This is a genomic window from Pseudomonas sp. R3-52-08, from assembly GCF_003851745.1.
Lineage (GTDB): Bacteria > Pseudomonadota > Gammaproteobacteria > Pseudomonadales > Pseudomonadaceae > Aquipseudomonas.
In genome coordinates, this window is the sequence record NZ_CP027730.1 from 3,985,513 (window position 1) to 4,216,198 (window position 230,686).

The following is a 230,686-nucleotide window of genomic DNA, read 5'->3' on the forward strand; positions in this document are numbered from 1 at the left end:
GCCGATCCCCGAGCCTTCGAACGAGCGGCCGACGGGGTTTTCGATCTGGTGGAAGCGCTCGAACAAACGCGGCAGCTCATGGGCCGCGATGCCGGTGCCAGTGTCACTCACGCGCACCTGGGCAGCGCTGCCATCGGCGGTGGGCGCAACGCTGACGCGGATGTGCCCGGCCAGGGTGAATTTGAAGGCGTTGGAGATCAGGTTAAGCACCACCTTTTCCCACATGTCGCGGTCGACGTAGGCCGCCTCGGGCAAAGGTGTGGTGTCGATGAGCAACGCCAGGCCGGCGCGCTCGCAGGCCGATCGGAAGTTGGAGGCCAGGTCAGCGGTGAGTGCCGGCAAGTCCACCGGCGCATAGGTCGCCTGGGCGCGGCCGGCCTCGATACGGGAAAACTCCAGAAGCGAGTTGACCAGTTTGAGCAGGCGCTGGCCGTTGCGATAAGCCAGCGTGACACGCTCACGCTCATCCTCGGGCAGCGTATCGCCCAAGGCCAGCGACTCTTCCAGCGGCCCGAGCATCAAGGTCAGGGGCGTGCGAAATTCATGGCTTATGTTGGTGAAAAAGGTGGTCTTGGCCTGGTCGATAGCCGCCAGGGCATCGGCACGCTGGCGCTCATACTCGCGCGCGCGCACGGTGGCCAGTGCCGCCGAGAGCGCTGCCCCCAGCAGTTCGTAGAGCCCTCGGTAAATGTCGTTCATCGGCAAGCGGGGTGACGCACCGGCCACCAGAATCAACGGGGCCTGCGTGTCGTCCGGCACCACCAGCGGCAACACAAAGGCGGTCTGGGACGGCTCCGGGTAGGGCCCGCAAGCCACGCCGGCAAACAGCGCCTCGATGTTGTCCACCTGCAGCGTGCGCTTTTGCTCGCACGCGGCGCCCAACGGCCAGGGCGTGGTGTCGGCCGCGTCGATCCAGGCCGGTGATGCGGCAGTGTCGGCGGCGATACCGCTGTGTTGTGCCAGGCGGTAACCCTTGCCTTGGGCGTCCCACTCATAAAACAGCAGGAACGGAATATCAAAGTTGAACCCCGCCAGCGTCTGCACCGTCAACGCGATCAGTTTGGGCAAGTCATCGGCAACTGCCAACTGCCCGGTCAGATCGCGCAACGCACGGGTGCGCCGCTCGGCGAGGATGGTCACCGTGGTTTCCGTCACCGGGTGAAACAGTCCGCCGATGCCACCGGTTTCATCACGAATAGGCGAAATGGAAAAGGTGAAAAAGGTCTCTTCCAGGTAACCATTGCGCGTGAGGAACATGCGCTGGTTTTCCAGAAAACTGGTTTGTCCCTCCAGCGCCTCGGTGAAGGGCCCGCCAATGGCCGGCCACGCACTGGCCCAGGTCACGTGGTAGCCCTCGCCCAAGGCGCGTGGATGCGACTCGCCGCACAGCACCTTGTAGCCGTCGTTATAGATCTGGGTGTTCTCGGGGCCCCAGATGATATTGATCGGGAAATTAGACGCCAGGCACAGGCTGACGGTGGTGCGCAGGCTCTGTGGCCAGGATTCGATCGGCCCTAACGGGGTTGCCGACCAATCTTTGGACTGGATCAGGGAGGCCAGTTCGCCACCGCCCGACAAGAAGGAATGCATAATCACGGGTTTGGACCACCAACAGATTTAGGCGATTGCAAAGGCATGTATCTGTCACTGTGACCACCGCCGAATGAAAACCTCCCATTGAACTCATTCAGCGCCAGGGTCGACGGCGTCGCAGGGCGCCGAGAGTTGCGGGGTGTGCAGACGCGCCGTTATCCAGCCCCGGCTGTATACCAAAACGCTGTCCGCCATCGCCACGGGAAAATGAATGAACCCATGGGCCGACTCCGGCAACAGATGCGCCTCCACCTGACTCCAGCGTTCGGCGATCAGCAGCGTGTCGTCCTTGAGCGGGTCCAGTTCGCCCACGAACATCAACGCTGGCGGCATGCCGGCGAAGTCGCCATACAAGGGTGACAACGGCGGCTGTCGACGCTCGTCGTCGCTGATCCCCGGCGTGAGCAAGCGCAGCGCCGTGACCATTCCCGGCCCATCGAGCAACAGCGTTTGCGGCCCGGCGTTGCGCACGCTCGGCGTGCCGGTCAAGTCATACACCCCGTAGTACAACACCGCGCCATGGACACGTTGGAGCAACAGCGGCCATTGCTTCAACGCCAGCAATGTGGCCGCCGCCAGATGCCCGCCGGCTGATTCGCCGACAAAAAACACCGGCAGGCCGGCAAACTCCGCGCAGTCCGCCAACAGCCAGCGCGCAGCGGCCAGGCAGTCTTCCAGCAACCCTTCCACCGGCGTGTTAACCGCCAGCCGATAGTCCACCGACACCACCGCCACGTCGCACGCGCGCACCATGCCGAGGTTGAGGTCGTCATTCATCTGCGCATTGCCAATCACCCAGCCGCCGCCGTGGATATCCAGCACCACGCCTTTGGGCGCACCGGCGGGCCGCAGGATACGCACGGGCACGGCGCCGATGAGCCGGATTTCCACCACAGGCGGTTTCTGGAACCTTTGCCGGGTGCGCAACAGCGCCTGGATCACACGCGGCGTGACGCGGTTGCGGATCTTGAAGCGCGGCAACCACGCAAGCGTGCGATTGAAGCGGCGCATCTGGGCCAGTTCGGGCTCGCTGGCGGGCCAGTGTTGGTAAGCCATCAACGGTTATTCCGCAGGATCGAGAAGTTCAACGCCGCCGCTACGCACAGCCAGGCCAGGTAGGGAAACAGGATCAGGCCGGTAATCAGGTCCAGACGCACTGCCAGCACCACCATCGCCGCCACGGTCAGCCACAACAGCACAATGATCACCATCCCGGCGAGCAAGCGATGCGCGCCGAAGAACACCGGCGTCCACAGCGTATTCAATGCAATCTGCGCGGCCCACAGCGCCAACACCATCTCGCTGCCCGGGATCAGGCTCAAGCGGTAACCGGCCCAGGCCAGCAACAGGTAGATAATTGTCCACGCCACTGGGAACAACCAGTTGGGCGGGGTGAAGCTGGGCTTGACCAGGGATTCGTACCAGGCGCCGGGTTTGAAAATCACACCGGTACTGGCGGCGGCAGCGCAAGCGAGCAGGAAGATGAAGAAGGTCATGGTCGGTCCTTGAGGTTAAAGGGTTGGAAGGCAAGGCTATGCTTTAAGTGACTCAGCTTTAAATGACTCAAATCGGCGCCGATAAATTCAATGTGCACGGCAAAAATGACAGGCAGGCCGTCTCTTCTGCGCGTCATGAAAAATCGGTAAAGTGCCCCACCAGCCCACATCGATTTGCCGGGTTCTTCACACGCCACCCGAGAGCCTCACCTTGCCCGCACCCCTTGCCGATCACCGCAGCAGCCTTGGGTCAGTGTTCCTGATCTTCCTGCGCCTGGGCCTGACCTCCTTCGGCGGGCCGATTGCGCACCTGGGCTATTTCCGCGAGGAATTCGTCACCCGCAGGCGCTGGCTCAGCGAACACAGCTATGCCGAACTGGTCGCCCTGTGCCAGTTCCTGCCCGGCCCGGCCAGCAGCCAGGTCGGCATCGCGTTGGGCCTGTCACGCGCAGGTTACGCGGGTGCCGCGGCGGCCTGGGCCGGGTTCACCTTGCCGTCGGCCATCGCGCTGATCCTGTTTGCCCTGGGCCTGTCTCACTATGGCAGCGCCCTGCCCGCCGGCGCGCTGCATGGCCTCAAGGTCGTCGCCGTGGCGGTGGTGGCCCAAGCTGTGTGGGGCATGGCGCGCACCCTGTGTCGGGGCTGGGCGCGGATAATATTGATGCTGGGCGCCGCCGGTTGGGTACTGCTGCAATCGTCTGCCTGGAGCCCGGTGGCAGTGATCGTCGTGGCTGGGGTGGTCGGCCTGCTGCTGTTCAAGCCCGCGCCCCGTGCCGAGCCAGACGCATTGCCCATAGCCATCAGCCGCCGTGCCGCAACGCTGTGGCTGGCGCTGTTCCTGCTGTTGCTGGTGGGCTTGCCGCTCCTCGCCGACTGGGTGAGCGATCCCACGCTGGCGCTGGTGGACGCGTTCTACCGCACCGGCTCACTGGTGTTTGGCGGCGGCCATGTGGTGTTGCCGTTGCTGCAAGCCCAGGTGGTGCCCAGCCAATGGGTGAGCAACGACGTTTTCCTCGCCGGCTACGGCGCCGCCCAAGCCGTGCCCGGCCCGCTGTTCACCTTCGCGGCCTTTCTCGGCGCCTCGATGACCCACGCCCCTACCGGCTGGCTGGGCGGCCTGATCGGCTTGCTGGCGATCTTCGCGCCGTCATTTTTGCTGATCTTCGGCGCGCTGCCCTTCTGGGCCAGCCTGCGCCACAGCCCGCGCACCCAGGCCGCGCTGGCCGGCGTGAACGCGGCCGTGGTGGGCCTGTTACTGGCAGCGTTGTACCAGCCCGTATGGACCAGCGCGATCTTCAGCGTGTACGACCTGGCCCTGGCATTGCTCGCCTTGGCGGCACTGATGCTGATGAAGTTGCCGCCGTGGCTGGTAGTGATCGGGTGCAGCGTGCTCGGCGGGTTATTCGGCTGACCCCGGTGGCACAATCCTGAGCCAAGGCCACCGTTCCTGATAACTCCTGGCCTTGTGCAAAAACAGTTCGGGCTCGGCATGCAGCGGGTTAATGCGCAGCACGCCCTGCTCCACATCCGCCAAGCCATACGGCGCATACACCTCGCCCGTGGCAATGTCCAAGGCAATGCACGTACCCGCCACCAGGTAACGGTCCACCCCTTGCCTGGCCGAATGCAACTGAGGGTACGGCCGGCCAAACCGCTGCCCATACCACAGATGAACCCGCGCCTGATTCTTCACCTCCACGTTAACGCCCAGGTCCAGGAACAACGACTCGGCCCTGCGGATCACCACATCCTCAGCCTCGTAGGACACATCCTGGTCGAAGTAGAAAACGTCATAGTCCTTCACCCCCGCATCAACCGGCCGACTCGCCTGATGATTCCACACCGCCTGGAACAGACAGCCCGCCGTGAGCATGCACTGCTCCACCCCGAGCGACGGCAAGCGCGCGGTGATTTCAGCGTTGACGGGGTTGGCCATGGCCAGTTTGAGCAAGGTGTCGACGGTCAATGTCATGGGGTCCCTGGGTGGTCAATTCGGTGTGCAGTGACTCTACAACAGCGTGGTGAAGGATTTGATGAGGCGCTGAATATTCTTGTGGGTTCAAAGGGGTACAGCGTTCGCTACCGTGCGGCACCTTGCTCCATTGCCTACGCTTGCGTCAGAATCCGCCGGCTTGTGCGCTGGGATGGCCGTATTTAAGGTGGCTCGGTCGCTGAATTTCTCGGCGATCGGGTTTAGTAGCCCACGGTTTAACCTAACAAGTGCACACGCTCCCTCCATCAGACTTCCCGTCTGTGCTTGATGGTGGCTGTGCGTAGGGCGCCCTAGGGCGCGCCGGTTTTGTTAGGTTTCACCGGTCTACTAACCTGCGTACAGCTACCGCCTTATTGTTTAGTAGCGATGAGGTCGTGGCTCAAGCAAGGAACTTAACAATGGCTACCGATTCAACCGCGCTCTTTAGCGTCACCCCCCACGCCAGCAACGAAACCCTCATCACCAACAGCTACGAAACCTTCACCAGCGTCAGCACCCTGCTGCTCGACCTGTCCGAAGACCTCCACGGCAAACACCGCGACGTCGCGCTGGCGATTCATCAATTGAGTGAACTGGGCGTACTGCTCATTGGCAAATTGCTTGACCGTGAGGCGCCGTGTAGGGGTTGATTTACAGCGCTTAACTCACAATCCCGATCCATCGCCGAGTCGTTGCAAGCCATATGCAACCGCTTGGCGGTTTGCTTTTGATGGATCGCCTCAGATAAAGATACTGCCGCGTAAGTACAGCGCACCGTGGCCACTGATAATGACTCGGCCATTGTCCAGGACTTCACAGTACAGACGCCCCTTGCGCGCCCCTCCTTGCTCAGCACTCAGGCTGCGTTTGCCTAAGCGCTTGGCCCAGTAGGGCGCCAAGGAGGTGTGGGCCGAGCCGGTGACCGGGTCTTCGTTCACGCCTACCCGTGGGCCGAACCAGCGAGAAACAAAGTCGAAGTGACGACTCGGCGCGGTAACCGCGACACCGCGCACGTCGAACGCGGCCAGCGCAGCAAAGTCGGGATTGAGGCCAGCGATGATGGCTTCATCCTCGACCACCACCACGTAATCATCTGTGCGATAAAGCGCATCGATTCGTTCCAGGCCCAAGGCTTGCAAAAGGCCTGGCGGTACAGCTACGAGTTCAGGCTGCTTGGCTGGGAAATCCATGGCCAGGCGTCCGTCTTTACGATGTACCCGCAATTCACCGCTGCGAGTGGAAAAGCGCAGCATGTCACTGTTTTCGCCAAGCTGTTCGAACAGCACCCAGGCCGCTGCCAGGGTGGCATGGCCACACAGGTCGACTTCCACCGTGGGGGTAAACCAGCGCAACTCGAACACCTCACCGTTACGCACAACATAGGCGGTCTCAGATAGGTTGTTCTCTGCGGCGATTTGTTGCAGCGTCGCATCAGGCAACCAGGCCACCAGCGGACAAACCGCCGCCGGGTTGCCGCCGAAAGTCTCAGAGGAAAAAGCATCCACTTGGAAAATATCGAGTTGCATTTGGTTTATTCCTACCCGCTAGCGTTTTCTGTGACCCGGATCTGCTCCAGTGTCCAGTTCTGAAATGGGTTCACACCCGTTTCACCTAACCACCGGCGCATGCTCGGCCATCAATTCTATCACCCAGTCGATAAACACCCGCACCTTAGCGCTGACATGCCGATTCGGCGGGAATGCCAGGTACATCGGCATTGGCGCCATGTGCCAATCCTCGAACAGCGGCAGCAACTCGCCGCTGGCCAGGTGCGGTTTGGCCATGTACTGCGGTAGCCAAAGCACGCCAAGACCCGCCAGGCCGGCGGCCAGGTATGCATTGCCGTCGTCGACCGTCAGTTGCGGGCGCCCCTGGATCTCGATGCGTTCCTCACCACGCTGCATCGCGTAGGGCAAGGATTTGCCTGTGCGAAACCAGAGGAAGCCAACGGTACTGTGCCTGCCCTCCTCCAGCTCCTGGGGGTGCGCTGGCGTACCGAAGCGCTGCAGATAGCCGGGCGCGGCATAGATACCGATGTGCAGATCGCCCACGTGCCTTGCCATCAGCGACTGATCGACGATTTCGCCGCCGCGCACCACGCAGTCGACGTTTTCGCCAATGATGTCGACAATCCGGTCGCTCACGCCCAGGGTCAGCTGGATTTCCGGGTAGCGTGCAAAGAACCCCGGCAAGGCCGGTATCAGCAGCATTCGCGCGAATGGGCTGGGCACATCCACCCGCAGGCGCCCGCGCGGTGTCATCGACGCGCTGGACAGGCTGGTCTCGGCGTCGTCCATATCGACCAGTAGCCGGATGACGCGCTCGTAGTAGACCGCGCCATCGGCGGTGACGTTGACCTTGCGTGTGGTGCGGTTGAGCAAGCGCACACGCAGCCTCGCTTCCAGTTGCTGAACGAGCTGCGTCACGGTGGTCTTGCTCATGTGCAGGGTGGCTGCCGCCTTGGTGAAGCTGCCGGTTTCCACCACTCGGGCAAAGGCCTGCATTGCATCGAAACGGTCCATTTCACGCCTCACTGGTGTCTGGCTAGTTTGGATTCTACAAACAGTCATGACCAGCGTTGCGCGTTTATTCAGGTCGCTCGTCTTTTTACACTGGCTCCATCGTAAACAGCGGGCCACGTCGGCCCCGAAGGAGATATGAAATGACCAGTAAACGTGATGTGGTTTTCCCGCCTGACCGCCATGCACTGTACGAGCTTCACCGATACTCACCGGCGATTCGCTCCAACGGTTTTCTGTTCGTATCCGGTCAAGTCGGCAGCCGCAAGGATGGCTCGGCCGAGCCGGACCTCGCGACACAGGTTCGCCTGGCCTTCGCCAACCTCAACGCAATCCTGACCGAGGCCGGCAGTAGTTTCGAGGATGTGGTCGACACGACCATCTTCATGGTCGACCCCGACTCGACATTCGAAACAATCTGGGAAGTGGTGGCCGAGTACTGGGGCGAAGCGCCCTATCCGACGGCGACCGCTATTGGCGTGACTTGGTTGTCGGGTTTTGATTTCGAGATCAAGGTGATTGCCAAACTACCCCAATAAACTCGGCTCGGCCCTTCTCCGACTGTCGAAGGGGGCCATCTTTTTTTCTGGGGGGATGCTAAGGATTGCAGGCGGCGCTAGTTTTCCAGTGCCTGTGTGCGCCGTATAGTGGAAATATTTCTTCGGTCAAAGGAATGGCTATGATCCCGTTAACCTGCCTGTTTGTCGGTGTAATTGGCACCCATGAAATCGTAAAAATCAGCTCGCATTGCGCGAAAAGGAGAACGCCATGCGTGCAGAAATGATTCTTGCCGGGATCGGCACCGCGTTGGCGCTGTTGTCTGCATCGCCAGCCCAGCCTGCGCCCCTGCCGCAGGAAACTGTCAACCAGGGTGTTATCTCGGTGCAGGTACAAGGCTCGGGAACAGATATCATCCTGATTCCAGGATTTGCCTCATCCTACGAAGTATGGGTTGATTTGGCCTCCAGATTACGACAGAGCCATCGGCTCCATCTTGTACAGGTAGCCGGCTTTGCCGGCTCGCCTGCTGTGTCCGACCCAGAAGGGAAAGTAGTCGCGCCGACGGTCGAGGCAATCGCTGAATACATCCGCAGCCAGCGCCTAGACGCGCCGGTCATCATCGGTCATTCGTTGGGTGGTGAGGTGGCACTGATGCTGGGTGCTCGTCATCCCGATCAAGTGGGACGCCTGATGATTGTCGATGCGATGCCCTTTTATACATTGCTGTTCGATCCCTTCGCGACCCGTGAAACGGCGACCCCGCAGGCGGCTGCGATGCGCGACGCAATGTTGACCGCAACCCCTGAGCAGGCGCAAACCCTGCAGCAGGCCTCCATCGCCCGCCTCGCCAAAACTGAAGCGGTCAGGCCAGCCTTGGTCGCTGCGGGGATGAACTCGGACCGAACGACTATGGCCAATGCCATGTATGAGCTGATGGTCACTGACCTGCGACCTGAGCTTGGACGCATCAAGGTGCCTGTCGAGGTCGTCTATGCCTATGACCCGCTTTACGGCATAGAGGCGTTCCACGTTGATGCAATGTTCCGTAACGCCTATGTCTCGACCCCAAATATCAGCTTCAGGCGTATCGACGGTAGTTTTCACTTCATCATGCTGGATCAGCCAGAACTGTTCGCCGACGCTGTCATCGAGTTCCTGAATCCGTGAACGGCGGCGGAACTGCTAGAGTGATGAATTGCCCTGATGATCGGTAAGTGGTACGGCGAAGCGACCACCCTCCCCAGGTTGAGGTCTTCAACATTCATGCGCCCAGTACTTCATTTAGCGAGCCCTATGCATATTGCGAAGCCTTTGCAGCGCTCAAGGCTGACAACCGAATCTTCAAGCTAGAAGAACTGCCAAGCTGAGACACGAAGGGGTCGAAGGGTTCACTGTTGCTTATCCCCCTCCCGCCTGCTGGCCACGCTCAATTCTTTAGGAAAGCTTGCGCCCGATTCGAAACAAAGTGTCTTCCAGCCACTGGTTGAAAACGCCCTGTGATGCTGGAATCAGCAGTTTTCTTTCCTCAATGTTTTTCTCACTGCGGTGTGGCATGGACATCGACGATGCAGGGGTAGTTGGTGGCTCTGCGTAGACTTGGTGAGAAATTCCGTAGATCCCCAACTGGAACCAGCCTCCCTTACCTCTGCTAATCAAACTAAAAGCTTCTTCCGCAAAGCGTTTTAGCCGGCTGGGCGAGATGTAATAGGAGGCAAAATATTCGCCGCCCTTTCCTGGGGCTGCCATAGGAATAGAGAGCCAGCTCATCCCGTTATCGTGATACCGCCAAGAGGCCTCCTCCGCATCTAGGCCGGTGATGTCTCCCTCGTTAAATGACTTGTAGCCACCCTTGATAGAAACCAAGCCCGCCTGAGAAAGCTTGAGGAAGAATTCATCATGCTGGGTGTGCACGGAACGCAACGTACCCGAGAGAATGGGCTGCGGCAGAAACACGAGCTCTAGGCGATCTTCACGAGGCCGGCTACTCCAATTTCGGCTGTTGCTACGATTCTGCAGGTGCTGAACGAACTCCTGTTCGGAAATGGCGCTGCGACTGGCTGCAAGTTGGCTTAGCCCCTGGATGATTTTGTCTGAGAGATCGCGATCACCTGTGAAGGTGGAACGGAAAAGGCCGTCGACGTAATCGGAAACCTCCCAGTGAAAGCGCTTTTGATCATCCTCAACCGGAACCTCTTCCAGAAAAGCTAGGATGGGTTTATTGGCAGCTTTGGCACGATGGAACTCCTGCTGAGTGACGGACTCACCTGTGTGGGTTTTGAAGCCGAAGTCCGCGCCAAGAATCAGCACCACTACGTCGGCCTGGTCAACCTCAGTCATGCATGCGACCTCAGAGGAATAGGGTCTTGCACCAAAATCCTCACACATCACTGGTGTGTGCCCCAACAGAGAAACTGCTTTTTTGGCGGCCGCACGATAGTGCTCAAAATTACGTACTACAGAGCTGATAAACACGTTCATAGCAGTCCCCATCACTAATAGGCCACATCCGTTTCGCCTCATCATACCGGCCGCTTTACTCAAAGTGACAACTGCCAAAAAAAGCTTGTCGCTGAATAGCCCCCGATTTCGTAAATACTGACTGCTTTTGACTGATTGCTGCCTCTCGCCAAGGGCTGCAATAGGCCAGAAGCGGACGTTCCCAAGCGCCCATGAGCGGATGCTCGTCAAGAAGTTATTCAGCTTATCGAAGCTGCTGCCTTGGGCACGGTTTGCTGAGGGCGAATCTGTTTCTAGCAATTATTTTTGGGAACTCGACTGTAAGTTCTACCATCTTGTACCCTCTTGATATGATCTAGGTTTGTAACTCCAACCCTTGGTCCAATCACCTCCGCAGTAGCCCCCGCCTGGCCCATAGCGCGAATCGCTAGACCTGATCGACACTGAATCGACTCGAAGCCCCATAAATGACTGCAAGGGCGTACTTAGGGTCTCTCCAAAGTCCCCTTTTCTATGGAAAGTTCAAACCAACTGATGGCTACGCTTTGATTAAAGTCGTGAGAACGGTCAGCTTGAGCTGCTTTGTGGTTGGTTGTATCTTGCTCTGAGGCTTTTGGATGACGCAACGCTAGATACCCTAGCGGCTCGCTTCATGGGAGTAAATTATGACTGAATCTGCGTCGAATTTTGTCAACTTGCTGATCAAACTAGTGAATGAGTGTGGGTGTATACATGGCGATCAAGGTCGAGCTATCGAATATCTCGCGCGCCCATCCTTTTCGATAGATGTCGATCCACGGGTAGAGACAGAAGACAACGGTGCTGCATTGTACGCTATGCAAAGTGCGCTCATGAACGAAGCTGACAGGCGTTACGGGAAATTTGAAGAAAACCGAATTTTTCCTCGACCATTCTACATGCAGGATGAGAGGGAAAGAAACTCTAAGATCATGGCTTTATTGGATAGTTATGACTATGGAATTAAAGTTGGAATGGCATATGACACTTGGGAACGTGTTTTTTATCAAGTGTGCCACGAAACTATTCATCTTTTAAATCCAGCTACCGCTCCTATGGGTCGGCCGATTATTGCGGCCACGCTGGATGAAGGGGTGGCAGTAAAGTTTGCTGAGGACATGTACGCTGAGCACATTTCTAGCTATTGCCCTATGCACTATTTTGATAGCCCGCTACAAGCGCATGGCAATAAATACAAGCAGGCTTATGATGCTACAAGCAAAATTCCAGACTTAACTTTAAAAGCTATCCGGTCGGAATTTGGGGGGTTTACACGAGCCAATGATGCTAGACGATTGTTTGAGTTGGCGGGCGAGTATATTAGCGAAAACGAAGCAAGGTTGCTGTGCTCAAACTTCCAATAGATTATGTTTGAGCGATAGGGAAGACGGGATACCAAGCAGAAAAAAGGGGGCTGATTTATTTATCGAAAAATAAATCAGTCCCCTTTTCTGTCTTAAGTAGTGTACGGAGAGAAATACCCCCCGGAATTGTTCCTGCTTTCGTAGATGCTTTTGAGCGTCTGCTTTTGGCCGATAGCCCCATCATGACAGCCAGAGCTCGACCAAAAGAGCGCTAGCCCTCGAAGACGATTCTAAAGGCTCTAACCGCTTACTCGTTTCCATACGCACATTGCGCAGGCACGGTTTCCAAGTATGACGCGTACAGCGGCTCCGAAAAATAGCCGATCTTAATCGAGCAACAGCGGGCGCCGATTGAGCTAATCACTGCTGCTGCCCATAAGGATCCATCGTTGCTCCAAAGTATGGAGATCGAACGCAAAACCCCAAAACGCTGGGTAGGCTGGGTGCCCTTTTGCAAGCCAAAATGAGGTTACGTTTTCGGCCTGATTGAGATTCACTGATTGGAACAAGGCTTCCGCTAAAGAGAGGATTTCCGAGCGCTTAGTCAACAGATACAGTGGCCCATAACCGCCATCGCCCGCGTGAAGCAACAACTCCAGTGCCTGGCTTCTGGCATCCTCCACAGACACTGAGGTCGTATTACCGTATCCGTCCGGCCAAGTCATCTACCCAACCCCGCGAGGCCAGCACATGGTGTGCACTTAAATTTAGGTGGACACCAGTTCTAGCCTTGTAAGCGGGTATTTCATGCAGCTACAACGCCGTTCCTACTCAAAGTCCTTCAAGGCCAAGGTCATTCAAGAGTGTGCCCAGCCCGGCGCTTCTATTGCCAGCATCGCGCTCAGCCATAGCCTCAACGCAAACCTCGTCCATAAATGGATTCGGGTACAAGCGCAGAAAAACACGGCGGCGCAACCTGCGTCTATTCCGTTACCCATGCAGCTGGCCGGAGTAAATTCGCAAGCTGCATCATCGAATATCTGCGTTGAGATCCAGCACCCGCGTGGCACTGTCAAAGTGAACTGGCCAACTGAAAGTGCTGCTGCGTGCGCGACTTTTCTTCGAGACCTGCTGCGATGATTCGCATCGACTCCATCTGGCTCGCCACCGAGCCGATGGACATGCGAGCTGGCACCGAGACCGCGTTGGCCAGAGTGATAGCGGTGTTCGGTGCGGCGAAGCCGCACTGTGCTTATCTGTTCGCCAACCGCCGTGCCACTCGGATGAAAGTTCTGGTGCATGACGGCTTCGGCATCTGGCTGGCTGCTCGCCGCTTGAACCAAGGTAAGTTCCACTGGCCAGGCATTCGCCATGGCTCTGAAATAGAGCTGGATGCCGAGCAACTCCAGGCCCTGGTGTTGGGCCTGCCGTGGCAGCGCGGGGGCTCCGGCGGTGCGATCACACTGCTTTAACGGCTGCCATTAGCCTATCGGTCTATCGCCGCGAATTGCCTGGTTTGACAAAATCGTCACCATGACTTCGCTCCCCAGTCTCGATCACCTTACCCCTGAACAACTGCGCGCTTTGGCGGCGCAGTTGATACAGCGTGTCGAGACACTCGACCAGCAAGTCGAGACGATGGGCAAGACGGTCGAGACCATGGGCAAGAAGATCAACCGCGATCAGACGGTGATCGAGAAACTGACCCATGAGATCGCGCAACTCAAGCGCTTGAAGTTTGCCAAGCGTAGCGAGCAGTTGAATCCGCAGCAGACCAGCTTACTCGATGACTTGATCGATACCGATATCGCGGCGATTGAAGCTGAGCTTCAAGCCTCGCAAACAGCTCCTACGCCGACCGAGAAAAAGCAAAAGCCCAAGCGCACCGCGTTGCCGGCAGAACTTCCACGCACGTTGATTCATCACGAACCGGACAACACCCACTGCCAATGCGGCTGTGCACTCAAGCGCATCGGTGAGGACATCAGCGAGAAGCTGGACTACACGCCCGGCGTATTTACCGTCGAACGCCATGTCCGTGGCAAGTGGGTCTGTGATGACTGCGAAACACTGATCCAGGCGCCGGTTCCTTCGCAGGTCATCGACAAGGGCATCCCGACCGCCGGGCTGTTGGCCCACGTCATGATCGCGAAGTTTGCCGACCATCTGCCTCTGTACCGTCAGGAATCGACTTTCGGTAGAGCGGGCCTGGCGATTCCACGCTCAACCTTGGACCAATGGGTTGGCGTTACTGGCGTGCAATTGCAGCCTTTGGTCGATGCGCTACGCGATGTAGTGCTCGGGCACCAAGTCATTCACGCCGATGAAACACCCGTGCAGATGCTCGCTCTAGGCTCGAAGAAAACCCATCGTTCTTATGTGTGGGCCTACGCCACCAGCCAATTCTGCGAAACAGCGGCTGTCGTTTACGACTTCAGCCCCAGCAGAGCCGGTGAGCACGCTCGCAACTTCCTGCAAGACTGGAAGGGCAAGCTGGTGTGTGATGATTTTGGCGGTTACAAGGCCAGTTTTCAGCTCGGCGTGACCGAGATCGGCTGCATGGCCCATGCGCGGCGCAAGTTCTTCGAATTGCATGCCACCAACAAGAGCCAGCTCGCCGAGCAGGCCTTGCGTTACATCCAGTTGCTGTACGAAATTGAGAGCGAAGTCCGCGACCTAGAACCGGATTTACGCCGCCGAATACGGCAGGAAAAAGCCGTACCGGTGATGGATATGCTGCATGCCTGGATGATCGCCCAGCGCGATCTCGTGCCCGAAGGCTCGGCCACCAGCAGAGCACTGGATTACAGCCTGAAACGCTGGGCAGCGCTAGCGCGCTACCTTGATGACGGGGCCGTACCCATTGACAACAACTGGGCAGAGAACCAGATCCGGCCGTGGGCTCTTGGTCGTAAGAACTGGCTCTTCGCAGGGTCGCTACGCAGCGGAAAACGGGCCGCGGCGATCATGAGCTTGATCCAGTCTGCGCGGCTGAATGGTCATGATTTGTATGTATATCTAAAGGATGTCCTCACGCGCCTGCCGTCGCAGCGGGCGAGTGAAATCGATCAGTTGTTGCCGCATAGGTGGCAGCCTATCTAGTTACGCAAGGCTTGATGCCCGGACGCATACGTAAAAAGCCCCTAATCTGAGGGTGCTGTGTAAAACTCTTACTTTGGTGACGATCACCGCCTACAGACCTCGCGAGAAAACACATGATCGACGGTTCCGCTGTTTTGACAGTGTTTTTGGTCTACTTGGCTGGTGTCGTTATTCCTGGGCCGAATTTCGTTGCAGTCGTCCATAAGGCGGTGGCTGCGACACGGTCTGAAGCCCTGGCCTTGGTAGCGGGAATCGTGGTGGTCAACCTGTTCTGGTCAACCTGTGCGATTGCAGGGCTCGGGATTGTATTTGCTACGCTCCCCTGGGCTGCGTTTGTTGTAAAGGTGCTGGGGCAGCCTATCTGATGTGGTTCGGGCTCCGATTGTTAATCAACGCAGGGAGGAACGCTCTCGGCCCGCTAAATGATGCCGTCGCCGGCAGTTGCCGACAATCCTTTACTCAAGGGGTGATTACCAACATTGGTAACCCCAAGTCCATGGCCTTCTATGCCGCTGTTTTTTCAGCCGCAGCTCCGGCCCACGTTTCGCTAGGCACGTTTTTGTCGATGCTGGCAGTGGTAGTGGTGGTTTAAATGGCTTGGTATGGAATGGTCGCAATCGCTCTTTCGCAGCCTAAGATTGCTTCCGCTTATCAAGGGAGGAAAAAAGCAATTGACCGACTGTGCGGTGGGTTGATTTTGTCGTTGGGGATCCGCCAGCTGGTTTAGCAATCCTGTGACTGAAAACTGGGCTGGGTAGGTGACTTCGCTGAACGCATACAGAATTTCTTTGTGGCTACTGGTGTTTCGCCGTGGTGAGGCATGAATCGCCCTTAGTTTCGTAGACGCCATCAAGCTTCAAGGAAGGGTTGCTAACTCTGCGTAACTGTCCGTTTTTGGCCGAGAGCGGACCTTTTCCCGTTATCTCTACCAACCCGTAGTAGCTCTCTAAGTGCCGGCAGGGACCGGTTATCAGCCCCTGACCACAAGCAGCTTCCCAACCCAGAAAATTTAATTCTCCTTTCCAACACTCAGTTCACGATGTACAACCCGGTGGCAATTTGCGCAGAGGCATTGTAAATCCTCCAGGCTTGTCAGATGCCCTGCCGCCATTTGCGCAACCTGCACGGTCCGATGGTGTACCTCGATGCAGGCCTCTCCATTTTCGGCGCCGTAAGCTTCAACCGGATCAATTTTGCAGCGCTCGCAATAGAGTCGTCCGTGGTTCTTCTTGAATTCAGCTTTCTTGGCAATCGACAAACCTGGGGCGCGCTCCTTCCGTAGATGAGCTACGAGCCTGGGCTGCCCCTCAGTCCATACTCGATCTTCATGCAGTGTTGACAGTGCAGGATCAGCTATCAAGGCACCTTTGGGCACTATACGGAAGCCAGCACCTTCCAGGATTTGAAAACAGACGCTGCTAACGCCAGCGATGAAATGTTTTGGCAGTATCTGAAATCCCAGAGCTCGTGTAGCAGCTAAGCCAAATACCGCCTTCGGTGGCAAACGGAGATTTTCATCAACGATCAGGTCGTAATCGGTTGAATCAGCAAAGCCAGGTGAATCAATTCCTCTGATCAGGTCCTGAACAGCACGCCATATATGCTCGGCGGTGACTCCACGAAGCACTTCAACCGGAAGCCGATCGAGGCTTCGTAGATTTTTATCTACAGGAATACCACCAAGCGCGAGACTTAATGCCTGAGCATCGCCCCCAGATATCGTCATCCGAATGCGTCGAGTGGAGTTGCCTCCCGAGGACTCAGAGGACGATCGGCCAATGGCCTTCATTCGACTGGAAAGGACTTTCACAACCTGATCAACAGGCACCTGGCCCTCCTCCGAGGTCAGTATCGTTCGCTGAGAAATGGGAATGCCTTGAACGCGGCTGCTATCAACCCAGACGCGTTCTACTGCAAACGAAGCCCGCTTCAGCCTGGCCAGTAAAACAGAAAGCCCCAGAGCATATTCGGAGTTGATCGCGCCCTTACCTTTGGTACCGCCACGACTGTGGAATACAACCTCGTCCGACTCGATCCCGAAGTGCGCGTCGATTGGATTACCATCGTCAGAAATAATCTGAAATAAACGCGCCATGTCTGCCGCTGCTCCCTAAAGTTTCAAGCGCCTGATGGTAACGCACGCACAAGGCGCAAAGCTGCCCTAGTTAACTGCCAGGATAGGTATCATGGAAAATGCCCTTGGCGGCAAGCTGCTTGTCGTAGGCCTCGACCACCAGTTGTTTGGCCTCTTGAAATCGATAGATTTGCTCATCATAGATGAATGCCAGCTCACCCCAGAAATGATGAACCGTAGAAAGGGCAACGACATTGTCGTGCCGATCTGACCGACCCTTCTCCTTCACTTCTTCCAACTTGTCGCGGGTGCTCATTCTGCCGCCCGCAATACCGGCAATCCCATGTTCCAGAACATGAACGAGGATTTTCCATGCGGGATCATCGTCTTCGAAGATCTTGATCATGTTGCCCCCTGGCTTTTGAGCAGTCCTAAACTATACGGATTGGCTGATCTCATCTTTGGCCAATATAACCCTCTCCCTGCACTTCCTCTTTTCCGCTCCCCCCACAGCAGTCCGCCCAGTCATGTATTCCGTGACCGGCCTATCGCGCTCGGCCTTCTCCAAGCGCCTCCAAGAACTGACTGTTATCTCGCCCGGCCACGTGATCTTGATCATGCGCCAAGCCTGACGTATGCAGCAAGGCCAACCGGTCATGCAGCCGATGCCTGCGGCCACTAGTGGAGGCCGCATTTACACAGGCATTCAGCAAGATGATCGGAGTGCTACCAGGGACGTATTGGAAGCAGTTTAGGTGTAAGCGAACGGTGAACACTCCTACCTCACGATTAGGTGGGCATCCGCTTAATCACGCAAGATGCGTTCGGCCGACGTTTACGTATTACCCACGACACAGTCTTTGGAAACAGAACTACGAAGGGCCTCTTCGAGAGTTTGGCTTATACCAAGAGGGCCGTAGGTATTTATCCAGACGGTATAGTTGTATCCCTCCAAGAGATGTTCGAACCTGAGAACATCTTCTGGTCTGGTGTCTATCACTATTTTCATGCTGGAACCACAGGGGCGGCCTTGGGTTAGTACGCAGGTTACTGGGACCAATCCGGCTTGTTCGTTGTTGGTCTCTCTTGGGCCGAAAGCCGTCGTTTAAAACGTTTGAGTTCAGCACCAAACAGGCTGCATGCCAAGTCTGGTATAGCCCCATACACGAGGCGTTTCGCCTTCGATCGAAAACGGAAGGTTGTGTTTTCTTAGTGTGGACAGCAACCAATCGAGCGAAACCGCTCTGAGTTCGATCCACTCGATTTCCGCTACCGGATGGATGTGGTAATGCCAATCGCCATCCCAGTCTGTGCAATAGCCGCTCGGCGCTAAAACACTGTGCAGTCTGAATTCTGGTTGCATTTGCGGTGAGCGAAGCATTGCCTCGATCAGCTCGGCCCATTTGGTCTTATTCATCACTGACAAAATTGTGCCGGCAGCCAACAGCTTGTGAAGCTTCACTTTAGCAGCATCGTCGGGCTCAGGAAGTTGCGGCTTAAAATTCGTGCCCCTCATTGACTCGGCGGTTCCTTCTGCAGTTTGTCGAACGTCTCCAGCGCTGCGCGGAACTCCTCCAGGGAAAAGCTTACCGGCTGGTTTTCCACGTTCCAGCGAGTAGAAATACCCACTTCCAGCTTGCCGGAAGCGCTCCAGCCGAAACGCCGCCAATGTACGGTGTCGCCGTCGATAACCTGTTCGACCATCAGCACGGTGCAGTCGAAGTCCATATCATCGCTGCACACCAGCAGTGGTACAAGGGTGGAGCTGCCGTCCTCGCCGGGAATGAAGCGACGCCTGGCGAGGGCATCTTCTTCCTCATCCATTAACCACATTAAGGAAAGCCCAAGCAAGGCGACACTGGCGTCATTCAGGTGGGAGGCCAACCATTGCTCGATGGCCACATCGTCAATGGTCAACCACGCGCAAGTGCTGCGGGAGAAGGCCGCTTGATGGTAAGCGGCGTGGATGCGGTGATGCATGAACGAATCCGTCTGTTAATAGAGGAAGCCTAGCGAGCTATTGTGCCTATTTTTAATGCGCTCATGGGTAGCAATAATTTGGTTTTGAGCAGCCGTTATTTTCCAGAAGCGTCGGACCAATCTCGCAGAGAGATCGGGGGCAGACCACGGTTATAAAATTGTGGTCTGGCCCCGATTTTCAGGCCCCGATTTTCACAAGCCGTGCGAGTGACTGCTTTTGGCCGTTAGCTGTCAGTCGCCCCATAGTCCCCACACCACCGCGAACCATGCCGCAACTGCTGATCGCCCCACCCTTGCCCCGGCGCATGGCTCACCACCACTGATGCAGTTGCACTCCCGAAACTCGGAACGACCCACTGCGCCAGTAAGTCTACCCATATCTCCCCATCGGTAAGGTACAGCGCAATGGACAAGACAATCACCCCGGATCAACTAGCTACCACTGACCTTAGATCAATCAATGAGATATGGCTCGGCGGGGCTCATACCCCGTTCTGTCTATGGCGCGGTGAGCAAGTCTTCACCCATGAAATGCTCAGCGAAGGCACCCACGATCAGAATGTCCGGCGCCTGTGCTTGCAGTTGGTCAACGCTGACGATCAAGGTGAAGTCGCCAGCGTGGAGTCGATCGCCCGCCAACGGCTGGGAAAAATGGGGAAGAACGGCGAGTTCTATCCGGCAGAGGAAGCGGACACTCATCAATAGTCGCTCCGCTTGGCCAGGCGCAGACGCCAATTCCCGCCGTGTTGAAGACGGCATTCTTCCTCGGAATCGAATCCTACGCAGCGGTGCAGTAACGGCAGATCCACACCGGCATCGCTCAGCGCGGTGCCTGTCAGTTCACGCATTCGCTGGTCTTCTCCCTTGGCCAGGGCTTGCTCCTTGCTTGTTCGGGTATCGAATACCCAGATCACTCGCAGGCTTTGGGGGAAAGCGGCGTAGTCGGCTTCATGGGTCAGCCATTCAAAGCCGGGGATTTCAGCCTTGGCGGTTTCACAGGCTTCGGTCAGGGCGGCAACCAGACGACGTTCGATACCTACGCTGTCGCGTTTGGTGGAGGGCATTGCGGGCTCCGGTGGGAAAGCGAAAGATGAACCAATAAAAAATATCACAGAGTGGCTTTATGCGATCTAGTCTCTATCAGGCAAAACAGCAGCTCATAGGGACAGTAAACAGTATCCATTGCTTAACTCATCGAGGGATCGAACATGTTGAAGTCACTCAATATCATGGCAACTGCATTGGTGTTGGCCGGAATAATCTCCACCAGTGCTTACGCAGCCGACACACCAAAAGCTGAAGCGGCGGCGCGCGGTCAGAGTATCGGCACCGCAACAGTTGCCGCGAATGCTCCAATGCCATGCCCACCTGCAAACCGAGGGGCCAGCGCGACGGGAACCGCGCCTGGCACCGATCATGCCGCCTGCACAACTGCCAAGAATAATGCGAGGCAGGCATTGCGCGCCCGAGTGCCTCAGACCTGCGCGGCTTACATTTCGTCAACCAGACCCTGCGAAGTCGTTAACTAACGCACCCTGGGTTCAGCTTGAAAAGTCCGCCGCAGAACCTGCGGCGGCAACCAACATCACAGGTTTAGCAGGCGCCCCCCTTCAAAAAACGTTGTTCATGATCGGGGTCGGGCAACAGGCAGGTGTCATATTTTCCGAAGAGTCGATAGCGGTTTAAAGCAATGCGATCATAGGCCCAATCCCGAATTGGGCGTGGGATGCCACGCAACAGCCCCAGTGGGCGCCAGCCGGCAGGCAGTTGGGCAATGATTTCGAAAACCGCATTTGAGCGCACCCAGTAATGCCGGTCACGAATTACCGCCATGGTATCGAACTGATCCAACGGCAGCCCCGCCCAGGCGAGCAGCGCCTGGCCCTCTGGCGACTGTACAGCCGCCAATCGCACGCGCCGGTGACGATCATGGCGAATCAGGAACCGAGCCCAGCCATTGCACAGCTTGCACACGCCGTCGAAGAGCACCACGGTTTCGCCTGGTTTGAGGAATGGCGCGGGTGAGGGGCGGGTTTGGGAGGCGGGTATGAGCATGGGTCCAATCGGGCCGGGTTATCTCGGATCATACCCGCGCCTGGCACTATTCGGTACCGCATCCAGTGCAGCCTGTAGCCCCTTTATTGCAGGGGTCAGTGAAGTTGGGCCCGCTGTCACCACCGAAGCTGCGCCGCTCATGGAAGCTTGTCCGCCCCCGCAAGTGCACAAGCTTCATAAAGTAGACTTTACGTCCTTGCTTGATGGGGGCTGCGTAGGCCGCCTCCAAGCGCGCCGGCTTTGAATATCCACCGCTCGACTCACCTTGCGCAACTGCCACCACCATTTTTTATGGATCTCCCAGCGCCCCTGCTCTGTTCCAATATAAATGAGCTGCTTCGATTACTTTCAGTCCCGAAAGCACTGCTCGCTCATTTATAGATCAGACTACCCCTATTATGCTTGTATGGGTAGAATACGTCGCTGCAAAAGGAATTGCCGAAGTGATGCGCTCTCTTCTTATCCAGCTCCTTAGCACCTAATGCATTGACTACAACCTAAAACTTCACGGAGCTGTCAACAATGGAAAAACTTTACGTAGATGTTGAAAAGAATAACAGCACAGAGGTAGGCTCGACAGAATTAATGCTTTCTGTCCGAACAGCGTTTGGCGCTGAGAGTGATGTCGTAGTGGGCTACTCAGGGCTCAACAACCAAAAATACAGGCTCCATACCGGCGATGCTGTTTTGTACGAAACACCCGCAGGAACTTTCGATATTCGCGTAATCACTCAGACCCAAGACAAAGTTAAATTTCGCGTCACCCTTCTTTCACCCACGTTAAGCATCGCTGGAGCGTTCAGTTCCAAAGACACCAACAACACCGCATTCTCGGAATCAGAACTCGACAAGATCAAAGCCAGTTTTGAACAGGTGAAAACCGAGTTAACCTCGCGCAAAGACATCGCGCAAGAGCAGATAGCGCTGATCAATGAAAAACTTGATGAGATAGTTGAAGCTTCGCATCGTCTTGGTCGGAAAGACTGGATCAACTATGCCGCCGGCTTGTTAACTAGCACTTGTGTTTCTGCTGCGTTCACGCCCGGCCTGATTAAAACCTTATTCTTAACTGTTAACTCAGCATTCAGTTGGTTATTCGGTGGTGCACTTCTACTTCTGGAGTAACACTCAGACAATTCGCACTTTCGTGAAAAAACGGACGGATCTATTTTCATTACAACCGTCCGCCTAAGCCTGGGCGTGTTCAATTGCAACGATAGGAAGACGGGCGCTTCTGACCGCGAGCGCCCATTGATTTGGACAATAAGCAAAAAGGACTAAAACACCTACAATCTCCGCCAATCTACCTGGCCGTATAAGTTCCGAGCGTTTTATTGGCGTGAGGATGGCTACAGCGATGAGCTTTTAGTTGTCTATCAGGGCAGGTTGTCTTTCCTACAAAAAGAAGAAGTTTTTAGGTAACGACGCTGAGCTCCGACTCTATAAAGAGCGGGATACATCGGCCATTTAGCCTGCATTGGCCAATGCGACACGGTAAGAAAACAGAGACCACTCTGTTTTCTTTGAAGTAGTAACTTCCCTTTTAATCCGCTGGAATGGCTGAATCAAGGTAGCCCAGGCTGGCATGAGCGTTATCGGGACGAGCGGAACGCAGGTTGTGGATAGGTCAATTGATGCCTGCCCTGACAGCAACCTAAACCGAGGGTGCCCTCGTAGCAGTACCCAGACCCGGCTCCCCCTAGACCTTCAACTCGCCCGCACGATTGCTCGCCGCATCATCGTAAGCCACATACAGCGACTCTGCGATCTGGCTCTTGATGGCCTTGGTGGATTCCAGGCCCAACACAAAACCCTCGGCTTTGCCGCCCGCACGGTTGAGTTCTTCATGGGTGGAAGCGCCGGTGATGGCGTCGAGGAGTTTGGCGGCGTGAGGGCCGACGCCTTTGGGCAGGGAGATTTGGTCGATGGACATGGCGGTACCTTTAAAAAATGAACGGTAGCGCATAGACCACTGCCGGGATGGGCATGGTAGACCAGCTGGCAAAGAAAGGGGCTACTTTGCGCCGAAAGTGGGTAAAAACCTGCCCCTCTCGCTCAGCTCGAACATCACGCTGGTAACGGATGGCTTTCAACCACCAATGGCTTCACCTCATGCCTTTCCAGCTATGGCCTGTGCCGGTGCAATATCTCTGTGACCATGTGGAACACACCAGGGCTCAATCCACATCCTCACGCCTGCCCCGCACGCCGCGCATACATCGCCTGCTCCGTCTCTGCCGTGGCCCGCTCACCTTTGTAGGTCAGTTGAATGATAAAGAACCGTTCCCTGCCACCCTTCACATCCGAGGGGTCATAGGTTCTGAACAACGGCGCCAGATCAATGGTCTTGGCGAAATTTTCGTTGGTCAGGCTGTAGTAGCCCATGCCGCTGCCGGACCAGGGCGAGCCGGCGTCTGTCATGTCGATGGCGGCATTGCGGAAGGTCACCGCGGCCGTTTTCAAATCAGCGGAGCCATTGAGCAGTTCGGTGAGCCGCTTGATATTCGCGTCGCTCAGCTGACCGGCCTTGTCGATGACTTTCAGGCGGCCATCGGCTTCGACGGTAAAACCATAATCGGTTCTGGCCAGGTCGGGGGCGGTGCTCTTAAGGGTGGATGCGAACGCGGTGAAGGCGCTTTTGAGCACCGCCTGGGCACTATGGAAGCGGTCGACGAAGCGAGGAAATTCCGGTGATTCGGAGCGGCCGACCCACACGTCGGTCACCTGCGGTGGCTCGCTCGCGGTTTGGGCGGCTTCGCTGGGATGATAGACCGCAGCCGGCCCGGCATTTGCCAAGGATTGCTTGGCCGCCTCCGGCAATGCCTGGGGCGTCAGTTTCTGCTCGGAAGGCGCAAGTCGGATATTGGCAGGGGCTATAGTGGTAGCGCTGATGGAGAGTGTCATTTCAATCGGTCCATGATCGGCGGGTTCATGGAGGTTATCGACGTGAAAGGCTCGATCTTTAGGCCCGCTGGGGACGTAAACAATCGTCGTTGCACCTCGAGCACCAACGGCCTGGGCGCGCCCACCTGCCTGCCCTCAATCAGCCGCCTGCGACAATGGTCGCGCCACCTGCTCCAATGCCTTGCGCTCGGCCGCCACACCCCAAATTGCCTGCACCAGGGCAGCCGCACACATCAACGCTGCCCCGATCAAATACCCCACAAACAAACTCCCGCGCTGTTGCGTTTGTATCAATTGCCCAAACAAGGTCGGGCCGATGATCCCGCCCAGCCCCGTGCCGAACGCATAGAACACCGCAATCGCCAGCGCGCGTATTTCCAGCGGGAAGGTCTCGGCCACGGTCAGGTACGCCGAACTCGCCGCTGCGGAGGCGAAGAAGAAGATCACCATCCAGGCCACGGCTTGCTGGGTCACGTCGAACCAGCCTTGCTGGAACGCGTAGCCACTGAGCGCCAGCAACACGCCGGAGGTGGCGTAGGTGAAGCTGATCATCACGCGCCGGCCGATCACGTCAAATAACCGCCCCAGCAGCAGCGGCCCGCAGAAGTTGCCGAGGGCGAGCGGCAAGACGTACCAGCCGACGCGCTCGGCGGGCACGTCGTAGAAGTCGGTGAGCACCAGCGCGTAGGTGAAGAAGATCGCGTTGTAGAAGAATGCCTGGGCGGTGAGCAGGGTCATGCCGACCAGGGCGCGACGGCGAAAGCTGACGAACAGGGTGTGGAAAATCTCCGCCAGCGGTGTGTGGTCGCGCGCGTGCAGCCGCAACGGCGGGGCGGTCACTGGGGCCAGTGCGTGGCCTTGTTCGCGCAGGCGCGCTTCGATGCCGTCGACGATGCGTCGCGCTTCGTCGTGCTGGCCGTGAATCAGCAACCAGCGCGGGCTTTCCGGCAGCCACAGGCGCATCACCAGGATGACCAGGCCCAGCGCGGCACCGATGCCGAAGCACAGCCGCCAGCCGAGGTCGCCACCCACGACCTGCGGGTCGAGCAACACAATGGCGCCACCGGCACCGAGGGCGGCGCCCAGCCAGAAGGTGCCGTTGATGGTCAGGTCGACCCAGCCGCGATAGCGTGCCGGGGTGAATTCCTGGATGGTCGAGTTGATTGCGGTGTATTCGCCGCCGATGCCCATGCCGGTCAGGAAGCGGAACAGCAGGAAGGTTTCCAGGTTGAAGGAGAACGCCGTGGCTGCGGTGGCGCCCACGTAAAGCCACAGAGTGATGAAGAACAGTTTGCGTCGCCCCAGACGGTCGGTGAGCCAGCCGAACAGCAGCGCACCCAGCACGGCACCGGCGATGTAGACGCCACCGGCAAGGCCAATGTCGACGTTGCTGAGGTTCAGGCCGGTGCTGCTTTTCAGCGCGCTGGACACCGAGCCGGCCAAGGTCACTTCCAGGCCGTCGAGCAGCCAGGTGATCCCCAGGGCGAACACCAGCAAGGTGTGGAAACGGCCCCAGGGCAAGCGGTCCAGGCGCGCGGGCAGGTCGGTCTCGAACAGCGTGCCAGGGGTATTTGAGTGTGGCTGGGTCATTGTCACATCCGTCCATGTGCACTGCCTCGTCCAGTTAGGAGTGAGGCTTGGGCGAGGGAGTTCAACGTGGTCGCGCTGAACGAACGGCGGGTGGGTGGAGTCGCAGTATCAGGCCCCGGCAAGGAACCCACTGATGCCTCTGAATAATGCTGCCCTCGCGATGCTGCTCACCCTGGTCGCCAGCACGGCGGCCATGGCCCAGGAGCCGCTGCGACTGGAAAACCTGAAACGCTGCGGCGACCTGCTGCAAAGCCGGGAGCAGGATTGGTGCCTGAGTGCGCGCGGGCTGGGTGAAGCAACGCCGCAGGTGAAACTGGCGGGCAAGGCGCTGCCGGCGCAAGCCCTCCAGCGTGACGGCGACCAGTTGCGCCTGCGCCTGGACGGCACGCGCTACCAGAGCGGCCCGTTGTGGCTCGAAGACGGCCCGCGCGCCAGCAACGCGGCCTGGCTGACCCTGCGCAATAGCCATGTCGTCGCCGCCGGGCCCAGCGAAGTGGCGAAGAACATGGACGGCCTGACCACCTATGTCGACCTCGTCAGCGTGCTGATCGAGGAAGACCACGATGGCCGCCAGGAAGCCGAGCGCCTCGCGCGCAAATATGGCGCGAGCGTGGTCGGCAGCATCGCGCCGCTGAACCTCTTCCAACTGCGCCTGCCGGCCACCGACCTGCTGCAGCGCGACGCCTTGGTACTGCGCCTGGGCGGCGAGACCAGCGTGGATGCGGTGGTGATCGAAGAATCCGCCGCCGAAGAAACCGAGCACACTGCCGCGCGCCACGAAAAACCGAAGAAGCCATCGCCCGACTCCGATGAATGGGCCGCCAACCGCTTTCTCGATGCGGTGGCCTATTATCAGCGGCGCATCCCGGGCCAACACACACCTATCACACCGCAACCGGTGCGCATCGGCCTGATCGAGCGCGGCGTGGATTTCGACACCGCAGATTTCGCCGACTACCTCGGCGCCTGCGCCCCCGGGCGCACCTGCGTCTACGCCCGCGATACGGGTGCGGCGAGCGGCCATGGCACCACCGTCGCCGGCATCCTCGCGGCAGGCTGGGACAACGGCGGCAACACCGGCTTTCTGCGTGGGCTGGACAAGGCCAGCGGTGGCTTTGACGTGATTGTCGAGCGCAACTCCGATGCCGGCATCACGGCCAACATCGCCGCCTCGGTCAACCTCGTGGAGGACGGGGTGCGCGTGCTCAACTGGAGCTGGGGCATTCATCGCGTCGGAACCAAGGACGTCAATGGCAATGACGTCGACTCGCTGGTGCGCTCGGGAATTGCCATGAGTGGCTACGAAGAATTGCTCGAAGAGTTCTTCCTGTGGCTGCGCAAGGAACACCCTGATGTGATCGTGGTGAATTCCGCCGGTAACGGTTCGGCATTCTCTGGCAGCGACGAGTACCGCCTGCCCTCCTCCTTCATCACCGAGCAGTTGCTGGTGGTGGGCGGACACCAGCGTAACGTGCGTGGCGGCGTTGCCGTCGATGACCCGGCCTATGCCCTTACACGCAGCTCCTCGAATGTGGACATGCGCGTCGACATCACTGCTGCCGCCTGCGCCCACGCGTCCACGCCCGAGGCCGGCCAGGAAGGCGCCGTGCATTGCGGCACCTCCTACGCCACGCCGATGGTCGCAGGCTTGCTGGCGGCGATGCTGTCGATCAACCCGCAGCTGCAACCCGAACAGCTGCGCATGCTGTTGCGCCGCAGCGCCATGGCGATCGGCGAGAATCACGACTTTGAACGCAGCGACGCCCAGGACCTCACCGCGCCGATCCTTCCGTCGGAGCGCAACTACCAGCTCAACGACAAGGACGTCGGGCGCTCGGCTCGGTTGGATATGCAAAAGGCGCTGGACCTGGCGGTGCAAAGCCGGACGCGGGTGCGCTGAACCGCACCTGATCGTTCCCACGCTCTGCGTGGGAATGCCTCCTGGGACGCTCCGCGTGCCACCTACTGCGTACAGATGACGCAGAGCGTCACGGCCTGCATTCCCACGCGGGAGCGTGGGAATGATCTTTGAACCGGGCACATGATCAGGAGTGTTCCAGCGCCACCGGTTTGACCGCCTGCCCCTGCTGACGCGTAGTGACCAGGCCGATAAACGAGATCACCAGGGCCAGGCCAATCGTCGAGGATACTTCGGTACGGTGTTCCGGCGTCACCATCATCACGGCCAGCGCCGCGCAGATGAACACGATGACCAGATAAGTCAGCCAGGGGAACAGCCACATGCGAAAGGTCAGCTCGACGTTCTGCTTGAGCAGCAGCCGACGCATGCGCAGTTGCGAGATGGCGATGACCAGGTACACCAGCAACGCGATGGCACCGGAACTGGCAAGCAGAAACTGGAACAGGCCAGCGGGCATGAAGTAACTCAGCAGCGTCACTCCCGCACCCAGGATGGTGCTGGCGATCACCGCCGCCCTGGGCACGCCCGCCGCTGAAGTGCGTTTGAGGGCGCGTGGCGCATCGCCGCGTTTACCCAGGGAGAACAGCATGCGCGAGGAGATGTAGATCGAGGAGTTCATGCAACTGGCCACGGCGATCAACACCACCAGGTCGACCATGAACTTGGCGTTGGGAATGTTCATCAACTCCAGCGCGCGCTGGTAAGAGCCCACGGATGCCAGCAGGGGATCGCTCCACGGCACCACGGAAATAACGATCGAGATCGACAACAGGTAGAACACGCCGATGCGCCAGATCACCGAGCGTGTCGCCTTGGCGATGTTTTGCGCCGGGTTGCTCGATTCGGCAGCGGCGATGGTCACCGCCTCGGTCCCGATGAAACTGAACATGATGGTGATGAATGCCCCCACTACGGCCGATAGGCCATTGGGTGCAAAGCCGCCGTGCTCTTGCATCAAGCGGCTCAAGCCGCTGACTTCACGATCCGGAATCCAGCCCATCAGCACGCTGAACCCCAGGCCGATGAAACCGACGATGGCGATGATCTTGGCCATCGCGAACCAGAACTCGAACTCGCCATATTTGGCAACGCTGAACAGGTTGGTGATCACCAGCAAAATGATCGACAACAACGCAAACAACCATGCATCGACCTGAGGAAACCACTGATTGAGCACATGCCCGGCAGCCAGCGCCTCGATCGGAATCACCAACACCCAGAACCACCAATACAACCAGCCGATGGTGAAGCCTGCCCAACGGCCAATGGCTTGGTCGGCATAGGTGGAAAACGAGCCGGTGTCGGGGCGCGCCACCGCCATCTCCCCGAGCATGCGCATCACCAGCACCACCAGCAGGCCGGAGCACAGATAAGCCAGCAACACCGCCGGCCCCGCCGCCGCGATGGCATGCCCGGAACCGACAAACAACCCCGCGCCGATGATGCCTGCGATGGACAACATGGTGACGTGGCGCGGTTTGAAACCCTGCGCCAGCTGCGCGTTGGAATCGTTGGAGTTGAGACTATTCATTGTTTTTGTGGTTCTCGGGCGACCAATACCCCTCACCTTAAGTGCGCAGGACAACGCCAAAGTAGCCTGAGTGCGGCATCATCGTGTCTGATCTCGACATCGGCCAATCGACTGCAACGTTTGAGGGCACAGCATGCGCACCGGGCAATCAATGGGGACGCATGATTGCCCGACAGCCCATCACGCTGCTGTACCGGACTTGAATAGCTCGCTCATGAGGTCAGTTGCCGCCCCATGCCCGAAGACATCAGCGGAATCACGCTGGGAAGGATCCAGTGTGCCTTCGGCTCTGATGCTTTGCCCGGTATAAACCAACGTTCCTTCCAGCACTTCGACCGCGCTGTGATAACCCAAGCCGACCAAAAATGCACCCGCCCCTGCCGCACGCGCATAGCGCTGGTCCTGCTCGGCGGGCGCCAAGACCGACATAGGCATGATGGTGCCACCGTCTTGAGCGCGCGGACCGTCGGGCAGCGCACCCACGTATTGATCGTGTGCGCTTACGCCGCGCAGCATGTCCCAAGCCTGTAAAATCTCGGCCGGCGACGCTGACATATGCCCGACAAGCGGCTCGGTCGTTTCTTTGACACGGGCCGTCCCAATGTCAAAAACCGCCCAGCGATTGTCAGGAATACGTTCAGATGCGGGGACATTGAGCGCCTTATCCGCTTCCAGCCCGTTGTTATGTACGCCTGCTCGAAAAGGCATGTCGGCTGGCGAATCGAACGCACGGACTTTTCGTTCAGCGCGCTTATCCGGGCCTACCGCCGCAGAGCCGCCGTGCTCGCGCATACGCTGGACAGCGGCGGCATCGGGCACCTCCAGCCCCTGTGCCTGGAGCTGACGGTTGAGCGCCGTCATCAGCCCCTGGTCCGCGTTGCCGGGAGTGGTGTAAAACCCGCCGATATCGCCCATCAACGCGATGGCCACCGCTCTGTCGGTGGCGCTCGCCGCCCCGCTACCGGCGCGCGCCAACGCAGCCAGCAAGTCATCGGTTGTTTGTCCTGCCAGCAGCCTGCCTTCTCCCAATAAATGAGCCCCCAGCAGGTTTTGATGCTGGGGGCTCAGGTTCGAGACCACCCGGTGCAATACGCCGGCGGCGCCGGCCAGCTCTTGAGTCAGGACGTCGCTGGGTTTGTAGAGCACGTTTCTCGCTGCGACGGTTTGCGCCAGCGCCAGCGCCTTGGTGGCCGTTCGAGCGGGCTGGCCCGCCGGGTTGCCATGGGTGATCTGTTGATGCGTGGCGTCCTTGGCCTTGAGCACATCATTAAAGACCGCAGCGTCCTTGGCGGCGTTTTCCAGGGCGCGGGCATTCATGAAAAGCTTATCGCCGATATGCTCGAAGCCGGGCCGTTCGGAAAAGGCGTGGTGCAGTTTGTCCTGCACAGTCGGATGGGTCAGCGCATAAGTAATTTCATCCATCGAATGCCCACCATCCACATAAATGAACAGCAAGGCTTGAATGGCCAAATAGGTCTCAAGGTCCTCAGGGCGGGTATTGGCATGCACATCCTTGCACGCACGCACTGCCCCCTGCTCAATCACAATTGAACCCGATGGTCCGTTGACGTAGGTCCCCGTGCCTTTTTCAAAAAACGTCTTCAGGTAAGAACCCGGTTTGGATGCATCGGGATGCGCGGGGTCCTGCATCTCTAGTCTGTCGGGGCAACGGGTGCTGGCGCTGGCCAGCAATTGGCTCTGGTAATCGCTTTCATACTTGATGTTGAAAGGGTCGTTCAGGCGCAAGTCCCTGGGCGTCGCATCGATATTTCGCAAGATGCCGACGTTATGACTGTCTGCCTGTCTGAACAAGTTACCTTCTCGAGCGTTGAGTTCAATACGGCCTTTTCCGGGTGCCCTGATGGGATCAAACACGCCGCCCCAATGGCCTGACGGAAGTTTTGCCTCGACATCCGGTTCATTCTTCAGCGCGTAGCTGAGATAGCGGTGTTTGTAGATATCAAACAAGGCCGTCCTGGCCTCGGGCGAGATATTCAAAGTTTCCAGGGTTTTCTCGGCACGCGTATAGAACCCCTGGAGTTGATCCAGGCCCACGATGCTTGTGTCGAAACTCTGGTTTTTCCAAGCCGCCTCATACTTCTCGAACAACGGCGCAGACACGTAGTTGTCCTTGATGTAATTCACTTGGTTATTTGAAATATCGACAAATTTTTTATAGGTGTCCGGCGAGCGGAAATAATCTTGCAGGGCATGCTTGGCATAGTAGCTTTCGAATGCGCGCCGTACCGGGTCGTTGACCATTTTCAGCCTCATCGAACCTTCGGCAGCTTGCGTCGAGCCGTTGGCGACCAGCTTGGTCAGCTCTGTTCTACGCTGCTCTGGATCGGTGATGCCACGCAGTCGGCTAAGGATCTTCTGGGTTTCGGTGTCAGCCGGACTCGCGATTCTGAACCGGTTCAAACCCAGGCTCAGCGCACCATCCTTGATGGACGCCTTGCCCGGCGCGATACGGTCCTGGGAGTGTTTTTCAACGATGTCGCTGTCAATCACGGCGTTATAAATAGCGCCGTTTCTGATTTGCGCGACCTGCGTGTCGCCATAAAGAAAACTGACCGGGCGTTCCCGCCCGTCGGCTTTGAGCGTTACCGTGGGCAGGGCGTTAGAGGTGACATCTATAGGCTTGTTTTTTATGTAGTCGAAGTTCTTCACAAACTCGACATTCTTCAACACCTGGCTATCTGCGTTAGCCTGTAACTCGGCCGCCGCGCGGGAGGCGTTATCATTCGTGATCGGCATAATAGTGGTTGCCTCTAGCCATGAATAAGATAGCGAACGTCGTAGCGACTGGTTATTTGAAAATACTGTGCAGCGATGTCATCAGTTTGAAAAATCCATCCAGCGCTACCTGCAATGTTTTGGCTGAACCCATGCATGCATCGTCCAACAGGGCTTTGACTTCGTAACCGCGCAGACCTTTGCCTAACACGGGCTGGCCCGTCACCACGAATGGCAACGCATGCTGCAGTAAAAGCAGCAGTTTTTCCGCGTGGATATTCAGCGTGGCGCTGTTCAGATTGTTTAACTCACTCCACATCCACACCCCACGACGGTCGGCAGTGAGCATGATCGGGCTGATCGTTTTGAAGTTAAGTGCGATCGATGAGTGGCGATCAAAGTAGCCGATGTGTTCCTGGGGTACGCCGAGGTCCACCAGGGTTTCGCGTAGTGTTTTCGCAATATCAGAACTCACAGCCTATCCCTTCAAGCGTAAGCAACCTTGCTTCTGGAGTTATAACTGGCGTCCCTGAGTTATCTCTTGGCGCCCCGCTCAGTGAATATGAGAGAGGCGAGAGATGAGTGGCGGCCGTCCACCAATAGTTCCATCGGGCAATAGCAGCGCGATTCGCTTATCAACTCGCCTGCATCATCATCTGCCACAAGGAAGCCCCCACGCCGGTGATGCTCTCGCCGGCGATAAGCCCGGCCGCTGCGGTAATCGCAAAACGCTCGGTAAGGCTTGGCCAACGGCAGCTGATCACCCAGGTCACCACCGCCCCCAACGCCATCATCAGCGACACGGAGGCCGGCAATACAAACGCCAGTCCCAATGCCGCAGCGCTGGGCAGATAGCGGGCACGATCGACAGGCAACATGCTGTCGAGCACACCCAGCACTGCGCCGATCAAGGCCGCGATGGCAATCGCCCAGCGAATGCTCGGCGACAGTGAGTCCAGCCCGTGGGTCAGGGTTTGCGCCACGGCTTTCCAGGTGGCCACGGCCGGGGCCGGCCATTGCTCGGTGAGCAGCATGCTCTGGGGGTCGGGGATCAGTGCCAGGTAGGCGAATACGCCGACGATGCTGCCGACGAAAATCCCCAGAATTTGCGCGATAACCTGCTTGTGTGGGGTGGCGCCAATCGCCTTGCCCACCTTGAAGTCGTTCATCAAGTCCGTGCATTGCCCGGCCGAACCGCCGGCCGTGTTGGCGCTCATCAGGTTGATCGGCACCTGCCCCGGCGCGGCGATGCCGAAGCTCAGTTGGGACAGCTGACCGATTGCGCCAATCGGCGGTATACCAGTGGCCCCCACCACCCGCGCCGCCACGGCAGCCAGGCAGATTGCCAGGGGAATGGTCAACAGCGCCATCCACAGGTTGATACCGAACAACAGCGCCTGCAGGCTCACCACCAAGCCGATCGCCAGGATGAAGCCGGCGGCAGGGCCCGGTTTGGGCAGCGTCCACGGGGTGCCGCCGCCAGCCCGGGTGGAGCGGTGCAGCGCCCACAGTCGAATCGCCAATGACGCCAGGGTGGAACACACCATCAGGCTCACCCCCGGCCACAGCAGCCATTCCACCAGCGCGGCAAATTGGGGGCCGCTGCTACCCGCTGGAATGCTCACCAGCCCTTGGGCCAACAGCCATGGCCCCAGCCCGCCCCAGGCCAGCACGGCGCCGAGCAGCAAGGTCAGGCCGACGCGAATGCCGATGATGCCGCCGAACCCCAGTAACAGCAGCGAAGGGTCTGCGCTAAACGTCAGTCGCTCAAGCTGTGCGGTCGGCGACCAGCGCGGCAGCGCCCACAGGAAGGTGTCCACCCACTTGACCAGCCCCGACAACATGGCGGCGCTGAGCAGCACTTTCAAACGTGTCGCGGCTTCGCGCCCGTGGTTGTAGATATGCAGCAAGGTCTCCAGGGTGGCCATGCCTTCGGGAAACTTCAGCGCCTTGTCATTGAGCAGTGAGGGCCGCAGGTACCACGCGATCCAGATGCCCAGGAAGCTCACCGAAAACACCCAGGCAATCATCGGGATCGCCTCCAGCTGGTTGCCCGTGAGCAAGGTGTAGGCCGGGATGGGCGCGACCAGCCCGCCGGAAATGATCGACGCGGCGGCCGAAGCGACGGTCTGGTTGATGTTGCTTTCGTGCAGCGTCCACGGCACCGTCGCAGCAGAGCGTTTGGCCAGGCCCTGCCAGACCGCATAGCCAATCAGCAACGCGATGATCGACATGTTGAACGACCAGCCGATCTTGAGGCCCGCGTACACATTGGACGGGGTCAGCAGGATACCGAGCAGGATCCCGGTTATGACTGCCCTCAGGCTGAGTTCGCGTTCTACGGGGTGGGTTGACGAGATGGGATGCATGCAGATTCCTTTCGACCAGAAGACAGCGCCACTGGTTAAGTGAGCGCTGCCTGGCGCAAAGGTTCAGCGGTCCTTCATGCGCCTCTATTTGGCGAACGCATACTCACCGCCCTGCTCCACCGCCTTGCGATAAGCCGGTCGTTGCTGGAGCTTGTCTACCCATGCCGCCAGGTTCGGGTATGCCTGCAGCTTGCCCTGCGCCTTGGCAATCTCGCCGATAAAGCTCATCTGGATGTCCGCACCGGTCAGCTCGTCACCCACCAGGTACGGGGTTTGCCCGAGCACGTCATTCAGGTAGCCGAGGTAGTTGGCCAGCTCCGATTCAATGCGCGGATGCAGCGGCGCGCCGGCTTCACCCAGGCGCCCGACGTAGAGGTTGAGCATCAGCGGCAGCATGGCCGAGCCCTCGGCGAAATGCAGCCACTGCACGTATTCGTCGTAGCTGGCGCTGGCCGGATCAGGCTGCAGTTGGCCGTTGCCGTGGCGGCGGATCAGGTAGTCGATGATCGCGGCCGATTCAATCAGTACACGGGAGCCGTCCTCGATCACCGGCGATTTGCCCAGCGGGTGAATGGCCTTGAGCTCGGGAGGCGCGAGGTTGGTTTTCGGGTCGCGCTGGTAGCGCTTGATCTCGTAGGGCAGGCCCAGCTCTTCGAGCAACCAGAGGATGCGCTGGGAGCGCGAATTGTTGAGGTGGTGAACGGTAATCATAGGGGGGCAGCTCCGTTAGGGTTAAGGAGAAGACTACACGACGACGGCAGAGTGCCCTGAATGGGCGCTCAGTCCAATCGAAACCGCGCCGTGTTAGCACTCAACGCCCGGCTGCCCTTGCTCAGGCTGTCGGCGGCCTGATTGACCGCCCGTGCGCCGTCGAGCAAGCGCCCGGCCGCCTGGTCCACCTGCTGGATATTGCCGCTCACCTCGTCGGCCGTCGTGGCCTGTTCTTCCACGGCGGCGGCGATTTGCGCCAGGGTGTCGGTGACGTTCTGTACGGCACCGGCGATTTCGCCGAGGCGCGTGCCCAGGCCGGTGACGGATTCGGCGTCACTGAGCGCCTGGTTGCAGGCGGCGCCCATCAGGCTGACGGCCTGGCTGACCGTGGCGCGCAGGCTGTCCACGGTGCTGGCGATCTGCGCGGTGGACGCCTGAGTGCGTTGCGACAGGCTGCGCACCTCATCGGCGACCACGGCAAATCCGCGGCCTTGCTCGCCGGCGCGGGCGGCTTCGATGGCGGCATTGAGGGCCAGCAGGTTGGTCTGCTCGGCGATCCCGCGAATGGTATCGACCACCGATTGAATCTGCTGGCCCTGCTGGCTGACTTGCTCCAGCGCGTTGGCGGTGTCGGTCAGGCGCTGGTTGAGTTGCTGGATGCTGGCCGTGGTGCGCTGGCTGTCGCGGCTGCTGTCCTCGGCGATACGCCGGGTCTGCTGGGCGCTGTCGGCAGCCTGCTCGCAGCTTTTGGCGACGCCCAGGGAGGTGGCGGCCAACTGGGTGGCGGCCGCAGCGATCTGGCTGATCTGGTGTTGCTGGTCTTCGACTTCGGTGAGGGTGCTGCCCGATTGCGCGTTGAGAGTGAGCACGGTGGCGCCCAGCTGCTGGGTTTCATGATTGACCCCGAGCAGGCTGGCGCGCAGTTGCACCACGGCGACGTTGAGCGCCGTGCTGATGGCGGCCAGTTCGTCGCGCCCCTCCACCGCCACTTCGACGCGCAGGTTGCCGTCACGCAAGGACTCGGCCAGCGTCGTGATGCCGCTGGCGCTGCGGCGGATCGACGCTTGCAGGCAGACGAACAGGTACAACGCGGCCAGCGCCAGCAGGCTGAACGTCGCCGCCACGGGGATGAAGTGCTGCAACGAGCGCTCACGGTAGTAACTCAAGCGTGCGTCGAGCGAATGCAGCGACTGGCTGCGTAACGCGCCCAAGGCCGCGAGCATGGCGTCAACGCTTTGGTCGAACGCGGCGGTGTCGAGCTTGATGGTGCCGCCGAAGACGCCGTCGTCCAGGGTCTTCAGCTCACTGTCGAGGCGTTGCAGGCTGGCTGCGTATTGCACCGTCCAAGGCTCCAGGCCTGGGTATTGCCTGGCTTTGAGCGCGCCTGCCGCCTTGACCAACTGGTCGCGCGCATCACCGATGCGGCCGCGCAGGTCGCGCATCTGCAAACGGCTTTGCAGGGTGAACTGGCCCGAGGCGATCGAGGATTGGCCGACGCTGGCCGTGCGCCCGATACGCTCGATCAGGTCCGGGGTGTGCTGGCTGGAAATCTGCATCAGCAGGTAGGTTTCCAGCCACGGATCGAGGATCAAACCGGCATCCAGGGTGATCTGTTCGCGCAGCGATTGCATCGCAGTCAGAGCGGCGGTGAAGCGGTCATAGCCATCCGGCCACCAGCCGACGGTGCGCAGGGCCTGGGTGTCCATGCCCTTGACCGCAGCCTGCAAGGTGTCGAAGCGCGCCAGGGTATCGGCGCTGGCGTTATGGGTTCTGAGCGCGTCGCCCAGGGTTTGCAGGCCTTGCTGGATCACTGGGCTGCCAGCGTCCACCTTGTCCATCGCGGCCTGGGCGGCAGGGGTTGGCGTATGCAGAATATCCAGGGCTTTCCAGCGGGCGGCCAGGTTGCGTTGGGCGGTCAGTTGCACATCGAGCGAGTCCAGCGCCAACAGTTGGCGCACACCGGACTGTTCGCTGGAGATCACCGCGAGTTTGTCGCGGTAATCCTGGCCGATCATCCACAAGCTCCCGGCCAGCGGCAGCATGAACAGGAAGAACAGCACCTGGAACTTGCGCGCGAAACCGAACCGTCCAAGCAGGCGGATACCCGGTGATAAAAGTCTTTGCATGCCCTGCAACTCCCCTGAACAAACTCAAGCTTCACAGCGTGTGAAATAACTAACGGCAAAATGCCATGTCATTGATTAGCAAGATATGGGCCGCAGGTTGAAACCTTGGCGATAGGCGTAATGGCACCGCGAAACCGACCGACGGTGCGCGAAAATGGGGCAAAAGCACTCAGTGGCGGGCAGGCCCTGTAACCGCCGGGGACAAAAGTTTCGGGGGAGCTACGCTGTACGCGGCGGCGTTCAGCCCAGCACATGGGTAATCCATTGGATGTGCTGGGCAATTTCTTGCCGTTTTGCTTGCGGCACCGACTGCCTGGCCTTCTCGAAACCGGCAAGCGTCTTGTGTTTCTCGCGCAGCAGGCGTTGCCATTTCGCCACGAACATCGGGGTGCGCGCCTGCAGGTGCAGCGGTCCGAAGTACAGCTGCTCATCGGTGTAGTTCACCGGCCCGCTACGTTCGGCGACGATGATTTCGTAGTAGAAGCGGTTCTCATGCAGCAGCTCCTCGTGCAGGATTCGGTAGCCGTTGTCCATCAACCAGTGGCGCAACGGTTGCTCGCCGCCGTTGGGTTGCAGGATCAGGCGTTCCTGGCCGCTCAACCGCGCTTTACCGCTGTCGAGGATGTTGCGGATCGTCTCGCCGCCCATGCCGCACAGGCTGACGGCGGTGATGGCGTCGTCTGGCTCGATCGCTGCCAGACCATCGGCCCGGCGTACGCGGATGCACTGCTCCAGGTCGTTGGCGTGTACGGTGCGCTGGGCCGCGCGAAAGGGCGTGGCCGCGGCCTCTCCCGCCACGGCTCCGGCAATCACACCACGACGCATCAGCGCCACCGGCAGGTAAGCATGGTCCGAGCCGATATCAGCCAGGCGCGCGCCAACCGGCACCCATGCCGCTACGCGCTCCAGGCGCATGGACAATGTGTGTTCGTTCAACAGGGATTCCTTGTCATTCGCCGGAAAATCGATCCCGGCTATTGGTCAAATGCAGCACCATCGCCGCCCGCGCGGCATCCGGATCCTGGCGCTTGAGCGCATTGAAGATCGCCTCATGCTCCAGGTTCGCCAGTTGCCCCAGCTTGGCAAAATCCGCGCCGCCGCGCTCGGCGCCCAGCACCAGTGCGCGGGGGATCATCGCGGTGCCCAGGTGCTGCATGATTTCGCTGAAAAACGTGTTGCCGGTGGCCTCGGCGATCAGTTGATGAAAGCGCTTGTCTTCTTCCACGCAGCTGTCGTTGTTGGCCAGGGAGGCCTGGTAGTCGTCCAGCGCCTGACGCATGTGCGCCAGTTGCTCGTCGGTACGGCGCAGCGCGGCCAGCGCCACGGCTTGCACTTCCAGGCCCAGGCGCAGCTCCAGCATGTTGCGCACGCTGGCGACCGTGTCCACATGCAGGCGCAAGCCTTGCTGGGGCTGTTGGGCCAGCACAAAGGTGCCGATGCCGTGGCGCGTCTCCACCAGGCCAGAGGCTTGCAGCTTGGAGATGGCTTCGCGCACCACCGTACGGCTGACCCCGTGCTCAAGCACGATGGTGGATTCGGACGGCAGTTTTTCACCGGGTTTGAGCTGCCCGAGCAGGATGCGCTGGGTCAGTGCGTCGACCACGCCCTGGGCCAGGTTGGTGGAGCGTTTGCGCACAGCGGGGGCGTTTTCAATGGTCATTGCCAGGTTCCACGGGGTTGGGCAGGTGGGAGCTTAACACTGGGCTCAGGCGCGGCGCTGGGTTGATTCATGAAACGATTAACTTGTATGACAACCAACCTGAAACACTTCAGTACCATTTCTGTATCGGGGATTTTTTGCCGGGGGTTCCGACGGCTACAAGGCTTCTAAAACCCATTAAAAATCTAACAAATAACCAAAATAATGCCTGCTAGCGGCTTTTATAAGAATAAATACAGATCCCAACGCATTGCAGTTTTCAAAAAACAGCTTGTATGATGTCTGGCAACAAAACACGCAAACCCGCATAAAAACAAATCAGGGGGAGTTTTGAATTGTGAACAATTCAAGCCATGCATCTGCCACACCAGAAACTGATTCGGTGCTCATCCGCGCCGTGAGCAAAGTGAAGGGCCACGTGCTCCCACTGTTCGTGATCATGTTCATCCTCAACTACATCGACCGGGTCAATATCGGCTTCGTGCGCACGCACATGGAGCACGACCTGGGCATCGGCGCGGCGGCCTATGGCTTCGGTGCCGGGCTGTTCTTCATCGGCTACGCGATCTTCGAAGTGCCGTCGAACATGCTGCTGCAAAAAGTCGGCGCGCGCATCTGGCTGACCCGCATCATGTTCACCTGGGGCATCGTCGCCACGATGATGGCGTTCATCCAGAACGAAACCCACTTCTACATCCTGCGCTTTTTGCTGGGCGTGGCTGAAGCGGGCTTCTTCCCAGGCGTGATCTACTACTTCACCCGCTGGTTGCCAGGCGTGGAGCGCGGCAAAGCCATTGCGATTTTCCTCAGTGGCTCGGCGGTTGCGTCACTGATCTCCGGCCCGCTGTCGGGTGCGCTGTTGCAGATCGAAGGCCTGGGCTTTCACGGCTGGCAATGGATGTTCGCCATCGAAGGCCTGGCCTCGGTGGCGCTGGGCTTCTTCGTGTGGTTCTGGCTGGATTCCAAGCCCCATGACGCAAAGTGGCTGAGCCGCGAAGAACAGGACGCACTGGTGGGCGCCATCGATCAGGAACAGCGCGATCGCGAAGCCCTGACCACGGTCAAACCGACCATCGGCAAACTGCTCAAGGACCGCCAGATCATGCTTTTCTGCGCCTTGTATTTCTGCATCCAACTGACGATCTATGCGGCGACGTTCTGGCTGCCGAGCATCATCAAGAAAATGGGTGACCTGAGCGATGTGCAGGTCGGGTTCTTCAACTCGATTCCCTGGCTGATCTCGATCATCGCCATGTACGCCTTCGCATCGCTGTCGGGCAAGTTCAAATTCCAGCAGGCCTGGGTCGCGGCAGCCTTGTTGATCGCGGCAGCCGGGATGTTCATGTCCACCACTGGCGGGCCGATCTTCGCCTTTGTGGCCATCTGCTTTGCGGCCATCGGTTTCAAATCCGCTTCTTCGCTGTTCTGGCCGATCCCACAGGGCTACCTCGACGTGCGCATCGCCGCCGCAGTGATCGCGCTGATCAACTCCATCGGCAACCTGGGCGGCTTTGTCGCGCCGACCACCTTTGGCTTCCTGGAACAAACCACCGGCTCGATCCAGGGCGGGCTTTACGGCCTGGCCGGCACCTCTGTGCTCGCGGCCATCCTGGTGTTTTTCGCCAAGACGTCACCGTCTGCCGGCTTGATATCGCCCAGCGTTGCGCCGACCGGCGCCGCCGTCAGCAAATCTATTTGAGCGTATAAGGACTTTGCCATGAACACGCCTGTTGTCACCCATTTCCAAGTCATCCCGGTCGCCGGCCACGACAGTATGCTGCTGAACCTCAGCGGCGCCCACGGCCCTTATTTCACCCGCAATATCGTCATTCTCAAGGACAGTGGCGGCAACACCGGCGTAGGCGAAGTGCCCGGTGGCGAGCGCATCCGCGAAACCCTGGAAGACGCGCGCGGCCTGGTGATCGGCCAGCCCATCGGGCAGTACCAGCGCATCCTCAATCAAATGCGCACCACCTTTGCCTCACGGGACGCGGCCGGTCGTGGGCTGCAAACCTTTGATCTGCGTATCACCATTCACGCCGTTACCGCGATGGAGGCCGCCCTGCTCGACTTGCTCGGGCAATTCCTCGAAGTACCGGTAGCGGCCCTGCTCGGAGAGGGCCAGCAACGCGATGCGGTAAAAATGCTCGGTTATCTGTTCTACATCGGTGACCGCAGCGCAACGGACCTGGCCTATCGCAACGAGGCCGACGCCGACGACGACTGGTTCCGCCTGCGCCACGAGAAAGCCCTGACCGCCGACGCCGTGGTACGCCTGGCCGAAGCCGCCAAAGCCAAATACGGCTTCAACGACTTCAAGCTCAAGGGCGGCGTGCTGAGTGGCGATGCAGAAATCGAAGCCGTTACGGCCCTGGCCGAACGCTTCCCCGATGCGCGCATCACCCTCGACCCGAACGGCGCCTGGTCACTCAAGGAGGCGATCCGCCTGTGCCGTGACCAGCATCACGTACTCGCCTATGCCGAAGACCCCTGCGGTGCGGAAAACGGTTACTCGGGCCGCGAAGTCATGGCCGAATTCCGCCGCGCCACGGGCCTGAAAACCGCCACCAACATGATCGCCACCGACTGGCGTGAAATGGGCCATGCGATCCAGCTGCAATCGGTGGACATTCCCCTCGCCGACCCGCATTTCTGGACGATGCAGGGCTCGGTGCGGGTGGCGCAACTGTGCAACGAGTGGGGCCTGACCTGGGGTTCGCATTCCAACAACCATTTCGATATTTCCCTGGCCATGTTCACCCAGGTGGCCGCCGCCGCACCCGGCGAGATCACTGCCATCGACACCCACTGGATCTGGCAGGACGGCCAGCGCCTGACCAAGGCGCCCCTGCAGATTGAAGGCGGCTACGTAAAAGTGCCGGCCAAGGCGGGCCTCGGGGTGGATATCGACATGGATGCCGTGGCCAAGGCCCATGAGTTATACAAAGGCATGGGGCTGAGCGCGCGGGACGACAGCGTGGCGATGCAGTACCTGATTCCAGGTTGGAGCTTCAACAACAAGCGACCTTGCCTGGTGCGGTAAGGCCTCAAGGCAAAGCCGGCCACTGTCTTCAGTGTCATAGTCGATTATTGGCCGGCGGTCGCCGGCTTTGCCCCAGGCGCTTGCCTGCTCGCAATCGGCTGCACCGTCAGCTCCACCCCCAATGCCACCATCAACTTCTGGATCGTCTCATAGCGCGTTTTGGAGCCGCCCTTAAGGGTTTTATAAAGACTCTCCCGATTAACTCCCGCCGCCTCGGCCACCTTGTTCACGCCCTGGGCCTTGGCCACCTCGGCAAGGGCCTTCATGAGGACGTGCGGGTCCTGAGACTTCATGCTCTGCGCCAGATAAGCGCTGATAGCCTGCGGATTGTCGAGGAAGCGTGAAGCTTCGTAGACGCGGGTACCGGATGTATCCAGATCGAGGATCGGCATGTCCTCCGGTTTGAATTTCGATTTGCTCATTTCATCTACCTCTCAGGGCATCGAGGATCTCTTTTGCCCGCTTGATTCCTCTTTTCTGGTCGGTTTTATCGCTTCCCCATAACATCAAGTAAGCGGTGATGCCCGTGCGTACAAAATAAATCCTGTAGCCTGGCCCGACAAAAACACGCATTTCGCTCAGGCCGTCGCCGACAGGCGCACAGTCACCAAAATTGTTCTCTTCGGCGCGGTCGAGACGGGTCAGCACCGCTGCTTTCCCCCAAACATCCTTCATACCGTCGAGCCATGTATCAAACTCGGGCGTCCTGCCAATCGTATTGATCACAAAGCCACATGTAGCCTACTGGCTACTCCCCGTTGATGCCAGTGAATTTTTAATTGCGATGAAAGCCGCAAGCAAAACCCTAGTCCAGCACCCGCCCGAGCGGCTGATCGATACTATTAGCACCTGTTTCCCCCGCGTTTAAAGCGGCCGATCAAACAACGGCGCCCCGGCGTGGCGCCCTGATCGCCCGGTGACACAGCATAAATCCAATGTGGGAGGGGGCTTGCCCCCGATAGCGGTCTATCAGTAAAAAATGGCTGACTGGCACACCGCAATCGGGGGCAAGCCCCCTCCCACATTTGGATCGGCGTAGGCCAACCCATGTAAAAAGTCACCTGGCTCGCATTATTCTGTCCTGACGCTCGCAGCCCGAACCGGAGGCTTTCCATGAGTTCACCCAACATCAGCACCTTCATTACCCAATGGCCCTCACTCGGCCTGACTCCCCCAGCCGCCTGGCAGGTATCCCAAGACTGCGCGAACCAGGTGCTGACCCTGCTCTCGCGCCTTGGTGCAGGCTTTCGCCGCCAAGGTAACTGCGCCATCCATGAAAGCGCCATCGTCGAAGAAGGCGCAGTGCTGAAGGGCCCGATTATCATCGGCGAAGGCTCATTCGTGGCAGCGGGTGCATACCTGCGGGGAGGCGTTTATTTGGGCAGCCATTGCATCGTAGGGCCCAGTTGCGAATTGAAAAGCACCTTCATGCTGGATGGCAGCAAGTTGGCGCACTTCAATTTTGTCGGCGACTCACTGATTGGCGAAGGCGTGAATATCGAGGCCGGCGCGATCATCGCCAATTATCGTAACGAACTGAATGGAGCAGCGATCAGGATCCGCCATGCAACCGGCGTGATAGAGACAGGCGTGAACAAATTCGGTGCCTTGGTGGGCGATGGCTGCAAGATTGGCGCAAATGCAGTCATCGCTCCCGGCGCGCTATTGCTACCCAACAGCCATGTTCCACGCCAGGGGTTGGTTGACCAGTTCGCTTACGATTGAGCTGCAGGCGGCTTCCTTGTTCAGGATGATCCGTAAAGCGTTCGGCGGTAAAAGGTCTGCGCGCCTACCAAAACTGCCTGTTCCAGTTCATGCTGCGCCCTCACTTCAAGGACGATAAAAACAGTGAAAACCGCCCTCGCCGCCCTGTTCCTGATTTGCCTGACCGGCCACGCATTCGCCAACGACTACCCTGTCGGCTTCAAAACCGCCACGCTGTCCGATGTACACAACCTGCGCCCGCTGGAATTAGTGGTCTGGTACCCCGCGCTAACCGAAGCCACGCCACGGCTGATCCGAGACGACGTGGTTTTCTACGGCGCCCTCGCCGTACCCGACGCACCGCCGGCCAACGGCGAACATCCGCTGGTGGTGCTTTCTCACGGCTATCGTGGCAATTGGGGCAATCAGGCGTGGTTGGGCAGTGCGTTGGCCCGTCAGGGTTATATCGTGGCGGCGGTCAACCATCCGGGCAGCACTACCAAAGATCGCAGCCCCGCCGCCGCCGCACGGTTGTGGCAGCGGCCCGAAGACCTGAGTCGTGCCATTGACTCGGTGCTTGCACAGCCCAAGCAGTTCGGCGCCGTGGCGCAAAGCCGCATTGCACTGGCAGGTCACTCCCTCGGCGGCTGGACCGTGCTGGAAAGCGCCGGTGCGCGTTTTGATCCCGCGCGCTTCGCCAAGGATTGCGGCGTCCATCCACAACTGAGCAGTTGCAGCGTCTACCAGCAAATGAACCCCGCCGGTACTCCGGCTGGCGAGGCTCAATTGTCTGCTGACTTGAGCGACAAGCGCGTCACTGCGGTGGTGTCCCTGGACATTGGTCTGTCGCGCGGTTTTACCGATGCAAGCCTGGCCGCGCTGCCCATGCCGGTACTGGTAATCGCCGCTGGCGTGCCATCCGTGGAATTGCCTACGCAACTGGAGTCCGCCGACCTGGCCAAGCGGCTCCCCAAGGCGTCAACGCAATACGTGGAAATCAGCGATGCGAGCCACTTCAGCTTTATGGCGCAGTGCAAACCCGGCGCAGCGGCAATGCTCGACGAGGATGCGCCCGGCGACGGCATCATTTGCCAGGATGGCGCGGGCGGGCGGCCTCGGGCGGCGATCCAGCAGCAGGTGGTCACGCTGATCAGCAAGTTCCTCGCGCATTAATCTGTGGCGAAGGCGCTTGCTCCACCGCCGCAGGTACAGCGCATCCTTGACGGGTATGCCTTTCAATCTAGGACCACGGCCACGGTTTTCAAACTGGTATCATCCGCGCCCTCCCCCATCAGGCCAACACACATGAACCGCCAGAAAAAACTCAAGCAGCTCTTCAAGGCCAAGGCCAAAAAGGCCAGTGCCAAACTGGCGCCGAAGAGCAAAGATACATACGTCAGCAAGGCGGACCGTTTAAAGCTGGCGGCCGAGACCGGCCAGGAGTCGGTTACGCCCCCTGAGACGCTGGCTGAATAAGGCGCATCGCTGAAGGCGTGCCCGTTTCATATTTGCCCCAGATACGCCGCAGGTGGCGCGCCGAACCAAAGCCTGCGCGTTCGGCGACGGTTTCGATGTCCAGGCTCGACTCCACCAGCAGCTCGCGAGCCACGGCCAGGCGCAGACGGTGCAGGTAATCCAGCGGGCTGATGCCGACATGCTCGTGGAACAGGCGCGCCAGATGGCGGCTGCCGGTGCAGGCCAGGTCCGCCATGCGGGTGACGGTCCAGGCGTCGCAGGGGGCGGCAGCAATGGCGTCTTGTACACGATGGACTGCCGGGTGCAGGTGATTACGTCCGGCTATCCACGGCGATAACTGCGGGTCTGCGCCGCCGCGACGCAGGTACACCACCATGTCCCGCGCGACGGCGCACGCCAGCCTTGGCCCGGCACGCTCGGCAATCAAGTGCAGCATCATATCGATACCGGCGGTGATCCCGGCGCTGCAACTGACCCGACCATCGGTGACGTACAGCCGGTTTTCCAGGACCCGGGCCTTGGGCGCGAGGGCCTGGAGGGTGGCGCACAGCGTATGGTGCGTGGTGCATTGGCGCCCGTCGAGCAGGCCGGCACGGGCGGCAGTCAGCGCACCGGCGCACACGCATATCAAACGCTCGGCAGAGGGCGCGAACACCGTCTGCAGCCACTGCACCAGGCTGTCGCTGGCGGATTCGAAGGCCTGCTGGCGTGCTTTGTCCACCTTCATGCTGGAGCCGACCAACACCACCAGGGTGCCCGGCGCCAAGCGGGTCGGCAAGGGCGCCAGACCGGTTAACGGCAAACCGATGGAGCTGTGCAGGGATTCCACCGGGCTGACGTACTGCAGCTCGAAATCCACCGCCGCCGGGTCGTCGGCCTGCGCGGCCAGGCGCAGCACTTCGGCAGGCCCCGCCAGGTCGAGCATCAGCACATTGGGCAACAGCACGAACAGCACCGGCACGCTCATGGATTCACGCCGCCAATGCCTGGGCGACGGTGACGATGCGCGCAAACCGATCCTCCAGCACCAGCTCCGTACGCTCGCGTATCTCCGCCGAGGTGTACACCCGGCCGCTGCGTGCGTGGGTCATCGGGAAGGTCAGCGTAGCCTCACTGACGAAGTCGACGTTAAAACCGCTGTCAGAAGCCTGCCGCGTGGTGGTTTCACAGCACTGTTCGGTACGAATGCCGCTGATGATCAAGGTGGTGACACCCATCTGCGTGAGGCGCGCGGCCAGCGATGTACCGGCGAAGGCGCTGTGGTAGCGCTTATGAATGACCAGCTGCGGATCGATCGATAACTCGCTCAATGTCTTGACGTTACCCGATGCCATCGAAAAGTGCCCTTGGTCTTCCACATGAAAGACTTGTACCACCGGGATGCCCTGCTGAACACAGCCGTCGATGAGGGCCTGCTGGTTTGCCAGGTAATCCGGCAGGTCGTTTTCGGACCAGTAGGGTGAATGACGGAATGAATGCTGGGCATCGATCACGATCAGGGCTTTGCGGTTCATGGCGGGTCCTTTGGGCTTGAGTATGGGGCGGTTCTGCAAGCCATGGTAAAGACCCTGCCGGATGCACAACAGGCGCAAGGCGGACCGGTTCAGGACCGATTCGGACATGCCCCTGGATACCCTGCCATTCAGCAACCACTCAAGGCGACCTGGGGCCGTTCGCCGGCGAAGAAAAACGGTCGCAGGCGTACGCCCACGCTATTGCCGATAAACGCCGCCACCAGCCACAGCCAACCATGCAAGCTCCCCGAGGCAATGCCGCTGAAGTAGGCGCCAATGTTGCAGCCGTACGCCAGGCGCGAACCATACCCGAGCAGCAAGCCGCCGATGACCGCCGCGATCAACGAGCGCGCCGGGATCTTCAAGCTCGGCGCGAAACGCCCGGCCAGGCCGGCGGCCAACAGCGCGCCAAGAATAATGCCGATGTCCATGACGCTGGTGATGTCTTCCCAAACCGGTGCGGCCAGGGCCTTGGCATTGCCCGGCACCTGCCAGAACGCCCAACTGGCCACGTCCACCCCCAGCCCGCTCGCCACCTTGGCGCCCCACAGCGCGAACGCTGAAGTAATGCCCCATGGCCGCCCGGCCAAAGCCAGCGTGGCGTAGTTGAGCAAGGCCAAGCCAATCGCCCCCCACACCAACGGCCACGGCCCGCGCAGGAAGCGACGCAGCCCCCGATGTTCGCTGGTCACGCCGGCTTCAAGTTGGCCATGGCGGCGCTTCTCCAGGCGCACGGTCACCCACGCAATGAGCGCGAACACAGCCAGGCTCAGGAGCAACGCCGGCAATACGCCGAAACTTTTGACGATTGAAACAGGCGGGAACGACGGCAGGGCAAACCACCAGTCAACGTGGTGGGTGGCGATCAACGATCCGCAGATAAAAAACAGCAGAGTCACCAGCATGCGCGCATTACCGCCGCCCACGGTGAACAGGGTACCTGACGCGCACCCGCCGCCCAGCTGCATGCCGATGCCGAAGATAAACGCGCCGAATACCACCGACACCCCGGCCGGCGCCACCAGCCCGACCACCGGCTGGCCGAACAAGGTGCCCGCGCCCAGCGCCGGGAAGAACAACAAGACCGCCACCGCCAGCATCACCATCTGCGCGCGCAAGCCGGCGCCGCGCCGATCATTGATAAACACGCGCCAGGCCGAGGTAAAACCAAAGGCGGCGTGGTACAGCGTCAAGCCCAATGCGGCGCCGACGCCCAGCAACAACACCTGGCGCACACCCACTGTGTTTTGCAGGAATACGGCGCCCGCCATCAGGACGATAAAGGCCACCAATGGCGCGAACGGCTTGCGCGCCGGGGTTACGGAAAGGGAAGTGCTCATGGGGACCTCAATGTGTTTGAAGCTGGCCAGTATAAACCCGGAGCGATGCCGGGCAGGCGCGGTCGTTCTGGTACCCGCTGTTGCCGGGTCAAATTTCAAGCAAAAAAAAGCCTGCATCTCTGCAGGCTTTTCTCTATCTGGCTCCACGACCTGGACTCGAACCAGGGACCCAATGATTAACAGTCATTTGCTCTACCAACTGAGCTATCGCGGAATGCGCCGTATGTTACTGATTAAAAAGAAGAAGTCAAGCCTCCTCTGACGTGTGTCACAACGTGGCGGGATGACTGGTCGAAACCGCCTGCTCCCTGGCCAGTTCCAGCCAGGCGCGCGCAGCGGGTGGTAAGTGGGCACTGGCGCGCCAAGCCAGGGCGATATGCCAGTCAGTGTGGGGCTCGTCCAAGGGGATCAATGCGATGCCGGCGTGTTGGTGTGTGTGCGCCAGCATCCGTGGCAGGAAGGCGACGCCCAGGCCGGCGGTGACCAGGTCGACGATAAAGTCGATCTGCCCGCTACGAGCAGTCACCTTTGGCACTACGCCCTTGCGTTCGCAGGCGGCGATGATTTTCGCGTTGAGGGCGAAACCGGCTTCGAACAGGATGAACGGCGAGTCTGCCAGGTCGGTGAAGTCGATGCGTTCGCGGCGCGCCAATGGGTGGCTGACAGGTAATACGGCGATCAACGGTTCGTTGCGTACAGGCTGGTAGTCGAAGCCTTCATCCACCGGCAGCAGCAGGGCCGCCAGGTCAACCTCCCCGGCTTCCAGGCATTCGCGTAATTTTTTGCTGCCGTATTCGGTGAGTTCGATGTCGATGTCGGGGTAGCGCGTGCGGTAGGTGGCGAACATTGTCGCAAACAGTACGCCGCAACCTACCGGTGGCAGACCGATGCGCAGCACGCCGCGCTTGAGACCGCGCAGGTCGTTGATCTCCACCACCAGGTCATTGTGTTCGGCAAGCAGCACCAGGGCGCGGCGGTAGGTAATTTCGCCGGCGGCGGTGAGTTCGTTCTTGTGGCCAAGACGATTGAGCAGCGGTGTGCCCAACTCCTCTTCGAGGGTCTTGACCGCCTTGCTGACCGTGGACTGGGTCAGGGATACCACCTCGGCCGCCTGGGAAAAACCGCCCTGGCGCACCACTTCGACAAACGCTCGCAGGGTTCGCAGATTCATCAGTATTCCTTTTGCGACTGGATTACAGCGATAAAAGTTGTTTTTATCATGCCATAACTTTGCTTATCGTGGGCCACTTTGCCGAGTGGAGCCCATGCCATGATTATTTCGTCCGCCTCCGATTACCGTGCTGCCGCCAAGCGCAAGTTACCGCGCTTTTTGTTCGACTATATCGATGGCGGCGCCTATGCCGAACACACCCTGCGCGCCAATAGCTCGGACCTGGCAGAGATCAGCCTGCGCCAGCGCATCTTGCGCAATGTCGACAACCTGAGTTTGAAGACCTCGCTATTTGGCCAGGAACTGGCCATGCCGGTCATCCTCAGCCCGGTCGGCTTGACGGGCATGTATGCACGACGTGGTGAAGTGCAAGCGGCCAAGGCGGCGGCGAACGCAGGTGTGCCCTTCTGCCTGTCGACGGTGTCGGTATGCCCGATCGAGGAAGTCGCCTCGCAAAGCCCGCAGTCAATCTGGTTCCAGCTGTATGTGCTCAAGGATCGCGGCTTTATGCGCAATGCCTTGGAGCGGGCGCAGGCGGCAGGCGTGACGACACTGGTGTTCACCGTTGACATGCCAACCCCCGGCGCGCGTTACCGTGATGCGCATTCGGGCATGTCCGGGCCGTATGCGGCGCAACGGCGGATATTGCAGGCCGTGACTAAGCCGCAGTGGGCGTTCGATGTGGGCTTGATGGGCCGCCCCCACGACCTCGGCAATATTTCCAGGTACCTGGGCAAACCCACGCACCTGGAAGACTACATCGGCTGGCTGGCCACCAACTTCGACCCGTCGATCAGTTGGAAAGACCTGGAGTGGATCCGCGACTTCTGGAAGGGCCCGATGATCATCAAAGGCATCCTGGACCCGCAGGATGCCAAGGATGCCGTAAGTTTCGGCGCCGACGGCATCGTGGTCTCCAACCATGGCGGCCGCCAGCTCGATGGCGTGCTGTCGACCGCCAAAGCGTTGCCGCCGATTGCCGAGGCCGTTGGCGATGACCTCACCGTGCTGGTGGATTCCGGCATTCGTTCCGGGCTCGACGTAGTGCGCATGCTCGCGCTCGGCGCCAAAGCCTGCCTGCTGGGGCGCTCTGCAGTGTATGCGCTGGCCGCCGATGGCCAGCACGGCGTGGAAAACCTGCTGGAGATTTTCGCCAAGGAAATGCGCGTCGCCATGACGCTGACAGGGGTCACTTCCATCGCGCAGATTGACCGTTCTACGTTGGTAACCCCCTCTTCAAACATTCAATATTAGTCAGAGAAATGACGCGACTGTTTGTCGACGGTTTTCATGAAAAATCAGTTCATTGATTTATATAGGTATTTATTAATTCAAACGATTGGCACGAATCTGGCTCTAACCCACTCACGCAGGTCAAGCGATGACAAGACGTGTGGCAGTGCCCTGGGCTTATAACCCGGCGTAAAGCGGTCTAAACTGTTTCCAATGTTTTACGGAACTGAAGGAACAGTAAGACGCTTGGCACTTGCCACTCTCATCCCGCCTGTAAGACAGTCATGTGCTTAGAGGCCGCCTACGTATGAAAACACCGACCCAGACCAACGCAATTGACTTTGACAGTGCCAAATTGCAACGCCTGGGGTTTGGTCAGCCGTCCCTTCGCCCCCATCGCCCCGCCACCCTCGGTCAGCTTCGCCAGCAACTGAACCAGCAATTGCAGACCAGCCTGGAACCGGAACGCATCCTCGGCTTGTTCTTCCGTGAAGTGCAACGCCTGGTGCCGCTGGACGCGCTGCAATACCGCTACGCCATCAGCGACCTGCGCCTGGAGTTCGGCCATCGCGGCCATCATTCGGTGAGCTACACCTTGAGCCATGAGGGCGAGCACTTGGGTGAGCTGGTGTTCCGTCGCAACCAACGCTTCCTCGAAGAGGAACTGGGCCAGCTCGAGTCCCTGCTCGCAACGTTGCTTTACCCAATGCGCAACGCCCTGCTCTACCGCGCCGCCACCCGCAGTGCCCTGCGCGATCCTTTGACCGAAACCGGCAACCGCGTGGCCATGGACCAGACCCTGCAACGGGAAATTGACATGGCTCGGCGCCATATGCACCCGCTGTCCCTGTTGATGCTGGACATCGATCACTTCAAGAAGATCAATGACACCCATGGTCATGCCGCCGGCGACAGCGTATTGCGCGCCGTGGCCGCAGCGATCAAAAGCCAGTTGCGCAACGTGGACATGGTGTTTCGATTCGGCGGGGAAGAATTTCTGATCCTGCTCTCCAACACCGGGCGCGATGCGGCGCGGATGGTCGGCGAGCGCCTGCGCCAGGCGGCACAAGCCCATGATTACTGGGTGGAGGGTACGCGGGTCGACTTGACGGTAAGCCTTGGCTGTTCGACGTTATTGGCGGCCGAGTCGGCGGAAAGCCTGCTGCGCCGGGCCGACAATGCCTTGTACGTGGCCAAGCGCGAAGGCCGCAACCGCTTGGCAATGGCGGGGTAAAACCCCGCCATCACGGGTGCATCACGCCTCGCTGGCGACGCGCGCCTGGCGCTCACGAACGAGTACGGGCGCCTTTTCTTTCTCTTGTTCCAGGCGCATGCAGCTTTCCAGGAACAGGTACATATAGTCGTAGCTCTTGCACACCGCCTGGCGCAACTCCACCTGCAGGGCCTTGCTCGGGTTCGTGCCGGCCAGTGTGCAGATGATTTCCAGGGCTTCCCAAGGGTGCGCGTCATCATACTGGGCGTGCATCTTCAGCCACTTCATCGCGCGCTTGCGTTCTTCCTCCGGGAAGGCGGCAGCATACACGCCGGTGGAACAGACCACGGCAGACCACTCGCCAGTGGCGCCCTCGATGGCGTAGTTGGTGGCGGCAATCGCAACGATCAACGAATCCGCCGAACTGGTGTGCCAACACCAATGACTCAATGCGTGCAACTCCGGTGGCACATCCTGTGCTTGCAGCTCTTCAAGACTGACGCCGTGGGCACGTGCCCAATGCACCCAATAATCGGCGTGGTTCAATTCCACGCGGATATTGCGCATCAGCCAACGACGCGCCATGTCCTCCCCCGGATGGCGGGCAAATTTGGTCTTGGTGAGGTTCTGTGCCATGTACAAGGCGAACTGCTCCACCACGGGCCAGCCACCGATCAGGTAGTGGCGCATGGTCTTGGCGCTGAGCGTGTTATCGCGCATGCGTTGGTACAGTTCGTGTTCGACAACCCGACGCTTGCTCTCGCTACAGTCCTGGATCAATTGCTGCGCCCAGGCGGGGTAACTCGAGGCTTCCATAAGCGGGCCGGTTCTGTTGAAGGTGTCGATCACTGTAGGGCTCCTTTTTAAGTGTGATGTACAGACCAGCAAAGTTTCAGCGGAATGTGCCGGGCGCCTTGAATAACAGGGGCTGCGGCCGCGCAGGTCGGCATTGCAGGCTATCGAAGGTAAACAATTGCGGACGTTCAATCAGATAGCCCTGAGCGTAGTCCACGCCTATCTCAAGTAATGCCTGTTCGATCTGCGACGTTTCAACAAACTCGGCGATAGTGCGCTTACCCATCACATGGCCTATGTGATTGATCACTTCGACCATGGCGCGGTTAATCGGGTCGTCCAGCATATCCTTTACGAAACTTCCATCGATCTTCAGGAAGTCTACAGGTAAATGTTTGAGATAGGCGAACGAGGACATTCCGGCACAAAAGTCATCCAGGGAAAAATGGCAACCTAACGCTTTGAGTTCATTAATAAAACGAATGGCACTGCCTAAATTGGCGATAGCGCTTGTCTCGGTTATTTCAAAACAAATCATTTCCGGAGGGATGTTGTAAGTGCCGAATTTCTCACGTAAAAAACCAAGAAAATCGTCATCGCCAATGGTTATTCCTGACAGATTAATCGCACACATGGCCATAGGTCGGCCCGGACGCTCGTGCATGCAACGCGCAATGATCTTGAAGACGTTCTCCACCACCCACCGGTCCAGGGAAGTCATCAAGCCGTAACGCTCGGCCGCCGGAATAAAACTGTCGGGCAGAATGATTCGCCCCGCCTCGTCGTGCAGCCGCAGGAGAATTTCGATGTGCCCATTGCCCGCTTCGGTATGGCCCAGAGGCGAGATTTCCTGGGAGTACAGGCAAAACCGATTCTCTTCCAACGCCATGTGCAAGCGCTGTACCCAGGCCATTTCACCAAAGCGCAGGGACAGCTCCGAGTCATCGGCGTGATACACCTGCACCCGGTTACGCCCCTTTTCCTTGGCCATGTAGCACGCCATATCGGCGGCGCGCAGGGACGTTTCCAGGGTGGTCGGGGTGTGTGAGATATGCACCAGGCCGATGCTGACGGTGGTCATGAACGGCCGGCCCTTCCACACGAAATGCAGGTTCTGCACGGTGTGACGCAGGCTCTCGGCGATCTTCTCGGCCACCGGCGCCGGGCAATTCTCCAGGAGGATGCCGAACTCATCGCCGCCCAGCCGCGCCAGGGTATCGCCTTCGCGCAAGTCCGATTGCAGCAACGCACAAATGTGTCGCAGCAACTCGTCGCCCGCAGCGTGGCCGCAGGTGTCATTGACCAGCTTGAACTGGTCCAGGTCGAGAAACATCAAGGCATGGCGGCCGTTTTGCTGGCGCGCTACCTGCTGCAGCACCTGCTCCAGGCGGTATTCGAATTCACGGCGATTGGCCAGGCCGGTCAGGGCGTCATGGGTCGCCTGCCAGGACAGGTTGGCGATGTACTGGCGCTCCTGGGTCATGTCATGCAGCACCAGCACCGCGCCACTGACCTTGCCGGCGCTGCGAATCGGCGCGCCCACCAGGGTCACGGAAACGGTGCTGCCGTCCAGGCGCTGGATCAACTTGGAATGTTCACTGCCGCCACTGAGTTCGCCCTTGATGATGTGCTCGATCAGGGTGAAGCCGTCCGGCTCGGCGTTTTCATCCAGCAACTTGAACAACGCCGCCAGCGGCAGGCCCTGGGCCTGGGCCGACTGCCAGTGGGTCAGCGCTTCGGCGGCGGGGTTCATGTAGGCAATCGCACCGTCCACGTCGGTGGTGATGACGCCATCGCCAATCGACTCCAGGGTAATCTGCGCCCGCTCCTTCTCCGCCTGCAGGGCATTGGCAAACGCGTGACGCTGGGCCAGCAACTTGTGCGTGCGCAGCAGCGCCAGCACGATCAGCCCCAGGGCCGTGGCCAAATTGGTGATCAACAACAGGCGCAGGATCATCCGCGACCCTTCACCCAGGGCATCACTGAACGCCTTGGCCGCCGGTGTCACACCTTCGTTGATGGCCGTGATGCGCGCCTTCCACAGGCGCACATCGTCAGCATTGACCCGATCAGCAGCAACGGCGCCATGCATTGCCTGGGCGAGGTCGTCCAGCTGCAACAAGTAGCCGTCGCCCACCGTCCAGAGTTCGATGGCTTTTTCCAGGTAACTGAAATGGCGGAAGTTGAGGTACAGCCAGATCAGGCTGGAGACGTCGTCGGGGTGGTTGCCACCCTTGATGATGCCCTGGCGTGCGGCGGGGATATCCGGGGTGGGACGGTCCAGCGCAACGCGCAATTCATGCCCGCCCTGGGGCACGGCAATCGCTTGCTGATATTTGAGGTAAGTGGCGGCTTCGCGGTTATCGGCGTAAAGGGTCAGGTAGTAGATGGCGTCCTTCTGGCCCTTGGACCACAGACTTTCGCCAGCCACATAGCCACGCACCGCCGAGAGCACGTAGAGACTGACGCAGCCTAACAATGCCTGGAACAGCACGACGGCAATGAAGGGCCAGACAATGCCCAGCAACCGTGGCGTTCCGAGAGTCCGCTTTTGCTTCATGAAGTCCCTTGCACATGCACAGCTCAATACGCACGCGAAAATCCGCTCCCGATCGCACAACCCAAGCCAAATCACCGCACTTGTTGCAAGTGTCCATACAATTTGGCGTACAGCCCCCCGTCGGCAATCAATTGCTGATGGTCGCCATCCTCGGCGATACGCCCGCCATCGAACACCAACACCCGATCCGCCTGTTTCACCGCTGAAAGGCGGTGGGCGATGATCAGTGTAGTACGCCCGCTGAGAAACCGCGCCAGTGCCTGGTGCAGGTTGTACTCGGTGGCCGCGTCCAGCGCCGAGGTGGCTTCATCCAGGATCACCACCTTGGGCTCGGCCAGCACCATGCGCGCGATGGCCAGGCGTTGCCGCTGGCCGCCGGAAAAGCGCACGCCAGAGCGACCCACTATGCTGTCCAGGCCCAACGGCAATGCCTTGACGGTCGCCTCCAGCTGGGCTATTTCCAGTGCCTGCCAGCACGCCTGATCCGTACGCTCGCGGCCCATTGTCAGGTTGGCGCGCACGGTATCGTTGAACAGTGCCGGGTGTTGCAGCACCACCGCGACGTTTTCGCGAATGGTCGCCAGGCCGATGTCCTGCTGGGTCGCGCCGCCGAAACGGATGCTGCCGGCCTGGGGTGTGTAGAGGCCCAGCAACAGTTGCACCAGGGTACTTTTGCCGCCGCCGCTGGCGCCGACAATCGCCACCTTCTCTCCCGGTGCGATGGCCAGGTTCAATTGGTCGAGCACCAGGTCATCGCCGTAGCCGAAGTCCAGGCCGCGCACGTCGATGCCAACGGTTGCACGCCCGGTGAACGGATCGGTACCCCCGGCGTACTGCGGCTCGTCGGCGCGGGCCAGCAGCTCGTTGATGCGCGTCAACGCGCCGCCTGCCGCGTAGTAGGCATATTGCAGGTTCAGCAATTGCTCCACCGGGCCGATCATGAACCACAGGTAGCTGAACACCGCCAGCATCTGGCCGATGGACAGGTCGGAAAACAGCACGGTGAGCATCGCCGCTGCGCGAAAAATGTCGATGCCGAACTGGAACAGCAAGCCACTGGCACGGCTGGACGCGTCGGTCTTCCATTGCGAGTGAATGGCGTAGTCGCGCACTTCCTGGGCACGCTGGCCCAGACGCCCGAGGAAAAAGCCCTGGCGGTTGCCGGCGCGCACTTCCTGGATGGCGTCCAGGGTTTCGGTCAGCGCCTGGGTGAAGCGCGAGGTGCTGTCGTTTTCCAGTTTCTTCAAGTGTTTGACGCGCTTGCCCAACTGCACCGTGGCGTAGATCACCAGCGGGTTGAACAGCAGGATCAACAGCGCCAGTTGCCAGTGCATCCACACCAGGATGGCCGAGGTGCCAACCAGGGTCAGCATCGCCACCAGAAAGCGGCTGAGGGTTTCGCCGACGAATTTGTCCAGTGTGTCCAGGTCGGTGACCAAGTGGGTGGTCACCGTGCCGCTGCCCAGGCTTTCGTATTCGCCGAGGGAGATGCGCTTGAGCCGCTCGATCAGCCGCACGCGGATGCGGTAGACGATGTCCTTGGCCAATCGCGCAAACAGCCGCGCCTGCACCACGTTGAACACCAGCGCGCCGCAGCGCAGGGCCAGGGTGATCACCAGCATCAGGCCGATATAACCGGCGGCCTGCTGCCAGCCCAGCGGCAAGGCGTGGTTCATCACCTTGAGCGCGGCATCGCCACGGCCCAACAGCACTTCGTCGACCAACAGCGGTAACAGCAACGGGATGGGTACGCTGCACAAGGTCGCGAGCACGGCCACGCTGTTGGCGATCCACAGGGATTTCCTGTGGCGCAGGGCCAGGCGGCGAATTTCCGCCCAGGTCAGGCGGTCGGTGCGCTTGGGTTCAGGCGTGTCGGGCTGATCATGCACAGGTGGCGCGCTCCAGCCATCGCCCCAGCAATGGCGACAATTCGGACAAGGGCTGGTAGCCATTGGTCAGCAGCGCCAACTGGCCATTGCGCTCGGCCAGCAAGGTAGGGAAGCCTGCGATGCCCAGGTCCTGTACCCAGGTGAAATCGGCGGCCGTGGCGGCGTGCTGTTCGGCGCGGTCGAACTCGCCGGCAAACTCGATACGCGGAATACCGGCCTGCTCGGCCAGTTCCACCAGCACATGGGCAGAGGTGACGTCGCGGCCTTCTACATAGAACGCGTGCTGGATCAGCCCAAGCAGCTTCCAGGCGCAATCGGGCGCCAGGCTGCGCGCCGTGACGATGGCGCGGCACGCAGGCTCGGTGTCATAGACAAAACCATCGGGCAGCGCGCCTTCGCGCTTGAACGGCTGGCCGGTGGCGTCAGTCACCGCCTGCCAGTGCTCGAGGATATAGCGCCGGGTGTTCGGCTCCAGCGCCGCGCCGCTGCCGGTGCGCAAGCCACCCACCACCAGGTGCAACTCCACACCGCTCGCCCGGGCCTGCTCAACCAGCGCCTGCGCCACTGGGGAAAAGCCCCAGCACCAGGAACACATCGGGTCCATCACATAGAGCAGGCGCGCGGGCATGGTTCAAGCCTCGGAAGGGGTTTGCTTGTAGTTGAAGCCAATCGGGTGCGGCATGTTGCGGGCCTTGGCCAGTTCGATCTGCTTTTGCCGGTCGATGGCGCTGCGACGGGTTTTCTCCGGCAGCTTATCCCAGCAATGCGGGCAACTGATGCCGGCCACGTAGTGCTCGGACGCGCGGTCTTCTACGCTGACCGGTGTGCGGCAGGCATGACATTGATCGTAGTCGCCTTCGCTCAAGTCGTGGCGCACCGTCACGCGATTGTCGAAAACAAAGCAGTCGCCCTGCCACTTGGTCTCTTCCTGCGGCACTTCTTCGAGGTATTTGAGGATGCCGCCCTTGAGATGATAGACCTCGTCGAAGCCTTCACTGAGCATAAAGCTCGAGGCTTTCTCGCAGCGAATGCCACCGGTGCAGAACATGGCGACTTTCTTGTGCCTGGCCGGGTCGAAGTTGGCTTTGATGTAGTCGGGGAATTCGCGAAAACTGGTGGTTTTCGGGTCGATCGCGCCTTCAAAGGTGCCAATCGACACTTCGTAGTCGTTGCGGGTGTCGATCAACAGCACTTCGGGGTCGCTGATCAGCGCGTTCCAGTCTTTTGGATCGACGTAGGTGCCGACCTGCTTGTTCGGGTCGACGCCGTCGACGCCCAGGGTCACGATTTCTTTCTTGAGCTTGACCTTGGTGCGGTAGAACGGCTGCTCGTCGCAGTACGACTCTTTGTGGTCGATGTCGTCCATGCGTGGATCGTTCTTCAGCCAGGCCATCAGGCCATCGATGCCTTCGCGGCTACCGGAAACAGTGCCGTTGATGCCTTCCTCGGCGATCAGCAACGTGCCTTTGATGCCGTTGTCGACCATCGCCTGCAACAGTGGCTCGCGCAGGGCGACGTAATCTTCAAGGGTGACGAACTTGTACAGTGCCGCCACGACGATAGGTTGGGTCATGGGTGTTCTCTCCAGGTGGTTACCCTCGTAAGGGGTGAACCGGATAAAAAAACGCGCCGGCCAGGCGGCGCGGCGCGCATTCTAGCAAAACCACGCCGCCGCATCGACACACAGCCGCTGATATTGCCTCAACATCCTGGCGGCGATCGGCTTCAGCGGTGTGGGTTGCGTACGCCCTCCACTCGGTACTTCTGGCCGCCGAGGTGTTTGAACATCAAACGATAGGCACTGCGACCACGAGAAGCGGCGTAACCGTGCAAGTCAGCAGACCACAGTTGATCTCTGTGGAGATGCCAATGAACCGCGCCAAAACGCCCTTCCCGCAAATGACTGAGGGTAAGGGCGATACTGCGGTCCTCGCGGCTCGACGAACTGATATCTCCAAGCACCTCGGTATTGATCTGCATCCGTGGAGCAGCGCCTCTTATCGCCCTCGGCGCCCTCATCGGCAGTTGGGCCTGCGCTTGCCGACCACCGCGTGCGCGACTGGAACCGGCAACCTGTGTCGTCGCCCCCACCTCGAACGTGCTTGCCCCCGCCGGCTGACCGCTCGCGGCAGCGGACTCACGCCCTGGTCTTCGCAGCAGTACCGCGCCATAGCCCATGCGTTTCAACTCAGGCATCGGGTTACGACTGTCCATCAGTATGCCCTCGACGCCCGCCGATTCACCCACAGGCCCCGCATAGCCATAGATGTCCCCTTCCGATGCATTGAGGTAAAGGGACATGCCTCCCTCGGCAGGGCGGCGTGCATAGGCAAAATTCACCAGCCGCTCCGTTTCTTCGTGACTCAACCGCGCCCGCTGCGCCAACTTGATCGCCATCTCCGAAATATCCCTGGCGAATTGTTCTTCCACTTGTTCCGCAGCCCTTGCCACGGCCTGCGGTTGCATTTGCAGATAGGCATTCAGGCGACTGGTGCCAAACAGTACACCGCCCACCAGAGCCCCGATGGAAGCCCCCACCGTCGCATTCCCAAGCAGCGCCCCCACGCCCAGGCCCAGCAAGACCAAAAGCAGGAGGATTACAGTACCGCCCTGTATTTGGGTATTTTCCACATCGGCTGGCAGCAGCCCCATTGAATCAACGAATGTCATCGGGTTGTTGAACGCCATGAAATAGGGATTCAACTCTGCCCCGCCCCCTAGGGGGTCGGGGTTTATCCAGCGCTGTAACCAAGGGGCGTAGTAGCGGAAACCGTAGTAATACAAGCCGCTGCTGTCCCGCTCTTTGCCTGAATATCGGCGCGTCTTGTAGCGACCCTCCACCTCGCTGCGCGATGCCCACCACGCCGTCCCTCCATAGGGAAAATAACTTTCCTGGCTCAATAACTCTGCCTGTTCGCCCAACTCCAGCCCATGACTCGATTGCTGATCCGTCAGGCAAAAACGCAGAGTTGCATCGGCTGCTCCCTCATCGAGCCCCAGCTCCCATTGCAAGACCTCAACCGTGCACCGCGCCACTTCAAGACGCACAACACTCAGCCGGCGCAACGGTCGATGGCGAATTTCCAGGCCTGGCAGGTAATACACACGCGCCGTCTGCCGGCTGCCGGCGACCTGCTGGTGCGTGAGCTTGAGCGCGCGCTGGCCGTCGCCTGCGTACACATAGGCCTCCTCATCCGGGTCCCCCTCCTCTCGCAGAATCGTCGTGACCTTGGTCAACTGATTACGCACGTTCCACGCCATCGGCAGGCCACGTCCCAGCTGTTGCTGATTGCCATTGGCATCAAAACCCTGCGCCCACTCGCCAACCGGATGCTCGCTCGACAACGCACGATTACTGCCAGTTGCGACCTGCATGTCGCGGGTATAGCCGACACCACTGGACGGCACATGACGCAGCCGGGTCAGGTTACCCCCCTCGTCATAGGCATAGTGCTGGGTATAGTTGCGCCATAAACCGGCGTCGGTCGAACCGAACGAAATACGCGCGGGCAGTGCCGGGCCGATGGCGGCGGCAGTACTTTCCCGGCCTGTGGCCTGGGTCAGTTGGTACAGCGAGTTGTACTCATAGCGACAGGAGGCAGCTACTTGCGTGTTGTGGCTCCACCTGGTCGGTTGTGCCTGATCCTGCAGGCTTGAAACATTTCCCACGGGATCATAGTCGTAGCTCAAATCCTGTAGCGGCGCCGCCCGCTCGTTTTTGCGGTACGCCATCAGCCGGCGCATACGGCCATCCTCGGCCCGATAGGTGGCCAGGCTACTCACGCCATTGCCCAGCAGGGCCGTCTCCACCTGGCCGGCGGCAGTGTAGACGTAGCCCTCTACCACGGTCTTGCGCGTACCACTCTTCAAGGTGAGGTGAATATTTTTCGCCTGCCCGTCCAGCCCATAGGCGAACTGTCGGGCATTGCCCTTGGCGTCGAGCTGTTCCACCGTGGCACCCAGGGCGTCAAACGCCCAGCGTGTGGTGTAAAGCTCAGGTTGCAGTTGCTGGTCCTGATCGGCCGGGGCAAGCGACCAGTCAACGGTGCCCGGGGCCTCGCGAAACCGCCGGGTTTGGCGCAGCACCTGCCCGGTCATCCCATAGGCGTCGAACACCTGCGTGCCCGCCGGATCGGCATGGCGTACCAGGCGGCCACTGCGGTTAAGTGCGCGGTGCTCAGGCGTTGGCGCGGCATACACCAGGCGTTCGACACACCGGAGTCGCGCTTCGTCGGCAGTTTGTTCGAACACCGCCACCGGACGCTGCAAGGTGTCGTAGTCGTGGCGCTGATAGGCACCGCGGCCGTCCCAGGCATGCAACAGCTGTCCCGAGGGCGCCGCCAGCATCAGCCGCATGCCGGCGTCCACATCGTTGCTGCGGATCAAGCTACCAGACAGGCTGTACACCGAGGCCTGATTGGCCTCGGTCAACGGTTCGCGCGATTTAAGGGTAGAAAGGCGCGGGTCCCACTGCTCAAGCAAAAGGCCGCTGGCCCCATAGACCTGACGCCTGACACGGGCCGTCGGCGCAGCCTGGGAGGTAGCGCACAGATAAGCGACGCTGCGCACGGTCAATCCACGGGGGTCGAAGGCCGCAAGCGAGGGCGTGTTTCGATGAAGTGAAGCAGACATGATCACATGACCTCAATTGCACAATGGTCAGCAAAGCCTAGGGTTCATGCCTGCACAGAGGTGGTATCGGTGTATGGATGCCTCAACCGGCGGGGGCCGACGATGCCTGTAAATAGCTATGCCTGGCCCCGTTAACCTGCGTGATAGCGTTTTTCATTGCCCGCCGGCCCCATCGGCAGGCGTGAAGGAACGTATGAATATGCAAGCCGACAGCAGCTCCTTGCTCGCTCAACTGATTGATCACGCACACCCTCCCGCCCCGGGTCGGGACGATTTCAACACCGCGCTGCAGCGCCTCGACATTCATTCGGTATTCGACATCGTGCGCCTCAGCGAAAAGGCCTTCGCAGAGCAACTGGCCACCTGCAACGATGACGATGCCCACGCGGTATACCGCAAGGCCAAGAGCGCTGCAGCGCAACTGGAAAGGTTGTTTCGCGAACAGCAGGTCTCGTCGCAGCGCCCTACCCTGCGCGCTAAACGCGATGTCGCCGCCGATACCGATGCCACCTACCAGGCCTTGTTCAACGAAAATCGCGAACAGTTCTGCGCCAACGCGTCCATTGCCGCAGTCGATTCGCCGGCTGCCTACCTGCGCACGCTGTATCTGTTCGCCCTGCAACTGGAACAGAATGCCAAGGGGGCCGACGTGCTCAAGCTGTCGGCCCGGCGTGCAGACCTCAAGGACCTGTTGATCGACCAACACAGCGTTACGGGCCAGGTGCCCATGTTGTCGATCATCAATCAGACCTTGCTCAGCAATATCGCAGACGCCAACGACGCCTACTCGCTGCTGAGCAACAGCTGGTACCCGTTTTCGCTGCCGTATCATTTCCACCACCAGCAATGCCGGCTGGGCTTGTCGGGCGACAAGCCGATGTTGGGTGAGTTGAACTATCGCATCAGTCGCCAGTTGCCCCTGGCGGGAGCAACCAGCACTTACGGGCAAGTCGTTACCCGCAACAATGAGGTGCAATGCCTGTTATCCGGGTTGAGCCCTGAACAACAGGCCCTGCTGAAAAGAGACTGGGTAACGGCGCAGGGCGCGCCAACCTTCTATCGCACGTACTTCAACTGGACGGCTGAAAAGGGGCCGGAAGACGTCACTGATTTCCTGCAGCATACGCAACTGGATGCCGAACAACTTCAAGCGTTGCTGGCACAACAGACACAAGCACCGCGCCAATCGCCAAACTGCAAACAGCCCACCGGCCTCACTTACGGTGCCTGTTACATCAACGGCGCGCTTGCATCTGCCCCCACACTCGCGATCAGCCTGAACAAAGACGCCCCCGCCAAGCTGGTCAACGTGAGCCTTGAACGCTTCGACAGGCTGCAACGGATGATTCGCCTGCAGCGCTGGCTCGGCCTGCCTTTCGCGCAACTGGACACGTTGCTGGTCAGCGCGATGCGCTGCGAAGGCGCCAGCAACCGCGCGCTGCTGATCACCCATAACACCCTTCGGGCGCTGGGGGTCTTTTGCTATCTGAGCAAGCGCTACAGCCTGCAAGCCGAAGAGTTTGCCGCCTGGCTCCATCAGTTGCCCGTTCACGGTTCGGGTGAGCGCGTGTCGTTGTTCGATCAGGTGTTCAACCGCGCGGGTTCGGCCCTGCCTGCGCTGTGTCTGGACGAGCAGGCATTCGACGCAACCACCCGGCAACAACTCTGCGCCGCGCTGGGCCTGCAAGACACCCAGGACTCGCTGCAACTGCTGATCGCCGATGAGCCCGAAACCCGCACGGTCGAGACCGTCAGCGCACTCTATCGGCAAGCGCGAATCGCTCGGCTGTTCGGCTTGTCGGTCATGGAATGCCAGCAACTGCTGCAGTTGCCCGGCGCGACGCCCTTTCTTGCGCAACTGCGTCACCCAACGCTGAGACGCAAGCCGAAGGGCGCGGCTGACTTTCTCGATATGCTCATGCACCTGGAATGGGCCAGCCGTTGGCTCAAGGAGAATGGCAACAGCCTGTCACTGTTAAGGCACCAGCTATTGCTCGATCAGCAGGTCCAGGACCCGGCCATCAACCTGCTGTTGAAAGAGTTCGCGGCCTACGATCAGGCTTCTCTCTCCAAACAGCTGAACCTGCTTGAACTTCCCCAGCAACCCGCTGATGAAGCAGTTCGCTTGCCCGCCGTGGACTGGGAAGCCCTGGCCCAGCAAGTACTGCAACGGATGCGCTCAAACACGAGCATTGAGGTGGCGGTCGAGGAAGCGCTGTCCGCCATTGCCATCAGCACGGACACTAATCGCACAACCTACTATATCGAGAGAGCCAAACCCAAGCTTCGCACCCTGATGGAGACGGTGCGTAATGAGTTCTGGGCGCTATATCTACGCCTCAAAGAGATCATCCGCGCCGTACCCCAGCTGCCAGGCGGTGCCAATGGTCATCAAAAATATGACCATCACAGCCATTTCCTGCGCCTGCACGCGCCTGCAGCCCCACCCCTGCATACCCTCGGCTATCTGATATTGCTTCTCCCCCACGCCGTCGATGTTCTGCAATTGCCGCTCAGCCGCCAGGCGCTTGATCAGTTTCTGATAAACCCGCACTGGCTGGACAGTGGCTATCAAGCGTCTTCGGTCCTTGAACTGACCCCGCACACCCTCTGCCTCATTCAGCAGTTCAACCATTGCATTGAGCGTTTTGGCCTGACGGAAGGACAAATTCTCGATTACTTCGGACAGGCCAACGCGCGGCCCAATCGCGCGGCACAACACAACACTGAAGAAACCAGCGAGCATCTCGCCCGACTTTTTGGCTGGAGTGCCAGCGAAATAACCGTCTTCAGCAGCCAACTGAACCCTCCACGCATTACCTCCATGGATCGCCTGGACTGGCTGCTGCGCTGCCGCCAAGCCAGCACCGCAACCGGCCTGTCGGCCACCCTGCTGATTGCAGCCAGCCAACTTGAAACCAACTCGACGTTCGCTCAATGGAAGGCCGTCGGTGAGGCGCTCACGAGTGCCCATGCCTCTCTCGTCAACACGCCTTTTCCTACCGACCTGCTCAAGGACTGATCATGTCTCACTCGCTTGACCAACAGCTTAATGAAAGCCTGCGCGACGCCATGCTCGCGTACTACCTCACCCATAAAGTGCCTGACGCGCTTAAGGCAACCATCGGCAATGCCGATGACCTTTACGCGTATTGGCTACTCGACGTACAAGTCAGCCAAGCCGTGCCGACCAGCCCGGTAGCCTGTGCCATTTCCAGCCTGCAGCAATACATCAGCCGTATTGAACTGGGCCTGGAGCCGGGCTATGCCCATCTGGGCATGACCGCGCAACAAAGCAAGATCTGGCGCGAACAGTTGCACACCTACCCGCTGTGGAGTGCCAGTCAGCAATTGCATTACCATCCGGCCAACTATCTGGACCCGACGTTACGACGGGACAAGACCGACAGTTTTCAACAGTTACAAAACGACCTCAGCCAATACCGAATTCAAGCGGACACCATCACCACGGCGGTTCAGCAGTATCTGGCCAGGTTCGAGGAAACTGCCAACATACGCACGCTCAACGGCTATATAGACGCCGACTTGAACAACCTGCACAGCGGCACTTATTACTTCATCGGTAAATCGACCTCCGAAAACACCTATTACTGGCGCTCGCTGGACATGTCCAGGCGCTCCGGCGCGGTGCTCTTGCAGGATGCCTGGTCAGACTGGAAAAAAATCAACCTGTCAGTCTCCGACGCCACCGCCGAGCAAAGTATCCGGCCGGTGTACTTCAATAGCCGGCTATTTTTCATCTGGGCCGAGTGCATCAAACCCACCCCGTCCAATTCGTTTAAGCCGGCGCGACGGGATTCGGAGGAAAAGGACCATCTGGACGATTGGATCAACACCCACTATGTCAAATTCCGGCTCAATTTCTCGTATAAAAAACATGATGGCAGTTGGAGCGTGCCCCAGGCGTGCATTGAGCAATATTGTGCGACCGAAGACGTTAACGCATCGAGCGCGGAGCTGCTCAAAAGCATTACGCAAACGGTGGCAATCGTCGACAGCAAGAGCACGCCCGTGCTTTTCTTAAGTGTGCTCGCTACCAGCCGTAAAGATCCTAGACAGCAGGATAATTTCATTGGCAGGTTTTTCCAGGCCGTTCATATCGACCAGTCCTTCACTATCACCACCGTCGCGGATGGCGGCAGCCCCGAACGCTATAGCGTGATGCCCGGCTCAGCGCTGGCCGAAGAAATAAACCGGCTGATGGAACCCTTCGATCCGTCCCAGAAGACCAAAGTACAGGCCATACTCAAGGGTGAGGTGCAGAGCACTAACGGGTATTACAGCGAATTACTGCCCGACAGCGCCCGGCAATTTCTCACGCTCTTCGCTCACAAGAACCAGGGCAACTTGCAGTTTAAAATAGCGCCCAAAGCTGACTACGAGATTGCTATCGCGTCGCAAAAAATTTTCGACGATAAAGTCCAATGGAATTTTGAAAAAAATCAGGCAAAAATAAAAAACACCGATAACACTGAGGTTTTTTTCGATTCAAACACCCAGGAACTAGTGTTCTCTTCTACCCTCAGCGGCCGTTTCCAGCAACCGTATACCGTCACCTTAGAAAAAGAGCGGGGTGTCACTATCAAGCTGATGACCCATGATGCGCTCGATGACCGCCAAGCGACTCAACTTAGACTGAGCAAGGGCTCTATAATCACCGGTGCCTCAACGCGGCTGAAAACTGACTTCTGCGCACTGTATTTAAAAAATTCGACCACCCATGAGGAATTCCCTAACGCTGTATGTAATGCTGACGGCGCACTGTTTACCCATAAAATAAACTCGGAAAACTCAGACATCTTGTTGGAAGGTAACTTTGTCGACAAAAATGCCTTCGTAAATTTATACACACACAAACTTTTCCATTTCACCCTCGACCGTTATGGCATGTATACCAATCCAGAGGATAATAAAAACAAGCTACATTCACAAAACACTGACAGCCATAAAGGCACGCGTGACCACGCCCGACTTACGCGCCTATAAACACATCATCATGAGTGCAAACTTCAAAGACTACCCATTCACCGAAAACATCACTGCCAACTCTCATAGCATCATCAATTTCCAGGACACTGCTCACGAAAGCCTCACCGGGTCCAGTCCCGAATTGCCTGACGGGCATCGGGTCACGACGCGCATTCCGGTCACGCAGGAGCAGATGAAGTCCGGTTTCACCCTGCTACATGGGGTGGTGACGCTTGAGCCCGGCGAACGCGGCACGAAAATCCTCGGCTATGCATTGAATACGGCAACCCTGACGCTGACAACACCACCTTCTGACCCCGCGCTCAACCCGCAACTGGCGCCAACGATCAAAAGACTCGAATCGGGCAAATTCGGCACCGCTGAATTCATCGACTTTTCCAACAATTCGGCAAGCCTGCCTGCCGACATGCCCGCTACCCTGCGCATGAATACCTGCATTGCCGCCAAGCTGGTCCAGGCGGCCAATGTCAGCCTTGACCATTTGTTCTCGTTAACGCCAGAAACCTGGAAAGAGCCGCCACTCACATCTGGCGGCACAGCAGAAGGCATCGACTTCACAGGTGCTAACGGCAAGTACTTCTGGGAGCTGTTCCTGTACGCGCCCTGGCTGATAGCCCATCGCCTGAATCAGGAGCAACGGTATGCCGAAGCGCAAGCCTGGCTCGGCTATCTGTTCGACCCCGGGCGCGCCGCCGATGCGTCCAGCAAACGGCCTGCCTTTTGGGGTTTGCGCGAACTGGCCCGTGAAGAACGGCTGCCCGGGTACACCAGCCACGATCCCCACGAACTGGCGATACGCTCACCCGTGCATTTTCGCAAGGCGATCTACCTGTTTTACCTGGACATCCTGCTCAATCGCGGCGATGCCGACTATCGCCAGCTCACCCCGGACAGCCTGACCCAAGCCAAACTCTGGTACACCCGAGCCCAGCATTTCCTTGGCCCACGCCCCAGGGTCACCACCACTGAACCGTGGGCGCAAATCACCCTTGGCGCGCTGGCAACGCAGGGCTCTCAGGCCCTGGCCAAACTTGAGCAAACCAACCCGACCATCGACGTCAACCTGTCGGTCGAAGGCGATGCACTGCCTTGGCTCACGGACACCGATAATCTGCGCCTGCCTTTCAACGCCGAACTGGTGGCGCGCTGGGACAAGCTCGAAAGCCGTCTGCATAATCTGCGGCACAATCTGGACATCACCGGTAAACCCTTGCACCTGCCGCTCTACGGAGCGCCACTGTCGCCTCTCAAACTGCTGGCCGCCCAAGGCCAAGGGGCTTTCGGCGAAAGTGGTGCCGCGCCGTTCGTCGACGCGCACGTCGGCCATTATCGCTTCCAGGTCATGTCGGGCCACGCGCTCACGGCCGCCGAAGCGGTGATTCAATTCGGCAGTACGGTGCTGACCCTGGTTGAACGCAAGGAACAGGCGGAATACCTGGAGTTACAGCAACAACAGGCGTGGGACTTGGCCAATATCGTCGTGACCCAGCAAACCCAGGCGTTGCAGATCGACGCAAGGAACCGCCAGGCACTCGACGCCAGCCGACGCATGATCGAGTCGCGGATGCACTACTACGCACACCAGCTCACCGAAGGCATCAGCCCCGGCGAATCCCAGGCAGGCTTGCTCTACCTGATCAGCACCGGGTTCGACACCGCCGCTTGCGCCGCCGCCGCAGCGGCCGGCGTCGCGATGGTGGCACCCAATATCTTTGGTACCAGTGTCGGCGGCTCGCGTTGGGAAGGCCCGTTCTATGCTGCCCAAGCCATCGCCCAAGGCGTTGCCACGGCGCTGCGCGGCACCGCCGCAGACTTGGATCGTTCCGAGCAATTCAACCGCCGGGCACAAGAGTGGGCCCATGCCCAGGATCAGGCCCGACTCGAACTGGCCCAGGTCGATGCCCAATTACAGGCCTATGCCGAGCAGGAAAAAGCAACGCGCCTGCAATTGCGCCTGGCCCAGACCTCCCTGGCCCAAGCCTGGTCGAACTATCAATTGTTGGCCAAGCGCTTTTCCAAGGCACAACTGTATGACTGGCTCAACGCTCAGTTGAGCACGTTCTATTACCAAGTCTATGACCTTAGCCTTTCCCTGTGCCGCAGCGCCCAGGCGTGCTGGCAGTACGAGATAGCGGACTATGCGCGCACGTTTATCCAGCCTGGCGCCTGGAACAACAACTACCGGGGCTATCTGGCAGGTGAAGCCCTGAAGCTGTCGCTGTTGAACATGAACGCGGCCTATTTGAACCATAACGTGCGGGATCTGGAGATCGTCAAGACCATTTCCCTGCGCCACCGCCTGCACGAGTGCGAGCTCTCCCCCCCACCAACCGACACCTCTCAGACGCCGCCGCCCACGACTGAAGAGAAGTGGACCGCTCATAAACGACAACTGGTCACTAAAGGCACGCTGTGCTTCAAATTACCCGCGGCACTGTTTGAAGAGGATTACCCCGGGCACGTCCTGCGACGGATCAAAGGCATCAGCGTCTCGTTGCCCGCGACCCTGGGCCCTTATGAAGACATCAAGGCGATACTGACCCAGACCCGCAGCCAAATGGTACTGTCCAGCGGCGAGCTGCGCACGGACCAGCGTGCCCATCAGCAAATCGCACTGTCCACCGGGCTGGATGACAACGGCCTGTTCACCCTCACGTTCGACAGCAACGAGCGTTACTTGCCGTTCGAATACACGGGGGCCATCTCCGACTGGACCCTGGAATTTCCCAACCCGAGCCGGCAAAAAGCCGTCCTGGAATCCATCAACGATATTGTCATTCACCTGCGCTATACCGCCAGGGCAGTCGCTGCCAGTGGGGGACAGGCATGAGCGACGACACTTCCATGCTACAGGTCAATACCCCGGCCCTGCCCAAAGGCGGTGCGGCCATCCAGGGCACCGGCAAGGGCTGGGGCGATATCGGCTCCAGCGGTACGGCAAGCTTTGAAATTGCCTTGCCGATTTCGCCCGGGCGTGGCTACGCGCCGGCCATGTCGCTGACCTACCACAGCGGTGCCGGTAACGGCCCCTTCGGTCTGGGCTGGGGGGTGCCCCAGCCTGCCGTCAGCCGGCGCACCTCTCATGGCGTGCCTGGCTACACGATGCACGATGTGCTGGTGGGCCCCGACGCGCAAATCTGGCTACCGGAACGCGATGCCGAGGGCGCGATCATCAGCAACAGCCACGCGGCATTCAATGGTTTGCCACTGCCCATCGCGTATACGGTCACCCGCCACTTCCCCAGGGTCGAGGGCCGCTTCGACCGTATCGAACACTGGCAATCGGCAACCGACACGGCTGGCTTCTGGTTGATACAGGGTGCCGATGGCAGCCAGCACCTTTACGGAAAAACCGCGCTGGCCCGGATTGCCGATCCAGACCAGGCGCACCATGTGGCGCAGTGGTTGTTGCAGGAAAGCCTGAACGCCCACGGCGAGCACATTTATTATCACTACACGAAAGAAACCGACACCGCGCGCTACCCCAGGGACTGCCGCGCCCGGCATTACCTGCAAAGCGTCTGCTACGGCAACTTCACCGCCAGGGAGCAGGAGCAGCTTTACCTCTGGCAGACCGACGATAAACCGGACGTGGGCTGGCACTTTCAACTGCTCTTCGATTATGGCGAACGCGCCCTCGAACTGGATAAGCGCCCGACGTATCTGAAAATCCAGGACTGGCCGACACGGCCCGACCCTTGCTCGGATTTTGCCTTCGGCTTCGAGTTACGCACCCTGCGCCGCTGCAGCCAGATCCTGATGTTTCACCACTTCCCCAAAGAAACGCAAATGGGCGCCGACCCGGTGCTGGTCAAGCGCCTGCTGCTGGAATACCGCATCTCCTCGCAAGTCAGCCTGTTGAGCGCGGTGCATGAGCAAGCCTTCGACAGCGCGGGCAATAGCGTAAGCCGCCCGCCGCTGGAGTGCCTTTATGAGTCGAGCCAGCTCAAGGTTGACCCTGGCCGCTACCAGGCATTCGCTGCATTGCCCAGGCTGCATGGCGGCGCTCGTTATCAACTGGTGGATCTGTATGGCGAAGGCCTGCCCGGTGTGTTGTACCGCGCAGACAAATGTTGGTATTACCATGAACCGCTCAGGCCGCAACACCCGCGCACCAGCAACGAGGTGACCTACGGCGCGGCCGTGGAGTTGACGCGGCTGCCGGTGGCCGACAGCACCCGGCCCATCCACCAGGCGCTGGCCGATGTGACCGGCGACGGGCGTTTGGACTGGCTGGTGGCGGGGCCCGGGATGAACGGTTTTTTCAGCCTGGATGAACAGCGCAACTGGTCAGCCTATACGCCGTTCGATGCATTCCCGTCGGAGTTCTTCCACCCGCAGGGCACGCTCGCTGACTTGATGGGGGCAGGCCGTCATGATTTTGCGATGATCGGCCCGCGTAGCGTGCGCCTGTATGAACATCGCCGGGCATCCGGCTTCGCACCCGCCACCGAGGTGCCGCACGGGCCCGACGATGGCTTGCCGGTCATTTCCTCCTCGCCCAACGAACTGGTGGCGTTCAGCGATGTACTCGCCACCGGCCAACAGCATCTGGTGCGTATCCGGCATAACGAAGTGAAATGTTGGCCGAACCTGGGTCGCGGCCGTTTTGGCCAGGGGTTCGTATTGGCCACGTTGCCGTTGCGTTATCAAACGTTCAACGCGGCGCATGTACTGCTCGTCGACCTCAATGGCGGTGGCGCGGCAGACCTGCTGTATTTGAGCGCCGCTCACTTGAGTATTTTCCTCAACAAAGGCGGCAACGGCTTCGAGACACAAGCGATCAACGTCCCGTGGCCAGAGGGCGTGCAGTATGACGACCACTGCCAGGTCAGCGTCATCGACGTGCTCGGCCTGGGCTGTCCGAGCCTGATCCTGACCGCTGCCCACCAGACCTCCATCCACTGGCGCTATGACTTTTTCAGCCACAAGCCCTGGCTCCTCAGGCGCACCGATAACAACATGGGCGCCCAGGCGTTGATCAACTATCGCAGCAGTGCTCAGGAGTGGCTGGACGAAAAACGCGAACTGCATGCCGCAGGTCAGCCTGCGATCAGCCGGTTACCCTTTGCGCTGCTGCTGGTCAGCCAACAAAACCAATGGGACGAGATTACCGGCAACCAACTGACCCAGCGCGTGAGCTATCGCCAGGCGTATTACGACCGCCTGGATCGCGAGTTCCGTGGCTTCGGGCTGGTGCTGCAAACCGACACCGAACGCCGCAAGGACGCGCGCAACCCGCCAGGCTCCAGCGCACCCTTGCGCAGCAAAACCTGGTTTCATACCGGGCGCTCCCTTGACATGCCCACCCTCGACCAAAGCCCTCACGACCCGCATGCCAAAGCCCTCGGGCGCACGCTGGTAAGCCGCTACAGGGCGATGGCCCAGGCAGGGCCGCTGGATCATCACGACGACTTGATCAGCGATCCTGCGCCGGCACTGACACGCGAAGTGGCCCGTGCACTGAGTGGCAGTGTGTTGCGGGTCGAGGTGATGGCGGCGGACCCGGCGCACGACGCCGTGCCCTACTCGGTCAAACACCAGCGGTATCTGGTCCGCGAACTGGCGCCGGCCAGTGCCCATACGCCCTACGCGCGGTTGCTGCCATTAGCCCTGGAGTCGATCAGCTACCAATATGAAGGCGTGGCAGACGATCCCCTCTGCCAGCACCAGATCAACCTGCGCTGGGATACCTATGGTTGCTTGGTGCATGGCGTGGCCCTGCATTATGCCCGCCGTACCACCGCCAGCGACCCGCCACCCGCCGTGCTGGTGAATGAGCACCAACAGCGCTGGTGGCGCGATACCCATGACAGCGCGCAACAGTTCTATTACCTGAGCGAAACGCTGGCACAGCCGATTCACCTGGACGGCGCACAGCAGTGGCGCCTGGCCTTGCCCTACCGCCAACGAGACAACGCCCTGGTGCTCGGCAAAGCGCCGGCGCCTGGCGGGCTGGCCCCCGCGCGCATCACCTATGAACGGTTCATCGACACTCGCGACGGGCCGTTGGCCGCAGGGGCTTTGCGCACACTGAGCGGCTTGGCGGTGCAGCGCTACCGGCAGGCCGGTGGCTTAGGTAAAACCCTGGACCCCGGCGTCGCCACAGCCCAGGCATTGACCGATTACCTGGAAACCGCCGAGCTGGATGACCAGGCCTTGAAGGTTTACAACGACATCCCGGCCATGCCCAACCAACCCACGGTGGACCTGGTGCAAACGCTCACCGAGTGTGGCTATCGCACCATGGCGATGTTTTTTCTGTTCGACGGCGAGGCGCCGCCCGCGCAAAACCGCCTGTGGTCGATTTGCCGCCACTTTCCCCGTTATGACAAGCCCAGCCGGTTTTGTCGGTTGAGGGCGCTGCGGGCCACCAAGGCCCACGGCGAAACGACCCTTCAATACGACGCCTACACGCTGCAAACCCTGCGGGTGAAAGCCCCCGACGATTGCGTGACCGTAGCCGAATACGACTATCGATTGCTGCTGCCGACAAAAATCGTCGACCCAAACGGCACGGTTCAAGAGGCGCTTTATGACGGTTTTGGGCAGTTACTGGCCAGCAGCTTTCACGGCCATGAACAAAACCTCAGGGTGGGCTTCGCCGCGCTGGACAGCTACCGCCCGCTCAAGCATGTAACGCCTGGGTCTGCCATCGAACAGGCGCAAAGCGTGTTGCAAGACATGGCCAGCGCGCACTGCTACGCCCCGTTCAGTTGGATGGGCAGCATCGACCCGGCCCAAGTCAAACCGGAGTGGATTACCAAAGGCTACCTGCTTCCCGACGGGCATATCCGCATGAGCGCGCGATTGCGCCTGAGCGGCGATCGTCAAACGCTCAGCGACAGCGAAGTACAACTCAAGGCGTTGATCGATACGGCCAGCCGGACGCCGGTACATGGGCTCGTGCTGCAAGCCGACCGCTACCCCGGCGATGTCGAACGACAGGTGCGCATGACCTTGACCTGCTGGGATGGCTTCGGCCGTTCATTGCAGACCAAGCAGAAGACCGAACCAGGCCCGGCCCATGCGGTCGACGAGAAGGGCGACCTGTTGGTCGACAAGCTGGCGGATGCATCCGGCATCTTGAAGCAGCTGCGCCAAGTGCATGCCGCCCCCCGCTGGCGCGTCAGCGAGCGTGTCGAATACAACAACAAGGGCTTGGTCATACGCCTCTACCGCGCCTACTTCGCCAACAGCCACGCCTACGTCAACGATCACTCCATGCGCGAGCTGGGCCACAGCGACCGGCAATTGTATGACCCTCTCGGTCGCCCGACACAGACACTCACCGCAGGAGGATTCATGCGGCGTACTACCTATTGGGCCTGGTACACCGTCAATGAGGACGAAAACGACACTTACGACGAGCTGCACCCCGCCCAGGCACTGACTGACAACCCCTAAGGGCTGTCGATATGTAAACAACTTTTGGTAACACGCAAACATGGGCCGCCGCGACGGCCCATCCTTGTACTTGTCAGGATCGCCGGGCTGCGCTCCAGTTCGAGGCTAGGCTTGTGTACCCGCGCCTGGCATACACTACGAAAAAGCCGCGCCATTCGGTCAGTGCTGCCATCAGGCCGCGGGCCACCCTCACTATCGTGCGAGCGCTCCCGCTTTGCGCAGCCTGGGGCTGGCCCGTCAGCGCAACGGCCAATGCCTCAATCCCGGTCGCGGCCCAGTACGTCCACACCTGATTGAACATTCTGCTCAGCCCGCCGTGCATCAGCGCCGCAGGGTCCGGCGTCTGCACGGTCAGGCCATGGGCATCGTGGACGGCCGTGGAGTGGCCGCTACGAATCATCGCTCCCATCGCCCCGTCGTAGGCTTCAACTGCGGGTGACACATTGGGTTGCATCAGCGCAGGCACTTCGCCGCCGTACACCGCGTTGGCGACGGTGGCGACCGCGTACGCCGCAGTCGCGCCGGCGGTGCGGCCGAGCCTGGCCCGCAGGGGCGTGCTGCCCCAGGATGACCCGGTGCCGTGACCACGCATGATCTGCTGCACCAGTTCCCTGGAGAGCGAGCGAACATGCCCGCTCAACCGTTGCACCGCTACGGGGTCCCACTGCTCCTCGGCTTGAACGTTCAGCGTGTCAACCTGGACGGCGTAAGCAACGCCCACGAGGCTTGCCGAAATAGCACCGATCTGTGGCGCCATGCGGGTCCAGTTACCGACGATACCGGTGCTCATATGGAACGTGGCCAGGGCATCCAGCGCGGCGACGCTATAGCGCAAGGCCTGATTGCGTTCCGGCGTGGGCTGGAGGGTGCTGAATACCGCCAGCTCGACACCCGTCGCGACGGCATTGGCGATATAGGTGGATAAACCATCGCGAATCGCGGCCGACGAGGCCGCCTGTATCCTCGAGCGCATAATCCATCCTATATTCGCCAGCCTGCGGCTGATGGAAAGCCTGCGTATTTGTTTGTCCCGGGGCGCCTCCAAAGCCGGGGTTGCGGCCAGCCCTTGCGCATCGTCCCTGGTGACCGGGTTACCGCCAACCATCGCGTACAGGTTCAAGCCATCGGCATCGCCGGTCGGGTCCGGGCTGATCCAGCGGCATAACCACGGTGCGTAGTACCTGTAGCCGTAGTAAGACAGCCCGCTGGCATCGCGCTCCTTGCCTGAATAACGGATGAACCGGTAGCTCACCTCGCTGGCGTTTTTCGCCGCCCACCACGCGGTCCCACCATAGGGGTAATAACTTTCCTGGCTGAGTAGTTGCGCCTGCTCGCCCAGTTCCAGGGTGCTGCTGCCCAAGTGGTCCGACAAGCCGTAACGGATCTGCGCGTCCTGGCGCCCTCCCGAAGGGTGGCGATCCCAAAGCAGGACACGGACGGTGGTGGTTCCGGCATCGAGGTTGAGCACATTCAGTTGCTCCCCCGTTGCGCTGTCATGGCGAATTTCCAGTCCCGGCAAGTAGCGCACCTCGGCGGTGTGCATCACGCCCCGGGCCTGGGCGACCCGGCGTTTGAGGATGCGCTGGCCGGTAGCATCGTAGGCGTAGCGTTCTTCATCGTCGTTGCCGCCCGCACGCCGCACCTGCGTAAGGCGCACCAGTTGATTGCGCACATCCCAGCCCATCGGATGGTCGCCTGCCAACGCCTGCAGGTTGCCGTTGTGGTCAAAGCCCTGGCCCAACCCCGGCGCGCTGTTGCCATCGGCCTGGGGCAGAAAATGATTGCTGCCTGCGGCCACGCTCATCTGCCGCGTGAAGCCCGTGCCGCTGCTGGGCACATGTTGCAACGTGAGCACGTTGCCGGCGGCGTCATAGCTGAACCGCTGGGTGTAGCGACGCCATACACTGTCGTCAGTCGAGCCAAACGCTACCCTGGCCGGTAACGCCGAACCTTCCGGGTTACCGGCGGTTTCGCGGCCGGTGGCCTTGGTCAGTTGCGACAACGTGTCGTACTCATAAAGGCTGGCCGAACCGACTTGGGTGTTGCTGGACCATTGCGTCGGCTGGGCAAGGTCGTCGATCCGCACGACGTTGCCAACGCCGTCATAGGCGTAGCGCAGGTCTTGCAGCGCCGCGCCCGGTTGTGCGGGCAGATGGGCAGTCATTTGCCGCAAGCGCCCATCGAACTCACGGTAGTGCATGGCCCGCACAACGCCATTGCCGGCGCGCTCGCCAAGCACCTGGCCGGCGGCGTTGTAGCGGCGCTCGCCCAGCACCTGCGTACGCACGCCGCCGCTGGGCGTCACAGCGATACTCGCCGGTTGGCCGTCAATGCCGTAGGCGTAGTCGAAGCGATTGCCCTTGGCGTCCGTGTGATGCAACCGCTCACCCAGGGCGTTAAACCCCACGGATGTCTGGAACGTCTCGGGCTCCAGGCGCTGCTCGCGTTGTGCATCGGGCTGCGGCCAATCCAGCGCGGCACCCGCCAGCCGGAAGCGTCGGGTTTGCTGCGCAACCTGCGCGTGCAGCCCATACGCCTCGTGGAACAACGAGCCGCCGCCGTCATCGTGGCGAATCACCCGGCCACAGCGGTTGCGTGCGGCCTCTTCAGCCGAGGATAAAGCATAGGCAAGACGCTCGACGCACCGCGCTTGCTCGTCACTGGCCGCCTGCTCGAACACGGCGACCAGACGCAGATACTGGTCGTAGCGATGAGCCTGGTGCGCGCTCCGCCCATCCCATTCTTCCAGTAAATGCCCGGCCTCCCCCATCAGCGTCAGCCGCCAGCCGGCATCCACGCTGTCGGTGCGCAACGCTTGTCCGCCAAGGCTATAGACCGTGCGTTGGTTGGGCGCAGTGTCCGGCTGTACGCGGGCCAACTGCAACAAACGCGGGTCCCATTGTTCAATCATCAAGCCCGTACTGCCAAACACCTGACGATGAACGCGCACCTGCGGTTCAACCTCTGGACTTGCGCGGTGGTAGTTGATGTTACGAACAATTAACCCACGCGGGTCGACTGCGGCCAGGGACGGCGTGTTTCGATGGATGGAATCAGGCATGACCTCAAGACCTTATTGCTGAATAAGTAGTCCTGAAAGCCTAGGGATGCGGGGGTGGAGCAAGGTGGTGCTGGAGGATGTTTTATGTATCCGGGTACTGGCATCGCCTCGACCCGCTCGCGCGGGTCGAGGCTGCGCTCAATGCCCGCCGGCGCAGGTCGGCGAAGCCGGCGCTGCGTCGATGTTCGCCCATTCTTCAGGCGTGTAGGTATGCAGCGCCAGCGCATGAAACTCGTTCATCAGGTCACCCAGGCTGGCGTAGACCTTCTGGTGGCGCTTGACGCGGTTGAGCCCCTCGAATTGCTGGCTGACCAGCACGGCCTTGAAGTGGGTCTGCAACCCACGGCTGTGCATGTGGCTCTCATCCAGCACACTCAAGTGTTGCGGGTTCAGGGCGGCGAGTGCCGTTTCGATACGCTGTTGCATGGTCATTCCTGCTTACTTCTTCTTGGCCGGTGCGGCGGCTTTGGGCGTCAGCTCGTTGGTCATGTCTTCCAACAGCTTGTTCACCACCGGCACGGCGCTTTCCAGCTTGGCCTGGGTCATCTGGGCCGATTGCTGGGTCAGTTGCGGCATTTTTTCCAGGACTTTCTTGCCCAGCGGCGACTGGTAGAAGGCAACCAGGTCCTTGAGCTCCGATTCGCTGAAGTTGGTGGTGTAGAGCTTGACCATGTCCGGCTTCAGCTTCGGCCAGCCGATAGCCTGGTCCAAGGCGGCATTGGCCTTGGCCTGGTAGCTGTCGAGGACCGACTGCTTGGCGGCAGGCGCCTTGGTCTGTTCGAAACGCTGGGCGAACATTTGTTGCACTTGCATGTATACCGGGGTACCCAGCTTGTCAGCGTGGGCCAGGGTAAGGAAGGCTTCGGCACTGGCGTTGTGGCTGGCGGTATCGGCAAAAACCTGGCCGCTGGCGCAAACCAGAGCAACCGCGGTACAGATGGCACGAAGACGAGTCATCGAGTTTCCTTTCTAGCAGGCGAGGTAAAACCCCAAGGGCGACCATTCTGCGCCTAAAAAACCTCGCGGCTCAACCCCAGGCCTTGTCGGGCCTGGTTTTGCGGGGGGCAAATCCGATGAAGCGTGTTTTTTGGAACCCCCTGGGCCGATCACAGCCTAAACTGCGCAAACGAACCTGAAGGAGTGTGCCCGATGAGCCGTATCGAAACTGACAGCCTGGGAGACGTCCACGTCCCGGATGACGCTTACTGGGGCGCCCAGACCCAACGTTCGCTGCTGAACTTCGCCATCGGCGAACAGCGCATGCCGCTCGCGGTGCTGCATGCCCTGGCCCTGATCAAGAAGGCGGCTGCACGGGTCAACGACCGTAACGGCGACTTGCCCGCCGATATCGCCCGCCTGATCGAACAGGCCGCCGACGAAGTGCTGGACGGCCAGCACGACGACCAGTTCCCACTGGTGGTGTGGCAGACCGGCAGCGGCACCCAGAGCAACATGAACGCCAACGAAGTGATCGCCGGTCGCGCCAATGAGCTGGCCGGCAACAACCGCGGCGGCAAAAACCCGGTGCACCCCAACGACCATGTGAACCGCTCGCAGAGCTCCAATGACTGCTTCCCAACGGCCATGAGCATCGCCACCGTCAAGGCGGTTCACGAGCAATTGCTGCCGGCCATCACGGTGTTGTCCGGCGGCCTGGCGGAACTGGCGGCGCGGCATATGAAGCTGGTCAAGACCGGCCGCACCCACATGATGGACGCAACGCCGATCACTTTCGGTCAGGAAGTCTCGGCATTTATCGCGCAGTTGGACTACGCCGAACGCGCCATCCGCAGCGCCCTGCCCGCCGTGTGCGAGCTGGCCCAGGGCGGCACCGCCGTCGGCACCGGGCTCAATTCGCCCCACGGCTTTGGCGAAGCGATTGCCGCCGAGCTGGCGGCGTTGTCGGGCTTGCCATTTGTCACAGCACCGAACAAATTCGCCGCCCTCTCCGGCCATGAGCCGCTGGTGACCTTGCACGGCGCGCTGAAAACCCTCGCCGTGGCGCTGATGAAATTGGCCAACGACCTGCGCCTGCTGGGCTCCGGCCCTCGCGCCGGGCTGGCCGAAGTCAAATTACCAGCCAACGAACCGGGCAGCTCGATCATGCCCGGCAAGGTCAACCCCACCCAGTGCGAAGCGCTGTCGATGCTGGCCTGCCAGGTGCTGGGCAATGACGTGACCATCGGCATCGCTGCAAGCCAAGGGCACCTGCAGTTGAATGTGTACAAACCGGTGATCATCCACAACCTGCTGGAATCGATCCGCCTGCTGGCCGATGGCTGCAACAACTTCCAGGAACACTGCATCGCCGGCCTAGAGCCAGACGCCGAACAGATGGCCGAACACCTGGAACGCGGGCTGATGCTGGTGACCGCGCTGAACCCGCATATCGGCTATGACAAATCCGCGCAGATCGCCAAGAAGGCCTATGCCGAAGGGCTGACACTGCGCGAAGCGGCGCTGGCGCTGGGCTATCTGACCGATGAGCAGTTCGACCAGTGGGTACGTCCGGAGAATATGCTGGAAGCCGGGCATTAAGCGCCAAAGGCAAATGTGGGAGGGGCTTGCTCCCATGGCGGCTCGACAGCCGAAGCCTCTCTAACTGACGCCCCGCAACCAAAATGTGGGAGGGGGCTTGCCCCCGATGGCGGTGGTTCAGTTGCCAATGCGCACACTAACCCACCGCTATCGGAGCATAGGTATCTACACAACTTGGTAGCAGCAGCCTACGCTAACCACGATGCGAAGCGAGCCGCTCTTGATCTTGCTCTTGATCTTAGGCGCCCCGTTAAACCACGCTGGCCGGAATCCGATAGTGATTTGGGGGGTAAACCGGCAGGGATGCCGGTTTAGCCGCCCCGCGCCATGGATGGCGCGTGGCGGCGGCCCCCCAAATCACTGTCGGATTACGGGCACACCGAGCCTAGGCGAGGTGCCGAGTGGTGGGGCGAGGACCTTTTGGTTACTTTTGGGTCCTTCCAAAAGTGACCCGCTGTAAGAGCCAGCCCTTTCAAGGTCTTTGATAAAATCCCGCAAAACTCCGATCAGGGTGACGAAAGCGATGTGGGCAGAGGTTCTAGCGCGGTTTGAAAAAAAAGCACCGGCCAGTGTCATGACCAGAGTGATATTGGAGCAGGCTGTTCCTGCTGAATGGGTCGACCAGGTGTTCGAAGAGCACCGTCAGCGGCAGTACCCACGAGAGCTTTTGTTTTCAACCATCGTTGAACTGATGTCCCTTGTTTCATTGGGTTTGCGACCTTCGCTGCATGCCGCCGCGCGACAGATGGAAGATCTTCCTGTCAGCTTGGCGGCGCTGTATGACAAGGTCAGTCGTACAGAGCCTGCGCTACTGCGCGCCTTGGTCACCGGTAGCGCAGAGCGTTTGGCACCGACGATAAAAGAACTGGGGCACACAGCCATTTTGCCTGGTTGGCAACTACGGGTCGTTGACGGTAACCACCTGCCTTCCAGCGAAAAGCGTCTGGGCGCTTTGCGCCGTGAACGAGGCGCCGCCCGGCCTGGTTTTTCCGTTGTGGTTTACGACCCCGATCTGGACCAGGTCGTTGATCTTCAGCCTTGTGAAGATGCCTATGCCAGCGAACGCGTCAGCGTGCTGCCGTTGCTGGAAAAGGCCAACGCGGGGCAACTGTGGATGGCTGATCGACTCTACTGCACGCTCCCAGTCATGGAGGCCTGCGAAGATACCGGGGCCTCGTTCATCATTCGCGAACAGAGCAAACATCCACGCCTGCTTAAGGAAAGCGACTGGCAGCTGCCTGTTGCGGTCGCGGCAGGCAGCGTGCGTGAGCAAATCATCGAAGTAAAAGGTGGACGCCAGTGGCGGCGAGTCGAACTGAGCCTGCAAAACCCCACCGAATCCGGCGACACCACGCTGCTGTTCTGGAGCAACTTGCCCGACTCTATCAGTGCTGAGCAAATCGCCGATTTGTACCGCCGTCGCTGGAGCATCGAAGGGATGTTCCAGCGCCTGGAAGCGGTGTTGGACAGTGAAATCGAAACCTTGGGCAACCCTAAGGCAGCCCTGTTGGGATTTGCATCGGCCGTGTTGGCTTACAACGTTCTGGCCGTGCTCAAACGCAGCGTCGAACAGGCTCATCGCCAAACTCTGCCCGACGATTGGGAAGCATCGATTTTTCACCTGACGGTGCAGGTACGCAGCGGTTACGAGGGGATGCAAATAGCCTTGCCAGAATATTTATCCATCCCTATCCCCGCAGCGGGGCTGGCTCAATACCTGCTTGCACTTGCTCGAAATATCCAGCCCAAAGCGGTCGTCAAGAGCAAAAGGGGGCCGAAGGTGCCTAAACCCAAGGAATGGCTGGAAGGCAAAGCCGCGAATGCCCATGTGTCGACGGATCGGGTGCTCAAGGCCGCTAAAATCAAAAGACCTTGAAAGGGCTGGCTGTAAGAGCGGAACCGCCAGCCGCCGTTACCGCAGCAACGGATATGTACTCGCTCTGATCCAACATCACGGTCGGCTGTCAGGCCGCCATCGGGGGCAAGCCCCCTCCCACATTTGGATCGGCGTACCGCTCAAATACTCATGAAGCCATGCGCAATCGCCGGGCCCTGAGCCCGGCCATCAATGACGGCGCCAACGCCACCATCGCCGAGCCGATTACCACCACCAGCGCACCAAAATATCCCAAGGCATTGATCGCTTCGGCCTGCACGAAATCCGGCCACAGCCACGCCGCCAACGCCACTGCCACAAAGGTCACCAGCGGCGTCAGCGCCAGGGTCGCGCTGACCCGCGAGGCCTCCCAGTGGGCCAGCGCCTCGGCAAACGCGCCGTACGCCACCAGGGTGTTCATGCAACACGCCAGCAGCAGCCAGCCCTGCAGCGGGCTCAGTTGCAGCGCCTCCAGCGGGTGCGCCCAGGGTGTGAGCAACACGGCGCACGACAGGTAGATCACCATCATCACCTGCAGCGAATTCCACACGGTCAACAACTGCTTCTGGCCCAGGGCGTAAAACACCCAGATGCTGGTCGCCAGCAGGACGGTCAATACCCCGGCGGTGTAGCTGCCCATCGAGGTGAGCAGTTCCAGCAGGCGCTGGTTGAAGAACAGCCCGAAGCCAACGATCAATATCACCAGCCCCGCGCCCTGCCCCAGGCTGAAACGCTCCTTGAACACAAATACACTGGCAACCATCAGAAAAATCGGCCCCATCTGCACCACCAGTTGCGCGGTACCGGGGCTGAGCATTTTCAGGCCGACCAGATACAACACGTAGTTGCCGACCAGCCCACACACCGCCATCGCCACCAGCCAGCCGCCCTTGGGGCCGAGCACCTTGCGGCTGGGCAAACGCCTGGTCGCCGCAAGATAAATAAACAAGCAACTGCCGGCCACCACCAGGCGAAACCAGGTGACGGTGATCGGGTCCATCACCTGCAATACCTGTTTGAGCTTGATCGGCAGAATGCCCCAGAGCAGCGCGGTCAACAGGGTCAGGAAAAAACCGTAGACCCAGCGGCCGGAAGAAATGTGCATGAGTGCCCCGAATGCCAGAGGAAGTGGAACCGGCATTCTAGGGGCAGGCGGTGCGCTTTGGGTATCACGCTGTGTTCATGGCACGCCCATCACCAGTACCCCGCTGCCGCTGATGGGGCCGGCGGCCGGCAATGAACCCGCTCGACGTACCAGGGAAAACGTCACGTCGTCGGCGCCCGTGCTGTTGGTGATTTGGGTCAGGAACGAACCGTTCACGGGCACCGCCGCCCCTCCACGAACGAGGGCCGTGCCCACGTCGGCATTGGTCATCATCAGCAAGCGCGAATCGAACCCGGTGCCGGTGCCTTTGTAAGTGATGGTGATGGGTGAATTGATCCCGCCATCCGGGCATGAATAGGTGAGCCTGCGGTTGCTGACGATGGACGATGTCAGCGGGTCGGTGCCGATGGCGCGCTGGTGCACGTTGCCGAAGTTGATTTCGATGGGATTGTTGTTATTGATCGTGCAGGTAGACGGGGAAACGGTGAAGTTGTTGTTGGCGGTGTAGGTGACAGTGAGTTGCGGCCGGCTGCCGTCGAAGTTATTCGAACTGGTGAGACGTAACACACCAAGATTATCCCCCCTTTGAACATTGATGGGCTTCGTCGGAGAGTTACGCATCAAAATATAGGGAATGACATCAATAGGGTAACTTGCCAGGTTGTCAGGCAATGTGGCGATAAGTATTGCATTCGGGACTGGCGTATTTAGGTGTGCCCCGTTTATTCGTAAACCCGTGCCTTCATCGCTGAATTTGGGGCCAGGCGTCCAGGCGGTTCCTGCAGCGTTGCCCGTTCTCCAATAATCAATCCACCAGGACGGGCTCTGGGAGCCAGGTGAAAATCTACATTCAAGCCGCGCACCCTCCATCAGGATTCTCGTCCGATCTTCCGTCAAACGAACGGTAACGGGCACACTCAAATTTGGATTTCCGGTTTGCCAGCCACCTCCATTAACCCGACAGTCAACAGCCTGCGCGGTCGTCGTAACGCCAGTCAACACAAGAAGCGCCATCGCGCCAAACAGTCGTTTCATTTTGATCTCTCGCTGCTCTGCTCTACCCGGCCACAGCCTATGGATAGTCCAGCGTAAAAGTTGAGGTCACCGTGTACGCACCGTGCCCGATGGTTTGATCCGCGATGGCTGTCGGCTCGCCCTGCACATAGGCCTTGAGCTCGATGGCATTGCTTCCGTCGCTCAACACCTGTCTGTCGCTGACGGCGTTCAAGGGCAAGGGTTTATCACTCAACGTCTCGATGCCGACGCCAATGCCCGAGGCGCCGCTGCCACCGTCCAACGCGAGCAAGCCGGGAAGCTCGCGGTTTTCTACACCGCCGAAGGTGATGGTCACCGAATCGCCAATCGTGGTGTCACATTCTTCCAGGTGCAGCTTGAAACGCTTACCCACCGAGCGCGTGTTGATATAGAGGTGTTTGCTGGTCAGGTCCCAGAGTTCCAGCGTGATTGCCTCGTCGCCGGGGCGCAGGGTGCACGCCTCTTCGACCAGGTTGCCTTTGAAACGCAGATTGTCTGCCGCGTGCCCCATGGGGATCAGGCCGCAGATGAGCAGGAGTGCCAGGCCGTGCTTGTGAACCCTTTGATATCGCATCGATTCAGCTCCTACTGGTATTCGGCCAACAACGTGGCCACCGCCGTGAAACTGGCGGGAGGCAGTGTTGCGCCGGGCTGTTGCACCGGCACCACCTCCAATGTCGGCGGTGACGACAGGGTGATATCCAGCGGCGTATTGAGTGAAAATGGCAGGTCATTCTGAAAAACCCGAATGCCCAGCGCAGGCACACTGGTCTGCACCGCTGCACCATCAAACGCCGTGGGGGTGCCGTTGACGCTCAGTTTCAGCGCCCACGGCAGCGTGTCGGTGCCGCAGTTGATCGCGTAGCCGACGCCCCTGCGATATCTCACGCCGTCGACGCGCTTTACCCCGACATCGCCAAAGTCGACTTCAATGGTGTTGCCCGCGTCGATGGTGCAGGGCGGCGGCTCATTCAACGTGCCGCTGAACGTCACGTTGGCCGACGCGCCACTGCACAGGCCGATGGCCCACAGGGCGAGCAACGCTCGCGGCTGCCAAGCTGTCATGGGTCGTTCCTCTTGTTATCCGTAGCCGTTTTATCGGTAGCCATCATTGGTAATCGACCACCAGGGTCGCGGTCGCGTCGAAGGCCCCGCCGGTCAGCGTGCTGCCCGCACGCTTGACCGGCACCGCCTGCACCACAGGGAAATTGGGGTAGGTAAAATTCACCGCCGTGTTCAACGGCCAGTCAGCGCCATTCACAAACAGCCTGACCCCAAGATCGGCCTTGCGGGTCGAGAGCACGCGATTGTCAAACGACGCCACCGTGCCCTTGAGTTCCAGGGTCAGCGCATTGCTGAACGGCGAATCACAGGTGACGGTATACGGCACACCGCGACGGTAGTTGACCCCGTCGACCCGTGACGTCTGCAGGTCATTGCCAAACGGCACATCGAGGGTGCTGCCACCGTTGATGACGCACGGCGGAGGCGCAATGATCACCGCGCGAATGGTCAAGCTGGTCTCGGCCTGTGCGCCCTGGCTGACCGCCAGCAACACGCCGCCGGCGATCAAACCGATTGATTTAGCCATCGCTGCACCCTTATTCATAATTGAGCCTGACTTCCACGACGGCCCTGAATGCCCCGCTGGTCAACGGCGCAGCGGTGCGCGTGGGCCGCACATTCCAGGTCTGGGTATTGCGGCCCACGGGCAAAAACAGCGGCTGGCCGCGTGTGCCCAGTTGCACGTCCCGGCCGAGGGCATCGGTCAACTGCAGGCCCATGCCGGTGACGCCCTGCACTTTGACCAGCCGTGGATCGTCGGCATCGGCCGGCGCCTCGAACAGCACCGACAGCACCGGTTGGTAGGCGCTCCAGGTCAGGTTCCCCGTACGCTCATTGCGTATGCGGCCGGCGGTGCGCAGACAATCGGTGAACCGCAGCTGAAAGGCCTTGGCGGTCGCCTGGTCACCGGGCCGTTGCAACTGGCTGGTCGATACCGCGTCCAGATCGACGGTCTGGTGCAGGGAGCTCATTTCCAGGCTGCAAGGCGACTCATGCATGGAGCCGAGCACATTGAGCATGCCGCTCATGCCTTCGATATCCTCATCATCCGCAGCCTGTGCCCCCATCGCCATGACCCATAACAGGCCGCCCAGGACCTTCACTTTTTGCGACTTCATGACGTTCTCCAGCAGCATTACTCATTCGCCGGCGCGGCCTGGGGGTTCACCTTGCAAGTGTCGCCCGTGCAACTGAAGGCCAGCACCGGGCGCCCGCCGTAATCGTTTACATAGGCCAAATAAGGGCTTGTCCCCAGCGCCTTGGCCGTGGCCCCCAGGGTCAGGACGCCCTTGGGTGGCACCATCAGTGGCGTAAAGCCGGGCACGGTTTTACCGTCCTTGCTGCTGCGCGCATCCACCAGGGTCACGTAGTACGGCGTCGGGTTATTCACCCGGTATTGATCGCCTTCGCGGGTCAGGGTCAGTTTCTCCTGCCAGGGGTTGGACAAGTCCTGCTGACTCGGCGCGATGGCTTGCGGTCGGTAGAACAACTTGATGCGGGTTTGCAGGGCAATCTGCAGGGTGTTGGACTTATCGCTGCGCGGCGGGATCTCCCGCAGGTTGAAGTAGTACACCGTCTCCCGATCCTGTGGCAGCGCCTTGGCCGCCGGCAATGCCTGGACTTTCACCTGGCTCTGTTTGCCCGGCTCCAAGCGTTGCACCGGTGGGAGCACGATCAACGGTGTGGTGATTTTCTGACCGGCTTCATCCTCGATCCAGCCCTGGGCCAGGTACGGCAGCTGGGTGTTGTTGTTGGTGATGTTCACGCTGGTGGCGTCTTTGCCACCGTCGAAAATCACTCGGGTACGGTCCAGGCCCACCGCCGCGTTGGCGCTCTGGCTCAAGCCCAGGGCCAACAGCGCGAAGGCCGGGAATGTGGAACGTGTGGTCGGTCTCATGAGGCTGTGTTCTCCGTATCGGTAGGCTTGCCGGTCAGCCCGGCGGGCTCGGGCAAGGTTGGGTCAGCGGCTACCACCTGGCAGCGCAATTGCAGGGCGTCGGTCAAGCCATCGGCGGGCAAGGTGGCGGGCAGTGTGAGCAGGCAGCGCTCGTCGCCGCCCCAACTGACGGACATCTGCTCGCCGGCCTGGATGCCGCTCAGGTAGACATGGCCGCCGTCATTCACGATGCCGGTGTCCTGTTGCTTGAGGTTTTTCACCGTCGCGCCGAAGGGCGGCGAACTGCCATCCGCCAGGCGCAGCACCGCCATGGCCTTTTCGCCGGCAATCACGTCCAGCGAGCGATAACCGATCGCCCCTTCGGTGAGCGTCAGTTGCGTGACCGATTGAGTGGCTTCGACGTTGCTCGGCAAGCGCTCCAGATCGACGCTGGCGGCGGTACGCTGGTAACTGCTGATATCCGAGATCACGGCCTTGCCGAAGGCATTGCTGCGCGTCGGCGCGCCATAACCGCGTACGGGCACATCGGGCACCCCGGTGGTGTCGACCATCAGGCGGGTGCCGCCGGTGCTGGTGGTTCGATGGAGCGCGGCACCGTGGGCCGTGAGCGTGGCACCGCCGCGCGCAGAGACACTGAGGCTGCTGGAACCGCCCTGCTGCCGGCTGGCGCTTAGATCGACATCAGCGTGATCGCCCATATGGCTCAGGTAACCGCTGGCAGACGTATCGCTCGCGCTGAGCTGGTAGCTGTTGCGCTCATCGAGGCGATCGCTGTAGCGCGTGGCAATGTTGTTGTTGCCGGCGCCTCGACTGGCATCCATCGAGAGCGTGCCGGTACGCCCCAACGGCAGGCTGACCGTCAGCGCCATGCCGTTATCCTTATAGTTATATTCCTGAGTGCGGTACATGTTCAGGGACAGGCTCATGTTCTTGACCGTGCCCACATTGAAGTAGCGCGACAGCGACAGGTTCCAGCGTTGCGTGTCCGGCCGGTCCCAGTAGGTTTGCTTGTTGTAACTGGCGTAGACGGTGGCGCCCAGGTCACGAAACTGCTTGTTGACCGTCACCGTATACAGCGCCTTGCTGCCGCCGATAGGCTTCCACCCCTCATTGGGGTCCCGATAATCCCCACGCCCACCGAGTTCGCCGTTCAACCCGTAATACCGGGCGTCCAGGTATTCACTCATGCTCAGGAAGTTCTTCTCGGAAAAGCGGTAGCCGGCGAATGTCACCTGGCTGTCGTACTGTTCGAAATTCTTGGAATATTGAAGGCGGTAGGATTTACCCGAGAGCGTCTCGTTCCACACGCTGGCATGGGACTGCGTGACATCCAGCGAGACGGCGCCGAACGCCAGCAAGTCGCGGCCCGCACCCACGGATAACGCTCGATAGTTGTTATCGGTGATCCCCCCACCGAACAACGACCAGCCATTGCTCACGCCCCAGGAAAACTCTCCGGTCCCGAAGACGTTGCCATCGGAGCCGTTCTGCAGATTGGAAGGTCGCCCGCTCGCCAGCTTGTAGCGGACCTGGCCTGGACGCGTCAGGTACGGCACACCGGCCGTGTTGAGTTGGAAGGTATGGACCGAACCGTCCTGTTCTTCCACGCGCACATCCAGCTTGCCGGTCACCGCATCATTAAGGTCCTGAATGCGAAAAGGACCGGCCGCGACCAGCGTCTCGTAGAGCACACGCCCCTGCTGGCTGATGATGACCTTTGCATTGGTCTTGGCCACCCCGACCACTTCCGGCGCGTAACCGCGCAAGTTGGGTGGCAGCTGGCTTTGATCCGAGTTAAGCGAGGCGCCGGTGAAGCGGAAGCTGTCGAACAGGTCCGAATACAGGTAGCTCTCACCCACCACCAGGCGCGCCTGCAGCGCCGGAATGGCGCGATACGCATAGTAGCGGCTCCATTCCAGCTTCTGCGGCCCGGCCGCCTCTTGCCGGCCACTCTCCACCCGCCCCTGCCAATCGGCCCTTATGCGCCAGGCGCCGGCATTGGCCCCGACGGTGCCGTTGCCGCTGAGATTTTTGCGCTGGCCGTCATTCTTCTGGTAGTTGGACTGCGCCGTCAGGCTGTAGTCCACCAGTAGCCCCGGCACCCCCTCGTCCCAGCGCGAAGGCGGGTCCCAATTGATGGCGTTGTACTCAAGGTAAGCCTGGGGCAGGTTGATGCTCAGGCTCGAGGTGGCCAGGTCGCCACTGACTTCCATGCCCGGCAGGCTGGTGATATCCAGGCATTCGCCGTCCCTCCACCAGGTCAGTTTGCCGGCATCCGCCGCTTTCAGGCCCAGTTGCTCGACAAGACTGTGCGACAAGCAGGCCTGGCTGCCCTTGGGATCGTTATCGGGGGGATAGAACGCTACCGATTGCTCAGGAATAGATTGGGCGTTCAGCTGCACCGCCATCGAATAAGTGCCAGGCAGAATGAACCCGCTGCGTGCAAATTGAGACAAGTCAATATTAGTGCGATCACTCAAATCGAGAACGTCGGTATTGAACTCGATATCTGCGGCGCCCATTGCAGTGCCCGCCAATGACATCAACCCGCCCAACAGTCCGGGACGGAACGTATTTTTGATTTTCGACGTATTCAACATGCAAGCCTGTCCATCACTGTTCAAAAGTATTCCAACTTGAACCGCACCGCGGCACTGTGAGCCCCAACCGCCAATGGCAAGCCGTTGCCGACCAGGAAAAACCGGTAGTTGAGTGTCATGTCGCCCTCCGCCAGTGGCACCGGTGCCATGCGTTGCCCCGGACGACTTTCCTCGCCGGCAGCGTCCACGATGTGCAGGGCAACCCCCTGCGACTCGCCAAAGACCGCGAAGGAAAGCCCTGCCCTGTCGGTGGGGCCATCGAACGTCACGCGCATGTGCTCCCAGTCCGGCAGGGTTTCACCTGGGCGCAACGGGTCGGGGCGGGTCAACGAGCAATTGACCAGACGCAACTGGAAGGGATGGTCTTCGCCCCGTGTGTTGCGCAGGAGCCGGCCAACCGGTTCGGGCGGCATTTCGATGGTTTGATCGATACTGCCCAGTTCCAGCCCGCAGGCAGAATCGATCACTTCCCCTCCCAGCAGCACGACCCCATCGCCTTGCGCAGACGCCTGGGCGACCACGCAAGGGCTGATGAACGTCGTCAATGAAGAGGCGATAGCCAGACGTATGAATGTTTTCACCTGGATCTCCCGTCAGCGCTCCCCCGCCACACTGGGTGGCGGGGGCACGACTTACTGATAAGCCAAGGTGAAATTGGTGACCGCGCTGAAATCGCCAGGCACGATCGGGGCTGAGGCGGCGCCTTGTACATATGCACCGAACTCCAGGGTGTTATCCCCGGCGGAAATGATTTGCGGGGCGGTAGGCACCCCCAACTCAACCGGGGCGCCGCCATGGGTCATCATGATGCCCACGCCGCCAGCACCGCCGACCGTACCGATCGCGCCCGGTACAGCGCCGGATGGTGCGCCGGTGAAGGTGGTGGTGACGGTGTTGTCAGTGAGGCCCGTCAGATCGCAACCTTCCAGTTCGATCAGCACGCGCCGGGCCTCCGACTTGCCCCCCGATTGCAACTGATGCTTGGCAATCGCCCCCAGGCGAACAGTTTGATCAACGGAGTCAGGCTTGATAGAGCAAGCGCCCGAATGGACCGACCCCAAAAACGTAACCGTTCCATCCGCCGCATGCGCCATGGACATCGAACCGGCCAGCAGACCGACAGACAACAGCACAGCTTTCATTTTGGTTTTCATCTACAGATTCCCACTTAACAAGTGTCATTAAGAAGCCTTGCCACCGAGAGGCACAGGGCTGATTAAAAGAGCGGTTTGACCCATGCATTGAGGGGGGGTTGCTCCTGACATTCTTTTCCAACTTTTTGTATTGCATTTCAGGACCACACTCAACGCCGGGCAAGTGTCCGCCTCACACTTGAAGAAGTAAGCCAGCTGTTTCGTTTAACGATGTAGCCTTTGCATATCAAGGCGCGCAGGAAAATTATGGCACTTTGCCAAAACTTTGAAAACGACTGAAGGAATGGGACTACACGCGAGTTAATGCGAATAGTTTAGAGCAGGACATAGCCGTAAGAATAGGGCTACACGCACTAAACAAACAACAAACTTTATTGGGGATTTGCAACCAAAGAATATAGCTGCGGAGCGAGGGGTATGTCCGAACGGATAGGTGATGGCAACGAGCTACGAACCGAGAGCCAGCCCCATTCTTCCTATTAAAAATATCAGCAGAATCAAAAAAAACACCCTGATAAACCCGCTGCCAAATCTTAATGCCAGGAAAACCCCGGTCAGGGAACCTGCAATATTACACAGGGCAACCACTCCACCTATCGCCCACAATACGTTGCCGGATGGCACAAAAAATATAAGGGCCGCGCTGAAAGTCCCTAAATTAACCAGCTTTGCAGAAGCTGAGGCGTTTAGAAAATCAAAACCGAAATATTTGACGAATACAAAGAGTAATAGACTGCCGCTACCGGGCCCAAACACGCCGTCATAGAAACCAATTACACCACCGAAGAAAATGCCCAACAAAACTTCCCTGCTGCCGCAGTGCTTGTGTGAGCTCACCAGCCCTATATTTTTCTTGATAAACGTGTAGCCTGCCATAGCTATCAGGAGAAAGAACACAACATACTCCATCAGCCTCTTAGGAATGATAGAGACGGACATGGCCCCAACAAACGCAAAAATAAAAGCCGAGACCATGGTGGGAAGCATTAATTTCCATATGATCCTTATTCTTTTCAGGCAACTAAATATAGAGGAACAATTCCCTGCCAATACAGCAAGTTTATTTGTTCCAAACACCGTGGCGAGACTGTACTGAGGTAGGACGTGCAGCAGCGCTGGCAATTGTACAAGCCCTCCGCCGCCAACCGCAGCGTCTATTAACCCGCCGCAAAAAGCAAAAAAACCTAATGCAACCACAGCCTGTTCAAAGTCCATATAATATATCCGACCAGCATTTGGGTTCAGGGCTAATAACATAATTTATTGATTAGCTTGCAACAAGTAACTTATACTGAACCCATCATTCACTTTTAGTGAGCAATGGAATGGAACTCTCACAACTGACTATGTTCAAGGTGGTTGCCGATCAAGGCAGCATCATTCGGGCCTCCGAACTGTTGCATTGCGTTCCGTCAAACATAACAAACAGAATAAAAGCGCTAGAGAAGGAGCTTGGCGCTTCCTTATTTATACGAAAGGGCCGAGGGCTTGTTATCAGCCCTTCCGGACGATTGTTTCTAGAATACACAAATAAAATCTTGTCATTGTGCCAGGAATCTCGAAGAGCGCTTGACCCTGCATCAGTGGCTTGCGGGGTATTGAAGATTGGTGCAATAGAGTCTGCTGCGACAGGAAGACTGCCCAAGCTGCTGTCCACTTATCATCAACACTACCCCGCCGTGCAAATGGAATTCAGTACGGCAACCTGGCCACAGTTGGTGAATGATGTGGTTGACCTTAAGCTGGATGGCGCGATCATTGCTATGAGCCCTGAGCACGCAGATATTGAATGTGTGGAAATCTACCAGGAAGAGCTCGTGCTAATTGCGTCGGCGTCTGCAGGGACAATTCGAGGGCCGCGGGATCTTGGCGGGAAAAACATATTCATGTGGCCCGAAGGATGCCCTTACAGGAAGTCGCTGGAAAACTGGCTGGCTGATTGCGGCGTAGCGAACGCCATAACAAGCATTGCCAGTTATGGCACCATACTCGGGTGCGTCAGTTCAGGGGCGGGCGTATCGTTAGTGCCTAAGGGCATGTATGAGCAGTTTCGGAAAATGGGTGGAATCAGCGGTTATGAATTCAGTGAGTTACTACCTATAACAAACTATTTCATCTGGAATAAAAACGTTAAAGTTTATCCTGCAAAAGATAAGTTTGCAGCTTTGTTAATGGAACAGTTTAAACACCTTTGAGCTTTTCGATGCAGGATGGCTTGCGCAAGCTTGCTCATTCCTGATCCAACATTCTGGTCGGCTGTCAGGCCGCCATCGGGGGCAAGTCGAATCGTCGCACCGCCCCTCCCACATTTGGATCGCGGGGCATCAGTTCAGGCAGTCGTCGGCTGCCGAGCCGTCAGACTCCCGCCTTCAGTGGCCGCGCACTAGCGCACAGCTTCAAACAACCCGGTTGCCCCCATCCCGCCGCCCACGCACATAGTGACGACGCCATAGCGTAAATCACGTCGTTGCAGTTCCCGCACCAGGTGCCCCACTTGCCGCGACCCGGTCATGCCGAATGGATGGCCGATGGCGATGGAACCGCCGTTGACGTTGTATCGGGCATTGTCGATTTCCAGGCGATTACGGGCGTACAGGCACTGTGAGGCAAACGCTTCATTGAGTTCCCACAGGTCGATATCCGCCACCTGCAAGCCTTTGGCCTTGAGCAGTTTAGGCACCGAGAACACCGGGCCGATGCCCATTTCGTCCGGCTCGCAACCGGCCACGGTAAACCCGCGAAAGAACGCCTTGGGTTTGAGCCCCAGCGCCAGGGCTTTTTCCAGGCTCATCACCAGGGTCATCGAGGCGCCGTCGGACAGCTGCGACGAGTTACCCGCCGTCACCGAACCGTCTTCGGCAAACACCGGCTTCAGGCCACTGAGGCTGGCCAGTGTGGTGTCGGGGCGATTGCAGTCGTCGCGGTCGACCACGCCATCGAGTACCTGCACCTGGCCGGTGTGCTTGTCTTCGACGCTGTACTTGACCGCCATCGGCACGATTTCATCGTCGAACAGGCCATCGGCCTGGGCCTGTGCCGTGCGCTGCTGGCTTTGCAGGGCGTACAGGTCCTGGTCCTCGCGGCTGACCTGGTAGCGCCGCGCGACGATTTCGGCGGTCTGGCCCATGGGCAAGTAGATACCAGGCACCTGCTCTTTGAGCAGCGGGTTGATCAGGTGGTCGGTGTTGACGCTCTTCATGGTCAGGCTGATGGATTCGACGCCGCCGGCGACGATGATGTCGCTGCAACCCGAGGCAATCTGGTTGGCCGCGATTGCAATCGCTTGCAAGCCCGACGAACAGAAACGGTTGAGCGTCATGCCCGCCGTGCCGGTGCCCAAGTGTGACAGAACCGCCACGTTACGCCCGATGTTGTAGCCCTGGGCACCTTCGTTGGAGCCGGCGCCGACGATGCAGTCCTCCACCGTCGCCGGGTCGATACCATTGCGGCTCAGCAGCGCGTTGACGCAATGGGCCGCCATGTCATCAGGGCGAGTCTGGTTGAACTTGCCGCGAAAAGACTTGGCCAGGCCGGTTCGCACGCTGTCGACGATCACTACTTCACGCATGGGGCTACCTCGATCTTGTGGTTGTGGATCGAGGATAGAGCCGGGCCCTGGGCAGGCGCGATGATCATTCACTGCATGGATGCAAAAGCATGAGGCCGGGATGCGGTCTACCTGATGTGTGGAGATCAAATGTGGGAGGGGGCTTGCTCCCGATAGCGGTGGGTCAGCTTCGAATATGCTGGCTGATACACCGCTATCGGGAGCAAGCCCCCTCCCACACTATCGAGCGAGGCAGCCCGCTATTTCTTTTTCTTCTTGTCGTGCTTGTCGCTCTTGGCAAACGCGTCTTCCAGCGCTCGGTTGAGGGTGCGCAGCACCTTGATCCGCGCCCAGCGTTTGTCGTTGGCTTCCACCAGGGTCCAGGGTGCGATTTCGGTGCTGGTGCGGTCGACCATGTCGCCCACCGCCGCACGGTAGTCGTCCCACTTGTCACGGTTGCGCCAGTCGTCTTCGGTGATCTTGAAGCGCTTGAAGGGAATCTCTTCGCGGGCCTGGAAACGCTCCAGCTGGGTGTCCTTGTCGATGGCCAGCCAGAACTTGACCACGATCACCCCGGCATTGCGCAACTGCTCTTCGAAATCATTGATCTCGCCATAGGCGCGCATCCAATCGGTCGGGGTGCAGAAGCCTTCGATGCGTTCCACCAGCACCCGCCCATACCAGGAGCGGTCGAACACGGTGAACATGCCGCGCGCCGGGATCTTCTGCCAGAACCGCCACAGGTAGGGCTGGGCGCGCTCGTCTTCACTGGGCGCGGCAATCGGCACGATGTGGTACTGGCGCGGGTCCAGCGCGGCCGCCACGCGGCGGATCGCCCCGCCCTTGCCGGCCGCGTCGTTGCCCTCGAACACGCTCACCAGTGCGTGCTTGCGCATGCGTTTGTCGCGCATCAGCCCGGAGAAGCGCGCCTGTTCGGTAATCAGTTGTTCTTCGTAATCGTCCTTGTCCAGGCGCAGGCTCAGGTCGAGGCTGTCGAGCAGGCTCTTTTGGTCCACCGACGCGATCAACGGCGCCGGGTTCATGCCACTGGCCTTGCCCTTGGGCAGTTTCAAGGCATTTTGCAGGCCCTCAAGCAGAATCTTGCCCACGGTGAGCCCACGGTAACGGGGGTCGACCCCTTCGATCACATGCCACGGCGCATAGTCGCGACTGGTACGGCGCAGCACGCGTTCGCCAAAATGGACGAATTTGTCGTAGGTCTCGGACTGCTGCCAATCCAGCGGGCTGATGCGCCAACTGTGCAGCGGGTCATCGGCCAGCGCCTTGAGCCGCGCCTTCATCTGTTTCTTGGACAGGTGAAACCAGAACTTGAAGATCAGCGCACCTTCATCGCAGAGCATCTTCTCCAGGCGCTCGGCCCCGGCGATGGCCTGGTCGAGACGGGCGTCCTTGATCTGGTCGTGAACGCGGCTTTGCAGCATCTGGCTGTACCAGTTGCCGAAGAAAATCCCCATGCGCCCCTTGGCCGGCAATTGCCGCCAGTAGCGCCAGGCCGGTGGGCGCGCCAGTTCCTCATCGGTCTGCTGATCGAAGGTGCGCACTTCGATCAGGCGCGGGTCCATCCACTCATTGAGCAACTTGACCGTCTCGCCCTTGCCCGCGCCCTCGATACCGTTGATCAGGATGATCACCGGGAAGCGCTTCTGCTGTTGCAGCTCGTACTGCACTTCCAGCAGGGCTTCGCGCAGGGCCGGCACTGCGGCCTCAAAGGTGTCTTTGTCGATGGCGTGACCGATTTCGGCGGATTCGAACATGGGCAGCTCCATTTCAAGATGGCTCAAGACTAGCGGATTGGGCAGCGGCACGCGGCAGGAAATTCCACCGAGGCTTGCCATGGCTCAATTCATGGCGTGTCGATCGGCTAGAATGGCCGCCTGTGTTTGCCCGCTGTCTATTTATGAGCCGCCCATGACCCCCATCGCCCACGCCCAGCTCGACTGGGACGACCACGGCCGCCCGCATTCGCGGATGTTCGACGACGTGTACTTCTCCACCCAGTCGGGCCTTGAAGAAACCCGCTATGTGTTCCTGCAACAGAACCGCTTGCAGGAGCGCTTCGCCGCCTTGCCGGCGGGCGGGCGGCTGGTCATCGGCGAGACCGGCTTCGGCACGGGCTTGAATTTTTTGTGCGCCTGGCAGCTGTTCGACCAACACGCGGTAGCCGGGGCACGCCTGCATTTTGTCAGCGTGGAGAAATACCCGCTGAGCCACGCTGACCTGCGGCGCGCCCTGGCCCTGTGGCCGGAGCTTGAACCTTATGCCGAGCAATTACTGGCGCAGTACATCGCCATCCATCCAGGCTTCCAGCAGTTGGTGCTGGACCACGGCCGCGTGACCCTGACGCTATTGATCGGCGATGCCCTGGAGCAATTGCCGCAACTGGATGCACAGGTCGATGCCTGGTTTCTCGACGGCTTCGCCCCGGCGAAAAATCCTGACATGTGGACCGCCGAGCTGTTCGCCGAACTGGCGCGCCTGGCAGCACCGGGCTCGACCATCAGCACCTTCACCAGCACCGGTTGGGTACGGCGGCTGATCAACGCCGCCGGGTTCAAGATGAAACGCACGCCGGGCATCGGCCATAAGTGGGAGATCCTGCGCGGGGAGTTTCTCGGTTGGCCCGAACACACACCGCGGCCCGTCACTGGCGCGCCGTGGTTCGCACGGCCGGCGCCCGCGCCGAGCGAACGCCGGGCTCTGGTGATCGGCGGTGGGCTGGCTGGTTGCTGCACGGCGGCCAGCCTGGCGGCGCGGGGCTGGCAGGTGTGCCTGCTGGAACGTCACGCGGCCTTGGCCCAGGAAGCCTCGGGCAATCCGCAGGGCGTGCTGTACCTGAAACTGTCGGCCCATGGCACGGCGCTGTCACAGTTGATTGTCAGCGGCTTCGGCTACACCCGTCGGCTGCTGGAGCATTTGCAGCGCGGGGTGGACTGGGACGCCTGCGGTGTACTGCAACTGGCGTTCAATCCCAAGGAGGCCGAACGCCAGACCCAACTGGCCGAGGCCTTCGCGCCGGACCTGCTGCACCGCGTGGATGCGGCCCAGGCCCAAGCCCACGCGGGTATACCGCTGGAGATGGGCGGGCTGTTTTTCCCCGAAGGCGGCTGGGTCAATCCGCCCGCCCTGTGCGCGTGGCAGGCGCGGCATCCCAGCGTGGAGGTGCGCTTGCATCAGGAGGCGCTCACCTTGCACCGCGTCGACGGCCAATGGCAGGCCCGCAACGGTGACACGCTGGTCGCCAGCGCGCCCGTGGTGGTGCTCGCCGGCGCCGCCGAGATCAAGCGCTTTCCCTTCAGCGCCACGCTGCCGCTCAAGCGGATTCGCGGGCAAATCACGAGCCTTGCGCAAACTGTCGAGAGCCGAGCGTTGAGCACGGTGGTGTGCGGGCAAGGTTATGTTGCGCCGGCCCGTTTGGGCGAACACACCCTGGGCGCCAGTTTCGATTTCAAGAGCGAGGACCTCACGCCTACCCTCGCCGAACACGCCGATAACCTGACGCTGCTGCGGGAAATTTCCCCAGCCCTGTTGCACGCCTTGCACGCCGACACTCAGCCGCTTGAAACCCTGGAAGGCCGAGCGGCCTTCCGCTGCACCAGCCCCGACTATCTACCCATTGTCGGCCCGCTGGCCGATGCGAGCGCGTTTGCCGAGGCGTACGGCGTGTTGGCCAAGGACGCCCGCCAGGTACCCGATACGCCGTGCCCGTGGCTGGACGGTGTGTACATCAACAGCGGCCATGGTTCTCGCGGCCTGATCACCGCGCCTTTATCGGCGCAACTGCTGGCGGCGTGGCTGGATAACGAACCGCTGCCGTTGCCCGTCAGCGTTGCCCAGGCCTGCCATCCCAACCGGTTTGCCCTGCGCGAATTGATTCGCGGCAAAGCGCGACCAGCGCCCTGAGCGCGAAACGGCGAAAGCGGCGGTGCCATTAGCTAAAGTCCACTTATAACTTATCGTTCTAAAACTCCCGGGTTGTGCCTGGGGTCAGTTTCTGGGTAAGCGCCCTTTTGGTGCGTATTGAGTATTGACCCCTCCCCAACGGAAAAACCGGTAAGGAACTTATGTGTGGATTAGCTGGCGAGTTACGCTTTGATCATCAACCTGCCGACCTGGCAGCCGTGGAACGCATCACGCATCACCTCGCCCCTCGTGGCCCCGACGCCTGGGGTTTCCATGCCCAAGGGCCGATTGCCCTGGGCCATCGCCGCCTGAAAATCATGGACCTGTCGGACGGCTCCGCCCAACCGATGGTCGACGCCCAACTGGGCTTGTCACTGGCATTCAATGGCGCGATTTACAATTTCCCGGAACTGCGCCAAGAGCTGGAAGCCTTGGGCTATGCTTTCTATTCCGGCGGCGACACCGAAGTGCTGCTCAAGGGCTATCACGCCTGGGGCGAAGCGCTGCTGCCCAAGCTCAATGGCATGTTTGCCTTTGCCATCTGGGAGCGCGATGCCCAGCGGCTGTTCATCGCCCGCGACCGCCTCGGCGTAAAGCCCCTGTACCTATCGCGCACCGGCCAGCGCCTGCGCTTTGCCTCGGCGTTGCCGGCGTTGCTCAAGGGCGGCGATATCAACCCGATTCTCGACCCGGTCGCACTCAACCATTACCTCAATTTTCACGCCGTGGTGCCCGCGCCGCGCACGCTGCTGGCGGGCATTGAAAAGCTGCCGCCAGCGAGCTGGATGCGCATCGATGCGAACGGCAAGACCGAACAGCAAACTTGGTGGACCCTGCCCTATGGTCCCCGTGATGACGAAAAAAACCTGAGCCTGGAAGACTGGACCGACCGCGTGCTCGACAGCACCCGCGAAGCCGTGGCCATCCGTCAACGCGCGGCGGTCGACGTCGGCGTGCTGCTTTCCGGTGGCGTCGACTCGAGCATGCTGGTCGGCCTGCTGCGCGAAGTGGGCGTCGAAGACTTGTCGACCTTCTCCATCGGTTTTGAAGACGCCGGCGGCGAGCGCGGCGACGAGTTCCAGTACTCGGATTTGATCGCCAAGCACTACGGTACCCGCCACCACCAATTGCGCATTGCCGAAAGCGAGATTATCGAGCAGTTGCCAGCGGCCTTCCGTGCCATGAGCGAGCCGATGGTCAGCCATGACTGCATCGCCTTCTACCTGCTGTCGCGGGAAGTGGCCAAGCATTGCAAGGTGGTGCAGAGCGGCCAGGGCGCCGACGAACTGTTCGCCGGTTACCACTGGTACCCACAGGTTGACGGCGCCAGCGACCCGTATGCGGCGTATCGCGAGGCATTTTTCGACCGCAGCTACGACGACTATGCCGCCACCGTCGCGCCGAAATGGCTGACCGCCAACGACGCCGCCGGGGACTTCGTGCGCGAACATTTCGCGATGCCGGGCGCGGACGCTGCGGTGGACAAGGCCCTGCGCCTGGACAGCACGGTGATGCTGGTGGACGACCCGGTCAAACGCGTCGACAACATGACCATGGCCTGGGGCCTGGAGGCGCGCACGCCGTTTCTCGACTATCGCCTGGTGGAACTCTCGGCCCGCGTGCCGGGCAAGTTCAAGCTGCCCGACGGCGGCAAGCAGGTGCTCAAGGAGGCCGCGCGCCGCGTGATCCCCAGCGAGGTCATCGACCGCAAGAAAGGCTACTTCCCAGTGCCAGGTCTCAAGCACTTACAGGGTGACACCCTCAACTGGGTGCGCGAGCTGTTGCTGGATCCCAGCCAGGACCGTGGCCTATTCAACCCCGCCATGCTCGACCGCTTGCTGACGGACCCACAGGGCCAATTGACCCCATTGCGCGGCTCCAAGCTGTGGCAACTTGCGGCGTTGAACCTGTGGCTCAGCGAACAAGGAATCTGATTGATGAAACCTAACGCTGCGGCATATAGCCAACGCTTACTCAAGGGCCAGGCGCCGACCTACGAGCGCCTGCAGGCCCGGCTTGCCGAAGACGGCAGCGCCCAGGGCCCCGACCCGATTGCCGTGCATTGCGGCTGGGGCCGCTTGCTGATCGGGCATACCTTTCCCGACCCCGCCAGCCTTGCCCAGGAGCTGCTCAACGAGCAGCCCGGCGAGCGTGACATCGCGCTGTATGTAGCCGCACCCCAGCAGATCCTGGGGATCGATCCGCAGCAGCTGTTCCTCGACCCTTCCGACACCCTGCGCCTGTGGTTCAGCGATTACCGCCCGGCCACGCGGGTGTTTCGCGGCTTTCGTATCCGTCGGGTACAAAGCGAGGCCGACTGGCAGGCGGTGAACCTGCTGTATCAGGGACGCGGCATGCTGCCCATCGACCCCGAACGCCTGACCCCGCGCCATCAAGGTGGCCCGGTGTACTGGCTGGCGGAAGATGAAGACAGCGGCGCGGTCATCGGCAGCGTGATGGGCCTGAACCACCAGAAGGCCTTTCACGACCCGGAAAACGGTTGCAGCCTGTGGTGCCTGGCGGTAGACCCGCAATGCACACGCCCCGGTGTGGGTGAAGTGCTGGTGCGCCACCTGGTGGAACACTTTATGAGTCGTGGCTTGAGCTACCTGGACCTGTCGGTGCTGCACGATAACCGCCAGGCCAAGAGCCTCTACGCCAAGCTCGGTTTTCGCGCGCTGACCACCTTTGCGATCAAGCACAAGAATGGCATCAACCAGCCGCTGTTTCTCGGCCCTGGGCCACAGGCGGGGTTCAATCCTTATGCGCGCATCATTGTCGAAGAAGCCCATCGGCGCGGTATCGATGTGCACGTGGACGATGCCGATGCCGGGCTGTTCACCCTCAGCCACGGCGGGCGCCGCGTGCGTTGCCGGGAGTCGTTGAGCGACCTGACCAGCGCCATCAGCATGACCTTGTGCCAGGACAAGAGCCTGACTCACAAAGTGCTCAAGGCCGCCGGTTTGCAGTTGCCTTCGCAACAGTTGGCCGGCAGCGCCGATGACAACCTGGAATTTCTCGAAGAGCACCAACGCATCGTGGTCAAGCCGCTGGATGGCGAGCAGGGCCAGGGCGTGGCGGTGGACCTGCGGACTATCGAGGAAGTACAAGCGGCGATTGAAGCGGCGCGCCAGTTCGACAGCCGGGTGCTGCTCGAAAGCTTCCACGAAGGCCTGGACCTGCGCATCCTGGTGATCGGCTTTGAAGTGGTCGCCGCCGCGATTCGTCGCCCGGCCGAAGTGATAGGCGATGGTCAGCATTCGATCCGCGCCTTGATCGAAGCCCAGAGCCGGCGGCGCCAGGCCGCCACCGATGGCGAAAGCAAGATCCCACTGGACGCGGAAACCGAGCGCACCCTGAAAGCCGCCGGGTATGACTACCACAGCGTCCTGCCGCGCGGCGTGCAACTGGCCGTGCGTCGCACCGCCAACCTGCATACTGGCGGCTGCCTGGAAGATGTCACGGCGATCCTGCACCCGACCCTGGTGGACGCCGCTGTGCGCGCCGCCCGTGCGCTGGATATTCCCATGGTCGGCCTCGACCTGCTGGTGCCCGCCGCCGACCAACCCGAGTACGTGTTCATTGAAGCCAATGAACGGGCCGGCCTGGCCAATCATGAACCGCAACCTACCGCTGAGAAGTTTGTGGATTTGTTGTTTCCGCACAGTCAGCCGGCCACCTGACCTCTGATCGTTCCCACGCTCCGCGTGGGAATGCCTCAAGGGACGCTCCGCGTCCGCTGTTGTGACGCAGAGCCTCACGGGCTGCATTCCCACGCAGAGCGTGGGAACGATCGCCCTCAACCCATCAGGAGTTTCCATGACCCGAACCATTCCCGAACCGGATCTCGCCTACCTGCAGAAAGTCCTGCTGGAAATGCTCGCCATTCCCAGCCCCACCGGGTTTACCGACACCATCGTGCGCTACGTCGCTGAACGCCTGGAAGAACTCGGCATCCCGTTTGAAATGACCCGGCGCGGTACGATTCGCGCCACCCTCAAGGGCCAGAAGAACAGCCCTGACCGCGCCGTCTCTGCGCATCTGGACACCATCGGCGCCGCCGTACGCGCGATCAAGGACAACGGCCGCTTGACACTGGCGCCGGTCGGCTGCTGGTCGAGCCGTTTTGCCGAAGGCAGCCGCGTCAGCCTGTTCACCGACAACGGGGTGATTCGCGGCAGCGTGTTGCCATTGATGGCCTCCGGGCACGCGTTCAACACCGCCGTGGATGAAATGCCGGTGAGCTGGGACCACGTCGAATTGCGCCTGGACGCCTACTGCGCGACCCGCGCCGACTGCGATTCCCTGGGGATCGGCATCGGTGACTACGTGGCGTTCGACCCACTGCCGGAATTCACCGAAAGCGGTCACATCAGCGCGCGTCACCTGGACGACAAAGCCGGCGTCGCCGCCCTGCTCGCCGCGCTCAAGGCGATCATCGACAGCGGCGAACCCTTGCTCATCGATTGCCACCCGCTGTTCACCATCACCGAGGAAACCGGCAGCGGCGCGGCCGCCGCCCTGCCCTGGGATGTCAGTGAGTTCGTCGGTATCGATATCGCCCCGGTCGCCCCCGGCCAGCACTCCAGCGAACACGCGGTGAGCGTGGCGATGCAGGATTCCGGTGGGCCGTATGACTATCACCTGTCACGGCATTTGCTGCGCCTGGCGGCGGATAACGACCTGCCGGTGCGCCGTGACCTGTTCCGCTATTACTTCAGCGATGCGCATTCGGCAGTGACCGCCGGGCATGACATCCGCACGGCCCTGCTGGCGTTCGGTTGCGATGCCACCCACGGTTACGAGCGCACCCATATCGACAGCCTGGCGGCCCTCAGTCGTCTGCTCGGTGCCTACATCCTCAGCCCACCAGTCTTTGCCAGCGATGCGCAACCGGCCCAGGGCTCCCTGGACCGCTTCAGCCATCAGATCGAGCATGAGACGCACATGGAGAGCGATACCCGCGTGCCGTCGGTGGACAGCCTGGTCGGCCAGAAGTCCGACGCCGACAACAGCTGATACTGGCAACCAAGGTCCTGGCGCAGTAGCATCGCCGGGACCTGACACCTGAGGCTTGTATGCTGATTCCCTACGACGCGCTTGAAGTCGATACCCTGACCCGCCTCATCGAAGATTTCGTTACCCGCGATGGCACCGACAATGGCGACGACACGCCGCTGCAAACCCGCGTATTGCGCGTACGCCAGGCCTTGACCAAGGGCCAGGCGTTGATCGTGTTCGATCCGGACAGCGAACAATGCCAGTTGATGCTCAAGCACGACGTGCCCAAGCACCTGTTTGACTGAAGGCGACGCTAAGGGTTAGGCACCGGCACCGGATGAGCGGCGCCGGCCTGGCGTTCGAGGATTTTGCGGTAGACCTCGGCGCGATGCACGCTGATCCCTACGGGCGCTTCGATGCCGAATTTCACCTGGCGTCCGTTGATTTCGAGAATGTGCAAGACGATGTCATCGCCGATGGCGATGGTTTCGCCTACAACACGGCTTAAGACCAGCATGGCGGGTGTCCTTTTCGAGTGTCTGGCCCCCGACCTTGCTCGCTTGAAGCTTAACCAGCAATGGCACGCGGCCAAATCAGGCGTCCCCTACATGGAGAGGTAATTTACCTGACAGACCGCATCCGAATCAGGCTTTGGTAGCCTGCGCCTTGGCGCGCATTTTGTCGGCCATCAGCGTCATCTCGTCATACAGCAACTGCGGGTTTTTCTGTTTGAGCGTCCACGCCATCCGTCCCTGCTCGTGGGGCAGAATCATGAACTCACCGGCAGCCACGCGCTGATAAATGTAGTCGGCGATCTGCGTCGCCGAGATCGGTGAACTCTCGAGCAACTTGCCCACCTGCGCCTTCATTGCCGGGGTCGGCCCACGGAATGAATCGAGCAGATTGGTCTGGAAAAACGACGGGCATACCACATGCACGCCGATTTCCTGCTGCTTGAGTTCCACCAGCAGACTTTCCGACAGCGCCACTACACCGGCCTTGGCCACGTTGTAGTTGCTCATGGCTGGCCCCTGCATCAGCGCGGCCATCGAGGCGATGTTGATGATGCGCCCATTGCTCTTTTCCAGCAGCGGCAGGAACGCCTTGCAGCCCTTGACCACGCCCATCAGGTTGATTGCGATCTGCCAGTCCCAATCCTCGAGAGACAACTCGGCAAAGAACCCACCGGACGCCACACCGGCGTTATTGACGATGATATCGATGCCGCCAAGCTTCACCTCGCAGGCCTGGGCGAACGCGGTGAGCTGGCTGTAGTCACGCACATCGCAGCGCTGGGTGAAACCATCGCCACCGGCTTCGCGCACCAGCCTGAGGGTTTCCTGCAAGCCAGTTTCGCTGACATCCGACAAGGCCAGCTGCCAACCCTCGCGGGCCCAGCGCAGAGCGATTTCACGACCCAGGCCGGACCCGGCGCCAGTGATCATCATGCGGTTTTGCATAGGAAGTAGCCTTGTGGTTCACCAGAGGAGTGACCGGCAGTGTAGCGAAGGTTTTTGCCGCGCCCACGCACCATCAGAGTGATGAATGCCCCAGGCAAACCGCGGGCTCGGTCGGATGCGCGCGCATAGCCTAAGTTCAATATTTTTCAACTAACTTGATGTATTTGCGCGGGTGTTAAAAGAAATAAGCGAGCAACCAAATTGCTTTAAAAAAATACGGAATTTTCTGTGAAGTGACAGAGTCGGAGTTGTTAAGCCGTCCATAATCAAGTGGACGAGACTCCCGCTGAATAACCGGTCTTTACGCAAGGCCTATAAGGAATAAAACCATGAGCCTGATCCTGATCATTATCCTGATTCTACTGTTGGTCGGCGGCCTGCCAGTGTTCCCGCACTCGCGTAACTGGGGTTATGGCCCGTCGGGTATCCTGGGCGTAGTGCTGGTCGTTCTGCTGGTGCTGTTGTTACTCGGCAAGATATAAACGCTGCGTACGCAGATAAAAAAAGAGGCCTCGATTGAGGCCTCTTTTTTTTGCCGATGCGTTAGTCCGGCTTACCGTCTATGACGCCTGCGGTGTTATCCAGCAGGCTCTTGGTGGCGGTTTGCAGGAACGACTCGAGCTTCTGCTTCAGCGCCGCTTCGTCGGGCGATTCGGCGATTACTTTGCCGGTCGGGTTGGCGCCCAGTTCGTATTGCCACAGTTTGGGTGGCATTTCCTTGGGCAAGACCAGCACACGGTCAGCCGTGAGCAGGGCGACGGTCTGGTCGCTGCCCGACGGTTTGATCACGCCGAAGCCTTTGTCGCCTTCCGGCAGGTTGAGCAGGTCGCGGCCCCAGCACTGGTGCAGGGTGTCACCGCCCAGGCGGCCCATGATGGTCGGGACGATATCAATCTGGGTGCCCACGGTGTGGTCACGCTCGCCGAACTTTTCCTGCATGCCCGGCGCGATCATCAGCATCGGTACATTGAAACGGCCCAGGTCCATCTCGGTGATCTGCTGCTCGTTACCGAAGCCGTGGTCACCCACCACCACGAACAGGGTTTCCTTGAAGTACGGCTCCTTGCGGGCCTTCTCGAAGAACTGGCCCAGCGCCCAATCGGAGTAACGCATGGCGGTCAAATGCTCGTTGAGGCTGCCACGGTCAGTGACTTTCTCGACCGGCAATGGCGTCGGCAAGGCGTACGGCGTGTGGTTGGACAGGGTTTGCAGCAGCGCGTAGAACGGCTTGCCGCCTTCGCGGGCTTTCAGTTCTTCCAGGCCACGGTTGAACATGTCCTGGTCGGAAACGCCCCAGGTCGGGTCGGAAAACACCGGGTTGACGAAGTCATTGCGGCCAATGAAGTTGGTCATGCCCTGGTTGCTGAAAAAGCCCGACTGGTTGTCCCAGGCGAAGTCGCCGTTGTAGACATACACATCATTGAAATCCCGCGCGCTGAGCAACTGCGGCAGGCCCGACAGCTTGTGGCTGCCTTCGGGGGTCTGCATCAGGTATTCGAAGCCCGGCAGGTTCGGGAAGCAGGCCATGGTGGCGAACATACCCTGGTGGGTGTGGGTACCGTTGGAGAAGAAGCGATCGAACAGCAGGCCTTCCTTGGACAACTTGTCGAAGTACGGCGTGATGTTGCCTGGACGGCCCAGGGCGCCCACCGAGTGACCGGCGAAGCTTTCCATCAGGATCACTACCACGTTCTTGATCGGCAAGGTCTTCTCGGCCGGTGGCGTGAAATCACGGCGCACGGCAGCGGTGTCGGTATCCACCAGTTTTTCGCTCGGCAGTACCAGCATGTCCCGCACGGTCTGGGTGGCCAGCGGTTGCTCCAGGGTGGCCTTCCAGATGTTGGAGCGATCTTCGGAGAAGCGCGACTTGGCCGCAGCGATCAGCGACAGCGTGCCATTGAGGCCAAGCTGGTTGGCGAAGTTCGAATCAGTGGTGTAGACATCCCCCCAACGCAGCGGCGGACCCTGGCGCAGGGTGCCGCGGATGGCGACCACCGCGACCAGCAGGCACACCACGAACACGGCGATGCGGCTGTACCACGGCGCCACCGGGCGCGTGCCGATGCTGCCGCCACTGAACGGGCCACGCGGGCGCGTTGCGCGGTCGGCGCCCTTGAAGGCCATGCTCAGGATCAGCGTGCCCACGGCCCAGGCCAACAGGTAACGCACCACCGGGAATCCGTACCAGAGCATGCTCATCACGGTTTTCGGGTCTTCCTTCACATACTGGAAGACCAGGCCGTTGAGGCGCTGGTGGAACTCACGGTAGAAGTCCATCTCCATCAGGCCGAGGAACAGCGCAATGCTGGACGCGACGGTCAACCACAAGCGGAAGAACCCACGCGCCGCCATGGCCCGTACGCTGAACAACGCCAGCAGCAGCGGGATCAGCAGGTACATCACCAGGCGGATATCCAGGCGCAGGCCATTGGCGAACGCTTCCAGGAAGGTCGAGGCCGGTGTGTCGAGGATCATCTCGCGGTTGTAGACCAGCAACGCCAGGCGCAGCAGGGAGAACATCACCATCATGACCAGTGCGCAAAGCAGCGTGTACGCCAGATGGGATTTGACGGTCGGTTGCAGCAGGCGATTTGAAGCGCGCGGCTGATTCAGGGCGTCCGGGTTTGCCATGTCGTTTTAGGACCCATTGGAAGTTGAAGTTGCGAAATAATGCAGTGGCGTCCGTCCCTCGCCCAGGCTGGCCGGGGTGGGCGGTTAACGCGGTGGGGCAAATGGTGCCCGATCAACGGCATCAACGCTATAAATTACTGAACGAGCGCCGCCGCCGTGCCTTTATGGGCACTCGGGGGATAGAGCCTTGGCAGCGGAATAAAGCGGGCGAATTGTCTTGGATGGGATGTGAAAATTTCGTGCAGCGAATATTTCGACACACAAATCTCTCAAACACACCGGAGGCAAATGTGGGAGGGGGCTTGCCCCCGATGGCGGTGGGTCAGCACTGGATAGAGTGACTGTCACTACGCCATCGGGAGCAAGCCCCCTCCCACATTGCTGTGCTCACTCTGGATTTGAAGTGAGCGAGCGATCAGATGCGCACGTTACCGCGCGGCCCGGCGATCGCCCAGATGATCAGGCCCAGTACCGGCAGCAGCAGGATCAGCAAAATCCACAGCACCTTGGCGCCCGTGCTCGCGCCGCTTTTGAACACGTTGATGATCGCCCAGATATCCAGCGCGAGGATGATCAGGCCAATCAGGCCGTTGAAAGTGGAACCCATGGTGTCGCTCCTAAGTGAGGGCATGCCCTTGTAGGATAGTCAGCCCTGGCCGGGGTTCCGTTTTATTTCAGACGTGTACGGCAATCTTCAGGGCTTCCAGCGACGGTTCGGCCTGGATGCCGACCTCGGCGCACAGCTCCAGCACGCGCGGCAGGTCATTGCCGAACACCAGCACGGCCTGGATTTCGTCATCGAGCAACTGGCTGAAGTTGAGCAGCACATAGCCGCCGTCTTCCGGGCTCAGGGCGCTCATTTGGATCTGGATGCGGTTGAGCGCCGTCAGGTCTTCGGTTTTCGCCAGTTGCTTGGGCTTGAGGTTGAACGCCACGCCCGGACCAAACGAAGCGACGATCTGATCAAACAGGTCGGCGTAGGTGTCGGCCTGGAACAGCACGGTGTCCGGCAGGCTGCCGATTACTACCCACTCCCCCAGCGGAATCGGGAAGGTGTCGTCGTAGTTGATATCCGGATTGGCCGCCAGAAAAGCCGCAGGGTCCGCGTAGGCCTGAGCTGCTTCGTCGGCGATACGCACCACCTCGTCCTCGGCCATGACGCCGGCGCTGATTTTGCTGATGAGTTCGACGAGAACGGTTTTCATGGGATGGTCCTGTGGCGGGCGGGTTTTCGAGGGCGCGTAGCCTACACCAGTTTTTGCAACAACGCCGCCGTATCCACGGCCCCCATGGTCTGCGCCGCAGCCAGCGCTGTCGCGCCCTGGGCGTCGGTAGCCTTGGGATTGGCCCCCTGGCCGAGCAGGTATTCAAGCATTTCGACGCGGTTGAACATGGCCGCCATCATCAATGCCGTGCGCCCATCCGAAGAAGCCGCTTCAACCGGGGTTCCGCCCTCGATCAGCGCCTTGACCACGGGCAGGTTGCCCTTGAAGGCCGCACCGGCAATTGGCAGCTGGTTCTTATCGTTGGCAATCAACGGATCGGCCTTGAACTCCAGCAACACTTTTACCGCCTCGGCATGGCCGTGGTAGGCCGCAAGCATCAGCAGCGTGTCGCCGTTGTGATTACGGAAGTTGGCCGGCAAGCCTTTGGCCAATAGCGCTGCGAGCATGGCGGCGTCGCCTTTGCGGGCGACGTCGAAGACTTGCTCGGCGAATTCGGCGGCTTCGTCTTCGGTCATCTGTTTGGGCTGAGTCGACATGTAGGGCTCCTGTGTAATGCTGTATATGGCGCCCAGTGTCGCGATGGAGTTCCCGGCTGTCATGGCTTTTTTGTCAAAAATGCCGATAGGCACAATCAATAGCGAACGTGGTGCCAGCCCTTCTTTAGCTGTACACGCGGGATTTAAACTGAGTCGTCTCCCGATTAGCGCCTGCGGCCTGAATGGAATTTATCCGCGAAACCCACGGTCATAATCGGTAGGGAAAACGTATTGCGCGTAAAAAGTAACCAGTTGGATAACGCAAAATGCAGGATGCACGATAGCCCTTCATGCAAATTGCACGAAAACGAAAATCCTGAAAAATTATAACTTATTGATTTACAAGGATTTTTTAAGACGCTCAATACTGGCACAATCACTGCACCTATCACTCCATGCTTGCCCACTTGAGCCAATGGAGCTGATAGACATGAGCCTGATCCAAGATAAATTCGCTTCGGTATTTTCCAACTACGACGTCACCACCCAGCCACGTCCGGACGGCGGCATCTTGTTGACCCTGCGCAACAGCGAAGGCAAGCAGGTCAAACGCTCGATCTCGTATCAGCAGTTGCACACCGCCGACCAGCTCACTTGGGTGATCAGTGCGATCCGCCGCGACCTGGCCGAACAAGCCAGTGAACTGCCGCAAATTTCGATGCTGCAAAGCCAGAACCGCTTTGCCTTGCCGACCTACCACTCGGCATAAGCTTCACCCAGCTAAAAAGGGCTGCGACGCCGTTGAGCGTCGCGGCCCTTTTTTATGCCGTCAGCACAGGCCCTGGCGCGCCGCCTCATTCATCGCCTGCACGCGGTTATTCACATCGAGCTTGCCGTAGATATTGCGCAGATGGAATTTGACCGTAGCCTGCGAGGTGCAGCGAATCCTGCTCATCTCCCATATGGTCTTACCTTCGGAGGCCCACCGCAGGATCTGCAGCTCCGTCTTGGTCAGGGGCTTGCCGAGTAAACTCAAGCGTCTTCTGATAACCGTCGGTACAACGTCCGGAAAAACGTCCAACGGCTGAGATAACTCCTCGGGGCGATTCATTACTTTCTCCTTTTTTTATATGCTGATGCGCTGTCACCCTTCGGATTCTTCCTATTGACAGCGACATAAACATTGAACGAGGAGAGAGTTACATAACTGGCGAAATGAGAGAGCAAGGCCGAGGATAAACAGCCAAGCCCTACATGTATTCAGGCTTCTTCCCACAGCACATTCCAACGTGCCGGGGTTGAACATCTAAAAGACTTGTTTTAGTCGTCCAGCTTGGCAGCGTCACGGGCGATGTCATTACCGCTCAAGGTCGGCACCGAACCCTCTGCGGTGTTGAACATATGCAGCGCAACAAAATGCGGGTTCTCGCCCGTGTCGAACCAATGGGGCGTGCCAGCGGGCACGATCAGCAGATCGTTCTTCTCACACCGCACGCCGTAGACATAATCGCCAATGCGCAACGAGAACAATCCCTGGCCAGCGATGAAGCAGTGCGCCTGATCTTCACGGCAGGTGTGCTCGCTCAGGCGTTCGGCCGGCAGCGTGTCTTTATGGGGATGATCACCGGTCACGCTGATCACCTTGACGCGGGCGTAGCCAAGCGCCTCGATCTGTGACTGATACGCCGCAATCATCTGCGCCTCGCTGGCGCCCTTTTCCAGCGCGGCGGGCTGCCAGCGCTCAAAGCGCACGCCTTTTTCGGCCAGGGTCGATTGAATGTCGTCGAAGTAGGTCAGCACTTTGTTCGGAGTGTCGGGTGTAGCGAGGGGGTAGACAGCGACGTAGCTCATTGCATGGCTCCTTGGTTCGGCTCTTGCAATCGAAGGCCAATGATAACGGCGGCGGCCAGGGCCGCGATGCTGGCGATACTGAAGGTGAGGGTCGGGCCCAGCAGGTTCCAGCTATAACCGGCATACAGCGCACCCAGCGCACCACCGGTGCCGGCCAGCGCGGCATAAAGCGCCTGGCCCTGGCCTTGCTGGCGATCGCCGAAACTGCGCTGCACGAAGGCGATGGCCGCCGCGTGGAAACTGCCGAACGTGGCGGCATGCAGCACTTGCGCCAGCAGCAGCACCAAGAAAAATTCGGCAAACGCACCGAGCAGCAACCAGCGCAGTGCCGCCAGCAGGAAACTGGCCAGCAGCACCCGGCGCACGGAGAAGCGCGTCAGGATGCGACTCATGGCCAGGAACATCAACACCTCCGCCACCACCCCGAGCGCCCACAGCAGGCCGATCACGCCACGGCTGTAGCCCAGGTGTTCCAGGTGCAGCGTGAGGAAGGTGTAATACGGGCCATGACTCATCTGCATCAGCGCCACACAGACATAGAAGGCCAGCACGCCGGGGCTGCGCAATTGGCGGATAAACCCGTCACCGGCCAGGCGCTTGCCGTGGCTGGCGGGCTGCGCGTTCGGCACCCACAGGCTGGCGCCGATGATGCCGGCCATGATCACCACGACCACCACCGGGTAGATATCCACGCTCAGCCAGTCGAACAGGCGGCCCATGATCACGACGGTGAGGATAAAGCCGATGGAGCCCCACAAGCGTATCTGGCTATAGCGCGAGGTTTGCTGTTGCAGGTGAGCCAGGGTGATCACTTCGAACTGCGGCAGTACCGCGTGCCAGAAGAACGCGTGCAAGGCCATGACCAGGGCCAGCCAGGCGTAAGTTTTGCTGACGAAAATCAGCGAAAAACTCAACAGCGTGCACACCGCGCCAAAGCGCACGATGGCCAAGCGTCGCCCGGTGTAATCGCCCAGCCAGCCCCAGAGATTGGGCGCCACGCAGCGCATCAGCATGGGGATGGCCACCAGCTCGCCGATACGCGCGCTGGAAAAGCCCAGGTAATCGAAGTACAACGCCAGGAATGGCGCCGTCGCCCCGAGCAGGGCGAAGTAGAACAGGTAAAAGCTGGAGAGGCGCCAATAAGGGAGGGCTGTCACCTTCAGCCCTTCACAGCTGGCCCAGTACCGGCGTACTCACCTGCACATCAGCGTTTTGCCCGCGATTGCGCAGCAGATGGTCCATCAACACGATGGCCATCATGGCTTCGGCAATCGGCGTGGCGCGGATGCCGACGCACGGGTCGTGGCGGCCTTTGGTGATCACGTCCACCGGGTTGCCATGCACATCGATCGAGCGGCCCGGCGTGGTGATGCTCGACGTGGCCTTGAGCGCCAGGTGCGCCACGATCGGCTGGCCCGAGGAGATACCGCCGAGGATGCCGCCGGCGTTGTTGCTGAGGAAACCCTGCGGGGTCATCTCATCGCGATGCTCGGTGCCGCGTTGGGCCACACAGGCGAAACCGGCGCCGATTTCCACGCCCTTGACCGCATTGATGCTCATCAGCGCATGGGCCAGTTCGGCGTCGAGGCGGTCGAAGATCGGCTCGCCCAGGCCCGGCTTCACGCCTTCGGCCACCACGGTGATCTTGGCACCGACCGAATCCTGATCGCGGCGCAACTGGTCCATGTAGGCTTCCAGTTCCGGCACCTTGTCCGGGTCGGGGCAGAAGAACGCATTGTCTTCGACGCTGTCCCAGGTCTTGAACGGGATTTCAATCGGGCCGAGCTGGCTCATATAGCCACGGATGACGATGCCCTGGGTTGCCAGGTATTTCTTGGCGATGGCACCGGCCGCCACGCGCATCGCGGTTTCGCGGGCCGAGCTGCGGCCGCCGCCACGGTAGTCGCGTTCGCCGTATTTGTGATGGTAGGTGTAGTCGGCATGGGCCGGGCGGAACAGGTCCTTGATCGCCGAGTAGTCCTTGGACTTCTGGTCGGTATTGCGGATCAGCAGGCCGATGGCGCAGCCAGTGGTGCGGCCTTCGAACACACCGGAGAGGATCTCGACTTCATCGGGTTCCTGGCGCTGGGTGGTGTGACGGCTGGTGCCGGGCTTGCGCCGGTCCAGGTCACGTTGCAGGTCTTCCAGAGACAACTCGAGGCCGGGCGGGCAGCCGTCGACAATGGCGACCAACGCCGGGCCATGGCTTTCGCCCGCGGTGGTGACAGTGAACAGCTTGCCGAAGGTATTGCCGGACATGCAGGGCGCTCCGTGAAGTCAGTTGAAACAAGTCAACCGTAATAACTTAAGGCGGCCAGTATACGCAGGCTAACCGACTAGTTCATCCTCGAAACCTTACCGGTAGACGTTGGTCCAACCGGCACCTCTCCAATGATGGCGCGATGATGCTGCGAGTTTTGCTGTTCACCCTCACCTTGTTTACCGTCGCGGCCCAGGCCGCCTCCCCTGTCGTACTCCAGCGGCCTATCAGCCTGGACACCGGCAGCGGTGAGCTGTTTGGCTCGCTGCTACTGCCGCAGTCCGAGCAACCCGTGCCGGTGGTGCTGATCATCGCCGGCTCAGGCCCCACCGACCGCAACGGCAACAGCGCCGATGGCGCGCGCAATGACAGCCTCAAGCGCCTGGCCTGGGTGCTGGCCCGGCACAATATCGCCAGCGTGCGCTATGACAAACGCGGCGTGGCCGCCAGCCTTGCCGCGACCCCTGACGAGCGCAACCTGACCCTCGACGCCTACGTGTCCGACGCCGTGGCCTGGGGCAAGTTGCTCAAGGCCGACAAGCGCATGGGCCCGCTGATCGTGCTGGGCCACAGCGAGGGCGCGCTGGTCGCCGCCCTCGCCGCGCCGCAATTGAGTCCGGCCGGGGTGATTTCCCTGTCCGGCAGCGCCCGCCCGGTCGATCAAGTCATTCGCCAGCAACTGGCCGATCACCTACCCCCGGCCCTGCTACTGCGCAGCAACGAAATTCTCGACCACCTCAAGGCGGGCCAGGTGGATGCCGATGTGCCGCGCCCGCTGGAAGGTATTTTCCGACCCAGCGTGCAGCCTTATCTGATCAGCCTGTTCCGCGCCGATCCGTCGGCGGCCTTTGCACGGCTGACCATGCCCGCCCTGATCATTCAGGGCACCAACGACATCCAGGTCGGCGTCGGCGATGCCCAGCAGCTGAAAAAAGCCAAGCCGGACGCGCAACTGACCGTGATCGAAGGCATGAACCATGTCATGCGCATCGTGCCCAACAACGTCAAGCAGCAACTGGCGTCCTACAACGACCCGAAATTGCCCCTCGCCGCCGAACTGGGCGAGCGGATAGTGCGCTTTATCGACGGACTTGCTCCCCGTTAAGCGGCTATTGGCCTCCAGTCCTGGAGAAAACGGCCGATAAGCCCAGAATCGACAGTAAAAAGACTGTCGGCTCGCAGGGCTTGGACAGGATCGCGCCGCATGACAACCACAGAAGCAACCCCAGAATCCACCGCCGACATCCCGGCTGAAACCGAGGCCGCAGCAGCAGCGGCGCTGCCGTGGGCGGACGTGCACGCCGAACATTTCAAGATGCTGCGCCTCGCCCCGTTGGCCACCGACCGTGCGACCGGCGCGCGGCCATTGCGCTTTGTGCAGTTCGGTTATGCCGAGCGCCATGACTCGCATCACAGCCTGTTGCGCATGGTCATCCAATTGCCCGGCCAGCGCGTACGCCGCGAGCAGAACCAGCTGGATATCTGGGTGGATCACGATAAACATCGCGTGCACTTCGGCCCGGGTAACAGCCTGGAAATCGAACCGGTCAACCGCGGTCTCGGCCGCTTTCTGGTCGCCCAGGCCGCAGCCTGGGCCAAGAAGAAGTGGTCACACTACCGCGTCGACGGCGTGGACCTAGCCAACAAGGACGCGCTCAACGAAGCCACGCGCCTGCGCCGCGATCACTTCCTGCGCATCCAGGGTTTTGACGTGGCCTACGCCGACGTGCAGCACCTCAAGGGTAACGTGCAGCCGGGCAAGGTCAGCGACGTGCTGGACAGTTGGAACACCGAGAAGGTGCAATTCGTGGAAATCCTCGAAGCCGCGCAGATGCTGCAACAGGCCGAGCACAACCTGGCCGAGCACGAAGTGAGACTGCGCAAGGAAGAGGAAAAGGTCACCAAGTTCAAGCGCGAGGACAGCGGTTTGCGCTTTACCATCACCTGCCTGGTGGCGTTTACCGTGTTTCAGGCGGGGCTTCTGATTTGGATTGCCACTCACCGTTAGCAGGTTGGAATGCCACCAATGTGGGAGGGGGCTTGCCCCCGATAGCGGTGTGTCAGCTGGCAATGCATTTACTGACACTGCCTCATCGGGAGCAAGCCCCCTCCCACATTGACCGTGTTTCTTCAGTTAGATCCTATCGGTGAAGATCGCTTGATGCGCCCTGCACTGCTCAGCCGTGAGCATGAACACCCCATGCCCGCCGCGCTGGAAGTCCAGCCAGGCAAAGTCCACTTCCGGGTACAGCGCCTCGACATGCACCTGGCTGTTGCCCACTTCGACAATCAGCAACCCTTTCTCGGTCAGGTGGTCCGCCGCTTCGGCCAGCATCCGCCGTACCAGATTCAAGCCATCATCGCCGCAGGCCAGGCCCAGTTCGGGTTCGTGCTGGTATTCATCCGGCATGTCGGCGAAATCTTCGGCATCCACGTAAGGCGGGTTCGACACGATCAAATCGAAGCGTTGCCCCGGCAGGCCCTCGAAGCCGTCGCCCTGCACCGTATACACGCGCTCATCGACGCCATGCCGCTCGATGTTCTGGTTGGCCACTTCCAGGGCTTCGAAGGACAAGTCGCCCAGTACCACCTCGGCGTCCGGGAACTCGTAGGCACAGGCGATGCCGATGCAACCGGAGCCGGTGCACAGGTCCAGAATGCGCGCCGGGGGTTGGGCCAGCCAGGGTTCAAAGCGGTTTTCGATCAGCTCGCCAATCGGCGAGCGCGGAATCAGCACCCGTTCATCGACAATGAACGACATGCCGCAGAACCAGGCCTCTTTCAGCAAGTAGGCGGTGGGAATACGCTCATGGATGCGACGATGCAGTAAACGCTGCACATGGGAGATTTCCTCTTCCTCCAGATTGCAGTCCAGATAGCTGTCGGCAATTTCCCACGGCAAATGCAGGGCGCCGAGCACCAGTTGCCGGGCTTCGTCCCAGGCATTGTCGGTGCCGTGGCCAAAAAACAGGTCTTCCCCATGGAAACGGCTGACAGCCCAACGGATATGGTCGCGCAAAGTGCGCAGGCGGGAAGTGATCACGGGGGCAGACTCCTGGAAAAAACGACTGGCGATTCTAACAGCGTTCACCTGTACCGACGATGTACGAAACGCCTTTGCCATACGTCGGATTTCATCCAAATTGCCACCATGGGCTTAAACAACTCACCCACTTGACAGCGCTGCACGTCAACAACGGCGTACCTTACGATGGTAGCGATTCACAGAACCGCTCAGCCAGTGGACAATGTCACAAAAGCCCCCCTGACAGGAGCCCCAGAATGTCCGTTCCAAAGACGATGTTTCAACTCAGCGGTCGTGGTTACGCAGCTGCCAACCTTGCCCACGCGACGCTCGTGATCATCGACGCCCAGAAGGAGTACCTCAGCGGCCCACTCGCCCTTTCGGGCATGGACGCGGCGGTTGGCAATATCAAACAGCTGGTGGCGGCTGCGCGCAACGCCGGGCGGCCGATCGTGCATGTGCGCCACCTGGGTACCGTGGGCGGCCTTTTCGATCCGCAAGGCGAGCGCGGCGAATTCATCCCCGGCCTGGAACCTGAAGGCGACGAAACCATCATCGGCAAGCTGCTGCCCAGCGCCTTCCACGGCACCGGCCTGGAAAAACACCTGCAGGACCTGGGTTCGCTGGACCTGATCGTCTGCGGTTTCATGAGCCACTCCAGCGTCAGCACCACCGTGCGCGCCGCCAAGAACCTCGGCTTTCGCTGCACCCTGGTGGAAGATGCCTGCGCCACCCGCGACTTGCCCTACAAAGGCGGCGTGCTCAGTGCCGAGCATGTGCAGCAAACCGAAATGGCCATCATGGCTGACAACTTCGCCACCCTGGCGTTGACCAAAGATCTGATCTGATCGTCTCTGGGATGAGCGATGCGCCCTGTTGACTGCCCCGCTCATCCGCAAAGCGTGTTCATTTCGCGCATTTACCCCGGGCACAGGAACATCCTGTGTATCTTCCGGTCGAAGGGCCGATACCCTGGAGGAAAGGTCGGAATGAAGATATCCGATGGTTTTGATGCTCGTCGCTTGCGCCCCAAGGGCCCGAGCAACTGGCGTCTGCGCCTGGTGGCGGGCATTGCCGCGCTGCTGGCGATTGTAGGTGTGGCGTTGGCGGGCGCGGGTGGCGCCGGCCTGTTTGGGCATTCGCCGGCACTGGGCGAGTTGAACGCCAGCCCTGGCGGTTCGGCGATCCTGCTGGGCATCGGCCTGCTGGTGGTGTGGCTGGGCGTGTGGTTGTGGCGCCGCAGCCGGCGCAGAATGCGCCAGCCGCTGTCGTTGAATATCGCTTCGCACCTGATGAAAAAACACGACTGATGGCGCTTGGATAGCATTTGCTGCGCCCTGTCCGCCGCGATTTAGGTAAACTGCCCGCCCTTCGCGGAGGCTGACATGCAAGACGACGATTTTTCCCTGTTCAAGAACGAGCTGCGCGGCGTCAAGCCGATCAAGCACGACCGCGCCGACACTGGCAAACCCAAGGCTGATCGGGCGCAGATTGCCAAGCTGCGCCAGGCCGCGACCGTGCGCACCGATGCCACCACCGTGGATGGCTTGTCGGACCAGTTCGTGATCGACGTAGGTCCCGAAGACGAGCTGATGTGGGCACGTGACGGGGTACAGGAAAGCCAGATGCGCAAGCTCAAGGCCGGCCAGATCCCGTTCGAAGGCAGCCTCGACCTGCACGGCATGACCGTCGAAAAAGCTCGGGAAACACTGTGGGCTTTTCTTGCCGAAGCCACCAAGTTCGAAATCCGCTGCGTGCGCGTCACCCACGGCAAGGCCGTGCGGCTGGACGGCAAGCGGCCGATGATCAAGAGCCACGTCAACACCTGGCTGCGCCAGCATGCCCAGGTCCTCGGCTTCACCTCGTGCCAGGCCCGCCACGGCGGCGCCGGCGCGGTGTATGTAATGCTCAAGCGCACCATGATGGAAGGCCGCGACGAGTAACAAGTGCCATCGTCAGGCTTGCAGCGATGTGTCCGCCCCCGTAACCTTGCGCTTTGCGAAAATCCCACAGGTAGTTTCATGTCCCTGGAACAGAATTACACAGAGATTCTCGGCCAACTCGGCGAGGACATCTCCCGTGAGGGCCTGCTCGACACGCCAAAGCGTGCCGCCAAGGCGATGCAGTACCTCTGCCGCGGTTACGAACAGACGTTGGAAGAAGTCACCAACGGTGCCTTGTTCAGCTCCGACAACAGCGAAATGGTGCTGGTCAAGGACATCGAGTTGTACTCGCTGTGCGAACACCACCTGCTGCCGTTTATCGGCAAGGCCCATGTTGCCTACATCCCGAGCGGCAAAGTGCTGGGGCTGTCGAAGGTCGCGCGGATCGTCGACATGTATGCGCGTCGCCTGCAGATCCAGGAAAACCTCAGCCGCCAGATCGCTGACGCGGTGCTGCAAGTGACCGGCGCCCTAGGCGTGGCGGTGGTGATCGAAGCCAAGCACATGTGCATGATGATGCGCGGTGTGGAAAAACAGAACTCGTCGATGATCACGTCGGTGATGCTCGGTGAGTTCCGCGAAAACGCGGCCACCCGCAGCGAATTTCTCAGCCTGATCAAGTAAGTGGTTGTGTAGGAAAAGCCGGCGTTCATCGCCGGTTTTTTTTCGCCTGCAGAATTCAGGTAAGCTGCGACCCCTTCTTCATGGGCAAGAGGCTTTCAGCCATGTTCGTCAAAGCACTTCGAGTGGGCCTCGGCCAGATCATCATCGCCGGCGACTTCCTGACCCGTCCGCGCAAAAAGCAGCGCCCGGCCGAACAACAGGCCAAGGTCAACGCAGCCGCCAAGGACCTGACCCTGTATCAGTTCCACGCCTGCCCCTTCTGCGTGAAAACCCGCCGCACCCTGCATCGCCTGAATGTGCCGGTAGCACTCAAGGACGCGAAGAACAACGAGCACGACCGCCAGACCCTGCTGGAGCAAGGCGGCAAGATCAAAGTGCCATGCCTGCGCATCGAAGAAAACGGCCAGACCACCTGGATGTATGACTCCAAGGTCATCATTGACTACCTGGACAAACGCTTCGCCGCGATCTGAATGTTCTGTGGGAGGGGGCAAGCCCCCTCCCACATTTAGTTTGGTGCTGACATATCCAGGTCCAGCAGCGCCGAGCCCAGGCACTTGCCGTGGGCATCCAGTGCCAGCGAACGCGTGACGCCGCCGCGCAAAATGCCCGGCAGCACGAAGTTCAGCGCCTGTACGTTGGGCAATGCATAACGTTGCACCGGCGCCGCGCCAGGCTCCAGCAGGTCTGCGAAAAACGCGGCGACGCGCTCGGCAGTCAGCTGTTCACACAGCAACGGGTAATCCTCGGCGCGATAAGCAATGATCGAGATGTTCGACGTATCGCCCTTATCCCCGGTGCGGGAATGGGCCAGTGAATGCAACTTCATGCTTCTATCCTCGGTTTGACCCTGTCTCGGGGCAGCAGCAACGACGCCACCGCCACCACCTGGCGCACACTCTTGCTCGCTCCGCCACCGCCAGCAGGGCCGTTGGTGTAGAGGGTTTCCACTTCATTGCCGATGCGCACGGCGTCGCTGCGTTCTTCACACCGGGCGGCGACCCGCAGGCGCACTTCCCAAGGCTCGGCATTGCTGCGCGGGCCATGCAAGGCATCCATGCCGATCAACTCGGCGCGCACCTCCTGCATCTTCACGCCGGTCAGTTCCAGACGCTTGAGCACCACTTCGCGCGCCAGTTGCGCCCGTGCGACAGCGCCCGGGCCGCCGTAGGACATCTGCCCCTCTCCGATCCAGCCGTCAAGATAACCGACGCTGACTTTCAGCTGTTCGGGCCGCGCCCGCCCTGTGGCACCGTGGGCACGCACCCGATCAACGCCCTCCTCGACAAACCCCACCTGTGAAAAATCGGCCGTGACGTCCGGAGTCAAATACGCTTGCGGGTCGTGCACTTCGTAGATCAGTTGTTCGCTGCAGGTGGCGCGGCTGACCTGCCCTCCAGAGCCCGCCACCTTGGTGATCAAGGCAGTGCCGTCGGCGGCGATTTCGGCCAACGGAAAGCCCAGGCGCGCCAAGTCATCCACATCCTTGAGGCCTGGGTCCGCAAAATAACCGCCGCTGACCTGCCCGGCACATTCGAGCAAATGCCCGACCAGGGTGCCCTTGCCCAGGCGCTGCCAATCGTCGGCGGCCCAGCCAAACTCAAACATCTGCGGCGCGAGAAACAATGACGGGTCGGCCACACGCCCGGTAATCACCACATCGGCGTCGGCGCGCAGGGCTTCAAGGATGCCGTCCACGCCCAGGTAGGCATTCGCCGAAATCAGCCGCTCACCCAGTGCGCCCAGGGTCTGGCCGTTGTCCAGCAACTGCTCGGGCTGCAACGCCGCCAGCACGTCATCGCCCGTCACGGCCACCACCTTGAGGTTCGCCCCCAGTTCACGGGCGATGCGCCGCACCTCAACGGCTGCCGACACCGGGTTGGCCGCGCCCATATTAGTGATCACGCGCAAACGGCGGCGGCCTTCGCGCAGCCCGACAAAGGGCAGCACCCGGCGCATGCGCTCGCTCAACAAAGGGTCATAGCCGCCTGCCGGATCGCTGATGCGCGCCTGTTGGGCCAGGGCGATGGTGCGTTCGGCCAGGCATTCGAACACCAGGTAATCCAGGTCGCCCTGTTCGGCCAGTTCGACGGCGGGTTCGATACGGTCACCGGAGTAGCCGGCACCGGCGCCGATGCGCAAGGTTTTCATCTCAGATAACTCCCAGGAGCAGCGCGGTCAGGGTCATCAACACCGACGCGGCGAACAGAAAAGGAATGGTGAAGCGCTGGTGATCGGCCAGCTCGATCTTGCACAGGCCTACCAACAAGAAAGTCGCCGGGGTCAACGGGCTGACCGGAAAGCCCGTGGTGTGCACCCCCAGTAACGAGGCCTGGGCCACTTGCAGCGGGTCGACACCCAGCGCCTTGCCAACTTCGGCAATCACCGGCATCACGCCGAAATAGTAGGAATCGGGGTCGAACAGCATGCTCAACGGCATGGAAATGAAGCCCACCACCGCCGGGATCAACTTGCCATGACCCGCAGGAATCTGCGCCACCGCCACTTCGGCAATCGCCTTGAGCATGCCGGTGCCTTGCATGATGCCGGTGAACACGCCGGCGGCAAGCAGGATGCTGGCCATGGTCAGGGCGGTTTTCGCATGGGCGTCGATACGGGCGCGCTGGGCGTCGACATTGGGGTAGTTGATACACAGCGCCACCACGGTGCCGAGCATGAACATCACCACCGGGTCGACCCAGCCGGCGATCATCACCACCATCACCAGCACGGTGAGGATCAGGTTGACCCAGAACAGCCGTGGCCGACGCAGCTGGATATCGGCGTCACTGAGCACCCGTTGCGGCACCGCGTCCACGCTGGAGCCGGCCCCAAGGCCCAGGCGTTTTTCTTCACGGTGGCCCAGCCACCAGGCGCAGGCGAACACAAAGATCAGCCCGACGATCTGCACTGGAATCAACGGTTGGAACAGGTCCGCCACCGGCACATGCAGGGCGGCCGACGAGCGCAGCACCGGGCCGGTCCACGGCAGGAAATTGACCCCGGCCGCCATGGCACAGACACACGCCAGAATGCGTTTGTCGATGCCCAGCCGCGTATACAGCGGCAGCATCGCCGGCACCGTCACCAGGAAGGTCACAGCGCCGGACCCGTCCAGGTGCACCAGCAGCGCCAGGGTCGCAGTGCCGACGACAATTCGTGTAGGACGCGTCCCTACCGTGCGCAGAATCCGCTCGATGATCGGGTCGAGCATGCCGGCATCGGTCATGATCCCGAAAAACAGAATGGCGAACACAAACATGCCCACCACGGGGGCAACGTTCTTGATGCCGGTGATGATGAAGGCACTGGTTTGCAGACCGAAGCCACCGAGCAACGCGGCAATGATCGGCAGGGCGATCAGCGCCACCAGCGGCGAGAGGCGCTTGCTCATAACGGCAGCAAGCAGACACAGAATGGTAATGACACCCAGGGTAGCGAGCATGGGTTACTCCAGAGCGGCCTTGATGGGCCGGTTATTGTTTTCCCTGGAGTATTGGAATCAGGTTAGGCTTTGTAAATTGGAATATTCACACACCGGTGTTCGAAAAAACAAAATGAAGCCGCCCGTATGAAAAACAGCATCCAACACATCCAGGCATTCCTCGCCGTTGCTCGCACGGGCAGCTTTACCAAGGCCGCCAGCGAGCTGAACCTGTCCCCCTCGGCGCTGACCGTGCAGGTGCAACAACTGGAAGAATGGCTGGGCGTCGCCCTGCTCGACCGCAGCCCACGCCATGTGGCTATCACCGCCGCCGGCCACGACGCGCGTGGCCCCATGGAAAAACTGCTGCTGGACCTGGACAACATCGTCACTGGCTCGCGCGATCTCGCGGCGCTGCGCCGTGGCGTCGTTACGATCGCCGCCCTGCCCTCGGTGTGCGCCGGCAGCCTGCCGCCGGTGTTGCGCCTGTTTCGCGAACGCTTCGCCGGGATCGAAGTGCGCCTGCATGACCTGGTGGCCCACCGCATCCAGGCCCAGGTGCGTTCCGGCGAGGTGGACTTCGGTATCGGCGTGCGCGCGCGCCTGAGCCACGGCCTGGACTTCGTGCCGGTCCTAAATGACCGGCTCTGCGCGTTCGTGCCGCTGGGTCACGCCCTCGCCCACCATCGGCAGCTGACCCTGGAACAACTGGCGGATCAGCCGATCATCCTCACCGGCCGCGACAGCAGCGTGCGCGAACAGGTGGATGCGTTGTTCGATGAAACGCGGCTGACGCTCAATGCGGGCATGGAGGCCAACTACATGTCCACGGTGCTGGCACTGGTGCGCCAGGGATTGGGGATCAGCGTGCTGCCGGAGTCGGCGGCGGATAGCCTGGAGGGGTTGAAGCGGATCAGCATCGATCATCCCGGGGTGAACAGGGAGATCGGCTTGATCAGTCGCAGCGGGATGGCATTGAGCCCGGCGGCGCAACGCTGCTTTGAACTGCTCAACGCAGAGTTATCTGACACACCACCGGAGTAAATGTGGGAGGGGGGGGCAAGGCTTTTTGTAGGAGCGAGCTTGCTCGCGAAGAACTCAGGGCCACCGCGTTTATCCAGAATGAACGCGTTGCCCGGGCGTTTTTCGCGAGCAAGCTCGCTCCTACAGTGAGCCCATCCCACCTTCGGAAGGTGGCTCAGCCCAGCATCGCCACATGGTTTGGATGACTGGCCACGCGCTGCAACCATGCCTGCACCGCCGGATAAGGCGCCAGGTCAAAGCCCCCTTCATGGGCCACATGGGTGTAGGCATACAACGCGATATCGGCAATCGAATACTGCTCGCCCACCAGATACGGCGTGGCTTGCAGCTGACGTTCCATGACCTTCAGTGCCTTGTAACCGCCCTTGTGGCTGGTCTTGTATTCTTCGAGGCGATCCTGCGGCATGTTCAGGTAGAACTGAATAAACCGCGCCACCGCAATATAAGGCTCGTGGCTGTATTGCTCGAAGAACTGCCACTGCAACACCTGGGTGCGCAAGCGCGGCTCACTGGGTAAAAACTCGCTGCCATCGGCGAGGAAGTTGAGGATCGCGTTGGACTCCCACAGGCAGGTACCGTCTTCCAGTTCCAGCACCGGGATCTTGCCGTTGGGGTTCTTGGCAAGAAATTCAGGGGTTTGGGTGTCACCCTTAAGAATATCGATATCGATCCATTGGTACGGGATGCCCAACAGGCTGAGCATCAATTTGACCTTGTAGCAATTGCCCGATCTGTAATCGCCATAAACCTTGTACATGGGCTCCCCTTATGCCGCTTCGCGCGCTCTGAGCGAACGCTTGCGCCATCAAAGTGCGGGTATCGACGGATTGTTTCAAGGCGTGCGGCAGAATAAATCCGGCCGCACGCTCTGGAAGCAGCCTTTCATCCCTTTCCGCCGAGATAATCGAAAACATTATTTGCTTTATTTGTATACAAAAGCATAATTCGCTTCGTGCGAGTTCCTGACCTAACAGTCAACAAAACCCGCCAGTACCTCAAAGCGCTGTTGCCCACTCATGTGACCGGCGCTGGAAATAACAATAAAACGATTGAGGAGTACTCGCTGTGGATAGCCGCAAAACCGAAGCCCCTATGTTGGATCTCGCCGCGCCCCAAGGCGGCTGGCTGGAACGCCTATTCAAACTGCGTTTGCATGGCACCACAGTGAAGACCGAGCTGATCGCCGGCCTCACGACGTTCATCACCATGGCCTATATCATCTTCGTCAACCCCAACATCATGGCCGACGCCGGCATTGATCACGGCGCGGCCTTCGTCGCCACCTGCATCGCCGCCGCGCTGGGTTGCCTGTTGATGGGCCTGTACGCCAACTGGCCGGTTGGCCTGGCGCCGGGCATGGGCTTGAACGCGTTTTTCACCTACACCGTGGTCGGCACCATGGGCTACCACTGGGAAACCGCGCTGGGTGCGGTGTTTATCTCGGGCGTGCTGTTCATGGGCCTCACCTTGTCCCGCGTGCGCGAATGGCTGCTCAACAGCATTCCGGTGAGCCTGCGCCACGCCATGGGCGCAGGCGTCGGCTTGTTTCTCGGGGTGATCGGCCTGAAGACCGCCGGCATCATCGTCGACAGCCCCGCCACGCTGATCAAGCTCGGTTCGCTGCACGAGCCTGCGCCGCTGCTAGCGGCGGTGTGCTTCCTGCTGATTGCAATCCTCAGCTACCACCGCGTGTTCGGCGCGATCCTGATCAGCATCATCGCCGTGACCCTGGCCGGCTGGGGCCTGGGCCTGGTGCACTACAACGGCATTCTCTCCACCCCGCCGAGCCTTGCGCCAACCTGGATGGCCATGGACGTCAAGGGTGTGTTCAATGTCAGCATGATCAGCGTGGTATTTGCCTTTCTTTTTGTACACATGTTCGACACTGCCGGTACACTGATGGGCGTTGCGCAACGGGCCGGGCTGGTCAATGCCGACGGCAAGATCGATAACCTGTCCCGTGCGTTGAAAGCCGACAGCGCCTCCAGCGTGTTCGGGGCCATGGTCGGCGTGCCGCCCGTGACCAGCTACGTGGAAAGCGCCGCCGGGGTGGCTGCCGGCGGGCGCACCGGGCTGACGGCGGTGACGGTGGGTATTTTGTTCGTGGCGGCGATGTTTTTTGCGCCGCTGGCGGGCATGATTCCAGCCTATGCCACGGCGGGCGCGTTGATTTACGTGGCGATGCTGATGATGGCGAGCATGGCGCATATCAATTGGGACGAGGCCACCGACAGCATTCCGGCCATCGTCACGGCGATCATGATGCCGCTGACCTTCTCGGTGGCCGACGGCATCGCGCTGGGCTTTATCACCTATGTCGCGCTGAAGGCCGGCACCGGTAAGCACAAGGAAATTTCCGTCAGCCTGTGGGTGCTGTGCGTGATTTTTATCGCCAAGTTCGCCTTTCTTTGAAATAGCGGCAAGTTTTCAGCGGCAAGCGACAAGCTTTTAACTTGCCGCTTGAAGCTTGCCGCTAACGACTGGAGTAATGAAATGACGACCGAAACCTGGCTGCTGTTCAGCGGCGCGGCGCTGGTGGTGATCCTGATCCCTGGCCCTCTTTCGCTGCTGATGATCAGCAACAGCTTGAACTACGGCCTGCGCCGTTCGTACCCGGCGTTCCTGGGCGGGGTATTTGCCTCGATCTGCCTGCTGAGCGCCTCGGCCTTGGGCCTGGGCGCGCTGTTGCTGGCGTCCGAGCAAGTGTTCAGCGCGCTGAAAATCGTCGGCGCGATGTACTTGTTTTACCTGGCCTGGCAGAGCTGGCAGCAATCACGCCGGCCGGCCGAGGGTGCTGATGTGCCACAGGTGGCGTCGACCCCACGTTTTCGCGTGCTGTTCGGTCGCGCCTTTGTGCTGGGGGCCAGCAACCCCAAGGACATCCTGTTCTTTGCCGCCTTCCTGCCGCAATTTCTCAGCGCGGATCAGGCATTCCTGCCGCAGCTGTTGACCATGATCGCCACCTGGACCGTGCTCGACCTGCTGTGCAAGCTTGGTTACGGCCTGGGTGCACAGAGCGCCGCGCGGTATTTGCGTAGCGGCTCGGGCCAGAGCTGGTTCAACCGCATCAGCGCCGCCTTGTTCGGCTGCGCCGGCGTGGCCTCGCTGATCAAGGCTCGAGCGCCACTGGGTTGAAGGCACAGCCGAAAAAAAGCCCGCAGTGTGGGCGGGCAAAAAACCAACGAAGAGCTCGGGGGTATGAAGCGAGGTGACGCTCAGCTACCGCGATAGGTCGAATAGCTGTAAGGCGAAATCAGTAGCGGGACATGGTAGTGATCCTGCTCGGCGCTGATGCCGAACCGCAGCACTACCACATCGAGGAAAGCCGGCTCCGGCAACTGCACGCCACGGGCGCGGTAATAGTCGCCGGCGCTGAACTGCAATTGATAGACACCGCTGCGGTAGTCGTCGCCCTGCAGCAACGGTGCGTCGCAGCGACCGTCTTCGTTGGTCACCGCGGTGGCGACCAGCGTTAGTTGCGCGCCGTCGACGCGGTACAGCTCAACCTTGATTGTGCTGCCGGGGCAGCCGTGCGCGGCATCCAAAACGTGTGTGGTCAAACGTCCCATGGCGTTTATGCGCCTCCCGAAGTCAGTCATAAAGAACCCGCACTCTTTCAGAGCATCGAAAAAGCCGGCGATAGCTGATTAAGACATTTTTCAAAAAAATTGTACACAATAAATTCAACAGACTTTAAACCTCTGTAGGAGCGAGCTTGCTCGCGAAAAAGCTCAACGCCAACGCGAATTTCCAGGTAGAAAAGCGGCGCACTCAGGCTTTTCGCGAGCAAGCTCGCTCCTACAGTGAATTTTTTTGTGGTTAGCTGACCGGTTAGGCAAGTTTCTTGCAGCGGCCCTGCAAAGATACCTGCAGAAAAAATGCAGAAATGCAGGCTTACAAAGTGAGCAATAAGTTGTATACAATCACTCATCGCTGTGACGCCACCCAGTCTTTCCGCTGCCCGGCCGCCACACACACTTGCTACCACGAACAAGAAGGAAGACTGCAGTGAGCGCTGACTACCCACGCGACCTGATCGGTTACGGCAGTAACCCTCCTCACCCCCACTGGCCGGGCAATGCACGCATCGCGCTGTCGTTCGTACTCAATTATGAAGAAGGCGGCGAGCGCAATATTCTGCATGGCGATAAAGAGTCCGAAGCCTTCCTCTCGGAAATGGTCTCGGCGCAACCGCTGCAGGGCGCGCGCAACATGAGCATGGAGTCGCTGTACGAATACGGCAGCCGTGCCGGGGTGTGGCGCATCCTCAAGCTGTTCAAGGAATTCGACATCCCGCTGACCATCTTCGCCGTGGCCATGGCCGCCCAGCGCCATCCGGACGTGATCCGCGCCATGGTTGCCGCCGGCCACGAGATCTGCAGCCACGGCTACCGCTGGATCGACTACCAGTACATGGACGAGGCCCAGGAACGCGAGCATATGCTCGAAGCGATCCGCATCCTCACCGAGCTGACCGGTGAACGCCCGCTGGGCTGGTACACCGGCCGCACCGGCCCCAACACGCGGCGCCTGGTGATGGAGGAAGGCGGCTTCCTGTATGACTGCGACACCTACGACGACGACCTGCCCTACTGGGAACCCAACACGCCCACCGGCAAGCCGCATCTGGTGATCCCTTATACCCTGGACACCAATGACATGCGCTTCACCCAGGTGCAGGGTTTCAACAAGGGCGACGACTTTTTCGAGTACCTCAAAGACGCCTTCGACGTGCTCTATGCCGAAGGGGCCGAGGCGCCGAAGATGCTTTCCATCGGCCTGCACTGCCGCCTGATCGGCCGGCCGGCGCGCCTGGCTTCGTTGAAGCGCTTTATCGAGTACGCCAAAAGCCATGAACAGGTGTGGTTCACCCGCCGCGTCGACATCGCCCGGCACTGGCAGCACACCCACCCCTGCCCGGGAGCGGCGAAATGACTGCATTCCAAACCCTCAAACCGTCGAGCCTGAGCCGCGATGAATTTGTCGCCGCCTTCGCCGATATCTACGAACACTCGCCATGGGTGGCCGAAAAGGCCTTCGACCTGGGCCAGGATGCGTCGATCGACCAGATCGAAAGCCTGCACCAGCGCATGAGCGATATCCTGTTGAGCGCCGATCACGCCAGCCAGCTGGCCCTGATCAACGCTCACCCGGACCTGGCCGGCAAAGCCGCCGTCCAGGGCCAGCTTACCGCCGCCAGCACTGGAGAACAGGCTGGCGCCGGTATACACCAATGCACGGCCGAAGAGTTCTCGCGCTTCACCGAGCTGAACGAGGCCTACAAGGCCAAGTTCAAGTTTCCCTTCATCATGGCGGTAAAAGGCAGCAACCGGCACCAGATCCTGGCCGCGTTCGAAACGCGTATTCACAACTCGGTTGAAGCCGAGTTCAACTGCGCGCTGGCTGAGATCAACAAGATCGCGTTGTTCCGATTACTGACCCTCTGAATGACCATCCCCAGCCACTCTATCCAAGGCAGACAAGAAGAATGAAAGCGCAACCCGTACCTTTCGAGAAGTTCGTCAACCTCGCCGACGCCCGTCTGGGCACCAAGATCATCGAAGTCACCGATGACTGGTTCGCCGACGCCAACCGCCTGTTCCAGCCGACCCCGGCCGTGTGGAAGGAGGGCGTTTTCGATGACAACGGCAAGTGGATGGACGGCTGGGAGTCACGCCGCAAGCGCTTCGAAGGCTACGACAGCGCGGTGATCCGCCTGGGCGTGCCGGGCTCGATCAAGGGCGTGGACATCGATACCTCATTCTTCACCGGCAACTACCCGCCGTCGGCCTCCCTGGAAGCCTGCTTCCTCGCCTCGGGCGAGCCGGATGCCAACACCCAGTGGGTGGAAGTGCTGTCGGCCGTCGAGCTGCAAGGCAACAGCCACCATTACCACGAGATCCACAACGCACAGGCGTTCAGCCACCTGCGGTTCAACATCTACCCGGATGGCGGCGTGGCCCGTCTGCGCGTGTACGGTGTGCCGTTCCGCGACTGGTCTGCGGTGGGCGACAACGAACAGGTCGACCTGGCCGCCGCGCTCAATGGCGGGCGTGCCCTGGCCTGCTCCGATGAACACTTCGGGCGCATGAGCAACATCCTCAACCCAGGCCGTGGCATCAACATGGGCGATGGCTGGGAAACCGCACGTCGCCGTACGCCGGGCAATGACTGGGTGATCGTCGCGCTGGGCCACCCTGGCGAGATCGAGAAAATCATCGTCGACACCCTGCACTTCAAGGGCAACTACCCGGACACCTGTTCGATCCAGGGCGCGTTCGTCAAGGGTGGCACCGACAGCCAGATCGAGACCCAATCGCTGTTCTGGCGTGAACTGCTGCCGGCACAGAAACTGGAAATGCACGCCGAACACACCTTCGCCGAGCAGATCAAGGCGCTGGGGCCGATTACCCACATCCGCTTGAACGTGTTCCCGGATGGGGGCGTGAGTCGCCTGCGGGTGTTGGGCAAGGTAGCCAAATAAGCGAACCAAGAGCGGACGCAGAGCGTCCAGGGCAGCGTTCCCACGCAGAGCGTGGGAACGATCCAACTCCAGATTAAGAAGACAGCCATGCGCACACTGACGATCGAACCCCTGACCAAAGAAGCCTTCGCCCCCTTCGGAGACGTTATCGAAACCGATGGCAGCGATCACTTCATGATCAACAACGGGTCGACCATGCGCTTTCACAAACTGGCGACGGTCGAAACAGCACAGCCTGAAGACCACGCCATCATCAGCATCTTCCGCGCCGACGCGCAGGACATGCCGCTGACCGTGTGCATGCTGGAGCGACACCCGTTGGGCAGCCAGGCCTTCATTCCGCTGCTCGGCAACCCCTTTCTGATCGTGGTCGCGCCACTTGGCGATGCACCTGTATCAGGCTTGGTCCGCGCCTTCGTCACCAACGGCAGGCAGGGCATCAATTACCATCGCGGCGTCTGGCACCACCCGGTGCTGACGATCGAAAAGCGGGATGACTTCCTGGTGGTTGATCGCAGTGGCACAGGCAATAACTGCGATGAGCATTTTTTCAAAGAGGATGAGCGGTTGATCCTCGCCCCCCACCAATAAGAGAAGGTCTGATCACCCGACAACAAGGGCGACAGGCGAGAGGTAAAGACTGTGGAAGCACATTTGATGGAATGGCTGAACCTGAGCGTGCGCTGGGTTCACATGATCACCGGCGTCGCCTGGATCGGCGCTTCTTTCTACTTCGTCTGGCTGGAAAACAACCTCAATCGCGTCAACCCCAAGAGCGGCCTGGCCGGTGACTTGTGGGCGATCCACGGTGGCGGCATCTACCACCTGGAAAAATACAAACTGGCCCCGCCGACCATGCCGGACAACCTGCATTGGTTCAAATGGGAAGCCTATTTCACCTGGATGTCGGGCATTGCGCTGCTGTGCGTGGTGTTCTACTGGAATCCGACCTTGTACCTGCTGGCCCCCGGCAGCAGCCTGAGCGGCACCGAAGGCGTCTTGCTGGGCATTGGCTCACTGTTCGTCGGCTGGTTCGTCTACTCCTTTCTCTGCGACTCGGCCCTGGGCAAACGCCCTGCCCTGCTCGGCTTGATCCTGTTCGTGCTGTTGATTGCAGCGGCCTACGGCTTCAGCAAGGTGTTCAGCGGCCGTGGCGCCTACCTGCATGTGGGTGCGGTGATCGGCACGATCATGGTCGGCAACGTGTTCCGCATCATCATGCCCGCCCAGCGCGCACTGGTAGCGGCCATCGCCGAGAACCGCACACCCGACCCGGCGCTGCCGGCCAAGGGCTTGCTGCGCTCACGGCACAACAACTACTTCACCTTGCCGGTGCTGTTCATCATGATCAGCAACCACTTCCCGAGCACCTATGGCAGCCACTACAACTGGCTGATCCTGGCCGGGATCGCGGTGGCGGCAGTGTTGGTGCGGCACTACTTCAACACCCGACATAACAGCCAGAAGTATGCCTGGACCTTGCCGGTGGGTGCGCTGGCGATGATCAGCCTGGCCTACGTGACCGGGCCCTCGCCGGCGCCGGAAGTGGCCAAGGCACCGGCGGCGATCGAGTACCAACCGTTGCCGGAAACCGCCCTGGGCGGCGGCGTGAAACCGGCTGCGCCTGCTGCCCCGGCAGCTGAACCGGCACCTGCCCAAGCCAGCACCGACTTTGGCCAGGTGCACCACGTGATCGAGCAGCGTTGCACCGTCTGCCATTCGGCCAAGCCCACCAGCCCGCTGTTCAGCACCGCACCGGCCGGAGTGATGTTCGACACGCCGGCGCAGATCCAGCAACAGGCGGCGCGCATTCAAGCACAGGCCGTGGCCAGCCAGATCATGCCGCTGGGCAACATCACCCAGATGACCCAGCAGGAGCGGGATTTGATTGGCACCTGGATCAACCAGGGGGCGCGTACCAACTGATTGATTCATGGAGATCCAATGTGGGAGGGGGCTTGCCCCCGATAGCAGTGTGTCATTCAAAGCATCAGTGGCTGATGCACCGCCATCGGGGGCAAGCCCCCTCCCACATTTGGTTCTGCTGTGTTTTGAAAATTGCATTACACACAACACAAAAATAAAAAAGATCCGAGGTGTTGCATGACCGAGTTAACCGAACCGCAGATTTGCGCCGCACCCGCCATGGTGCGGCTGCCCCTTTTGCAACTGATTCTGGTAGGCCTGCAACACGTCTTGCTGATGTACGGCGGCGCCGTCGCCGTGCCCCTGATCATTGGCCAGGCCGCCGGGCTGAGCCGTGAAGAAATTGCCTTCCTGATCAACGCCGACCTGTTGGTCGCCGGTATCGCCACGATGGTGCAGTCGTTCGGCATCGGCCCGGTGGGTATTCGCATGCCGGTGATGATGGGCGCCAGTTTCGCCGCCGTCGGCAGCATGGTCGCCATGGCCGGCATGCCCGGTATCGGCTTGCAGGGGATCTTCGGTGCGACCATCGCCGCCGGGCTCTTCGGCATGCTCATTGCGCCGTTCATGTCCAAGGTCGTACGTTTTTTTCCGCCGCTGGTGACCGGTACCGTGATCACCGCCATCGGCCTTTCGCTGTTTCCCGTGGCCGTGAACTGGGCCGGTGGCGGCAGCGCCGCCGCGACGTTCGGCTCGCCGGTGTACCTGGCGGTCGCTGCCCTGGTGCTGGCGACCATCCTGTTGATCAACCGTTTCATGCGCGGTTTCTGGGTGAACATCTCAGTCCTGATCGGCATGGCGCTGGGCTACGCCTTGTGCGGCACGCTCGGCATGGTCGACCTCAGCGGCCTGGCCCAGGCGCCTTGGGTGCAAGTGGTGACGCCGCTGCACTTTGGCATGCCCAGGTTCGAGCTGGCGCCGATCCTGTCGATGTGCCTGGTGGTGGTGATCATCTTTGTCGAATCCACCGGGATGTTCCTCGCCCTGGGCAAGATCACCGGCCAGGACGTCACGCCGAAGATGCTGCGTCGCGGTTTGCTGTGTGATGCCGGCGCGTCATTCTTTGCCGGGTTCTTCAACACCTTCACCCACTCCTCGTTCGCGCAGAATATCGGCCTGGTGCAGATGACCGGCGTGCGTTGCCGCTCGGTCACGATCATGGCCGGAGCGTTTCTGATTGTGCTGAGCCTGTTGCCCAAGGCCGCCTACCTGGTGGCGTCGATTCCACCGGCGGTGCTGGGCGGCGCGGCGATCGCCATGTTCGGCATGGTCGCGGCGACCGGCATCAAGATCCTGCAGGAAGCCGACATCGCCGACCGGCGCAACCAGTTGCTGGTGGCGGTGAGCATCGGCATGGGCTTGATCCCGGTGGTGCGTCCGGAGTTCTTCGCGCAATTACCAATGTGGATGAGCCCGATTACCCATAGCGGCATCGCCATGGCCACCCTGAGCGCGTTGTCGCTGAACATACTGTTCAACATTCTCGGCGGTGCTGAACGCCCCGCCGTCGAGCACGCCCACCCCTGACGCACGCCCCATCGTCGCCCCGTGCGCGCTGTAACGGCGCACTTGAGCCCCGACGTGGGAGCCAGTATTCTCCGCGCCCGCTTGAAACGACGGTTTTTTACCGCCTTGGCGCGGCTTTTGCTATAGCCATAAAGTTGACCAATCAGACGAGTTCTTCAGCAGATCCAAAGGCGCCACACCAGAGCGCCAGATTAGAAAAAACATAAAACTTTAACTCGGGAGCACCGAATGAAACCTATGTTCAAAGGCCTGATGCTGGCGGGGTCCCTGCTGGCCGGTGGCCAAGCCGTGGCCGGTGATTTGCTGCAGTGGCAGAACAACAGCCTGACGTATCTATGGGGCAAGAGCTTTACCGTCAACCCGCAGATCCAGCAAACCGTCACGTTCGAACATGCCGACGCGTGGAAGTACGGCGACAACTTCTTCTTCCTTGACCGCATCTTTTACAACGGCAAGGAAGACGGCAACGTCGGTCCGAATACTTACTACGGCGAGTTCAGCCCACGTTTGTCGTTCGGCAAGATTCTGGATAAGGACCTGTCATTCGGCCCGATCAAAGATGTATTGCTGGCCTTCACTTACGAGTTCGGCGAAGGCGATAACGAGTCGTACCTACTGGGCCCGGCGATTGACTTTAATATTCCGGGGTTTGACTACTTCCAGTTGAACTTCTACCAGCGCCAGACCGAAGGCAATCGCCCCGGCGACGGCGTGTGGCAGATCACGCCGGTGTGGTCTTACACCCTTCCCGTGGGCAACTCCGATGTGTTGATCGACGGTTTCATGGACTGGGTGGTGGATAACGACAAAAACGCCCGTGGCACCTATCACGCCAACCTGCACTTCAACCCGCAGGTCAAATATGACCTGGGCAAGGCGCTGCATTGGGGCGACAAACAGTTGTATGTGGGGTTTGAATACGACTACTGGAAGAACAAGTACGGAATCGAGGACAGCGGCGCCTTCAAGACGACTCAGGACACCGCAAGCTTCCTGGTCAAGTATCACTTCTGATTGCACACCGCAGGTCAACATGTGGGAGGGGGCTTGCTCCCGATAGCAGTGTGTCAGTCAACCTATCAGTGACTGAACCACCGCTATCGGGGGCAAGCCCCCTCCCACATTTAGATAAGTGGCAGGCCTAAGAACCGGGTGATCTCCTCGCGTTTGGCCAACGCATCTTGGCGCCCCAACTCGATCAACTCACTGCAATACCCCGCTTCGAACAGCAAGTAACTCAACACCCCTGCCCCACTGGTCTTGGTCGCCCCTGGCCCGCGCAAAAACAAGCGCAGCGCCGCCGGTAATTCCTGCCGATGCCGGGCCGCGATTTCGTCGATCGGCTGGCTGGGCGCAATCACCAGCACCTCCACGGCCGCCACCCCCGGCGAGACATGGCTGAATTGATTCAAGCGTTCCAGCAATTCGATATCGCTTTCCAGGCTGTCAATGAACGTGCTGTTGAGCATGTGTCCGCCGATCTGCGCCAGCGTCGGTTCCTGGCCGGTGTAGGTGCGTTGCATCGAGGGTTCATTGCCGCGCGGGTTACCGCTGACGCCCACCACCAGCACGCGACTCGCGCCCAGATGCAGGGCCGGGCTGATCGGGGCCGACTGGCGAACGGCGCCGTCACCGAAGTATTCCTGGTCGAGCTTCACCGGGGCGAACAGTAAGGGAATCGCCGAACTGGCCAGCAAGTGTTCCACCGTGAGTGGCGTCGGCACACCAATACGCCGATGGCGCAGCCAGGGTTCGATGGTGCCGCCGCCTTGATAGAAGGTCACCGCCTGCCCGGATTCATAGCCGAACGCGGTGACCGCCACGGCGTGCAGGTGCTGGTGCCGGATGGCGTCGTCAATGCCCGCCAGGTGCAGTTTGTCCTGCAGCAGATCGCGCAGCGGTGAGCTGTCGAGCAACGCCACGGGGAGCTGCCTGCCCAGGCCCAACAGGCTATGAATCAGGAAGCGACTGGCCTGGCGAACCACACCCGGCCAGTCGCTGCGCAGCACCAGATGGCTGCGAAAGCCTTGCCAGAATGCGGTGAGGCGTTGGACAGCGGCGGTGAAGTCCGTCGCGCCACTGGCCAGGGTGACCGCATTGATCGCCCCGGCCGATGTGCCGACGATCACCGGAAACGGATTCGGCGCCCCCGGCGGCAGCAATTCGGCGATCGCCGCCAACACCCCTACCTGATACGCCGCTCGCGCCCCGCCGCCGGAAAGAATCAAGCCTGTGACCGGTTCAGCTGGGCGCATTGCGTCACTCCATATGGGAAAGGTAAGTCTTACCGACGGCGTTTTTCGTACAGCTTGGGTTCACCCGGTGGCCGGCTCTTGAAGCGGCGGTGGGTCCACAGGTATTGCTCGGGGCAGTCGCGCACCGAGGCTTCGACCCACTGGTTGATGCGCAGGCAGTCGATTTCGTCAGTCTCGCCGGGGAAATCCGTCAAGGGTGCATGAATCACCAGTCGGTAACCGCTGCCATCGGCCAGGCGTTCCTGGGTGAACGGCACCACCATGGCTTTGCCCAGGCGTGCGAACTTGCTGGTGGCCGTGACAGTGGCGGCCTGGATGCCGAACAGCGGCACGAAGATACTTTGCTTGGCGCCGTAGTCCTGGTCCGGTGCGTACCAGATCGCCCGGCCGGCGCGCAGCAGCTTGAGCATGCCGCGCACATCGTCGCGCTCCACCGCCAGGGAATCGAGGTTGTGGCGCTCCCGGCCACGGCGCTGGATAAAGTCGAAGAGTGGGTTGCCGTGCTCGCGGTACATGCCATCGATGGTGTGCTTTTGCCCGAGCAGGGCAGCGCCGATTTCCAGGGTGGTGAAGTGCAAGGCCATCAGGATCACGCCCTTGCCGTCCAATTGCGCCTGTTTGAGATGCTCCAACCCTTGCACATGGGCCAGGCGCGCCAGGCGCGGCTTGGGCCACCACCAGCTCATGGCCATCTCGAAGAAGGCGATACCGGTGGAGGCGAAATTTTCCTTGAGCAGGCGTTTGCGCTCTTTGGCGGATTTTTCCGGGAAGCACAATTCCAGGTTGCGCGCGGCGATGCGGCGACGCTCACCGGCCACGCGGTACATGCCCGCGCCCAGCAGGCGACCAATGGTCAGCAGCACGCGGTACGGCAGTTGGGTGACCAGCCACAGCAGGCCCAGCCCCAGCCATAATGGCCAAAAACGCGGGTGAAGAAATACAGCTCGAAAACGCGGGCGATCCATTACAGATTCCGGTAAAGACAAGGGCCGCGCATTCTACAACGGTTCGACTCGGCTTGCGGCGGGTGAGTGTTCTCGTTATAAGTCTCGACACTTTTCGTGACAAGCCGCTTTGCCGACCATGAGCCAAACCGAACCGCTAGACCAAGATCCCGTGTTCCAGCTGAAAGGCAGCATGCTCGCCATTACCGTGCTGGAACTGGCCCGCAATGACCTCGACGCCCTGGACCGCCAACTGGCCGCCAAGGTCGCCCTGGCGCCGAATTTCTTCAACAATGCCCCGCTGGTGCTGGCCCTGGACAAGCTGCCGGCCGGCCAGGGCGTCATCGACCTGCCCGGGCTGATGCGCGTGTGCCGCTCCCATGGCCTGCGGACCCTGGCGATTCGCGCCAGCCGTATCGAAGACATTGCCGCGGCCATCGCCATTGAACTGCCAGTACTGCCGCCGTCCGGCGCACGCGAGCGTCCGCTCGAACCATTGGTCGGTGAACAGAAGAAAAAACCGGAAAAACCACCGGAACCCACGATCCGGCCGACCAAGATCATCACCTCGCCCGTGCGCGGCGGGCAGCAGATTTACGCCCAGGGCGGCGACCTTGTGGTGGTGTCCTCGGTCAGCCCCGGCGCGGAACTTCTTGCCGATGGCAATATCCATGTATACGGCCCGATGCGCGGACGTGCCCTGGCCGGCATCAAGGGTGATACCAAGGCGCGTATTTTCTGCCAGCAGTTGACCGCTGAGCTGGTTTCCATCGCGGGTCAGTACAAGGTGTCCGAAGACTTGCGCCGTGATCCGCTGTGGGGGGCTTCGGTACAGGTCAACCTGTCGGGCGATGTGTTGAACATCATCCGTCTTTAACGGATACTGCCGCATTTTCCAAGCATCTCTAGGCTCTGATAGCAAAGCGAAACCGGCAATACTTGCGTAGGACTAGTTGAAGTTGGTGTTTTCCCCGGAAAAAACCTGGCTTCTCCCTACAAAGGCTGTCCGCCTGCAGCGAGTTTCAAGAGATGTTTTTCAGGGACTAAAAGTCCTTTTTCCTTAGGGGTGAAACACCTTGGCCAAGATTCTCGTGGTTACATCCGGCAAGGGTGGTGTGGGTAAGACCACCACCAGCGCCGCTATCGGTACCGGCCTCGCTCTGCGCGGCCACAAGACAGTCATCGTCGACTTCGACGTGGGTTTGCGTAACCTCGACCTGATCATGGGCTGCGAACGCCGCGTGGTGTACGACTTCGTCAACGTGGTGAACGGCGAAGCCAACCTGCAACAGGCCCTGATCAAGGACAAGCGCCTTGAGAACCTGTATGTGCTGGCCGCCAGCCAGACCCGTGACAAAGACGCGCTGACCAAGGAAGGCGTAGGCAAAGTCCTCGCCGAACTGAAAGAAACCTTCGAATACGTGGTATGCGACTCCCCGGCCGGCATCGAAACCGGTGCTCACCTGGCGATGTACTTCGCCGATGAAGCCATCGTGGTGACCAACCCGGAAGTGTCCTCGGTACGTGACTCCGACCGTATGCTCGGCCTGCTGGCCAGCAAGTCCCAGCGCGCCGAAAAAGGCGAAGAGCCGATCAAGGAACACCTGCTGCTGACCCGCTACAACCCTGAGCGCGTCAGCAACGGCGAAATGCTCGGCGTTGAAGACGTCAAGGACATCCTCGCGGTGACCCTGCTCGGTGTGATCCCGGAATCCCAGGCCGTGCTGAAAGCGTCCAACCAGGGCGTGCCGGTGATTCTCGACGACCAGAGCGACGCCGGCCAGGCGTACAGCGATGCTGTGGACCGCCTGCTGGGCAAGACCGTGGAACACCGCTTCCTCGATGTCAAGAAGAAGGGATTCTTCGAGCGTATCTTTGGAGGCAATTGAACAATGAAATTTCTCGACTTCTTTCGCGCCAACAAAAAGCCAAGTACCGCGTCGGTCGCGAAAGAGCGTCTACAGATCATCGTGGCGCACGAACGCGGCCAACGCAGCACCCCGGATTACCTGCCAGCCTTGCAGAAGGAACTGGTCGAGGTGATCCGCAAGTACGTCAATATCGGCAACGATGACGTGCATGTCGCCCTGGAAAATGACGGCAGCTGCTCGATTCTGGAACTCAATATCACCCTGCCTGATCGTTGATCGAACAGGCGGCCGCCACGGCGGCTCTGCGACCTGGCCCCTGCACCGCTGTAGGAGCGAGCTTGCTCGCGAAAAACTCGACGGCACCGCGTTCATTCATGCGAAACGCGGTGGCTTCAGGTTCTTCGCGAGCAAGCTCGCTCCTACAGGGTGAGGGGACAGTCAGTGGAGCCGCCGTTGGCGTTTGTTACGAGGCTGTTTAATGCCGCTGTCCAACATCCATATCCTGCATCAGGACGACGCTGTCCTGGTGGTGAACAAGCCGACCCTGCTGCTCTCGGTGCCCGGCCGCGCCGACGACAACAAGGACTGCCTGATTACCCGCCTGCAGGAAAACGGCTACCCCGAAGCCCGCATCGTCCATCGCCTGGACTGGGAAACCTCGGGCATCATCCTGCTGGCGCGGGACGCTGATACCCACCGCGAACTGTCCCGCCAGTTTCACGACCGCGAAACAGAAAAGGCCTACACCGCCTTGGCTTGGGGCCAACCGGAACTGGACAGCGGCAGCATTGACCTGCCTCTGCGCTATGACCCGCCGACCAAGCCGCGCCATGTGGTCGACCATGAGTTCGGCAAGCACGCGCTGACTTTCTGGAAGGTGCTGGAACGTTGCGGCGACTGGTGCCGCGTCGAACTGACGCCGATCACCGGGCGCTCGCACCAGTTGCGCGTGCACATGCTGTCCATCGGCCATCCGCTGCTCGGCGATGGCCTGTATGCCCACGAACAGGCCCTCGCCGCGTGGCCGCGCCTGTGCCTGCATGCGAGCATGCTGAGCTTCACTCACCCGCAAAGCGGCGAGCGCATGCGCTTCGAGTGCCCAGCACCCTTTTAAGCGGTGAACACGGTCAAATGTGGGAGGGGGCTTGCCCCCGATGGCAGTGCATCAGCTAAACATTGGCTGACTGATACACCGCTATCGGGGGCAAGCCCCCTCCCACATTTTGTTCTGTGTCAGTTCTCGCCACCGAGTCAAACCAATACGGTAAACTCCGCGCATTGCTGTCTGGAGCTATTTATGCGCGAAGCGTTGAATCAAGGCCTGATCGACTTCCTCAAGGCCTCCCCTACTCCTTTTCATGCCACTGCCGCCCTCGCCCAGCGCCTGGAAGCGGCCGGTTACCAGCGTCTCGACGAGCGTGACACCTGGGCCACCGAAGCCAACGGTCGCTATTACGTGACTCGTAACGATTCCTCGATCATCGCGTTCAAACTGGGCCGCCATTCGCCACTGCAAGACGGCATCCGTATGGTCGGCGCCCACACCGACAGCCCGTGCCTGCGGGTCAAGCCGCAGCCCGAGTTGCAACGCCAGGGTTTCTGGCAGTTAGGCGTGGAAGTCTACGGCGGCGCCTTGCTGGCCCCGTGGTTCGACCGCGACTTGTCCCTGGCCGGCCGCGTCACGTTCCGCCGCGATGGCAAGGTCGAAAGCCAGCTGATCGACTTCAAGCTGCCGATCGCCATCATTCCCAACCTGGCCATTCACCTGAACCGTGAGGCCAACCAGGGCTGGGCGATCAATGCCCAGACCGAACTGCCGCCGATCCTCGCGCAGTTTGCGGGTGACGAGCGCGTGGACTTTCGCGCCGTGCTCACCGAACAATTGGCTCGCGAGCATGGGCTGAACGCCGACGTGGTACTCGATTACGAGTTGAGCTTCTACGACACCCAAGGCGCTGCGGTGATTGGCCTCAATGGCGACTTCATTGCCGGTGCGCGCCTGGACAACCTGCTGTCGTGCTACGCCGGGTTGCAAGCCCTGCTCACCAGCGACACCGATGAAACCTGCGTGCTGGTGTGCAACGACCATGAAGAAGTCGGCTCCTGCTCGGCCTGCGGCGCCGATGGCCCGATGCTCGAACAGACCCTGCGTCGCCTGCTGCCAGAAGGTGAAGAATTCGTACGCACCATTCAGAAATCGCTGTTGGTGTCTGCGGACAACGCCCATGGCGTGCACCCGAACTACGCTGAAAAACACGACGCCAACCACGGCCCCAAGCTCAACGCCGGCCCGGTGATCAAGGTCAACAGCAACCAGCGCTACGCGACCAACAGCGAAACCGCCGGGTTCTTCCGCCACCTGTGCATGGCCCAGGAAGTGCCGGTGCAGAGCTTTGTGGTGCGCAGCGATATGGGCTGCGGTTCGACGATCGGGCCGATCACCGCCAGCCACCTGGGTGTGCGCACCGTGGACATCGGCCTGCCGACGTTTGCCATGCATTCCATCCGCGAGCTGTGTGGTAGCCATGACCTGGCACATTTGGTGAAGGTATTGGGCGCGTTCTACGCCAGCCGCGACCTGCCCTGATTTGCCAGGCTAACTCGATCAAATGTGGGAGGGGGCTTGCCCCCGATGGCAGAGTGTCAGTCAAAGTATCTGTTGACTGACCTACCGCTATCGGGGGCAAGCCCCCTCCCACATTGGTTATGCGTGCACCTGATCCAGGTCATCTGCATTTCCCATAATCCGACCTAGACTTGTCAGAACTCCCACTCCGACAAGGCCGTCGCCTGATGATCTCCATGTCCTCGTTCCACGCCATGCTTATCCCGATCATGATCGGCATGATCCTGCTTGCCGTCGGCTTCAACTTTCGCGACAAACCCCTTGGCGTGTTCGGCATGTGGGTCGGCATGCTGCTGATCCTGGGCACCGTGGTGTACAAGATCCTCGCGAAACTGGTGGAATGACAAATGCGCTCGCATCTGGCATAGCGGCCTCGTACACTCGGTCAATTCGTCGTTTTCAAGGTTGACTGCCTCCGTGCTTTTCCGTCTGTTTGCCCTGCCCTGCTACCTGCTCATCGCCCTGCTCACGCTGCTGCCGCTCACGTCCGCCCAAGCCGTGGGCTTGCCCGGAATGCTGGGCAGCTCCAACAAGGCCCAACCCCAGGCCGAGGTGCCCTTGGGGCAGTCGCTGGACGAGGTGATCAAAACCCTGGAGAACGACCAGCAGCGCACCCAGCTGCTGAGCGACTTGAAGAAACTGCGCGCCGCCGCGCAAAAAGCCCAACCGGCGGCCGAACTCGGTGTGCTCGGCCTGATCGGCAGCACGCTGTCGGGCTTTGAACAGCAGTTCTCCGGCGCCGACAGCCCGCTGGGCCGCTGGTCCAATGAAGTCGACCTGGCCAAGGAGGAACTCAGCGCGCTGATGCTGCCGGCCACTGAATGGCTGCCGATTATTTTTGGCTTTGCGGTGATCCTGGCAGTATGGAGCCTGCTGGCCGCCGCGCTGATCTGGCTCAGCCACCGCGTGCGCGAACGCTTCGGCCTGCCTGAAGAACTTCCGCAACACCCGCGCACCTGGGACATGCTGCGCTTCGCCCTGCGCAAACTCGGCCCGTGGTTGATCGCCCTGGTGATCACGGTTTACCTGAGCTACGCCCTGCCCTCGTCCCTGGGCAAATCCCTGGCGATGGTGCTGGCTTACGCCCTGGTCGTCGGCACTTGTTTCTCGGCAATCTGCGTGATTGCGTTTTCCCTGCTGGACGGCCCGCACCGCCACCGCGCCCTGTATATCCTGCGCCATCAGGCCTTTCGCCCGCTGTGGTGGATCGGCAGTTTCGCCGCCTTTGGCGAAGCCTTGAGCGACCCGCGGCTGGTCACGGCGCTCGGCCAGCACCTGGCTCATACGGCTGCAACCGTGGCCAATGTGATGGCGGCGCTGTCCACTGGCGTGTTTATCCTGCGCTTCCGTCGGCCGATCGCTCACCTGATCCGTAACCAACCACTGTCGCGCCGCCTGACGCGTCGCGCCCTCACCGATACCCTGTCGATCATCGGCACTTTCTGGTACTTGCCGGCATTGTTGCTGGTGGGCATTTCGCTGTTCGCCACCTTCCTGTCCGCCGGCGACACCAGCACCGCCCTGCGCCAGTCGCTGCTGTGCACCGTGTTGCTGGTGTTGTGCATGGTGATCAACGGGCTGGTGCGGCGCCACGCCCTCAAGCCGCAACGCGGGCACAAGCGCCATGCGCTGTACTCCGACCGCCTGAAAAGCTTCGTCTACACCCTGGCGCATCTGGCGGTGTGGTTGGTGTTCATCGAACTGGGCCTGCGCGTGTGGGGCCTGTCACTGATTCGCTTCACCGAAGGCGACGGCCATGAAATCAGCGTCAAACTGTTCAGCCTCGGCGGGACTTTACTATTTGCCTGGCTGATCTGGATTCTCAGCGACACCGCGATCCATCACGCCCTGACCCGTTCACGCAAAGGCCTGGCCAACGCGCGTGCGCAAACCATGATGCCGTTGATCCGCAACGTGCTGTTCGTGACCATCTTTATCATCGCCGCCATCGTCGCCCTGGCGAACATGGGCATGAACGTCACGCCACTGCTGGCCGGTGCCGGTGTGATCGGCCTGGCGATCGGTTTCGGTGCGCAGTCGCTGGTGGCCGACCTGATCACCGGCCTGTTCATCATCATCGAAGACTCCCTGGCCATCGATGACTACGTGGACGTCGGCGGCCACCTCGGCACCGTCGAAGGGCTGACCATCCGCACCGTGCGCCTGCGCGATATCGACGGCATCGTGCACACCATTCCCTTCAGCGAGATCAAGAGCATCAAGAACTACTCGAGGGAATTCGGCTACGCGATCTTTCGCGTGGCGATCCCGTACAACATGGAGATCGACGACGCGATCAAGCTGATGCGCGATGTCGGCCACGCCATGCGCAATGACCCACTGCAACGCCGCAATATCTGGTCGCCGCTGGAGATTCAGGGCGTGGAGAGTTTTGAATCGGGCAGCGCGATCCTGCGCGCACGGTTCAAGACGGCGCCGATCAAGCAGTGGGAAGTGTCGCGGGCGTTCAACCTGTCACTCAAGCGGCATCTGGATGAAGCCGGGCTCGACCTGGCGACACCGCGCTTGAGTGTGCAGGTGGTGACGGGAGCATCAGGCGCATTGGAGAAAGAGAAGAGCCTCTAGAAGGCGACACTGTCTAAATGTGGGAGGGGGCTTGCCCCCGATGGCGGTGGGTCAGTCAACAAATACAGTGACTGACACTCCGCTATCGGGAGCAAGCCCCCTCCCACATTTTTGATCAGTGGTGCTCAGGCGAGTGCAGCGCCATCCATCTTCTGGCGCAAGCTCAGCGGACGCATATCCGTCCAGTTCTCTTCGATATAGGCCAGGCACTCTTTCTTCATGCCGCTCTTGCCCACGGTTCGCCAGCCTTCCGGCACGGCCTTGTAGTCGGGCCAGATCGAATACTGTTCTTCGTGGTTGACCACTACCTGAAACAGGATGTCGTCGCGGTCAAATACTGAGGTCATTGCGGTTCTCCGTCGCTCAAAAGCTGGCCGCGCACCATGCGCAGCGCTGATATCTCTAGAAACGTTTCAGGGACCTGGAAAATTAGAGGCTGGCGAGCGCCGCCGCCACGGCGCGCCCGAAGATCTCGGCGACCCGGTCGATCTCGGCGGCGGTGATCACCAGCGGTGGCAGGAAACGCACCACGCCGCCATGCCGCCCGCCCAGCTCGAGGATCAGGCCGCGCTTGAGGCATTCACGTTGTACCAACGGCGCGAGCTGGCGATGCACCGGTGGGTGGCCTTGGATGTCGCGCGTGCCATCCGGGTCAACCAGCTCCACGCCGAGCATCAACCCACGCCCGCGAATATCTCCCAGGTGCGGGAAGTCGCGCTGCAGCAGGCGCAGATGTTCACCCAGGCGCTCGCCCATCGCCGCCGCATGCGCGGCCAGGTCGTGTTCCTTGAGGTAGCGCATCACTGCCGAACCCGCCGCCATTGCCATCTGATTGCCACGGAAGGTCCCGGCATGGGCGCCCGGCAACCAGGTGTCGAGCCAGTCGCGGTACACCACCACCGCCAGCGGCAGGCTGCCACCAATGGCTTTGGACATCACCACCACGTCCGGGATGATCCCCGCGTGCTCGAAGGCGAACATTTTGCCTGTACGGCCAAAGCCACTCTGGATCTCATCAACGATCAGCGCGACGCCCGCCTGTTCGGTGATACGCCGCAGCCCGCGCAGCCAGTCGAGATCGGCCGGGACCACGCCGCCCTCACCCTGCACCACTTCGACAATCACCGCTGCCGGCGGCAACACGCCGGCTTCGGGATCGTTGAGCAGGTTTTCCAGGTAATGCAGGTTGACCCGCACGCCCTGCGCGCCACCCAGGCCGAACGGGCAGCGGTAGTCGTAGGGGAATGGCAGAAACTGCACGCCGTTGCCAAGCAATGCGCCCAGCGGCTTCTTCGGCCCGAGGCTGCCCATCAGGCTCAACGCGCCCTGGCTCATGCCGTGATAACCGCCCTGGAACGACAACACCGTGCTGCGCCCGGTGGCGGTGCGTACCAGTTTCAAGGCCGCTTCCACCGCATCGGTACCGGTGGGGCCGCAGAATTGGATTTTCGCCTCGCGCGCCAGTTCCGGCGGCAGCAGGCCGAACAAATCCTGCACGAACTGATCTTTGACCGGCGTGGTCAGGTCCAGAGTGTGCAACGGCAACTCATCGCTCAACACTTGTTGAATGGCCTGGATCACCACCGGGTGGTTATGGCCGAGCGCCAGGGTGCCCGCGCCGGCCAGGCAGTCAATGAAACTGCGGCCTTCCACATCTTCCACATAGATACCCTTGGCCCGCTTGAGCGCCAGGGGGATGCGCCGCGGGTAGCTGCGGGCATTGGATTCCTGCTGGCGCTGGCGGGCCAGCAACGGGCTGTCGTCGAACTGGTAGAGCGTTTCGCTGACGTGCACAGGCGCGGCTTCGATGGGGCTGGTGGCGACTGACATCTCTCGATCCCTCAATACACGGGTGATGGTGGTCATCCGTGGGGGGCGGGGAATGCGCACGGACTTCATATTCTGAAGACGCATCAGGCGCGGGGGGATTTAGGGACCTGGTGGGATTTACAGATGTATGCAGATCAAATGTGGGAGGGGGCTTGCTCCCGATTGCGGTGTATCAGGCAGCCAATGGTTAGATGACCCACCGCTATCGGGAGCAAGCCCCCTCCCACATTTGAATGGCGTTCGGCTTTAGAGCCCGCGGTATTTTTCATTCAGCGCGTACAGGATCGCGCAGGTCTCAGCATCCAGAAGCCCAGCGTAATCCCGCGCCCGAAAGTGCATTTGAAACGCCCGGGTCCGCTGTTCAAAGGCTTGGCGGTTCCACGCCGGTTTGTAGCCATACCGCTGAAAGGCCCGCTCTACTTCCACCTCCGGCGGCAAGCTCAGGCAAAACCGGCGTTGGTACATCGCTCGGGTCGCCTCGTCAAACCAGGCGCCTACCCCGGCTTCATACAGGCAGCGCCAGGGCAACTGAGGTCCCGGATCGCTTTTGCGCCAGTACGCCACATCCGAATGCCCGAGAATATCCACCGGTCCGATCGGCGGATAACGCTCCAGAATATCGCGCACCAGCGTAATCAAAACCTCCACCTGTTGCTCGCGATACGCCGGGAAGGTGAACACGCCTTTGTCATCGCGCGCCAGGTTGACGATTTCGATGCCAATCGCGCGACTGTTGAGGTTATCCCGCCCATCCCAATGACTCGCCCCGGCATGCCAGGCGCGCTTGTCTTCGGGCACCAGGCGAAACACGCGCAGTTCGTCATAGCCGGCGGCGCGGTAGGCCGGTTCGTCGGGATCGGGCAGCAGATAGTGAGCGCTGACCCCGTTCTGGGTCAGGGTGCGCAAGGACGATACAAAGGGCGCCGCGGTGTAATGCAGGAGTACCTGCCTCACAGGCTCGCCGTTACGTTCGTTGAAGTCCTTGGCAGGGAAACTGGTATCGATGACCAACATAAGATCCGTCCTTTTCAGTACGGGCCGAATCATTCGGCCCTTTCAAGCGCAAAAAAATTACCGCCATCCTGAAGGCGTGAGCTTCGGGCGGGCGGTAATTATTTGGCACTTGTAGAAAAGCGATCAGTGTCGCAACGGCATACCCAACTCAACCCGCAGGCCATCGGCCTGGCTGTCGAACGTCAACGAGCAAGCGCAGCGCTGGACGATCGCCTGAACAATCGCCAGGCCCAGGCCACAGCCTTCGCTGCTGCCATTGCGCCAGAAGCGTTGGGTGAGATATTGCAGGTCTTCGCTGGATATCTGCGGGCCATGGTCACGCACGCGGAATATCACCTTGTCAGCGCTGGACGACACCCTCAGCTCCACCCGGGTATCGGCCGGGGTGTGACGCAAGGCGTTGTCCAGCAGGTTGCGCAAGGCCGCGACGGCCAGGCCCACGGGCATGTCCACCGGTGTGGCGGCAAGGCTGTCCGCCAGGACCAGGTCGATGCGCGAATTGTCCCCGGCGTTGGCGTCCTGGATCGCCAGCCTAGCAACGTCCTCGGCGCTGGACTGCAAGCCATCGTCAAACGACAAGCTGCCCTCCACCCGCGCCAGCAGCAACAGTTGCTCCAGAGTGCGATGCAAGCGGTCGGCGCCTTCTTCGGCGTGGGCCAGGGACTGGTCACGCGCCGCGCCTTCGGTCATGCGGGCCACTTGCAGGTGGGTCTTGATCGCGGTCAACGGGCTGCGCAGTTCATGGGCGGCGTCGCCGGTCAGGCGGCGCTCACGTTCGATGGTCTTGGCGATGCGTTGCAACAGTTGGTTCTGGGTGTCGAGCAACGGCTTGAGTTCACTGGGCAGCGGGTGGATCTGCAGCGGCTCGAGCGAGTCGGCGCTGCGGCGCATCAAAGCGTCACGCATACGATTGAGCGGCACCAGGCTCTGGCCGATGCCCAGCCACAGCAAGCACAGGCACCCCAACAAGGCCACGCCGACCGGCACTGAGGCCGCCAGCAGGATCGACAGGTTCAGCGCCTCACGCTCCACCTGACGGTCGGCCGTGGTGATCAGCAGGTCGCCACGGGACAGGGTGAAACTGCGCCAGCCCACGCCATCGATCATCTGGTCGCGAAAACCGCTCTTGCGCGACTCCAGCCCCTCATCCGGCGTGGTATGGCTGCGCGCCAGGATTTCGCCATGCAGGGAACTGACCTGGCAGGCCATGCCCCCCGGTACATTGAGTTGTTCGGTGCGCAAATGGGTGCCGGCGCCGACGCTGGCCAGGCCCGGCATCTGTTCGGTCAGCCCGGCCACCATACGCGCCGAGGCTACCAGGCGCTGGTCGAGGGAAAACATCATCTGGTTGCGCAGGTCGTTGAGCATCCAGGCCGCCGCCAGGGCCCAGATCAACACAAACGCGGCGCCGAGCTTGAACGTCAGGCGCAGGCGCAGGCTCATCACGAAGCATCCTCTCCCGCATCGGCCGGGCCCAGGCGATAGCCGAGGCCGCGCACGGTCTCGACGATGCCATTGCCCAATTTGCGCCGCAGGTGGTGGATATGCACATTGAGCGCGTTGCTTTCCAGCTCGTCGTTGAACCCGTAGACGCTGTCCTTGAGCTGCTCGCTGGAGAGCACACGGCCCTTGTTGTGCAGCAAGGCCTGCAACAGCGCTTGTTCACGGCGCGACAGGTCCACCGGCTGGCCGCCCAGGAAAGTCTCGCGGCTGCTGGGGTCATACGCCAGGCGGCCATGTTCGATCAGGTTGACGCTGCGCCCCGCCACGCGGCGCAGCAGGGTTTGCAGGCGGGCGGCGAGTTCGCGCAGGTCGAAGGGCTTGAGCAGGTAATCATCGGCCCCCGCCTGAAGGCCGTCGACGCGGTTGGTCACCGAGTCACGCGCGGTGAGGATCAGCACCGGAATTTCCAGGCCCTGGCTGCGCTGTTGTTGCAGCAATTTCAGGCCGTCTTCGTCGGGCAGGCCGAGGTCGAGCACCATGATGTCGAAGGTCGCCGCCCTGAGCATCGCCCTGGCCGCCGCCGCTGTGCCCACGCGTTCGACCGTGAAACCCTGGGCGGTGAGGCCGGCCACGATGCCGCTGGCGATCAGTTCGTCGTCTTCACAGACCAGTACGTGCATGCTGAACCCTTCATGAAAGATGCGGGTGATTAGAAAAGGCACGGATTAAGCGCGCATTATGCCGCGAACTTCGCAACACCAGACAATCCCTACACTCTAGAATAGCGCCCGGTTAATCATCGGTTAATCAACGCCACACATTGTGTGCCTCACTTGTATCGAACTAAGGCTGGACCATGCGGCATCTATTGACCTTTCTGCTGGTATTGTTCGCGGGGCTGGCCCAGGCCGCGCCGGGCAACCCTTTCGAGACCAAACCTGATTTCCTGCCGGTGGGCAAAGCGTTCACCTTTACCTCCGAACGTCTTGAAAGTGGCGAGACCCAGCTGTATTGGCAAATTGCCGACGGTTACTACCTGTACCAGCAGCGCATGAAATTCGACGGCCTGGCCGAGAAGCCCGTGTTGCCTCAGGGCGAAGCCCATAGCGACGAGTTCTTCGGCGAACAGCAAGTGTATCGCCAGGGCCTGGAAGTGAAGATCCCGGCCGGCGCCACCGGCCAGGTCAAGCTGGGCTGGCAGGGCTGTGCCGATGCCGGCCTGTGCTATCCGCCGCAATCGATCACCGTGGACCTGGGCGGCAACCCGGCCGTTGCCGCCACCGCCCAGGCCCAGGACCAAAGCCTGGCCAGCGGCCTGCAACAGCGCAGCCTGGGCTGGAGCCTGTTGATCTTTTTCGGCCTGGGCCTGTTGTTGGCGTTTGCGCCCTGCTCGCTGCCGATGCTGCCGATCCTCGCCGGGCTGGTGGTGGGCAGCGGTGCCAGCCCGCGTCGCGGCTTTGCCCTGGCCAGCAGCTACGTGGTGTGCATGGCCCTGGTATATGCCGCGCTGGGCGTAATGGCCGCATTGCTCGGCGGCAACCTTGCCGCACTGCTGCAAACCCCGTGGATCCTCGGCAGTTTCGCCGCGTTGTTCGTGCTCCTTGCCCTGCCGATGTTCGGCTTCTTTGAACTGCAACTGCCGGCCTTCCTGCGCGATCGCCTGGACCATGTCAGCCGCAAGCAAAGCGGTGGCAGCCTGATCGGTGCCGGCATTCTCGGCGCGTTGTCCGGCCTGCTGGTGGGCCCGTGCATGACCGCCCCCCTGGCCGGCGCCTTGCTGTATATCGCCCAGAGCGGCAATGCGCTGCACGGTGGCCTGATCCTGTTTGCCATGGGCATCGGCATCGGCATTCCGCTGTTGCTGCTGGTCACCGTGGGCAACCGGTTCCTGCCCAAGCCGGGCACCTGGATGAACGTGCTCAAGGGGGTCTTCGGTTTCCTGTTTCTCGGCACCGCCGTGCTGATGATTCGCCCGGTGGTCGACGCAAGCCTGTGGATCGGCCTGTGGGGCGCGCTGGCGCTGGTCATGGCCTATTGTGGCTGGGCCCTGGCCCGTGAATACGGCCTGGCCGCCAAGGTGTGTGGCGCCGGTTCCCTGCTGCTGGGACTGTGGGGCGCGATATTGGTAGTGGGCGCGGCGGGCGGCAGCGATGAGCTGTGGCAACCGCTGAAGGTCTACAGCGGCGCGCAGGTCGCGGCCACCGCCAGCGCGCACGATGCGTTCGTGACCATCAACGACCCCGCCGCCCTGCAAAGCCAGCTCGACAGCGCCAAGGCCCAGGGCCAATGGGTGCTGGTGGATTACTACGCCGACTGGTGCGTGTCGTGCAAGATCATGGAAAAACAGGTATTCGGTAGACCTGAAGTGATGGATGCCTTGAAAGACGTGCGCCTGCTGCGCCTGGACGTCACCGCCGACAACGCCGCCAGCCGCGAACTGCTTGGCCGTTATAAAGTCCCCGGGCCACCGAGCTTCGTGTGGATCGGCCCGGACGGCGAAGAACGCCGCGCCCAGCGCATCACCGGCGAAGTGGATGCCGCCGCCTTCCTGCAACGCTGGACGCAAACCCGAGACGCGCGCTGATGCTGACCCTCACCATCGGCACCTTCGCCATCGCCCTGAATCATATCCTGCTGATCAGCGCGCTGATTCTTGCCACCCTGGTGGGCTGGCGCGTGGCCAAACGTGGCGGTGAAAACCCCGAATCGGTACTGTTCAGCCTGTTCCTGCTCGGCATGCTGACCGCGCGCGTCAGCTTTGTACTGATGTACTGGAGCGATTACCGCAACGACTGGCTGCAGATGGTTGACCTGCGCGACGGCGGCTTTCTCGCCTGGCCAGGCGTTATCGCCTTGGTGCTGGGAGCGCTGGCCTACGGCTGGCGGCGCCCGGCCCTGCGCAAGCCACTGAGTGCCGGGGTAATCAGCGGCCTGGTGTTCTGGGGCATGGCCAGCCTGTCCCTGAACCTTTACGACAAGGGCTCGCAACTGCCGGACATCACCTTGCGCGATGCCAATGGCAATGTAGTGCAACTGGCCGATTACAAAGGCGGCCCGCTGGTGATCAACCTCTGGGCCACCTGGTGCCCGCCGTGCCGTCGGGAAATGCCGGTGCTGGAACGCGCGCAACACCAACGCCCGGACGTCACCTTCCTGTTCGTCAACCAGGCCGAGAGCATGCAAAGCGTCAGCACGTACCTGGCCACTCAAGGCCTGAATCTCGATAACGTGCTGTTCGACGCCAGCGGTCGCCTCGGCCAGGCCGTGGGTTCCATGGCCTTGCCCACCACGCTGTTCTATACCGCCGACGGGCGCCTGATCAACAGCCACCTTGGCGAACTGTCCCAAGCCAGCCTGGCCCGTGCCATGGAACCCTTCGACACCGCCCCACAAAGGAAACCGACATGCCTCGCCTCCGCCACCTGCTGACCCTGCTGCCTTTGACGCTCGCCGCCACCCTGGCCCAGGCCGAAGACTGGCCGGCCCCGATCAAACAGATCGAAGCCAAGGGCGCTAAAATCCTCGGCAAATTCGGCGCCCCCAGCGGCCTCACCGGCTACGCCGCGCAGTACCAGAACCGCGGCATGGCGCTGTACCTGACCGCCGACGGCAAAAGCGTGATCGCCGGCAACCTGTACGATGCCCAGGGCAACGACCTGAGCAGCGCGCCCCTGGAAAAACTGGTGTACGCACCGATGTCCAAGGAAGTCTGGGCCAAGATGGAAAAGAGCAGCTGGATCCAGGACGGCGACGTCAACGCGCCACGTACCGTCTACCTGTTCAGCGACCCCAACTGCCCCTACTGCAACATGTTCTGGGAACAGGCTCGCCCATGGGTGAAGGCCGGCAAGGTCCAACTGCGCCACATCATGGTCGGCATCATCCGCGAAGACAGCCCAGGCAAATCCGCCGCGCTGCTTGCCGCCAAAGACCCGCAAAAAGCCTTGGAAGAACACGAGGGCGCCGGCAAGGGCAGCAAGTTGCAGGCGTTGACCAAGATCCCGGCCGATATCGAGGCCAAGCTCGATGCGAATATGAAGTTGATGGAGGAACTGGAGTTGTCGGCGACGCCGGCGATTTTCTATCTGGATGACAAGGGTGGCTTGCAGCAACAGCAAGGAGCGCCGTCCCCGGAGAAGTTGGTGAAGATACTGGGGCCTAAGTGAGTCCCTCGCGAGGGACTCAATAAAAAGGCCTCCATACAGCGGAGGCCCTTGGTTTGCTAAAGATCACTCACTTGAGGCAAACCTCTACACCCTGAGCCAGTCACTCTGAAATCAACAACTCATGGGGTTCGCTAAGCGAATATCAGCAAACACAGCTTACTCGCGGAAGCACATGCTGAAGTTATCGATATACGAGTTGTCTTCTACAAGTACCGTCATCCAGGCCACAGTGGTCCCAGGCGTCGTTTTCAACTCGACCCAGAAACCGGCGTACCAATTATCGGGATAGGTATCTTGCCGGATCACATTGCCGGCGGGGCCATAAAAGGTGACTGTCGCTGGTAGTTCTTTCCAGACCCAGCCGAACCTGAGGGATTCCAGCTCACGACTGAAATCAAATCGATGCAGCTGTGGTGGAATTTGATGACCGGAACCATGGCACATGACAAAGTGGTTACCTGAGTAATAGTTGTTATTACCATAGGGCACTATACCCGCCAGACCCGCCCCCGATTGAAAGGTTATTTTCATCAAATCCGTCTGAATACTACCGCCTGCAGCAAACGTCCGCAGCGCCAGCCCCTCAAAGCGCTCTTCCCGGCAGATCAGTTGGCCCTTCACAATCAGGTTCAACACTGGAAAAGTGACGGAGTCCCTTTCTGGATCGTTGCTATCTGGCGCTGTAATGCAGGTGACGGTCAGGGGAGAATCATGTTTCAACAGCAGAATATCTGATCGACTCATCGTTTGAGAGAGCCCCGTCTGGGCCTCCTCAAGGGTAAGCGGCCGGCCCTTCACCACATAGAAAGTGTGCCCAGTTCCATTTTTTTTGATACCCGTGCATTTGAGCCAGACACATTGTCCGGCCAACGCAAACCACCAGGTTTCAACTGTGATTAAGGCATCTCCGGGGAAAGTAGTCAGATCGAGAATGCCGTATTGAGTAGCGGGTGGCGTAGCCTGTCTCACAACCGGCGTCGGCAGGCGCACCGGTACGCTGATGTGCAAATTCAAATCATCTGAAGTCTGCACCTTGCAAGCACTGGTGACGGTGTAGTTGATCTTCACCGTTTTGCCGATGCTTTCGATCACCGCCTCTCGAGGTACCAAAAAGGTAGTGGTTCCGCTGGCGCTGCCCGGCTGGGAGTCCAGTGGCCAGCACGCTCCGTTTGGCTTCGTCCAGCAAAGACTGAGGGTGTGGTTGGGATGGTTACCGAGGTAACTCACCTCGACATGCACGCCATTTCGTCCATTCCACACGGTCAGCTCGTTGTCCACAGCTTCCTGCACGGTGGGCGCTTTGAGCACTCGCTGTTCCTGGATGATGGTGAAAGATCGAGCCGGGAATTCGCGGGCGGTCGATCGATCGCACTGTCCATCGAAGCTCGCCGCAAAATGCAGCTTGAAGTCGCTGCAATCCGCCAGTTTTTTCAGAGCATTCCGGGCGATGGGCGTATCCACGCCATCGATTAGCCAGTGCGGCTTCAGTGGCACGTCCTGCAACACATCCAACTGCAAGGCCACGCCTTCCTCATCCACGCCCGTCAGCCACATCCAGCAACATTGGCCCTCTTTGGCATAGTCAAAAAGAGGTACCACACCCGAGGCATCGTTGTTGAACGTGGTGAGATCAACGGTCCCCATCGTTGCTTCTTCGATATCCGGTGTGGTCAGTTGCGGAGCAAGCACTTTGATGTGGCGATCAGGGGAAGATTGGGGTTGATAACTGTTGAACTGGAGGCTGTAGTTGAGCGTCAGCGTCTTGTCGAACAGCGCTGCAACGATATCGGGGGCAACATCGTATGACAGGCTCGTCTCGTCTTTCTTCACGTCCTGGCAGCCGAGGGCCACCGGCGCGTAATTCGGACCCGACGCATAGGCACAGACATGGTCGCCCTCGAACATGCCGTCGTAGCTGACGATTGCATGCCCGCCGTTGACCGTATTGCTAGGGTTGACCTGCCATTGACCTGGGGGTAGCTCCACCGACTCCTTCAAGTGCGGTGGGTTCAGTTCCTGTCCGGGGTCGACCAGCAACAACGAGGTAGTGCGCAGGTGGAAATCCTCGGCGTTCACTGGGAGCGGATTCTCCAGAAGCGGATCGCCAGGCGCAGGGTATACCGGGGCGGTGGTGTCCCAAATCACGCCCAGGTGAGCGGTGATCGCCGAATAGTCGTCCAGCCTGGACAGCCAGCCTCGCGAAAGCGTAAAGCGGAAAACATATTCTGGATGGGCTTCGTGATCCTGAACCACGTGATCCTTGGCTACCCAGGCGAAGCGATAGGGCGCGACGTGCTGGTTTCCCGCAACAACGACAAACAACCGCTGCCCGGGTTGAATCATCGGCCAGGCCTTGATCGCGACAATTTCATCACCCGGGAACTCCTGCATGCGCAGGTACCAGGTACTCCACTCCTCCTTGGCATGGGTAAACACCGGCCTTGAGACGACGAGATGCTCCTCCCTGATCTGTTGGATTTCCAGCTCAAGCGTCAAGGACTCCAATGCCCGCCCCCCTGCATTGGCCGTGTATTTGATCAATACCGTGTGCCCGATGCAGTAGCTGATCCACTGTGCCGGAATGTCGACGACATTCACGCCATTTTCGACAGAAACTGGCTCGAATCTCGGCTCGTCCTGATCCTTGACCGCCATATAGAACATGACGTTGGTGGCATTCGCCGGCAGCGTCAGCGTGGCCGTCGTGCCATCAATCGCATCAATGGGATACAGCACGCTGTTGTTCGCAGCGTGCTCGATAATCGCATAGGGCAGTTCCGTTTCAACGGCTGGCAGCGAATTAGCTGTCTGAACGGAACCGGTTTTTTTTGCAGGTATTTTGCTCGCCACGATAAGACTCCTTTCCAGCGTTAGATCATCGTCGGGACTGGCCAGACTGGCCAGAAACTGCGGTTATCTAACCCTTGGATCAAGAACCTTGCCTACTGTCAGAAATAACAGTTTTGTGGGGAATTCTCGGTATTTTGACCAACGGTCACCTTATAACCCCCTCCAGCTGTGCTAGCTACGTGGCCAGCAACGAGTGCGACACTCGGCAACTCCGATGCCAATATGAAATTGATGGAAGAACTGGAATTGCCGGCGACGCCGGCGATTTTCTACCTGGATGACAAGGGTGGCTTGCAGCAACAGGAAAGGGCGCCGTCGCCGGAGAAGTTGGTGAAGACTCAGGGGCCGAAGTAAGGTAAAAAAACGCCCACGTGTCAACATGGGCGCTTTTACTACAGGAAGTGACTACAACCAGAATGTAAAGAAGTCCCAGAACATATAGTCGCCGGAGCTGATGTCTATCCTCCCAATAGTTGAACTCCCCGTTGCCGTGAAATCTACCCAACCATGCACAGGGGTTCCATTAAGCCTAACCTCGCCCAAGTAATCACCTTCCGGACTATAGAACGTGATCATTGTAGGATAGTGGTTGTATGTGTAAGCACATCTCACTCGTTTACAGTTGAAGGTTAAGGTCAAGCGCAGAAGTTGCGGTGAAGATGTCTGCCCTACGCCATTGGAAGTAACCAGTGCCTGGCCTTCCCACATTCCGGGGATCGTAGATGAAAATGGCGAGATACCCGCTTGTCCAGGGCCTGAAACAAAGTCAATGGTCATCGTTGGAATACTAATACTCTGTCCGGCAGAGATCAGTTTGGTGGCCTGCCCTGTGAAGTTTTCGTAACGTATTTCAGGTGGTGTGACTACGGTCAACACGCGCGATGGACACACCACATTCTCAGTCAAGCCGTCAGTCGACACGCTCCATGTGAAGGTGATGGAGGACTGATTCTGCGCCTTCACTAACTCGGATCGCAGTACAGTTGCCGCCACCTCGGACGCTGCCGCTTCTTCTGCAGTTGTAATCGTTCGAGCCGCATAAACAACAAAACTGTAGGGAGCGCCGCTCTTATCGATTCCGGTCGCCCGAAGCCAGCACTTCTGTCCTGCTCGCAAAAACCACATCCAATCTATGAAAGCGTCGGCATTCCCGGCGAATGTTTGCGTATCCACAATGCCATTTTGCGTTCTGGGAGGCGTAGCCTGCCGCAAGTTTGGCGTTTCCAGGCGCACAGGAAGGCTGATGCTCAAATTCAACGGCGGCGATGTCTGCACCTTACAGGCGGTGGTGACCGTGTAAGTGATCTCCACCACCTTACCCATACTCTCGATCACGGCTTCCGGCGGCAACAACCAGATCACCGCGTCCGTCGTGCTGCCAGGTTTGGAGGGCAATAACCAGCATGTATCGTCCGGTCGTTTCCAGCAGACACTGATGGAGTGCTTGGGGTTGCTGCCGGCGTACTTCACTTCGACATGTACGCCGTCGCGCCCGTTGTAAGCGGTCAAGTTGGTAAGCACCGCTTCCGTCACTGTTGGCTCAACCAGCACCAGAGCTTCCTGTTCGATGCTGAAGGTCCGGACAGGAAACTCGACGGCCGTGCCCATGTCGCACAGCCCATTAAAATTCGCCGCAAAATGCAGTTCAAACTCACTGCAATCGGCCAATTTTTGCAGCTTGGTCCTGGCTATCGGTGTATCAACTCCGTCGCCTAACCAGGCGGTAGTCAGCGGCTCTCCTTCCAATATATAAAACTGATAAGCGTTGCCGGCCTCAAGTGTGCCGGTTACCCACATCCAGCAGCAGTCCTGCTCCATGGCGTAATGCCAGATGGGCACTATCGCCGTTGCGTCATCACCAAAAGTATTGAGGTCCACCCGGTTGCCGGTGGCCTGTTCAATCCCCGGTTTTGGCAAGTCCATGATGCCCAGCACCTTCACTCGGCGCTCTGGTGAGGACCAATGGCTGCCATCGCAGCGCGTGACGTTGTAGGTCAACGTAATGGCTTGCTCGAAATTGGCGCGTATCACTGAGGGCGGTACCGCAAACACCAGGCTGGTTTCACCTTCAACCGGTTGGCGACATTCCAGTTCGACTGTGCCTGGCCCTGGGGTGCCGGTAAGTACCGGGCAAACCATGTCGCCGCTGCACATGCCCTCATAAGCCACCGCGATATGCGCACCGTTCACCGTGTTTATCGGGTTGACCACCCAGCCGTCGAACTCAGTGTGTACAGCTTCCTTGAGCTCAGGGGGCGACAGCTCCAAGTGAGGCTCGGTGAGCAACGTCAACAAAAGTGAGCGGAACAATATAGAGGGAGTAGCCCGGCTGAAGCGCACGGACGCCACAAGATACAGTTCGCTGTCATGTTTAAGTTGCTGGAGCAACGCCCGAGGCAGTGCTCGACGCCACCCCAGGCGTACGTCTTCGTCGGTAACCGGTTCATCCTCGAATGGATAGAGTCTGGCCTTGGAGCCATCCGGATAGATGCCGCCTATATAGCAATTGATCGTTTGGATTGTGCCGGCAAATGCCCAGGGTGGAATGTAAAGAATCGGGTCTTTACAGCACAACAAAGAAAGATCCAGTTTGCCATTGATCGCTTCGAGAATTTGCGCCTGAGGCAAGTTCGAAGGCAGACTGATCCGTACCTGACCTTGTAAAGAGGTCTGACTCTCATCGTTTCTAGTGACGGTGTATGTAAACAACGCGTAATTGTCCAACCACAAGGCTATGTATTCAGGAGGAATATGAAAGTAGATACAACCTGCGTCGTCGCCATGCTGGGGCTCTATCGGCGGATAAGGGCTGCCTGCCAACGGCCAGTCCAGAGCGATTAAGTCTTTTTTCTGCATACCGTTGTAGCAGACGCTGACGTTGCCTCCGTTCAGCAGTTTGAGTGAATCGACACTGCCATTTTCGTCAGCCTCAAGCAGCTTTGGCTTGGGCAGGTCAAGGGCATCCGGCAATGACTTGGACATGGTGAACGTTCCTTTTCAATAGACAGGGAATGCCGAAGCCAGGTGTTGGCCTGATCAGCATCGCCCTATCACACCGAAAAAAAACAGGCGCTTCTACTGTCAGAATTCACAGTTCTGCTGGACAGCCTAGGCGTTTCAGACCAACGGCCGCCTCACAACCCCTCCAACTCCGCCATCAAATCACTCAACCGATCGACCTTCTCGGCACTGATCTCATTCCCCGCCAACCCCTCGATATACTCGGCCAATTCCGCCACTGTGCTGCATTCGAACATCGCCCGCAGCGGCACATCGCGCTGCAGGGTTTTCTGCACCCGCGAGGCAATCTGCGTGGCCAGCAGCGAGTGCCCGCCCAGTTCGAAGAAGTTGTCCTGCACCCCTACCCGCTCGACTTTCAACACCTCGGCCCAGATCGCGGCCAGGGTAGTTTCCAGCGCGTTGCGCGGTGCCAGGTAATCCTGGCTGTGCGACTGGCCGATCTCCAGGGCCGGCAGGGCCTTGCGGTCGAGTTTGCCGTTGGCGTTGAGCGGCAGGCGCTCAAGCCACAGCCAGTGCAGCGGCACCATGTATTCCGGCAGTTCGCTGCGCAGGCGTTGCTTGATGCGATCCAGGCGTTCGCCAGGGTTCAACGCCTCATCCGCAGCCACCAGATAGCCAACCAGGTGTTTGCCATTGACGCCCTCCTGCACAGCCACCGCTGCATCACGCACTTCACGTTGTTCGTGCAGGCGCGCTTCGATTTCACCCAGCTCGATGCGGTAGCCGCGAATCTTCACCTGGTGGTCAACCCGCCCGACATACTCCAACACGCCGTCACTGCGTCGTCGCGCCAGGTCGCCTGTGCGGTAGAGGCGCTCGCCCGGTGCGCCGAACGGGTTCGGCACGAACACCGGTGCGGTGCGCAACGGGTCGCTGACGTAACCACGACCGACCCCAATACCGGCCACGCACAGTTCACCGACGGCGCCTTGGGGCACCAATTCCAGTGCGCCGTCCAACAGGTACAAGCGGTTGTTGTCGGTGGGCATGCCAATCGGCAAATAGGTGCCCCGCGTCGAGGCCAGGTCGACACGGTAGAACGCCACATCGTCCGAGCATTCCGCCGGGCCGTAAGCGTTGACCAGGCCGATGTGCGGGTAGCGCAACAGCCACTGGTGCGCCAGCTCCGGCGGCATCGCTTCACCGGTCGGCAGCATCCAGCGCAGGCCGTCGAGGCGGATAGCGTCCTGGGCGAGCATGCCCTGGATCAGTGACGGCACGCTTTCCAGCACAGTAATGCCCTGTGCCTGGACATGGGCCAGCAAACCCTGGGGATCATGGGCAAGGCTGTTGGGCACGATGTCTACCCGCGCGCCGAACAGCGGCGCGGCGAGGAATTGCCACACGGAAATATCGAAGCTTTGCGAAGCCGTCTGCGCGATCACATCCGTCTCGCTCAGTTGCAGGTAGGGCACCTTGCTCAACTGGTTATTGAGCATGCCGCGCTGTTCGACCATCACGCCTTTGGGCAAGCCGGTGGAACCCGAGGTGTAGATCACATAGGCGAGGTTGTCCGGAGCGCTATAGACACCTGGATTCTCGCCACGGGCCGGTACTTCCTCCCACACCAGCAACTGGCAGTCGAAGCCTTCGAGCAGTTCGATGGCCTGTTCCCGGCAGGCTTCGCTGCACACCAGCAACGGCGTGCGGCTCAGGCCGATGATGCGGCTCAAGCGCGGGCTCGGCAGGCCCGGGTCCAGCGGCAAGTAACCGGCACCGGCCTTGAAGCTGCCGATGATCATGCCCAGCAGCTCCAGATTACGCTCGGCCAGCAACGCCACCGGCTGGTCCGGGCCGACACCCGCCGCGATCAGCGCATGCCCCAGGCCGTTACTGCGCCGGTTCAACTCGTCATAGCTCCATTGCCGGTCAAGACAACTGGCGGCGATACGCTGCGGATGCTGCGCCACTTGCTCCTCGAACAGTTTGATATAGCTGCGCTGCAGCGGATAGTCGTGTTCGCTCCGGTTGCAGCCGTGCACCAGGAATTCACGTTCCTGCTCGCCAATCAGCGGCAGCTCGGCCATGTCGCCATGGAAGCCCTGCACCAGTGCCAGCAGCAGGCGCTTGAACTCGCCGAGCATGCCTTGCACGGTGCTTTCATCGAAGTAGCGCTGGTCGTAGGACAGGTGCAGGCCAAGATCATCGCCGGGGTAGCACACGGCGGTCAGCGGGAAGTTGGTGTGGGTGCGACCGGAGTCCGAGGTAGCCTTCAGGCTTTGCGCGTGGCTCAGCACGGAGGTGTCCACCGGGGCGTTTTCGAACACGAACAGGCTGTCGAACAGCGGCTGGCCCTTGGGCAGTTCGCTGAGTTCCTGAATGGTTACCAAGGGCAAATATTCGTACTCGCGCAATTGCATATTGCTGTCGAGCAGGCCGCTCAGCCAGTCGCGCACGCTGCAACGCTGGTCGTCTGCCGGCAGTTTTACCCGCAGGGCGATGCTGTTGATAAACAGGCCGACGGTGCGTTGCATCTCGGGCATCTGCACCGGACGCCCGGCCACGGTGACGCCGAACAGCACGTCACGCTCGCCGCTCAAGCGCCGCAGTACCAACGCCCAAGCCGCCTGGGCGAAGGTGTTGACCGTCAATTGGTGGGCCTGGGCCAGCTCGCGCAATTGCGCGCCATCACGGGCATCCAGGCGGGTGTAACAATCGCCGACCACCATGCCGCCGCTGTGGCCTGCGTGTTCGCGCAGGAAGGGCCGGTCGCTCGGGATCGGCGTGGTGCGCTCGAACCCTTGCAGGTTGCGCTGCCACCACTGGCGCGCTTCGTCCAGGTTCTGGCGTTGCAGCCAGGCGATGTAGTCGCGGTAACGCGGCGGCGTCGCCAATTGCGCATCGCGACTTTCGCCCAGGGCCCTGTAGATCTCAAAGAAGTCATTCATCAGCAGCGAACGGCACCATGCATCGATGAGGATGTGGTGGTTGCTCATCATGAACCAATAGCGCGCCTCGCCCACGCGGATCAGGCGCAGGTGGAACGGTGCCTGGTTGAGCAGATCGAAACCGGCTTCGCGTTCGGCCTTGAGCAAGGCTTGCAGACGCGGTTCGTGCTCGTGCTCGGGATCGGCGCTCCAGTCCAGGTATTCGATCGGCGTGTTGCCCGGCTTGTGAATCACTTGCAGCATGTCTTCGCCGACGTTCCAGCAGAACGAGGCCCGCAAGGCTTCGTGGCGAGCGATCACCCGTTGCCAGGCCTCGGCGAAACGCTCGGGGTCCAGCGTGCTGTCGATGCGGTAGCGGTCCTGCATGTAATACAGGCCGGTGCCCGGTTCCAGCAGGGTGTGCAGCAGCAGGCCCTCTTGCATCGGGGTCAGCGGGTAGACGTCTTCGATGGCGCTGGCCGGTACTGGCAAGCTGTCCAGTTGCGCCTGGGTCAGCTGGGCCAGGGGGAAGTCGGACGGCGTGAAGCCCCCGGCATCGTCTTCGAGACAATGGGCGATCAGGCTATGCAGCTCGGCCAGATACGCCTCGGCCAGTGCGCGGAGAGTGTGTTGATCGTGGCGTTCGCGGCTGAAGGTCCAGCGCAGCACCAGTTCGCCGCCGTACACCTGGCTGTCGACACTGAGCTCGTTGGGCAGCGGTGCGTCCGGATCGTGCGCGAGCCCAGCGGATTCATCCAGCGGATGGAACAGTGCATCAGCGCCGAAGCTCTGGTCGAACTGGCCGAGGTAATTGAAGGTAATCGCGGCGCTCGGCAACGCCGCCAGGGTGCGTTTGCACAGGTCGTCCGCCAAGTAGCGCAGCACGCCGTAGCCCAGGCCTTTATGCGGTACGCCGCGCAGTTGCTCCTTGATCGCCTTGATCGAATCGCCCGGCTGCGCCTGCGGGGTCAGCCGCAGTGGATAGGCACTGGTGAACCAGCCGACGCTGCGGGTCAGGTCGATGTCATCGAACAGGTTTTCACGGCCGTGGCCTTCCAGCTGGATCAGCGCCGAATCATGCCCGCTCCAACGGCACAGCACGCGGGCCAGGGCGGTCAGCAGCAGGTCGTTGACCTGGGTGCGGTAGGCGCTCGGCGCGTGTTGCAGCAATTGCCGGGTGCGTTCGGCATCCAGGCGCACACTGACCGTCTCGGCGTCACGGTTGCGCCGTGCACCTTGTGGGCGAGCCACCGGCAACGCCAGCGCCGGGCCCGCCAACTGTGCTTGCCACAGGCTCAATTCTTCGCGCAGGGACTCGCTGTGGGCATACGCCTGCAAACGCGCCGCCCACTCGCGCAACGCGCTGGTCTTGGCCGGCAAGCTGACGGACCGGCCATCGCTCAGTTGGCGATAAACAGTTTGCAGGTCTTCGAGCAACACGCGCCATGACACGCCGTCCACCACCAGGTGATGAATGACGATCAGCAAGCGCTGCTGGCCTTGGGGGCCGTCCACCAGCAAGGCACGCAGCAGCGGGCCGTGTTCCAGGTCGAGGCTGCGCTGGGTATCGGTGAACAGCGCGGTGCAGTCGGCCATGTCGCGCACTTGCGCCTGCATCAGTACGCCACCTTCGGGCACGGCCAGGTGTTCGGCGTGCCATTGGGCGTCGCGGCGGGTGAAGCTCAGGCGCAGCGCATCGTGATGCTCCAGCACCGCCAGCAGGGCCTGCTCCAGGCGGCGCGGGTCGAGCAGTTGCAGCGGCTTGAGCAGCAGCGCCTGGTTCCAGTGCTGGCGCGCAGGGATGTCGGTATCGAAGAACCACTGCTGGATCGGCGTAAGGCCCGAGGCTCCGGTAATCACACCTTGCTCGGCGCTGACCTGCTCGGCCCGCGTAGCGACGGCGGCCAGGCTTTGCACGGTCTGGTGCTGGAACAGGTCACGCGGGCTGAAATGAATGCCCGCCTGCCGCGCACGGCTGACCACCTGGATCGACAGGATGGAATCGCCGCCCAGCTCGAAGAAGTTATCGTCCAGGCCGACTTGCTGCAGGTTCAACACCGCGCACCAGATCGCTGCCAGGCTGTGCTCCAGCGCATTGCGTGGCGCCACATACTGTTGTCGATTCGCCTCGGGGTCCGGCTCGGGCAAGGCACGCCGGTCGAGCTTGCCGTTGGCGGTCAGCGGCATGCTGTCGAGCACCATCACATGAGCGGGCACCATGTAGTCCGGCAGTTGCGCCTTGAGCTGGGCCTTCACCGCGTCGCGCAACGCGCCGTGCTCAGCGTCGCTGACCAGATACGCCACCAGCTGTTTGCCACTCGGCGAATCCAGCGCCAGCACCACCGCTTCGCGCACGGCGTCATGTTCCAACAGGCGGGTTTCGATCTCGCCCAACTCAATGCGGAACCCGCGAATCTTCACCTGATGGTCGATACGCCCCAGGTACTCCACTAACCCATCAGCGCGTTGACGCACCAGGTCACCGGTGCGGTACAGACGCCCGCCATTCGTCGCGAACGGGTCGGCGACAAAGCGCTCCGCCGTCATCCCCGGACGCTGGTGATACCCCTGGGCCAGGCCTGCCCCGCCGACATACAACTCACCGCTTGCGCCTGGCGGCACCAGGGCCATGTCGGCGTCGAGAATGTAAGCCACGCGTGAGCCGATGATGCTGCCAATCGGCACGCTGGCGGCGCCCTCTTCCAGTTGCTCCGGCGCCAGGCAGGCCAGTGGCATCACCACGGTTTCGGTCGGGCCATAGGCGTTGAAGAACACCTGTGGCTGGAACGCGCTGCGAATGCGTTGCAGGTGTTCGCCGGTCAAAGCTTCACCGCCGGTGATGCACATGCGCACCGGCAAGGTCTGCTGTTGCGTGGCCAGCCACTGCGCCAACTGGCTGCCGTAGCTGGGTGTAAATCCGAGGATGCTGATGCGGTGGGTGCGGATCAGCGCGCAGATTTCCTCGGCATCCCACTGGCCCTGGGCGCGCACTACCACCTGGGCACCGCTGAGCAACGGCACCAATAAGCGCTCGGTGGCGGCGTCAAAGTTGATCGAATAAAAGTGCAGTTCGCAGTCGTCCGGGCGCATGCCAAAACGCTCGATCACCGCCTGGCAATGCATGGCGATTTCGCCATGGCACACCACCACGCCTTTGGGCTTGCCGGTGGAACCGGAGGTGTAGATCAGGTACGCAGGGTGTTGCGCCAGGCTGATCATCGGCAGCTCGCCGGCCGGGTAGTTGCTCAGCAGCGGCAGGTCGTGTTCCAGGCACCAGGTCGCGACGCTCGCCGGCAACGGGCCAAGGGCGTCGAACATCGGCGCATCGCTGAGCAGCAGGCCGATGCCGCTGTCTTCGATCATGTAATGCAGGCGGTCCAGCGGGTATTCCGGGTCCAGCGGCACGTAGGCGCCGCCGGCCTTGAGGATCGCCAGCAAGCCGATGACCATCTCCAGCGAACGCGGCAGCGCCAGGCCGACGCGCACCTGCGGGCCGACGCCCCGCTCGCGCAGCATCCAGGCCAGGCGATTGGCGCGGGCGTCAAGCTCGGCGTAAGTGAGCGTCACCCCGGCAAAAGTCAGCGCCGGCGCATCGGCACGCTTGCGCGCCTGTTCGCTGAACAGTGGGTGAATGCACTGGTCGAGCCGATGCTCACCGGCCTCCACCCCGAGGCTGTCCTGCACGGCGCGCTGCTCGGCGGCGCTGAGCAGGGGCAATTCGCTGAGGCGTTGCTGCGGGTTGTCGATCAGCGCTTCCAGCAGGTTGCGCCAATGCGCGGCCATGCGGGCAATGCGCGGTTCGTCGAACAAATCGGTGCTGTAGGTCAGGCAGCAGCCCAGGCGATGATCGAGGTCAGTGACTTCCAGGTTGAGGTCGAACTTGGTGGCGCGGGCATCGTTGGCCAGGTACTCGACAGTCATGCCGGCCAGTTGGCGGCTCTGCTGGAACTCCCAGCGCTGCACGTTGCACATCACCTGGAACAGCGGGTTATACGCCGCGCTGCGCGGCGGTTGCAGCGCCTCCACCAGATGGTCGAACGGCAGGTCCTGATGGGACTGGCCTTCGATCACGGTGTGACGCACCTGCTCGAACAACTGCGCGACATTCATCTGCCCATCGAGTTGGCAACGCACTACCTGGGTGTTGAGGAACGCACCGATCAGCCCTTCGCTTTCCGGACGGATCCGATTGGCCACCGGCGCGCCGATGCGCAGGTCGGTCTGGCCGCTGTAGCGGTAGAGCAACACGGCGAGGGTGGCGGTCATGGTCATGAACAGAGTCAGGCCATGCTCGGCGTTGAACGCGCGAACACGGGCGGCCAAGGCGTCGCTCAGGTCGAAGCGGTACAGCTCGCCCCGGTGACTTTGCACCGCCGGGCGCGGGCGGTCGCCAGGCAGTTCCAGCAGCGGATGTTCGCTGCCCAGTTGCGCGGTCCAGTAATCCAGCTGGCGTTGGCGCTCGCCCGCTTCCAACCACTGGCGCTGCCACACGCTGTAGTCCAGGTATTGCACCGGCAGCGGCGCCAGCGGTGAGTCGCGCTCGTCGATGAAGGCTTCGTAGAGCGCACTGAGTTCACGGGCAAAGATGTCCATGGCCCAGCCTTCGGTGACGATATGGTGCAGGGTCAGCACCAGGTAATGCTCTTGTTCGCCGGCCTTGACCAGGCAGGCGCGCAGCAACGGCCCGGTTTCCAGATTGAATGGCGTATGCGCTTCCTGATCCGCCAGTTGCTGCAAACGCTGCTGACGCTCGGTTTCAGTCAGCGCCGAGACGTCCTGCCAGTCCATGCGCAGGCCGGTCTGTGGCGAGACTTTCTGACAGGCCACGCCATCGACGCTCGGGAAGGTGGTGCGCAGGGTTTCGTGACGCATGATCAAGGCCTGCAACGCCGCCTCGAAACGCCCCACGTCCAGCACCCCGCGCAAGCGCGCCATGCCGCCGACGTTATAAGCCGGGCTGTCCGGTTCCATCTGCCAGAGGAACCACATGCGCTGCTGGGAATAGGACAGCGGCACGGGTTGGCTGCGGTCGACCTTGGCGATTGCAGTCTGTTGGTTGCGTTGGCCCGAAGCTTGGATCAGGCCCACTTGCGCGGCGAAGTCGCCCAGCTCGCTGGCGTCGAACAAGGTGCGCAACGGCAGTTCGACGTCGCAGGCCTGGCGGGTGCGGGAGACGATTTGCGTGGCCAACAGCGAGTGGCCGCCGAGGGCGAAAAAGTCGTCGCGCAGGCCAATACGGGGCAGGCCGAGCACTTCGCGCCAGATCGCGGCAATTTGCTGCTGCAGCGGCGTTTCCGGTTCGACGTGTTCGCGGGTTTGCCACACCGGTTCGGGCAGTGCGCGGCGGTCGAGTTTGCCACTGGGGCTCAGGGGCATCGCGTCCAGGCGCATCAGGTAGGCAGGCACCATGTACTCGGGCAGGTCAACGGCCAGGGCGGCTTTCACTGCCTGTGCATCCAGTTCGGCCGGGCCGGTGTAGTACCCGATCAACTGGCCGTCCCGCACCTGCACCACGGCGTGGGCGATGCCGTCCAACGCCAACAGGCGGGCTTCGATTTCCTGCGGTTCCACCCGAAAGCCGCGCAGCTTGACCTGCTGATCGAGCCGGCCCAGGTATTCAAGCACGCCATCGACGCTCCAGCGTGCACGGTCACCGGTGCGATACAGACGCGCCCCGGCTGCGCCCAGCGGGTCGGCGACAAAGCGTTCAGCGGTAAGCCCCGCACGGCCAAGGTAGCCGCGCGCCAGGCCGATGCCGCCGATGCACAGTTCACCGGGCACACCGGCCGGCAACGGGTTGAGCTGGTCGTCCAGTACCCGGCAGATCACATTGCCCAGTGGCCGGCCAATCGGCGAGCGTTCGCCATCCTCCACGGCGCAGTGCCAATGGGTGACGTTGATCGCGGTTTCGGTCGGGCCATAACGGTTGTGCAACTGCACCGCCGGCAGGCATGCCAGGACGCGGTTGCGCAACTCGGCAGGCAAGGCTTCGCCACCGGAGAACAGCCGGCGCAGGCTGGTGCATTCGGCAACCAAGGGTTCATCGATAAACAACTGCAACAGCGGCGGCACGAAGTGCAGCGTGGTCACGCCATGTTCCTGCACCAGTTGCGCGATGCGATGAGGGTCGCGGTGCTCGCCAGGGCCGGCCAGTACCAGACGGCACCCTGTGATCAGCGGCCAGAAACACTCCCACACCGACACGTCGAAACTGATCGGCGCCTTTTGCATCAGCACGTCGCTGGCATCCAACGTGTAGGTGGCCTGCATCCACTGCAACCGCTCGGCCAGCGCCGCATGGGTATTGCCCACGCCCTTGGGCTGGCCGGTGGAGCCGGAGGTGTAGATCACGTAGGCGAGGTTGTCGCCGTGCAGGTGCAGGCCCGGTGGCTGGGTCGGCCAGCGGTCCAGGTGCAGGCTGTCCATGGCGATCACACACACGCCTGCGACCGTCGGCAGTTGTTCCAGCAGTGCGGTTTGGGTCAACAGCAAGTGCACGCCGCTGTCCTCGAGCATGTAGGCCAGGCGCTCGGTCGGGTAATCCGGGTCGAGCGGCACATAAGCGCCGCCGGCCTTGAGGATCGCCAGCAGGCCGATCAGCAACTGCGGCGAACGCTCGGCGGCGATGCCCACGCAGACGTCCGGGCCGACGCCCTTGTCGCGCAGGTAATGCGCCAGGCGGTTGGCCTGGGTATGCAACTGGGCGAAGCTCAGGCTGCCCGCTTGCCAGACCAGCGCGGTAGCGTCCAAGGTGTGCTGGTTGAGCAGCTCGGGCAACCACTGCCGGGCCGGCGCGCAGGGTGCCTGGCTCCACGCCTGTTGCTCATCCTCTGCGGTCAGTTTCAGCTCGCCCAAGGCTTGCTGCGGTTGTTCGCAGACCGCTTGCAGCAGGTGGATGTAATGCTCGGCCAGGCGCTGCACGGTTGCCGGCTCGAACAGCTCATCGGCGTAGTCGAAGGCCAGGTTCAAGCGCCCGGTGCGGTCTTCTTCGCTGTGCAGTTGCAGGTCGAACTTGGCTTCACGGCTGTGCCACGGCAGTTCCTCGGCGAGCAGGCCCGGCAGGCGGCGCAGGGCGCTGAGGTCACGTTGCTGGTGGTTGAACATGACCTGGAACAGGCCCTGTTCCCGCGCCTGGGGGAAGGCCTCCAGCAGTTGTTCGAACGGCAGGTCCTGATGCGCCTGGGCGTCCATTGCCGCCTGGCGTGTCGCGGCCAACAGCTGGTTGAAAGGCTGGCGCCCGTCGAGCTCGGCACGCAATACCAGGGTGTTGATGAAGAACCCGACCAGCCCTTGGGTTTCCTGGCGTGAGCGATTGGCATTGGGCACGCCGATGCGGATATCGCGCTGCCCGCTGTAGCGATACAACAGCGTTTGGAACGCGGCCAGCAGCAGCATGAAGGGGGTGGATTCATGAGCCTGTGCGGTCTGGCGAATCGCGTCACTGAGCTTGGCGCTCAGGCGTACGGTATGGCGCGAGGCGCTGTTCAGACGCTGCGCCGAGCGCGGGTGGTCAGTGGCCAGGTCGAGCGTTGGGTGATCGCCCTCAAGCGTTGCCTGCCAATACGCCAACTGCCGCTGGCCTTCACCTGCGGCCAGCCATTGGCGCTGCCAACTGCCGTAGTCGGCGTATTGCAGGCTCAGTGGCGGCAGCTCCAGGGGCAGGCCCTGGGACGCGGCCGCGTAGAGACGGGAGAACTCGTCGATCAGAACAGTCAGCGACCAGCCATCGGCGATGATGTGGTGCAGGGTGACCAGCAACTGGTGGTCTTCTTCATCCAGGCGCACCAGGGTCACCCGCAGCAGCGGGCCTTTTTCCAGGTCGAACGAAGTACGTGCCTGGTCTTCACGGATTTGCTGCGCGTGGGCTTCGCGCTCGGCGACGGGCAGGTCGCTGAGGTCGATGACGTGCAGGTCGAACGCCGCACTGGACTCGATGCGCTGGAACCCTTCGCCGTCACGCTCATAGAAACGCGTGCGCAGGGCTTCGTGGCGCTGGACCAGGTGCTGGAAGCTTGAGCGCAACGCGTCTTCGTCCAACGCGCCGCGCAGGCGCAGGCCGCCGGGGATGGTGTAGGCGCTGCTGTGAGGGTCCAGCTGCCAGGTGATCCACAAGCGGTTCTGGGCCAGGGATTGCGGCAGCTCGTGCTGGCGCGACAGCGCAGCCATTGCGCCTTGTGCAACGCCGCCGGCCTGCTGCAGCTGCGCGACGCTGGCGGCGAAGCCTTGCAGGGTGGGCGCCTCGAACAGCAGGCGCAGGTTCAGCTCCAGCCCCAGGGTTTCACGCAGGCGCGCGACCACCTGGGTGGCGCTGATGGAGTTGCCGCCAAGCAGGAAAAAGTGATCGTCGGCGGCAACCGTGGCCACTTGCAGCTGCTCACACCAGATCGCCGCGATCTGCTGTTGCAGGGCCGACGCCAGCGCGACCTCACTCGCCGGCGCTTGCACCTCGGGGAACTGCGCATAGCGGTCGAGGCTGCCATCGGCATGGCGCAGCGCACACGCCGCCCGTTGCACCTTGCCGCTGGAGGTTTTCGGCAGCGCGCCCGGGTTGAGCAGCACCACCACGCTAGGCGCCTCTTGGTAAGCCTCGGCCACCGCTTGGCGAATCGCCTTGATCAGCGCTTCGGGCGGCAGGATTTTCTGCACGCTGCGGCTGATTTCCGCAGCGATGCCGATGCCTTCCAGGCCCTGATCATTCACCGCAAAGGCCGCCACCCGGCCTTTGCGCACCACCTCGACCTCACGTTCGATGGTTTGCTCGATGTCCTGTGGATACAGGTTGTGCCCGCGCACGATCAGCAGGTCTTTCAAGCGCCCGGTGATGTACACCTCACCGTCACGGATAAACCCCAGGTCGCCGGTGCGCAGCCAGGTCCGGTCGGCGTGCTGGACGAAGGTGCTGGCGGTGGCTTCAGGGTTGCGCCAGTAACCCTGGGCGATGCTCGGGCCGCTCGTCCAGAGTTCGCCCACGCAATTGTCGGCCAACTCGCTCAGCGTGTGGGGATCGGCGATCAGTACGGCGTGGTCCGGCTGCTGAGTGCCGCAACTCATGACGGCCCTGCCCTGCCCCGGCGCGGCGCGGTTGGCGGCCAGCGCTTGCTCATCGACGCGTAGCGCGGGGATGCCTTGGCCACGGGTGCCGCCCGCGACGAACAGGGTCGCCTCGGCCAGGCCGTAGGAAGCAAAGAAATTGCTTGAGGTGAAACCGCAGGCGGCGAACTTGTCGGCAAAACGTTCCAGGGTGTCCAGGCGGATCGGTTCGGAGCCGGAATAGGCCACGCGCCACTGGCTCAGGTCCAGGCGTTCCAGGGCCGACTCGCTGACCCGTTCGCTGCACAGGCGGTAGGCGAAATCCGGGCCGCCGCTGATGGTGCCGCCGTAGTCGCTGATCGCTTCCAGCCAGCGCAACGGCCGCGCCAGGAAGTAGGCCGGCGACATCAACACGCACGGCACACCGCTGAAGATCGGCTGCAGCAGGCCGCCGATCAGGCCCATGTCGTGGTAGAGCGGCAGCCAGCTGACGATGACATCGTGTGGGTTGAGGTCGATGCCAAAGCCGCGACGGATCAGCACTTCGTTGGCCACCAGGTTACCGTGGCTGACTTGCACGCCCTTGGGCAGCGCGGTGGAGCCGGAGGTGTATTGCAGGAAGGCAATGTCGTCGGCTTGCAATTCGGGGGCGACCCAGTGATCGGCCAGTTGTGCGTCGAGGGTGTCTACGCTCAAGACCGGTGGTGCGTGGTCAATCTGCGCCAGGCTTTCGCCGAGGCTGGCAATGGTCAACAGCAGGCGCGGCTCAGCGTCGCTGATGATCGACAGCAAGCGCTCCTGGTGATGCCGCTTGGTGGATTCCGGCGGGTAGGCCGGTACCGCGATCACCCCGGCGTACAGGCAGCCGAAGAACGCCGCGACATAGTCCGGGCCGCTGGGGAACAACAGCACTGCGCGCTCGCCCATCGCGACATCGGCTTGCAAGGCGGCGGCGATGGTGCGGGCGCGTTGGTCCAGGTCACGGTAGCTGAGCACCACGCTGTGCTCGGCGGACTCGGCCAGAAAGCGCAGGGCTATCTGGTCCGGCGTCTGCGCGGCACGGCGTTGGAGGGACTGGACCAGGGTGCGGGGAAGTTCGAAGGCGTCCATCATGGGGTTCCTGCCTGAAATCGGCTTACGGGAAAGTCGGGAAGTCGGTGAGATTCAGCCGGCGGCCAGTTGCCGCGCCGCGCCAAGGCGCCAGCGGGCCAGGTGTTCGTCGGCATAGCGGCGCACACAGCGCAGCACGGCGCTTTCGTGCTGCACGAGGAAGAAGTGGTGACCGTCGAACATGTCGAGGGAAAAGCCGCTGGCGGCCTCGAGCTGCCAGTCGAGCAATTGGTCGGCGCGCACGCTGTCCTGCTTGCCGCCGAACACATGGATCGGCACACCCAGGGGCTCGCGCTCGCCATAGGTGAAGCTGCCGCAGAGCAGGAAATCGGCGCGCAGGATCGGCAGCATCAGCTCCATCAATTCAGGATTGGCCAACGCGGCGTCGCAGGTGCCCTGCAGTTCGCGCAAGCGGGCGATCAGCTGTGCGTCGGTCTTTTCGATGGCGTATTCGCTGACATCGCGCCGCGCCGGGCCGGCGGTGCCGGAGGCGAACAGCGCCAGCGGCGCCGGCACATTGCGCGCTTTCAATGCGTGGGCCAGTTCGAACGCCAGCAGGCCGCCGAGGCTGTGGCCGAACAACGCATAGGGGCCATTGAGGTCGCGGCTGATTTCAGTCGCGAGCTGGGCAGCCAAGGCCTTGATATCGCGCTGTAGCGGCTCGCCCATGCGCATGCCACGCCCCGGCAATTCCAGCGGGCACACCTGCAACCAATCCGGCAGCACGCGTCGCCAACGTGCGTAGACCGAGGCGCTGGCGCCGGAATGGGGCAGGCAGAACAGGCGCAGCGGCGTTGGCGTACTCATCACCTGAGGACTCCAAGCTGAAACACGCTGTGTGCACGATAAAAACCCATTTCGCCCTCCTGCGGATGCTGATCCTTGGCCGTTTGTTTACAGGCCTGTCACCCAGAAGAACGGACGGCCCCGGCAAATAATTAGTCGCCGAGGGCGAGCGACACGCGGTTCACACCTTACCGAACGGCGTAAGATTAGTTCGTCTTCTCATTTGACAATCATTATCATTCAGCATAATTTGTTGCCCGATGTGTAGGAGGCCTCAGCAAGGACGCCCTCCCCTAACCTCTTTTGCAACCAGGTGATTTCCATGACGGAACCAGTATCCACAGGCAGGTGCGACTCACCACTTCTCCAGGCGTTCGTCGACAATCGGCTGATCCTGGTGAAGATCGCAGCACGTATTACCGGCTGTCGTTCCCGCGCCGAGGATGTGGTGCAGGACGCTTATTTTCGGCTGCAGTCGGCACCGACGATCACCTCTTCGTTCAAGGCCCAACTGAGCTATCTGTTCCAGATCGTGCGCAACCTGGCGATCGATCACTACCGCAAGCAGGCCCTGGAGCTCAAGTATTCCGGCACCGAAGAGGAAGGCTTGAACGTGGTGATTCACGGCGCTTCACCGGAAACCTCCCATATCAATTTCAACACCCTGGAAAACATCGCCGACGCCCTGACCGAGCTGCCGCAGCGCACCCGCTACGCCTTCGAGATGTACCGCCTGCACGGCGTACCGCAGAAGGATATCGCCAAGGAACTGGGGGTTTCGCCAACGCTGGTGAACTTCATGATTCGCGATGCGCTGGTGCACTGCCGCAAGGTGTCGGGCAACCACAGCGATACGTTTGCGCGCAGGGTTTGAAAAACACATGTGGGAGGGGGCTTGCCCCCTCCCACATTTGATTTCCAGCGCTCTCAGGGGACTGGCATTACATCGATGCGATACGGCTCGAAGATCTTGAGCATCTGGCCATTATCCCGCAGCTGCTTGAGCAACCCGGCAAACGCAGGCCCGGTGATGGGGGCTTTGGGCCGTAGCAACGCGTAATGGTGATAGACCTGGTCAATGCGCTCCGACACCAGGAATGTCCCCGCCATCTCGGCATTGCGCACCATGAAGTCACTCAGGTACGAACGGGTGACCAAGGCGATATCAGCACGCCTGCGGGCGACCATCAGCAAGTTGCTGTCATGGGAGTACGTCAACGTTGCGTTGAAGTGCTCAGCCAGGTACTTGGGGTCGGGGTTGAAGTTCGCGAAGGCGTAGTGATAGCCGCTGAACACCGCCAGGCGTTTGCCGGCAAGGTCGCTGAAATAGCTTTGGTCGCGACCGGGCTCACGCTCGGCGACGAAGATTTCAGCGTCTTCCAGGCCCATGTCGACGCTGGTATGGGCCACGTCTTTCCAGCCCCAGGACGGGTTTTCAAAGATCGCCATGTCGACCCGGCCTTGCTCGAAATCGCGAAAACGCCTGGGAATCGAAGTGGGCACCAGCACAAACTGATAGTCGCTTTGCACGGCGTTCAGCGCTTCGACCAATTGCGGCAGCAATCCGGTATCGGCGCCTTGCTCAGGGCGTACGGTATACGGCGGAAAATGCGCCGCGCCGATCCTCACCAACTGCGCGGCGCTGGCCTGCGTCCACCCTGCGGTACCCAATGCCCAAAATGTCAGTCCTGCAGCCAGCCGCCATGGCGAAAACATCTAGGCACACACCGTGAATTCTATGATGGCGATAAGCTAGGCGTTTTTCCCTGGGGAGACAACGTTCACCCGCAAATTAATAGCCGCACTTCAGTCCGCCTTGAGCACCATCAACAGCGCTTCGTCGGCCAGCTCTTCGAGGGTCAGGCTGCCTTGGGTGCGGAACCACGTGGTGGTCCAGGATAACGCGCCGGTCAGGAAGCGCCGGGTGATGAACACGTCGCCCCTGATATAACCAGCGGCCTTGGCTTCGCCCAGTACCTGCAGCCAGATGTCCTCATACACATCACGCAGGGCCAGTACCTGGGCCTGACCGTCGGCAGACAACGAGCGCCATTCATACACCAGCACCGCCATCGCCTCACCGCTGCCGCCCATGATCGACTGCAATTCGCAGCGGATCAGCGCCAACACGCGCTCGCGCACCGTGCTCGCTGCTTCCAGCGCAGCCCGCATCATCGCGGTGTTGTAGAGGATGGTTTCTTCCATCAGTGCGCGCAGGATCTCGTCCTTGCTCTTGAAGTGATGAAAGATGCTGCCGGACTGAATGCCCACCGCACCGGCCAGGTCGCGCACGGTGGTGCGCTCGAAGCCCTTGTTGCGAAACAGGTGCGCCGCGGTTTGCAGCAACTTGCCCCGAGCGCTCTCGGGGTCGGTCAATTGTCCAGCGTCGACCAGAGTGCGCATCACCCGCAAGGCTTGGGGGTCGTCCATGCTGCTGTCCCTCATGTCTACTATCGTCTTGGGCGGCAATTTAGGCCGTGGCCGCCACCCGAGCAAGCGCTTGGGCAAAACTTGTGTACGGGGTTTACCAACCAGGCGAATCAGCCCCCTGGGCGGAACTACAAGGCCCGGCTACGCTCTATCCCCATCAGGACAGGAACAGTACGGGAACCTGCGCATGCCTCATTGGCTGATTATTGACCTTGAAGCCACCACGGATGACGGCGGCTGGCCCGTGACGGAGATGGAAGTCATCGAAATCGGCGCAAGCCTGGTCAACCGCCAGGGCCGCGAGCTGGATCACTTCCAGCGCTTCGTGCGGCCGCTGCGGCGGCCGCTGCTGACGCCTTTTTGCCGCCAATTGACCCATATCACCCAGGCCAATATCGACGCGGCAACGCCGATCACCGAGGTGTGGCCGCTATTCGAGCGCTGGCTGGGCCAGCATCAGGCGCGCCTGGAAGGCTGGGCCAGCTGGGGCGATTACGATCGCGTGCAACTGGAGTTGGAATGGCAACGCCATGGCCTGGCCAGCGCGCTCGGCCAGACGCCCCATGTCAACCTCAAGCAACGGTTCGCCAAGGCCCGGCGGCTGGACAAGCCCTTGGGGCTTAATGGCGCGCTGCAATTGGCGGGGATGCAGTTCAGTGGCCAGCAGCATCGGGCGCTGGAGGATGCGCGCAACACGGCACGCCTGCTGCCGCTGATTTTGCCGGTCTAGGCAGCTCCCCTGCCCTTGGGCATACTGGCTGACCTTTCCAGACCCTTTTTCCGAGGATTCACTCATGTTCAAAGTCAATGAATACTTCGACGGCACCGTCAAGTCGATCGCTTTCGGCACCGCGGAAGGCCCGGCGACCATCGGCGTGATGGCCCCGGGTGAATACGAGTTCGGCACCGACCAGCGTGAAATCATGCACGTCGTTTCCGGCGCGCTGATCGTCAAACTGCCTGACGCCGAGTGGGAAACCTTTGCCGCCGGCAGCCAGTTCAACGTCCCAGCCAACAGCAAATTCCAGTTGAAGGTTGGCGTAGACACCGCTTACCTGTGCGAATACCGCAGCTGAACCTGACTCGGCGCAAAAAATGCCCGTCTCCTGCGAGACGGGCATTTTTTATTCCAGCACCGTTACCGGCATCCCGATTTCCAACTGGCCAACTCCATCGTTGACCAGGTTCTGGCCGAACATCGCGCCCTTCTCGGTGCTGCGATAGGCCTGCAGGGTGGCGAACGGTTCGCGGTCCGGGCTGCGCTCGCCGGTCCGGGGGTCGACGGTCGTGAGAACGCAGCGTGAACAGGGCTTGACCACGCGAAACTCCACCTCGCCGATGCGCAAGCGTTTCCAGCCATCCTCGGCAAACGCCTCGCCGCCTTCGATTACCAGATTGGGACGAAAGCGCAGCATTTCCATCGGCCGGCCGACCTGCGCGCACAAATCGTCCAGGGAAGCCTGGCCGATCAGCAGCAAGGGGTAGCCGTCGGCAAATCCCACTTGATCGTCATCACGGCCAAAACCGGCCTGGGTCGAGCGTGCACGCTCCAGGGGCATATGCGCCAGGCGTGTGGGTTTGCCGATGAAGGCGCTGACCCAGGCCGCCGCTTCATCGCCCGCGTCCGGCACGCGCAAGGTGTCGTGCCAGATGATCACACCACGCAATGCATCGGCGCCGGGCAATGCCACGTCCAGCGTCCCATAGCCAGGCGAGCTCAGGGTCAGGCCGCCAGCCGCGTTCCACAGCGCGGTCAACTGGCTCATCTTCGCCACGGCGCGTTGCGTGAGGAAGCGCCCACTGGCTTCGTCCACCAGCATCCAGCGTCGATCCCCTGCCAGCCCGAGTTTATCCAGGCCACTCTGCTGCAAGGCCTCGGCCTTGCCGGATTTCAAGGGGTAACGGTACAACGCGCTGAGACGGAGCATGAGCCTGCATTCCTGGGGAACAAAGTGGCATACCCTAGTGTCACGCGGGCACTTCGTCCAGCATCAGTCGTTGACGCACCACATCCACTAGCTTGTCCGGCTGGAATTTGGAGAGGAAATTGTCACAGCCGACCTTCTTGACCATCGAGTCATTGAAGCTCCCCGACAGCGAGGTGTGCAGCACCACGTAGAGGCCACGCAGGCGCGGGTCATTGCGAATTTCGGTGGTGAGGCGGTAGCCGTCCATCTCGGGCATTTCGGCGTCGGTGAAGATCATCAGCAGCTTGTCGGTCATCAGCTGGCCGGTGTCGGCCCAGGCCTTGAGCATGTTCAGCGCCTTGAGGCCGTCGCTGGCGATGTGCATCTTCACGCCCAACTGGCCCAGGGTGTCCTTCAACTGCGACAGCGCTACGTTGGAATCGTCCACCAGCAACACTTCACGGCCACGGGCGCGTTCCAGCACTGGGTCCTCGAGTTTTTCCCTGGAGACCTTGGCGTTATAGGGCACGATTTCCGCCAGGACTTTTTCCACATCGATAATTTCCACCAACTGGTCATCGACCTTGCTGATGGCGGTGAGATAGTGCTGGCGCCCGGCGCTGGCCGGCGGTGGCAGGATGGCTTCCCAATTCATGTTGACGATGCGGTCGACGCCGCCCACCAGGAACGCCTGCACCGAACGGTTGTACTCGGTGACGATAATGGTGCTGTTGGGCCCTGGCACCAGCGGGCGCATGCCGATGGCCTGGGACAAGTCGATCACCGGCAACGTCTGGCCACGCAGGTTGACCACGCCGCAGACGAAGGGATGGCGCTGAGGCATCAGGGTCAGCTTGGGCAGTTGCAGTACTTCCTGCACCTTGAACACGTTGATCGCGAACAGCTGCCGCCCGAACAGGCGGAACATGAGAATCTCCAGGCGATTCTCACCCACCAATTGCGTGCGTTGATCTACCGTGTCGAGAATGCCGGCCATTAAGAGCTCCTGGTGTGCACATGGGTTGCGCGCTGAGAGGGTGTGCAGTTCGTATAGGCAAGTTATCGGCGGCAAGCGCCAGACCTTGACCCCGGTAAAATGCCATGTAAATACATTGATGTCACACTGACATCATGCTTTACTGCATCAGCCCTGTCCTCGGGCTGTGTGGGCCTTGCACGACACTCCAATCGGCGTGCGGTTCCACGACGTAGGGGATTCCCCTATGCGCAATCAGGCCCGACCTGATATTCGCGATATCTAATAGCCATTAATGTGACGCCATTCTCATTGCATGAATGGAGTCAGGCTTTTGTTTGCCATCCCACGCCCTAGGCCCGCGAGCCTTCCAGGCACTCACGTATCGGCAACTGAAGTCGTGTCATCCCGCTCAACTGGGACTACGCACGACTTTCGTGAGCATTTCAATAAATGTCCTACTGAAATATCGGAATCAACCTACAAGCTCCAATCATATTTCAGCGCTAGTTTTAAGCCATTCACCCGGTGCGACATCTCATCACCCGAGCTTGAGTTGCGGAGACATGCATGATGAATAGCGCGAAAGAATGGCAAACGGCACTTCCCGAGTTTCTGCTGGAGGCCGAAATGCTGCTGATCAAATCCCAAGAGTGCTTGAGCCACCTGCATTTGATCCGCAACGACAGCGACGCCATCGACTGCATGAAAACCAGCCTCGCCAAACTGGCTGAAAAGGCCGACAGCCTGGCGCTGCAGGCGATCAGCGAGTTCTCGCGGCACCTGCAGGACCTCATTGCCAACGCCGAGAACCCGATGCAACTGCATGACCAGGCACTCGATGCGTTACATGACTGCCTCACGCTGCTGGCCTGGCAATTGGAGCTGATCGACACGCGCACCGGCGAGTTGGCCCTGGACGAGACCGAGCAAACGTCGTTGATCGCGACGGTTACCTTGCAGATTCCGCAAAAGGATTTCCGGCATAAACCGCAGCAGCGGTTGCATCATGCGTCCTGAGTCCCAAGCATGTCGCCGACGATAGCTGACCTGTCCAAAAACGACCGATAACGGCGAGAAAGGCAGAAACATCAATTAGCCATCTACGCAATAACGATACAAACCAACTTTACTAATACAACTTTTTCAACTCTGGGATTACCCCCCAGAGTATTTGCGCGGGCCATAAACCAATCAGGCGACCAACGGTAACAGGGGTGGTACTATGCCCCCACTCGAAGTGACTCAACTTCATCATGGTTAAACACGATTCGGCAGCGTATTCCAAACAGAGCCCGGCCAACCGGTCTCCCCGCAGCGAACCTTCAGTGGCTCCATCCGCTATGTACGCCAACCTCAAGCCCCTTTTCTCAAGGTCTGTGTCGCGCAGCAACGCACGCCGCATCGTCCTTGCGCTGTGCCTGTGTTCGTTGTCGGTCAGCGTGTGGGCCTACGCGCATGCTTCGCCCTGGTCGCTGCTGATCCTGCTGGTCAACCTGGCCACGCTGGCGGTGGTGGGCCTGCACCAATGGCGTTCGCGCAAATCCATCAAGTTCCAGCCCCAGGAATTGGCGGACCGACTGTTACAGGTCCAGGAAAACGAACGCCATCGCCTCAGCCGCGAACTGCACGACGACATCGGCCAACTGCTGACCGCCGCCAAACTGCAAAGTGAATGGCTGCAGCGTCGCCTGCCGCCAGAGCTGCACGAGCACTGCACGGTGCTGTGCAATACCCTCGACGAAACCCTGGCCAAAGTGCGCGACGTGTCCGCCATTCTCAACCCGCGCCAGTTGGCCAGCCTTGGCCTGGAAGCCAGCTTGCGCGCGCACCTGCTCAAGACCCTGGAAAACACCTCGGTGTGCTGGAGCCTGGAATGCCAGCAACGCCTGACCGGTATTCCTGAAGAAATGGCCGTGGCGGCGTTTCGCATCACCCAGGAAGCCGTGACCAACATGCTCCGTCACGCCCAGGCACATAACCTGCGGGTGCGCCTGCGACGCCTGCCCGAAGGCTTGTCGCTGACGATCTGCGATGACGGCCAGGGCTTTTCGCCGGTTACCGACCCAGGCCTTGCAGGCCAACGCGGCATGGCCGGCATGGCCGAGCGGATAGACCAACTGGGCGGCACCTTGTCGGTCAGCAGTCAGCCAGGCCAAGGCACGCGGATCGACGCGCTTTTCCCCTGGGCGCCCCGCGCCCTTGAACGGGCCAGTTCCCCTAAGGGTTTCGAGTGACCTGCAATTTACTCCTGGTGGATGACCACGCGCTGATTCGCGCAGGCGTGCGTGCGCTGGTCCTGGACATGCCCGGCTACGACGTGATCGGTGAAGCCAGCGATGGCGCGCAGGTGCTTGCGCAATTTCGCGCCCTGCAGCCGGATATCGTGCTGCTGGACCTGTCGATGAAACACACCAGCGGCCTGGATGCCTTGCAGGAACTCAAGGGCGCCTATCCCCTGAGCAAAGTGCTGATCCTGTCGATGCACACCGACCCCGACCTGATCATGCGCGCGCTGGAATCAGGTGCCCACGGCTACCTGCTCAAGGACATGACCGCCAACGAGCTGGAACACGCCCTGCGTGCCTTGCGCAACAACGAGCGCTACCTGAGCCCGGCGATCGCCCACACCGTGATCAATCAAGCACTGATCCGCAGCAACGGCCCTGCGACGCCCGCGCCCCATAGCCACAACTTGACGGCGCGCCAGTTGGAAATCCTGCGCCTGATCGTGCGCGGCAAGTCCACCCGGGAAATCGCCCACGGCCTGGGCCTGAGCATCAAGACGGTAGAAGCGCATCGCTCGCAGATCATGAAGCGCCTGCAGATTTTCGACGTGGCGGGCCTGGTGTTATTCGCGGTGCGCGAGCAGATCATCAGCCTGGACGACTAGGGGCGAACCCAGCGGCAGGTGCACGCGCAGGGCCTTGGGCAAGGCCTCGAAATGCAGATCATCGCCTTCCAGCGGCTCGCCATCGAGGTTGATGTACAAGCCCTGCGCCACCTTGATATTGACCCACGGCAGGCGTGCCCGCACGAACATGGTGTCCAGGCCCCAGCCATTGCTCATCAATTCGCGCAAGGTGCCGACCACCTCCTGGGGCGCCGGCAGGATGCTGATGTCCAGCAGGCCATCATCGGCCAGCGCACCCGGGCACAGCACATGCCCGCCCCCGGCCTGGCGCCCGTTGCCGATCCCGAGTGCGAGCAGCTCGCCTTTCCAATGGAAATCCGGGCCTTCCAGCTCACCGTAGGCAGCCTTCAATTCACTGAAACGCGACAGACCGGTGAACAGGTAGGCGGCACCGCCGAGGATTTTCTTCAGGTCTTCGGAGGTGTTGGCGGTGACCTGGCTGCCGAAACCGCCGGTGGCCATGTTCAAGAATATCTGCCCGCCGACCTGGCCCAGGTCAATCGCTCTCGGTTCAACATCCAGCAACGCCAGGGCGCCAGCCGGCTCCAACGGCACGCCGGCGGCCTTGGCGAAGTCATTGGCGGTGCCCAGCGGCATCAGCACCAGGCTGGCATCGGTATTGGCGTGAGCCATGGCTTCGGCCACATCGCGCAGAGTGCCATCGCCACCGCCGGCGATGATGTGGGTGTAACCGTCGGCCAGGGCTTGATTGACCAGGCGCTGGGCATCGCCACCTTCCCACGTCACCCGCACTGCCAGCTCCCAACCCTGCTCACGCCGGGCCAACACGGCCGCGCGCACGTCCTCGTTGAGGGCTTGTTTGCCGTGGAGGATCAACAGGGCTCTGGCGGTGGTCATTTGGGGAACTCTCCTGGGTCAAGGTGCTTGCAGGATGTTGACCCTTGGGGATGAGGAAAAGTCTGTGGCCGGAGAAATTTGGCTGATGGATGGAGATCAAAATGTGGGAGGGGGCTTGCTCCCGATAGCGGTGGGTCAGCTAAAGATTAAGCTGACTGATACACCGCCATCGGGGCATGGTATCTACACAACTTTGTAGCAGCAGCCTACGCTAACCACGATGCGAAGCGAGCCGCTCTTGATCTTGCTCTTGATCTTAGGCGCCCCGTTAAACCACGCTGGCCGGAATTCGACAGTGATTTGGGGGGTAAACCGGCAGGGATGCCGGTTTAGCCGCCCCGCGCCATGGATGGCGCGTGGCGGCGGCCCCCCAAATCAATGTCGGATTACGGGCACACCGAGCCTAGGCGAGGTGCCGAGTGGTGGGGCGAGGACTTTTTGGTTACTTTTGGGTCCTTCCAAAAGTGACACGCTGTAAAAGCGGAACCGCCAGCCGCCGTTACCATAGGAACGGATATGTACTCGTTCTGATCCAACATCCTGGTCGGCTGTCAGGCCGCCATCGGGGGCAAGCCCCCTCCCACATTTGAAACGCGGGGAGTCAGTTAGAGAGGCTTCGGCTCCCGAGCCGTCACAGGTTCAGGGCCATACCAAAGTTATGTGGATACCCAAGGCCATCGGGAGCAAGCCCCCTCCCACATTGCGCCCGGCGCTGATCAGCTCTTGTGCAACTTGCTCATCAACTGCGCCTCGGCCTGGGTCAACCCGCACGACTGGGTCAGCTCATCCACCGTCGCGCCCATGCCCACCAGCTTGGCCGCCTGGGCGAACGACAGGTTCGCGGGATCACGCTGTTCCAACTGCACCAACTTGTCCGGCAACGGCCCGAGAATCGCGCGCAGTTCATGCACTTCATCCCCAACCCGCACCGCACTCTGCTGGAAATGATCGACACGCTTGACCAGTTCCAGAATGCGCCGGTCACGCACCGCATCGCGCTCGGCCTGTTGCAAGGCCAACTCCCGTTGCTGGCGCACATAGCGCAGCACAAACGCCAAAGTCCCGGCCCACAACAGGGCCAGGACGATCACCGCCGCCTCAAGAAACAATCAAATGCTCTCCAGGTCCGACCACTCTTCTTCGCTCATCATTTTGTCCAGCTCAACCAGAATCAACAGCTCGTTGTTCTTGTTGCAGACGCCCTGGATAAACTTGGCGGATTCTTCGTTGCCCACGTTCGGCGCGGTTTCCACTTCCGATTGGCGCAGGTAGACCACTTCGGCCACGCTGTCGACCATGATCCCGACCACTTGCTTGTCGGCTTCGATGATGACGATGCGCGTGTTGTCGTTGACATCGGTCGGCGCCAGGCCGAAGCGTTGGCGCGTATCGATCACCGTCACCACGTTGCCGCGCAGGTTGATGATGCCCAGCACATAGCTCGGCGCACCCGGTACCGGGGCGATCTCGGTGTAGCGCAGCACTTCCTGCACGCGCATCACGTTAATGCCGTAGGACTCGTTGTCCAGTTTGAAGGTCACCCATTGCAGGATCGGATCATCCAAACCTTGTGCGGACGCTGACTTGTTCATGCTTCTGACCCCTTCAAATGCCGCTATCGACGGCGTGTGTGCTAATGGGCCGCGCAACCGCACGACCTTTATTGTTCAATCAACTGCGTTTGTTCTGCGCCATTTCCTTGACCGCGCCACTGGCGATCAACTCGGCCAGTTCGGCGACGTCGAGCAACGCGCACATGTGTTCGATCACGGTGCCCGCCAGCCACGGCCGTTGGCCACGGTGGCTGCGCCATTTGATTTCGTTCGGGTCCAGGCGCAACGAGCGGCTGACTTGATGCACCGCCAGCCCCCACTCGTAGCCCTGCACGGAGATCACATACTGCAGGCCCTGGCGGAAGTCGTCGCGGTAGCGGTCGGGCATCACCCAGCGCGCGGTGTCCAGCACCTTGAGATTGCCGGCCTGGCTGGGCAGGATGCCGAGGAACCACTCCGGTTGCCCGAACAACGGCGTCAGCTCCTGGCCTTCCAGGGAATAGATCGAGCCCAGGCACACCAGCGGCACCGCCAGGGTCAACCCGGCGACATCGAACAGCAGGCATTCGAACGGCTCGGCGGCCCACGACGGGCGACCATCGCCGGTCACCGGCGGCGGCGTGATGCTCGGCGGCAGGTGCACTTCCACGATCGGCTCGACCACTACCGGCGCCACCACGTCAGGCGTGATTGGCACCACCACGGGCGCCACTTCCACGTGCGCATCGCGGGCTTGCTCTTCAAGCACCGCCAACTGGAACTCATCCAGCGCAGCGTCAGGCTCGACGGCCGGCTCCAGCACCAGGATCGGTTCCGGCAGCTCCTCGGCGGTCGCCTCCTGCAGCAAGGCATCCAGGTAGGATTCCAGTGCCAGTTGCGGCCGGGTCTTGAAGTCGAGGGGACGGTTCATCAGGCCACCTGCGCCACAAGCTGCTGGGACAACAGGTGCTTGAGCAACGCCCGATAAGCCAGCACGCCACGGCTCTTGCTGTCGAATTGCGACGGCGTGAGCCCGGCGCGGCTGGCGTCACGCAGGCGCGTGTCTACCGGGATGTAGCCGTTCCAGATGGTGTCTGGATAGGCATCACGCAGTACGCGCAGGGTGCCAAGGGAGGCCTGGGTCCGCCGGTCGAACAAGGTCGGTACGATGCTGTACGGTAACGCCTGCTTGCGCGAACGGTTGATCATCGCCAGGGTGCTGACCATGCGTTCCAAGCCTTTGACGGCCAGGTGTTCGGTCTGTACCGGGATCACCAACTGCTGGCTGGCCGCCAAGGCGTTGACCATCAGCACGCCGAGCAAGGGCGGGCTGTCGATGATCGCGTAGTCGAAGTCCTGCCACAGCTGCGCCAGGGTCTTGGCGATCACCAGGCCCAGGCCGCTCTGGCCCGGCGACTGGCGCTCAAGGGTGGCCAGGGCGGTGCTGGACGGCAACAGCGAAATGCTGTCATTGCTGGTGGGCAGCAGCAGTTGCCCAGGCAAGTCGCCGGGCACGCTGCCCTTGTGCAGGAACAGGTCGTAGCAGCTGTGTTCCAGCGCATCCGGGTCGTAACCGAAATAGCTGGTCATGGAGCCGTGGGGGTCCAGGTCGACCACGACCACGCGCTTGCCTGCCTCGGCCAGCAAGCCGGCTAAGGCGATGGACGTGGTGGTCTTGCCGACTCCACCCTTTTGATTGGCAACTGCCCAGACTCTCATTCGGTTGATTCCTCCCGGTGGGCACACGCGCGACCGAGACATTGCATAGGTTAGTGAGCCGGTGACGGAGAATTGACGGAGCTGGCCCGCACCAGCGGCTTTGCAGGGGCCGGTGCAGTTTGTGTGCCAGCGCGCCTCAACGCCGCATCCGGTGTTGCATTCGCCGTGCCGGTGCCGGTCAGGCTGCGGCGTACATCCAGGTTGCGCGACACCACCAGCACCACCCGCCGGTTGCGCGCACGGCCTTCGAGCGTGGCGTTGTTGGCCACCGGCTGGAACTCACCGTAGCCCACCGACGCCAGGCGCTGGGGGTTCACGCCCTGCATCGCGAGCATGCGCACGATGCTTGCCGCCCGGGCCGAGGACAGTTCCCAGTTGGTCGGGTACTGCGCCGTACTGATCGGCAGGTTGTCGGTAAAGCCTTCGACGTGGATCGGGTTTTCAAACGGCTTGAGTATCGCTGCCACCTTGTCGATGATGGTGAAGGCCTGGTCGCTCGGCAGTGCATCGGCGCTGGCGAACAACAGGCTGGAGTTCAGCTCGATCTCCACCCACAGTTCATTGCCGCGCACGGTCATCTGGTTGGAGCTGATCAGGTCGCCAAATGCGGCGCTGATATCGTCGGCAATGCTCTTGAGCGGGTCGCTGGTGCCGCCGACACCGGCGGCGGTCTCATCGCTGTCGTTGACCAACGGCTTGGCCGGGGTCACCGTCTTGGGTCGTTCATCGCCAATAGGAATTGGCTTGAGCGCGCGATCGGAGTCGGAAAACACCCCGATCAACGCTTCGGAAATAACCTTGTACTTGCCTTCGTTCACCGACGAGATCGAGTACATCACCACGAAAAACGCAAACAGCAAGGTGATGAAGTCCGCGTAGGACACCAGCCAGCGTTCATGGTTGACGTGTTCTTCAGGCTCGCGACGGCGACGGCTCACAGGCACTTCCCTCTCTGACCAACAGCGACCACTTCATTGTGGCGAGCGAGCTTGCTCGCGCTGGGGCGCGAAGCGGCCCTGAACCCAGACGCTGCGACCTGTCTGAAAGACCGTGTTGCCTGGAGTGGGGCTGCTTCGCAGCCCAGCGCGAGCAAGCTCGCTCGCCACATGCCCATGCCCATATGCATCAATCCATGAAGCCCTGGAGCTTCAATTCGATGGAGCGCGGGTTTTCACCCTCGGCGATCGACAGGATGCCTTCGAGCAGCATTTCGCGGTAACGGGACTGGCGCATGGCAATCGACTTGAGCTTGCTCGCCACCGGCAACAACACCAGGTTGGCGCTCGCCACACCGTAGATGGTGGCGACAAATGCCACAGCAATGCCGCTGCCCAGTTGCGAAGGGTCGGCCAGGTTGCCCATCACGTGGATCAGGCCCATTACCGCACCGATGATGCCGATGGTCGGCGCGTAGCCGCCCATGCTTTCAAAGACTTTGGCCGCGTTGATGTCGCGGCTTTCCTGGGTGTAGAAATCCACCTCGAGGATGCTGCGGATCGCCTCCGGCTCGGCGCCATCGACCAGCAGTTGCAGGCCTTTGCGGGCGTAGCTGTCGGGCTCGGCATCGGCCACGCTTTCCAGGCCCAGCAAGCCTTCCTTGCGGGCGGTGAGGCTCCAGTTGACCACGCGGTCGATGCCGCCTGGCAAGTCGACCCGTGGCGGGAAAATGATCCATATCAGGATCTGCATGGCGCGCTTGAACGAGCTCACCGGCGCCTGCAACAACGCCGCGCCCACGGTGCCGCCGATCACGATCAGCGCCGCCGGGCCGTTGGCCAGGGCGCCGAGGTGGCCGCCTTCAAGGTAGTTGCCGCCAATAATGGCGACAAACGCCAAGGTGATGCCGATCAGGCTCAAGACATCCATCAGAGGCAGGCCTCCACCAGATGCTTGCCGATGTCGTCCAGGCTGTAGACCGCGTCGGCCAGGTCAGCCTTGACGATCGCCATGGGCATGCCGTAGATCACGCAACTGGCTTCGTCCTGGGCCCAGATTGCACTGCCGCCCTGCTTGAGCAGACGTGCACCCTCACGGCCATCGGCGCCCATGCCGGTCAGCACCACCGCCAGAACTTTGTCACCGTAGGACTTGGCCGCCGAACCGAAGGTGATATCCACGCACGGCTTGTAGTTGAGGCGCTCGTCGCCCGGCAGGATTTTGATCGCGCCACGGCCATCCACCATCATCTGCTTGCCACCTGGGGCCAGCAGCGCCAGGCCAGGACGCAGGATGTCGCCATCCTCGGCTTCCTTGACGCTGATGCGGCACAGCTTGTCCAGGCGCTCGGCAAAGGCCTTGGTGAACGCGGCAGGCATGTGCTGCACCAGCACGATCGGCGCCGGGAAGTTGGCCGGCAGTTGGGTCAATACACGCTGCAAGGCCACCGGCCCGCCCGTGGATGTACCGATCGCCACCAGTTTGTAGGCCTTGCGCTTGGGCGCGGGCGAATGAGCGCTCGGTGCAGCAGCGCGGGTAGGTGCTGTCGGCGCGGGCCGCGCTGCCGGGGCGGGCGCCGGGCGGCTGAACGATGATGTCGGCGCGGCCACGGGTGCAGGTGCAGGTGCAGGAGTCGGCGCGGGCGCGCTGAACAGACTGCGGCGGTTACTGCGCGAAATGCTGTGCACCTTCTCGCACAGCATCTGCTTGACCTTATCGGGGTTACGCGAGATGTCTTCGAAATTCTTCGGCAGGAAATCCACCGCGCCGGCATCCAGCGCATCCAGGGTGACCCGGGCGCCTTCATGTGTCAGCGAGGAGAACATCAACACCGGTGTGGGGCAGCGTTGCATGATGTGACGCACGGCCGTGATGCCATCCATCATCGGCATTTCGTAGTCCATGGTGATCACGTCCGGCTTCAACGCAATGGCTTGATCGATCGCCTCTTTGCCGTTGGTGGCCGTGCCGACTACTTGGATCGTTGGATCGGCGGAAAGAATCTCCGAGACGCGGCGGCGGAAGAAACCCGAATCGTCCACCACCAGGACCTTGACTACCATAAACACTCCGTTAGACGGGGCGGGCGCTACCGCCCTGCCCCGCCAGAATCAAATACGCCGTGCGGCGTAACGCTTGAGCATGCTCGGAACATCGAGAATCAACGCGATGCGACCGTCACCGGTGATGGTCGCGCCAGACATGCCGGGGGTCCCCTGCAGCATTTTGCCCAACGGCTTGATGACCACTTCTTCCTGGCCCACCAGTTGGTCGACCACAAAGCCGATGCGTTGGGTGCCCACCGACAGAATCACCACATGGCCTTCGCGCTGCTCTTCATGCTTGGCCGATGCCACCAGCCAGCGCTTGAGGTAGAACAGCGGCAGGGCCTTGTCACGCACGATCACCACTTCCTGGCCGTCCACCACGTTGGTGCGCGACAGGTCGAGGTGGAAGATCTCGTTGACGTTGACCAGCGGGAAGGCGAAGGCCTGGTTGCCCAGCATCACCATCAGGGTTGGCATGATCGCCAGGGTCAACGGCACCTTGATGACGATCTTCGAGCCCTGGCCCTTGGTCGAGTAGATATTGATCGAGCCGTTGAGCTGGCTGATCTTGGTCTTCACCACGTCCATGCCGACGCCACGGCCGGACACGTCGGAGATCTCGGTCTTGGTCGAGAAGCCGGGGGCGAAGATCAGGTTGTAGCATTCGGTGTCGGTGAGGCGATCGGCGGCATCCTTGTCCATCACACCGCGCTTGACCGCGATATTGCGCAGAATCGCCGGGTCCATACCTTTGCCGTCATCGGTGATCGACAGCAGGATATGGTCGCCCTCTTGCTCCGCCGCCAGGATCACCTTGCCGCCCCGCGATTTGCCCGAGGCTTCGCGTTCTTCCGGGGTTTCCACGCCGTGGTCGACGGCGTTGCGCACCAAGTGGACCAGCGGGTCGGCCAGGGCCTCGACGAGGTTCTTGTCGAGGTCGGTTTCTTCGCCCACCAGTTCCAGGTTGATTTCTTTCTTGAGCTGGCGCGCCAAGTCGCGCACCAGGCGCGGGAAACGGCCGAAGACTTTCTTGATCGGCTGCATCCGCGTTTTCATCACGGCGGTTTGCAGGTCGGCGGTGACCACATCGAGGTTCGACACGGCCTTCTGCATGGCTTCATCGCCACTGTTCAGGCCCAGGCGCACCAGGCGGTTACGCACCAGCACCAGCTCGCCGACCATGTTCATGATGTCGTCCAGGCGCGCAGTGTCTACGCGCACCGTGGTTTCGGCTTCAGTGGCAGGTTTATCGGCAACCGGCGCAGCGGCAGGACGCGCCGGAGCTGGCGCGGCAGCCGGTGCAGGCGCTGGCTTGGCGACCGGCGCTGCGGCTTTGGCGGCGGCAACCGGTGCGGCTGTAGCGACCGCTGCGGCGGCGGCCGGAGCCGGGGCCACTTCGGTGAACTTGCCTTTGCCGTGCAACTCGTCCAGCAAGGCTTCGAACTCGTTATCCGAAATCAGCCCGTCACCGGCAGGTGCTGCACTGGCCGCCGGAGCGACGGCGGCAGTGGCAGCGACCTGCGGCAAGGCTTCGGCGACGAACGTGCCTTTGCCGTGCAGTTGGTCGAGCAGCGCCTCGAATTCATCGTCGGTAATATCGGTACTGGCGTTGGCCGCCGGTGCCGCTGGCGCAGCCGCCGGTGCCACGGCGTCGGCCGCGAACTGGCCTTTGCCATGCAACTGGTCGAGCAGGGATTCAAATTCTGCGTCGGTAATGTCTTCGCTGGTCGGCGTGGCAATCGGCGCCGTTGCAGCCGGTGCTTCAGCCTCGGCCTTGACCGCATTGAGCGAGTCGAGCAGTTGCTCGAACTCGCTGTCGGTCACATCCGCCTCGGCTTCCACCACTGGCTCAGGCACGGCTTGCACAACCGGTGCTTGCGCAGCCGGTTCGGCCAGGCGCGCCAGGGCGGCCAGCAGTTCCGGCGTGGCGGCGGTGATCGGTGCACGTTCACGCACCTGGCTGAACATGGCGTTGACCGCATCCAGTGCTTCGAGAATCACGTCCATTAATTCCGAGTCAACCTGACGCTCACCCTTGCGCAGGATGTCGAACACGTTCTCGGCGATGTGACAGCACTCCACCAGCTCATGGAGCTGGAGGAAGCCGGCGCCCCCTTTTACAGTGTGAAAACCGCGAAAAATTGCATTGAGCAGGTTCGCATCATCCGGACGGCTTTCCAGCTCGACCAGTTGTTCGGACAGTTGCTCTAAAATTTCGCCGGCCTCTACAAGGAAATCCTGAAGGATTTCTTCATCGGCGCCGAAGCTCATGTGGGTGCTCCTTAGAAGCCTAAACTGGACAGCAAATCGTCTACGTCATCTTGACCGGATACGACGTCTTCACGTTTATCGGCATGAATCTGCGGACCTTCACCCTTGGCGAGGTGTTTTTGTGGATCTTTTTCCGAGAGGATCGCTTCGCGGTCATGTTCGATGCCGGCAAAACGGTCGACCTGGCCGGCCATCAGCACCAGTTTGAGCAGGTTGCTTTCCACTTCGGTGACCAGTTGGGTCACACGCTTGATCACTTGACCGGTGAGGTCCTGGTAATCCTGGGCAAGCAGAATGTCGTTGAGGTTGCCGGCCACCGTGCGGTTTTCCTGTTCGCTGCGCGACAGAAAACCGTCGACCCGACGCGCCAGTTCACGGAACTCTTCAGCCCCCACTTCGCGGCGCATGAAGCGGCCCCAGTCAACGCTCAAGGCCTGGGCTTCACTGGCCATGCCGTTGACCAGAGGCGTGGCGTTTTCCACCAGGTCCATGGTGCGGTTGGCCGCTGCCTCGGTCAGCCTGACCACATAGGACAGGCGTTCGGTGGCATCGGTGATCTGGGAAATTTCTTCGGCCTGGGGCATGCGCGGGTCAATCTGGAAATTGACGATCGCACTGTGCAGCTCACGCGTGAGCTTGCCCACTTCCTGGTACAGGCCGCGGTCACGGGTCTGGTTAAGCTCATGGATCAACTGCACCGCATCGCCGAACTGGCCCTTTTCAAGGCATTCGACCAACTGGTGAGCATGTTTTTTCAGGGTCGACTCAAAATCGCCCTGTGACGTTTCGTTATGGTCCATAGCTCCCCCGTGGCAGCATCAATGGCCGATGCGTTCGAAGATTTTTTCGATCTTCTCTTTCAAGGCCAATGCTGTGAATGGCTTGACCACATAGCCGTTTACCCCGGCTTGGGCGGCTTCGATGATCTGTTCACGCTTGGCTTCGGCGGTCACCATCAACACCGGCAGGCTGCGCAGTTTTTCATCGGCGCGCACATGGCGCAGCAAGTCGATACCGGTCATGCCGGGCATGTTCCAGTCGGTTACCAGAAAGTCGATGCTCCCGCTGTTGAGGATCGGAATCGCCGTAATGCCGTCATCCGCCTCGACCGTGTTAGTGAACCCAAGGTCACGCAACAGGTTTTTTATGATCCGCCGCATCGTTGAGAAGTCATCAACGATGAGGATTTTCATGTTCTTGTCCAATTCGACCTCCAAGCAGTCTTAAACGCGCCCAGCACCTGGACGCGCCACTTCAATCAACAGGCGTTACACAAAAAGGACTGCCCAGGGCACCACGGAGCGAACCCGCGAAGGCCGAAACCTTCGCGGTAGCGTCTGCAGTGTCCCCACACTGCCTGTCAGCGCGCGCGCCACTCTCCCAACCGCCCCCGCAAGCGGGCCGCGCACTGGCTATGCAACTGGCTGACACGCGATTCGCTGACCCCCAGGACCTCACCGATTTCCTTGAGGTTCAGCTCCTCGTCGTAGTACAGCGCCAACACCAGGCGCTCGCGCTCCGGCAAATTGGCAATGGCCTCCGCCAGCGCTCCCTGAAAACGTTCATCTTCCAGATCGCGCGACGGTTCCATATGCGCGCTCGCGCCGTCCTCGTGCAGCCCTTCGTGTTCGCCGTCCTGCAACAGGTCGTCGAAACTGAACAGGCGGCTGCCCAAGGTATCGTTCAAAATCCCGTAATAATCGTCGAGACTCAATTGGAGTTCGGCCGCAACTTCATGATCTTTAGCGTCACGACCGGTTTTTGCTTCAATTGCACGAATTGCGTCACTGACCATGCGCGTATTGCGGTGTACCGAACGCGGCGCCCAATCCCCTTTACGCACTTCATCGAGCATCGCGCCACGGATACGGATACCCGCATACGTCTCGAAACTCGCCCCTTTGCTCGCGTCGTATTTGGTCGACACTTCGAGCAGGCCGATCATCCCGGCCTGGATCAGGTCTTCCACCTGCACGCTGGCAGGCAAGCGCGCCAACAAGTGATAGGCAATGCGCTTGACCAGCGGCGCATAGCGCTCGATCAACTCGCCCTGGCTGTCACGGGCCGACTTTTTGTAAAGGTTGTAGCCGCTGGATGTCATAGCACAGGTCCCGCGCTCGTCTGATGCACCAATCGTTCGACAAAAAACTCCAGATGCCCCCGAGGGTTGGCAGGCAACGGCCAGGTATCGACCTTCTGGGCTATCGCCTTGAACGCCAGTGCGCACTTGGAACGAGGGAACGCTTCGTAGACCGCACGCTGCTTTTGCACGGCCTTGCGCACACACTCGTCATAGGGAACTGCGCCAACGTATTGTAAGGCGACATCGAGGAAACGATCCGTGACCTTGGTCAACTTGGCGAACAGGTTGCGCCCTTCCTGCGGACTCTGGGCCATGTTGGCCAGCACGCGGAAGCGGTTCATGCCGTAGTCACGGTTAAGCAGTTTGATCAGGGCGTAGGCGTCAGTGATCGAAGTGGGTTCGTCGCAGACCACCAGCAGCACTTCTTGCGCGGCGCGTACGAAGCTGACCACCGACTCGCCGATCCCGGCGGCGGTGTCGATCACCAGCACGTCGAGGTTGTCGCCGATATCGCTGAAGGCCTGGATCAGGCCGGCATGCTGCGCCGGGCTCAGGTGCACCATGCTCTGGGTGCCCGAGGCGGCCGGCACGATGCGGATACCACCGGGGCCCTGGAGCAGCACATCGCGCAGCTCACAGCGGCCTTCGATCACATCGGCGAGCGTGTGTTTGGGTGTCAGCCCCAGCAGAACGTCCACGTTCGCCAGGCCCAGGTCAGCATCCAGCAGCATGACGCGACGGCCAAGCTCTGCCAGGGCCAGGGACAAATTCACTGACACGTTAGTTTTGCCGACGCCACCTTTGCCGCCGGTCACCGCGATCACCTGTACGGGATGCATGCTGCCCATTTTATTTCTTTACCTTGTCTTGCTTAGACGCAGGCTACATGGCTTGGTCGCGTGTATCGCTTGCAGACCATCGATGTAGGTACATTTCACGGTGTTCATCCTGCCTTATCCCACCCGCTTTGCCGGGTTGTGATAAAGATCGGCGAACATATCGGCCATCGCTTCCTCGCTAGGCTCGTCTTGCATTTGCACACTGACAGCACGGCTGACCAACTGATGACGGCGCGGCAGATGCAAATCATCCGGGATCCGCGGCCCGTCGGTCAGGTAGGCGACCGGTAATTCATGACTGATCGCCAGGCTCAGCACTTCGCCGAGGCTGGCGGTTTCATCCAGTTTGGTCAGGATGCAACCGGCCAGGCCGCAGCGTTTATAGCTGTGATAGGCAGCGGTAAGAACCTGTTTCTGGCTGGTGGTTGCAAGCACCAGGTAATTTTTCGACTTGATGCCGCGTCCGGCCAGGCTTTCAAGCTGCATGCGCAGGGCCGGGTCGCTGGCTTGCAGGCCGGCGGTATCGATCAACACCACGCGCTTGCGCAGCAGCGGGTCGAGGGCATTGGCCAGGGACTGGCCCGGGTCGACATGGGTCACCGGCACATTGAGGATACGGCCCAGGGTCTTGAGCTGTTCCTGGGCGCCGATGCGGTAGCTGTCCATGCTCACCAGCGCGATATTCGACGCGCCGTACTTGAGCACATAACGCGCGGCCAGCTTGGCCAGGGTGGTGGTCTTGCCCATGCCGGCAGGGCCGACCATGGCGATTACACCGCCCTCTTCCAGGGGTTCGATTTCCGGGGTGGCGATCATCCGCGCCAGGTGCGCCAGCAGCATGCGCCAGGCTTGGCGCGGCTCTTCGACTTCGGCGGTCAGCGCCAGCAGGTCGCGGGACAACGGGCCGGACAGGCCGATGCGCTGCAGGCGGCGCCACAGGTTGGCTTGTTGCGGCTTGCTGCCTTGCAGTTGGCTCCAGGCCAGCGAGCCCAGTTGCACTTCGAGCAGCTCGCGCAGGCCGTTGAGTTCAAAGCGCATCGAATCGAACACACGCTGGTCGACTGCGGCGGCCGGGGCTGGCGCTGCAGGACGTGGCGGCTCGACAAACGTAGGTTCCACCAGCGGCTCGGCGGCGGTCAGTGGCAAGCCGGCGAACAATTGGCGGTTGGTGGTGGCGTCGCTGTCACCGCGCATGCTCAGTTCGGCCTGGGCCGAGACGATGCGCGAAGCGGTCTTGCGCAGCTCGTCTTCGAGTTCCATGTTCGGCACACGCGGAGCCAGGGCCTGGGGCGTGTAATCCAGGGCAGCCGTCAGCTCGACACCGCCGGCAATACGACGGTTACCGATAATCGCGGCATCGGCGCCCAGCTCATCGCGGACCAACTTCATGGCCTGACGCATATCGGCGGCGAAAAAACGCTTCACTTGCATAACCCACTACCCTCAGCCGTTGGGCCCTACTGTCGCGACGATAGTCACTTGCTTATTGTCAGGAATTTCCTGGTAAGCCAACACGTGCAAATTCGGTACTGCCAGGCGCCCGAAGCGCGACAACATCGCGCGGACCGGACCGGCCACCAGCAGAATCACCGGCTGGCCCTGCATTTCCTGGCGCTGCGCAGCTTCGATCAACGAACGCTGCAGCTTTTCAGCCATGCTTGGCTCCAGCAGAACGCCCTCTTCCTGGCCTTGCCCTGCCTTCTGAATACTATTGAGCAATATCTGTTCCAACCTTGGCTCCAAGGTGATAACAGGCAGCTCAGACTCAACGCCTACAATGCTTTGCACGATGGCGCGGGACAAACCGACCCGCACCGCCGCCACCAGCGCGGCAGTATCTTGACTCTTGGCGGCATTGTTGGCGATGGCCTCGGCGATGCTGCGAATATCGCGTACGGGCACCTGTTCGGCGAGCAAGGCTTGCAACACCTTGAGCAACTGCGACAGCGACAGCACGCCCGGCACCAGCTCTTCGGCCAGTTTTGGCGAGGCTTTGGCCAGCAAGCCCATCAATTGCTGGACTTCCTCGTGGCCGATCAGCTCGTGGGAGTGCTTGTAGAGAATCTGGTTGAGGTGGGTAGCGACCACGGTGCTGGCGTCGACCACGGTATAACCAAGGGACTGAGCCTGGCTGCGCTGGCTGACTTCGATCCACACCGCTTCCAGGCCGAAAGCCGGATCTTTGGCGGTGATGCCGTTGAGCGAACCGAACACTTGCCCTGGGTTGATCGCAAGTTCCCGGTCCGGGTAGATCTCGGCTTCGGCCAGGATCACGCCCATCAAGGTCAGGCGGTAGGCGCTGGGGGCCAGGTCGAGGTTGTCGCGGATATGCACGGTGGGCATCAAAAAGCCCAGGTCCTGGGACAGCTTCTTGCGCACACCCTTGATCCGCGCCAGCAGTTGGCCGCCCTGGTTGCGGTCCACCAACGGGATCAGACGGTAACCGACTTCCAGGCCGATCATGTCGATCGGGGTTACGTCGTCCCAGCCCAGTTCCTTGGTTTCCTGGGCGCGGGCCGGGGATGGCAGCAATTCCTGCTGGCGGGCGACTTCCTGCAGGGCCTGAACCTTGACAGCATTCTGTTTCTTCCAGAACAGGTAGGCCGCGCCGCCGGCCATGGCCGCCATGCTCAGGAACGAAACGTGGGGCATGCCCGGCACGATGCCCATGACGGCCATGATACCGGCGGCCACGGCCAGCGCCTTGGGCGAAGCGAACATTTGCCGGCTGATCTGCTTGCCCATGTCTTCGGAGCCCGAAGCACGGGTCACCATGATCGCAGCAGCTGTGGATAACAACAGTGATGGCAATTGCGCCACTAAACCGTCACCGATGGTCAGCAAGGCGTAGACCTTGCCCGCATCGCCGAAGGTCATGCCGTGCTGGAAAATACCCACGGCCATGCCGCCGATCAGGTTGATGAACAGAATCAGCAGGCCGGCGATGGCGTCACCGCGCACAAATTTACTGGCGCCGTCCATGGAGCCGTAGAACTCGGCTTCCTGGGCCACTTCCAGGCGACGGCTCTTGGCCTGGTTCTGGTCGATAAGGCCGGCATTAAGGTCGGCGTCGATGGCCATCTGCTTACCGGGCATCGCATCCAGGGTAAACCGAGCGCTTACCTCGGAGATCCGCCCGGCGCCCTTGGTGACCACCACGAAGTTGATGATCATCAGGATCGCGAACACCACGATACCGACCACGTAGTTACCGCCGATCACCACTTCACCGAAGGCCTGGATCACCTTACCGGCGGCGGCGTGACCGTCCTGGCCGTGGAGCATCACCACGCGGGTGGACGCCACGTTCAGCGCCAGGCGCAGCAGGGTCGCCACCAGCAGGATGGTCGGGAACACCGCGAAATCCAGCGGTCGCAGGGCGTACACACACACCAGCAGCACCACCACCGAAAGGGCGATGTTGAAGGTGAAAAACACGTCGAGCAGGAACGGCGGCATCGGCAACATCATCATTGCCAGCATCACCAGCAACAACAACGGCACGCCCAGGTTGCCCCGCGACAGGTCAGTCAGGGTGCCACGGGCCGTGCTGAGCATTTGAGAGCGATCTACCACCGGTCTTCCTCGTGTCCTTGAAGCAAAGTTTTGACGCTGGGGGGCGTCCTGCAGGCGGTATTGCAAGAAGCCTTCCAACTTTGCTTTTGGGCCCAGGATGACCTTGGAAGCGACGCAGCCTACCGGGTATGACTCAGGTTAAATGTGGGAGGGGGCTTGCTCCCGATGGCGGTGTGTCAGGCCCAGAATAGGTGGCTGATACGCCGCCATCGGGAGCAAGCCCCCTCCCACATTTGCACCCGGGGTGGTCTTTAAATAGGCCGTATATTCGAGGCCTGAACACTTGCCGTTCTCCACACACTTATGGACCCGTCCCGGTATCGTTACGCGCACTGACGGGGAGCGCATAAACGCCCTGGGGTTTATGGATCATTTGAAACGTTAACTTCTTACCAATCGACAGTGCAGCCCCCCGCCAATCGCTCCAATCGATAAAGACGCAGTCATGCCCGTCATCCAGCGCAATCAGCCACTTGCCCCTGGCCAGCTCACGTTTGACTGTACCCGTCGTCACTTTCAATGCCATTCTCCCTGCATCTCGTTTACAGCCTGCGCGCAGTGCCTGGTGCAATAGAACCGCGAGACGCTGGCGCTGGCTACTGTCAAAGTTGACAGGTAGACGCAAACGACCATGGGTGCTAGCGAGGGGCTTTCGGTGTTTTTTTCCGCTTGCGGGGTTTTCGCATGGTGGGAGCGGCTGGCGGGACTTCACCGCACTTGGCATCTGTCGACTGCACGGCAACCGCGTTGCCATCACGATCCCGGGCAATAAAACCAATGCCCTTGACCGCATCGAACCACTTGACCGTAGCCCTATCCATCACCGCCTCCCGAGCCGCGCATGGCTGCGCGGCTCATCGCTGTATCAAACAGTGAAGGCGGCGTATTGGCTACTGTCAAAGTTGACAGGTAATGGGCACCCTCCTGTAGGAGCGAGCTTGCTCGCGAAGGTGGGTAACGATAACGCGCAAATCAGGATGAACGCGGCGACTCGGAGTTTTTCGCGAGCAAGCTCGCTCCTACAGAGGCAGACATAAAAGCGCGTTTTCAGGAGTCGCGACGCAAATCCGGCGGAATCGGCAAGTCCTTCAGCGGATCAGGCCGCTTGCCCTTGCCCGCCCGGTACTGGCGGATCTGGTAGACGTAGGCCAATACCTGTGCCACGGCCAGGTACAGCCCGGCGGGGATTTCTTGATCGAGGTCGGTGGAATAGAAGATCGACCGCGCCAGCGCCGGTGATTCCAGCAGCAGGATGTCGTTGGCCACAGCGATTTCGCGAATCTTGAGCGCGGTAAAGTCGCTGCCCTTGGCCAGCAACATGGGCGCGCCGCCCTTCTCCGGGTCGTACTTGAGGGCGACGGCGTAGTGGGTCGGGTTGGTGATGATCACATCGGCGTCGGGCACCGAAGCCATCATCTTGCGCTGGGACATTTCCCGCTGCAGTTGGCGGATGCGTTGCTTGACCTCCGGGCGCCCTTCCTGGTCCTTGTGTTCGTCACGCACTTCCTGCTTGGTCATCAGCAGTTTCTTGTGGCTTTCCCACAGCTGGATCGGCGCGTCCACCGCTGCGATGATGATCAACCCGGCAGACATCCACAATGCGCTCCAACCCACCACTTGCAGGCTGTGGATGATCGCCGACTCCAGCGGTTCATGGGCGATGCGCAGCAAGTCGTCGATGTCGGACGACAACACCGACAACGCCACGAACAGAATCAGGATGAATTTGGCCAAGGCCTTGAGCAGCTCCACCAGGGCCTTGGTGGAAAACATGCGCTTGAGCCCGGCCGCCGGGTTCATGCGGCTGAACTTGGGCGCCATGCTGCTGGCGGCAAACAGCCAGCCGCCGAGGGCGACCGGGCCGATCAGCGCGGCGAGCAGCAAGGTGATCAGGATCGGTTGCACCGCCAGCAACGCGATCTTGCCCGAATGCAGCAGGTAGAGTCCCATGGAATCCGGGTTGAGCAACACCTCACGGGGCAAGGTGAAGTTGTGCTTCATCAGCTCCAGCAAGTCCAGCGCCAGGCCACCGCCGTAGATCAGCAAGGCGCCGGCACCGGCCATCATGGTCGCAACGGTATTGAGCTCTTTGGAGCGTGCGATCTCGCCCTTTTCCCTGGAGTCCTTTTTACGTTTCTCCGTGGGGTCTTCTGTCTTGTCCTGACCACTCTCGCTCTCGGCCATGGCTCAGCGCGCCCGTGCCAGGTCACGTAAGAACTGCAAGGCGTCGGTCGCCAGCGGTTGATACTGATTGAGAATGTCAGCCAGGCCGACCCAGAAAATCCCCATGCCCAACACCAGCGTCAAGGGAAAACCAATCGAGAAGATGTTCAGCTGCGGCGCCGCGCGGGTCATCACGCCAAACGCGATGTTGACCACCAGCAATGCCGTGATCGCCGGCAACACCAACAGCAAGGACGCGCCCAGCACCCAGCCGAGGCGCCCCACCAGTTCCCAGAAGTGGTTGACCACCAACCCGGAACCCACCGGCAAGGTGGTGAAGCTTTCAGTCATCACCTCGAACGCCACCAGATGGCCGTTCATGGCCAGGAACAGCAAGGTCACCAGCATGGTCAGGAATTGCCCGATCACCGCCGCCGACACACCGTTGGTGGGGTCGACCATGGACGCGAAGCCCATGCCCATCTGCACCGAGATGATTTGCCCGGCGACCACAAACGCCTGGAAGAACAGGCTCAGGGAAAAGCCCAGCATGGCGCCGATCAGGACCTGTTCGGCGATCAGCATCAATGCGCTGAGGTCGAGGGCGTTGACCGGCGGCATCGGCGGCAAGCCGGGCACGATCACCACGGTGATCGCCACCGCGAAATACAGGCGCACACGCCGTGGTACCAGGGTGGTGCCGAACACCGGCATGGCCATCAACATGGCCGTGACGCGAAACAGCGGCAGAATGAACGAGGCCACCCAGGTGCTGATCTGGGTGTCGGTCAAGGCCAGTAACGATTGCATCGGCTCAGCCGATCAACTGCGGAATACTGCCGTACAGCTGCAGGATGTATTCCATGAAGGTTTGCACCAGCCACGGGCCGGCGACGATCAGGGTGATCAGCATCACCAGCAGGCGCGGCAGGAAGCTCAGCGTCTGTTCGTTGATCTGGGTGGCGGCCTGGAACATCGCCACCAGCAGGCCGACCAGCAGGCTCGGCACCACCAGCACGGCGACCATCAGGGTGGTCAGCCACAGCGCTTCGCGAAACAGGTCGACGGCAACTTCTGGGGTCATCGCGCTATACCCCTCCGAAACTGCCGGCCAGGGTGCCGATAATCAGCGCCCAGCCGTCCACCAGCACAAACAGCATGATCTTGAACGGCAACGAAATGATCAGCGGCGAAAGCATCATCATCCCCATTGCCATCAGCACGCTTGCCACCACAAGGTCGATGATCAGGAACGGGATGAAAATCATGAAGCCGATCTGGAACGCGGTCTTCAATTCCGAGGTGACGAACGCCGGCACCAGGATGGTCAGCGGGGCCTGGTCCGGCGTGGCGATGTCGGTGCGTTTGGACAGGCGCATGAACAGCTCGAGGTCGCTGGAGCGGGTCTGCGACAGCATGAAGTCCTTGATCGGGCCCTGGGCCTTGTCGATGGCGTCCTGGGCGGTCATTTTCTCCGCCAGGTAGGGTTGCAGGGCTTGCTGGTTCACCTTGTCGAATACCGGCGCCATGATGAACAGCGTCAGGAACAACGCCATGCCGGTGAGGATCTGGTTCGAAGGCGTCTGTTGCAGGCCCAGGGCCTGGCGCAGGATCGAGAACACGATGATGATCCGCGTGAAGCTGGTCATCAGCATGACGAACGCCGGGATAAAACTCAGCGCGGTCATGATCAGCAGAATCTGCAGGCTGACCGAGTATTCCTGCGCGCCGGCCGCATTGGTGCCCAGGGTGATCGCCGGGATCGACAACGGGTCGGCGCCCAGGGCCATCGGCGCGGCCAGCAACAGCATGAGCGTCAGGAACACGCGCATTACTTCTTATCCTTCTGATCCTTGCCCAGCAATTCCATCAGGCGCTGGGCGAATTCTGGCGTGGCGGCCTCGGTCTTGGCCGCGTCCACCGGTGTCTTGAGTACGTGCAACGGGGTAATGCGGCCGGGGGTGAGGCCGAGCAAAATCTGCTCCTCGCCGACCTGCACCAGCACCAGACGATCGCGCGGGCCGAGGGCACGCGAGCCGATCAGCTCGATGACCTGGGCGTTGCCCGGGCCGATACGCTGCACGCGGCGCATCAGCCAGGCCAGTACGAAAATCAGGCCGACCACCAGCAACAGGCCGAGCATCAGTTGCGTCAACTGCCCGCCGACGCTGCCGACCGCAGGTGCCGCAGCCGCTTGCGCGATCGGCTCAGCCGCCAGGGCGTCCAAGGGCAGCGCCAGCAACAGTCCCCCCATGCTGTACTTCATTTCAGCGCAACTTCTTGATGCGTTCGCTCGGGCTGATCACGTCCGTCAGGCGAATGCCGAACTTCTCGTTGACCACCACCACCTCGCCATGGGCGATCAGCGTGCCGTTGACCAGCACGTCCAGCGGCTCGCCGGCCAGGCGGTCGAGCTCGATCACCGAGCCCTGGTTGAGCTGCAGCAGGTTGCGGATGTTGATTTCGGTGCTGCCCACTTCCATGGAAATCGACACCGGAATGTCCAGGATCACGTCCAGGTTGGGGCCGTCGAGGGTCACCGGGTCGTTGTTTTTCGGCACGCTGCCGAATTCTTCCATCGGCAGGCGTTTGCCGGCTGGCGCGGAGGCAGCGTCGGCGGCCAGCAGCGCGTCGATATCGTCCTGGCCGACATCGCCGGTTTCTTCCAGGGCCGCAGCCCACTCGTCAGCCAGGGCCTGGTCTTCGGCGGAAGTGTTTTCGTGTTCGGTAGCCATTACATGTCCTCGGCGCAGCAAACAATCATGAATAGGGGGTGCATCAGCGGCGATTGATCGGCTCAATCACCTGCAACGCCAGGTTGCCCTTGTGGGAACCGAGCTTGACCTTGAACGACGGCACACCATTGGCGCGCATGATCAGTTCTTCCGGCAGTTCGACGGGGATCACGTCGCCCGGCTGCATGTGCAGAATGTCGCGCAGGCGCAGCTGGCGGCGGGCCACGGTGGCGCTCAGGGGTACGTCGACGTCGAGCAGGTCTTCGCGCAGGGCCTTGACCCAGCGTTCGTCCTGGTCGTCGAGGTCGGACTGGAAGCCGGCGTCGAGCATTTCGCGTACCGGCTCGATCATCGAGTACGGCATGGTCACGTGCAGATCGCCGCCACCGCCATCGAGTTCGATGTGGAACGTCGACACCACAATAGCTTCGCTCGGCCCGACGATGTTGGCCATGGCCGGGTTCACTTCCGAGTTGATGTACTCGAAATTGACTTCCATGATCGCCTGCCAGGCTTCCTTCAAGTCAATGAAGGCCTGCTCCAGCACCATGCGCACCACGCGCAGTTCGGTGGGCGTGAATTCACGGCCTTCGATCTTGGCGTGACGGCCGTCGCCGCCGAAGAAGTTGTCCACCAGCTTGAACACCAGCTTGGCGTCGAGAATGAACAGCGCGGTGCCACGCAACGGCTTGATCTTGACCAGGTTAAGGCTGGTGGGAACGTACAGCGAATGCACGTATTCACCGAACTTCATCACCTGCACGCCGCCCACCGCCACGTCCGCCGAACGGCGCAGCATGTTGAACATGCTGATACGGGTGTAACGGGCGAAACGTTCGTTGATCATTTCCAGGGTCGGCATGCGTCCACGGACGATGCGATCCTGGGTGGTCAGGTCGTAACTTTTGACGCTGCCGGGTTCGGCAGCCATTTCGGTCTGTACCAGACCATCGTCGACGCCATGCAACAGCGCGTCGATTTCATCCTGGGACAGCAGGTCTTGCACGGCCATGTCGTGGTCCTACTGCAATACGAAGTTAGTGAAGAGCGCCTGCTCGACCACGACTTTGCCGAGCTCTTTCTGGGCCACTTCCTGCACGCTGGCAGTGACCTTCTGGCGCAGCATTTCCTGGCCCACCGCAGTGGCCAGGCTGTCGAAGCTCTGCCCGGAGAACAGCATCACCAGGTTGTTGCGGATCACTGGCATGTGCACCTTGAGCGCATCCAGGTCCGCCTGGTTGCGCGCCAGCAAGGTGATGCTCACCTGCAAGTAGCGTTGGCGACCGTTCTGGTTGTAGTTGGCGACAAACGCCGGCAGCATCGGCTCGAAGATTGCCGGTTGCTTGACGTTAGTGGCGGCGTCGGCAGCGGGGGCCGGCTTGCTGGCACTGCTGTGCATGATGTACCAGGTGCCACCCACCGAGGCGCCAATGGCCAGGAGCAGGCCCAGCACAATCAGCAGGATCAGCTTGAGCTTGCCTTTGCCTGCGGGGGGAGTTGCTGCGTCGTCGCTCTTCGCCATGCCAATAATCCGTCACTATTCTGGGATTCATAGATCTACGGAAAGGCAAGAGCAAGTGTTATGCCAGAGTTGTCTGGCACCAGGGCAACACAAATCAAATGTGGGAGGGGGCTTGCTCCCGATTGCAGTGTGTCACTCAACAAATCTGTTGCTGATACACCGCAATCGGGAGCAAGCCCCCTCCCACATTTTGATCTCTGTTCGGCTTGGGTCAGGCGTAGTAGTCGACAGCGCTGGAGCCAATCACACTGCTCACCACCGGCGCGACGGCGGCCGCCACTTCGCCAGAGTCGGCAACCTCGCCAGCGCTACTGCGGCCACCACTCACGCCCCGCGCCTGGCCCTGCTGCTGCGACTGCTCCTGCCCGCGAGACTGGTCGGACACGTTCACGTCGACCTGCCCCATGCCCTGCTGGGCGAACATCTCGCGCAGGCGCCCGGACTGGCTTTCCAGCGCTTCACGGACCACTGCATGGCCGCTCATGAAGCTCACTTGGGCCTGCTGGTCGGGCGTCATGTTGACCTTGATGTCCAGGCGCCCCAGTTCGGCCGGCTGCAGCTGGATTTCGGCCGACTTGAGGTTGGCGCTGGAGAGGTACATCACGCGGTTGACCACTTCTTCGGTCCAGCCGCTCTGGTGCATAGCCAGCGGGGCGTTGGTCACCGGCGGCAAGGCGTTGGCGGTTTTCGGCGTGGCGGCCTGGGTCAGCGCGGCGAGGCGGTTGGCGAAGTCATCCACGCGGGTGTCGCTGCTGGCGTCCTTGAGGTCCTTGAGGCCGTCATCGATCAGCGCGCCGAAGGCTTTGTCACCGCCCTGGCCGGTGCTGTCCTTGGTGGCTTGTTGATCGACCATGGTGGCCAGGCCTGCCGCGAAATTCTGCGCGGCGGTCGGTTGATCCAGGGGCGTGGCTGGCGCAGCTTTCTGTGGCGCCTGGCTGCTGGCCGATACATGACCGCCCTGCTCCATCGCCAAGCGTACGGCGGGCATGGCATCCAGGGGGTCGGCTTCAGGGTCGAAGGCCGATGACTTGGCCTGGTCGTTCACGGCAACGGGGGCGGCGGCGGCCGGCTGGGGCTTGTCATCTTCCACGGCCGCCACAGGCGCTGGCGTTTCCACCGGCACGGCAACGGGTGTGACCGTGGCGATCAGCGCGGGGTCGACCGGCGGATCGGCCGGCGGCTGTTGCGCCAGGGACGGGTCGGCGGCTGTGTCGGCGGCGTCCTCGTCGGCCTTGGCCGGCTTGGCAGGCAAGGGATTGCCGCTATCGGCAACCGCCGGCGTGCTGGCGGCAGATTGATCGCCGGCTGCCGTCGGCGCCGACTTGCCTGGGGCGTCGGCGGTTTTCAAGGCAGGTTTGGCGCCTTGGTTGGCGAACACTTGAGCGAAGCCAGGGCCCTTGTCCCGTGGGTCCGCAGCCGCTGCCGCAGGGGTGGCGGCAGGCGCTTGAGGCTTGGCCGCGGGGGCAGCCTGAAGGAGCGAATTAGGGGCGACTGGCATAGGTAAAGGTCTCCACTGCATGGGGGTCGGGGATGCAGTATCCAGAGATAGAGCAAGAGTCGGGCCAAGTCGCCCAGGGCAGCTAAATCGCGGTTTGAAGTGCTTCAGAGACTGAAGCGCTGCCGCTCCGATTCATACAGCGGCCGGACCAAGGCAAACTCATGATCGATCTGATCGACCAGGGCCCCGAGGTCCGCCGTCGCCCCAACGGACTCCACTTCCAGGCGCTGACACAACTGCGCCAGTCGCACCGCCCCAAGGTTGCCGCTGCTGCCCTTGAAGCTATGGGCGATGCGCCCCAGCGCCTTGGCGTCATCGCGCGCCTTGCGCAAGGCGGTGACGCGCTCTTCGGAGTCATGAAGGAAAGTCTCCAGCAACCGTGGGTACTCGTCCTCCATCACCTCCTGCAAGCCCGACAGCACGTCGGGGTCCAGATGAATCTCAGCCACTTGCTCGCTCCTTGATCAAGAATCGGCGGATTATGCCAGAGCCTCCCAGCAAAACTCCACGCAGACACTGCGCCCGCCATCGGACCAGCGTACCGCGCTGCTCAGTTGACGCACCAGGCTCAAGCCGCGGCCAGACAGACGGTCAGCATCCAGCGGCCGCGTCAGCACCTCGTCAACATCGAAGCCAGGCCCGCTGTCCTCGACACGCAACGTCATCTTGCCGCCTTTTGCAGTCGGGGACACCTGCACATGTATCCGGATATGGCCGCTGTTCAATTGCGCCAGCCGCTCGTTGCGCAGGCGGTAGTACTGCGCAAACCCTGCGGCATCTTGTTTGAGCTGCGAATCCAGCCCCAGTACCCCATGTTCGAGGGCATTGGCATACAACTCGGCCATCACCGTGTAGAGCGCACCGCTCTGCTCACGCAGGCCGTGGACCTCCAACAGTAATTGCAGCAGATACGGCAATGGGTTGTAGCGCCTGAGGGTCTGCGCACGAAATTCAAAACTCACCGACCAGTTCAGCGGGCACGACTGGCCACTGTCGGAATACATCGGTTCCGCCACGCGCAGCGGTTGGCCGGACAGCAAGGTGATTTCAACCATGCTGACGTCGTCCCGTGCCTCACCGCGAAAGGCCGCCAGCGCCTGCTCGATATCCTCGAACAAGCGGTCGGGCTCGCGGTTGGCGGCAAACACCTGCTGCAAACGCTCGGCACCGAACAACTGGTCATTGGCGTCGGCGGTGTCCAGCACCCCATCGGAAAGCAGGAACACCCGGTCGCCCAGGGCCATGGGCCAGACTTCGGTGCTGTCATCGAATGCCTGGGCCGACAGCACGCCCAACGGCAAATGCCGCGACATCAACGGCGTGCGCTTGCCGGTAGCGACCTCATGCACATAGCCCTCGGGCATGCCGCCGTTCCACACCTCCACCACGCGCCGCTCGGTGCTCAGGCACAACAGTGTGGCGCAGCAGAACATGTCCACCGGCAGGATGCGCTTGAGCTTGGCGTTCATCTCGCGCAGGGTCTGCGTCAGCCCATAGCCCTTGGCGGTCATGCCATAGAACACTTCGGCCAGGGGCATGGCACCGATGGCCGCCGGCAGGCCGTGGCCGGTGAAATCGCCGAGCAACACGTGCATGTCGCCGGACGGCGTATAGGCCGCCAGCAACAGGTCCCCGTTGAACAGTGCATAGGGCGATTGCAGGTAGCGGATATTCGGCGCCGCGTTGATGCAACCCGAATGCGCGACCTTGTCGAACACGGCCTTGGCGGTGCGCTGCTCATGTAACAAGTAATCGTTGTGACGGGCGATCTGGTCACGCTGCTGCAGCACCGTGGCTTGTAGCCGCCGCAGGCGGTCCATGGCGTTGATCTTGGCGGCCAGAATCAACTGGTTATAGGGCTTGGGCAGGAAATCGTCGCCGCCGGCGTCCAGACACTCGGCCAGTGCGGCGCTTTCGCGCAGCGAGGTCAGGAAGATGATGGGGACCAACTGCTCGCCCGCCAATTGCTTGATCCAGCGCGCCGCGAGAAAACCATCCATCACCGGCATCATCGCGTCCATCAACACCAACTGCGGGCGCTCGCGCGCAAACACTTCAACGGCTTGCTCGCCATTGGTCGCGGTGAGCACATGGTGACCCTGACGCCGCACGATGGTCGACAACAACAGCAAGTCGGCGGCACTGTCTTCGGCAATCAGGATGGTCAGCGGCTCGGATAAGGGCGCCAGGACTCTCACGAGATATCGAAAAGCTTGTAGAAATTGGAAATGGCGAGGATTTTGCGCACGTCCATGTTGCTGTTGATCACGCGCACGTCTGAGTTATCGCCACCGGCATGGTCCCGCAGCAGCAGAAGCATGCCCAGGGCCGAGCTGTCCATATATGTGGTTTCTTTTAGGTCCACGACGTACGACTCAAGCCCTTTACGGTAAGGCTCGTAGGCATCACGAAATGCCTGGTGGCTGCCGAAATCGAATCGGCCCTTGATCGTGATCGTCAACTTCTTCCCATCCAGGGATACATCTGGCTCGATCGACATGTGACTGCTTCCTTGTCATTGGCACTAGACACAAGGTGTAGCAGCTGAACTGGATGTGAGCAACACAGCATTTCAAATGTGCCCTGTTTCCCTGGTTAGAACTGTTCCTGGCGAGGAAGGCGCTGGGACAGCTCGTCGAGCAGCTTCTGCTCACGCTTATCCTCAAGGGCCCGCGCTTCGTCGAGATAGCGCTGCACCAACTTGCGCAAACCTTCGACGCGGGCGAACGCCGCTTGCCAGCTTTCGCGCGCCTTGTCGAGGTTGTTCTGGTGCCAGGCCAGGCTCTGGCGCTGTTGGCCGACGGCGGTTTCCAGTTGGTTGAGAAAGCCCTGGTACCCCATCAGCCATTGGCCCGACACGCCCTTGCTGCCGCGCTCGATCCACTGTTGCTGATACTCGAGGCGAAAGCGCTCGAGGTCGCCCAGCTTGCTTTCCGCCAGGCGCACCTGGCCCTGGAAATAGCCCAGGCGTTGCACAGCGGTTTTTTCGGCCTTTTCGGCCATTTCCACCACCGGGGCCAGGCGCGCGGCGCGGCTGTTGGCCATGGCTTAGCCGCCTGGCGCGGGGGCGAAGATGGACTGCAGATGTGCTTCGCTTTCGCCCATGCTGATCTTGTCGTTCAGCCCCTGGCGCAGGTAGGTCACCAATTGCGGTTGCAGCGCAATGGCCAGGTCGGTCTCGCGATCGCCGCCGGCCACGTAGGCGCCAACGCTGATCAGGTCGCGGCTCTGCTGATAACGCGACCACAGCTGCTTGAAGTATTGCGCGCGGGCCATGTGCTCCGGCGTGACCACCGCCGGCATCACCCGGCTGATGGACGCCTCGATATCGATGGCCGGGTAGTGCCCTTCTTCGGCCAGGCGCCGCGACAGCACGATGTGCCCGTCAAGCACGCCCCGCGCCGAGTCGGCAATCGGGTCCTGTTGGTCATCGCCTTCGGACAACACGGTGTAGAACGCAGTGATCGAGCCCCCGCCGGCCTCGGCATTACCGGCCCGCTCCACCAGCTTGGGCAGCTTGGCGAACACTGACGGCGGATAGCCCTTGGTCGCTGGCGGCTCGCCGATGGCCAGGGCGATCTCGCGCTGGGCCTGGGCGAAACGGGTGAGCGAGTCCATCAGCAACAGGACATTCTTGCCCTTGTCGCGAAAATATTCGGCGATGCGCGTGCAGTACATCGCCGCACGCAAGCGCATCAGCGGCGCGTCATCCGCCGGCGAGGCGACGACCACCGAACGCTTGAGGCCTTCTTCACCGAGGCTGTGTTCGATGAATTCCTTGACCTCACGGCCACGCTCGCCGATCAGCCCGACCACGATGATGTCGGCCTCGGTAAAGCGCGTCATCATGCCCAGCAACACCGATTTACCCACACCGGTACCGGCGAACAGGCCCAGGCGCTGGCCGCGACCGACCGTCAATAAACCGTTGATGCTGCGTATGCCCACGTCCAGCGGCACGCTGATGGGGTTACGGTTGAGCGGGTTGATGGTGGGGCCATCCATCGGCACCCAGTCCTCGGCCTTCATGCCGCCCTTGCCATCCAGCGCGCGACCGGCGCCGTCGAGTACGCGGCCGAGCATGCTCATGCCCATCGGCAGGCGTCCGGTGTCGGCCAGGGGCACTACGCGGGCGCCGGGGGCGATACCGGCGAGGCTGCCCACCGGCATCAGGAAAATCTTATTGCCGGAAAAACCCATCACTTCGGCTTCGACCTGCACCGGGTGGTAGCTGTCGTCGTTGATCACCATGCAGCGGCTGCCCATGGCGGCACGCAAGCCCTCGGCTTCAAGGGTCAGGCCGACCATGCGCAACAGACGCCCTTCAAGGATAGGCTGGCCGGGCAACTCGGTGGCCTCGGCGTAGCTGCCCAGGCGCTTGGCGAAGCTGGTGCGGTCAAGGCGCATCGGTGGCGTCCAGGTCAACGCTCAGGTCAGGCTCGGCCGGGTGCAGCACCTGCTCATGCAACTGGTCGAGCAATTTGGTCATGATCTGGCTGATGCGGGTTTCCACCGTGGCATCGATGCGGCTGTGCTCGGTCTCGACGCGGCAGCCGCCAGGCTGCAAGGCCGCGTCCTCGACGATGCGCCAGGTTTCTTCATGGCGCTCGCGCAAGGCTTTGACCTGCTCGAAATCCTGCGGGTTGATATACAGCCGCACATTGCCGACACCCAGGGGCAGCAGCTTGAGGGCTTCGCGCATCACGCCTTCGATCTGGCTGGAATCCAGCACCAGTTCACGCTGGATCACTTGGCGCGCGATGTGCTGCACCAGGCCGACCATGGATTTTTCCAGCTGCGAGTCCTGTTCGGCGATGGGGTCGAACAGGTTGCCCATCAAGCGCTCCAGGCTGGCCAATTGGCCACTGAGGGCTTCTTCGGCTTCTTGGCGAACTTTCAGGGTGGTGCTGCGAAAGCCGTCTTTTTCACCGGCCGCGAAGCCTTCGTTGTAAGCCTCCTGGCGGATGGCTTCCAACTCTTCAAGGGTCAGCGGCTGGACTTCTTCCAGCGGCACTTCTTCCATCTGTGCCGGTGGTTCCTCCACTGGTTCCGGCTCAGGCTCCGGCACGTGGGGATCGAAGCTGGGCAACGACCAGATGTCGAACCCGCCGACATCCCGCGCGCGAATCAGGTCGCTGGGCGTCTCATCTTTGTTCGACATGCGGGGCGCCTTAAATCATTTCTTCGCCGCCCTTCCCGCCGAGAACGATTTCTCCGGCTTCGGCCATACGGCGGGCAATGGTGAGGATTTCTTTCTGCGCGGTTTCCACGTCGCTGACGCGCACCGGGCCCTTGGCTTCCAGGTCGTCGCGCAACAGTTCGGAGGCGCGCTTGGACATGTTCTTGAAGATCTTTTCCTTGACGCCCTCGTCCGAGCCCTTGAGGGCCAGCACCAGCACGTCGGACGACACTTCGCGCAGCAACGCCTGGATGCCACGGTCGTCGACATCGGCGAGGTTGTTGAACACGAACATCAGGTCTTCGATCTGGCCGGACAGGGTGTCGTCGATCTCGCGGATCGAGTCCATCAACTGGCCTTCGACCGAGCTGTCGAGGAAGTTCATGATGTCGGCTGCACGCTTGATCCCGCCCAGGGTGGTGCGCGAGGCGTTCGAGTTGCCCGAGAACTGCTTCTCGAGAATCGTGTTGAGTTCTTTCAGCGCCGCCGGCTGCACGGTGTTCAGCGACGACACGCGCAGGATGATGTCCAGGCGTACTTTATGGTCGAAGTGGCCGAGCACTTCGCCGGCCTGGTCCGGGTCCAGATAGGCCACGACGATGGCCTGGATCTGCGGGTGTTCGTAGCGAATCACGTCGGCGACCGCGCGCGGCTCCATCCACTTCAGGCTGTCGAGGCCACTGGTGTTGCCGCCCAGCAGGATGCGGTCGATCAGGCCGTTGGCCTTGTCTTCGCCCAGGGCCGAGGTGAGCATTTTGCGGATATAGCTGTCGGAGCCGACGCCCAGGCTGGTCTGGTCGCCGACGATCTCGACGAACTCGCTCATCACCTGTTCGACTTGCTCACGGTGCACATTACGCATCTGCGCCATGGCCACGCCGACGCGCTGGACCTCTTTGGGGCCCATGTGGCGCAGCACTTGGGCGGCGTCGGTTTCGCCCAGCGACAGCAGCAGCACGGCGGCTTTGTCGACCCGGGAGAGCTTGGCAACAGCGACTCGATCATTCATCAGCGTTAATCCACTCTTTCACGACCTGGGCCACACGGCCCGGGTCTTCTGCCACCAGACTCTTGATTGCGTTCAACTGAGCGTCATAGCCTTCGCTCGGGCTTGGCAACAGGATGCTTTGCGGGCCGCCCAGGCTGACGCGGTCGTTGGCCAACTCGCCGTCCAGGCCACCCATGCCGCCCAACTCGACGTCGCCACCGGCCAATGCCAGTTGTTTCTTGCCATGCCCGGTGATGTTGTTGAGCACCGGCCGCAGCACACCAAATACCAGCACCAGGATGAACAACACTCCCAGCACTTGCTTGACGATGTCCCAGAACCACGGCTGGGTGTAGAACGCCGGGTCGGTGATCACTTCGCCGCGCTCGGCGGAGAATGGCATGTTGATTACGCTGACGCTGTCGCCACGGCTGGCGTCGAAGCCGACGGCGTCCTGCACCAGGCGAGTAAAGCGCGCCAATTCGTCGGCGCTCCATGGCGCACGGGTAACAGCGCCGTCAGCGGCGTTGACCTTGACCTGGTCATCGACCACCACCGACACCGACAGGCGATTGATCTTGCCCTGCTGCTGCTTGGTGTGGCTGATGGAACGGTCGAGCTCAAAGTTCTTGGTGGACTGGTTACGCTTGTCCGCCGGGTACGGCGCGAGCATCGGCTGGCCGGTGGCCGGGTCCATGATCTGCTGGCCGTTGGCGTCCAGCAGCGGTTGGCCGGCTGCAATCGCGCCAGCGGTGGCAGCGGCGCCACCGGTGGTTTGCGGGGCGGAAGCCGGTGCCGGTGGCTGGTTGCTCAGGGCCCCCGGTACGCCTTGCGGGCCGTTGCTGGCGGTGCGTTGTTCACTGGTGGACTGCTCGCTGCGCAGGGCGGGCTGGTCCGGATTGAATTGCTCGGACGTCGATTCGACGGCGCTGAAGTCCACGTCGGCGGACACTTCAGCCTTGTAGCGGTCGTTGCCCAGCACCGGCTGCAGGATGTTATGCACGCGCTGGGTGAGCATGCTTTCCATGCGACGGCTGTAGTCGAACTGCTTGCCGGCCTGGGTCAGCGCGGAATTTTCGGCCATGTCGGACAGCAGGTTGCCCTTCTGGTCGACCACGGTGATCTGCGACTTGCTCAACTCCGGCACGCTGGTGGCCACCAAGTTGATGATCGCCAATACCTGGCCAGGCTCCAGGGAGCGGCCGGAAAACAGTTCGACCAATACCGAGGCACTCGGCTTGCGTTCGTCACGCACGAACACCGAGCTTTTCGGGATGGCCAGGTGCACGCGGGCACCCTTGACGTTATTCAGGCTGGAAATGGTCCGCGCCAGTTCGCCTTCCAGGCCGCGACGGTAGCGGGTGGCTTCCATGAACTGGCTGGTGCCCAGGCCCTGGTCCTTGTCGAGGATTTCAAAGCCGATATTGCTGTCGGACGGCGTAACGCCGGCGGCCGCCAGTTTCATCCGCGCACGCGCCACATCGTCGGCCTTGACCAGCAAGGCACCGGAGTTGGGCTCCACGGTGTAGGCGATGTCGGCGGCGGCAAGGGTTTCCATGATCTGCTTGGAATCCATGCCCGCCAGGCTGCCGTACAGCGGCCGGTAATCAGGCTGCTGCGACCACAACACCACGGCAAAACCAATCGCCACGCTGGCAGCCAGGCCGACCATCAGGCCCACCTGACGCAACATGGTCATTTCCGAGAGGTTTTCCAGGAACGACAGGCCAAACAGCGGCGGCTTGCCGTCTGTCTTGGCGGGTACGTTGTCCACGACTGCTTCTGCCATGACTTAAATCTCGCCCTTAAACCGGCATCTGCATGATGTCTTGGTAAGCCTGAACCAGCTTGTTACGCACTTGGGTCAAGGCCTGGAAGGAAACACTGGCCTTTTGCGAGGCGACCATCACATCGGTGAGGTCCACGCCGCTTTTACCGATCTCGAACGCGGTCGCCAACTGGCTGGACGCCTGCTGGGTATCACTGACTTTATTGATTGCCTGACCGAGCATGTCGGCAAAACTGCTTTGGCCCAATTCCGGCGCTGGCGCGACAGATTTCGGTTGAGCCATGGCATCCATTTGCATGGAGCGCATATCCAACATCAACCGATTGAACTCAATACCCTGGCTCATGACCTTCTCTCTCCGACGACCCGCAATTTTTTGACACTACGCAGCGGTTACCAGGGGAGGTGCAACAAGGGTGCCAGCTTCGTTGCGACTCGTAAGAAAAGCCGACAAAGCTTGTCAGCCTGGGCTTTGCTCAGGTGGCGAAAAGATACGCTTCCACATCCATGCCCGCGTCGCGCATCTGCGCCAGCTTGTAGCGCAAGGTGCGCGGGCTGATGCCGAGGCGCTCGGCCGCTTCTTTGCGGCGGCCGCGCTCGGCGCGCAGGGTGTCGATGATCATCTGGAATTCGCGGCGGCGCAGGTCATCGCCCAGGGCGCCGGCCGATTCGGCTTCGGCAAGCACCGGTACCGGCGCCAGGCTCGGCAACGGCGCCACGCCACTGCCCATGGCCAGGCAGAAATCCTGGGGCTGGATCAAGCCGCCCTGCTGCAGGATCAGCGCGCGCTGGATCGCATTGTCCAGCTCGCGCACATTACCCGGCCAGGGGTAAGCGACCAGGCAGGCCTGGGCCTCGGCCGACAGCCGCGCCTGGGCGTGTTTCATTTTTTTGACGTGGTTGTTCAGCAGGCGCTCGGCCAGGGGAATGATATCGGCTGGGCGTTCGCGCAACGGGCGCCAGGCCAGCGGGAACACCGACAGGCGATAGAACAAGTCTTCGCGAAAGCGCCCCGCCGCCACTTCACCCGCGAGGTCGCGGTTGGTGGTAGCGACCACGCGGATGTCCAGCTGGATCGGCTTGCGTGCGCCCACCCGCTCTACTTCGCGCTCCTGCAACACGCGCAACAACTTGGCTTGCAGGCCCAGGGGCATTTCCGAAATTTCGTCGAGCAGAATAGTGCCGCCGTCGGCCTGCTCGAACTTGCCGGCCTGGGCCGCGATAGCCCCGGTGAACGAGCCCTTCTCATGGCCAAACAGGGTGGCTTCGAGCATGTTGTCCGGGATCGCCGCGCAGTTGATCGCGATAAACGGCTGCTGGGCGCGGCTGGATTGCTGGTGGATATAGCGCGCCAGCACTTCCTTGCCGGTGCCGGACTCGCCGGAAATCAACACCGTGGAATCGCTGCGCGCCACACGGGCCGCCAGTTCCAGCAGTTGTGCGCTGGCCGGTTCGAAGGCAATCGGGCCCTCACCCGCCACCGCCGAGATGACGCCCAGGGCATGCCGGGCGACCAGTTCGATCAACGCCTTGGGCTCGAACGGCTTGACCAGATAATCCGCCGCCCCCTGGCGCATGGCGTCCACGGCCCGCTCCACGGCGCCATGGGCGGTCATCAGCAGCACCGGCAATTGCGGCTGGCGCGCGCGCAGCAGGCCGAGCAGCTGATGGCCGTCCATGCCGGGCATGTTCACGTCGCTGACCACCAGGCTGAACGCCTCCTGCTGCACCGCCTCCAAGGCCTCCTCGGCAGAGCCGACCGCGCGGTAGTCATGGCCCGCCAACAGCAGCGTGTCAGCCAATGCTTCACGCAGGGCGCGATCGTCTTCAACCAATAAAACCTTGATAGCCATGATCCTTTTACTCCGCGCTCGCCGCGCTGGAAAACAGCGGCAAGGTCATCAATGCACAGGTGCCGCGCCCCAACCGGGAGCGCAACTGCAATTCTCCCTGATGCGCACGGGCCACTGCCTTGACCACGGTCAGGCCCAGGCCGGTGCCGTTGGTCTTGGTGGTGAAAAAAGGTTCGCCCAGGCGCTGCAGCACGGCCGGCGCGATACCGCTGCCGCTGTCGCTGATGCACAGGCGCAGGGTTTGCTCGCGGCGATACAGGTGCACCTTGAGGCGTGCACCGGGGCCGCTGGCCTGGGTGGCGTTTTCGATCAGGTTGAGCAGCGCGCCGACCAGGGTGTCACGGTTGCACAGCAACTCGCCGTGGTGGCTGTCGCACTGCCAGCGCAGGCTGGCGCCCTGGATATGCGTGGCCGCCGCCGCTTGCAGGGCCTGCATCAAACCGGCCGGAGTGAGGCGGTCGGTCAACGGCAATTCGCCACGGGCAAACACCAGCATGTCGCGCACCTGATGTTCCAGCTCGTGCAGGCGCTCCTTGAGACGCCCGGCAAAGCGCTGGTGGGTGGCCGCCGGCAACTGCTCATCAGTCAAATGACTGGCGTAGATCAACGCCGCCGACAGCGGCGTGCGGATCTGATGCGCGAGGGACGCGACCATCCGCCCCAACGACGACAACCGCTCATGCCGCGCCAGTTGGTCTTGCAGATGACGGGTTTCTGTCAAATCGTTGAGCAGCACCAACTGGCCCGGTTCAGCATCCAGGGAGCGGGTGGCGATGGACAGGCGGCGCCCGTCTTTAAGGGACACTTCGTGGCCGTCATCCTCACGCGGCGCGAAGCAGCGGGTGATGACGTGGCGCCACAGCTCGCCTTCCAGCGGCAGGCCGAGCAAGTCGCAGGCCGCCGGGTTGGCTTCGCGCACACGGCCCTGGTCATCAATGACGATCACGCCACCTGGCAACAGCGAAAGCAGATTCTGCAGGCGGTTGGCCAGACGCTCTTTTTCGGCCAGTTCCTGCATGCGCTGGGCGCTGACCACCGCGAGTTCGCCTTTAAGCTCGGACACTCGGGCTTCAAGCAGACTGTAGGAATCGGTCAGTTGGCTCGACATCTGGTTGAACTGCGAGAACGCCTGTTCAAGACCCTGGCGGGTCGGCGGCTCTACAGGCGAAACCAGCCCCTGGATGGCAGGGGCCGGAGATAGTTGGGCGGCGTGGGGCATCATGCTCTCTCGCTTGGCTGACCGTCAGTTAAACGGAACGTTGCGAGGGCTGTAGCAATACCCGTGCCGAAAAAAAACTACTTAAAAATCAACCGATTGAAAAACAGGCGTCAATCATCCGCCTGTTCATCGCCCTCTTTGCGGCTCATACCGTACTTGCGCATCTTTTCCACCAGGGTGGTGCGACGGATACGCAGGCGCTCGGCGGCACGCGCAACGATGCCGTTGGCGTCGTCCAGGGCCTGCTGGATCAGGCCTTGTTCCAGGTTGCCGAGGTAGTCCTTCAGATCAAGGCCTTCCGGCGGCAGCATGGCCGTGGCGCCGAAGTCCGGCGCGTGGCCGTTGATAGCCACGCGTTCTTCCATGTCGCTGCGCAGGCTGTCGACCAGTTGCTCGTCTTCATCGTCGACGTAGCGAAATTTCTTCGGCAACTCGACCACGCCGATCACACCGTAGGGGTGCATGATCGCCATGCGTTCCACCAGGTTGGCCAGCTCGCGGACGTTGCCCGGCCAGCCGTGGCGGCACAGCGACATGATTGCGGCGGAGTTGAAACGGATGGAGCCGCGTTTTTCGTGCTCCATGCGCGAGATCAATTCGTTCATCAACAACGGGATGTCTTCCACACGCTCACGCAGCGGCGCCATCTCGATTGGGAATACGTTGAGGCGGTAATACAAGTCTTCGCGGAAGCTGCCGACCTCGATCATGCTTTCGAGGTTCTTGTGGGTCGCGGCAATGATGCGCACATCCACGCTCTGGGTCTTGTTGCTGCCCACGCGCTCGAAGGTGCGCTCCTGCAACACGCGCAGCAGCTTGACCTGCATTGGCAACGGCATATCGCCGATTTCGTCGAGAAACAGCGTGCCGCCATTGGCCAGTTCGAAGCGCCCGGCACGGCTGGTGATCGCGCCGGTAAAGGCGCCCTTCTCGTGGCCGAACAATTCGCTTTCCAGCAGCTCTGCCGGGATCGCCCCGCAGTTGACCGGCACGAACGGCCCGTCGCGACGCTTGGAATGGTAATGCAGGTTGCGCGCGACCACTTCCTTGCCGGTGCCCGACTCGCCCAAAATCAGCACGCTGGCGTCGGTGTCGGCCACTTGCTGCATCATCTGGCGCACGTGCTGGATCGCCCGGCTGGTGCCGACGAGGCTGCGGAACAGGTTGGGTTCACGGTGACGGCCGCGCTCGCGGGCCTGGTCGTACATCTCGCGATAGACCTGGGCGCGGTGCAGGGAGTCGAGCAGCTTGCTGTAGCTGGGGGGCATTTCCAGGGTGGAAAGTACCCGGCGGCGCTGGTCTTCCGGCAGGTCCACGGAAGAAATATCGCCCATCAGCAACACGGGAAGGAACTCATCCCAGGTTGACAGTGTCTTTAACAAGCCCAAAACAGCGCCAGGAGCGTTTACCGTCCCGATCAGCACACAAATGACTTCACGGCTCGACGCCAACGAGCTGACCGCCTGCTGCCAATCATGGCTACCGCAGGGCAAATTTTCTTCACCGAGAAAATTTAAAATCACCGCTAAATCGCGGCGGCGGACGCTATCGTCATCGATCAGCAGAATTTTGGTTTCACGCCACATGCAATAGCAACTTCCCTAGTAAAACTTCCTGCCCCGGAATGAAGGCAATCAAGACGTCTGTAAGACTTATCTTCTACTAGACGTCTGAAATCTGAAAACAGCACTAGTTAAGTCAAAAATGCTGGCACAGTCAAATATATGACGCGCCGTTCGGACCAACCGCGCCCCTATCAGCCGAACAGATGGTAAACCTTTGACGCACTTTTCGCTTGGTTGATCTGTGACATCTCTTCGAATATCGCCTGGCGCTCGCCGGTCGTCACCTCGAGCAACTGCTGGTACACCGCCAACAGCGCCTCCAGCTTTTCTCGCAACGCATCCTCGTCCACCGGCGCTTCGCTGAGCACGTTATCGATCACGTTGCGACAACCCAGGTCCAGCTCGCCAATGGCGTCCCAGTTGCGCGCAGCCAGTGCGTCGACCAGGGCTTCACGGGTTTCATCAATGCGTTGCAGTGCGTGGCTCATGACGATTTCCTCAAGGCGCAATGGCCTTATTGTGCGGCGCCCTGGGGCGCGGCGATGGCATCCCAGCCTTCTTTCACGGTAATCAGCAGACGCGCGACTTCGTCGATCATGTCGGCATCGTTGTGCAGATTGGCTTCCATCAAGCGGTTGATCATGTACACATATAGACTTTCCAGGCGCTGAACGTATTCCTTGTTGTCACTTTTTTCCGCATTCAGGCCATCACGCAGACCGATAATAATATCCGTGGCCCTGCCCACCATCAGGCCCTTCTGCGCAATATCACCACGCGCCAGAGCACCCTTGGCTTGCGCCATCCGGTCCAGGCCGCCTTCCATCAGCAGTTGCACCAGGCGATGCGGGCTGGCTTCGGAGATCTGGGCGTGGGAATTGACCTTCTGGTATTGGCGAAGGGCTCTCATGGGATTCATGTTTCTACCTCGTGGAAAGCAACAGCGAGAAGGGTTTCAATAACAATTATGTCGACTCGGTTGCGGAAAACTTTAGCCTGATGACCGCATGAAGAACAAAGCCCAGGTCAAGGGACCTGGGCTTTTTTTTCGACCGCTCAATCAGTTGTCGCTGTTTTTCGAATTACTGATCGCATTGAGCGTGCCGAGAATACTGCTGCTCTGCTGACGCAGCTGCGCGACCAGGGTGTCCATCGCGGTGTATTTGCGGGTGAGGGAGTCCTGCATCGTCGTAATACGCTCATCCAGGCTGGTCTGGTCCTTGATCAGGTCCTTCAAGCTCTCGGATAACGACGCGGTGCGCGTGGCCAGGATTCCAGTCGAGGGCTTGGCATAAACCTCGGTGGCCGCCGTCATACGTGCCAGCAGACCGGTTTTACCGCTGAAAATGCTGGTGAGGTCGGCAGCATTGGTCAAGACCGCCTTGTCCCAGCGCTTGGCATCGATGCTCAGCGCACCGGTATCCTGGTCGCTGGTCACGCCAAATTGCGCCAGCGACTTCAATGTGCCGTTGCCGGACAGCGCGTTGAACTCATTGCGAATCGCCGACTGCAGCGTGCGCATGGTCGCATCGCCGGTCAGCGTCGCAGCAATGGAGTTGCCTGCGGCATCCTTGGTCACCTTGGTCTCGGCGTTCATCGCCTTGAGCAACGCGTTGTAGGTGTCGACAAAGCCCTTGACCCCGGATTTGAGCGCAGTGGTACTGGTGCTGACCGAGATGGTCAGGGCGGTACGGTCCGGGTTTGGAGTTTTATCGTTGGCCGTGACCGTTGGCGACAGCGCCAGCAACTTGATGCTTACGCCACTCACCGCATCGGAAATGCTGTTGGTGGTGGATTCCGCCGCAATGCCGTCAATCGTGTACTTGGCGTTCTGAGGCACATCGACCACTTTGTAGCCGGTATCAATCCCGGAATTGCCCGACATGGTCAGGTCCGAACCTACCCCACCTTTGGTGGACGTCAGGATCAGACGCGAACCCGTGGAGTCGGTGAGGACGTTGGCACTCAGGCCCGAGGTGCCGAATGTCGAGTTGATCGAGTCGCGCACCTGTTGCAAGGTGGCTCCGGCCGGCACTTTCAGGTCGAAGTTCTTGCCCGACTGGGTGATGGTCAACGTGGTTGCCTTGTCAGTGCTGTTGACGACAGTGGATGCGCCCCCGGCATAAGTGGCGGTCGACAACTTCGAAGGCAGTGCCAGCTGGTTGACGATCAACGCAAAGCTGCCATTGGCCGCGGTCTGGTTGGCGGTCATGGTGGCCACTTTTTCGTCCGAAGACGTACCGGTCAAGCCAGTGAAGCTGCTATCGGTGCCCATGCTGGCCAGCGCACCACGGAAGGCGTCCAGGGCTGCCTGGATCTTGCCGATCGACGAAAGCTGGGTCGTTGCCTTCTGCGACTGCAGGTTGATCTGCGCTTGTTTCGGCGCTCGTTCGGCATCCACCAGGGACTTCACAATTGCCTGGGTGTCGAAGCCCGACCCCACGCCAGTAATCGTTGTACCCGCCATCATCTTTCTCCTAGTCGGTGGCTGCCGTTATCTTGACGAATATCGCTTCAACGGCGACAGCAACAAGTTTCATGCCAGCTCACGCCTTGTCGTCAAACAGCACGTGACTGGCACTGGACAAACTTTGCGCCAGCTTCAGGGCTGTTTCCGAAGGGATCTGGCGAATCACCTCACCGGTGTCGGTGGCAATGACCTTGACCACAACCCTGTGAGTGGAATCATCAATAGTAAAATCCAGATTGCGCTGGGCCGCTTGTACGAATTCTTTGATATCAGTGACCGCTTTTTCCAGATCGCCCGGACGGGCTGTATCCGTGGTTGGCGCGGCCGGCTCAACCTTGCTTTTGTCTTTATCTGTAACCACAGGTGCCAAGGCGCTTTGAGGCGCGAGCGGCGGATAAGACGAGTTCAAATTCACGTTCATGTCCATGCCCAATCTCCTCTGATCGGAAAAGACGAAAGGGCACGTAAACGCGCCCTTCCGTCAGATACCAAGCGCTGTGATTACTGAAGCAGCTTCAGTACAGCCGATGGCAGCTGGTTGGCCTGCGACAGGATCGCGGTGGAAGCCGATTGCAGGGTTTGTTGCTTGGTCAGTTCAGCGGCTTCGGAAGCGAAGTCGACGTCCTGGAGCGTACTACGGGCAGCCGTGCTGTTTTTCTGAATGTTGGACAGGTTGTCTACAGTGCTGGTCAGACGGTTCTGCACAGCGCCCAGGCCCGAACGGGAGCTGGAGATGGTAGCGATGGCCTGGTCGATCACGGAAACAGCGTTCTGTGCCTTGGTGGCATCGGTCACGTCGGTCTGCGATACGGAGGTCTTGGCCGAAGCAGCCGAGGTGGCGGCACCGAACACGCCGGTTACACCAGCGCCTTCCAGGGAGTAGCCCTTGGAGGAGTTCATGTTCACCGCACCGGTGGCGATCAGGCCGTCAGCCAGGGCGACGCCTGTGCCGAAAGCGCCGGCGCCATCTTTGGTGGCGACGGTGATGGTGCCCGCAGCGGTCGAAGCGCTGAACGACAGGTTTTCACCGGTATCGGATTTAACCGACAGGGTCTGTTTGGCTTCATCGTAGTTAACGCTGATACCCAGTTTGGCGGAGTTCGACTTCAGTTGATCAGCCAGACTGGCGGTATCTTTTACGCCAACGAACGTGGTGGCTTGGCCGCCAACGGTCATGGTGAACGAAGCTGGAGCAGCCGCAGCGCCAGCGCCTACTACGAACTGAGCTTCGGTGCTGGCGGTAGCGCTCAGGCCACCGACGGCGCCGTTCAGTTGAGCGGCAATGGTTTTAGCCGCTGCGCCAGCACCCACAGTGATGCTGGAAGTCTGGCCATTACCGGTAACAGCGATTGCGCCGCCAGCGACACCTGTGGTGCTTGGGGCGATACCCAGGCTGTTGATCTGCTGCGAACCAATGTTGTTGGCTGCAACGTTCTCCAGGCTCAGGCCGATGGTTTCGTTAGCGTTGGCGCCAACCTGGATGGACTTGGTACCGTACGAACCGTCCAGCAGCTTCTGGCCACCGAAGGTAGTGGTTTGTGCGATACGGGTCAGTTCCGAAGTCAGAGCCTGGTATTCGTCGTTGTTCGACTTACGGTCGTCGTTGCTCAGGGAGCCAGTCGCCGAAGACAGAGCCAGGGTACGCATTTTTTGCAGAATGTCGGTCGAAGCCTGCATTGCGCCTTCAGCGGTCTGCGCGATGGAGATACCATCGTTGGCGTTCTTGATTGCTTGACCCAGGCCGTTGATCTGGCTGGTCATACGGGTAGCGATACCCAGGTCAGCTGCGCCGTCTTTAGCGCTGTTGATACGCAGGCCGGAAGACAGGCGCTGCATGGAAGTGGCCAGGGCGCCGCCGGCTTTGTTCAGGTTGCCCTGAGTAGTGATCGAAGCAATGTTGGTGTTTACTGTTAAAGCCATGACGAAATCCTCGATGGATGGATACTGCGGCTTCCGGCCCTGGCAACCGCCGGGTGTGGCCTGAGAACCTACGTAATAGTTATCGTCGTGCTAGCCGGTTGCTTGAGGGTTTTTTTGATTTTTTTTACTAGCCCTGTGCCAGCCCTTGCATTTCAAGGGGTTACCACTGCCCAAAACCCAGGGTTTATTGGTTTTTCTGGCGCCAAATAAAAAACGCCGATGATCTTTCGATCATCGGCGTTTTGTTATGCGCCCTTAAAGGGTCATGGGCGATACAGAATCGCCGAGCCCCAGGACAGGCCCACGCCAAAACCGCTGATCGCCACGCGCTTCCAGGTGGCGTCCATTACGTGCTTTTCCAGCAGCAACGGAATGCTCGAGGACACGGTATTGCCGGTCTCGACCATGTCCTTGATGAACTTGTCCACCGGCGCATCTTCGAAACGCCGCGCCACGGCGTCGACAATCGCCGCACTGCCCTGGTGAATACAGAACGCATCGATGTCATCGGCCTTGAGGTCCGACTCGTCGAGCAGCGCGTGCAGATGCGCCGGTACCTTGAGCAAGGCGAAGTTGAACACCTGGCGGCCGTTCATGAAGAACACGCCATCACTGACCTTCAGGTGTGGCGCGCCCGAACCGTCGGTGCCGAACTTGGATTTGCCCAGCAACCACGGCGCGTCTTCGCCCATCCAGGTGGCGGTGGCGGCGTCGCCGAACAGCATGGTGGTGTTGCGGTCTTCCGGGTCGACGATCTTCGAATACGGGTCGGCGGTGATCAGCAGGCCGTTTTTCAGGCCGGTGGCTTCCATGAAGCCCTTCATCGCGTAGATGCCGTACACGTAACCGGAGCAGCCCAGGGAAATATCGAAGGCGGCCACGTGGGTTGGCAGGCCCAGTTTGTCCTGGACGATGGCGGCGGTGTGGGGCAGCCCTTCTTCATCGCCGTTCTGGGTGACGACAATCACAGCATCGATGGACTCGCGCTTCAAGTCCGGGTTGTTGGCAAACAACGCGTTGACCGCCTCGACACACAGATCGGAAGTTTCCTGCGTGGCTTCCTTGCGCGGCAGGAATGCCGAACCGATCTTGCCAATGATGAACTCTTCATCCTTGGCGAACCTGGCACCCTGGGCGTAGTTATCGATACCGTCCGCCGGCACGTAACTGGCGATGCTTTTTATGCCAATCATTGTGGCTTCCCAATACTAAATAGCTGGAGAACACCCCAGGGCCTGCGCCCGAAGTGCTGACAATAAAGGGGGATGCCCCCATAAAAAATTCGCTGAGCGCCGCGCAGAACGACGGCGGGGCGACTTATCCTTTTTACACAATACAGTGAAGATGCGCTTTATGACTCACAGGTCACTCAATTTTCCATGCATCGGTACGAAATCTGCAAACCCGTCAGCTGCAAAAATGACAACGGCCCAGCCCGTTTCCGGGATGAGCCGCTGATCTACCGCCTGAAATCACATCTTGTTGAACAAGCTCAACTGGGAAATTTTAACGAAGGCCAGTTGCGAAGCCTGCAGCATGGTTTGCTGCAGCGTGAGATTGATCGCGGCTTCGCCCATGTCGATGTTGGCCAGGTCACTCATGGTGCTGGTATTGGCGATACCCACGCTGGCGTTTTCACTGGCCTGGATATCCAGGGCGTTTTCCCGCGCACCGATGGAGCCCCGTACGTTCGTGATCTGCGAACTCGAATTGGCGAGGTTGCTGATGGACGCATTCAGAACGTCCTTGAGCTTGATCGTCGCTGCAGGATTACCGTCCGCCGGCACCTCCAGGGCTTTGCGCAATTGACCGAGAGTATCCAGCGCATTCTGGGTTTTCTGGGTATTGGCCCCGACCGAAAACTGATCACCCGGCTGCGGTGGCCCGGCGCTGACATCAAAGGTCACTCCAGCCGCCGTCACCGTGGTACCACCGCCAGTGTCGCCGGTGGTGATTGCCTTGCTATCGGCGGTGTATGGCTGGGCGTACACCTCATAGGCGGTCGCACTGGTGAACTTGATCAGCGCCCCGCTGTTGGTGGGGAAGGTGCTGGCATAGTTGGCCTGATTAGAGACACGGGCGCCTGTCAATTGCACGGTGGACGCATTGCTCGGCGTCCGCGAGACGCTGAAGGTATCCGGTTTGGCTTCAAGGCTGAAGGACCGATCCTTGACCAGCGCATCGGAGTCGGCGCCTGGAGCGACATCCCCCAGACTCAAGGTGATGTCGAACTTCACCCCACGCAATGCCACGCTGGAGCTGCCTTCCTTGGTGGCGTCGAACGTGCCGTTGCCTGGGATCTCCGACGTCACGTCATTGCCGTTCTTATCGGCCACTTTGTATTGGGTGCTGCTGGTGAACGTCAGCTTGTATGGCTGGCCATCAGCAAACGTATTCGAATAATCGGAGCTCGACGTCACCAGCCCGGCCGACAAGGCAACTTTGTTGTCGTTGACCGTCGGCGGCACTGTCTGCGGCACCGGCGCTTGCCACACGGCCTGGGTACGGCTGGAGTTGGCTGCGCCTTCCAGGAGGGTTTTACCAGTATCACCGGCGCTGACCGTCAGCGTATTGGAAACCTGCAAGCTCAGCGGGGTCTCGTCGCCCTGATAGCTGTAGGTACCGTCATTGTTACGTGTGTACGGCGGCGTCTGGGTCTTGGAGCCGGAAAACAGGTAATTGCCCGAAGAGTCCTTGCTGTTAAGCAGGCCCAGTACCTGGTCTTCAATGGCACCTACCTCGCTGGCGATCGATCGCCGATCAGCATCGCTGACCGAACCACCGGCACGCAGGGCCAATTCAGTGGCGCGCTGCATGGCGTCATTGATCGAGCTCAGCACGCTTTCCTCGTTGGTCAGCGAGTTCTTCAAACTGGTGATGTTGCCGTTGAACTGCCCCAACATGTCTTTCTGCTGTTGCAGCAACAACAACCGCGCCGCCGCCACCGGGTCATCCGCCGCGGTTTGCACGCGCACGCCGGAGCTGGCCTGATCCTGCGCCTTGACCACGCTGGAGTAGTTATCCGAATACTTGGCGGAACTGGTTTCGAAATATTGAGCGGTAGAAATACGCATCGTCCCAGACTCCCTTAAAGACTATTGATCAGCGTGCTGAAGGTTTCTTGCGCAGCCTTGATGATCTGCGACGACGCGGTGTAGTACTGCTGGAACTTGATCATGTCGCCCGCCTCTTCATCCAGGTTGACCTGGGACACCGAGTTGCGTGCGTCCTGGTTGGCCTTGAGCAATGCTCCGGTGGCGGTGGTGTCGGTATTGGCCGAGGCAGCCTTGGCGCCCACGGTCGAGACCAGGCGGCTGTTGGCCGCCACCAGGCTCAAGCCGCCGCCAGTGCCGTCGGACAGGCCGACCGTGGTTTTGGTCTGCAGCTCAAGCAGGGCCTGGGCATTACGGTTATCCGATCTGCCCGAGGCGTTGAACGAAAACGTGGTGCTGTCGCCATCGGCTGGCGAACCGCCGACAGTGGTGTCGAACTTGAAGCTCTTGGCCGGCACCAGCAGCGTGCCGTTGGCATCGCGCATCGGTACGTCGACGGTGATCTTGTTGCCCTGGCCCGGCACGATGGTGCCGGTACCGATCGGATTGCCCTGGGCATCGTTGAGCGTGTAGCCCTGGGTGCCGTCAGCCGCAGGCTTGCCGAACACCATCTTCACCGGCATCGAATGTTCAATGCCGGTACGCAGCTGCGCGGTGTTGGCGCCATCGTGAATATCGATCGGCAGGGTCAGGGTCGGCGGGGTAAAAGTGCCGGTGCCCTGGTTGGTCTTGCTGCCCTCGCCCAGCAATGGCCCGGCGAACGCGATTTTATTGGCGTCCGTCAACGCGGTGCCGATGTTGGCAGCGCCAGTGGCCGTTGGGCTGACTTTGAAACTGTCGCCCGCCGCGATCGGCCCCTTGCCATCCAGGGCCAGCGTGAAGCCGTCGATCACCGGTGGCGGCGTGGTAGTGGTGTCGAACGCGCCCATGGCTTTGCCGTCGGAACGCAACACGGTGTAGTTGTTGCCGCTGGTAAAGGTGACTTTATAGTCGTAGGTCGACAGCTTGCTGGTGTCGCTGATACTCACGTTCAAGTTGCCGGAGCCAGTGCTGTTGCCCATCGAACCCTGACTGCGCTGGGCAATGGCGGCCGCGCTGTTGATGTCCTTGAACAGCGACGAACCGAAGTCACCATTCAGGTCCAGGCCCTGGCCCAGTTGGCTGTTGACGGTATCGGCAGTCGCCAGGGCGATGCGCCCCAGGTCATTGATGGCCGGCATCAGGGCGTCGCTGCGATAACGCAACAAACCGCCGATGCTGCCGCCGCTGAGCACGTTGCCCAGGTCGATCGCCGTACCGCCGCCGGCATTGAGCTGGATGGTGTACTGGCTTGGATCGTTGCTGCTCGATACCGCCGAGATCGTGTTGGACTGATCGCCCAATACCAGGGATTGGCCGGTGCCGGTGCTGACGCTGAACACGCCGTTCTTTTCACTGGTGGTCACGCCGACCAGTTCATTGAGCGAACGCACTGCCTCGTTACGCGCATCCAGCAGGTTGGCCGGGGCGCTGTTGCTGGAGCCTTGGGCCAGGGTGATCTGCTTGTTGAGGGAAGCAATCGAGGAGGTCAACTGGTTGACCTGATCGCTCATGGTCACCAACTGCCCGTTGATCGACTCTTTCTGCTCATTCAATTGGCTGGAGATCGAGTTGAAACGGTTGCTCAGGGTCTGGGCGCTGGTCAGCAGCACTTGCCGGGCGGACACATCGCTGGGGTTGGCCGCCGAGGTCTGCACAGCGGCGAAGAACGCGCTGAGTACCGAAGACATGCCGGTGGTCTTGTCCGACAGGGTCTTGTCGATGGCGCTGGCCTGGCTGGAATAGGCCTTGGCGTCGTTGTTGAGCGCCGTGCTGTTCTGGTAGGCCGCGTCGAGGAATTCGTTATACACCCGGCGCACATCGGCCAGGGTCGTGCCGCTGCCGATGTACACGCCGCCGTAAGGGTTGTTGGCATTGGCATTCTGCGTGGTCTGCTGACGCGAATAACCCGAGGTGTTGGCGTTGGCGATGTTATTACTCAAGACCGACAACGATCCTTGAGCGGCATTGAGCCCTGACATCCCGATACTGAGCAAACTCATGGTTCAGACCTTATAAATGTGTGGTTGCGCCAGCGGCAGCGTAGTTCTGGTAACTGTTCATGTTTTTGGCGATCTGCGAAATCTTGCTGGCATAGGCCGGATCGGTTGCATAACCGGCCTTTTGCAACTCGCGTACAAACTGTTCCGGGTTATCGGCTGATTTCACAACTTCTTTATAGCGATCATTGCTTTGCAGCAGGGTCACGAGGTCATGGAAGCTGTCCTGATAGGAGCTGTAGGAGCGGAACTGCGCCGTCTCCTTGACCATCGCGCCGTCGCGAAACTCGCTGGTGATCGCACGCGCCTGGCCGCCCTGCCAGCTCTGGCCGGCCTTGATGCCGAACAGGTTGTGGCTGCTGCTGCCGTCCTCGGCGCGCATCACTGATTTGCCCCAACCGGTTTCCAGGGCGGCCTGGGCCACCAGGTACTTCGGATCGATACCGATACGCGCGGCGGCGGCCTTGGCCATCGGCAGCATGGTGGCGACGAATTCATCCTGCGAGCTGAAGGCTTTTTTTGCCGGTGCCAGCGGTGGCTGGGCGATGGCGCGGCCGTAGACCTGCATCTTGCCGCTCGGCACGGCAACGCTGCGGGCGGTGCTGTTGACCACGTTGTCGTCGGCAGCACTGTTGCGCAGTGGCGCGCTGGTGGTTTGCGCAGCGACCGGCGTGCTCGGCACGATGCCCGCGAGCAGGCGGTCGGTCAGCTTGCTTGGCAAGGCGATACGGCGCTGGTTCATCAGTTCCATATCGTTGGCATGCGCACTGGCGCCTTCGGGCACCGCCACGCGGTAGGCCCACAACGGGCGTTGGCCGTTGGAGCGACCCAACGGGCCTTGCGCCTGGGTGCCGGCGGCTATTTCCGTCGGCACGTCGGCTTTTTTCGCCGGGGCATCGGCTGCCGGGCCCTGCAAGGTGGCCGCCTGGGCGTCCACCGGTTTGTTCTTCTGCATCTGGCGCATCAGCACGTCGGCCAAGCCGATACCACCGCCTTCGCGGGACATCGACACTGCCAATTGCTGGTCGTACATTTCCTGGTACTGCTTGGCCGCCGGGGTGTTCATCGGGTTGTCCTTGCCCAGGGCCTCGGTGGCTGAGCGCATGGACTTGAGCATCTCACTGAGGAACAACGACTCGAACTCCTGCGCGACTTTGCGCATGTTGCCTTCGCTGTTCTTGTCGGCGCCGACCTTGAGCTGGTTAAGCCGGTTCAGGTCGGAGTAAGACCCCGAGTCCGCCGTGCTGCTGATCCCGCTCTTGCGCATATCCATGACCATGGCCTCAGATCACGATCAGGTCGGCTTGCAAAGCGCCGGCCTGTTTCAGGGCTTCGAGGATCGCCATCAAGTCGCCAGGGGCCGCGCCCACCTGGTTCACCGCGCGGACGATCTCGTCCAGGGTGGTACCGGGGCCGAACTTGAACATCGGCTTGGCTTCCTGCTGGGCATTGACCCGCGAACGCGGGACGACCGCCGTCTGGCCGTTGGACAGCGGCCCCGGCTGGCTGACAATCGGGTCTTCGGTAATGGTCACCGTCAAGCTGCCGTGGGTCACCGCCGCCGGCGAGACCTTGACGTTCTGGCCGATCACGATGGTGCCGGTGCGCGAGTTGATGATGACTTTGGCCACTGCCTGGCCGGGGTCGACCTCCAGGTTTTCCAGGATCGACAGGTAGTCCACGCGCTGGCTGGGATCCAGGGGCGCGGTCACGCGCACCGAACCGCCATCGATGGCTTGGGCGACGCCTGGGCCGAGCATGTCGTTGATCTTGTCGACCACGCGCTTGGCGGTGGTGAAGTCGGAACGGTTGAGGTTCAGGGTCAGGCTGTTGCCCTGGTTGAACCCACTCGGCACGGTGCGTTCAACCGTAGCGCCACCGGGAATGCGCCCGGCCGACGGTACGTTGACAGTGATCTTCGAACCGTCGCGGCCCTCGGCGTCGAACCCGCCCACCACCAGGTTGCCCTGGGCGATGGCGTAGACGTTGCCGTCGATACCTTTGAGCGGCGTCATCAGCAACGTACCGCCCCGCAGGCTCTTGGAGTTACCCATGGACGACACGGTGATGTCCACCACCTGCCCCGGCTTGGCGAACGCCGGCAAATCGGCGCTGATCGACACCGCCGCGACGTTTTTCAACTGCACGTTGCCCGAGCCTGGCGGTACTTTGATGCCGAACTGCGACAGCATGTTGTTGAAGGTTTGCAGCGTGAACGGGGTCTGGGTGGTCTGGTCACCCGTGCCATTGAGCCCCACCACCAGGCCATAACCGATCAACTGGTTACTGCGCACGCCGGAAATGCTGGCGATGTCTTTCAGGCGTTCGGCCTGGGCGACGGCGCTCAGGCACAGCAACACGACCGCCGCCATCAACTGCTTGAAGTTCAAAATGGCCACCTAGAAAGGGAACAGCGGGCTAAGGAAGAAACGGTCGAACCAGCCCGGCTGGCTTGCATCAGCAAACGAACCTGTACCCGAGTAGGTAATCCGTGCATCGGCAATCCGCGTCGACGGCACGGTGTTGTCGGTGGAAATATCATCGGCACGCACCATGCCGGCAATGCGCACCAACTCGTCGCCGGTATTGAGGGTCATCCACTTTTCACCGCGTACGGCGATGATGCCGTTGGGCAACACGTCGGCCACGGTCACGGTGATCGAGCCGGTCAGGCTGTTGCCCTGCCCCGCCGCGCTCTTGCCGTTGGTGGCGCGGTCGCCGCTGTAGCCGGCACTGAGGCTCAGGTCACCGTCACCCAACGGGTTATTGGTGGTCAGACCACCGCCGAACAACGACGTCAGGCCGATACCGGTCTTGCTGGTCTTGCCGATCTGCGAGTTGGCGTTCTTGCTCGCCTGGGTCTTCTCGTTCAGGGTGATGGTGATGATGTCACCGACCCGGAACGCCTTGCGGTCGCTGTACAGGTTCTGCTCGAAACCGGCCTGATAGATCGAGCCATTGTTGGCCGCCGCCGGCAACGGCGTGCGCGGCAACACCGGCGCGTAGTACGGGTCATTGGGTTTCGGCGACGGGGCGACACAGCCCGCAAGCACGGCGATCCCACTCAATGCCAGAACAGAAACAATGCGATTCATGACCCTAACCTCACGGTGTTGCAGGCGCTTTCAAGGGCGCCCCATAGACTGATTACAGATTCTGCGTTACGAACGAAAGCATCTGGTCGGCGGTGGAAATCACCTTGGAGTTCATCTCGTAGGCGCGCTGGGTGGTGATCATGTTGACCATCTCCTCAACCGTGCTGACGTTGGAGGTTTCCAGGGTGCTTTGCAGCGTGGTGCCGAAACCGTTCAGGCCAGGGGTGCCGATTTGCGGCGCGCCGCTGGAAGCGGTTTCCAGGAACAGGTTGTTGCCCATGGCCTGCAGGCCGGCCGGGTTGATGAAGTCGGCGGTTTGCAGGTTGCCTATCACTTGCGACGCAGGGTTGCCGGCCACGGTGATGGACACGGTGCCGTCGTTGCCGACGGTGAAGGTCTTGGCGTCTGCCGGGACCACCACGGCTGGCTCCAGGGCAAAACCATTGGCGGTCACGATCTGGCCGTTGGAGTCCAGGTGGAAGGTACCGTCACGGGTGTAGGAGGTCGTGCCATCCGGTTGCAGGATCTGGAAGAAGCCACGGCCATTGATCGCCATGTCCAGCGGCTGGCCGGTCTGTTGCAGGTTACCGGCGCTGAAGTTTTTCTGGGTGCCGACGATCTGCACACCGGTACCCAGTTGCAGGCCCGACGGCAGTTCGCTGTCCTGGGTCGACTGGGCGCCCGGCTGGCGCTTGATCTGATAGAGCAAGTCCTGGAATTCGGCGCGATCACGTTTGAAACCCGTGGTCGACACGTTCGCCAGGTTGTTGGAAATGGTGGTCAGGTTAGTGTCCTGGGCGGACAGGCCTGTCTTGGCAACCCATAGAGCCGGAAGCATGCTGTTCTCCTTCGTGCGCCTGTTTGTTGGCGCCGTGCTGCGCTGTTTATTTAAAAGCCAATCAAGGCTGTTAGCTCATCTGCAAGACGCGGGTCATGGCCTGGTCATCTTCTTTGGCGGTGTTCATCATCTTGATGTGCAGCTCGAACTGCTTGGAGAGCGCCAGTACCGCGGTCATTTCCTCAACCGCATTGACGTTGCTCGCCTGCAGGAAGCCCGAGGTCAGCTTGACGTTCGCGTCGGCCTGGGCCGGCTGGCCATCCTTGGTGTGGATGGTGCCGTCCAAGCCTTTGTTCATGTTCTTGAGGTCGGGCTGGACCAGCTTGATACGGTCCACTTCGGCCATCACCCGCGGGCCTTCGCCCATGGCGCGGATGCTGATGGTGCCGTCGGCGCCCACTTCTATTTTCTGCTGGGGCGGCACGGCAATCGGGCCGCCGTTGCCCATGATCGGCATACCGTTGCCGGCCCGCAGCACGCCGAGCGCATCCACGTTCATGCTGGCGCTTCGCACGTAGGCTTCGCTGCCATCGGGGGTTTGCACGGCCATCCAGCCGTCGCCGCTGACGGCCACGTCCAGGTCACGTCCGGTTTCGATCATCGCGCCGGGCGTGAAGTCGGTGGCCGGCCGTTCGGTCAGGGCAAAAGCCCGCGCCGGAAAGCTGTCACCGAACACCGGCATCGACCGCGCCTGCTCCAGGTCGCGCTGGAAACCGTTGGTGGAAATGTTCGCCAGATTGTTGGCATGGGCCTTCTGCGCCAGAGCATTCTGGCTGGCGCCGGTCATTGCCACGTAAAGGTACTTGTCCACGCTCTATCCTCTTTCTGACGGACGCTTGCCGTCCACCGCTGTACTGATGAGGCTTAAGCAATTTGCGAACCAACTTTTCAAAATTGGCTAAAGCGCAGGCGGGACGGGGGTTTGCGGGTGAGCTGCAAGATTTAGAGCGTGGGTGAGAGTCGAAAAAACGGCGGACTACTGCCGCTCACGGCAAGCCTCGGCCTTGTAGACGACACAAATCCAATGTGGGAGGGAGCTTGCTCCCGATGGCGGTGGGTCAGTTCATCATTCTGTGGCTGACACACCGCTATCGGGAGCAAGCCCCCTCCCACAGTTTTGGACCAATTTGTGCCAGTTGTTATTTGCCAGCCTTGAGGATTTCGTAGTCGCGCAGTTTGTTGGCGATGGTGGTGTGGGATACGTCCAGGCGCTTGCCCAACTGCCGGCTGCTGGGATGCTCGGCATACAGCGCTTCGAGCACGGCCTTTTCAAACCGCCCGACGATGGCGTCCAACCCGCCCTCCAGCGAGAAATCACCAAGCGGCTGGCGCACGCCGTAATCCGGCAAGCGAATATGCTCAAGCTTGACCGTCCCGCCCTCGCACAGCGAAACCGCCTGGAACAGCACGTTTTCCAGCTGTCGCACATTGCCCGGCCAGTGATAGTGGCTGAGTTTGTCCATCGCGGCAGGCGCCAATTTGGGCAGTGGGCAACCGATCTGCCGACTGGCTTGATCGAGGAAGTGTTCGACCAATGGCCCGAGGCCGTCCAGGCATTCGCGCAAGGGCGGGATATGCAGCGACAGTACGTTCAAGCGGTGATACAGGTCCTGGCGAAATTCGCCACGGGCGCACAGTTCGGACAAATCGACCTGGGTCGCGCAGATCACCCGCACGTCGAGGTACACCTCTTCATCACTGCCGACGCGACGAAAGCACCCGTCCTGCAGAAAGCGCAGCAGTTTTACCTGCAGGCGTGCACTCATTTCCCCCACCCCATCGAGAAACAACGTGCCGCCCGCGGTCAGTTCCAGCAGCCCGAGCTTGCCTTCGGCCCGTGCGCCTTCGAACGCGCCGGGGCCGTAGCCAAACAGCTCGGTTTCGGCCATCGACTCAGGCAAGCCCGCACAGTTGAGCGCCATCAAT

At 60.8% G+C, this 230,686-nt stretch carries 200 protein-coding genes, 1 tRNA gene and 2 pseudogenes (2 of these 203 running past the window's edge); 67 read left to right on the top strand and 136 right to left on the bottom strand.

Features of this window, described 5'->3' with window-relative positions:
• From C4J91_RS18335 to C4J91_RS18345, 3 genes are all read right to left on the bottom strand, one after another.
• A protein-coding gene (locus C4J91_RS18335; RefSeq protein WP_256681695.1) for a response regulator crosses the window boundary here: on the bottom strand, positions 1-1,590 show its 5' end (the start). 2,250 nt of this gene lie to the left of the window's left edge; only the first 1,590 of its 3,840 coding nucleotides appear in the window; its start codon is at positions 1,588-1,590; the stop codon falls past the left edge of the window.
• A 93-nt stretch (positions 1,591-1,683) separates the two neighbouring features.
• Entirely contained in the window at positions 1,684-2,649 is a 966-nt protein-coding gene (locus C4J91_RS18340; RefSeq protein ID WP_124363625.1) for an alpha/beta hydrolase fold domain-containing protein, read from the bottom strand.
• A complete protein-coding gene (locus tag C4J91_RS18345) occupies positions 2,649-3,089 on the bottom strand; it encodes a TspO/MBR family protein (RefSeq protein WP_124363626.1) in 441 nt (146 codons plus the stop codon). The genes C4J91_RS18340 and C4J91_RS18345 overlap by 1 nt, the downstream gene beginning before the upstream one ends.
• A 211-nt stretch (positions 3,090-3,300) precedes the next feature.
• On the opposite strand from C4J91_RS18345, the gene chrA reads away from it, so the two are divergent.
• Positions 3,301-4,500: a chromate efflux transporter gene (chrA, locus tag C4J91_RS18350; protein WP_124363627.1), complete on the top strand. Its 1,200-nt coding sequence runs from the start codon at positions 3,301-3,303 to the stop codon at positions 4,498-4,500.
• Here the strand turns inward: chrA and C4J91_RS18355 are convergent.
• Positions 4,489-5,061 carry a nucleotidyltransferase family protein gene (locus C4J91_RS18355; protein ID WP_124363628.1) on the bottom strand — a complete coding sequence of 191 codons (573 nt, stop codon included), beginning with the start codon at positions 5,059-5,061 and terminating at the stop codon, positions 4,489-4,491. The two genes, chrA and C4J91_RS18355, sit on opposite strands and share 12 nt — an antisense overlap.
• A gap of 419 nt (positions 5,062-5,480) precedes the next feature.
• Here C4J91_RS18355 and C4J91_RS18360 point away from each other — a divergent pair, with 419 nt between their 5' ends.
• Entirely contained in the window at positions 5,481-5,711 is a 231-nt protein-coding gene (locus tag C4J91_RS18360) for a DUF6124 family protein (RefSeq protein ID WP_124363629.1), read from the top strand.
• A 90-nt stretch (positions 5,712-5,801) separates the two neighbouring features.
• Here the strand turns inward: C4J91_RS18360 and C4J91_RS18365 are convergent, their stop codons facing one another.
• On the bottom strand, positions 5,802-6,587 hold the full coding sequence (locus tag C4J91_RS18365) for a PhzF family phenazine biosynthesis protein (protein ID WP_124363630.1): 786 nt from the start codon (positions 6,585-6,587) through the stop codon (positions 5,802-5,804).
• Positions 6,588-6,668: 81 nt separating this feature from the next.
• A complete protein-coding gene (locus tag C4J91_RS18370; protein WP_124363631.1) occupies positions 6,669-7,583 on the bottom strand; it encodes a LysR family transcriptional regulator in 915 nt (304 codons plus the stop codon).
• Between the two features lie 140 nt (positions 7,584-7,723).
• Here C4J91_RS18370 and C4J91_RS18375 point away from each other — a divergent pair, with 140 nt between their 5' ends.
• A complete protein-coding gene (locus tag C4J91_RS18375; protein ID WP_124363632.1) occupies positions 7,724-8,119 on the top strand; it encodes a RidA family protein in 396 nt (131 codons plus the stop codon).
• Positions 8,120-8,348: 229 nt separating this feature from the next.
• Positions 8,349-9,248 (top strand): alpha/beta fold hydrolase, encoded by a 900-nt coding sequence (locus C4J91_RS18380; RefSeq protein WP_124363633.1) that lies wholly within the window; start codon positions 8,349-8,351, stop codon positions 9,246-9,248.
• 267 nt (positions 9,249-9,515) lie between these two features.
• Here the strand turns inward: C4J91_RS18380 and C4J91_RS18385 are convergent, their stop codons facing one another.
• Positions 9,516-10,559, bottom strand: coding sequence for a DUF4062 domain-containing protein (locus C4J91_RS18385; protein WP_124363634.1), 1,044 nt, complete (start codon positions 10,557-10,559; stop codon positions 9,516-9,518).
• Positions 10,560-11,203: 644 nt separating this feature from the next.
• On the opposite strand from C4J91_RS18385, the gene C4J91_RS18390 reads away from it, so the two are divergent.
• The 5 genes and pseudogenes from C4J91_RS18390 to C4J91_RS18415 all read left to right on the top strand — a co-directional run bounded on the left by C4J91_RS18390 (position 11,204) and on the right by C4J91_RS18415 (position 15,689).
• Positions 11,204-11,920, top strand: coding sequence for a hypothetical protein (locus C4J91_RS18390; protein ID WP_124363635.1), 717 nt, complete (start codon positions 11,204-11,206; stop codon positions 11,918-11,920).
• Between the two features lie 747 nt (positions 11,921-12,667).
• On the top strand, positions 12,668-13,000 hold the full coding sequence (locus tag C4J91_RS18400; protein WP_256681606.1) for a transposase: 333 nt from the start codon (positions 12,668-12,670) through the stop codon (positions 12,998-13,000).
• Positions 12,967-13,332 (top strand): IS66 family insertion sequence element accessory protein TnpB, encoded by a 366-nt coding sequence (tnpB, locus tag C4J91_RS27850; protein WP_256681607.1) that lies wholly within the window; start codon positions 12,967-12,969, stop codon positions 13,330-13,332. The genes C4J91_RS18400 and tnpB overlap by 34 nt, the downstream gene beginning before the upstream one ends.
• Before the next feature lie 61 nt (positions 13,333-13,393).
• Entirely contained in the window at positions 13,394-14,962 is a 1,569-nt protein-coding gene (locus C4J91_RS18410) for an IS66 family transposase (RefSeq protein ID WP_124363638.1), read from the top strand.
• A 113-nt stretch (positions 14,963-15,075) separates the two neighbouring features.
• Positions 15,076-15,689: pseudogene (locus tag C4J91_RS18415) on the top strand (LysE family translocator).
• Between the two features lie 282 nt (positions 15,690-15,971).
• Here C4J91_RS18415 and C4J91_RS18420 read toward each other — a convergent pair.
• The 4 genes from C4J91_RS18420 to C4J91_RS18435 form a co-directional block, all read right to left on the bottom strand.
• Positions 15,972-17,057: a hypothetical protein gene (locus C4J91_RS18420; protein ID WP_164484503.1), complete on the bottom strand. Its 1,086-nt coding sequence runs from the start codon at positions 17,055-17,057 to the stop codon at positions 15,972-15,974.
• A gap of 70 nt (positions 17,058-17,127) precedes the next feature.
• Positions 17,128-17,442 (bottom strand): hypothetical protein, encoded by a 315-nt coding sequence (locus C4J91_RS18425; RefSeq protein WP_005740720.1) that lies wholly within the window; start codon positions 17,440-17,442, stop codon positions 17,128-17,130.
• Positions 17,443-18,156: 714 nt separating this feature from the next.
• Positions 18,157-18,552 (bottom strand): DUF6678 family protein, encoded by a 396-nt coding sequence (locus tag C4J91_RS18430; RefSeq protein ID WP_124363640.1) that lies wholly within the window; start codon positions 18,550-18,552, stop codon positions 18,157-18,159.
• On the bottom strand, positions 18,549-19,016 hold the full coding sequence (locus C4J91_RS18435) for a hypothetical protein (RefSeq protein WP_124363641.1): 468 nt from the start codon (positions 19,014-19,016) through the stop codon (positions 18,549-18,551). Before C4J91_RS18435 ends, C4J91_RS18430 begins: the two co-directional genes overlap by 4 nt.
• A 405-nt stretch (positions 19,017-19,421) precedes the next feature.
• Between C4J91_RS18435 and C4J91_RS18440 the strand changes: the two genes are divergently transcribed.
• A complete protein-coding gene (locus tag C4J91_RS18440; RefSeq protein WP_124363642.1) occupies positions 19,422-19,721 on the top strand; it encodes a hypothetical protein in 300 nt (99 codons plus the stop codon).
• On the opposite strand, the gene C4J91_RS18445 is transcribed toward C4J91_RS18440, so the two are convergent.
• Both C4J91_RS18445 and C4J91_RS18450 read right to left on the bottom strand, forming a co-directional pair.
• Positions 19,715-20,080 carry a hypothetical protein gene (locus tag C4J91_RS18445; RefSeq protein WP_124363643.1) on the bottom strand — a complete coding sequence of 122 codons (366 nt, stop codon included), beginning with the start codon at positions 20,078-20,080 and terminating at the stop codon, positions 19,715-19,717. The genes C4J91_RS18440 and C4J91_RS18445 overlap by 7 nt on opposite strands.
• Before the next feature lie 529 nt (positions 20,081-20,609).
• Positions 20,610-21,065 (bottom strand): thiol-disulfide oxidoreductase DCC family protein, encoded by a 456-nt coding sequence (locus C4J91_RS18450; protein WP_124365184.1) that lies wholly within the window; start codon positions 21,063-21,065, stop codon positions 20,610-20,612.
• Between the two features lie 528 nt (positions 21,066-21,593).
• On the opposite strand from C4J91_RS18450, the gene C4J91_RS18455 reads away from it, so the two are divergent.
• Positions 21,594-22,196: a hypothetical protein gene (locus tag C4J91_RS18455; protein ID WP_124363644.1), complete on the top strand. Its 603-nt coding sequence runs from the start codon at positions 21,594-21,596 to the stop codon at positions 22,194-22,196.
• Between the two features lie 574 nt (positions 22,197-22,770).
• On the opposite strand, the gene C4J91_RS18460 is transcribed toward C4J91_RS18455, so the two are convergent.
• The 3 genes from C4J91_RS18460 to C4J91_RS18470 form a co-directional block, all read right to left on the bottom strand.
• The gene (locus tag C4J91_RS18460; RefSeq protein WP_124363645.1) at positions 22,771-23,004 is read right to left on the bottom strand and encodes a hypothetical protein; all 234 of its coding nucleotides are present in this window, start codon (positions 23,002-23,004) and stop codon (positions 22,771-22,773) included.
• 257 nt (positions 23,005-23,261) lie between these two features.
• Positions 23,262-23,975, bottom strand: coding sequence for a hypothetical protein (locus tag C4J91_RS18465; protein ID WP_124363646.1), 714 nt, complete (start codon positions 23,973-23,975; stop codon positions 23,262-23,264).
• A 135-nt stretch (positions 23,976-24,110) separates the two neighbouring features.
• Entirely contained in the window at positions 24,111-25,565 is a 1,455-nt protein-coding gene (locus C4J91_RS18470) for an MFS transporter (RefSeq protein ID WP_124363647.1), read from the bottom strand.
• A gap of 133 nt (positions 25,566-25,698) precedes the next feature.
• Between C4J91_RS18470 and C4J91_RS18475 the strand changes: the two genes are divergently transcribed.
• Positions 25,699-27,465, top strand: a complete 1,767-nt coding sequence (locus C4J91_RS18475) for a S8/S53 family peptidase (protein ID WP_124363648.1) — start codon at positions 25,699-25,701, stop codon at positions 27,463-27,465.
• Positions 27,466-27,610: 145 nt separating this feature from the next.
• On the opposite strand, the gene C4J91_RS18480 is transcribed toward C4J91_RS18475, so the two are convergent.
• From C4J91_RS18480 to C4J91_RS18515, 8 genes are all read right to left on the bottom strand, one after another.
• Positions 27,611-29,017 carry an amino acid permease gene (locus C4J91_RS18480; protein WP_124363649.1) on the bottom strand — a complete coding sequence of 469 codons (1,407 nt, stop codon included), beginning with the start codon at positions 29,015-29,017 and terminating at the stop codon, positions 27,611-27,613.
• A 180-nt stretch (positions 29,018-29,197) separates the two neighbouring features.
• Positions 29,198-31,774 carry a hypothetical protein gene (locus C4J91_RS18485; RefSeq protein WP_124363650.1) on the bottom strand — a complete coding sequence of 859 codons (2,577 nt, stop codon included), beginning with the start codon at positions 31,772-31,774 and terminating at the stop codon, positions 29,198-29,200.
• Between the two features lie 52 nt (positions 31,775-31,826).
• Positions 31,827-32,228, bottom strand: coding sequence for a hypothetical protein (locus C4J91_RS18490; protein WP_124363651.1), 402 nt, complete (start codon positions 32,226-32,228; stop codon positions 31,827-31,829).
• A gap of 160 nt (positions 32,229-32,388) precedes the next feature.
• Positions 32,389-34,122: an OPT family oligopeptide transporter gene (locus tag C4J91_RS18495; RefSeq protein WP_124363652.1), complete on the bottom strand. Its 1,734-nt coding sequence runs from the start codon at positions 34,120-34,122 to the stop codon at positions 32,389-32,391.
• An 84-nt stretch (positions 34,123-34,206) separates the two neighbouring features.
• Positions 34,207-34,833: a glutathione S-transferase family protein gene (locus C4J91_RS18500; RefSeq protein WP_124363653.1), complete on the bottom strand. Its 627-nt coding sequence runs from the start codon at positions 34,831-34,833 to the stop codon at positions 34,207-34,209.
• 68 nt (positions 34,834-34,901) lie between these two features.
• Positions 34,902-36,959, bottom strand: coding sequence for a methyl-accepting chemotaxis protein (locus C4J91_RS18505; RefSeq protein WP_124363654.1), 2,058 nt, complete (start codon positions 36,957-36,959; stop codon positions 34,902-34,904).
• Positions 36,960-37,199: 240 nt separating this feature from the next.
• Complete coding sequence (locus C4J91_RS18510; protein WP_124363655.1) at positions 37,200-37,895, bottom strand: tRNA (adenine(22)-N(1))-methyltransferase TrmK; 696 nt, start codon at positions 37,893-37,895, stop codon at positions 37,200-37,202.
• Between the two features lie 13 nt (positions 37,896-37,908).
• On the bottom strand, positions 37,909-38,619 hold the full coding sequence (locus C4J91_RS18515; RefSeq protein WP_124363656.1) for a FadR/GntR family transcriptional regulator: 711 nt from the start codon (positions 38,617-38,619) through the stop codon (positions 37,909-37,911).
• Between the two features lie 337 nt (positions 38,620-38,956).
• Between C4J91_RS18515 and C4J91_RS18520 the strand changes: the two genes are divergently transcribed.
• Complete coding sequence (locus C4J91_RS18520; protein WP_124363657.1) at positions 38,957-40,318, top strand: MFS transporter; 1,362 nt, start codon at positions 38,957-38,959, stop codon at positions 40,316-40,318.
• An 18-nt stretch (positions 40,319-40,336) separates the two neighbouring features.
• The gene (gene gudD, locus C4J91_RS18525; RefSeq protein WP_124363658.1) at positions 40,337-41,662 is read left to right on the top strand and encodes a glucarate dehydratase; all 1,326 of its coding nucleotides are present in this window, start codon (positions 40,337-40,339) and stop codon (positions 41,660-41,662) included.
• 44 nt (positions 41,663-41,706) lie between these two features.
• Here the strand turns inward: gudD and C4J91_RS18530 are convergent, their stop codons facing one another.
• Entirely contained in the window at positions 41,707-42,084 is a 378-nt protein-coding gene (locus C4J91_RS18530; RefSeq protein WP_124363659.1) for an addiction module antidote protein, read from the bottom strand.
• A gap of 1 nt (position 42,085) precedes the next feature.
• Positions 42,086-42,388 (bottom strand): type II toxin-antitoxin system RelE/ParE family toxin, encoded by a 303-nt coding sequence (locus C4J91_RS18535; RefSeq protein ID WP_124363660.1) that lies wholly within the window; start codon positions 42,386-42,388, stop codon positions 42,086-42,088.
• Between the two features lie 387 nt (positions 42,389-42,775).
• Between C4J91_RS18535 and C4J91_RS18540 the strand changes: the two genes are divergently transcribed.
• From C4J91_RS18540 to C4J91_RS18550, 3 genes are all read left to right on the top strand, one after another.
• Positions 42,776-43,387, top strand: a complete 612-nt coding sequence (locus C4J91_RS18540; protein WP_124363661.1) for a transferase — start codon at positions 42,776-42,778, stop codon at positions 43,385-43,387.
• Positions 43,388-43,510: 123 nt separating this feature from the next.
• Entirely contained in the window at positions 43,511-44,539 is a 1,029-nt protein-coding gene (locus C4J91_RS18545; protein ID WP_124363662.1) for an alpha/beta fold hydrolase, read from the top strand.
• Between the two features lie 132 nt (positions 44,540-44,671).
• Positions 44,672-44,842: a DUF2986 domain-containing protein gene (locus C4J91_RS18550; protein ID WP_124363663.1), complete on the top strand. Its 171-nt coding sequence runs from the start codon at positions 44,672-44,674 to the stop codon at positions 44,840-44,842.
• On the opposite strand, the gene C4J91_RS18555 is transcribed toward C4J91_RS18550, so the two are convergent.
• From C4J91_RS18555 to C4J91_RS18575, 5 genes are all read right to left on the bottom strand, one after another.
• Positions 44,814-45,809, bottom strand: a complete 996-nt coding sequence (locus C4J91_RS18555; RefSeq protein ID WP_124363664.1) for a GlxA family transcriptional regulator — start codon at positions 45,807-45,809, stop codon at positions 44,814-44,816. The genes C4J91_RS18550 and C4J91_RS18555 overlap by 29 nt on opposite strands.
• 4 nt (positions 45,810-45,813) lie before the next feature.
• Positions 45,814-46,356 carry a cysteine hydrolase family protein gene (locus C4J91_RS18560; protein ID WP_124363665.1) on the bottom strand — a complete coding sequence of 181 codons (543 nt, stop codon included), beginning with the start codon at positions 46,354-46,356 and terminating at the stop codon, positions 45,814-45,816.
• Between the two features lie 128 nt (positions 46,357-46,484).
• Positions 46,485-47,696, bottom strand: coding sequence for a YeeE/YedE family protein (locus tag C4J91_RS18565; protein WP_124363666.1), 1,212 nt, complete (start codon positions 47,694-47,696; stop codon positions 46,485-46,487).
• A 138-nt stretch (positions 47,697-47,834) separates the two neighbouring features.
• Positions 47,835-47,910 (bottom strand) — tRNA-Asn (locus C4J91_RS18570).
• Positions 47,911-47,964: 54 nt separating this feature from the next.
• On the bottom strand, positions 47,965-48,867 hold the full coding sequence (locus C4J91_RS18575; protein ID WP_124363667.1) for a LysR family transcriptional regulator: 903 nt from the start codon (positions 48,865-48,867) through the stop codon (positions 47,965-47,967).
• A gap of 99 nt (positions 48,868-48,966) precedes the next feature.
• Between C4J91_RS18575 and lldD the strand changes: the two genes are divergently transcribed.
• Both lldD and C4J91_RS18585 read left to right on the top strand, forming a co-directional pair.
• On the top strand, positions 48,967-50,121 hold the full coding sequence (gene lldD, locus C4J91_RS18580; RefSeq protein ID WP_124363668.1) for an FMN-dependent L-lactate dehydrogenase LldD: 1,155 nt from the start codon (positions 48,967-48,969) through the stop codon (positions 50,119-50,121).
• Between the two features lie 286 nt (positions 50,122-50,407).
• A complete protein-coding gene (locus C4J91_RS18585; RefSeq protein ID WP_124363669.1) occupies positions 50,408-51,334 on the top strand; it encodes a GGDEF domain-containing protein in 927 nt (308 codons plus the stop codon).
• 21 nt (positions 51,335-51,355) lie between these two features.
• On the opposite strand, the gene C4J91_RS18590 is transcribed toward C4J91_RS18585, so the two are convergent.
• The 6 genes from C4J91_RS18590 to C4J91_RS18615 form a co-directional block, all read right to left on the bottom strand.
• On the bottom strand, positions 51,356-52,129 hold the full coding sequence (locus tag C4J91_RS18590) for a TenA family transcriptional regulator (protein WP_372238315.1): 774 nt from the start codon (positions 52,127-52,129) through the stop codon (positions 51,356-51,358).
• A 76-nt stretch (positions 52,130-52,205) separates the two neighbouring features.
• Complete coding sequence (locus C4J91_RS18595) at positions 52,206-54,668, bottom strand: EAL domain-containing protein (protein WP_124363671.1); 2,463 nt, start codon at positions 54,666-54,668, stop codon at positions 52,206-52,208.
• Positions 54,669-54,739: 71 nt separating this feature from the next.
• Positions 54,740-56,557 (bottom strand): ABC transporter ATP-binding protein, encoded by a 1,818-nt coding sequence (locus C4J91_RS18600; protein ID WP_124363672.1) that lies wholly within the window; start codon positions 56,555-56,557, stop codon positions 54,740-54,742.
• Positions 56,550-57,185, bottom strand: a complete 636-nt coding sequence (locus C4J91_RS18605) for a DsbA family protein (protein ID WP_124363673.1) — start codon at positions 57,183-57,185, stop codon at positions 56,550-56,552. Before C4J91_RS18605 ends, C4J91_RS18600 begins: the two co-directional genes overlap by 8 nt.
• Before the next feature lie 3 nt (positions 57,186-57,188).
• Positions 57,189-58,130, bottom strand: a complete 942-nt coding sequence (locus tag C4J91_RS18610; protein WP_124363674.1) for a rhodanese-related sulfurtransferase — start codon at positions 58,128-58,130, stop codon at positions 57,189-57,191.
• A gap of 152 nt (positions 58,131-58,282) precedes the next feature.
• On the bottom strand, positions 58,283-61,189 hold the full coding sequence (locus tag C4J91_RS18615; RefSeq protein WP_124363675.1) for an RHS repeat-associated core domain-containing protein: 2,907 nt from the start codon (positions 61,187-61,189) through the stop codon (positions 58,283-58,285).
• A 193-nt stretch (positions 61,190-61,382) separates the two neighbouring features.
• Between C4J91_RS18615 and C4J91_RS18620 the strand changes: the two genes are divergently transcribed.
• From C4J91_RS18620 to C4J91_RS18630, 4 genes are read left to right on the top strand one after another with little or no spacing between them, the layout of a single operon-like run.
• Positions 61,383-64,211 (top strand): Tc toxin subunit A, encoded by a 2,829-nt coding sequence (locus C4J91_RS18620; protein ID WP_124363676.1) that lies wholly within the window; start codon positions 61,383-61,385, stop codon positions 64,209-64,211.
• 2 nt (positions 64,212-64,213) lie between these two features.
• The gene (locus C4J91_RS27855) at positions 64,214-66,196 is read left to right on the top strand and encodes a neuraminidase-like domain-containing protein (RefSeq protein ID WP_256681609.1); all 1,983 of its coding nucleotides are present in this window, start codon (positions 64,214-64,216) and stop codon (positions 66,194-66,196) included.
• Entirely contained in the window at positions 66,168-69,029 is a 2,862-nt protein-coding gene (locus C4J91_RS27860; RefSeq protein ID WP_256681610.1) for a hypothetical protein, read from the top strand. The genes C4J91_RS27855 and C4J91_RS27860 overlap by 29 nt, the downstream gene beginning before the upstream one ends.
• Positions 69,026-73,606 carry a SpvB/TcaC N-terminal domain-containing protein gene (locus C4J91_RS18630; protein WP_124363677.1) on the top strand — a complete coding sequence of 1,527 codons (4,581 nt, stop codon included), beginning with the start codon at positions 69,026-69,028 and terminating at the stop codon, positions 73,604-73,606. The genes C4J91_RS27860 and C4J91_RS18630 overlap by 4 nt, the downstream gene beginning before the upstream one ends.
• 73 nt (positions 73,607-73,679) lie before the next feature.
• Here the strand turns inward: C4J91_RS18630 and C4J91_RS18635 are convergent, their stop codons facing one another.
• The 3 genes from C4J91_RS18635 to C4J91_RS18645 form a co-directional block, all read right to left on the bottom strand.
• Entirely contained in the window at positions 73,680-76,667 is a 2,988-nt protein-coding gene (locus C4J91_RS18635) for an RHS repeat-associated core domain-containing protein (RefSeq protein ID WP_124363678.1), read from the bottom strand.
• Between the two features lie 138 nt (positions 76,668-76,805).
• Complete coding sequence (locus tag C4J91_RS18640; RefSeq protein ID WP_124363679.1) at positions 76,806-77,099, bottom strand: BolA family transcriptional regulator; 294 nt, start codon at positions 77,097-77,099, stop codon at positions 76,806-76,808.
• A gap of 6 nt (positions 77,100-77,105) precedes the next feature.
• Positions 77,106-77,624 carry a DUF2059 domain-containing protein gene (locus C4J91_RS18645; RefSeq protein WP_003236690.1) on the bottom strand — a complete coding sequence of 173 codons (519 nt, stop codon included), beginning with the start codon at positions 77,622-77,624 and terminating at the stop codon, positions 77,106-77,108.
• Between the two features lie 192 nt (positions 77,625-77,816).
• On the opposite strand from C4J91_RS18645, the gene C4J91_RS18650 reads away from it, so the two are divergent.
• A complete protein-coding gene (locus tag C4J91_RS18650; RefSeq protein WP_124363680.1) occupies positions 77,817-79,205 on the top strand; it encodes a class II fumarate hydratase in 1,389 nt (462 codons plus the stop codon).
• A 574-nt stretch (positions 79,206-79,779) separates the two neighbouring features.
• Entirely contained in the window at positions 79,780-81,081 is a 1,302-nt protein-coding gene (locus C4J91_RS18660; protein ID WP_124363681.1) for an IS4 family transposase, read from the top strand.
• A gap of 148 nt (positions 81,082-81,229) precedes the next feature.
• On the opposite strand, the gene C4J91_RS18665 is transcribed toward C4J91_RS18660, so the two are convergent.
• From C4J91_RS18665 to C4J91_RS18715, 11 genes are all read right to left on the bottom strand, one after another.
• Positions 81,230-82,186 carry a DMT family transporter gene (locus C4J91_RS18665; RefSeq protein ID WP_124363682.1) on the bottom strand — a complete coding sequence of 319 codons (957 nt, stop codon included), beginning with the start codon at positions 82,184-82,186 and terminating at the stop codon, positions 81,230-81,232.
• Between the two features lie 75 nt (positions 82,187-82,261).
• Positions 82,262-83,221 (bottom strand): fimbrial protein, encoded by a 960-nt coding sequence (locus C4J91_RS18670; RefSeq protein WP_124363683.1) that lies wholly within the window; start codon positions 83,219-83,221, stop codon positions 82,262-82,264.
• A 37-nt stretch (positions 83,222-83,258) separates the two neighbouring features.
• Positions 83,259-83,795, bottom strand: coding sequence for a fimbrial protein (locus tag C4J91_RS18675; RefSeq protein WP_124363684.1), 537 nt, complete (start codon positions 83,793-83,795; stop codon positions 83,259-83,261).
• A gap of 11 nt (positions 83,796-83,806) precedes the next feature.
• Positions 83,807-84,286: a fimbrial protein gene (locus tag C4J91_RS18680; RefSeq protein ID WP_124363685.1), complete on the bottom strand. Its 480-nt coding sequence runs from the start codon at positions 84,284-84,286 to the stop codon at positions 83,807-83,809.
• 43 nt (positions 84,287-84,329) lie between these two features.
• A complete protein-coding gene (locus C4J91_RS18685; protein ID WP_124363686.1) occupies positions 84,330-84,812 on the bottom strand; it encodes a fimbrial protein in 483 nt (160 codons plus the stop codon).
• A gap of 10 nt (positions 84,813-84,822) precedes the next feature.
• Entirely contained in the window at positions 84,823-85,404 is a 582-nt protein-coding gene (locus C4J91_RS18690) for a fimbrial protein (protein WP_124363687.1), read from the bottom strand.
• Positions 85,405-85,421: 17 nt separating this feature from the next.
• Positions 85,422-86,183: a fimbria/pilus periplasmic chaperone gene (locus C4J91_RS18695; RefSeq protein WP_124363688.1), complete on the bottom strand. Its 762-nt coding sequence runs from the start codon at positions 86,181-86,183 to the stop codon at positions 85,422-85,424.
• A complete protein-coding gene (locus C4J91_RS18700) occupies positions 86,180-88,783 on the bottom strand; it encodes an outer membrane usher protein (protein ID WP_164484558.1) in 2,604 nt (867 codons plus the stop codon). Before C4J91_RS18700 ends, C4J91_RS18695 begins: the two co-directional genes overlap by 4 nt.
• Before the next feature lie 20 nt (positions 88,784-88,803).
• Positions 88,804-89,364: a fimbrial protein gene (locus tag C4J91_RS18705; protein ID WP_124363689.1), complete on the bottom strand. Its 561-nt coding sequence runs from the start codon at positions 89,362-89,364 to the stop codon at positions 88,804-88,806.
• Positions 89,365-89,415: 51 nt separating this feature from the next.
• A complete protein-coding gene (locus C4J91_RS18710) occupies positions 89,416-89,937 on the bottom strand; it encodes a fimbrial protein (RefSeq protein ID WP_124363690.1) in 522 nt (173 codons plus the stop codon).
• 447 nt (positions 89,938-90,384) lie between these two features.
• Entirely contained in the window at positions 90,385-91,152 is a 768-nt protein-coding gene (locus C4J91_RS18715) for a TSUP family transporter (protein WP_124363691.1), read from the bottom strand.
• Between the two features lie 110 nt (positions 91,153-91,262).
• On the opposite strand from C4J91_RS18715, the gene C4J91_RS18720 reads away from it, so the two are divergent.
• The gene (locus tag C4J91_RS18720) at positions 91,263-92,132 is read left to right on the top strand and encodes a LysR substrate-binding domain-containing protein (protein ID WP_124363692.1); all 870 of its coding nucleotides are present in this window, start codon (positions 91,263-91,265) and stop codon (positions 92,130-92,132) included.
• Between the two features lie 188 nt (positions 92,133-92,320).
• Here C4J91_RS18720 and C4J91_RS18725 read toward each other — a convergent pair whose 3' ends face one another.
• Positions 92,321-93,505 carry a thiolase family protein gene (locus C4J91_RS18725; RefSeq protein ID WP_124363693.1) on the bottom strand — a complete coding sequence of 395 codons (1,185 nt, stop codon included), beginning with the start codon at positions 93,503-93,505 and terminating at the stop codon, positions 92,321-92,323.
• 239 nt (positions 93,506-93,744) lie between these two features.
• Positions 93,745-95,259: a polyphosphate:AMP phosphotransferase gene (pap, locus tag C4J91_RS18730; protein ID WP_124363694.1), complete on the bottom strand. Its 1,515-nt coding sequence runs from the start codon at positions 95,257-95,259 to the stop codon at positions 93,745-93,747.
• A 154-nt stretch (positions 95,260-95,413) separates the two neighbouring features.
• Here pap and mnmC point away from each other — a divergent pair, with 154 nt between their 5' ends.
• The 5 genes from mnmC to C4J91_RS18755 all read left to right on the top strand — a co-directional run bounded on the left by mnmC (position 95,414) and on the right by C4J91_RS18755 (position 102,711).
• Positions 95,414-97,405, top strand: a complete 1,992-nt coding sequence (mnmC, locus tag C4J91_RS18735; RefSeq protein WP_124363695.1) for a bifunctional tRNA (5-methylaminomethyl-2-thiouridine)(34)-methyltransferase MnmD/FAD-dependent 5-carboxymethylaminomethyl-2-thiouridine(34) oxidoreductase MnmC — start codon at positions 95,414-95,416, stop codon at positions 97,403-97,405.
• 161 nt (positions 97,406-97,566) lie between these two features.
• A complete protein-coding gene (locus tag C4J91_RS18740; protein ID WP_124363696.1) occupies positions 97,567-99,339 on the top strand; it encodes an N-acetylglutaminylglutamine amidotransferase in 1,773 nt (590 codons plus the stop codon).
• Between the two features lie 3 nt (positions 99,340-99,342).
• Positions 99,343-101,088, top strand: coding sequence for an N-acetylglutaminylglutamine synthetase (gene ngg, locus C4J91_RS18745; protein WP_124363697.1), 1,746 nt, complete (start codon positions 99,343-99,345; stop codon positions 101,086-101,088).
• Between the two features lie 136 nt (positions 101,089-101,224).
• Entirely contained in the window at positions 101,225-102,424 is a 1,200-nt protein-coding gene (locus C4J91_RS18750; RefSeq protein ID WP_124363698.1) for an osmoprotectant NAGGN system M42 family peptidase, read from the top strand.
• A 59-nt stretch (positions 102,425-102,483) separates the two neighbouring features.
• The gene (locus C4J91_RS18755) at positions 102,484-102,711 is read left to right on the top strand and encodes a YheU family protein (RefSeq protein WP_124363699.1); all 228 of its coding nucleotides are present in this window, start codon (positions 102,484-102,486) and stop codon (positions 102,709-102,711) included.
• Between the two features lie 8 nt (positions 102,712-102,719).
• Here C4J91_RS18755 and csrA read toward each other — a convergent pair whose 3' ends face one another.
• Both csrA and C4J91_RS18765 read right to left on the bottom strand, forming a co-directional pair.
• On the bottom strand, positions 102,720-102,923 hold the full coding sequence (gene csrA, locus C4J91_RS18760; RefSeq protein WP_124363700.1) for a carbon storage regulator CsrA: 204 nt from the start codon (positions 102,921-102,923) through the stop codon (positions 102,720-102,722).
• Positions 102,924-103,050: 127 nt separating this feature from the next.
• The gene (locus tag C4J91_RS18765) at positions 103,051-103,866 is read right to left on the bottom strand and encodes an SDR family oxidoreductase (RefSeq protein ID WP_124363701.1); all 816 of its coding nucleotides are present in this window, start codon (positions 103,864-103,866) and stop codon (positions 103,051-103,053) included.
• A gap of 329 nt (positions 103,867-104,195) precedes the next feature.
• Here C4J91_RS18765 and C4J91_RS18770 point away from each other — a divergent pair, with 329 nt between their 5' ends.
• Positions 104,196-104,348: a DUF3309 family protein gene (locus C4J91_RS18770; RefSeq protein ID WP_003192767.1), complete on the top strand. Its 153-nt coding sequence runs from the start codon at positions 104,196-104,198 to the stop codon at positions 104,346-104,348.
• A 61-nt stretch (positions 104,349-104,409) separates the two neighbouring features.
• On the opposite strand, the gene C4J91_RS18775 is transcribed toward C4J91_RS18770, so the two are convergent.
• The 4 genes from C4J91_RS18775 to C4J91_RS18790 form a co-directional block, all read right to left on the bottom strand.
• Positions 104,410-106,497 carry an LTA synthase family protein gene (locus tag C4J91_RS18775; protein WP_124363702.1) on the bottom strand — a complete coding sequence of 696 codons (2,088 nt, stop codon included), beginning with the start codon at positions 106,495-106,497 and terminating at the stop codon, positions 104,410-104,412.
• A 415-nt stretch (positions 106,498-106,912) separates the two neighbouring features.
• The gene (locus C4J91_RS18780) at positions 106,913-107,104 is read right to left on the bottom strand and encodes a PLDc N-terminal domain-containing protein (RefSeq protein ID WP_003172956.1); all 192 of its coding nucleotides are present in this window, start codon (positions 107,102-107,104) and stop codon (positions 106,913-106,915) included.
• 67 nt (positions 107,105-107,171) lie between these two features.
• Positions 107,172-107,702 carry a hypothetical protein gene (locus C4J91_RS18785; RefSeq protein WP_124363703.1) on the bottom strand — a complete coding sequence of 177 codons (531 nt, stop codon included), beginning with the start codon at positions 107,700-107,702 and terminating at the stop codon, positions 107,172-107,174.
• Between the two features lie 41 nt (positions 107,703-107,743).
• Positions 107,744-108,259, bottom strand: a complete 516-nt coding sequence (locus tag C4J91_RS18790) for an ankyrin repeat domain-containing protein (protein ID WP_124363704.1) — start codon at positions 108,257-108,259, stop codon at positions 107,744-107,746.
• 430 nt (positions 108,260-108,689) lie between these two features.
• Here C4J91_RS18790 and C4J91_RS18795 point away from each other — a divergent pair, with 430 nt between their 5' ends.
• Positions 108,690-108,968 carry a DUF3509 domain-containing protein gene (locus C4J91_RS18795; protein ID WP_003172952.1) on the top strand — a complete coding sequence of 93 codons (279 nt, stop codon included), beginning with the start codon at positions 108,690-108,692 and terminating at the stop codon, positions 108,966-108,968.
• A gap of 60 nt (positions 108,969-109,028) precedes the next feature.
• Here C4J91_RS18795 and C4J91_RS18800 read toward each other — a convergent pair whose 3' ends face one another.
• The 4 genes from C4J91_RS18800 to aroC all read right to left on the bottom strand — a co-directional run bounded on the left by C4J91_RS18800 (position 109,029) and on the right by aroC (position 112,309).
• On the bottom strand, positions 109,029-109,310 hold the full coding sequence (locus C4J91_RS18800) for a response regulator transcription factor (RefSeq protein ID WP_124363705.1): 282 nt from the start codon (positions 109,308-109,310) through the stop codon (positions 109,029-109,031).
• A 209-nt stretch (positions 109,311-109,519) separates the two neighbouring features.
• Positions 109,520-110,050 carry an acireductone dioxygenase gene (locus C4J91_RS18805; RefSeq protein ID WP_124363706.1) on the bottom strand — a complete coding sequence of 177 codons (531 nt, stop codon included), beginning with the start codon at positions 110,048-110,050 and terminating at the stop codon, positions 109,520-109,522.
• Positions 110,047-111,207 (bottom strand): MFS transporter, encoded by a 1,161-nt coding sequence (locus tag C4J91_RS18810; protein WP_124363707.1) that lies wholly within the window; start codon positions 111,205-111,207, stop codon positions 110,047-110,049. The genes C4J91_RS18805 and C4J91_RS18810 overlap by 4 nt, the downstream gene beginning before the upstream one ends.
• Positions 111,208-111,217: 10 nt before the next feature.
• On the bottom strand, positions 111,218-112,309 hold the full coding sequence (aroC, locus tag C4J91_RS18815) for a chorismate synthase (RefSeq protein ID WP_124363708.1): 1,092 nt from the start codon (positions 112,307-112,309) through the stop codon (positions 111,218-111,220).
• 143 nt (positions 112,310-112,452) lie between these two features.
• On the opposite strand from aroC, the gene C4J91_RS18820 reads away from it, so the two are divergent.
• Entirely contained in the window at positions 112,453-113,415 is a 963-nt protein-coding gene (locus tag C4J91_RS18820; RefSeq protein WP_124363709.1) for an alpha/beta hydrolase, read from the top strand.
• Positions 113,416-113,514: 99 nt separating this feature from the next.
• Positions 113,515-114,318 carry a hypothetical protein gene (locus C4J91_RS18825; RefSeq protein WP_124363710.1) on the top strand — a complete coding sequence of 268 codons (804 nt, stop codon included), beginning with the start codon at positions 113,515-113,517 and terminating at the stop codon, positions 114,316-114,318.
• A gap of 126 nt (positions 114,319-114,444) precedes the next feature.
• On the opposite strand, the gene prmB is transcribed toward C4J91_RS18825, so the two are convergent.
• Positions 114,445-115,353 (bottom strand): 50S ribosomal protein L3 N(5)-glutamine methyltransferase, encoded by a 909-nt coding sequence (gene prmB, locus C4J91_RS18830; protein WP_124363711.1) that lies wholly within the window; start codon positions 115,351-115,353, stop codon positions 114,445-114,447.
• Between the two features lie 239 nt (positions 115,354-115,592).
• Between prmB and C4J91_RS18835 the strand changes: the two genes are divergently transcribed.
• The 5 genes from C4J91_RS18835 (at position 115,593) to C4J91_RS18855 (ending at position 118,375) form a co-directional block, all read left to right on the top strand.
• Complete coding sequence (locus tag C4J91_RS18835; RefSeq protein ID WP_124363712.1) at positions 115,593-116,183, top strand: cysteine hydrolase family protein; 591 nt, start codon at positions 115,593-115,595, stop codon at positions 116,181-116,183.
• A 141-nt stretch (positions 116,184-116,324) separates the two neighbouring features.
• A complete protein-coding gene (locus C4J91_RS18840) occupies positions 116,325-116,645 on the top strand; it encodes a hypothetical protein (RefSeq protein WP_124363713.1) in 321 nt (106 codons plus the stop codon).
• A gap of 75 nt (positions 116,646-116,720) precedes the next feature.
• Entirely contained in the window at positions 116,721-117,278 is a 558-nt protein-coding gene (locus C4J91_RS18845) for a Smr/MutS family protein (protein ID WP_003175227.1), read from the top strand.
• A 78-nt stretch (positions 117,279-117,356) separates the two neighbouring features.
• Positions 117,357-117,902, top strand: a complete 546-nt coding sequence (gene folE, locus C4J91_RS18850) for a GTP cyclohydrolase I FolE (RefSeq protein WP_124363714.1) — start codon at positions 117,357-117,359, stop codon at positions 117,900-117,902.
• A 101-nt stretch (positions 117,903-118,003) separates the two neighbouring features.
• A complete protein-coding gene (locus tag C4J91_RS18855) occupies positions 118,004-118,375 on the top strand; it encodes a glutathione S-transferase N-terminal domain-containing protein (RefSeq protein ID WP_124363715.1) in 372 nt (123 codons plus the stop codon).
• A 35-nt stretch (positions 118,376-118,410) separates the two neighbouring features.
• Here the strand turns inward: C4J91_RS18855 and C4J91_RS18860 are convergent, their stop codons facing one another.
• The 3 genes from C4J91_RS18860 to C4J91_RS18870 are packed head-to-tail and all read right to left on the bottom strand — an operon-like array spanning position 118,411 to position 121,347.
• Positions 118,411-118,731 (bottom strand): hypothetical protein, encoded by a 321-nt coding sequence (locus tag C4J91_RS18860; protein WP_124363716.1) that lies wholly within the window; start codon positions 118,729-118,731, stop codon positions 118,411-118,413.
• A complete protein-coding gene (locus tag C4J91_RS18865) occupies positions 118,728-120,053 on the bottom strand; it encodes an acyclic terpene utilization AtuA family protein (RefSeq protein ID WP_124363717.1) in 1,326 nt (441 codons plus the stop codon). Before C4J91_RS18865 ends, C4J91_RS18860 begins: the two co-directional genes overlap by 4 nt.
• Position 120,054: 1 nt before the next feature.
• Positions 120,055-121,347, bottom strand: a complete 1,293-nt coding sequence (locus C4J91_RS18870) for a CitMHS family transporter (RefSeq protein ID WP_124363718.1) — start codon at positions 121,345-121,347, stop codon at positions 120,055-120,057.
• Positions 121,348-121,473: 126 nt separating this feature from the next.
• On the opposite strand from C4J91_RS18870, the gene C4J91_RS18875 reads away from it, so the two are divergent.
• A complete protein-coding gene (locus tag C4J91_RS18875) occupies positions 121,474-122,370 on the top strand; it encodes a LysR family transcriptional regulator (protein WP_124363719.1) in 897 nt (298 codons plus the stop codon).
• 154 nt (positions 122,371-122,524) lie between these two features.
• Here the strand turns inward: C4J91_RS18875 and C4J91_RS18880 are convergent, their stop codons facing one another.
• On the bottom strand, positions 122,525-123,127 hold the full coding sequence (locus C4J91_RS18880) for a glutathione S-transferase family protein (protein ID WP_124363720.1): 603 nt from the start codon (positions 123,125-123,127) through the stop codon (positions 122,525-122,527).
• 335 nt (positions 123,128-123,462) lie between these two features.
• Between C4J91_RS18880 and C4J91_RS18885 the strand changes: the two genes are divergently transcribed.
• Together C4J91_RS18885 and C4J91_RS18890 are read left to right on the top strand one after the other, a co-directional pair.
• Positions 123,463-124,782 carry an NCS2 family permease gene (locus tag C4J91_RS18885; protein ID WP_256658993.1) on the top strand — a complete coding sequence of 440 codons (1,320 nt, stop codon included), beginning with the start codon at positions 123,463-123,465 and terminating at the stop codon, positions 124,780-124,782.
• Between the two features lie 81 nt (positions 124,783-124,863).
• Positions 124,864-125,505 carry a LysE family translocator gene (locus C4J91_RS18890; RefSeq protein ID WP_124363722.1) on the top strand — a complete coding sequence of 214 codons (642 nt, stop codon included), beginning with the start codon at positions 124,864-124,866 and terminating at the stop codon, positions 125,503-125,505.
• A gap of 80 nt (positions 125,506-125,585) precedes the next feature.
• On the opposite strand, the gene uraH is transcribed toward C4J91_RS18890, so the two are convergent.
• Together uraH and C4J91_RS27630 are read right to left on the bottom strand one after the other, a co-directional pair.
• Positions 125,586-125,939, bottom strand: a complete 354-nt coding sequence (uraH, locus tag C4J91_RS18895) for a hydroxyisourate hydrolase (RefSeq protein WP_124363723.1) — start codon at positions 125,937-125,939, stop codon at positions 125,586-125,588.
• A 47-nt stretch (positions 125,940-125,986) separates the two neighbouring features.
• The gene (locus C4J91_RS27630; protein WP_164484559.1) at positions 125,987-126,301 is read right to left on the bottom strand and encodes a hypothetical protein; all 315 of its coding nucleotides are present in this window, start codon (positions 126,299-126,301) and stop codon (positions 125,987-125,989) included.
• A gap of 77 nt (positions 126,302-126,378) precedes the next feature.
• On the opposite strand from C4J91_RS27630, the gene puuE reads away from it, so the two are divergent.
• From puuE to C4J91_RS18935, 7 genes are all read left to right on the top strand, one after another.
• Entirely contained in the window at positions 126,379-127,305 is a 927-nt protein-coding gene (gene puuE, locus C4J91_RS18905; RefSeq protein WP_124363724.1) for an allantoinase PuuE, read from the top strand.
• Entirely contained in the window at positions 127,302-127,817 is a 516-nt protein-coding gene (gene uraD / locus C4J91_RS18910; protein ID WP_124363725.1) for a 2-oxo-4-hydroxy-4-carboxy-5-ureidoimidazoline decarboxylase, read from the top strand. The genes puuE and uraD overlap by 4 nt, the downstream gene beginning before the upstream one ends.
• Positions 127,818-127,858: 41 nt before the next feature.
• A complete protein-coding gene (gene alc, locus C4J91_RS18915; RefSeq protein WP_124363726.1) occupies positions 127,859-128,854 on the top strand; it encodes an allantoicase in 996 nt (331 codons plus the stop codon).
• 87 nt (positions 128,855-128,941) lie between these two features.
• On the top strand, positions 128,942-129,445 hold the full coding sequence (locus C4J91_RS18920; RefSeq protein WP_124363727.1) for an ureidoglycolate lyase: 504 nt from the start codon (positions 128,942-128,944) through the stop codon (positions 129,443-129,445).
• 51 nt (positions 129,446-129,496) lie between these two features.
• A complete protein-coding gene (locus C4J91_RS18925) occupies positions 129,497-130,780 on the top strand; it encodes a urate hydroxylase PuuD (RefSeq protein WP_124363728.1) in 1,284 nt (427 codons plus the stop codon).
• A 177-nt stretch (positions 130,781-130,957) separates the two neighbouring features.
• Positions 130,958-132,307 (top strand): nucleobase:cation symporter-2 family protein, encoded by a 1,350-nt coding sequence (locus C4J91_RS18930; protein ID WP_124363729.1) that lies wholly within the window; start codon positions 130,958-130,960, stop codon positions 132,305-132,307.
• 228 nt (positions 132,308-132,535) lie between these two features.
• Positions 132,536-133,321 carry an outer membrane protein OmpK gene (locus C4J91_RS18935; protein WP_124363730.1) on the top strand — a complete coding sequence of 262 codons (786 nt, stop codon included), beginning with the start codon at positions 132,536-132,538 and terminating at the stop codon, positions 133,319-133,321.
• A 110-nt stretch (positions 133,322-133,431) separates the two neighbouring features.
• On the opposite strand, the gene C4J91_RS18940 is transcribed toward C4J91_RS18935, so the two are convergent.
• Positions 133,432-134,562 (bottom strand): patatin-like phospholipase family protein, encoded by a 1,131-nt coding sequence (locus tag C4J91_RS18940; RefSeq protein ID WP_124363731.1) that lies wholly within the window; start codon positions 134,560-134,562, stop codon positions 133,432-133,434.
• A gap of 29 nt (positions 134,563-134,591) precedes the next feature.
• Complete coding sequence (locus tag C4J91_RS18945; RefSeq protein WP_124363732.1) at positions 134,592-135,527, bottom strand: lipid A biosynthesis lauroyl acyltransferase; 936 nt, start codon at positions 135,525-135,527, stop codon at positions 134,592-134,594.
• A 118-nt stretch (positions 135,528-135,645) separates the two neighbouring features.
• On the opposite strand from C4J91_RS18945, the gene minC reads away from it, so the two are divergent.
• From minC to C4J91_RS18975, 7 genes are all read left to right on the top strand, one after another.
• Positions 135,646-136,383 carry a septum site-determining protein MinC gene (gene minC / locus C4J91_RS18950; RefSeq protein ID WP_124363733.1) on the top strand — a complete coding sequence of 246 codons (738 nt, stop codon included), beginning with the start codon at positions 135,646-135,648 and terminating at the stop codon, positions 136,381-136,383.
• A gap of 199 nt (positions 136,384-136,582) precedes the next feature.
• Complete coding sequence (minD, locus tag C4J91_RS18955) at positions 136,583-137,395, top strand: septum site-determining protein MinD (protein ID WP_124363734.1); 813 nt, start codon at positions 136,583-136,585, stop codon at positions 137,393-137,395.
• A gap of 3 nt (positions 137,396-137,398) precedes the next feature.
• Positions 137,399-137,653 (top strand): cell division topological specificity factor MinE, encoded by a 255-nt coding sequence (gene minE / locus C4J91_RS18960; protein ID WP_003175252.1) that lies wholly within the window; start codon positions 137,399-137,401, stop codon positions 137,651-137,653.
• Positions 137,654-137,855: 202 nt separating this feature from the next.
• A complete protein-coding gene (locus tag C4J91_RS18965; RefSeq protein WP_124363735.1) occupies positions 137,856-138,491 on the top strand; it encodes an RluA family pseudouridine synthase in 636 nt (211 codons plus the stop codon).
• Positions 138,492-138,674: 183 nt separating this feature from the next.
• Positions 138,675-139,964 carry a M18 family aminopeptidase gene (locus C4J91_RS18970; RefSeq protein WP_124363736.1) on the top strand — a complete coding sequence of 430 codons (1,290 nt, stop codon included), beginning with the start codon at positions 138,675-138,677 and terminating at the stop codon, positions 139,962-139,964.
• A 206-nt stretch (positions 139,965-140,170) separates the two neighbouring features.
• The gene (locus C4J91_RS27635; protein WP_164484560.1) at positions 140,171-140,347 is read left to right on the top strand and encodes a hypothetical protein; all 177 of its coding nucleotides are present in this window, start codon (positions 140,171-140,173) and stop codon (positions 140,345-140,347) included.
• Positions 140,348-140,420: 73 nt separating this feature from the next.
• Positions 140,421-142,589 (top strand): mechanosensitive ion channel family protein, encoded by a 2,169-nt coding sequence (locus C4J91_RS18975; RefSeq protein ID WP_124363737.1) that lies wholly within the window; start codon positions 140,421-140,423, stop codon positions 142,587-142,589.
• Positions 142,590-142,714: 125 nt separating this feature from the next.
• Here the strand turns inward: C4J91_RS18975 and C4J91_RS18980 are convergent, their stop codons facing one another.
• From C4J91_RS18980 to C4J91_RS19000, 5 genes are all read right to left on the bottom strand, one after another.
• Positions 142,715-142,936: an MbtH family protein gene (locus C4J91_RS18980; protein ID WP_057721389.1), complete on the bottom strand. Its 222-nt coding sequence runs from the start codon at positions 142,934-142,936 to the stop codon at positions 142,715-142,717.
• A gap of 82 nt (positions 142,937-143,018) precedes the next feature.
• Positions 143,019-144,419, bottom strand: coding sequence for an aspartate aminotransferase family protein (locus C4J91_RS18985; RefSeq protein ID WP_124363738.1), 1,401 nt, complete (start codon positions 144,417-144,419; stop codon positions 143,019-143,021).
• Between the two features lie 246 nt (positions 144,420-144,665).
• Positions 144,666-145,433: an N-acetylmuramoyl-L-alanine amidase gene (locus tag C4J91_RS18990; protein WP_124363739.1), complete on the bottom strand. Its 768-nt coding sequence runs from the start codon at positions 145,431-145,433 to the stop codon at positions 144,666-144,668.
• A 123-nt stretch (positions 145,434-145,556) separates the two neighbouring features.
• On the bottom strand, positions 145,557-146,876 hold the full coding sequence (locus tag C4J91_RS18995) for an ATP-binding protein (RefSeq protein ID WP_124363740.1): 1,320 nt from the start codon (positions 146,874-146,876) through the stop codon (positions 145,557-145,559).
• On the bottom strand, positions 146,876-147,556 hold the full coding sequence (locus C4J91_RS19000) for a response regulator (RefSeq protein ID WP_124363741.1): 681 nt from the start codon (positions 147,554-147,556) through the stop codon (positions 146,876-146,878). The genes C4J91_RS18995 and C4J91_RS19000 overlap by 1 nt, the downstream gene beginning before the upstream one ends.
• A gap of 176 nt (positions 147,557-147,732) precedes the next feature.
• Here C4J91_RS19000 and dsbD point away from each other — a divergent pair, with 176 nt between their 5' ends.
• From dsbD to dsbG, 3 genes are read left to right on the top strand one after another with little or no spacing between them, the layout of a single operon-like run.
• Positions 147,733-149,460, top strand: a complete 1,728-nt coding sequence (gene dsbD / locus C4J91_RS19005; RefSeq protein ID WP_124363742.1) for a protein-disulfide reductase DsbD — start codon at positions 147,733-147,735, stop codon at positions 149,458-149,460.
• Positions 149,460-150,305 carry a TlpA disulfide reductase family protein gene (locus C4J91_RS19010; protein ID WP_124363743.1) on the top strand — a complete coding sequence of 282 codons (846 nt, stop codon included), beginning with the start codon at positions 149,460-149,462 and terminating at the stop codon, positions 150,303-150,305. The genes dsbD and C4J91_RS19010 overlap by 1 nt, the downstream gene beginning before the upstream one ends.
• Positions 150,281-151,042 carry a thiol:disulfide interchange protein DsbG gene (gene dsbG / locus C4J91_RS19015; protein ID WP_124363744.1) on the top strand — a complete coding sequence of 254 codons (762 nt, stop codon included), beginning with the start codon at positions 150,281-150,283 and terminating at the stop codon, positions 151,040-151,042. The genes C4J91_RS19010 and dsbG overlap by 25 nt, the downstream gene beginning before the upstream one ends.
• 156 nt (positions 151,043-151,198) lie before the next feature.
• Here dsbG and C4J91_RS19020 read toward each other — a convergent pair whose 3' ends face one another.
• Positions 151,199-153,892 (bottom strand): hypothetical protein, encoded by a 2,694-nt coding sequence (locus tag C4J91_RS19020; protein ID WP_124363745.1) that lies wholly within the window; start codon positions 153,890-153,892, stop codon positions 151,199-151,201.
• A gap of 213 nt (positions 153,893-154,105) precedes the next feature.
• Here C4J91_RS19020 and C4J91_RS19025 point away from each other — a divergent pair.
• Positions 154,106-154,246: pseudogene (locus C4J91_RS19025) on the top strand (thiol:disulfide interchange protein DsbG); the annotation flags it as partial.
• 51 nt (positions 154,247-154,297) lie between these two features.
• Here C4J91_RS19025 and C4J91_RS19030 read toward each other — a convergent pair.
• From C4J91_RS19030 to C4J91_RS19040, 3 genes are all read right to left on the bottom strand, one after another.
• The gene (locus C4J91_RS19030; RefSeq protein ID WP_124363746.1) at positions 154,298-156,874 is read right to left on the bottom strand and encodes a hypothetical protein; all 2,577 of its coding nucleotides are present in this window, start codon (positions 156,872-156,874) and stop codon (positions 154,298-154,300) included.
• Positions 156,875-157,026: 152 nt separating this feature from the next.
• Complete coding sequence (locus C4J91_RS19035) at positions 157,027-169,923, bottom strand: non-ribosomal peptide synthetase (protein ID WP_124363747.1); 12,897 nt, start codon at positions 169,921-169,923, stop codon at positions 157,027-157,029.
• Positions 169,924-169,974: 51 nt separating this feature from the next.
• A complete protein-coding gene (locus C4J91_RS19040; protein WP_124363748.1) occupies positions 169,975-170,727 on the bottom strand; it encodes a thioesterase II family protein in 753 nt (250 codons plus the stop codon).
• A 301-nt stretch (positions 170,728-171,028) separates the two neighbouring features.
• Here C4J91_RS19040 and C4J91_RS19045 point away from each other — a divergent pair, with 301 nt between their 5' ends.
• Complete coding sequence (locus C4J91_RS19045) at positions 171,029-171,580, top strand: RNA polymerase factor sigma-70 (RefSeq protein ID WP_124363749.1); 552 nt, start codon at positions 171,029-171,031, stop codon at positions 171,578-171,580.
• 53 nt (positions 171,581-171,633) lie between these two features.
• Here the strand turns inward: C4J91_RS19045 and C4J91_RS19050 are convergent, their stop codons facing one another.
• Both C4J91_RS19050 and C4J91_RS19055 read right to left on the bottom strand, forming a co-directional pair.
• On the bottom strand, positions 171,634-172,422 hold the full coding sequence (locus C4J91_RS19050; protein WP_124363750.1) for an ABC transporter substrate-binding protein: 789 nt from the start codon (positions 172,420-172,422) through the stop codon (positions 171,634-171,636).
• 90 nt (positions 172,423-172,512) lie between these two features.
• Complete coding sequence (locus C4J91_RS19055) at positions 172,513-173,136, bottom strand: TetR/AcrR family transcriptional regulator (RefSeq protein ID WP_124363751.1); 624 nt, start codon at positions 173,134-173,136, stop codon at positions 172,513-172,515.
• Between the two features lie 187 nt (positions 173,137-173,323).
• Here C4J91_RS19055 and C4J91_RS19060 point away from each other — a divergent pair, with 187 nt between their 5' ends.
• Positions 173,324-173,866 carry an exonuclease domain-containing protein gene (locus tag C4J91_RS19060; RefSeq protein ID WP_124363752.1) on the top strand — a complete coding sequence of 181 codons (543 nt, stop codon included), beginning with the start codon at positions 173,324-173,326 and terminating at the stop codon, positions 173,864-173,866.
• Positions 173,867-173,930: 64 nt separating this feature from the next.
• Complete coding sequence (locus C4J91_RS19065; protein ID WP_124363753.1) at positions 173,931-174,212, top strand: pyrimidine/purine nucleoside phosphorylase; 282 nt, start codon at positions 173,931-173,933, stop codon at positions 174,210-174,212.
• A 48-nt stretch (positions 174,213-174,260) separates the two neighbouring features.
• Here the strand turns inward: C4J91_RS19065 and C4J91_RS19070 are convergent, their stop codons facing one another.
• Positions 174,261-175,064: an MOSC domain-containing protein gene (locus C4J91_RS19070; protein ID WP_124363754.1), complete on the bottom strand. Its 804-nt coding sequence runs from the start codon at positions 175,062-175,064 to the stop codon at positions 174,261-174,263.
• Positions 175,065-175,104: 40 nt separating this feature from the next.
• Complete coding sequence (locus C4J91_RS19075; protein WP_124363755.1) at positions 175,105-176,040, bottom strand: chemotaxis protein CheV; 936 nt, start codon at positions 176,038-176,040, stop codon at positions 175,105-175,107.
• 549 nt (positions 176,041-176,589) lie between these two features.
• Here C4J91_RS19075 and C4J91_RS19080 point away from each other — a divergent pair.
• The 3 genes from C4J91_RS19080 (at position 176,590) to C4J91_RS19090 (ending at position 178,912) form a co-directional block, all read left to right on the top strand.
• Positions 176,590-177,039 (top strand): hypothetical protein, encoded by a 450-nt coding sequence (locus C4J91_RS19080; protein WP_177412752.1) that lies wholly within the window; start codon positions 176,590-176,592, stop codon positions 177,037-177,039.
• Positions 177,040-177,362: 323 nt separating this feature from the next.
• On the top strand, positions 177,363-178,256 hold the full coding sequence (locus C4J91_RS19085) for a sensor histidine kinase (protein ID WP_124365187.1): 894 nt from the start codon (positions 177,363-177,365) through the stop codon (positions 178,254-178,256).
• Positions 178,253-178,912 carry a response regulator transcription factor gene (locus C4J91_RS19090; protein WP_124363756.1) on the top strand — a complete coding sequence of 220 codons (660 nt, stop codon included), beginning with the start codon at positions 178,253-178,255 and terminating at the stop codon, positions 178,910-178,912. The genes C4J91_RS19085 and C4J91_RS19090 overlap by 4 nt, the downstream gene beginning before the upstream one ends.
• Here the strand turns inward: C4J91_RS19090 and yegS are convergent.
• From yegS to C4J91_RS19355, 51 genes are all read right to left on the bottom strand, one after another.
• Complete coding sequence (yegS, locus tag C4J91_RS19095; protein ID WP_124363757.1) at positions 178,871-179,791, bottom strand: lipid kinase YegS; 921 nt, start codon at positions 179,789-179,791, stop codon at positions 178,871-178,873. The two genes, C4J91_RS19090 and yegS, sit on opposite strands and share 42 nt — an antisense overlap.
• A gap of 716 nt (positions 179,792-180,507) precedes the next feature.
• Positions 180,508-180,900 (bottom strand): DUF2802 domain-containing protein, encoded by a 393-nt coding sequence (locus C4J91_RS19105; RefSeq protein WP_124363758.1) that lies wholly within the window; start codon positions 180,898-180,900, stop codon positions 180,508-180,510.
• On the bottom strand, positions 180,901-181,383 hold the full coding sequence (locus tag C4J91_RS19110; protein WP_124363759.1) for a chemotaxis protein CheW: 483 nt from the start codon (positions 181,381-181,383) through the stop codon (positions 180,901-180,903).
• A gap of 79 nt (positions 181,384-181,462) precedes the next feature.
• On the bottom strand, positions 181,463-182,254 hold the full coding sequence (locus C4J91_RS19115; RefSeq protein WP_124363760.1) for a CheW domain-containing protein: 792 nt from the start codon (positions 182,252-182,254) through the stop codon (positions 181,463-181,465).
• Positions 182,254-183,042, bottom strand: coding sequence for a ParA family protein (locus tag C4J91_RS19120; protein ID WP_124363761.1), 789 nt, complete (start codon positions 183,040-183,042; stop codon positions 182,254-182,256). The genes C4J91_RS19115 and C4J91_RS19120 overlap by 1 nt, the downstream gene beginning before the upstream one ends.
• A 50-nt stretch (positions 183,043-183,092) precedes the next feature.
• Positions 183,093-183,980 carry a flagellar motor protein MotD gene (motD, locus tag C4J91_RS19125; protein WP_124363762.1) on the bottom strand — a complete coding sequence of 296 codons (888 nt, stop codon included), beginning with the start codon at positions 183,978-183,980 and terminating at the stop codon, positions 183,093-183,095.
• 187 nt (positions 183,981-184,167) lie between these two features.
• On the bottom strand, positions 184,168-184,908 hold the full coding sequence (locus tag C4J91_RS19130; RefSeq protein WP_124363763.1) for a flagellar motor protein: 741 nt from the start codon (positions 184,906-184,908) through the stop codon (positions 184,168-184,170).
• Positions 184,908-186,041: a chemotaxis response regulator protein-glutamate methylesterase gene (locus C4J91_RS19135; protein ID WP_124363764.1), complete on the bottom strand. Its 1,134-nt coding sequence runs from the start codon at positions 186,039-186,041 to the stop codon at positions 184,908-184,910. The genes C4J91_RS19130 and C4J91_RS19135 overlap by 1 nt, the downstream gene beginning before the upstream one ends.
• 48 nt (positions 186,042-186,089) lie before the next feature.
• Complete coding sequence (locus tag C4J91_RS19140) at positions 186,090-188,297, bottom strand: chemotaxis protein CheA (RefSeq protein WP_124363765.1); 2,208 nt, start codon at positions 188,295-188,297, stop codon at positions 186,090-186,092.
• An 11-nt stretch (positions 188,298-188,308) separates the two neighbouring features.
• A complete protein-coding gene (locus tag C4J91_RS19145; protein WP_124363766.1) occupies positions 188,309-189,097 on the bottom strand; it encodes a protein phosphatase CheZ in 789 nt (262 codons plus the stop codon).
• Between the two features lie 18 nt (positions 189,098-189,115).
• Positions 189,116-189,490, bottom strand: a complete 375-nt coding sequence (locus tag C4J91_RS19150; protein WP_005790040.1) for a chemotaxis response regulator CheY — start codon at positions 189,488-189,490, stop codon at positions 189,116-189,118.
• A 167-nt stretch (positions 189,491-189,657) separates the two neighbouring features.
• Positions 189,658-190,398 carry an RNA polymerase sigma factor FliA gene (gene fliA, locus C4J91_RS19155; protein WP_124359259.1) on the bottom strand — a complete coding sequence of 247 codons (741 nt, stop codon included), beginning with the start codon at positions 190,396-190,398 and terminating at the stop codon, positions 189,658-189,660.
• Positions 190,395-191,228, bottom strand: coding sequence for a flagellar synthesis regulator FleN (gene fleN / locus C4J91_RS19160; RefSeq protein ID WP_003192912.1), 834 nt, complete (start codon positions 191,226-191,228; stop codon positions 190,395-190,397). The genes fliA and fleN overlap by 4 nt, the downstream gene beginning before the upstream one ends.
• A gap of 105 nt (positions 191,229-191,333) precedes the next feature.
• Complete coding sequence (gene flhF, locus C4J91_RS19165; protein WP_124363767.1) at positions 191,334-192,650, bottom strand: flagellar biosynthesis protein FlhF; 1,317 nt, start codon at positions 192,648-192,650, stop codon at positions 191,334-191,336.
• A 12-nt stretch (positions 192,651-192,662) separates the two neighbouring features.
• Entirely contained in the window at positions 192,663-194,777 is a 2,115-nt protein-coding gene (gene flhA, locus C4J91_RS19170; RefSeq protein WP_124365188.1) for a flagellar biosynthesis protein FlhA, read from the bottom strand.
• 319 nt (positions 194,778-195,096) lie between these two features.
• Entirely contained in the window at positions 195,097-195,321 is a 225-nt protein-coding gene (locus tag C4J91_RS19175; RefSeq protein WP_256681612.1) for a hypothetical protein, read from the bottom strand.
• Positions 195,322-195,842: 521 nt separating this feature from the next.
• Positions 195,843-196,979: a flagellar biosynthesis protein FlhB gene (flhB, locus tag C4J91_RS19185; protein ID WP_124363769.1), complete on the bottom strand. Its 1,137-nt coding sequence runs from the start codon at positions 196,977-196,979 to the stop codon at positions 195,843-195,845.
• Between the two features lie 3 nt (positions 196,980-196,982).
• Positions 196,983-197,768 carry a flagellar biosynthetic protein FliR gene (fliR, locus tag C4J91_RS19190; protein ID WP_124363770.1) on the bottom strand — a complete coding sequence of 262 codons (786 nt, stop codon included), beginning with the start codon at positions 197,766-197,768 and terminating at the stop codon, positions 196,983-196,985.
• A gap of 4 nt (positions 197,769-197,772) precedes the next feature.
• Positions 197,773-198,042 (bottom strand): flagellar biosynthesis protein FliQ, encoded by a 270-nt coding sequence (fliQ, locus tag C4J91_RS19195; protein ID WP_057721355.1) that lies wholly within the window; start codon positions 198,040-198,042, stop codon positions 197,773-197,775.
• Between the two features lie 4 nt (positions 198,043-198,046).
• Positions 198,047-198,790, bottom strand: coding sequence for a flagellar type III secretion system pore protein FliP (gene fliP / locus C4J91_RS19200; RefSeq protein WP_124363771.1), 744 nt, complete (start codon positions 198,788-198,790; stop codon positions 198,047-198,049).
• The gene (fliO, locus tag C4J91_RS19205) at positions 198,790-199,224 is read right to left on the bottom strand and encodes a flagellar biosynthetic protein FliO (RefSeq protein WP_124363772.1); all 435 of its coding nucleotides are present in this window, start codon (positions 199,222-199,224) and stop codon (positions 198,790-198,792) included. Before fliO ends, fliP begins: the two co-directional genes overlap by 1 nt.
• Before the next feature lies 1 nt (position 199,225).
• Positions 199,226-199,693, bottom strand: coding sequence for a flagellar motor switch protein FliN (fliN, locus tag C4J91_RS19210; RefSeq protein WP_053257298.1), 468 nt, complete (start codon positions 199,691-199,693; stop codon positions 199,226-199,228).
• 43 nt (positions 199,694-199,736) lie between these two features.
• Complete coding sequence (fliM, locus tag C4J91_RS19215) at positions 199,737-200,705, bottom strand: flagellar motor switch protein FliM (protein ID WP_124363773.1); 969 nt, start codon at positions 200,703-200,705, stop codon at positions 199,737-199,739.
• A 9-nt stretch (positions 200,706-200,714) separates the two neighbouring features.
• Positions 200,715-201,215: a flagellar basal body-associated protein FliL gene (fliL, locus tag C4J91_RS19220; RefSeq protein WP_124363774.1), complete on the bottom strand. Its 501-nt coding sequence runs from the start codon at positions 201,213-201,215 to the stop codon at positions 200,715-200,717.
• A gap of 211 nt (positions 201,216-201,426) precedes the next feature.
• Positions 201,427-202,713: a flagellar hook-length control protein FliK gene (locus C4J91_RS19225; RefSeq protein ID WP_124363775.1), complete on the bottom strand. Its 1,287-nt coding sequence runs from the start codon at positions 202,711-202,713 to the stop codon at positions 201,427-201,429.
• A gap of 104 nt (positions 202,714-202,817) precedes the next feature.
• Positions 202,818-203,162, bottom strand: a complete 345-nt coding sequence (locus C4J91_RS19230; protein ID WP_124363776.1) for an Hpt domain-containing protein — start codon at positions 203,160-203,162, stop codon at positions 202,818-202,820.
• A gap of 30 nt (positions 203,163-203,192) precedes the next feature.
• Positions 203,193-204,911: a fused response regulator/phosphatase gene (locus tag C4J91_RS19235; RefSeq protein WP_124363777.1), complete on the bottom strand. Its 1,719-nt coding sequence runs from the start codon at positions 204,909-204,911 to the stop codon at positions 203,193-203,195.
• The gene (locus C4J91_RS19240) at positions 204,908-205,213 is read right to left on the bottom strand and encodes an STAS domain-containing protein (protein ID WP_124363778.1); all 306 of its coding nucleotides are present in this window, start codon (positions 205,211-205,213) and stop codon (positions 204,908-204,910) included. Before C4J91_RS19240 ends, C4J91_RS19235 begins: the two co-directional genes overlap by 4 nt.
• Before the next feature lie 95 nt (positions 205,214-205,308).
• The gene (gene fliJ, locus C4J91_RS19245) at positions 205,309-205,758 is read right to left on the bottom strand and encodes a flagellar export protein FliJ (protein WP_124363779.1); all 450 of its coding nucleotides are present in this window, start codon (positions 205,756-205,758) and stop codon (positions 205,309-205,311) included.
• Between the two features lie 3 nt (positions 205,759-205,761).
• The gene (gene fliI, locus C4J91_RS19250; protein WP_124363780.1) at positions 205,762-207,120 is read right to left on the bottom strand and encodes a flagellar protein export ATPase FliI; all 1,359 of its coding nucleotides are present in this window, start codon (positions 207,118-207,120) and stop codon (positions 205,762-205,764) included.
• A complete protein-coding gene (gene fliH, locus C4J91_RS19255) occupies positions 207,110-207,874 on the bottom strand; it encodes a flagellar assembly protein FliH (protein ID WP_124363781.1) in 765 nt (254 codons plus the stop codon). Before fliH ends, fliI begins: the two co-directional genes overlap by 11 nt.
• A 10-nt stretch (positions 207,875-207,884) precedes the next feature.
• Positions 207,885-208,901, bottom strand: coding sequence for a flagellar motor switch protein FliG (gene fliG, locus C4J91_RS19260; RefSeq protein ID WP_057721344.1), 1,017 nt, complete (start codon positions 208,899-208,901; stop codon positions 207,885-207,887).
• A complete protein-coding gene (fliF, locus tag C4J91_RS19265; protein ID WP_124363782.1) occupies positions 208,894-210,669 on the bottom strand; it encodes a flagellar basal-body MS-ring/collar protein FliF in 1,776 nt (591 codons plus the stop codon). Before fliF ends, fliG begins: the two co-directional genes overlap by 8 nt.
• Before the next feature lie 16 nt (positions 210,670-210,685).
• On the bottom strand, positions 210,686-211,015 hold the full coding sequence (gene fliE / locus C4J91_RS19270; RefSeq protein ID WP_017134937.1) for a flagellar hook-basal body complex protein FliE: 330 nt from the start codon (positions 211,013-211,015) through the stop codon (positions 210,686-210,688).
• Between the two features lie 130 nt (positions 211,016-211,145).
• On the bottom strand, positions 211,146-212,522 hold the full coding sequence (locus C4J91_RS19275; protein ID WP_124363783.1) for a sigma-54 dependent transcriptional regulator: 1,377 nt from the start codon (positions 212,520-212,522) through the stop codon (positions 211,146-211,148).
• 7 nt (positions 212,523-212,529) lie between these two features.
• Positions 212,530-213,741 (bottom strand): PAS domain-containing sensor histidine kinase, encoded by a 1,212-nt coding sequence (locus tag C4J91_RS19280; protein ID WP_124365190.1) that lies wholly within the window; start codon positions 213,739-213,741, stop codon positions 212,530-212,532.
• Positions 213,742-213,851: 110 nt separating this feature from the next.
• Entirely contained in the window at positions 213,852-215,327 is a 1,476-nt protein-coding gene (locus C4J91_RS19285; RefSeq protein WP_124363784.1) for a sigma-54 dependent transcriptional regulator, read from the bottom strand.
• Between the two features lie 170 nt (positions 215,328-215,497).
• Complete coding sequence (fliT, locus tag C4J91_RS19290; protein WP_124363785.1) at positions 215,498-215,794, bottom strand: flagellar protein FliT; 297 nt, start codon at positions 215,792-215,794, stop codon at positions 215,498-215,500.
• A 26-nt stretch (positions 215,795-215,820) separates the two neighbouring features.
• Positions 215,821-216,225, bottom strand: coding sequence for a flagellar export chaperone FliS (gene fliS, locus C4J91_RS19295; RefSeq protein WP_124363786.1), 405 nt, complete (start codon positions 216,223-216,225; stop codon positions 215,821-215,823).
• Positions 216,226-216,366: 141 nt separating this feature from the next.
• Entirely contained in the window at positions 216,367-217,773 is a 1,407-nt protein-coding gene (fliD, locus tag C4J91_RS19300; protein WP_124363787.1) for a flagellar filament capping protein FliD, read from the bottom strand.
• Between the two features lie 79 nt (positions 217,774-217,852).
• Positions 217,853-218,203 (bottom strand): flagellar protein FlaG, encoded by a 351-nt coding sequence (locus tag C4J91_RS19305; protein WP_124363788.1) that lies wholly within the window; start codon positions 218,201-218,203, stop codon positions 217,853-217,855.
• A 74-nt stretch (positions 218,204-218,277) separates the two neighbouring features.
• Positions 218,278-219,696: a flagellin gene (locus C4J91_RS19310; protein ID WP_124363789.1), complete on the bottom strand. Its 1,419-nt coding sequence runs from the start codon at positions 219,694-219,696 to the stop codon at positions 218,278-218,280.
• Positions 219,697-219,959: 263 nt separating this feature from the next.
• The gene (locus C4J91_RS19315) at positions 219,960-220,889 is read right to left on the bottom strand and encodes a ketoacyl-ACP synthase III (protein ID WP_124363790.1); all 930 of its coding nucleotides are present in this window, start codon (positions 220,887-220,889) and stop codon (positions 219,960-219,962) included.
• A 279-nt stretch (positions 220,890-221,168) separates the two neighbouring features.
• Positions 221,169-222,770 carry a flagellar hook-associated protein 3 gene (locus tag C4J91_RS19320; protein ID WP_124363791.1) on the bottom strand — a complete coding sequence of 534 codons (1,602 nt, stop codon included), beginning with the start codon at positions 222,768-222,770 and terminating at the stop codon, positions 221,169-221,171.
• A 14-nt stretch (positions 222,771-222,784) separates the two neighbouring features.
• Positions 222,785-224,830, bottom strand: a complete 2,046-nt coding sequence (flgK, locus tag C4J91_RS19325) for a flagellar hook-associated protein FlgK (protein ID WP_124363792.1) — start codon at positions 224,828-224,830, stop codon at positions 222,785-222,787.
• Positions 224,831-224,840: 10 nt separating this feature from the next.
• Positions 224,841-226,106: a flagellar assembly peptidoglycan hydrolase FlgJ gene (gene flgJ, locus C4J91_RS19330; protein WP_124363793.1), complete on the bottom strand. Its 1,266-nt coding sequence runs from the start codon at positions 226,104-226,106 to the stop codon at positions 224,841-224,843.
• A gap of 4 nt (positions 226,107-226,110) precedes the next feature.
• Positions 226,111-227,220: a flagellar basal body P-ring protein FlgI gene (locus C4J91_RS19335; protein WP_372237507.1), complete on the bottom strand. Its 1,110-nt coding sequence runs from the start codon at positions 227,218-227,220 to the stop codon at positions 226,111-226,113.
• Positions 227,221-227,226: 6 nt separating this feature from the next.
• A complete protein-coding gene (gene flgH, locus C4J91_RS19340; RefSeq protein WP_124363795.1) occupies positions 227,227-227,922 on the bottom strand; it encodes a flagellar basal body L-ring protein FlgH in 696 nt (231 codons plus the stop codon).
• 52 nt (positions 227,923-227,974) lie between these two features.
• Positions 227,975-228,760, bottom strand: coding sequence for a flagellar basal-body rod protein FlgG (gene flgG / locus C4J91_RS19345; RefSeq protein ID WP_057721328.1), 786 nt, complete (start codon positions 228,758-228,760; stop codon positions 227,975-227,977).
• A gap of 70 nt (positions 228,761-228,830) precedes the next feature.
• Complete coding sequence (locus tag C4J91_RS19350; protein WP_124363796.1) at positions 228,831-229,571, bottom strand: flagellar basal body rod protein FlgF; 741 nt, start codon at positions 229,569-229,571, stop codon at positions 228,831-228,833.
• 328 nt (positions 229,572-229,899) lie between these two features.
• Positions 229,900-230,686, bottom strand: the 3' portion of a protein-coding gene (locus C4J91_RS19355) for a sigma-54-dependent transcriptional regulator (protein WP_124363797.1). 776 nt of this gene lie beyond the right edge of the window; 787 of the gene's 1,563 nt are visible here — the last part of the coding sequence; its start codon lies off the right edge, out of view — the gene reads right to left on this strand; it ends in the stop codon at positions 229,900-229,902.

Bases quoted from the DNA above. Each gene is read 5' to 3' on its own strand.
- C4J91_RS18340 (WP_124363625.1), bottom strand. From the start codon at position 2,649: ATGGCTTACCAACACTGGCCCGCCAGCGAGCCCGAACTGGCCCAGATG.
- C4J91_RS18345 (WP_124363626.1), bottom strand. From the start codon at position 3,089: ATGACCTTCTTCATCTTCCTGCTCGCTTGCGCTGCCGCCGCCAGTACC.
- C4J91_RS18355 (WP_124363628.1), bottom strand. From the start codon at position 5,061: ATGACATTGACCGTCGACACCTTGCTCAAACTGGCCATGGCCAACCCC.
- C4J91_RS18360 (WP_124363629.1), top strand. From the start codon at position 5,481: ATGGCTACCGATTCAACCGCGCTCTTTAGCGTCACCCCCCACGCCAGC.
- C4J91_RS18365 (WP_124363630.1), bottom strand. From the start codon at position 6,587: ATGCAACTCGATATTTTCCAAGTGGATGCTTTTTCCTCTGAGACTTTC.
- C4J91_RS18370 (WP_124363631.1), bottom strand. From the start codon at position 7,583: ATGGACCGTTTCGATGCAATGCAGGCCTTTGCCCGAGTGGTGGAAACC.
- C4J91_RS18375 (WP_124363632.1), top strand. From the start codon at position 7,724: ATGACCAGTAAACGTGATGTGGTTTTCCCGCCTGACCGCCATGCACTG.
- C4J91_RS18380 (WP_124363633.1), top strand. From the start codon at position 8,349: ATGCGTGCAGAAATGATTCTTGCCGGGATCGGCACCGCGTTGGCGCTG.
- C4J91_RS18385 (WP_124363634.1), bottom strand. From the start codon at position 10,559: ATGAACGTGTTTATCAGCTCTGTAGTACGTAATTTTGAGCACTATCGT.
- C4J91_RS18390 (WP_124363635.1), top strand. From the start codon at position 11,204: ATGACTGAATCTGCGTCGAATTTTGTCAACTTGCTGATCAAACTAGTG.
- C4J91_RS18400 (WP_256681606.1), top strand. From the start codon at position 12,668: ATGCAGCTACAACGCCGTTCCTACTCAAAGTCCTTCAAGGCCAAGGTC.
- C4J91_RS18410 (WP_124363638.1), top strand. From the start codon at position 13,394: ATGACTTCGCTCCCCAGTCTCGATCACCTTACCCCTGAACAACTGCGC.
- C4J91_RS18420 (WP_164484503.1), bottom strand. From the start codon at position 17,057: ATGGCGCGTTTATTTCAGATTATTTCTGACGATGGTAATCCAATCGAC.
- C4J91_RS18425 (WP_005740720.1), bottom strand. From the start codon at position 17,442: ATGATCAAGATCTTCGAAGACGATGATCCCGCATGGAAAATCCTCGTT.
- C4J91_RS18430 (WP_124363640.1), bottom strand. From the start codon at position 18,552: ATGAGGGGCACGAATTTTAAGCCGCAACTTCCTGAGCCCGACGATGCT.
- C4J91_RS18435 (WP_124363641.1), bottom strand. From the start codon at position 19,016: ATGCATCACCGCATCCACGCCGCTTACCATCAAGCGGCCTTCTCCCGC.
- C4J91_RS18440 (WP_124363642.1), top strand. From the start codon at position 19,422: ATGGACAAGACAATCACCCCGGATCAACTAGCTACCACTGACCTTAGA.
- C4J91_RS18445 (WP_124363643.1), bottom strand. From the start codon at position 20,080: ATGCCCTCCACCAAACGCGACAGCGTAGGTATCGAACGTCGTCTGGTT.
- C4J91_RS18455 (WP_124363644.1), top strand. From the start codon at position 21,594: ATGGAAAAACTTTACGTAGATGTTGAAAAGAATAACAGCACAGAGGTA.
- C4J91_RS18460 (WP_124363645.1), bottom strand. From the start codon at position 23,004: ATGTCCATCGACCAAATCTCCCTGCCCAAAGGCGTCGGCCCTCACGCC.
- C4J91_RS18465 (WP_124363646.1), bottom strand. From the start codon at position 23,975: ATGACACTCTCCATCAGCGCTACCACTATAGCCCCTGCCAATATCCGA.
- C4J91_RS18470 (WP_124363647.1), bottom strand. From the start codon at position 25,565: ATGACCCAGCCACACTCAAATACCCCTGGCACGCTGTTCGAGACCGAC.
- C4J91_RS18475 (WP_124363648.1), top strand. From the start codon at position 25,699: ATGCCTCTGAATAATGCTGCCCTCGCGATGCTGCTCACCCTGGTCGCC.
- C4J91_RS18480 (WP_124363649.1), bottom strand. From the start codon at position 29,017: ATGAATAGTCTCAACTCCAACGATTCCAACGCGCAGCTGGCGCAGGGT.
- C4J91_RS18485 (WP_124363650.1), bottom strand. From the start codon at position 31,774: ATGCCGATCACGAATGATAACGCCTCCCGCGCGGCGGCCGAGTTACAG.
- C4J91_RS18495 (WP_124363652.1), bottom strand. From the start codon at position 34,122: ATGCATCCCATCTCGTCAACCCACCCCGTAGAACGCGAACTCAGCCTG.
- C4J91_RS18500 (WP_124363653.1), bottom strand. From the start codon at position 34,833: ATGATTACCGTTCACCACCTCAACAATTCGCGCTCCCAGCGCATCCTC.
- C4J91_RS18505 (WP_124363654.1), bottom strand. From the start codon at position 36,959: ATGCAAAGACTTTTATCACCGGGTATCCGCCTGCTTGGACGGTTCGGT.
- C4J91_RS18515 (WP_124363656.1), bottom strand. From the start codon at position 38,619: ATGACCATTGAAAACGCCCCCGCTGTGCGCAAACGCTCCACCAACCTG.
- gudD (WP_124363658.1), top strand. From the start codon at position 40,337: ATGAACACGCCTGTTGTCACCCATTTCCAAGTCATCCCGGTCGCCGGC.
- C4J91_RS18530 (WP_124363659.1), bottom strand. From the start codon at position 42,084: ATGAGCAAATCGAAATTCAAACCGGAGGACATGCCGATCCTCGATCTG.
- C4J91_RS18540 (WP_124363661.1), top strand. From the start codon at position 42,776: ATGAGTTCACCCAACATCAGCACCTTCATTACCCAATGGCCCTCACTC.
- C4J91_RS18550 (WP_124363663.1), top strand. From the start codon at position 44,672: ATGAACCGCCAGAAAAAACTCAAGCAGCTCTTCAAGGCCAAGGCCAAA.
- C4J91_RS18555 (WP_124363664.1), bottom strand. From the start codon at position 45,809: ATGAGCGTGCCGGTGCTGTTCGTGCTGTTGCCCAATGTGCTGATGCTC.
- C4J91_RS18560 (WP_124363665.1), bottom strand. From the start codon at position 46,356: ATGAACCGCAAAGCCCTGATCGTGATCGATGCCCAGCATTCATTCCGT.
- C4J91_RS18565 (WP_124363666.1), bottom strand. From the start codon at position 47,696: ATGAGCACTTCCCTTTCCGTAACCCCGGCGCGCAAGCCGTTCGCGCCA.
- C4J91_RS18575 (WP_124363667.1), bottom strand. From the start codon at position 48,867: ATGAATCTGCGAACCCTGCGAGCGTTTGTCGAAGTGGTGCGCCAGGGC.
- lldD (WP_124363668.1), top strand. From the start codon at position 48,967: ATGATTATTTCGTCCGCCTCCGATTACCGTGCTGCCGCCAAGCGCAAG.
- C4J91_RS18585 (WP_124363669.1), top strand. From the start codon at position 50,408: ATGAAAACACCGACCCAGACCAACGCAATTGACTTTGACAGTGCCAAA.
- C4J91_RS18590 (WP_372238315.1), bottom strand. From the start codon at position 52,129: ATGGAAGCCTCGAGTTACCCCGCCTGGGCGCAGCAATTGATCCAGGAC.
- C4J91_RS18595 (WP_124363671.1), bottom strand. From the start codon at position 54,668: ATGAAGCAAAAGCGGACTCTCGGAACGCCACGGTTGCTGGGCATTGTC.
- C4J91_RS18605 (WP_124363673.1), bottom strand. From the start codon at position 57,185: ATGCCCGCGCGCCTGCTCTATGTGATGGACCCGATGTGTTCCTGGTGC.
- C4J91_RS18610 (WP_124363674.1), bottom strand. From the start codon at position 58,130: ATGACCCAACCTATCGTCGTGGCGGCACTGTACAAGTTCGTCACCCTT.
- C4J91_RS18615 (WP_124363675.1), bottom strand. From the start codon at position 61,189: ATGTCTGCTTCACTTCATCGAAACACGCCCTCGCTTGCGGCCTTCGAC.
- C4J91_RS18620 (WP_124363676.1), top strand. From the start codon at position 61,383: ATGAATATGCAAGCCGACAGCAGCTCCTTGCTCGCTCAACTGATTGAT.
- C4J91_RS27855 (WP_256681609.1), top strand. From the start codon at position 64,214: ATGTCTCACTCGCTTGACCAACAGCTTAATGAAAGCCTGCGCGACGCC.
- C4J91_RS18630 (WP_124363677.1), top strand. From the start codon at position 69,026: ATGAGCGACGACACTTCCATGCTACAGGTCAATACCCCGGCCCTGCCC.
- C4J91_RS18635 (WP_124363678.1), bottom strand. From the start codon at position 76,667: ATGCCTGATTCCATCCATCGAAACACGCCGTCCCTGGCCGCAGTCGAC.
- C4J91_RS18640 (WP_124363679.1), bottom strand. From the start codon at position 77,099: ATGACCATGCAACAGCGTATCGAAACGGCACTCGCCGCCCTGAACCCG.
- C4J91_RS18645 (WP_003236690.1), bottom strand. From the start codon at position 77,624: ATGACTCGTCTTCGTGCCATCTGTACCGCGGTTGCTCTGGTTTGCGCC.
- C4J91_RS18650 (WP_124363680.1), top strand. From the start codon at position 77,817: ATGAGCCGTATCGAAACTGACAGCCTGGGAGACGTCCACGTCCCGGAT.
- C4J91_RS18660 (WP_124363681.1), top strand. From the start codon at position 79,780: ATGACCAGAGTGATATTGGAGCAGGCTGTTCCTGCTGAATGGGTCGAC.
- C4J91_RS18665 (WP_124363682.1), bottom strand. From the start codon at position 82,186: ATGCACATTTCTTCCGGCCGCTGGGTCTACGGTTTTTTCCTGACCCTG.
- C4J91_RS18670 (WP_124363683.1), bottom strand. From the start codon at position 83,221: ATGAAACGACTGTTTGGCGCGATGGCGCTTCTTGTGTTGACTGGCGTT.
- C4J91_RS18675 (WP_124363684.1), bottom strand. From the start codon at position 83,795: ATGCGATATCAAAGGGTTCACAAGCACGGCCTGGCACTCCTGCTCATC.
- C4J91_RS18680 (WP_124363685.1), bottom strand. From the start codon at position 84,286: ATGACAGCTTGGCAGCCGCGAGCGTTGCTCGCCCTGTGGGCCATCGGC.
- C4J91_RS18685 (WP_124363686.1), bottom strand. From the start codon at position 84,812: ATGGCTAAATCAATCGGTTTGATCGCCGGCGGCGTGTTGCTGGCGGTC.
- C4J91_RS18690 (WP_124363687.1), bottom strand. From the start codon at position 85,404: ATGAAGTCGCAAAAAGTGAAGGTCCTGGGCGGCCTGTTATGGGTCATG.
- C4J91_RS18695 (WP_124363688.1), bottom strand. From the start codon at position 86,183: ATGAGACCGACCACACGTTCCACATTCCCGGCCTTCGCGCTGTTGGCC.
- C4J91_RS18700 (WP_164484558.1), bottom strand. From the start codon at position 88,783: ATGTTGAATACGTCGAAAATCAAAAATACGTTCCGTCCCGGACTGTTG.
- C4J91_RS18710 (WP_124363690.1), bottom strand. From the start codon at position 89,937: ATGAAAACCAAAATGAAAGCTGTGCTGTTGTCTGTCGGTCTGCTGGCC.
- C4J91_RS18715 (WP_124363691.1), bottom strand. From the start codon at position 91,152: ATGGACTTTGAACAGGCTGTGGTTGCATTAGGTTTTTTTGCTTTTTGC.
- C4J91_RS18720 (WP_124363692.1), top strand. From the start codon at position 91,263: ATGGAACTCTCACAACTGACTATGTTCAAGGTGGTTGCCGATCAAGGC.
- C4J91_RS18725 (WP_124363693.1), bottom strand. From the start codon at position 93,505: ATGCGTGAAGTAGTGATCGTCGACAGCGTGCGAACCGGCCTGGCCAAG.
- pap (WP_124363694.1), bottom strand. From the start codon at position 95,259: ATGTTCGAATCCGCCGAAATCGGTCACGCCATCGACAAAGACACCTTT.
- mnmC (WP_124363695.1), top strand. From the start codon at position 95,414: ATGACCCCCATCGCCCACGCCCAGCTCGACTGGGACGACCACGGCCGC.
- C4J91_RS18740 (WP_124363696.1), top strand. From the start codon at position 97,567: ATGTGTGGATTAGCTGGCGAGTTACGCTTTGATCATCAACCTGCCGAC.
- ngg (WP_124363697.1), top strand. From the start codon at position 99,343: ATGAAACCTAACGCTGCGGCATATAGCCAACGCTTACTCAAGGGCCAG.
- C4J91_RS18750 (WP_124363698.1), top strand. From the start codon at position 101,225: ATGACCCGAACCATTCCCGAACCGGATCTCGCCTACCTGCAGAAAGTC.
- C4J91_RS18755 (WP_124363699.1), top strand. From the start codon at position 102,484: ATGCTGATTCCCTACGACGCGCTTGAAGTCGATACCCTGACCCGCCTC.
- csrA (WP_124363700.1), bottom strand. From the start codon at position 102,923: ATGCTGGTCTTAAGCCGTGTTGTAGGCGAAACCATCGCCATCGGCGAT.
- C4J91_RS18765 (WP_124363701.1), bottom strand. From the start codon at position 103,866: ATGCAAAACCGCATGATGATCACTGGCGCCGGGTCCGGCCTGGGTCGT.
- C4J91_RS18770 (WP_003192767.1), top strand. From the start codon at position 104,196: ATGAGCCTGATCCTGATCATTATCCTGATTCTACTGTTGGTCGGCGGC.
- C4J91_RS18775 (WP_124363702.1), bottom strand. From the start codon at position 106,497: ATGGCAAACCCGGACGCCCTGAATCAGCCGCGCGCTTCAAATCGCCTG.
- C4J91_RS18780 (WP_003172956.1), bottom strand. From the start codon at position 107,104: ATGGGTTCCACTTTCAACGGCCTGATTGGCCTGATCATCCTCGCGCTG.
- C4J91_RS18785 (WP_124363703.1), bottom strand. From the start codon at position 107,702: ATGAAAACCGTTCTCGTCGAACTCATCAGCAAAATCAGCGCCGGCGTC.
- C4J91_RS18790 (WP_124363704.1), bottom strand. From the start codon at position 108,259: ATGTCGACTCAGCCCAAACAGATGACCGAAGACGAAGCCGCCGAATTC.
- C4J91_RS18795 (WP_003172952.1), top strand. From the start codon at position 108,690: ATGAGCCTGATCCAAGATAAATTCGCTTCGGTATTTTCCAACTACGAC.
- C4J91_RS18800 (WP_124363705.1), bottom strand. From the start codon at position 109,310: ATGAATCGCCCCGAGGAGTTATCTCAGCCGTTGGACGTTTTTCCGGAC.
- C4J91_RS18805 (WP_124363706.1), bottom strand. From the start codon at position 110,050: ATGAGCTACGTCGCTGTCTACCCCCTCGCTACACCCGACACTCCGAAC.
- aroC (WP_124363708.1), bottom strand. From the start codon at position 112,309: ATGTCCGGCAATACCTTCGGCAAGCTGTTCACTGTCACCACCGCGGGC.
- C4J91_RS18820 (WP_124363709.1), top strand. From the start codon at position 112,453: ATGATGCTGCGAGTTTTGCTGTTCACCCTCACCTTGTTTACCGTCGCG.
- C4J91_RS18825 (WP_124363710.1), top strand. From the start codon at position 113,515: ATGACAACCACAGAAGCAACCCCAGAATCCACCGCCGACATCCCGGCT.
- C4J91_RS18835 (WP_124363712.1), top strand. From the start codon at position 115,593: ATGTCCGTTCCAAAGACGATGTTTCAACTCAGCGGTCGTGGTTACGCA.
- C4J91_RS18840 (WP_124363713.1), top strand. From the start codon at position 116,325: ATGAAGATATCCGATGGTTTTGATGCTCGTCGCTTGCGCCCCAAGGGC.
- C4J91_RS18845 (WP_003175227.1), top strand. From the start codon at position 116,721: ATGCAAGACGACGATTTTTCCCTGTTCAAGAACGAGCTGCGCGGCGTC.
- folE (WP_124363714.1), top strand. From the start codon at position 117,357: ATGTCCCTGGAACAGAATTACACAGAGATTCTCGGCCAACTCGGCGAG.
- C4J91_RS18855 (WP_124363715.1), top strand. From the start codon at position 118,004: ATGTTCGTCAAAGCACTTCGAGTGGGCCTCGGCCAGATCATCATCGCC.
- C4J91_RS18860 (WP_124363716.1), bottom strand. From the start codon at position 118,731: ATGAAGTTGCATTCACTGGCCCATTCCCGCACCGGGGATAAGGGCGAT.
- C4J91_RS18865 (WP_124363717.1), bottom strand. From the start codon at position 120,053: ATGAAAACCTTGCGCATCGGCGCCGGTGCCGGCTACTCCGGTGACCGT.
- C4J91_RS18870 (WP_124363718.1), bottom strand. From the start codon at position 121,347: ATGCTCGCTACCCTGGGTGTCATTACCATTCTGTGTCTGCTTGCTGCC.
- C4J91_RS18875 (WP_124363719.1), top strand. From the start codon at position 121,474: ATGAAAAACAGCATCCAACACATCCAGGCATTCCTCGCCGTTGCTCGC.
- C4J91_RS18880 (WP_124363720.1), bottom strand. From the start codon at position 123,127: ATGTACAAGGTTTATGGCGATTACAGATCGGGCAATTGCTACAAGGTC.
- C4J91_RS18885 (WP_256658993.1), top strand. From the start codon at position 123,463: ATGTTGGATCTCGCCGCGCCCCAAGGCGGCTGGCTGGAACGCCTATTC.
- C4J91_RS18890 (WP_124363722.1), top strand. From the start codon at position 124,864: ATGACGACCGAAACCTGGCTGCTGTTCAGCGGCGCGGCGCTGGTGGTG.
- uraH (WP_124363723.1), bottom strand. From the start codon at position 125,939: ATGGGACGTTTGACCACACACGTTTTGGATGCCGCGCACGGCTGCCCC.
- C4J91_RS27630 (WP_164484559.1), bottom strand. From the start codon at position 126,301: ATGAGTGATTGTATACAACTTATTGCTCACTTTGTAAGCCTGCATTTC.
- uraD (WP_124363725.1), top strand. From the start codon at position 127,302: ATGACTGCATTCCAAACCCTCAAACCGTCGAGCCTGAGCCGCGATGAA.
- alc (WP_124363726.1), top strand. From the start codon at position 127,859: ATGAAAGCGCAACCCGTACCTTTCGAGAAGTTCGTCAACCTCGCCGAC.
- C4J91_RS18920 (WP_124363727.1), top strand. From the start codon at position 128,942: ATGCGCACACTGACGATCGAACCCCTGACCAAAGAAGCCTTCGCCCCC.
- C4J91_RS18930 (WP_124363729.1), top strand. From the start codon at position 130,958: ATGACCGAGTTAACCGAACCGCAGATTTGCGCCGCACCCGCCATGGTG.
- C4J91_RS18935 (WP_124363730.1), top strand. From the start codon at position 132,536: ATGAAACCTATGTTCAAAGGCCTGATGCTGGCGGGGTCCCTGCTGGCC.
- C4J91_RS18940 (WP_124363731.1), bottom strand. From the start codon at position 134,562: ATGCGCCCAGCTGAACCGGTCACAGGCTTGATTCTTTCCGGCGGCGGG.
- C4J91_RS18945 (WP_124363732.1), bottom strand. From the start codon at position 135,527: ATGGATCGCCCGCGTTTTCGAGCTGTATTTCTTCACCCGCGTTTTTGG.
- minC (WP_124363733.1), top strand. From the start codon at position 135,646: ATGAGCCAAACCGAACCGCTAGACCAAGATCCCGTGTTCCAGCTGAAA.
- minE (WP_003175252.1), top strand. From the start codon at position 137,399: ATGAAATTTCTCGACTTCTTTCGCGCCAACAAAAAGCCAAGTACCGCG.
- C4J91_RS18965 (WP_124363735.1), top strand. From the start codon at position 137,856: ATGCCGCTGTCCAACATCCATATCCTGCATCAGGACGACGCTGTCCTG.
- C4J91_RS18970 (WP_124363736.1), top strand. From the start codon at position 138,675: ATGCGCGAAGCGTTGAATCAAGGCCTGATCGACTTCCTCAAGGCCTCC.
- C4J91_RS27635 (WP_164484560.1), top strand. From the start codon at position 140,171: ATGATCTCCATGTCCTCGTTCCACGCCATGCTTATCCCGATCATGATC.
- C4J91_RS18980 (WP_057721389.1), bottom strand. From the start codon at position 142,936: ATGACCTCAGTATTTGACCGCGACGACATCCTGTTTCAGGTAGTGGTC.
- C4J91_RS18985 (WP_124363738.1), bottom strand. From the start codon at position 144,419: ATGTCAGTCGCCACCAGCCCCATCGAAGCCGCGCCTGTGCACGTCAGC.
- C4J91_RS18990 (WP_124363739.1), bottom strand. From the start codon at position 145,433: ATGTTGGTCATCGATACCAGTTTCCCTGCCAAGGACTTCAACGAACGT.
- C4J91_RS18995 (WP_124363740.1), bottom strand. From the start codon at position 146,876: ATGAGCCTGCGCCTGCGCCTGACGTTCAAGCTCGGCGCCGCGTTTGTG.
- C4J91_RS19000 (WP_124363741.1), bottom strand. From the start codon at position 147,556: ATGCACGTACTGGTCTGTGAAGACGACGAACTGATCGCCAGCGGCATC.
- dsbD (WP_124363742.1), top strand. From the start codon at position 147,733: ATGCGGCATCTATTGACCTTTCTGCTGGTATTGTTCGCGGGGCTGGCC.
- C4J91_RS19010 (WP_124363743.1), top strand. From the start codon at position 149,460: ATGCTGACCCTCACCATCGGCACCTTCGCCATCGCCCTGAATCATATC.
- dsbG (WP_124363744.1), top strand. From the start codon at position 150,281: ATGCCTCGCCTCCGCCACCTGCTGACCCTGCTGCCTTTGACGCTCGCC.
- C4J91_RS19030 (WP_124363746.1), bottom strand. From the start codon at position 156,874: ATGTCCAAGTCATTGCCGGATGCCCTTGACCTGCCCAAGCCAAAGCTG.
- C4J91_RS19035 (WP_124363747.1), bottom strand. From the start codon at position 169,923: ATGATGGACGCCTTCGAACTTCCCCGCACCCTGGTCCAGTCCCTCCAA.
- C4J91_RS19040 (WP_124363748.1), bottom strand. From the start codon at position 170,727: ATGAGTACGCCAACGCCGCTGCGCCTGTTCTGCCTGCCCCATTCCGGC.
- C4J91_RS19045 (WP_124363749.1), top strand. From the start codon at position 171,029: ATGACGGAACCAGTATCCACAGGCAGGTGCGACTCACCACTTCTCCAG.
- C4J91_RS19050 (WP_124363750.1), bottom strand. From the start codon at position 172,422: ATGTTTTCGCCATGGCGGCTGGCTGCAGGACTGACATTTTGGGCATTG.
- C4J91_RS19055 (WP_124363751.1), bottom strand. From the start codon at position 173,136: ATGGACGACCCCCAAGCCTTGCGGGTGATGCGCACTCTGGTCGACGCT.
- C4J91_RS19060 (WP_124363752.1), top strand. From the start codon at position 173,324: ATGCCTCATTGGCTGATTATTGACCTTGAAGCCACCACGGATGACGGC.
- C4J91_RS19065 (WP_124363753.1), top strand. From the start codon at position 173,931: ATGTTCAAAGTCAATGAATACTTCGACGGCACCGTCAAGTCGATCGCT.
- C4J91_RS19070 (WP_124363754.1), bottom strand. From the start codon at position 175,064: ATGCTCCGTCTCAGCGCGTTGTACCGTTACCCCTTGAAATCCGGCAAG.
- C4J91_RS19075 (WP_124363755.1), bottom strand. From the start codon at position 176,040: ATGGCCGGCATTCTCGACACGGTAGATCAACGCACGCAATTGGTGGGT.
- C4J91_RS19080 (WP_177412752.1), top strand. From the start codon at position 176,590: ATGATGAATAGCGCGAAAGAATGGCAAACGGCACTTCCCGAGTTTCTG.
- C4J91_RS19085 (WP_124365187.1), top strand. From the start codon at position 177,363: ATGTACGCCAACCTCAAGCCCCTTTTCTCAAGGTCTGTGTCGCGCAGC.
- yegS (WP_124363757.1), bottom strand. From the start codon at position 179,791: ATGACCACCGCCAGAGCCCTGTTGATCCTCCACGGCAAACAAGCCCTC.
- C4J91_RS19110 (WP_124363759.1), bottom strand. From the start codon at position 181,383: ATGAACAAGTCAGCGTCCGCACAAGGTTTGGATGATCCGATCCTGCAA.
- C4J91_RS19115 (WP_124363760.1), bottom strand. From the start codon at position 182,254: ATGAACCGTCCCCTCGACTTCAAGACCCGGCCGCAACTGGCACTGGAA.
- C4J91_RS19120 (WP_124363761.1), bottom strand. From the start codon at position 183,042: ATGAGAGTCTGGGCAGTTGCCAATCAAAAGGGTGGAGTCGGCAAGACC.
- C4J91_RS19130 (WP_124363763.1), bottom strand. From the start codon at position 184,908: ATGGATGTCTTGAGCCTGATCGGCATCACCTTGGCGTTTGTCGCCATT.
- C4J91_RS19135 (WP_124363764.1), bottom strand. From the start codon at position 186,041: ATGGTAGTCAAGGTCCTGGTGGTGGACGATTCGGGTTTCTTCCGCCGC.
- C4J91_RS19140 (WP_124363765.1), bottom strand. From the start codon at position 188,297: ATGAGCTTCGGCGCCGATGAAGAAATCCTTCAGGATTTCCTTGTAGAG.
- C4J91_RS19145 (WP_124363766.1), bottom strand. From the start codon at position 189,097: ATGGACCATAACGAAACGTCACAGGGCGATTTTGAGTCGACCCTGAAA.
- C4J91_RS19150 (WP_005790040.1), bottom strand. From the start codon at position 189,490: ATGAAAATCCTCATCGTTGATGACTTCTCAACGATGCGGCGGATCATA.
- fliA (WP_124359259.1), bottom strand. From the start codon at position 190,398: ATGACATCCAGCGGCTACAACCTTTACAAAAAGTCGGCCCGTGACAGC.
- fleN (WP_003192912.1), bottom strand. From the start codon at position 191,228: ATGGGCAGCATGCATCCCGTACAGGTGATCGCGGTGACCGGCGGCAAA.
- flhF (WP_124363767.1), bottom strand. From the start codon at position 192,650: ATGCAAGTGAAGCGTTTTTTCGCCGCCGATATGCGTCAGGCCATGAAG.
- flhA (WP_124365188.1), bottom strand. From the start codon at position 194,777: ATGCTCAGCACGGCCCGTGGCACCCTGACTGACCTGTCGCGGGGCAAC.
- C4J91_RS19175 (WP_256681612.1), bottom strand. From the start codon at position 195,321: ATGGCATTGAAAGTGACGACGGGTACAGTCAAACGTGAGCTGGCCAGG.
- flhB (WP_124363769.1), bottom strand. From the start codon at position 196,979: ATGGCCGAGAGCGAGAGTGGTCAGGACAAGACAGAAGACCCCACGGAG.
- fliR (WP_124363770.1), bottom strand. From the start codon at position 197,768: ATGCAATCGTTACTGGCCTTGACCGACACCCAGATCAGCACCTGGGTG.
- fliQ (WP_057721355.1), bottom strand. From the start codon at position 198,042: ATGACCCCAGAAGTTGCCGTCGACCTGTTTCGCGAAGCGCTGTGGCTG.
- fliP (WP_124363771.1), bottom strand. From the start codon at position 198,790: ATGCGCGTGTTCCTGACGCTCATGCTGTTGCTGGCCGCGCCGATGGCC.
- fliO (WP_124363772.1), bottom strand. From the start codon at position 199,224: ATGAAGTACAGCATGGGGGGACTGTTGCTGGCGCTGCCCTTGGACGCC.
- fliN (WP_053257298.1), bottom strand. From the start codon at position 199,693: ATGGCTACCGAACACGAAAACACTTCCGCCGAAGACCAGGCCCTGGCT.
- fliM (WP_124363773.1), bottom strand. From the start codon at position 200,705: ATGGCCGTGCAAGACCTGCTGTCCCAGGATGAAATCGACGCGCTGTTG.
- fliL (WP_124363774.1), bottom strand. From the start codon at position 201,215: ATGGCGAAGAGCGACGACGCAGCAACTCCCCCCGCAGGCAAAGGCAAG.
- C4J91_RS19225 (WP_124363775.1), bottom strand. From the start codon at position 202,713: ATGCCAGTCGCCCCTAATTCGCTCCTTCAGGCTGCCCCCGCGGCCAAG.
- C4J91_RS19240 (WP_124363778.1), bottom strand. From the start codon at position 205,213: ATGTCGATCGAGCCAGATGTATCCCTGGATGGGAAGAAGTTGACGATC.
- fliJ (WP_124363779.1), bottom strand. From the start codon at position 205,758: ATGGCCAACAGCCGCGCCGCGCGCCTGGCCCCGGTGGTGGAAATGGCC.
- fliI (WP_124363780.1), bottom strand. From the start codon at position 207,120: ATGCGCCTTGACCGCACCAGCTTCGCCAAGCGCCTGGGCAGCTACGCC.
- fliH (WP_124363781.1), bottom strand. From the start codon at position 207,874: ATGTCGAACAAAGATGAGACGCCCAGCGACCTGATTCGCGCGCGGGAT.
- fliG (WP_057721344.1), bottom strand. From the start codon at position 208,901: ATGAATGATCGAGTCGCTGTTGCCAAGCTCTCCCGGGTCGACAAAGCC.
- fliF (WP_124363782.1), bottom strand. From the start codon at position 210,669: ATGGCAGAAGCAGTCGTGGACAACGTACCCGCCAAGACAGACGGCAAG.
- fliE (WP_017134937.1), bottom strand. From the start codon at position 211,015: ATGAGCCAGGGTATTGAGTTCAATCGGTTGATGTTGGATATGCGCTCC.
- C4J91_RS19275 (WP_124363783.1), bottom strand. From the start codon at position 212,522: ATGGCTATCAAGGTTTTATTGGTTGAAGACGATCGCGCCCTGCGTGAA.
- C4J91_RS19280 (WP_124365190.1), bottom strand. From the start codon at position 213,741: ATGCCCCACGCCGCCCAACTATCTCCGGCCCCTGCCATCCAGGGGCTG.
- C4J91_RS19285 (WP_124363784.1), bottom strand. From the start codon at position 215,327: ATGTGGCGTGAAACCAAAATTCTGCTGATCGATGACGATAGCGTCCGC.
- fliT (WP_124363785.1), bottom strand. From the start codon at position 215,794: ATGAGCCACGCACTGCAACGCATTGATGAAACCCGTGAAGCCCTGGTC.
- fliS (WP_124363786.1), bottom strand. From the start codon at position 216,225: ATGAATCCCATGAGAGCCCTTCGCCAATACCAGAAGGTCAATTCCCAC.
- fliD (WP_124363787.1), bottom strand. From the start codon at position 217,773: ATGGCGGGTACAACGATTACTGGCGTGGGGTCGGGCTTCGACACCCAG.
- C4J91_RS19305 (WP_124363788.1), bottom strand. From the start codon at position 218,203: ATGGACATGAACGTGAATTTGAACTCGTCTTATCCGCCGCTCGCGCCT.
- C4J91_RS19310 (WP_124363789.1), bottom strand. From the start codon at position 219,696: ATGGCTTTAACAGTAAACACCAACATTGCTTCGATCACTACTCAGGGC.
- C4J91_RS19315 (WP_124363790.1), bottom strand. From the start codon at position 220,889: ATGATTGGCATAAAAAGCATCGCCAGTTACGTGCCGGCGGACGGTATC.
- C4J91_RS19320 (WP_124363791.1), bottom strand. From the start codon at position 222,770: ATGCGTATTTCTACCGCTCAATATTTCGAAACCAGTTCCGCCAAGTAT.
- flgK (WP_124363792.1), bottom strand. From the start codon at position 224,830: ATGAGTTTGCTCAGTATCGGGATGTCAGGGCTCAATGCCGCTCAAGGA.
- flgJ (WP_124363793.1), bottom strand. From the start codon at position 226,106: ATGGTCATGGATATGCGCAAGAGCGGGATCAGCAGCACGGCGGACTCG.
- flgH (WP_124363795.1), bottom strand. From the start codon at position 227,922: ATGAATCGCATTGTTTCTGTTCTGGCATTGAGTGGGATCGCCGTGCTT.
- flgG (WP_057721328.1), bottom strand. From the start codon at position 228,760: ATGCTTCCGGCTCTATGGGTTGCCAAGACAGGCCTGTCCGCCCAGGAC.